The 175,557-nt window shown below is 46.9% G+C and carries 171 protein-coding genes and 1 pseudogene (1 of these 172 running past the window's edge); 105 read left to right on the forward strand and 67 right to left on the reverse strand.

Annotation, left to right across the window (positions count from 1 at the left end; translation table 11 throughout):
• Positions 1 to 229: the 3' portion of an LETM1-related biofilm-associated protein gene (locus HC229_RS02735; RefSeq protein ID WP_191018899.1), read on the forward strand. 974 nt of this gene lie to the left of the window's left edge; the window shows 229 of its 1,203 coding nt (coding positions 975–1,203); the start codon falls outside the window, past its left edge; the stop codon is at positions 227 to 229.
• A 168-nt stretch (positions 230 to 397) separates the two neighbouring features.
• Here the strand turns inward: HC229_RS02735 and can are convergent, their stop codons facing one another.
• The 4 genes from can to HC229_RS02755 form a co-directional block, all read right to left on the reverse strand.
• Complete coding sequence (can, locus tag HC229_RS02740; protein WP_191018900.1) at positions 398 to 1,039, reverse strand: carbonate dehydratase; 642 nt, start codon at positions 1,037 to 1,039, stop codon at positions 398 to 400.
• A 27-nt stretch (positions 1,040 to 1,066) separates the two neighbouring features.
• Complete coding sequence (locus HC229_RS02745) at positions 1,067 to 2,746, reverse strand: SulP family inorganic anion transporter (RefSeq protein WP_191018901.1); 1,680 nt, start codon at positions 2,744 to 2,746, stop codon at positions 1,067 to 1,069.
• 63 nt (positions 2,747 to 2,809) lie between these two features.
• Positions 2,810 to 3,091, reverse strand: coding sequence for a hypothetical protein (locus HC229_RS02750; RefSeq protein ID WP_191018902.1), 282 nt, complete (start codon positions 3,089 to 3,091; stop codon positions 2,810 to 2,812).
• A gap of 126 nt (positions 3,092 to 3,217) precedes the next feature.
• Complete coding sequence (locus tag HC229_RS02755; protein ID WP_191018903.1) at positions 3,218 to 3,697, reverse strand: Dps family protein; 480 nt, start codon at positions 3,695 to 3,697, stop codon at positions 3,218 to 3,220.
• A gap of 95 nt (positions 3,698 to 3,792) precedes the next feature.
• On the opposite strand from HC229_RS02755, the gene HC229_RS02760 reads away from it, so the two are divergent.
• Positions 3,793 to 4,737, forward strand: a complete 945-nt coding sequence (locus HC229_RS02760; RefSeq protein ID WP_191018904.1) for a LysR substrate-binding domain-containing protein — start codon at positions 3,793 to 3,795, stop codon at positions 4,735 to 4,737.
• A 31-nt stretch (positions 4,738 to 4,768) separates the two neighbouring features.
• Here the strand turns inward: HC229_RS02760 and HC229_RS02765 are convergent, their stop codons facing one another.
• From HC229_RS02765 to HC229_RS02785, 5 genes are all read right to left on the reverse strand, one after another.
• Complete coding sequence (locus HC229_RS02765) at positions 4,769 to 4,963, reverse strand: hypothetical protein (RefSeq protein ID WP_191018905.1); 195 nt, start codon at positions 4,961 to 4,963, stop codon at positions 4,769 to 4,771.
• A 214-nt stretch (positions 4,964 to 5,177) separates the two neighbouring features.
• Positions 5,178 to 5,375 carry a hypothetical protein gene (locus tag HC229_RS02770; RefSeq protein WP_191018906.1) on the reverse strand — a complete coding sequence of 66 codons (198 nt, stop codon included), beginning with the start codon at positions 5,373 to 5,375 and terminating at the stop codon, positions 5,178 to 5,180.
• A 178-nt stretch (positions 5,376 to 5,553) separates the two neighbouring features.
• Positions 5,554 to 6,231 carry a tRNA (5-methylaminomethyl-2-thiouridine)(34)-methyltransferase MnmD gene (mnmD, locus tag HC229_RS02775; protein ID WP_191018907.1) on the reverse strand — a complete coding sequence of 226 codons (678 nt, stop codon included), beginning with the start codon at positions 6,229 to 6,231 and terminating at the stop codon, positions 5,554 to 5,556.
• Entirely contained in the window at positions 6,228 to 6,695 is a 468-nt protein-coding gene (locus HC229_RS02780) for a hypothetical protein (protein WP_223845498.1), read from the reverse strand. Before HC229_RS02780 ends, mnmD begins: the two co-directional genes overlap by 4 nt.
• Entirely contained in the window at positions 6,692 to 7,321 is a 630-nt protein-coding gene (locus HC229_RS02785) for a DUF4920 domain-containing protein (RefSeq protein WP_191018908.1), read from the reverse strand. Before HC229_RS02785 ends, HC229_RS02780 begins: the two co-directional genes overlap by 4 nt.
• 271 nt (positions 7,322 to 7,592) lie before the next feature.
• Here HC229_RS02785 and HC229_RS02790 point away from each other — a divergent pair, with 271 nt between their 5' ends.
• Positions 7,593 to 8,660 (forward strand): branched-chain amino acid aminotransferase, encoded by a 1,068-nt coding sequence (locus tag HC229_RS02790; RefSeq protein ID WP_191018909.1) that lies wholly within the window; start codon positions 7,593 to 7,595, stop codon positions 8,658 to 8,660.
• 397 nt (positions 8,661 to 9,057) lie between these two features.
• On the opposite strand, the gene HC229_RS02795 is transcribed toward HC229_RS02790, so the two are convergent.
• Positions 9,058 to 9,465 (reverse strand): pyrophosphohydrolase domain-containing protein, encoded by a 408-nt coding sequence (locus tag HC229_RS02795; protein ID WP_191018910.1) that lies wholly within the window; start codon positions 9,463 to 9,465, stop codon positions 9,058 to 9,060.
• A gap of 80 nt (positions 9,466 to 9,545) precedes the next feature.
• Between HC229_RS02795 and HC229_RS02800 the strand changes: the two genes are divergently transcribed.
• From HC229_RS02800 to HC229_RS02820, 5 genes are all read left to right on the forward strand, one after another.
• A complete protein-coding gene (locus tag HC229_RS02800) occupies positions 9,546 to 9,734 on the forward strand; it encodes a hypothetical protein (RefSeq protein ID WP_191018911.1) in 189 nt (62 codons plus the stop codon).
• 71 nt (positions 9,735 to 9,805) lie between these two features.
• Positions 9,806 to 10,915 (forward strand): SRPBCC family protein, encoded by a 1,110-nt coding sequence (locus tag HC229_RS02805; protein ID WP_191018912.1) that lies wholly within the window; start codon positions 9,806 to 9,808, stop codon positions 10,913 to 10,915.
• A gap of 88 nt (positions 10,916 to 11,003) precedes the next feature.
• Positions 11,004 to 11,543: an RNA polymerase sigma factor gene (locus HC229_RS02810; protein WP_223845499.1), complete on the forward strand. Its 540-nt coding sequence runs from the start codon at positions 11,004 to 11,006 to the stop codon at positions 11,541 to 11,543.
• A 12-nt stretch (positions 11,544 to 11,555) separates the two neighbouring features.
• Complete coding sequence (locus HC229_RS02815) at positions 11,556 to 11,993, forward strand: hypothetical protein (protein WP_191018913.1); 438 nt, start codon at positions 11,556 to 11,558, stop codon at positions 11,991 to 11,993.
• Between the two features lie 2 nt (positions 11,994 to 11,995).
• Positions 11,996 to 12,448 (forward strand): sensor of ECF-type sigma factor, encoded by a 453-nt coding sequence (locus HC229_RS02820; protein ID WP_191018914.1) that lies wholly within the window; start codon positions 11,996 to 11,998, stop codon positions 12,446 to 12,448.
• A 35-nt stretch (positions 12,449 to 12,483) separates the two neighbouring features.
• Here the strand turns inward: HC229_RS02820 and HC229_RS02825 are convergent, their stop codons facing one another.
• Positions 12,484 to 13,434 carry a sialidase family protein gene (locus tag HC229_RS02825; RefSeq protein ID WP_332871623.1) on the reverse strand — a complete coding sequence of 317 codons (951 nt, stop codon included), beginning with the start codon at positions 13,432 to 13,434 and terminating at the stop codon, positions 12,484 to 12,486.
• 213 nt (positions 13,435 to 13,647) lie between these two features.
• Between HC229_RS02825 and HC229_RS02830 the strand changes: the two genes are divergently transcribed.
• Together HC229_RS02830 and HC229_RS02835 are read left to right on the forward strand one after the other, a co-directional pair.
• The gene (locus HC229_RS02830; RefSeq protein ID WP_191018916.1) at positions 13,648 to 14,991 is read left to right on the forward strand and encodes a hypothetical protein; all 1,344 of its coding nucleotides are present in this window, start codon (positions 13,648 to 13,650) and stop codon (positions 14,989 to 14,991) included.
• Between the two features lie 130 nt (positions 14,992 to 15,121).
• Complete coding sequence (locus HC229_RS02835) at positions 15,122 to 17,095, forward strand: KUP/HAK/KT family potassium transporter (protein ID WP_191018917.1); 1,974 nt, start codon at positions 15,122 to 15,124, stop codon at positions 17,093 to 17,095.
• On the opposite strand, the gene HC229_RS02840 is transcribed toward HC229_RS02835, so the two are convergent.
• Positions 17,096 to 18,247: a poly(ethylene terephthalate) hydrolase family protein gene (locus HC229_RS02840; RefSeq protein WP_191018918.1), complete on the reverse strand. Its 1,152-nt coding sequence runs from the start codon at positions 18,245 to 18,247 to the stop codon at positions 17,096 to 17,098.
• Between the two features lie 132 nt (positions 18,248 to 18,379).
• On the opposite strand from HC229_RS02840, the gene HC229_RS02845 reads away from it, so the two are divergent.
• The 3 genes from HC229_RS02845 to HC229_RS02855 all read left to right on the forward strand — a co-directional run bounded on the left by HC229_RS02845 (position 18,380) and on the right by HC229_RS02855 (position 21,912).
• Positions 18,380 to 19,594, forward strand: a complete 1,215-nt coding sequence (locus HC229_RS02845) for an RsmB/NOP family class I SAM-dependent RNA methyltransferase (RefSeq protein ID WP_191018919.1) — start codon at positions 18,380 to 18,382, stop codon at positions 19,592 to 19,594.
• An 11-nt stretch (positions 19,595 to 19,605) separates the two neighbouring features.
• Positions 19,606 to 20,673, forward strand: coding sequence for an endonuclease (locus HC229_RS02850; RefSeq protein ID WP_191018920.1), 1,068 nt, complete (start codon positions 19,606 to 19,608; stop codon positions 20,671 to 20,673).
• 162 nt (positions 20,674 to 20,835) lie between these two features.
• Entirely contained in the window at positions 20,836 to 21,912 is a 1,077-nt protein-coding gene (locus tag HC229_RS02855; protein ID WP_191018921.1) for an endonuclease, read from the forward strand.
• Between the two features lie 330 nt (positions 21,913 to 22,242).
• Here HC229_RS02855 and rho read toward each other — a convergent pair whose 3' ends face one another.
• Positions 22,243 to 24,081 carry a transcription termination factor Rho gene (gene rho / locus HC229_RS02860; RefSeq protein WP_191018922.1) on the reverse strand — a complete coding sequence of 613 codons (1,839 nt, stop codon included), beginning with the start codon at positions 24,079 to 24,081 and terminating at the stop codon, positions 22,243 to 22,245.
• 177 nt (positions 24,082 to 24,258) lie between these two features.
• Between rho and HC229_RS02865 the strand changes: the two genes are divergently transcribed.
• From HC229_RS02865 to HC229_RS02880, 4 genes are all read left to right on the forward strand, one after another.
• A complete protein-coding gene (locus tag HC229_RS02865) occupies positions 24,259 to 24,669 on the forward strand; it encodes a DUF4293 domain-containing protein (protein WP_191018923.1) in 411 nt (136 codons plus the stop codon).
• Between the two features lie 154 nt (positions 24,670 to 24,823).
• Entirely contained in the window at positions 24,824 to 25,486 is a 663-nt protein-coding gene (locus HC229_RS02870) for a response regulator (protein WP_191018924.1), read from the forward strand.
• An 11-nt stretch (positions 25,487 to 25,497) separates the two neighbouring features.
• Entirely contained in the window at positions 25,498 to 25,779 is a 282-nt protein-coding gene (locus tag HC229_RS02875) for a hypothetical protein (RefSeq protein ID WP_191018925.1), read from the forward strand.
• On the forward strand, positions 25,773 to 27,479 hold the full coding sequence (locus HC229_RS02880; protein ID WP_191018926.1) for a sensor histidine kinase: 1,707 nt from the start codon (positions 25,773 to 25,775) through the stop codon (positions 27,477 to 27,479). Before HC229_RS02875 ends, HC229_RS02880 begins: the two co-directional genes overlap by 7 nt.
• A 187-nt stretch (positions 27,480 to 27,666) precedes the next feature.
• On the opposite strand, the gene HC229_RS02885 is transcribed toward HC229_RS02880, so the two are convergent.
• Entirely contained in the window at positions 27,667 to 28,161 is a 495-nt protein-coding gene (locus tag HC229_RS02885) for a metallophosphoesterase family protein (RefSeq protein ID WP_191018927.1), read from the reverse strand.
• Between the two features lie 277 nt (positions 28,162 to 28,438).
• Between HC229_RS02885 and truA the strand changes: the two genes are divergently transcribed.
• Both truA and HC229_RS02895 read left to right on the forward strand, forming a co-directional pair.
• Positions 28,439 to 29,200 carry a tRNA pseudouridine(38-40) synthase TruA gene (gene truA, locus HC229_RS02890; RefSeq protein ID WP_191018928.1) on the forward strand — a complete coding sequence of 254 codons (762 nt, stop codon included), beginning with the start codon at positions 28,439 to 28,441 and terminating at the stop codon, positions 29,198 to 29,200.
• Positions 29,197 to 30,963 (forward strand): ABC transporter ATP-binding protein, encoded by a 1,767-nt coding sequence (locus tag HC229_RS02895; RefSeq protein WP_191018929.1) that lies wholly within the window; start codon positions 29,197 to 29,199, stop codon positions 30,961 to 30,963. The genes truA and HC229_RS02895 overlap by 4 nt, the downstream gene beginning before the upstream one ends.
• Here the strand turns inward: HC229_RS02895 and HC229_RS02900 are convergent.
• The gene (locus HC229_RS02900; protein WP_191018930.1) at positions 30,954 to 31,595 is read right to left on the reverse strand and encodes a CPBP family intramembrane glutamic endopeptidase; all 642 of its coding nucleotides are present in this window, start codon (positions 31,593 to 31,595) and stop codon (positions 30,954 to 30,956) included. The genes HC229_RS02895 and HC229_RS02900 overlap by 10 nt on opposite strands.
• Before the next feature lie 143 nt (positions 31,596 to 31,738).
• On the opposite strand from HC229_RS02900, the gene HC229_RS02905 reads away from it, so the two are divergent.
• Together HC229_RS02905 and lpdA are read left to right on the forward strand one after the other, a co-directional pair.
• Positions 31,739 to 32,206: a cupin domain-containing protein gene (locus HC229_RS02905; RefSeq protein WP_191018931.1), complete on the forward strand. Its 468-nt coding sequence runs from the start codon at positions 31,739 to 31,741 to the stop codon at positions 32,204 to 32,206.
• A gap of 183 nt (positions 32,207 to 32,389) precedes the next feature.
• Positions 32,390 to 33,778, forward strand: a complete 1,389-nt coding sequence (lpdA, locus tag HC229_RS02910; protein WP_191018932.1) for a dihydrolipoyl dehydrogenase — start codon at positions 32,390 to 32,392, stop codon at positions 33,776 to 33,778.
• 236 nt (positions 33,779 to 34,014) lie between these two features.
• On the opposite strand, the gene HC229_RS02915 is transcribed toward lpdA, so the two are convergent.
• The 3 genes from HC229_RS02915 to HC229_RS02925 form a co-directional block, all read right to left on the reverse strand.
• Positions 34,015 to 34,368 carry a hypothetical protein gene (locus HC229_RS02915; protein WP_191018933.1) on the reverse strand — a complete coding sequence of 118 codons (354 nt, stop codon included), beginning with the start codon at positions 34,366 to 34,368 and terminating at the stop codon, positions 34,015 to 34,017.
• Entirely contained in the window at positions 34,368 to 35,363 is a 996-nt protein-coding gene (locus HC229_RS02920; protein WP_191018934.1) for an aldo/keto reductase, read from the reverse strand. The genes HC229_RS02915 and HC229_RS02920 overlap by 1 nt, the downstream gene beginning before the upstream one ends.
• 233 nt (positions 35,364 to 35,596) lie before the next feature.
• Positions 35,597 to 36,007 carry a DoxX family protein gene (locus tag HC229_RS02925; RefSeq protein ID WP_191018935.1) on the reverse strand — a complete coding sequence of 137 codons (411 nt, stop codon included), beginning with the start codon at positions 36,005 to 36,007 and terminating at the stop codon, positions 35,597 to 35,599.
• Positions 36,008 to 36,155: 148 nt separating this feature from the next.
• On the opposite strand from HC229_RS02925, the gene HC229_RS02930 reads away from it, so the two are divergent.
• Positions 36,156 to 37,556: an alpha-amylase family glycosyl hydrolase gene (locus HC229_RS02930; RefSeq protein WP_223845500.1), complete on the forward strand. Its 1,401-nt coding sequence runs from the start codon at positions 36,156 to 36,158 to the stop codon at positions 37,554 to 37,556.
• 9 nt (positions 37,557 to 37,565) lie between these two features.
• Positions 37,566 to 37,907: a nuclear transport factor 2 family protein gene (locus HC229_RS02935; RefSeq protein WP_191018936.1), complete on the forward strand. Its 342-nt coding sequence runs from the start codon at positions 37,566 to 37,568 to the stop codon at positions 37,905 to 37,907.
• Here HC229_RS02935 and HC229_RS02940 read toward each other — a convergent pair.
• Together HC229_RS02940 and HC229_RS02945 are read right to left on the reverse strand one after the other, a co-directional pair.
• Entirely contained in the window at positions 37,904 to 39,031 is a 1,128-nt protein-coding gene (locus HC229_RS02940) for a cysteine desulfurase family protein (RefSeq protein ID WP_191018937.1), read from the reverse strand. The two genes, HC229_RS02935 and HC229_RS02940, sit on opposite strands and share 4 nt — an antisense overlap.
• 25 nt (positions 39,032 to 39,056) lie before the next feature.
• Positions 39,057 to 41,156: a glycoside hydrolase family 97 protein gene (locus tag HC229_RS02945; protein WP_191018938.1), complete on the reverse strand. Its 2,100-nt coding sequence runs from the start codon at positions 41,154 to 41,156 to the stop codon at positions 39,057 to 39,059.
• Positions 41,157 to 41,276: 120 nt separating this feature from the next.
• Between HC229_RS02945 and HC229_RS02950 the strand changes: the two genes are divergently transcribed.
• Entirely contained in the window at positions 41,277 to 42,272 is a 996-nt protein-coding gene (locus HC229_RS02950) for a membrane lipoprotein lipid attachment site-containing protein (RefSeq protein ID WP_191018939.1), read from the forward strand.
• Here HC229_RS02950 and HC229_RS02955 read toward each other — a convergent pair whose 3' ends face one another.
• The 3 genes from HC229_RS02955 to rocD are packed head-to-tail and all read right to left on the reverse strand — an operon-like array spanning position 42,273 to position 44,293.
• A complete protein-coding gene (locus HC229_RS02955) occupies positions 42,273 to 42,824 on the reverse strand; it encodes a Smr/MutS family protein (protein WP_191018940.1) in 552 nt (183 codons plus the stop codon).
• Positions 42,802 to 42,996, reverse strand: a complete 195-nt coding sequence (locus tag HC229_RS02960; protein ID WP_191018941.1) for a hypothetical protein — start codon at positions 42,994 to 42,996, stop codon at positions 42,802 to 42,804. The genes HC229_RS02955 and HC229_RS02960 overlap by 23 nt, the downstream gene beginning before the upstream one ends.
• A gap of 52 nt (positions 42,997 to 43,048) precedes the next feature.
• Positions 43,049 to 44,293: an ornithine--oxo-acid transaminase gene (gene rocD, locus HC229_RS02965; protein WP_191018942.1), complete on the reverse strand. Its 1,245-nt coding sequence runs from the start codon at positions 44,291 to 44,293 to the stop codon at positions 43,049 to 43,051.
• A gap of 209 nt (positions 44,294 to 44,502) precedes the next feature.
• Between rocD and HC229_RS02970 the strand changes: the two genes are divergently transcribed.
• Positions 44,503 to 44,952 carry a hypothetical protein gene (locus tag HC229_RS02970; RefSeq protein WP_191018943.1) on the forward strand — a complete coding sequence of 150 codons (450 nt, stop codon included), beginning with the start codon at positions 44,503 to 44,505 and terminating at the stop codon, positions 44,950 to 44,952.
• A gap of 48 nt (positions 44,953 to 45,000) precedes the next feature.
• On the opposite strand, the gene HC229_RS02975 is transcribed toward HC229_RS02970, so the two are convergent.
• Positions 45,001 to 45,411, reverse strand: a complete 411-nt coding sequence (locus tag HC229_RS02975; RefSeq protein WP_191018944.1) for an OsmC family protein — start codon at positions 45,409 to 45,411, stop codon at positions 45,001 to 45,003.
• A gap of 58 nt (positions 45,412 to 45,469) precedes the next feature.
• Entirely contained in the window at positions 45,470 to 46,528 is a 1,059-nt protein-coding gene (locus HC229_RS02980; protein WP_191018945.1) for a sensor histidine kinase, read from the reverse strand.
• Positions 46,529 to 46,725: 197 nt separating this feature from the next.
• Between HC229_RS02980 and rlmD the strand changes: the two genes are divergently transcribed.
• Genes rlmD through HC229_RS02995 form a run of 3 tightly spaced genes read left to right on the forward strand, consistent with a single transcriptional unit; the run spans position 46,726 to position 49,370 of the window.
• A complete protein-coding gene (gene rlmD, locus HC229_RS02985; protein ID WP_191018946.1) occupies positions 46,726 to 48,138 on the forward strand; it encodes a 23S rRNA (uracil(1939)-C(5))-methyltransferase RlmD in 1,413 nt (470 codons plus the stop codon).
• Between the two features lie 7 nt (positions 48,139 to 48,145).
• Positions 48,146 to 48,661, forward strand: coding sequence for a DUF6452 family protein (locus tag HC229_RS02990; RefSeq protein WP_191018947.1), 516 nt, complete (start codon positions 48,146 to 48,148; stop codon positions 48,659 to 48,661).
• Positions 48,633 to 49,370, forward strand: a complete 738-nt coding sequence (locus tag HC229_RS02995) for a DUF6048 family protein (RefSeq protein ID WP_191018948.1) — start codon at positions 48,633 to 48,635, stop codon at positions 49,368 to 49,370. The genes HC229_RS02990 and HC229_RS02995 overlap by 29 nt, the downstream gene beginning before the upstream one ends.
• A gap of 24 nt (positions 49,371 to 49,394) precedes the next feature.
• Here the strand turns inward: HC229_RS02995 and HC229_RS03000 are convergent, their stop codons facing one another.
• Positions 49,395 to 49,628, reverse strand: coding sequence for a hypothetical protein (locus HC229_RS03000; RefSeq protein WP_191018949.1), 234 nt, complete (start codon positions 49,626 to 49,628; stop codon positions 49,395 to 49,397).
• Complete coding sequence (locus tag HC229_RS03005; protein ID WP_191018950.1) at positions 49,625 to 50,782, reverse strand: THUMP domain-containing class I SAM-dependent RNA methyltransferase; 1,158 nt, start codon at positions 50,780 to 50,782, stop codon at positions 49,625 to 49,627. The genes HC229_RS03000 and HC229_RS03005 overlap by 4 nt, the downstream gene beginning before the upstream one ends.
• Positions 50,783 to 50,843: 61 nt before the next feature.
• Here HC229_RS03005 and HC229_RS03010 point away from each other — a divergent pair, with 61 nt between their 5' ends.
• From HC229_RS03010 to HC229_RS16580, 5 genes are all read left to right on the forward strand, one after another.
• Positions 50,844 to 51,602, forward strand: a complete 759-nt coding sequence (locus tag HC229_RS03010; protein ID WP_191019087.1) for a class I SAM-dependent methyltransferase — start codon at positions 50,844 to 50,846, stop codon at positions 51,600 to 51,602.
• A complete protein-coding gene (locus tag HC229_RS03015) occupies positions 51,602 to 52,309 on the forward strand; it encodes a ZIP family metal transporter (protein WP_191019088.1) in 708 nt (235 codons plus the stop codon). The genes HC229_RS03010 and HC229_RS03015 overlap by 1 nt, the downstream gene beginning before the upstream one ends.
• Before the next feature lie 265 nt (positions 52,310 to 52,574).
• The gene (gene murQ, locus HC229_RS03020) at positions 52,575 to 53,405 is read left to right on the forward strand and encodes an N-acetylmuramic acid 6-phosphate etherase (protein WP_191018951.1); all 831 of its coding nucleotides are present in this window, start codon (positions 52,575 to 52,577) and stop codon (positions 53,403 to 53,405) included.
• On the forward strand, positions 53,405 to 53,722 hold the full coding sequence (locus tag HC229_RS03025; protein ID WP_191018952.1) for a hypothetical protein: 318 nt from the start codon (positions 53,405 to 53,407) through the stop codon (positions 53,720 to 53,722). The genes murQ and HC229_RS03025 overlap by 1 nt, the downstream gene beginning before the upstream one ends.
• Positions 53,694 to 53,912 (forward strand): DUF6095 family protein, encoded by a 219-nt coding sequence (locus HC229_RS16580; protein WP_223845501.1) that lies wholly within the window; start codon positions 53,694 to 53,696, stop codon positions 53,910 to 53,912. Before HC229_RS03025 ends, HC229_RS16580 begins: the two co-directional genes overlap by 29 nt.
• 442 nt (positions 53,913 to 54,354) lie before the next feature.
• Here the strand turns inward: HC229_RS16580 and HC229_RS03030 are convergent, their stop codons facing one another.
• On the reverse strand, positions 54,355 to 55,173 hold the full coding sequence (locus HC229_RS03030) for an alpha/beta hydrolase (RefSeq protein WP_191018953.1): 819 nt from the start codon (positions 55,171 to 55,173) through the stop codon (positions 54,355 to 54,357).
• Positions 55,173 to 56,120 (reverse strand): sialate O-acetylesterase, encoded by a 948-nt coding sequence (locus tag HC229_RS03035; RefSeq protein WP_191018954.1) that lies wholly within the window; start codon positions 56,118 to 56,120, stop codon positions 55,173 to 55,175. Before HC229_RS03035 ends, HC229_RS03030 begins: the two co-directional genes overlap by 1 nt.
• A gap of 330 nt (positions 56,121 to 56,450) precedes the next feature.
• Between HC229_RS03035 and HC229_RS03040 the strand changes: the two genes are divergently transcribed.
• From HC229_RS03040 to HC229_RS03075, 8 genes are all read left to right on the forward strand, one after another.
• Entirely contained in the window at positions 56,451 to 56,819 is a 369-nt protein-coding gene (locus tag HC229_RS03040) for a DNA topoisomerase IV (protein ID WP_191018955.1), read from the forward strand.
• Positions 56,820 to 56,828: 9 nt separating this feature from the next.
• The gene (locus tag HC229_RS03045; RefSeq protein WP_191018956.1) at positions 56,829 to 57,626 is read left to right on the forward strand and encodes a TerC family protein; all 798 of its coding nucleotides are present in this window, start codon (positions 56,829 to 56,831) and stop codon (positions 57,624 to 57,626) included.
• 2 nt (positions 57,627 to 57,628) lie between these two features.
• Positions 57,629 to 57,997: a hypothetical protein gene (locus HC229_RS03050; RefSeq protein WP_191018957.1), complete on the forward strand. Its 369-nt coding sequence runs from the start codon at positions 57,629 to 57,631 to the stop codon at positions 57,995 to 57,997.
• A gap of 78 nt (positions 57,998 to 58,075) precedes the next feature.
• Entirely contained in the window at positions 58,076 to 58,876 is an 801-nt protein-coding gene (locus HC229_RS03055; protein ID WP_191018958.1) for an MbnP family protein, read from the forward strand.
• Entirely contained in the window at positions 58,876 to 59,907 is a 1,032-nt protein-coding gene (locus HC229_RS03060; protein ID WP_191018959.1) for a cytochrome-c peroxidase, read from the forward strand. The genes HC229_RS03055 and HC229_RS03060 overlap by 1 nt, the downstream gene beginning before the upstream one ends.
• Entirely contained in the window at positions 59,907 to 60,851 is a 945-nt protein-coding gene (locus HC229_RS03065; RefSeq protein ID WP_191018960.1) for a transporter family protein, read from the forward strand. Before HC229_RS03060 ends, HC229_RS03065 begins: the two co-directional genes overlap by 1 nt.
• Before the next feature lie 181 nt (positions 60,852 to 61,032).
• A complete protein-coding gene (locus HC229_RS03070; protein ID WP_191018961.1) occupies positions 61,033 to 62,499 on the forward strand; it encodes an alkaline phosphatase PhoX in 1,467 nt (488 codons plus the stop codon).
• 57 nt (positions 62,500 to 62,556) lie between these two features.
• The gene (locus tag HC229_RS03075) at positions 62,557 to 64,353 is read left to right on the forward strand and encodes a cytochrome-c peroxidase (protein ID WP_191018962.1); all 1,797 of its coding nucleotides are present in this window, start codon (positions 62,557 to 62,559) and stop codon (positions 64,351 to 64,353) included.
• 1,168 nt (positions 64,354 to 65,521) lie between these two features.
• Here the strand turns inward: HC229_RS03075 and HC229_RS03080 are convergent.
• Together HC229_RS03080 and HC229_RS03085 are read right to left on the reverse strand one after the other, a co-directional pair.
• Positions 65,522 to 68,224: a DNA gyrase/topoisomerase IV subunit A gene (locus tag HC229_RS03080; RefSeq protein WP_191018963.1), complete on the reverse strand. Its 2,703-nt coding sequence runs from the start codon at positions 68,222 to 68,224 to the stop codon at positions 65,522 to 65,524.
• Positions 68,225 to 68,593: 369 nt separating this feature from the next.
• Positions 68,594 to 70,447: a DNA topoisomerase IV subunit B gene (locus HC229_RS03085; RefSeq protein WP_191018964.1), complete on the reverse strand. Its 1,854-nt coding sequence runs from the start codon at positions 70,445 to 70,447 to the stop codon at positions 68,594 to 68,596.
• A 91-nt stretch (positions 70,448 to 70,538) separates the two neighbouring features.
• On the opposite strand from HC229_RS03085, the gene HC229_RS03090 reads away from it, so the two are divergent.
• Positions 70,539 to 70,985, forward strand: a complete 447-nt coding sequence (locus tag HC229_RS03090) for a hypothetical protein (RefSeq protein ID WP_191018965.1) — start codon at positions 70,539 to 70,541, stop codon at positions 70,983 to 70,985.
• Positions 70,986 to 71,034: 49 nt separating this feature from the next.
• Here the strand turns inward: HC229_RS03090 and HC229_RS03095 are convergent, their stop codons facing one another.
• From HC229_RS03095 to HC229_RS03105, 3 genes are all read right to left on the reverse strand, one after another.
• Positions 71,035 to 71,976: a transglutaminase domain-containing protein gene (locus HC229_RS03095; protein WP_191018966.1), complete on the reverse strand. Its 942-nt coding sequence runs from the start codon at positions 71,974 to 71,976 to the stop codon at positions 71,035 to 71,037.
• Between the two features lie 95 nt (positions 71,977 to 72,071).
• Positions 72,072 to 72,752 carry a TIGR02117 family protein gene (locus HC229_RS03100; protein WP_191018967.1) on the reverse strand — a complete coding sequence of 227 codons (681 nt, stop codon included), beginning with the start codon at positions 72,750 to 72,752 and terminating at the stop codon, positions 72,072 to 72,074.
• Positions 72,739 to 73,278 carry an NADPH-dependent FMN reductase gene (locus HC229_RS03105; protein ID WP_191018968.1) on the reverse strand — a complete coding sequence of 180 codons (540 nt, stop codon included), beginning with the start codon at positions 73,276 to 73,278 and terminating at the stop codon, positions 72,739 to 72,741. Before HC229_RS03105 ends, HC229_RS03100 begins: the two co-directional genes overlap by 14 nt.
• 104 nt (positions 73,279 to 73,382) lie before the next feature.
• Here HC229_RS03105 and HC229_RS03110 point away from each other — a divergent pair, with 104 nt between their 5' ends.
• Positions 73,383 to 73,715 carry a hypothetical protein gene (locus tag HC229_RS03110; protein WP_223845502.1) on the forward strand — a complete coding sequence of 111 codons (333 nt, stop codon included), beginning with the start codon at positions 73,383 to 73,385 and terminating at the stop codon, positions 73,713 to 73,715.
• A 53-nt stretch (positions 73,716 to 73,768) separates the two neighbouring features.
• On the opposite strand, the gene ychF is transcribed toward HC229_RS03110, so the two are convergent.
• Positions 73,769 to 74,863, reverse strand: a complete 1,095-nt coding sequence (ychF, locus tag HC229_RS03115) for a redox-regulated ATPase YchF (RefSeq protein ID WP_191018969.1) — start codon at positions 74,861 to 74,863, stop codon at positions 73,769 to 73,771.
• A 140-nt stretch (positions 74,864 to 75,003) separates the two neighbouring features.
• Here ychF and HC229_RS03120 point away from each other — a divergent pair, with 140 nt between their 5' ends.
• Positions 75,004 to 75,528 (forward strand): hypothetical protein, encoded by a 525-nt coding sequence (locus tag HC229_RS03120; RefSeq protein WP_191018970.1) that lies wholly within the window; start codon positions 75,004 to 75,006, stop codon positions 75,526 to 75,528.
• Between the two features lie 128 nt (positions 75,529 to 75,656).
• On the opposite strand, the gene HC229_RS03125 is transcribed toward HC229_RS03120, so the two are convergent.
• Positions 75,657 to 76,007, reverse strand: a complete 351-nt coding sequence (locus HC229_RS03125) for a 4Fe-4S dicluster domain-containing protein (protein WP_191018971.1) — start codon at positions 76,005 to 76,007, stop codon at positions 75,657 to 75,659.
• 108 nt (positions 76,008 to 76,115) lie between these two features.
• Between HC229_RS03125 and HC229_RS03130 the strand changes: the two genes are divergently transcribed.
• From HC229_RS03130 to HC229_RS03140, 3 genes are all read left to right on the forward strand, one after another.
• On the forward strand, positions 76,116 to 77,174 hold the full coding sequence (locus HC229_RS03130) for an acyl-CoA reductase (protein ID WP_191018972.1): 1,059 nt from the start codon (positions 76,116 to 76,118) through the stop codon (positions 77,172 to 77,174).
• Between the two features lie 114 nt (positions 77,175 to 77,288).
• The gene (gene serC / locus HC229_RS03135; RefSeq protein WP_191018973.1) at positions 77,289 to 78,359 is read left to right on the forward strand and encodes a 3-phosphoserine/phosphohydroxythreonine transaminase; all 1,071 of its coding nucleotides are present in this window, start codon (positions 77,289 to 77,291) and stop codon (positions 78,357 to 78,359) included.
• A 187-nt stretch (positions 78,360 to 78,546) separates the two neighbouring features.
• On the forward strand, positions 78,547 to 79,509 hold the full coding sequence (locus tag HC229_RS03140; protein WP_191018974.1) for a D-2-hydroxyacid dehydrogenase: 963 nt from the start codon (positions 78,547 to 78,549) through the stop codon (positions 79,507 to 79,509).
• 49 nt (positions 79,510 to 79,558) lie between these two features.
• On the opposite strand, the gene HC229_RS03145 is transcribed toward HC229_RS03140, so the two are convergent.
• Positions 79,559 to 80,626 (reverse strand): hypothetical protein, encoded by a 1,068-nt coding sequence (locus tag HC229_RS03145; protein ID WP_223845503.1) that lies wholly within the window; start codon positions 80,624 to 80,626, stop codon positions 79,559 to 79,561.
• Between HC229_RS03145 and HC229_RS03150 the strand changes: the two genes are divergently transcribed.
• Positions 80,608 to 81,054: a DUF6146 family protein gene (locus HC229_RS03150; protein ID WP_223845504.1), complete on the forward strand. Its 447-nt coding sequence runs from the start codon at positions 80,608 to 80,610 to the stop codon at positions 81,052 to 81,054. The two genes, HC229_RS03145 and HC229_RS03150, sit on opposite strands and share 19 nt — an antisense overlap.
• Before the next feature lie 50 nt (positions 81,055 to 81,104).
• On the forward strand, positions 81,105 to 81,428 hold the full coding sequence (locus tag HC229_RS03155) for a DUF6787 family protein (protein WP_191018975.1): 324 nt from the start codon (positions 81,105 to 81,107) through the stop codon (positions 81,426 to 81,428).
• Between the two features lie 15 nt (positions 81,429 to 81,443).
• Here HC229_RS03155 and HC229_RS03160 read toward each other — a convergent pair whose 3' ends face one another.
• Positions 81,444 to 81,683 (reverse strand): hypothetical protein, encoded by a 240-nt coding sequence (locus HC229_RS03160; RefSeq protein ID WP_408610245.1) that lies wholly within the window; start codon positions 81,681 to 81,683, stop codon positions 81,444 to 81,446.
• Positions 81,684 to 81,771: 88 nt separating this feature from the next.
• The gene (msrA, locus tag HC229_RS03165; protein ID WP_191018976.1) at positions 81,772 to 82,434 is read right to left on the reverse strand and encodes a peptide-methionine (S)-S-oxide reductase MsrA; all 663 of its coding nucleotides are present in this window, start codon (positions 82,432 to 82,434) and stop codon (positions 81,772 to 81,774) included.
• A 210-nt stretch (positions 82,435 to 82,644) separates the two neighbouring features.
• Between msrA and HC229_RS03170 the strand changes: the two genes are divergently transcribed.
• From HC229_RS03170 to HC229_RS03195, 6 genes are all read left to right on the forward strand, one after another.
• Positions 82,645 to 83,307: an ABC transporter ATP-binding protein gene (locus HC229_RS03170; RefSeq protein ID WP_191018977.1), complete on the forward strand. Its 663-nt coding sequence runs from the start codon at positions 82,645 to 82,647 to the stop codon at positions 83,305 to 83,307.
• A 1-nt stretch (position 83,308) separates the two neighbouring features.
• A complete protein-coding gene (locus HC229_RS03175; RefSeq protein ID WP_191018978.1) occupies positions 83,309 to 84,994 on the forward strand; it encodes an LIC_10190 family membrane protein in 1,686 nt (561 codons plus the stop codon).
• A 48-nt stretch (positions 84,995 to 85,042) separates the two neighbouring features.
• Positions 85,043 to 85,828, forward strand: coding sequence for a TIGR02757 family protein (locus HC229_RS03180; RefSeq protein WP_191019092.1), 786 nt, complete (start codon positions 85,043 to 85,045; stop codon positions 85,826 to 85,828).
• Between the two features lie 185 nt (positions 85,829 to 86,013).
• Positions 86,014 to 86,571, forward strand: coding sequence for an AraC family transcriptional regulator (locus HC229_RS03185; RefSeq protein WP_191018979.1), 558 nt, complete (start codon positions 86,014 to 86,016; stop codon positions 86,569 to 86,571).
• A 76-nt stretch (positions 86,572 to 86,647) separates the two neighbouring features.
• A complete protein-coding gene (locus tag HC229_RS03190) occupies positions 86,648 to 87,367 on the forward strand; it encodes a heavy-metal-associated domain-containing protein (RefSeq protein ID WP_191018980.1) in 720 nt (239 codons plus the stop codon).
• A 201-nt stretch (positions 87,368 to 87,568) separates the two neighbouring features.
• Entirely contained in the window at positions 87,569 to 88,909 is a 1,341-nt protein-coding gene (locus tag HC229_RS03195; protein WP_191018981.1) for a DEAD/DEAH box helicase, read from the forward strand.
• Positions 88,910 to 88,966: 57 nt separating this feature from the next.
• On the opposite strand, the gene HC229_RS03200 is transcribed toward HC229_RS03195, so the two are convergent.
• Positions 88,967 to 89,488, reverse strand: a complete 522-nt coding sequence (locus tag HC229_RS03200; protein ID WP_191018982.1) for a DUF4269 domain-containing protein — start codon at positions 89,486 to 89,488, stop codon at positions 88,967 to 88,969.
• Positions 89,485 to 90,594 carry a lactonase family protein gene (locus HC229_RS03205; protein WP_191018983.1) on the reverse strand — a complete coding sequence of 370 codons (1,110 nt, stop codon included), beginning with the start codon at positions 90,592 to 90,594 and terminating at the stop codon, positions 89,485 to 89,487. Before HC229_RS03205 ends, HC229_RS03200 begins: the two co-directional genes overlap by 4 nt.
• Before the next feature lie 317 nt (positions 90,595 to 90,911).
• Here HC229_RS03205 and HC229_RS03210 point away from each other — a divergent pair, with 317 nt between their 5' ends.
• Genes HC229_RS03210 through HC229_RS03225 form a run of 4 tightly spaced genes read left to right on the forward strand, consistent with a single transcriptional unit; the run spans position 90,912 to position 95,057 of the window.
• Positions 90,912 to 92,837 carry a vWA domain-containing protein gene (locus tag HC229_RS03210; protein ID WP_191018984.1) on the forward strand — a complete coding sequence of 642 codons (1,926 nt, stop codon included), beginning with the start codon at positions 90,912 to 90,914 and terminating at the stop codon, positions 92,835 to 92,837.
• Complete coding sequence (locus tag HC229_RS03215) at positions 92,834 to 94,087, forward strand: dihydroorotase (protein ID WP_191018985.1); 1,254 nt, start codon at positions 92,834 to 92,836, stop codon at positions 94,085 to 94,087. The genes HC229_RS03210 and HC229_RS03215 overlap by 4 nt, the downstream gene beginning before the upstream one ends.
• Positions 94,084 to 94,407, forward strand: coding sequence for a DUF4870 domain-containing protein (locus tag HC229_RS03220; RefSeq protein ID WP_191018986.1), 324 nt, complete (start codon positions 94,084 to 94,086; stop codon positions 94,405 to 94,407). The genes HC229_RS03215 and HC229_RS03220 overlap by 4 nt, the downstream gene beginning before the upstream one ends.
• Positions 94,407 to 95,057 carry an alpha/beta hydrolase gene (locus HC229_RS03225; RefSeq protein WP_191018987.1) on the forward strand — a complete coding sequence of 217 codons (651 nt, stop codon included), beginning with the start codon at positions 94,407 to 94,409 and terminating at the stop codon, positions 95,055 to 95,057. The genes HC229_RS03220 and HC229_RS03225 overlap by 1 nt, the downstream gene beginning before the upstream one ends.
• 6 nt (positions 95,058 to 95,063) lie before the next feature.
• Here HC229_RS03225 and HC229_RS03230 read toward each other — a convergent pair whose 3' ends face one another.
• Together HC229_RS03230 and HC229_RS03235 are read right to left on the reverse strand one after the other, a co-directional pair.
• Positions 95,064 to 95,567 (reverse strand): hypothetical protein, encoded by a 504-nt coding sequence (locus HC229_RS03230; RefSeq protein WP_191018988.1) that lies wholly within the window; start codon positions 95,565 to 95,567, stop codon positions 95,064 to 95,066.
• A gap of 1 nt (position 95,568) precedes the next feature.
• The gene (locus HC229_RS03235; RefSeq protein ID WP_191018989.1) at positions 95,569 to 96,333 is read right to left on the reverse strand and encodes an MBL fold metallo-hydrolase; all 765 of its coding nucleotides are present in this window, start codon (positions 96,331 to 96,333) and stop codon (positions 95,569 to 95,571) included.
• Positions 96,334 to 96,491: 158 nt separating this feature from the next.
• Here HC229_RS03235 and HC229_RS03240 point away from each other — a divergent pair, with 158 nt between their 5' ends.
• Positions 96,492 to 97,958: a TonB-dependent receptor gene (locus tag HC229_RS03240; RefSeq protein ID WP_191018990.1), complete on the forward strand. Its 1,467-nt coding sequence runs from the start codon at positions 96,492 to 96,494 to the stop codon at positions 97,956 to 97,958.
• A 391-nt stretch (positions 97,959 to 98,349) separates the two neighbouring features.
• Here the strand turns inward: HC229_RS03240 and bcp are convergent, their stop codons facing one another.
• A complete protein-coding gene (gene bcp / locus HC229_RS03245) occupies positions 98,350 to 98,808 on the reverse strand; it encodes a thioredoxin-dependent thiol peroxidase (protein ID WP_191018991.1) in 459 nt (152 codons plus the stop codon).
• Between the two features lie 123 nt (positions 98,809 to 98,931).
• On the opposite strand from bcp, the gene HC229_RS03250 reads away from it, so the two are divergent.
• Positions 98,932 to 99,597, forward strand: coding sequence for an endonuclease III domain-containing protein (locus HC229_RS03250; protein ID WP_191018992.1), 666 nt, complete (start codon positions 98,932 to 98,934; stop codon positions 99,595 to 99,597).
• Here HC229_RS03250 and HC229_RS03255 read toward each other — a convergent pair.
• Entirely contained in the window at positions 99,591 to 99,851 is a 261-nt protein-coding gene (locus tag HC229_RS03255) for a hypothetical protein (RefSeq protein ID WP_191018993.1), read from the reverse strand. The genes HC229_RS03250 and HC229_RS03255 overlap by 7 nt on opposite strands.
• Positions 99,852 to 100,488: 637 nt before the next feature.
• Complete coding sequence (locus HC229_RS03260; RefSeq protein WP_191018994.1) at positions 100,489 to 101,073, reverse strand: RNA polymerase sigma factor; 585 nt, start codon at positions 101,071 to 101,073, stop codon at positions 100,489 to 100,491.
• Positions 101,074 to 101,398: 325 nt separating this feature from the next.
• Between HC229_RS03260 and uvrA the strand changes: the two genes are divergently transcribed.
• Positions 101,399 to 104,185: an excinuclease ABC subunit UvrA gene (gene uvrA / locus HC229_RS03265; RefSeq protein ID WP_191018995.1), complete on the forward strand. Its 2,787-nt coding sequence runs from the start codon at positions 101,399 to 101,401 to the stop codon at positions 104,183 to 104,185.
• 26 nt (positions 104,186 to 104,211) lie between these two features.
• Here uvrA and HC229_RS03270 read toward each other — a convergent pair whose 3' ends face one another.
• Together HC229_RS03270 and HC229_RS03275 are read right to left on the reverse strand one after the other, a co-directional pair.
• Complete coding sequence (locus HC229_RS03270) at positions 104,212 to 104,700, reverse strand: low affinity iron permease family protein (RefSeq protein ID WP_191018996.1); 489 nt, start codon at positions 104,698 to 104,700, stop codon at positions 104,212 to 104,214.
• Positions 104,701 to 104,756: 56 nt separating this feature from the next.
• Entirely contained in the window at positions 104,757 to 105,941 is a 1,185-nt protein-coding gene (locus tag HC229_RS03275) for a M28 family peptidase (protein WP_191018997.1), read from the reverse strand.
• A 228-nt stretch (positions 105,942 to 106,169) separates the two neighbouring features.
• Here HC229_RS03275 and HC229_RS03280 point away from each other — a divergent pair, with 228 nt between their 5' ends.
• Complete coding sequence (locus HC229_RS03280; protein WP_191018998.1) at positions 106,170 to 106,787, forward strand: hypothetical protein; 618 nt, start codon at positions 106,170 to 106,172, stop codon at positions 106,785 to 106,787.
• A gap of 96 nt (positions 106,788 to 106,883) precedes the next feature.
• Here HC229_RS03280 and HC229_RS03285 read toward each other — a convergent pair whose 3' ends face one another.
• The 4 genes from HC229_RS03285 to HC229_RS03300 are packed head-to-tail and all read right to left on the reverse strand — an operon-like array spanning position 106,884 to position 112,380.
• A complete protein-coding gene (locus HC229_RS03285) occupies positions 106,884 to 108,347 on the reverse strand; it encodes a lipopolysaccharide biosynthesis protein (RefSeq protein WP_191018999.1) in 1,464 nt (487 codons plus the stop codon).
• On the reverse strand, positions 108,347 to 109,624 hold the full coding sequence (locus tag HC229_RS03290) for a glycosyltransferase family 4 protein (RefSeq protein WP_191019000.1): 1,278 nt from the start codon (positions 109,622 to 109,624) through the stop codon (positions 108,347 to 108,349). The genes HC229_RS03285 and HC229_RS03290 overlap by 1 nt, the downstream gene beginning before the upstream one ends.
• Positions 109,621 to 112,041 carry a YfhO family protein gene (locus HC229_RS03295; protein ID WP_191019001.1) on the reverse strand — a complete coding sequence of 807 codons (2,421 nt, stop codon included), beginning with the start codon at positions 112,039 to 112,041 and terminating at the stop codon, positions 109,621 to 109,623. The genes HC229_RS03290 and HC229_RS03295 overlap by 4 nt, the downstream gene beginning before the upstream one ends.
• Before the next feature lie 54 nt (positions 112,042 to 112,095).
• Positions 112,096 to 112,380 (reverse strand): DUF4834 family protein, encoded by a 285-nt coding sequence (locus HC229_RS03300; protein ID WP_191019002.1) that lies wholly within the window; start codon positions 112,378 to 112,380, stop codon positions 112,096 to 112,098.
• A gap of 192 nt (positions 112,381 to 112,572) precedes the next feature.
• On the opposite strand from HC229_RS03300, the gene HC229_RS03305 reads away from it, so the two are divergent.
• Together HC229_RS03305 and HC229_RS03310 are read left to right on the forward strand one after the other, a co-directional pair.
• The gene (locus tag HC229_RS03305) at positions 112,573 to 113,568 is read left to right on the forward strand and encodes a transporter (RefSeq protein ID WP_191019003.1); all 996 of its coding nucleotides are present in this window, start codon (positions 112,573 to 112,575) and stop codon (positions 113,566 to 113,568) included.
• 5 nt (positions 113,569 to 113,573) lie between these two features.
• Positions 113,574 to 114,695, forward strand: a complete 1,122-nt coding sequence (locus HC229_RS03310; RefSeq protein ID WP_191019004.1) for a GNAT family N-acetyltransferase — start codon at positions 113,574 to 113,576, stop codon at positions 114,693 to 114,695.
• Between the two features lie 273 nt (positions 114,696 to 114,968).
• Here HC229_RS03310 and HC229_RS03315 read toward each other — a convergent pair whose 3' ends face one another.
• The 4 genes from HC229_RS03315 to HC229_RS03330 all read right to left on the reverse strand — a co-directional run bounded on the left by HC229_RS03315 (position 114,969) and on the right by HC229_RS03330 (position 118,978).
• The gene (locus HC229_RS03315) at positions 114,969 to 115,439 is read right to left on the reverse strand and encodes a hypothetical protein (protein WP_191019005.1); all 471 of its coding nucleotides are present in this window, start codon (positions 115,437 to 115,439) and stop codon (positions 114,969 to 114,971) included.
• A gap of 359 nt (positions 115,440 to 115,798) precedes the next feature.
• Positions 115,799 to 117,067, reverse strand: a complete 1,269-nt coding sequence (locus HC229_RS03320) for an aminotransferase class I/II-fold pyridoxal phosphate-dependent enzyme (protein ID WP_191019006.1) — start codon at positions 117,065 to 117,067, stop codon at positions 115,799 to 115,801.
• 267 nt (positions 117,068 to 117,334) lie between these two features.
• A complete protein-coding gene (locus HC229_RS03325) occupies positions 117,335 to 118,024 on the reverse strand; it encodes an SIR2 family NAD-dependent protein deacylase (protein ID WP_191019007.1) in 690 nt (229 codons plus the stop codon).
• A gap of 219 nt (positions 118,025 to 118,243) precedes the next feature.
• Positions 118,244 to 118,978 (reverse strand): helix-turn-helix domain-containing protein, encoded by a 735-nt coding sequence (locus HC229_RS03330; RefSeq protein WP_191019008.1) that lies wholly within the window; start codon positions 118,976 to 118,978, stop codon positions 118,244 to 118,246.
• 466 nt (positions 118,979 to 119,444) lie between these two features.
• On the opposite strand from HC229_RS03330, the gene HC229_RS03335 reads away from it, so the two are divergent.
• Positions 119,445 to 120,110: a TrmH family RNA methyltransferase gene (locus HC229_RS03335; RefSeq protein WP_191019009.1), complete on the forward strand. Its 666-nt coding sequence runs from the start codon at positions 119,445 to 119,447 to the stop codon at positions 120,108 to 120,110.
• 58 nt (positions 120,111 to 120,168) lie between these two features.
• On the opposite strand, the gene HC229_RS03340 is transcribed toward HC229_RS03335, so the two are convergent.
• From HC229_RS03340 to HC229_RS03360, 5 genes are all read right to left on the reverse strand, one after another.
• A complete protein-coding gene (locus HC229_RS03340) occupies positions 120,169 to 120,936 on the reverse strand; it encodes a carboxypeptidase-like regulatory domain-containing protein (protein WP_191019010.1) in 768 nt (255 codons plus the stop codon).
• A gap of 180 nt (positions 120,937 to 121,116) precedes the next feature.
• Positions 121,117 to 122,997: a DEAD/DEAH box helicase gene (locus HC229_RS03345; protein ID WP_191019011.1), complete on the reverse strand. Its 1,881-nt coding sequence runs from the start codon at positions 122,995 to 122,997 to the stop codon at positions 121,117 to 121,119.
• A 90-nt stretch (positions 122,998 to 123,087) separates the two neighbouring features.
• Positions 123,088 to 123,660 carry a non-canonical purine NTP diphosphatase gene (locus tag HC229_RS03350; RefSeq protein WP_191019012.1) on the reverse strand — a complete coding sequence of 191 codons (573 nt, stop codon included), beginning with the start codon at positions 123,658 to 123,660 and terminating at the stop codon, positions 123,088 to 123,090.
• Positions 123,661 to 123,755: 95 nt separating this feature from the next.
• The gene (locus tag HC229_RS03355) at positions 123,756 to 124,856 is read right to left on the reverse strand and encodes a fatty acid desaturase family protein (protein ID WP_191019013.1); all 1,101 of its coding nucleotides are present in this window, start codon (positions 124,854 to 124,856) and stop codon (positions 123,756 to 123,758) included.
• Between the two features lie 110 nt (positions 124,857 to 124,966).
• Entirely contained in the window at positions 124,967 to 125,416 is a 450-nt protein-coding gene (locus HC229_RS03360) for a response regulator (RefSeq protein ID WP_191019014.1), read from the reverse strand.
• A 240-nt stretch (positions 125,417 to 125,656) separates the two neighbouring features.
• On the opposite strand from HC229_RS03360, the gene HC229_RS03365 reads away from it, so the two are divergent.
• Both HC229_RS03365 and HC229_RS03370 read left to right on the forward strand, forming a co-directional pair.
• Complete coding sequence (locus HC229_RS03365) at positions 125,657 to 126,160, forward strand: DUF2911 domain-containing protein (protein ID WP_191019015.1); 504 nt, start codon at positions 125,657 to 125,659, stop codon at positions 126,158 to 126,160.
• Between the two features lie 138 nt (positions 126,161 to 126,298).
• Complete coding sequence (locus tag HC229_RS03370) at positions 126,299 to 126,922, forward strand: peptidylprolyl isomerase (RefSeq protein ID WP_191019016.1); 624 nt, start codon at positions 126,299 to 126,301, stop codon at positions 126,920 to 126,922.
• Here the strand turns inward: HC229_RS03370 and HC229_RS03375 are convergent.
• Positions 126,919 to 130,551 (reverse strand): T9SS type B sorting domain-containing protein, encoded by a 3,633-nt coding sequence (locus HC229_RS03375; RefSeq protein ID WP_191019017.1) that lies wholly within the window; start codon positions 130,549 to 130,551, stop codon positions 126,919 to 126,921. The genes HC229_RS03370 and HC229_RS03375 overlap by 4 nt on opposite strands.
• A gap of 141 nt (positions 130,552 to 130,692) precedes the next feature.
• Entirely contained in the window at positions 130,693 to 133,284 is a 2,592-nt protein-coding gene (locus tag HC229_RS03380; RefSeq protein WP_191019018.1) for a T9SS type B sorting domain-containing protein, read from the reverse strand.
• A 219-nt stretch (positions 133,285 to 133,503) separates the two neighbouring features.
• Between HC229_RS03380 and purB the strand changes: the two genes are divergently transcribed.
• Positions 133,504 to 134,847, forward strand: coding sequence for an adenylosuccinate lyase (gene purB / locus HC229_RS03385; protein ID WP_191019019.1), 1,344 nt, complete (start codon positions 133,504 to 133,506; stop codon positions 134,845 to 134,847).
• A 170-nt stretch (positions 134,848 to 135,017) separates the two neighbouring features.
• Positions 135,018 to 137,267 carry a cation:proton antiporter domain-containing protein gene (locus HC229_RS03390; RefSeq protein ID WP_191019020.1) on the forward strand — a complete coding sequence of 750 codons (2,250 nt, stop codon included), beginning with the start codon at positions 135,018 to 135,020 and terminating at the stop codon, positions 137,265 to 137,267.
• A 108-nt stretch (positions 137,268 to 137,375) separates the two neighbouring features.
• On the opposite strand, the gene guaB is transcribed toward HC229_RS03390, so the two are convergent.
• Positions 137,376 to 138,848, reverse strand: coding sequence for an IMP dehydrogenase (guaB, locus tag HC229_RS03395; protein ID WP_191019021.1), 1,473 nt, complete (start codon positions 138,846 to 138,848; stop codon positions 137,376 to 137,378).
• Between the two features lie 145 nt (positions 138,849 to 138,993).
• Between guaB and HC229_RS03400 the strand changes: the two genes are divergently transcribed.
• Complete coding sequence (locus HC229_RS03400; RefSeq protein ID WP_191019022.1) at positions 138,994 to 140,088, forward strand: MBL fold metallo-hydrolase; 1,095 nt, start codon at positions 138,994 to 138,996, stop codon at positions 140,086 to 140,088.
• Positions 140,089 to 140,314: 226 nt separating this feature from the next.
• Here HC229_RS03400 and HC229_RS03405 read toward each other — a convergent pair whose 3' ends face one another.
• Entirely contained in the window at positions 140,315 to 141,178 is an 864-nt protein-coding gene (locus HC229_RS03405; RefSeq protein ID WP_191019023.1) for a hydroxymethylglutaryl-CoA lyase, read from the reverse strand.
• A gap of 172 nt (positions 141,179 to 141,350) precedes the next feature.
• Here HC229_RS03405 and HC229_RS03410 point away from each other — a divergent pair, with 172 nt between their 5' ends.
• On the forward strand, positions 141,351 to 141,962 hold the full coding sequence (locus HC229_RS03410; RefSeq protein WP_191019024.1) for a sigma factor-like helix-turn-helix DNA-binding protein: 612 nt from the start codon (positions 141,351 to 141,353) through the stop codon (positions 141,960 to 141,962).
• Positions 141,959 to 142,672 (forward strand): DUF3307 domain-containing protein, encoded by a 714-nt coding sequence (locus HC229_RS03415; RefSeq protein WP_191019025.1) that lies wholly within the window; start codon positions 141,959 to 141,961, stop codon positions 142,670 to 142,672. The genes HC229_RS03410 and HC229_RS03415 overlap by 4 nt, the downstream gene beginning before the upstream one ends.
• Here HC229_RS03415 and HC229_RS03420 read toward each other — a convergent pair.
• On the reverse strand, positions 142,649 to 143,677 hold the full coding sequence (locus HC229_RS03420; RefSeq protein ID WP_191019026.1) for a quinone-dependent dihydroorotate dehydrogenase: 1,029 nt from the start codon (positions 143,675 to 143,677) through the stop codon (positions 142,649 to 142,651). The genes HC229_RS03415 and HC229_RS03420 overlap by 24 nt on opposite strands.
• 267 nt (positions 143,678 to 143,944) lie before the next feature.
• On the opposite strand from HC229_RS03420, the gene HC229_RS03425 reads away from it, so the two are divergent.
• The 32 genes and pseudogenes from HC229_RS03425 to HC229_RS03580 all read left to right on the forward strand — a co-directional run bounded on the left by HC229_RS03425 (position 143,945) and on the right by HC229_RS03580 (position 175,123).
• Positions 143,945 to 145,057, forward strand: a complete 1,113-nt coding sequence (locus HC229_RS03425) for a tyrosine-type recombinase/integrase (protein WP_191019027.1) — start codon at positions 143,945 to 143,947, stop codon at positions 145,055 to 145,057.
• 123 nt (positions 145,058 to 145,180) lie between these two features.
• Complete coding sequence (locus HC229_RS03430; protein WP_191019028.1) at positions 145,181 to 145,654, forward strand: DUF4265 domain-containing protein; 474 nt, start codon at positions 145,181 to 145,183, stop codon at positions 145,652 to 145,654.
• Between the two features lie 679 nt (positions 145,655 to 146,333).
• Positions 146,334 to 146,762: a hypothetical protein gene (locus HC229_RS03435; RefSeq protein ID WP_191019029.1), complete on the forward strand. Its 429-nt coding sequence runs from the start codon at positions 146,334 to 146,336 to the stop codon at positions 146,760 to 146,762.
• 181 nt (positions 146,763 to 146,943) lie between these two features.
• Positions 146,944 to 147,339, forward strand: a complete 396-nt coding sequence (locus HC229_RS03440) for a hypothetical protein (RefSeq protein WP_191019030.1) — start codon at positions 146,944 to 146,946, stop codon at positions 147,337 to 147,339.
• 311 nt (positions 147,340 to 147,650) lie between these two features.
• On the forward strand, positions 147,651 to 148,172 hold the full coding sequence (locus HC229_RS03445; RefSeq protein ID WP_191019031.1) for a hypothetical protein: 522 nt from the start codon (positions 147,651 to 147,653) through the stop codon (positions 148,170 to 148,172).
• Between the two features lie 185 nt (positions 148,173 to 148,357).
• The gene (locus HC229_RS03450) at positions 148,358 to 149,446 is read left to right on the forward strand and encodes a hypothetical protein (RefSeq protein WP_191019032.1); all 1,089 of its coding nucleotides are present in this window, start codon (positions 148,358 to 148,360) and stop codon (positions 149,444 to 149,446) included.
• Complete coding sequence (locus HC229_RS03455; RefSeq protein WP_191019033.1) at positions 149,443 to 151,176, forward strand: hypothetical protein; 1,734 nt, start codon at positions 149,443 to 149,445, stop codon at positions 151,174 to 151,176. Before HC229_RS03450 ends, HC229_RS03455 begins: the two co-directional genes overlap by 4 nt.
• 809 nt (positions 151,177 to 151,985) lie before the next feature.
• Complete coding sequence (locus HC229_RS03460) at positions 151,986 to 152,537, forward strand: hypothetical protein (protein WP_191019034.1); 552 nt, start codon at positions 151,986 to 151,988, stop codon at positions 152,535 to 152,537.
• A gap of 1,340 nt (positions 152,538 to 153,877) precedes the next feature.
• Positions 153,878 to 154,372 carry a hypothetical protein gene (locus HC229_RS03465; protein ID WP_191019035.1) on the forward strand — a complete coding sequence of 165 codons (495 nt, stop codon included), beginning with the start codon at positions 153,878 to 153,880 and terminating at the stop codon, positions 154,370 to 154,372.
• A gap of 237 nt (positions 154,373 to 154,609) precedes the next feature.
• Positions 154,610 to 155,326, forward strand: a complete 717-nt coding sequence (locus HC229_RS03470) for a hypothetical protein (protein WP_191019036.1) — start codon at positions 154,610 to 154,612, stop codon at positions 155,324 to 155,326.
• A 231-nt stretch (positions 155,327 to 155,557) separates the two neighbouring features.
• Positions 155,558 to 156,178: a hypothetical protein gene (locus tag HC229_RS03475; RefSeq protein WP_191019037.1), complete on the forward strand. Its 621-nt coding sequence runs from the start codon at positions 155,558 to 155,560 to the stop codon at positions 156,176 to 156,178.
• Positions 156,179 to 157,766: 1,588 nt separating this feature from the next.
• On the forward strand, positions 157,767 to 158,021 hold the full coding sequence (locus HC229_RS03480) for a hypothetical protein (protein ID WP_191019038.1): 255 nt from the start codon (positions 157,767 to 157,769) through the stop codon (positions 158,019 to 158,021).
• On the forward strand, positions 158,021 to 158,524 hold the full coding sequence (locus HC229_RS03485; protein WP_191019039.1) for a hypothetical protein: 504 nt from the start codon (positions 158,021 to 158,023) through the stop codon (positions 158,522 to 158,524). The genes HC229_RS03480 and HC229_RS03485 overlap by 1 nt, the downstream gene beginning before the upstream one ends.
• 231 nt (positions 158,525 to 158,755) lie before the next feature.
• Positions 158,756 to 159,193, forward strand: coding sequence for a hypothetical protein (locus HC229_RS03490; protein ID WP_191019040.1), 438 nt, complete (start codon positions 158,756 to 158,758; stop codon positions 159,191 to 159,193).
• Between the two features lie 811 nt (positions 159,194 to 160,004).
• The gene (locus HC229_RS03495) at positions 160,005 to 160,439 is read left to right on the forward strand and encodes a hypothetical protein (protein WP_191019041.1); all 435 of its coding nucleotides are present in this window, start codon (positions 160,005 to 160,007) and stop codon (positions 160,437 to 160,439) included.
• Positions 160,440 to 161,248: 809 nt separating this feature from the next.
• Positions 161,249 to 161,656 (forward strand): FEKKY domain-containing protein, encoded by a 408-nt coding sequence (locus HC229_RS03500; protein WP_191019042.1) that lies wholly within the window; start codon positions 161,249 to 161,251, stop codon positions 161,654 to 161,656.
• Positions 161,657 to 161,914: 258 nt separating this feature from the next.
• Complete coding sequence (locus HC229_RS03505) at positions 161,915 to 162,142, forward strand: DUF433 domain-containing protein (RefSeq protein ID WP_191019043.1); 228 nt, start codon at positions 161,915 to 161,917, stop codon at positions 162,140 to 162,142.
• Positions 162,139 to 162,482, forward strand: a pseudogene (locus HC229_RS03510) (DUF5615 family PIN-like protein). Before HC229_RS03505 ends, HC229_RS03510 begins: the two are co-directional and overlap by 4 nt.
• 201 nt (positions 162,483 to 162,683) lie before the next feature.
• Positions 162,684 to 163,232, forward strand: coding sequence for a hypothetical protein (locus tag HC229_RS03515; RefSeq protein ID WP_191019044.1), 549 nt, complete (start codon positions 162,684 to 162,686; stop codon positions 163,230 to 163,232).
• 249 nt (positions 163,233 to 163,481) lie between these two features.
• Positions 163,482 to 163,775: a bactofilin family protein gene (locus HC229_RS03520; RefSeq protein WP_191019045.1), complete on the forward strand. Its 294-nt coding sequence runs from the start codon at positions 163,482 to 163,484 to the stop codon at positions 163,773 to 163,775.
• Positions 163,776 to 164,039: 264 nt separating this feature from the next.
• Positions 164,040 to 164,753 carry a hypothetical protein gene (locus tag HC229_RS03525; RefSeq protein WP_191019046.1) on the forward strand — a complete coding sequence of 238 codons (714 nt, stop codon included), beginning with the start codon at positions 164,040 to 164,042 and terminating at the stop codon, positions 164,751 to 164,753.
• A gap of 189 nt (positions 164,754 to 164,942) precedes the next feature.
• On the forward strand, positions 164,943 to 165,569 hold the full coding sequence (locus HC229_RS03530; RefSeq protein ID WP_191019047.1) for a hypothetical protein: 627 nt from the start codon (positions 164,943 to 164,945) through the stop codon (positions 165,567 to 165,569).
• A gap of 170 nt (positions 165,570 to 165,739) precedes the next feature.
• Positions 165,740 to 166,144, forward strand: a complete 405-nt coding sequence (locus tag HC229_RS03535) for a DUF3997 domain-containing protein (protein ID WP_191019048.1) — start codon at positions 165,740 to 165,742, stop codon at positions 166,142 to 166,144.
• 219 nt (positions 166,145 to 166,363) lie between these two features.
• Positions 166,364 to 166,774, forward strand: coding sequence for a hypothetical protein (locus HC229_RS03540; RefSeq protein WP_191019049.1), 411 nt, complete (start codon positions 166,364 to 166,366; stop codon positions 166,772 to 166,774).
• A gap of 230 nt (positions 166,775 to 167,004) precedes the next feature.
• Entirely contained in the window at positions 167,005 to 167,352 is a 348-nt protein-coding gene (locus tag HC229_RS03545) for a DUF3024 domain-containing protein (RefSeq protein WP_191019050.1), read from the forward strand.
• 1,842 nt (positions 167,353 to 169,194) lie between these two features.
• The gene (locus tag HC229_RS03550; protein ID WP_191019051.1) at positions 169,195 to 169,599 is read left to right on the forward strand and encodes a hypothetical protein; all 405 of its coding nucleotides are present in this window, start codon (positions 169,195 to 169,197) and stop codon (positions 169,597 to 169,599) included.
• A gap of 223 nt (positions 169,600 to 169,822) precedes the next feature.
• Positions 169,823 to 170,602, forward strand: a complete 780-nt coding sequence (locus HC229_RS03555) for a hypothetical protein (protein WP_191019052.1) — start codon at positions 169,823 to 169,825, stop codon at positions 170,600 to 170,602.
• A 467-nt stretch (positions 170,603 to 171,069) separates the two neighbouring features.
• The gene (locus HC229_RS03560; RefSeq protein ID WP_191019053.1) at positions 171,070 to 171,279 is read left to right on the forward strand and encodes a hypothetical protein; all 210 of its coding nucleotides are present in this window, start codon (positions 171,070 to 171,072) and stop codon (positions 171,277 to 171,279) included.
• A gap of 450 nt (positions 171,280 to 171,729) precedes the next feature.
• Positions 171,730 to 172,047, forward strand: coding sequence for a hypothetical protein (locus HC229_RS03565; RefSeq protein WP_191019054.1), 318 nt, complete (start codon positions 171,730 to 171,732; stop codon positions 172,045 to 172,047).
• A 162-nt stretch (positions 172,048 to 172,209) separates the two neighbouring features.
• Positions 172,210 to 172,629, forward strand: coding sequence for a tetratricopeptide repeat protein (locus tag HC229_RS03570; RefSeq protein WP_191019055.1), 420 nt, complete (start codon positions 172,210 to 172,212; stop codon positions 172,627 to 172,629).
• Between the two features lie 87 nt (positions 172,630 to 172,716).
• Positions 172,717 to 173,502, forward strand: a complete 786-nt coding sequence (locus tag HC229_RS03575) for a DUF6843 domain-containing protein (protein WP_191019056.1) — start codon at positions 172,717 to 172,719, stop codon at positions 173,500 to 173,502.
• Positions 173,503 to 174,244: 742 nt separating this feature from the next.
• The gene (locus HC229_RS03580; protein WP_191019057.1) at positions 174,245 to 175,123 is read left to right on the forward strand and encodes a GIY-YIG nuclease family protein; all 879 of its coding nucleotides are present in this window, start codon (positions 174,245 to 174,247) and stop codon (positions 175,121 to 175,123) included.
• Between the two features lie 243 nt (positions 175,124 to 175,366).
• Here the strand turns inward: HC229_RS03580 and HC229_RS16585 are convergent.
• Positions 175,367 to 175,557 (reverse strand): hypothetical protein (locus tag HC229_RS16585; RefSeq protein WP_223845505.1); only part of this gene is annotated, 191 nt, incomplete at its 5' end.

Here is a 175,557-nt window from a genome sequence, read left to right on the forward strand (position 1 = left end):
CACGCAAAGCGGCGAATTGGTCAGGCTACTTGCACAATCGACCCAACGCGATCTCGATGAAAAGGAAAAAAAACGCATGCGAAAACAAGTGCTCGACATCTGCAAAACGATTCCGTCGCTGACGATTTTCTTATTGCCCGGCGGTAGTTTATTGCTTCCGATATTGATCAAGTTCATCCCGCAAATGCTTCCGTCCGCCTTCAACGAGAACAGCGACCACGAGGCATAGACGGTTCTTTATCGATTTACCGATTTCCAAATTCACCAATTTCCGAATTCGCTAATTCGCTAATTCGCTAATTCCCTAATTCGCTAATTCGCTAATTCGCTAATTCGCAAATTAAAAAAAAGAGCCGAAACTTCCGTTCCGGCCCAAGGGTCACTTTTAACTACCGAGTTACTTTTTGAATTGCAACTGGTAAACGTTGTCTAGATCCTTATTGGAGTCCAAATCGACTTCCAAATCGGTCACATATCCTGAATTCAATCCGTAAACCCATCCGTGAAGCGTCAGATCCTGTCCGTTTCTCCACGCGCCCTGCACGATCGAAGTCTTGGCCAGGTCGAATACCTGTTCCTTGACGTTTACCTCGACGAACTTATTGAAACGCTCTTCCTCGTTTTGAACCGCGTCGAGTTCGTCCTGGTGCTGGCGGTAAACATCTTTGATATGGCGAATCCAGTTGTCGATGATGCCTATCGACTGGTTGCCCATCGCCGCTTTGACGCCTCCGCATCCATAATGTCCGCAAACGATAACATGTTTTACCTTGAGTACGTTGACCGAATAATCGAGTACACTGAGCATGTTCATGTCCGTGTGGACGACCATGTTGGCAATGTTGCGGTGAACGAAAACCTCTCCCGGTCTTGTCCCGGTAATCTGGTTAGCAGGGACGCGGCTGTCCGAGCAACCGATCCAGAGCAAAGGAGGATGCTGCTCTTTAGCCAGATCCTTGAAAAATTCAGGGTCGAGTTTTAGTGTGTCTTCTACAAATTTTCTGTTGTTGTCTAATAGTTTTGTATAAAAATTGTCCATTTTCACAGATCGTTTTAAAGTTTAAAATTAATCATTCTTGTCCATTGCATCTTCGGCTGTCGGTGCAAATTCACTTTTGCGCGACTGCTGGCTGGCGTGGCGCCTGATGGCTTCCTCGCGATGGTGGACGCTTACTTTGTTGAGGCCTTCCTCGGAATTCTCGAGGTTGTAGGCATCCTTGAAACCTTTGAGCCTTACGCGTATGTTCTCGTCAACGGCCCTGGTGGTGGTAAATTCATTGATCAGGTCAAGGATGTCGTGGGCGATGTAGACCGTATCCGACGCATCGATGATCACTTTAGAATTTCCCGGAATCTTGCTTAGCGTCACTTTGATGGCTGCTTTATTGAGAAACGACACTTCCTGTGCCAGGTCGATATGGATCACGTCCCCGTCAGCATATTGCTCCTTTCGGAAGTGATACGCTCTTTTAAGGTTTCCTCTAAGGATGAAAATCACGCTGATTACAAGTCCGAATGCTACGCCTTTAAGCAGGTCGGTAAATACGACACCGAGCAATGTGGCGATGAACGGAATGAACTGATACTTACCTTGATGCCAGAAGTGCATGACCACCGCTGGTTTGGCCAGCTTGTATCCGACGAGCAAAAGCACGGCAGCAAGCGTCGCCAACGGAATTTTATTGAGAAGTACAGGCATCGACAGCACGCATATCAGCAACAATGTTCCGTGGATGATCGTCGAAAGCTTCGACTTCGCGCCAGCGTTGTTGTTGGCCGAAGTACGCACCACGACAGATGTCATTGGCAAACCGCCAATCATTCCGCTGATGATGTTTCCGATTCCTTGCGCTTTGAGTTCCACGTTCGTATCGGTATATCGTTTTTGCGCATCCATGCGGTCCGCAGCTTCGATGCAAAGCAGGGTTTCGATAGAGGCCACCACGGCAATCGTCCCGCCGGTTACCCAAACGTTCGTATTTCCGATCGCACTAAAATTTGGCAAGGTGACAAAATTGGCCAGATCGCCAATCGACTGAGGAATGGGAAGCTTGACCAAATGCTCGCCCGAAATTGCAAAACTGCTGCCGGTGCTGATGAAAATCTGGTTCAATATGATCCCGACTGCAACCGCAACCAAGGCGCCCGGCACCAACCTGAGTTTCTTCAGGAATCCGACTTTGTCCCACGATATAAGGATCGCCAATGACACCAAGGTAATGATGATGGAACCCATTTGCACGTAATCGAGCGCACCGATAAGCGACTGAAAAGTATTCGAACCTCCGCTCTCCACAAAAGATTCGTCTCCTTCAAAACCAGCGTCATAGCCCACGGCATGCGGGATTTGCTTTAGAATGATAATGACGCCTATACCCGCAAGCATTCCTTCGATGACGTTATTCGGAAAATAATTGGAGATCGTCCCGGCCTTGAGGAATCCGAGCACGAGCTGTATCGCCCCGGCGATGATGACTGCCAACAGGAATATGTCGAACGCGCCGAAATCCGTGATGGCCGTCAATACGATAGCCGTAAGACCGGCCGCCGGACCGGAAACGCTCAAATGTGACTTACTGAGAAATCCTACGATGATACCACCGATTACGCCGGCAATGATTCCGGACAACGGAGGCGCACCCGATGCAAGCGCGATCCCGAGACACAGCGGAAGCGCGACCAAAAATACCACGAGACCCGACGCAAAATCAGACTTGAGGTATGTAAAAATGTTTGTGTTTTTCATGACCTTTAGAGATTTAATACAATACACGGACAGGCGCACTTTGCGCGGTCCTATTCAATTGCATCAAACCTGTTCGGGAGGCGGAATGAGGATGCGGGCCGAGAAGGAATCGACCAGGTCGGTAGCACCGCCTTTGACGGGAGCCGACATTTCCTCTATCGAGATCGGGATATGGGAAGCGTAATCGCACTTGAGTTCCGCCTTGATTTCCTTGGCAGACCATTCCTCTTCGGACATGTTGTACACGCAAGTCGTATCGCATGATTTCTTGATCATGCCGATGATGGTCGGCGTGGAAAGAAAAATGACGAACAGCAGTAAAACAAGTCTTACGATAGCTCTCATGTGGCAAAAATAGACGGTTCAGTCTTTTTTCCCAATCTTATGTAGATTAATTTAAAATAAATTTAACGGGAAAGCGTCGGCCTGAAACTTTCGAAATCTTCAATTCCAGGCCGATTCTTTTCAGTATCAGATACTTTCCTCAAGCCAGGCGTTCATCATCCAGATTGTTTTTTCCTGTTCCGAAATGAAGTCGCTTACCATCGAATTCGTACCCTCATCGCCGATCTCACCGGACTTCTGCAAAATGTCGCGTTCGATTTTGAGCAAGGCCGCGAGCGAATCCACGATCAGTTGAACGGCTTTTTCATCGTTCGAGACCTTTTTCCCGACGGCGATTTTGCTGTGGTCGATATAATCCTGGAAAGTGTGCAAAGGCGTTCCTCCAATCGTAAGGACGCGTTCCGCTATCATGTCGATCTTGAGTTGGGCGTCGTTGTAAAGCTCTTCAAATTTGACGTGCAGGTCAAAAAAGCGCTTGCCGCGGATGTTCCAATGAATGCCGCGAAGATTTTGGTAATACGTTTGGAAATTCGCCAGGAGCACATTGAGATCGTCGACAAGCTTTTCGGACTCAGCCACCGGAAGACCTAACATATTCGTTTTCATAAAGTTGATTATTTTGAAATTCGGAACTTAAATTTAAAGCAATTTTCGATAATTAAAAATTATAGTTTTCTTATTTTTATCACAAATTCCAATAAATGACCATTACGCAATTACAATACGTGCTCGCAGTTGCCGAACACAAAAATTTTACATTGGCCGCCGAGAAATGTTTCGTCACCCAGCCAACGCTGTCGATGCAGATACAAAAAGTAGAGGACGAACTGGGCGTTTTGATTTTCGACCGCAGCAAAAAGCCGATCCAACTTACGGATATCGGCCAGAAAATCGTCACGCAAGCCAAGAACATCGTCAATGAATCCACGCGCATCAAAGATATCGTCGACCAACAGAAAGGTTTTATCGGAGGCGAATTCCGCCTTGGGATCATACCGACGATCATGCCGACGCTGTTGCCGATGTTCCTCAATAACTTTATCAAGAAATATCCGAAAATTAAATTGGTGATCGAGGAGCTCAACACCGACGAAATCATCGCACGCCTAAAAAACGGCCATCTCGACGCCGCTATCGCCGCCACTCCGCTACAGGAGGAAAAACTGAAAGAAATCGTATTGTATTACGAACCATTCGTGGCTTACGTTCCGGAAGGTCATTCGGTATCGTCAAAATCAGAGCTGTTGATTACCGATCTGAATGTCGATGAAATATTGCTGCTTCAGGATGGTCACTGCTTCCGCGACGGCATATTAAACCTTTGCAAGCGGTCGGATATAAACGAGAACGGGCATTTCACGATCGCCAGCGGTAGTTTTGAAACGTTGATAAAGCTCGCCGACGAAGGACTCGGCACGACGCTTCTTCCCTATCTCCACACGCTCGATCTCAAAGAAGCCGACAAAAAGAAACTGCACCATTTCCAGGATCCGAAACCGTCGCGCGAGGTAAGTCTTATTTTCCCCAGGACGGAGCTGAAGATTCATATCATAGATGCGCTTCGTACGACGATTGCCGGAGTTGTAAAAGGCGCGATCGTGTTCCAGAATGTGGAAATCATCAGTCCGCTCCCGAATAAAAAATAGGCAAAAAAAAGAAGCCGATGTGGCTTCTCGTTCAATCGATGATGGTCAGGCAAGGCTTCAGTTCCGGCTTTTGTTTGGTAAAGTAATCCAACCAGCGTTTTAACATCTCGATTTCGTAAGGAAGCAGCACTTTAATGGCTTTCCTCAACTCCTTTACGAACAGTTTGGGATCAAAACTCACCCGCTCGAGCACATTTTTAGTGTAATCGTAAATCATTCGCGGCATAATGTAAGATTTAGGGTTTCTCTTTAAAACATTAAAACATTGAGGTAAAACTAAACATCTTCAAGTTTCCGACCAAGAAAAAGCACCAGAAAACATCGATTAAATGCCTTTTATATCGATAAAATACATAATTTATGAAATTAATTAAATAATTTTCTTACAAAAAATACAAGCAATTGAAATAAAAAAAGGAGCCGTTTAAGCTCCTTTTATTTTATTTGTTCACGTATATAAGACAGGGTTTCAGTTCGGGTTTGGCCGTGGTAAAATTCTCCAGCCATTCTTTTAATTGTTCCACCTCGTAAGGAAGAAGGACTTTTAAAGCTTTTTTCAGTTCCTTGGTGAACAGTGAAGGATCAAAACTGACTCTTTCCAGAATCTCTTTTGTGTAGGAAAACATGGTTCTCTTCATACTGCGATTGAACGTTAATTGAGGTAATTTGATTGTTGGTTCTCTCAAATGTAATCAAAAATTACATCGATTGAGTCGAGATGGAGTTGTTAATTAACAATAGAATTTACAACGGAATCCGCAAACACCTGACCTATAACGCGGCCATCGCATCAGATTCTTAAAAAAACCTTAAAATTTAGTAAGATGAATTTTCTGACTTTAACGCCCTGAACATCTCGCGCTTTCCCGGAGGTCCTGCCAATTTCCCGACCCGAAATCCGGATTCAGTCATGGCGCGTTTGATCGGGCTGCGTGCCGCATAGGTTACTAGTACGCCCTCCGACTTCAATGCTGCGAACATTTTGGCGAAAATGCTGGCGCTCCACAATTCTGGTTGAACCCGGTATCCGAAAGCGTCAAAATAAATTAGATCGTATTTGGAGACATCGTCGATCTCGTGAAAAAAGCGCTGCTGTTTGGTTAGCGTAAAAGTTGTGGAGACGGCGATTGGAGTTTCCCAGGCGCTTTCGTGTATTTTCTGAAATTCCGACCGATACGCTTCCGCCTGTAGCGACTCCACATAGTTGAGCTGCACGACTTCGGTTGCGGGAATCGGATACGCTTCCACGCCCGTGTAATCAATGGTTTGTTTGAAGCGCTGGGATTCCAAAAACGTGATAAACGCATTCAACCCAGTCCCGAACCCGATTTCTAAAATAGAAACAGGCCTTCCCTCAAAAAGAGAAAGCCCGTTTTTTATGAATACGTGGTACGCTTCCTGGATCGCGCCGTGCCTGGAATGATACGACTCGCCCCAATCCGGCAAGTGGATCGTAGTAGAACCATCGGCCGTGCGGATGATTTCGCGTTTCACTGTTTGATATACAATTTTTTAATCCTCGCGATCGGGCCTGCACATTTTACCTGATGGCATTGTATGCAAGCGTCCACGCCATCGTTGAAGTGCTTTTGCGCGTTCTTCGGGTCTTTGTAGATCAATTCCTGGGCCTTGATGAAGTCGGCGGCTTTTTCTTTGAAGAACGCATCGTTTTCAGACGGGTCGGTCATCGCCGCGCTGTGGATCTTTTGGAAATGGCTCGGAAATTCACCAATCGTTTCTCCATTCCTGATACGTTCCTTGAGCCTTTGGTTGTCGACATACATTTGCTCCATGAGCATCGCCATTTCAGACATTTCGTACATTTCGAACTTCTTGCCCGATGCCGAATCCTTGGCCACAACAGTAGTATCTGCAGTTGCCGTCGACTCAACTTTTTCCTTGGATTGGCATCCGAAAATAAGCAAGGCCGAAGCCAGTGCCGTCAAAAATCGCTTCATTGCGCTAAGAGGACGCCGTCCGCAAGGAAAGCATACGTGATTTGAGGTTCTTTGATTTTGTCTATTTCCTGTTGGGATTTGCCTCCGTCTTTCGCATAATGCTTGAGCTCGGCCACTGAAATCTCGTCAATGTACGCCTTACCGCTTACGATAGCCGTGGAATTGTCAGCGTTTAGTGGAACGAAAAATTCATAATCCTTGAATCTCACAAAAGCGTTTTTCTTTTGCGGAAGATCCATTTTCATCCAACATCCTTTTTTCTTGCAAACACTCGAAACCTTCGACTTGAACTTGATCTGGATCGTATCGCCTTTTTTGAGACCTTCATATTTCTTGAGCATGGCAGCATCGGAAAGCGCTTTGTCGGCCGTAATTTTCTTGCCGAAAGTCGCATATTTAGGCTCTTGCTGTTCCGTGGACAAAACTTTCGGAAAACGCGAATCGGCCGGCGCAGCTTCGAAATTGGCGGCGAGAAGCCTGGATTGTTTCGACGGGAAAAGCGCAACCGTGTCCTTTTTAATGGTATCGGCAGGAGTTTCGGCCGGTTGGTCCGGAGCAGGCTGGCTTTCTTGCTTGCATGATGCGAACGCGACCAAAGCCGCCGATAGGAACAATACTTTTTTCATATTACTAAGGAATTTTCGTTATCGTTTGCGGCAAAAATAATCAGTTTTTCCGACAAGCGGCTATAATTTAACCTGTTAATGTCCGATTGGGACGACAGCTGTGTTTTTCGGACAGAAGCCAGTCAGAAATATTTGGTGGCGCGTGCCTGGCAGCAAGGTTTTTTAGTATTTTAGCCCACGAGGACGCTATTGTCCGAACATTTACAAATTGCAAAACCAATCAATTGTAAGTCAATTACTTGGCCGCGTGATTTCCAAATACGATAATGGAATGAGTCCAAACACCGACGACGAAATCGATGTAGTAACCGCCGCTTCGTCCAAAATCGATACGGTAGATTTCGAGAATTTACTATTCGGGAATATTTTTTCCGACCACATGCTGAGTTGTGATTTCCGCAATGGCAAATGGGAAAAGCCCGAGATCAAACCCTATGAGCCGTTCCTGCTCGATCCTTCGGCCAAGGTATTCCATTACGGACAGGCCATTTTTGAAGGGATGAAAGCTTACAAACACGAAGACGACAACGTCTGGCTTTTTCGTCCGGACCAAAATTTCGATCGCTTCAACAAATCCGCTGTTCGATTGGCAATGCCGGAAATTACCGAAAAAATATTCATTGACGGCCTCAAACGCCTGCTCGACATCGAACGCAATTGGATCAAAAAAGGAAAAGGCAATACGCTTTACATCCGGCCTTTTATGATCGCCATCGGATCAGGCGTCGTAGCGGCACCATCGACCCAATACCGGTTCATGGTGATTCTTTCCCCTGCCAAGGCTTACTACTCGGGAGAAGTCAAGGTCATCATAGCCGATCATTACAGCCGTGCGGCAAATGGCGGGATCGGTGCGGCGAAAGCGGCGGGGAATTATTCCGCACAATTTTATCCTACTAAACTGGCCAACGAGAAAGGCTTCCAGCAAATCATCTGGACCGACGACGCTACGCACACAAAACTCGAAGAAGCCGGAACGATGAACGTCTTTTTCCGGATAAACGACACCCTCCTCACCGCTCCGACGAGCGAAAGGATTTTGGACGGCGTCACGCGAAAAAGCCTGATCGACATCGCAAAAAGTCTTGGCATTGACGTGGACGTACGCCCGGTTCTGGTATCGGAACTCGTCGAGGCGGCGCAAAATGGAAGCCTCAAGGAAGTATTTGGTGCCGGAACGGCCGCTGTGGTCAATCCAATCGTCGGATTCAGTTATGACGACCACTACCACGAATTGCCCAAAATGAGTAATTCTTATGCCTCACTACTTAAGGAAAAACTGACAGACATACAGCACGGGCTTTCCGCCGATGAGTTCGGATGGATGGTTAAGGTTTAAGGTTTAAGGTTTAAGGTTTAAGGTTTAAGGTTTAAGGTTTAAGGTTTAAGGTTTAAGGTTTAAGGTTTAAGGTTTAAGGTTTAAGGTTTAAGGTTTAAGGTTTAAGGTTTAAGGTTTAAGGTAAAATTCGTTTTTCGGGATTAATGATCGAGATTTTCAATTTTAAACTTTTAACAACTTTATACAATCCAAACTTCGAACTTCAAACAACCCAAACTTTAAACTTTAAACAATTTAAACTTCAAACAACCCAAACTTCGAACTTCAAACAACCCAAACTTTAAACTTTAAACTTTAAACAATTTAAACTTCAAACAACCCAAACTTCAAACTTCAAACAACCCAAACTTTAAACTTTAAACAATTTAAACTTCAAACAACCCAAACTTTAAACATTTCAACCCTTAAACTCCTCCGAAACCTGTCCCAGAATTTTAGAAAAATCGGGTTTGAAGTAGTTCGGGCCTTTCATGACCTTGCCGTCTTGGCGATAGATCGGCTTTCCGTCCTCACCTAATTTGCTCATGTTGCTGCGCTGGATTTCGTCGAACACTTCCTCGATCTTGTGTTGAAGACCGTGCTCGATGATCGTTCCGCAAAGGATGTACAACATGTCTCCCAACGCATCGGCAATTTCTACGATATCGTTGTTTTGCGCGGCTTCAAGGTATTCCTCGTTTTCTTCTTTCATCAGGTTGAAGCGCAACATATTTTTGTTTGAACCGAGATCTGCTTTGGGTTCGAAGGCATAGCCGAGGTCGAAGGAAGTGTGGAATTCCTTGACCGAATCGATTTGTTTCTGCATCGTAGACTAGTGTTTAATTCAATTGCAAAATAGCGACCCTAACAATCTGTTTGACTACCTTTGCACCAAATTTTTGCACAATGTTTTCAAACGGCCAACTCGTCTTTGCAGGTATTTTTTTAGTCTGTTTCATCATCGCCGCAATCTTTGTCTATAAGAAGGACGCCGCCTTGCACAAACGGGTTTACAAAGGAAGCTATTGGGTGCTCGTCGTTTTCCTGTCGTTCATAGCGGCTTTGTTCGCCATCAAATTTTATCTCAAAGGCTGATTTTCCGGATGTTTTTCCAATTCGTGGAATCGGTTTCATAACTTTAGGCCTCAAATTACCTGTTTGCCCCTATGCGGATACTGAAGTACATTTTCCTGCTCATCTTGCTTGCCTTCATAGGCGTGGCGGTTTTCGTCTCCACCCAAAAAAGTGAATACGACATTGTAACCACGCGCGTGATCAAGTCGCCGAGAGCCATCGTGTTCGGCTATGTAAACGACTTTCGCAACTGGGAAAATTTCAATGCGTTGACCAAAGAAGACGCATCGGCCAAATTCGTATATCCCGCCGTCACGGTCGGTAAAGGCGGGTCGGCTTCGTGGACGTCATCAGATGGAAAGGGAAAAATCACGACGCTTTTCGCAAAAGACAACGACAGCCTTTCCCAGAAAATGGTGTTCAACGACACCGAATCTCAAATTTCCTGGAAGTTCGAAGACGAAGGAAAAGCTACCAAAGTCACCTGGAGACGCAAAGGCAAAGTCGGATTTTGGTACAAAGTGCAGTCTGTGGCCAATGGCGGCCTCGACAGGCTTTTGCGCGCCATAAGTGAGCAGAGTCTGGCGGATCTCGACAAAACGCTGGTTTTCGAAATGACGACATATTCGATCACAGAGAACGGCATCGTCTATAAAAGCGGAACCAAATTTCTTAAGCAGACCATTCTCAGCACGATCGACAACGCTCCGAAAAACCGTCGGATCATGCTTTCTAAAATGCAGCATTTCTTCAGGAAAAATAAGCTGTCGGCAACAGGAAAGCCATTCGTGCTTTTCCATTCTTATGACGTCTCTAAAAAGCTAACCCGTTTCTCAGTGTGCATTCCCATAAAGGATGAAGTGCGGACGACACCGGAGAGCGATATTTCGTTCGGGGAATTCCGCACGATGCGATCTGTAAAAATCACGCTGAACGGCGATTACTCTCATTTGCCGGAAGCATGGGGAAGAGCAGACGGTTACCTCAATACCGCCAAACTCGAACGCGATCCTGAAATCAGGGCGATCGAAGTGCTTACCAAAAACATTGAGGATGTCAAAAGCCCTTCGAAATGGGTGACGCACCTTTACTTTCCTTTGAGGTCGGCGGCCGCCCCGGCTCCAAAGACTATCGTTCCGAGAGCGATCGCACCAAAGCCAAAGCCCGTCCAGAACGACCTGGATGAATTTTCCATCCAATAAAATTCGGGATTAAACCTTAGCAGGCAATCTCACTCTAACCAGCCCGTCACGCATCCGAAAGGGCGACGCGACGGAATAAATCGACGGTTTGGAAGAACAGGAGTTCATAAAGCGGTTGCTCGACCCGAAGACGCAAAATGAGGCGTTTCGGAAACTCATGCACGATTACAAAAGGCCGCTTTACGCCCACATCCGAAGCATCGTAATCGATCACGATGATGCCGACGACGTGCTCCAGAATACCTTCGTAAAAGTGTTTCAGTTCCTGTCCGGGTTTAAGGGCGATAGCAAATTGTTTTCCTGGATGTACAGGATCGCCACGAACGAAGCCATCACGTTCCTCAAACAAAAAGCGAGGAAAAGCGGAATTTCAAATGAGGCGCTTCAGTCGAAAATGGTTGACAATCTCGAATCCGACATTCATTACGATGGTAACGAAATGGAACTGAAACTGCAAAAAGCCGTCGCCTTGTTGCCGGAAAAGCAACGACTGGTTTTCAACATGAAGTATTTCCAGGAGATGAAATACGAGGCGATCTCGGACATCCTGGGCACTTCCGTCGGAGCTCTTAAGGCGTCTTATCACCACGCCGTACGCAAAATCGAGGATTATGTCAAGGCGAATTAAACTTTACGAACAATGAAAAGTCAAAGCGAAATGAACGATTTCAACCTAGGTAACAAGCCGAAGCTGGGCAGCGGTTTTTCGATTCCAGAGCATTATTTCGACGGTTTTGAAGATAAGGTCCTCAAGCAGGTCGCCGCGCGGGAAACCAAAGTGCTTCCGTTGTTCGTCCGTTATCGCAAAACGTTTTACGCCGCCGCCGCCATCTTGCTGCTATCGCTTCTGGTTCCGATTTACAATCTGGTCAGGCAGCCGTCGGAAAGTATTGACGATGCGGCTCTCGAGCAATATCTCGCTTACGAATCCGGAATCAACCAGCTCGACCTTATTTCGGCAATGGATGAATCCGATATTGAAAACATAACGGAACAATACGTGCTTCCCGTCCCGGACGAAGCGCTAGAGGAAGAAATCCTTGACAATGCCAACATCGAACACATCATAACTGAATGACAATGACAACCAAACATTTCCTCCTGCTATTGCTCGCTTTCGTTTCTCTTGGCGTTTTCGCTCAGGGCGGCGGGCTCAAACAAAAAAAAGAACAGATAAAAGCCCTGAAAGTAGCGTTCCTCACAGAAAAAGTGCAGCTCTCTACGGACGAGGCCGAAAAATTCTGGCCGATCTACAATGCCTTCGACGACAAGCAATTTGAGTTGAGGCGCGAAAAGATGGATGCGTTGCGCAATCGGCTCGATGAGGGCGAACTTGAAAAAATGTCAGACAAGGAAGCGTCGTCCGTCCTGGCGCAAATGGAAAATACAGAGTCCGAAATCTACCAACTCCGGAAAAAACTTGTCTCTGATTTACGCCCGATCATCGGATCGCTCAAAATCCTCAAGCTCAAAAAAGCCGAAGAAGATTTCAATAGGAAGCTGCTTCAACAATTCAAAAAGAAAAAAGATTGACCTGAGTCACACCAAAGGGAGCCTGAACGGGCTCCTTATTTTTTGAAACGGATGCGTACGACCTTTTCCTTGCCGGCCGCATAAGCGGTACTATCGTCCTTGAATCGAATCGTGAACAAGGAATAATCATTGTGCAACTGTTCCCAACTCTTGCCGCCGTCGTTGGAATAATGCAAACCTGAAGCCCCGACGGTCGCGATCGATCTTCCGCCGGACTTCGGGACATACTGTACGCAGGAGGCATAACCGAAGCCTTTGTTTTCTGATATGAGCGCCCAGGTCTTGCCGCCGTCGGAGGTAACGGCCTTGTTCTCCTGGTTGCGATTCGGGCGCTCGTAATCGCCTCCTGCAACGAATCCTGTTTTGGAATCGTAAAAGTCCGCGGTGAAGATTCCCGTCATCGATTTTCCGGAGATGATAGGCGTATCGTAAAGTTTCCAGGTTTTTCCTTTATCCGGTGAAAACAGCACGCGCGCCTTTCTTCCTCCGGTAACGATCCAGGTGTTGTTTCCCTTTACGACGATATTGGTATTCGATGCAGCGAACGCCGCTTCGCCTTCGCCTGTCCTGGGCAGCCTGGCACACGGAATCTTCGTCCAGGAGTTGCCGCCGTTCCGGGTTACCAGTACGCTGAGGCAGTCCTCTACCGGGTCGCCCATCGCGATTCCCTCCTTCTCGTTCCAGAATTTCATGCTGTCATAGAAGATTTTTTTGTTGTCATCCGTATGGACAGTTTGCGCCTTGCCGCTTATTTTGTCGACTTTTACCAGGAACGCGGGGCTTCCGGCGTTGAGCAGGAAGATACTTTTAGCAGTTTGGGCGATGCTTCGGAACTCAAGCGAATCAGGAGAAAATTGCCGTTCGAAATGTTTTTTGGAGACGACGTCGTAATAGCCATATCGCGACTTGTCGGCTCCATACCAAATTTTATTCCCGTCGATGAGGATGGCGCGGGACGAAAAGTTGCCCGCGAGTAAGGTGTCCACATCGACCTTTTTGTAATCATGGGATGTAGCGCGCCTCGTGGGCGAGGAAAACAAAGAGAAAATCAAAAGTAATGCTGTAAGATATTTCATGGCGTCCGGTCATAACTTGTCAACGAAAGTTAGGCAATTAAATCCGGATGAAAAAGGGTAAAATTCTTTTGGCACGGTGTTTGGAATTCCGCTCTCAAATTCAGAAACCAAATTCTCCGAATCATGAAAACCAAGACCATATACGCATTATTCAGCCTGTTCATAGCGACCGGGCTCTTCGCCCAAAACCGCACGACGGTAACGGCAACGAATTACGATGTGAGCGACAACCTTGACCTGAAGGCCGTCGCTTCCATTTTCGGGGCATCCCGAAACCTTGAGGATTTTGAGCAACGGCTCAACGATCCGGCCAACCAGATTTCCAACCTTGACCTTAACAACGATAACGAAGTCGATTACCTGCGTGTCATCGAAGTCAATCAGGACAACACGCGACTGGTGATCCTCCAGGCCGTTCTGGATCGTGAAGTCTACCAGGACGTCGCAACGATTGACGCGGAACGAAGTGCCAATGCGGTACAGGTTCAGGTTATCGGCGACCCTTACCTTTACGGCCCTAATTATATTTATGAGCCCGTCTATGTGACGCGCCCTGTATTCTTTGATTTCTGGTGGTCAGTCGGCTACCGGCCTTATGTATCGTCATGGTACTGGGGATATTACCCTAATTATTGGCAGGTATGGCATCCGATGCCGATCTATCGCTACCGCAACCACGTACACGTACATGTAAATGTCCACAACCATTACAATTACGTGAACGTCCGCCGAAGCCGCACAGCCGAGACGATTTATCGCGGAAGACGTGCCGATGCCTATGCGAGACAATATCCCGAGCGCTCGTTCAGCCAGCGACATGCAAACGTAGCCAACAGGCACGAATTGGATAAGACGCGCCGCCTCGATCGCGGGCGGAATGCCGAAGGAACCCGTACCACACGTGCTGCAAGAAATGAGGGAGGGCGCACTTCTACCCGCAATTCGGAAACTATCCGTACAAGGGACAACGTCAAAAACAGCGATACCCGGACCAAAAATTATCCGACTCGCGACAATCCAAGAACCGGTCGCGACAATAACAACACCGTGAGAAACGCGACACCTCGCACGAACGATGTCAAAACCCGTGAATCGGCAAACGAGAATGTTAGAGCCAAAACCAGTCGTCCCGAAGTACGAAATCGTACCGAGAGCATGCCCCGTACGACAGGGCGCGAGGATCAACCCAACCGCGCCCAGCGATCGGAGGTGCCAAGAGTTGAGCGTTCCGAACCACAACGAATCGAGCGCCAGCAAACTCCGAGGGTGGAAAGGCAATCAGCTCCCCGCGTAGAAAGGCAATCAGCTCCGAGAATGGAACGCCAATCGGCTCCGAGGATGGAGAGACAACAGGCGCCGCGCGTGGAGCGTCAGGCTGCCCCGCAAGTTCAACGACAAGCCGCTCCCCGATCTGATCAAGGCGGCGGAAACCGTGGCAACTCTGGCGGGGGACGCGGACGGGATTGATATCACGACCCTATATATTTCCCAAAGCATCACTTGACGTGGTGCTTTTTTTATGCGATAAAAATAAAGTGCGCACTTGGTTTTAATATACTTAATAATCATAACTTTGTGACCTTATTCTTAACGGAACATGAGTGCACAACATCACGGCCTCCACAATAAACTTACGTTTGCGGGCCTATTGATCACCCTCGGCATCATCTACGGTGACATCGGGACTTCCCCACTTTACGTAATGAAGGCCATAATTGGTGAGCACGCCATCAATAAGGATGTCGTCCTGGGCGGAATTTCCTGTATCTTCTGGACGCTGACCCTTCAAACAACCATCAAGTACGTACTCATTACGCTTAGTGCCGATAACCACGGCGAAGGTGGTACGTTCGCATTGTATGCGCTTGTCAAGCGGACGAAAGTCAAATGGCTTATCGTGCCGGCGGTCATAGGCGGTGCGGCTTTGCTTGCGGACGGCATGATCACGCCTCCGATTTCGGTATCGTCGGCCGTAGAAGGTGTCCGCACGTTTTATCCAGAGCTCAACACCGTTCCGATCGTAATTGCGATCCTGGTCATCCTGTTCACCATACAACAATTCGGGACGAAGCTCGTAGGGAAGTTTTTCTCTCCCATGATGCTCATTTGGTTTTTGATGCTCGGAACACTTGGCATCATCCAGGTTTTCGGACACATGGAGGTGCTCAAGGCGCTCAATCCGTATTACGGATATGAATTGCTCAAGATCCACCCGGAAGGTTTTTATGTCCTCGGATTCGTATTCCTTTGTACCACAGGAGCCGAAGCTCTTTATTCCGACATGGGGCACTGCGGTCGCAAAAACATCCGCGTCAGCTGGATTTTTGTCAAGACGATGCTGGTGCTCAACTATTTTGGCCAAGCTGCTTATCTGATACAACATGAAGGCCAGACATTGCAAGGTCTTGGAGGCGATTTCGGAAACCCGTTCTACCTCATGATGCCGGATTGGTTCAAGCCTTTCGGAATCGTGATTGCGACTTTGGCCGCCGTTATCGCTTCCCAGGCGATGATCTCAGGGTCGTTTACGTTGATCAACGAGGCGATGCGACTTAGTTTCTGGCCAAAAGTGAAGATCAAGTATCCGAGTGAAATTAAAGGGCAGCTTTACATTCCATCGATAAATTGGCTGTTGCTCGCCGGATGTATAGGTGTCGTGCTCCATTTCAAGGAATCCAAGCACATGGAGGCCGCATATGGATTGGCGATCGTATTGTGTATGATCATGACCACGATATTACTCAACTATTTCATGATCATGAAGCGCTTGCCGTGGTACGTATTTTCTCCTATCATCACGATTTATTTGCTTATCGAAGGCTCGTTCCTGATGGCCAACCTTGACAAATTCCCACACGGTGGCTACGTTTCGCTGTTCATTACCTGCGTGCTCATCGGCGTGATGGCGACCTGGTACAAGGCCAAGCGCATTTCCAAGAATTACACGAAGTTCGTCAAGATTGAGGATTACAAAAAAGTACTCGCCGAGCTTAGCGTCGACCTTTCCATACCGAAATATGCGACGCATCTTGTCTATATGACCAATGCCAACCGCACTGACGAAATCGAGGAAAAGGTCATGATTTCGATCCTGCAGAAGCGTCCGAAACGGGCCGACATCTATTGGTTCGTTCACGTCAATATCTTAAATGAGCCTTACAAACGCGAATACAAGGTGACCGAGATCATCCGGGACGATTTGTTCCGCATCGATTTCAACCTTGGTTTCCGCGAACCGACGCGTATCTCGATGATGTTCAAGGAAGTGCTGAAGGACATGGTGCAAAAGGGCGAAGTGGACGTCACGAGCCGTTACGAGTCGTTGAACCGCAACAACATCGTGGGCGATTTCAAGTTTGTCCTTTCGGAAAAATTCCTCTCCAACGAAAGCGATCTCGGGTTTGACGAAAAAGTCATCATGAACACGTATTTTACGATGAAGAAATTCAGCTTGTCCGAGGAGAAAGCGTTCGGCCTCGACAGCAGTTCGGTAAAGGTGGAAAAGTTTCCGCTATTGCTGCATCCGCCGGAAAAGATGGAATTGACGCGCGTTTATCGCAACAAAGAGTAGTTATTTCCTGATGATTTTCCCCGATTGTCTCGAAGCGTTGGCCGATATGCGATAGAAGTAGATGCCACGGGCCAAAAACTCGAGATTAAGTCGGTCTGCATTTGCGATGGACCGCGACATTAGTTTGCGTCCCGAAGAATCGAACAATTCCAAAAAGCCGTTCCCTTGCATGCTAATCGTCACGATGTCCGAGAATGGATTCGGTGACAGCCGTGTTTTCGTTCCCGCTGCCCCGGATACGGAAAGTGACTCACATTGTTCGCAATTCCGTTCAAAGGCTATGTCTTCGTCCGAAGTCAGCAAGTCGTTGAAGGACGCGCCCGCTTCACAATCCTCGCGTAAATTCGCCTTAAGCCACGGAACCAAATAGTTTTCGATAGACTGATGCTGCTCGCTCCTGGAAATGTCCGGCCCGGGTGAACAGGTCGCTTCCCCTAACTGGCATAAAAAATTGAAAGCCGCCATCTGGCAGTGGCTCGCGCCAAGAATACTGATGTACGTTTTGCAATTGCCCGAAAGGGCGTCATACATCGGCAACTGGTTGGCAGGCGGAGGCGTCACGCAGTCGTTTGCACCAGCAATAATAAGCGCAGGAACGTTTATCGAAGCAGCTGCCCCTATAGCAGAAGGATTCGTCTCGGCCGGAGCTAAAACAGCCAAGGCCGTAATCGCCGGGTTTTGCTGCATCCCGAGAAAGGCCGCTCCCCCACCCATGCTATGTCCCATAAGGGCGCTCGACGGCGAGAGATGCCCGAAAAAAAGAGAGGCATCGTCGCCATTCAGGGCCTGCATTTGGGAGACGCAAAATGCGAGGTCCTTTCCAAATTCGAGATGGGACGGGCTCAAGCCGCCCTCCGTTTTGGGGAACACCATGACAAAACCATGAGGCACCAACATTTCCCTTATGTTCTCATAGGCGTCGTATCCCATGACGAATCCGTGGCCGAAGACAAGCGTCGGAAACAAGGCATCTTCGGAAATGGGCACATTATCGCCAGCCTGTCCGGCAGGATAGTAGATCTCCACGGCAATGTTCCGGTTATTGCGAGAGGCGTCCACGAACGTGGTAGCAACGTGTCCGATTGCGTAATTTTGCGTCCATCCGACAATAGAACAGAACAATAGCCCCAAAAAGTAGTGTTTCGTTTTCATAACTTGCTATTTTTGTAACAATCTAAGTTACACTAAATAGTCGTCGGAAACACGTTAGGAACTGCAAAACATTTGTTTATGCCCGAACGCAATCGCTAAATTTGTGGTACATTTGCCGCTCAATTTCCAAAAATGAGATTACACCGAAACTTGGTTTATACCACGATAGATTCCCTGAACGCCATTTTCAACGAAGGCGAGTATGCCGATAAGGCTGTTGCCCGCGCCCTAAAAAAAGACAAACGCTGGGGAAGTGCCGACCGCAAGTTCGTCGCGGAAACCATTTATGAGATTGTACGCTGGAAAAGGCTTTACGCCGAAATTGCCGAAGTCAGGGAACCCTTCGACCGGGACAACATCTGGCGATTGTTTGCAGTCTGGGCCGTTTTGCGTGGTTATCCGATCCCGGATTGGACGCAACTTCAGGGCACTCCCGAGCGCAAGATCAAAGGTCGTTTTGACGAACTTTCCAAAACGCGTAAACTCAAGGAGTCCATTCCGGATTGGATGGACGAACTCGGCGTCAGGGAACTTGGAGAGGAAAAATGGGCAAAGGAGATCCATGCGCAAAACCAGCCGGCAAAGGTTATTTTGCGCGTCAATACGCTGAAGACCACAAAAGAAAAACTGCGTGCCATTCTCATGGACCTCAATATCGAAACGGATTATCTCGACGGCCAGCCCGACGCTTTGGTACTCAGGGAACGTGCCAATGTGTTTCTCACCGATGCGTTTAAAGAAGGTTTTTTCGAAGTCCAGGACGCCAGTTCGCAATTGGTTGCGCCTATGTTGGATGTACAACCTGGAATGCGGGTCGTCGATGCCTGCGCCGGAGCTGGGGGAAAAACGCTTCACCTGGCCTCGTTGATGCAGAACAAAGGCCAGTTGATCGCAATGGATCTTTACGAAAGCAAGCTCAAGCAACTCAAACTTCGGGCGAAGCGAAACAGTGCGTTCAATATCGAGTACCGCATCATCGATTCGACTAAAGTCATCAAGAAATTGCAGGAAAAAGCCGACCGCGTCCTGATCGATGCGCCTTGCAGCGGATTGGGCGTGCTCAAGCGCAACCCGGATGCGAAATGGAAACTACAACCGGAATTCATCGACAACATCCGAAAAGTCCAGTCTGAAGTGCTGGAAAGCTATTCAAGGATGGTAAAACCCGGCGGAAAACTCGTTTACGCTACCTGCTCGGTGCTACCATCTGAAAACCAGGAACAAATCGAGCGTTTCCTGACCACCGACGCCGGCAAAAACTTTACCTTTGTGAAAGACGAAAAAATCCTGGCTTCCGAATCAGGATTTGACGGATTCTACATGGCATTACTAGAAAGAAAACAATAAGGAATATCCAAATGAGAAAATTTTACGCATTAGTCGCCACTGCCCTCTCTTCACTTGCATTTGCCCAACAGGGCGCACCCGCGGCTCCATATTACAACGGCTTCAACTGGACGCTTACGGGAACTTCCCTGAGAACCGCATTGGCAACACTGACGATCAACAAGCATACGAACAACCTTAGTTATTCGGAAGTTTGGGATGCTTTGCAACTTGTAGACCGCGACCCGTCGAATACCAGCAATGTACTATTGGTTTACGGATGGGAAAACGGCGCTGACGGTGACGATACAAACGACCGTTCCCGCGACCGATTCGAGAACGGAGGAGATTTGGGTGAGTGGAACCGCGAACACACTTTCGCCCAGGCGCTCGGCAACCCTGCATTGGGTCAAACTGGTCCGGGAGCCGATGCCCATCATTTGCGCGCTTCGGATGTGCAACGCAACAACATGCGCGGCAACCTGAAATTCGCGTCGGGCTCGGGAATACCTTCGGGAACGTCCGGTTCGGGTTGGTATCCCGGAGACGAGTGGAAAGGCGATATCGCCCGGATGATGATGTACATGTACCTGCGCTACGGCAGCCAGTGTCTTCCGACAGCAGTGGGATTGGGCGCAACGGCTTCGACCGACGCCAACATGCCTCAGATCTTCCTGCAATGGAATGCCGAAGATCCTGTTTCACAGTACGAGGACAACCGCAACAGCTATATGGACAGCAATGGGGCGTTCGCCCAGAGAAACCGCAACCCGTTTATCGACAATCCGTACCTGGCCACTGTCATCTGGGGAGGTCCTGTCGCACAGAACCGCTGGCCGAACCTTTCTACCGTCGACTATGCGTGGGAGACTTCGGTGTCGGTTTACCCGAATCCGACGCACGGCAAAATCAACATCAGCAGCGAGGCCGATCTTGAGGAAATCGAAATCATTTCGGTCAACGGACAAGTCATCATGCGTGTCCAAAACCCAGTATTTTCAGATAATACGTTCAGTATCGACAACCTGCCGAAAGGATTTTACCTGATGCGGATTACATCGGACAACAAGTCGATGGTCAAGAAAGTACTCGTCAACTGATAGTTAAAAGCATCACAAGCTCCCAGGCCGGGAGCTTTTTTTTTGTCCGATCGTTACCTCCTTCCACGTTGTGGTTCGTCCACTTAACTGTTTGTTCATCAAAAGTTAAAGTTTGCCGCTGAACGACATTTCCCATTACACTTGCCGTCCAAAATAAATTTAATGAGAACATTTTTACACTGCTGCTTCCTGATCTTTGGACTCGGCGCTTTTGCCCAAATCCCTGCGGGCTACTACAACAATGCTACCGGTTCGGGCTATGCGCTTAAGACGCAGCTGTACAACATTATCAAGGGACATACGACGAAGTCTTACAATCAGTTGTACGTGTGCTACCAGACGTCAGATCGCGATTATTTTTACGAAAACGACGGCACTATTCTCGACGTATATTCGGAAAAGCCCGGCGGAACCGATTCGTATACATATTCGGCTACGAATTCAAACGACCGCTGCGGCAATTATGCTGTGGAAGGCGACTGTTACAACCGCGAACACTTGATGCCGCAAAGCGTTTTCAACGAGGCGTCCCCAATGGTTTCCGATCCGCATCACGTCATACCGACTGACGGAAAGGTCAATGGAATGCGCAACAACTTTCCTTTTGGCGTCGTGAATAACCCGACCTGGACTTCGACAAACGGATCGAAGCTCGGCAATAATTCCACGGCCGGTTATTCCCAAAAGGCATTCGAGCCAATCGACGAATTCAAAGGAGACGTTGCAAGATGCATTCTCTATTTTGGCGTCCGCTACCACAATACCGTGGGAAATTACGAGCACGCTATGCTGGACGGCACGAACCAACAGGTTTTCAGCAATTGGTTTTTGCCGATACTGCTGCAGTGGCACCAACAAGATCCTGTAAGCCCAAGGGAAATAGCGAGGAACAACGCGATTTATGCGTATCAAGGCAATCGTAACCCGTTCATCGATCACCCGGAGTATGCGTGCGCTATTTGGTCGGCGGGATGCGCATTGGCAAACGAAGCGTTTTCTGCTTTGGACAATGTTTCGATCTATCCAAATCCAAGCAATGACGGCCGTTTCTCGATCCAATCGGAAATAGAAATCGATGCAGTCGAAATCGTCAACGTCAACGGACAGGTCATTCGGCACATCGAAAGGCCTACTTTTGAAAATAATACGCTTGTGATTTCGGACCTGCCAAACGGCTTTTATTTTGTGAAAATGTCGGCGGGAAACCGCGGGACGACCAAGAAGCTTATTGTGCAATAAACCGGCGGGACTTTAAGATGCTTGGCCGCGGGAATGCACATCACATTCGGATCTGCGGGAAAAATTTCTGAAGAGCTCAACAAAAATCCCGGCCGATAGTCCGGCGGTTTAAAATGCTTGGCCGCGATTCGCCTCACATTCGAATCTGCGGGAAAATATTTCTGAAGAGCCCAACAAAAATCCCGGCCGATAATCCGGCGGTTTAAATGCTTAGCCGCGAATTCGCGAATGCACCTCACATTCGAATCTGCGGGAAAATATTTCTGAAGAGCCCAACAAAAATCCCGGCCAATAGACCGGGATTTTTTATTCAAGCGATAAGTAGAATCACTAATTGTTCATCGAAACCAGGAACTCTTCATTGTTTCTCGTTTTCTTGAAACGGTCGTTGATGAAATCCATAGCTTCTACGGGATTCATGTCCGATAAGTATTTGCGCATGATCCACATTCTTTGCAACGTGCTGTCGTCGAGAAGCAAATCGTCGCGGCGCGTGCTCGAAGACATCAAATCGATGGCCGGGAAAATGCGTTTATTGGCGATTTTTCGATCGAGCTGCAATTCCATGTTGCCGGTTCCTTTGAATTCCTCAAAGATCACCTCGTCCATTTTGGAACCGGTTTCGGTCAAAGCCGTTGCGATGATACTCAACGAACCTCCGTTTTCTACGTTGCGCGCGGCTCCGAAAAAACGTTTCGGTTTCTGAAGCGCATTGGCATCCACACCTCCCGAAAGAACTTTTCCGGAAGCAGGCTGAACCGTGTTGTACGCCCGTGCCAGACGCGTAATCGAATCGAGAAGGATCACCACGTCATGTCCGCATTCTACGAGACGTTTGGCTTTTTCAAGTACGATGTTAGCGATTTTGACGTGTTCCTGCGGTTCGCGGTCGAATGTCGACGCAATCACTTCACCACGCACGCTGCGTTGCATGTCCGTAACCTCTTCAGGGCGCTCATCGATCAGCAACACCAAAAGATAGGCCTCAGGATGGTTGGCGGCGATCGCGTTGGCGACATCCTTCAGGAGCATCGTCTTACCCGTTTTAGGCTGGGCGACGATCATGCCGCGCTGTCCTTTCCCGATAGGGGAAAACAAATCGATGATGCGTGTGGAAATCGTGCTCTGCTTTTCGGCCAACTTGAATTTTTCGGTAGGAAAAACCGGCGTCAAATGTTCGAAGGAAATCCTGTCGCGCACAATTTGAGGATCGTGTCCGTTAATTTTCAGGACGCGCACAAGCGGGAAGAACTTTTCGCCTTCCTTCGGCGGGCGCACCACTCCTTTTACAGTGTCGCCTGTTTTGAGCCCGAAAAGGCGGATTTGGGAAGTCGAGAGATAAATATCGTCAGGGGAAGCGAGGTAATTGTAATCCGAAGATCGCAAGAAACCATATCCGTCAGGCATCATTTCCAGAACGCCTTCGCTCTCGATTATTCCGTCGAATTCGTAATCTGCATCGCGATAATTCGTCGTTTTCTTGTCCTTGCTGAATTTTTGGTTCTGGTGCTGGCCTTGTGCATTCCCGTTTTGAGCGTTACCATTACTTTGATTGCCGTTCTGGTTGCCCTGGTTTTGGTTACCGTTCTGGCTACCCTGGCTTTGGTTACCGTTTTGGTTGCCCTGGCTTTGGTTGCCTTGGTTTTGATTTCCTTGGTTGCCGTGCGGCTGTCCTTTCTGGTTTTGGTGCTGATGCCTGTTCTGCGGTTTTTCCTGCACAGGTTCCGCAGCCACGGGCGTCTCGACTGTTTCAGTCTTGTATTCGGTCGACGGAGCGGCTTCTGCGGCGGGCGTGGCGGCGTTTTCGGCGGTCTTGTTGAAACTTCCCGGTTTACGGCCCCGCTTTCCTTTTGGAAAATCGGTTTTTTGGACATTTTCCTGAGGTGCGGCTTCCGGTTCTGCAAACGCCATCTCGGTTTGCGGAACTTCTTTCGCTACAGGAGGTTGCGGTTGATCCTGATCCTGAGAGCGGTCGTTGCCGATGCGGGCGCGTTTTTGTTTATCTTGTTTGACCTCCGGCTGGCCAGGTTTAGGGTTGGCAGCGTCGTGATCCAATATTTGATATACCAGTGTGTCTTTTTTTATCCCGGCGAATTTAATTTTTCGCGCTTTGGCGAGATCCTGGAGCTCTGGAAGCTTCAGCTCTTTTAACGAAGAAATATCCAACATGAATGAAAGATGGGGATTAAGTGGGAATGGAAATGCAATAGAAAAATGGGTGGTGGTTTAACGAACCGTTGTTGAAGTACTTACGGTTACCTGATGCAATATTACGAATAAAAATGTTTTTTCCAATAGCAATTATCAAAAAGAAAAATTATTTTTGCGGAACTAAAAAAATGCCGGATGCTCCAGCGAATCCAAACCGTTTACCTTATTTTCGCTTTTGTGGCGAGTGGCGTGCTGCCTTTTGTGTTTCCGTTGTGGACACAGGACGGCAAACCGGTTTTCTTTATGCAGTCGTCAGTTTATTCGATACTCTTTGGGTTGAGCACGACGCTTGCTTTGCTGGCCATCCTGACGTTCAAGAAAAGACAACAGCAGTTCGTGATGAACCGGCTGAACATGATATTAAGTTTAATTTTGTTAGGGTTATTTCTGTACCGATCGCTAAATGTATCTGGAGACGCGCCTGTCGTGTCTGAGAAAGGTATTGGGATGTTTCTTCCTATCGTTTCTATCGTTTTCCTTGTTCTTGCGAATAAGGCCATCAAGAAGGACGAAGATCTCGTAAAATCTGTCGACAGGTTGCGATAATCCGATGAAACTTAGTTTATTTTAGTGCGAAGAAAAGCCCGGATTCACGTCCGGGTTTTTTTGTTACCGAATATCGGTAGCGGCTAAATATCCCTAAAATTAGGGATATGCAAGTGTCACTATTTATGCTACATTTGAAAGCAATACCAAACAAATGAACCCGAAGATCAACATTTATCTGGCCGATGACCATCAGCTTCTTATAGATGGTATGCAGGCCGTACTTAAAACGCAATCCGGATACGAGGTTGTGGGTTATTCCCTCAACGGAGAAAACCTCATACAGGACGCCGCTTCAAAAAACGCCGACATTCTGGTAATGGACATCAACATGCCGGTCAAAGACGGTCTTGAAGTTTTGCGAGGACTTGGCACCCAAACCCTTCCTTTTCGGATAATCGTCCTTTCCAGCTATGACGATCTCAAATTGGTAAGAGAAGTCATGAAACTCGGCGCATCGGGTTATATGACCAAACAGTGCGCAGGGGAAAATATCGTTGAGGCCATACAAGTGGTTTACAATGGAGAAGAATATTTCTGCAAGACCATCAGCGACAAAATTTTCAACACGTTCGCCAAGAACAATCCGAAAGTCAATACTTCGGCCAGCACTTTCCAGACCAACCTTACCGGTCGCGAACTCGACATCATCCGACTGATCTCCCTCGAATACAGCGGAAAGGAAATCGGGGAAGAACTCTTCATCAGCCAGCACACGGTAGAAACCCACCGCAAGAACCTCATGAAGAAACTCGAGGTAAAATCGTCCGTAGGGCTCGTGAAGTACGCCATCAAAAACAACCTAGTCAATCTTTAAATAGCCAACTTATGCCAACATTTTCCTATCTGGGCACTTATGTCCTAAGCACGAACGACGATCAAAATTACACGATGGAGTTCTATATTCCGAACAATTGCAACTATCGCTCAACCGGATCGTCAGGCCAATTTTGTATTTCGATCTCCCTGAAACCGGGTCAAACACAACCTTCTACTAACTTCGTTTCAAACACAGAAAACTACATTTCGTCCCGCACCGGCCTCACGGTGGAATTTGACCAACCAGATCAGGGAGGTGTTAAAAAGCCGAAAATAGTAGTCGTTTGCTAAAAGAGATGAAATCGACGCTGACTTGCGTAGTCGTTTTGATCGTCCAGGGTCTTTACGCCCAGTCCATGACTGTACGTAAGGACTCTTTCAACATTTATTTTTCCCGAGGTGAATATGTCAAGGCGCTACAGTGTTCGGACAAAGCGTTGGCCCACTACGCGAAAGAAAGAGATCTCGTCGAACATTGCCGGCTGCTGATTAGGCGGGCCGCGGTGTTTGAAAAACTCGGTGCCGGCGAACGCGCCATGGAGACGCTCTACCGCGCTCTGGCAGCGTCCGAGGAAAGTGACGACGCTATCCTTCGAGCCTATGTGTTCAAGGAAATGGGCAAGCTGTACGGCAATCGGCTCGACAACCAGGCCGCGATAAAAAATTACCACCAAGGATTGGCGCTGGTAAAACACATTCCGAACGATAGTTTGGAAGATGACCTTGTACAGGGACTTTTCAAGTTTTACCGATTCTCAAATCGGGACAGCCTAAAATATTATATGGCAAAAGCAAATAAGTTCATGACCGCCAAGCGAACTCATGAAGGCTATGCGATCGCCCACAACAACTCTTTTGTTTATTACATCACGGTCGGAGATACCGCAAAAGCACGGAAATATCTCGACACGTCTATCTTTCACGCGAGGAAGTCGAATTGGCAGAAAATGCTCGTGGCAACGCTAAATAATCAAGCCGCGATGTATTATAAAGAGAACAAGTTTGCCGAAGCGAAAACATATTACGACGAACTGCTCTCATTGATAGCACATGATACGACTTCATCGGACAAGGGAGATTATTACTACACCTATTCGGGAATACTGGCAGGACTGGGACGTTACAAAGAGGCCTATTCATATGCTGAAAAATCGATCGAGCTTCAGGACGACCTTTACGGAGAAGAGGTCAACAGCGCCCTGCGCGATATGAAGACCAAATACGCGCTGAAGGAGAAAGATGAAAAACAAGGCCGGGAGCGCCTCGTCTACCTGATCGTGATTGCGGTTTTCGTCATTTCTCTGATCCTTTTGTATTTCTTTTACCAGAACAACAAACTCAAGCAAACGAACAAAATCGCGTTGATCGAGCGCGAAACCCAGCAAAATCTGCTTTCTGCAACGCTCGATGCGAGGGAAGTGGAGCGCAAGGAAATCGCAGCCGTGCTACACGATAACATCAGTGCGTTGCTCTCCTCGGCCGGATTGCAGCTCATGGCGTTCTCATCCGCTCAAGGCAACACCTCGGAAGAGATTTCCAAAACACGCAACATCCTCAAGGAAGCCCATGACAAGGTGCGCGACCTTTCTCACGAGCTCGTCCCTACCCTTTTGGCAAAATTCGGTTTGGCGTATGCCCTCGAAGACATGTGCGAGAAATATTCTACGCCCAACCTGAGTTTTCAATATTCGGACAACGGCAAAGTAGCGCGTTATCCCGAGGATTTCGAAACTAAAATCTACTTTATCACAAGCGAATTGCTGAACAACGCACTCAAACACAGCAAAGCGACCATTGCGAAATTGGACGTAAATGTCGAGGATGGCCTCAACATCTCGCTCGAAGACAACGGCCAGGGTTTCGACATTACAAAACCAGACGGTTTCGGCCTTACGCAGATCAAGGCAAGAATTTCGTCCATGCAGGGTAAGGTCAATGTAGCGAGCAAGGTCGGTCAGGGAACCACTATCAAAATTTGGGTACCGCTGTGATTCGGGCGAGGCAATCGAATTGTTTTTAAGCGACAACAAACGTTTACAAACGACAACAAACGCTTACAAACGAATACAAACGTTTGACTACCGACGCTTGTCGATTATTATTGCAATCTTTGTCCCGGGGGGCGGCCCCCTACGCCTCACACCAAACAACCTGCAAAAACCTCAAGCGCAAATCCCCTCACTTCTTCCCCAATTCCACAATTTCCATGTCCCTGATATTTTCTCCGTCAATTACAAAGCGCAACATCGTCCGAACCTGGTGAAAACCGCTTTTACCGGCCGCTCCCGGGTTCAGGTGAAGCAAGCCCAACTTTTTGTCGAACATGACCTTGAGAATGTGCGAATGACCGCAAATAAAAATTTTGGGAGGATTTCGCTTCAATTCATCGCGAATTTGAGGATTGTATTTGTCGGGATAACCACCGATATGCGTGATCCAAACCTCGACGTTCTCACACATAAACCGATTGTGCAACGGGAACTCAAGGCGGGCCGCGGCCCCGTCAATATTGCCGTAAACGGCACGCAACGGCCTGACGGTTTTGATAGAATCAGTCACCGAAAGGTCGCCGATATCGCCCGCATGCCAAACCTCGTCGGCCTGGGCCACATATTTAAGGATCACCTCGTCGATATGGCCGTGGGTGTCAGAAAGCAGTAGTATTTTTTTCATCTGAAGCTATTTCCCGCTGTCCGCTTCCAGCTTTTTCATCCGCCTTGCTTTTTCTGCCTCGCTTCAGGCTTCCTCCGGTCGCCTTCACCGTGGCGAAAAAGCAGCCTGCGTATTTCAAAAGGCTGACCGCTTCCATCGGGGCTAGGCAAAAGTACAAAAACAACTTGCGTTTTATTAACGTTTGCTAACAGTTCGGCCGACTTTTGAGTGAGATATTATCCGTACTTTTGCGTTCCGCGACAAGCCGCGAATCCCGGCTCGATGCAGACGTTACAACATGCGCTACTTCCTCGAATTTTCGTATAACGGCACTCACTATTGCGGCTGGCAGATCCAACCCGATGCGGCGTCCGTGCAGGGAACGTTGCAAAAATCGCTGTCGACGCTTCTCGGAGAAACCATCACCATCGTCGGAGCCGGCAGAACCGATACCGGTGTCCATGCCAAACTGATGTACGCACATTTCGATACCGAAGCCTTTTTCGAAATTCCGGTCCTCCTCCATAGATTGAACTCGTTTTTGCCCCAGGACATTGCCGTGTCCGACATCATCCCTACACATGACGACGCACATGCCCGCTTCGACGCGACGGCTCGCACTTACGAATACCATATCCACACGAAAAAAAATGTATTTTTAGAGCAGCTCAGCTGGCAGCATTCGCGCAGACTCGACCTCGAGCAGATGAACCTCGCAGCCCGTCAACTGTTGCTCCACGAGGATTTTGAAAGTTTCTCGAAAACCAACACGGACGTCAGGACGTTTCGCTGTAACATCACCGAGGCGCATTGGGAACAGCTTGGCGACCGATTGATATTTACCATTTCCGCAGACCGCTTTTTGAGAAACATGGTCAGGGCCATCGTAGGTACGCTCATCCAGGTCGGCCTGGGAAAAACCACCGTAGCGCAATTCAATACGATAATCGAAAGCAAGAACCGCTCAAAGGCCGGATTTTCGGTTCCTGCGAAAGGTTTGTATCTTGTCGCGATCAAATACGATTACATAAAACCACCAGCAACCCAGTCGCATCCATGAAGGCAAAAGCATTCGATACCCGCCTGTTTTCGCGAATTTTACAGTACACGAAACCGTATCGCGCGCGTTTCTACGGCGTGGTCGTTTCGGCCATATTGCTTTCCATCTTTGCCGCATTGCGACCTTATTTGCTCAAAAGTACTGTTGACGACTACGTGGCCCGGCACGATGGACAAGGTTTGCTTTTTTATGTCGGCCTTATGGGAATCGTACTCATGCTCGAGGTTTTTTCTCAGTTTTATTTCGTGTATTGGGCCAACTGGCTCGGCCAGGATATCATCAAAGACATCCGCAATAAGTTGTTCCGGCATTTGCTCAGTTTTCGTATGAAATATTACGACAACGCGCCCGTCGGACAGCTCGTGACGCGTTCGGTTTCGGATATCGAACAAATCGCGCGCATTTTCAGCCAGGGACTTTTCATGATCATTTCGGACATGCTCAAAATGATCGCCGTGTTGATTTTTATGTTCGCGATGAACTGGAAACTCGCCTGGATCGCGGTCTTGGCGATGCCTGTTTTGGTTTACGTCACCCGCATTTTTCAACGCAAGATGCAATTGGCGTTCGAAGAAGTGCGTACCCAGGTGGCCGCCATGAACACTTTTGTCCAGGAACGCGTGACCGGAATGAAGATCGTGCAGCTGTTCAACCGCGAACGCATAGAGGCGCAAAAGTTCCGCGAGATCAACGACAAACATCGAAAAGCCTGGGTCAAGACAATTTTATACAACTCCATTTTCTTCCCCATCGCGGACATCATTTCAGCCTTTACGCTCGGAGCGGTGATTTACTACGCTTCTACGCTGATTTTGGGAGGAGACCAGACCACGTCGTTCGGCGACATGACCACCTACACGATGTGTATCGCGATGCTGTTCAACCCTTTGCGTCAAATTGCGGACAAATTCAACGAAATGCAGATGGGAATGATATCGGCCAACCGCGTTTTCGAAATTCTCGACATTACCGATGAAGTCCAGAAGACGGGCGAAATCGAAGCGCCGGCGTTCAAGGGCGACATTGCCTTCCAGGGCGTACGTTTCAGCTACACCGGCAAGGACGAGGTCATAAAGGGCATCGATCTTACCGTGAATGCGGGCCAGACCGTTGCGATAGTAGGATCGACGGGAGCCGGAAAATCGACCATCATCAACCTGCTCAACCGCTTTTACGAAATCAACGACGGCAGTATCGCCATTGATGGGGAAGACATCCGAAACTACAGGCTTAAATCGCTGCGAAAACAAATCGCCATTGTACTCCAGGATGTTTTTCTGTTCGCCGACACGATACTCAACAATATCACGCTCCACAACCCTGACATTTCGCGCCAGGATGTGATCAACGCAGCGAACCGCATCGGCGTTCACGAATTCATCATGAGCCTGCCCGGCGGGTACGATTACAACGTCAAGGAAAGGGGCGTCATGCTCTCCTCGGGCCAACGCCAGCTCATTGCGTTCCTGCGTGCTTTCGTGAGCAATCCCGGTATCCTGATTTTGGATGAAGCGACATCATCTGTAGACACATATACGGAAGAACTCATCCAACGTGCAACCGAAACCATAACGGCGGGACGCACCTCTATCGTGATCGCCCACCGTTTGGCGACCGTGGTCAAAGCCGACAAGATCGTCGTGATGGACAAAGGCCTTATCGTAGAAGAAGGAACCCATCAGGAATTGCTCGGCAAAAGCGAAGGTTATTACCGCAACCTGTATTTCTCCCAGTTTTTGGTCGAAGAAGAGAATCAATCGTAAAAAGACAACATCCCAAAATAAGCCAGTGTCAGGAAAAGCGTATCGACGAGGCCGTGAATGACGATGTTGATCCAGATGTTGCGCCACTTGGCATAAACCGCAGCGAACGCCAGCCCGAAAGCGAACGTGACGACCAATCCCGTTGGTCCTTGGTACAAATGAGGCAACGAAAACAAAATCGCCGATAACAAGACGTTTAGCGAATCCCTCCGTCCGAATACGGTTTCCAATTGCAGGAATGCGAATGCCCTGAAAAACAATTCTTCCCCAAACGCGGCCGAAATCCACATAAAGGCCAAATATTTTAAATAATTCGGCAAGTCGCCTTCTATAAAGTTGAATGCCGAGTAATCGGCTGGTTCTTTGAAAATCAGGCTGGCTTCGGGTTGTATCAGGAAGTCCATCGCAATTTCCAGCGGAACGAACAGCGCCAAGGCAATTTCCAATTCCCTCCACCTGAAAGACGCGAATCCCAACCTGCTAACGGACTTAAATCGAATCCAGGTTAAGAGCAACACAAATCCGATTACCACGATCATCGTGAACGGGAACCGGGTCAGCGGATTGAACAACAAAGCGAATCCCAATGCCAAGGCGAGCGCCGCTCCCGATGGAGTTGATAGGTATTTCATGATTGATGATTGACGATTGCGTCATATGACCACATCTCCTTCCAAACGTTACATGGGCCCAATTACCCACTATAAAAGTTTGGCAATCAATGCAACATGCCGTATAATTGCTCTTTTAATCATCATCAATTATCGAAACAGTTATGAACGGAAACAACGAGACGGCGTTCGCGACCGCGCTGCCAAAAATCATCCTGAACGGGCAAGGCCAGTCCCAAAATGTGCTCGGCGACGTACAAACCATCAAATTGTCAGGAAAAGATACCGACGGGCTCTTTACGGTCGTCGAAAACTACAACGAGCCCGGAGTCGGCATCCCGATGCACATTCACGAAAATGAAGACGAGATCTTCCATATCATCGAAGGCCAGATGGAATTCGAGACACAGGGCAAAACAACGCTTTTGTCAAAAGGCGATATGATCTTTTTGCCGCGCATGATCCCGCACGCCTTCAAGGTCGTCGGCAATGTGAAGTGCAAAGCGATCGTGACGGTCATTCCCTCCGGAATCGAGGAAATGTTCGAGTCGTTAGCCGCCTTGCCTCCCGGTCCGCCGGATTTTGAGAAAGTGAGTGCGATCTGCGCCAGGCAAGGGATTCGGTTCTTGTGAAGCATCCGAATCTGAAGTACTGAAGTGAAAAGTGCCGAGGTGATTCCGTCGAGGGATTACTTCGGCATTTTCGTAAAAATTACCCGCGTTAATCGCGATTTCGCCCGACTCACCCGCTCTATCTCGCAACTCTTGCACTTCACCACTAATTTCCGTACTTTCGCACTGCAAAAAATAGTCAATATGAAATACGACGTTATAGTTTTGGGAAGCGGTCCCGGCGGTTATGTAGCTGCCATCCGCGCGGCGCAACTGGGATTCAAGACCGCTGTTGTCGAAAAGGAAAGCCTCGGTGGGATTTGCCTTAACTGGGGATGTATTCCTACGAAAGCACTTTTGAAATCGGCTCAGGTTTTCGATTACCTCAAACACGCCTCCGATTACGGACTTACCGTAACGGCCTACGACAAGGATTTTCCCGCCGTGATCCAGCGTTCGCGCGGTGTCGCTGACGGGATGAGCAAAGGGATCCAGTTCCTGATGAAGAAAAACAAGATCGACGTTATCGAAGGATCGGGCAAATTGAAGCCAGGAAAAAAATTGGACGTCACGTCAAAAGACGGCAACAAGACCGAATATTCAGCCGACCATATCATCATTGCCACCGGAGCCCGTTCGCGCGAATTGCCGAACATCCCGCAGGATGGCAAAAAAGTAATCGGTTACCGACAGGCGATGACGCTTCCGGAACAACCCAAATCGATGATCGTCGTAGGATCTGGTGCGATCGGAGTCGAATTCGCCCACTTCTACCATTCGATGGGAACCGAAGTCACGATCGTGGAATTCCTTCCGAACCTCGTGCCTTTGGAAGACGAAGACATCTCGAAACAATTCGAGCGTTCGATCAAGAAAGCCGGTATCAAAGTCATGACGAGTTCCTCGGTAGAACGCATCGACACGAGCGGAAACGGCGTGAAAGCGTTCGTCAAGACCGCTAAAGGCGAAGAAATCATCGAGGCAGACATCCTGCTTTCAGCCGTCGGAATCAAATCCAACATAGAAAATATCGGCCTTGAAGAAGTCGGCATCGCTACTGATCGCGATAAGATCCTCGTAAACGACTGGTACCAAACCAACATTCCGGGTTATTACGCTATCGGCGACGTCGTTCCCGGACCTGCGTTGGCCCACGTCGCGTCTGCCGAAGGCATTACCTGTGTCGAGAAGATCAAAGGGTTGCACGTCGACAAGATCGATTACGGTAACATCCCGGGTTGTACGTATGCCACTCCGGAGATCGCTTCCGTCGGCATGACCGAAAAACAAGCCAAGGAAAAAGGGTACGAACTCAAGATCGGCAAATTCCCGTTCTCGGCCTCCGGAAAAGCGAAAGCTGCCGGAACGCCCGATGGATTCGTAAAAGTGATCTTCGACGCCAAATACGGCGAATGGCTCGGCTGCCACATGATCGGTGCCGGCGTTACCGATATGATAGCCGAAGCAGTAGTTGCGCGCAAACTGGAAACGACGGGACACGAAATCATCAAGTCGGTTCACCCTCACCCTACCATGAGCGAAGCCGTCATGGAAGCCGCCGCCGATGCGTACGGAGAAGTGATTCACTTGTGACACGACCGGCACCAAAAAGTGCTGGCCAAATATCGAAACGAAAAATCCGCTGTGAAAGGCGGATTTTTTTATTGGGAATAGTCGTCTTTGCCCTATTTTACTGTCGCCACTTCCTGTTTGGGCGTTCCGGACGCAAGGCGCAAAGTGGTCATAGCCATTTCGGTGATTCGGCTTCGCCTCGGTTGCCTTGCGCCGTCGGGCTGTGCGCTGTATCTTTTGCCCTTCTACAAAGGTTTTCAAAACCTCCGCGTTTTCAGGCAAAAGGATGCCGCTTCCATCCCTAACGCGAATCTCGTCCGGAACGCGACTTGCGCAAGAAAATCACGACCGCCTGCACAATGGCCACGATCCACATCAGCAACCCAATGCAATCCCAGGAAGGCCACACGCGCAGACGGCATTCCACATTTAAGGCCTTGGGCAGCGGATTCGGAAGCAGCGATACTGGCGGCGGCCACGATAAGGGCAAACTGCAGGAATGTCGTAGCGAGCACAAGCAATGCGAACTTTTTCGCCGAAAGGCCGGCCCTGCCAAAATACAATTGGAGCAAAAGCGGCACAATCAGGGAAAAAGACGTTAGAGCAGCCATCAGCGAATCAGTTCGAGCCTCGACAATTCTTCGGTAATTTGCGCCACCTGATCGTCAGTCAGCGATTGGTCGACGGCTTTCGCGTTCTGGACGGCCTGCTGCTCGTTTCGGGCACCGGCAAGTGCTATTGTAATGCCGGGCTGTTCTAGCGTCCAGAGCAAAACAAGTTGACCGATCGAAAGGTTTTTCTCGTCGGCTATGGGTTTTATTTTTTGCAGGAACTCGTTGGTGCGCCTGATGTTTTCATCTTTGAATTGCCACAAGTCCTTGCGATGGTCGCCCTCCGAAAAGGACTGGCCAGGCTTCATTTTTCCCGTCAGCAAACCGCGGTCCATCGGGCTGTAAGCGAGGATTCCTTTGTGATGTTCGATGCAATACGGAATCATTTCTTTTTCGATATCGCGTCTCAACATTGAATACGGAACCTGATTGGAAGCAAGCGCAACATATTTTTCGGCTTCGGCCATTTGAGCAGTGTTGTAATTGCAGACGCCCGCATAGCGCACTTTCCCATCGCGCATGAGTTGGTCTACGGCCTTAAAGGTTTCCTCAATCGGCGTTGTGGAATCCGGCCAATGGATTTGATACAGATCGATATAATCGGTCCGCAGGCGGCGCAAACTGTCTTCGCATTCCTTGATTACGCTTTCGGCACCCGCAAATTTGTAAATGTCGATATCCTTGCCAAGGTTGTTCTGGCTTTTCATCGCAAAGTCGCCTTTTGCCAAATCCCAACGCATCCCGAACTTGGTAAGTATGTGTACCTGGTCGCGCGGAATGCCCATCAATGCTTCCCCTACGATCTGTTCACTCGCTCCCTGGCCGTAAATCGGGGCCGTGTCGATGGCGTTGACACCCTGGTCGAATGCAGCCTCAATCGCGCGGATAGCGTCATTCGACTCGTTCCCGCCCCACATCCAGCCTCCGGCCGCCCAGGCACCAAATGCGATCGTGGAGAGATGGAGATCTGTTTGTCCTAGTTTCCTGTATTTCATTTTTTACGTTTTCGTATTTGTTGATTACATGCCTTTTCACTTCGGCTAAAGTTTCGGACTGCTGTTCATTACTAATGCTTGATTCTTAATTCTACGATACGGTTCCGCGTGAGGGATTGCGCCATTGTTTGAGCTCTTTGCGCAGTGTAGCGCAGCAAAAGCGAGTGGCAAAAGCCCGACGGCGGCGACAGTATTCGTATCATGGCTTGATGTGGATCCGCCGTCACGCCCCATCAATAATCGGTGGATTGCTGCCGCAACTTGTCAAGGGCGACCGAATTATAGGGAACGAGCCACAACAGGACGGCAAAATACGCTGCGTGAAACAATTGGCCGGTGATGGCGCCCCAATCTTCGATGGTCGTGGATCCGAAAACCAAAAGCGACATCGTCATGATGCCTGCAAAAAGTGCCTGTCTCGTAAAGAGCCCGGCCAGGACAAGCAGCCCGATCAAAAGTTCCGCTATTGGTAAAACGTAGGCGAACGGCCTGACGATTTCGGCGGGCAGCATGGAATTTTCCATCGCCGAGACCATCCAACCGGCAAAATCCTCCATTTTGGGCAAGCGCACCAGGCCATGCCCGAAAAACGAAAACCCGATTGGCAGCCGGGCGGCAAAATAGGCGTAATTGTAGTGTGTCATCGCGATTTGATTTGTCACTAATTTACACAATAACGGCCTTACTTTTTTTGGCGTACTACTTTTTAACGGCGGCATCAACTTGCAAAAGGACGTTCGCGCGCAGTCGTTTGCCCTGAATTGGTTACATTTAAGTATCTAATCGTATATCATGAAATCAAGCGTCCTGCTCATTTTTGGATTAATTTTGGCCATGTTGCTTTGCAATTGCGACGGGTCGGGTAAAAAATTGGATGGAGATTCGACAAAATATAAACCCGTCGAATACGTCAAGGTCAACCATCCGGATTGGGCAAAGGCCGCGACGATTTACGAAGTCAATATCCGACAATACACCAAAGAAGGCACCTTCCGGGCGTTCGAATCTCATTTGGCGCGCCTGAAAGACATGGGCGTAGACATCATCTGGCTTATGCCGATCCACCCGATTGGTGTCGAAAAGCGCAAGGGAACCCTCGGGAGCGAATATTCCGTCAAGGATTATTTTGGCGTGAACCCGGAGTTCGGTAGCCAAGCCGATTTCAGGCACCTGATCCAAAAGATACACGAGATGGACATGTACGTCATCATCGATTGGGTCGGAAACCATTCCGCCTGGGACAATCCGTTGGCCAAACAGCATCCGGATTGGTATTCCAAAACGCCCGAGGGCCATTTCCAGCCGACGCCCTGGTACGATTGGGACGACGTCATCGATTTCGACTATGACAATCCCGAACTCCGCCAATACATGACCGAAGCGCTCGTTTACTGGGTCAGGGATTTCGACATCGACGGCTACCGTTGCGATACCGCGGGCTTTATCCCGACGGATTTCTGGAACAATGCCAGAGCGGAACTCGATGCGGTCAAACCTGTTTTCATGCTTGGGGAATGGGAATCGCGCGATCTGCACGAATATGCCTTTGATGCCACCTATTCCTGGTCGCTTTGGAATGCGATGACAGCCGTGACACGCGATGGGAAGGGCATCGGACAACTCGTGGAATATCTCGCACACGACGAAAGCACGTTTCCTAGAGACGGCTACCGTATGTTGTTTACCGACAATCACGACAAGAATTCCTGGGAAGGCAACCAAATAAAAAACTTCGGACCGGCGCTAAAAGCTTCCATGGTCTTGTGCGGGACCATCAACGGTATGCCATTGTGTTACGGCGGACAGGAAGCCGGGCTCGACCGCTCGCTGAAATTTTTCGACAAAGACGAAATCGATTGGTCAAATTTGGCCTATGCCCCGCTCTACAAGGCGCTTTTCGACCTTAAGCACGACAACAGGGCGCTTTGGAACGGCAACCACGGCGGGCGCATGATTCGGCTATACAACGATAAGCTGGACAAGGTCATTTCTTTTTCGCGCACGAAAGACGGCAACCGCGTGGTCTCGATCGTGAATTACAGCGCAGAAAAGGTGTCGGTACGGCTGGATACGAAATATCTCAAAGGCACTTATCGCGAAGTATTTTCCGACAAGCAAATCGTATTTACCGGAAGCGACGCACTCGATCTTAAGCCCTGGGGCTATCTCGTGCTGACAACTTCGACCAACTAAACATAAACCATGGATAATAAATCGATATTGGAAAAGGCCAACGCCGCGATCGAAAAAGGCGATTACGAAGGATTCCTGGCATTTTGCACAGCAGACACGACGTGGGAATTCATTGGCGATAAGACGCTCACTGGAAAAGAAGCCGTGCGAGAGTGGATGGCATCCGAATACCTCGAGCCACCTCGGTTCGCAGTCGAAAACATGATCGCCGCAAACGAATTCGTCACGGCAATCGGGACCATCTCGTTGACGGACAGCGATGGAAAGTCGACAAATTACTCTTATTGCGATGTCTGGCTTTTCCGCGATGGAAAAATGGCGCAACTCAAGGCGTTCGTCATCGCAATTTAAATCGTTTTCAATGCCTCGATCAAAACGTCTATATCCGCTTTTGAATTGTAATGGCTGAATGAAATACGCAACGACGGTTTTCGGATGTCTTCGTCTGCCAGCATCTCGGCCAAAACGTGAGAAGGTTTGGCGCTTCCGGATTGACAGGCGCTTCCGCGGGAGAGCGCGATGCCTCTCATGTCGAGGTTGAAAAGGATCATCAGCGCCTTTTGCTCCTCCATCGGAAGACAGACGTTGAGAATGTTGTAAAAACCGTTTTCGGCGCTACCGTTCACTTTAATTTCCCCGAAAGCTTTCGTCAATGACGTTACCGCATAGGCTTTCAAACCAGCGATATAACTTCGTTCATCTGACAAATTACTGTAAGAGAGCTCAAGCGCTTTGGCCATTCCCGCGATATTGTGGACACCTTCGGTTCCGGGTCGGATTCCCTTCTCCTGCTCGCCTCCGAACATCATCGGATTCACGATCAATCCTTTGCGGATGTACGCAAAACCGATCCCTTTCGGGCCGTGAAACTTGTGGGCACTTGCCACGGCGAAATCGATCGGGAGTTGCTTGAGATCGAACTCCGCCTTGCCAATCGACTGGACGGTATCGGAATGAAAATAGGCATTGTATTGCCTGCACAGATTGCCCACTTTGACCAAGTCGAGAACCGTTCCGACTTCGTTGTTGACGTGCATCAACGTGACAAGCGTGGGTACGTTTTCGGCAAGCAGCGCCTCAAGTTGGGAAAGGTCCACTTCTCCGTTATTGGCGATATTGAGGAATTGCACGTCAATCGAAAATTCGCGGCCGAGGTGCTCAACGGTTTCCAACACGGCGTGGTGCTCGATTTTGGTGGTGATGATGCGCTCTACCTTAAAGTCGGAAATCGCGCTTTTGATGATCCAGTTGTTGGCTTCGGTCGCGCCCGATGTAAATACGATCTCCTGGGCCAGACAACCCAAATTGGAAGCGATCGACTTTCTTGCCGTTTCGATCACACCCTTGGCATGTCGCCCGAAACTATGGGTCGACGAAGGATTGCCGAAGTCTTCGGAAAGTACTTTTGCGATTTCGGCGACGACTTCCGGTCGTAGTTGTGTCGTGGCCGCGTTGTCTAGATAAACGGTATTCATTTGATTTTTTTGGGTTGTGATGTCTTTATTTCAGAGGCAAAATGCTGATAGCCGTGCCGCCGCCGGGCGCCAGAGCGAGCTCGATCTTCGATTTGGAACTTACTTCAATCGTACGGATGGCGTATGCTTTCGGGTTCTTTTGCCAGTCGGCGTCCTTCGCATCTTCGTAAATAACGGCCTTGTATTTTTTGCCAGCCGGAAGAAATCCTAATGAGATCGTCGTCTTGCGTGCATTTTCATCGGTGATCGCACCCACGAACCAGGCGTCTTTCGCTTTGGCCTTGCGCGCCATCGTAAGGTAATCACCAGGTTCCGCTTCGAGTATTTTGGTGTCGTCCCAGTCTACGGCAACGTCCTTGATGAACTGGAAAGCGTCGGCATGCTTGTCGTAATTTTCCGGCAGGTCGGCCGCCATCTGGATTGGAGAATACATCGTGACGTACAACGCCAATTGTTTGGCCAACGTTGTCTGCACTTGTTCTTTCTTTGACGGTTCGTAAGCACTCATCCTGATCTCGAAAATCCCGGGCGTGTAATCCATCGGGCCACCGAGCAGGCGCGTGAACGGCAAAATCGTTTCGTGTGCCGGTGGATTTCCGTTTGACCAGGCGTTGAACTCGTTCCCGCGTGCTGCTTCGGCTGAGACGTAATTCGGCCAGGTTCTGTGGACACCCGTCGGACGTGACGATTCGTGGGAATTCACCATGATTTTCTTTTCGGCGGCACGCTGTACGACCCAATTGAAATGGTTCACCATAATTTGGCCGTCGTGCCATTCACCTCTTGGGATGATGCGTCCGACATATCCGGATTTCACGGCGTTGTAACCGTATTTTTTCATATGGTCGAACGCGCGGTCAAGCCTTCTTTCGTAATTCGAAACCGAACCTGAAGTCTCGTGGTGCATGATCAATTGTATGTTTTTGCTTTTGGCGTAAGCGGTAACTTCTGAAATATTGAAATCCGGGTAAGGCGTCACGAAGTCGAAAACTTCTTCCTTCCAGTTGCCGAACCAATCTTCCCAACCGACGTTCCATCCTTCGATAAGCACGCCATCGAAACCGTGTTTGGCGGCAAAATCGATATAGGTTTTGGCGTTCTCCGTAGTGGCTCCGTGTTTTCCCGTCGGAATCAGGACGCCCGGTTGCGCGTTCTGTGCATTTTGCGACCCGGCGTAATCCCACGTCGATTTCCCGACGTGCATTTCCCACCAGATGCCCACGTATTTCATCGGTTTGATCCAGTTCGTGTCGTCAATTTTGGAAGGATCGTTGAGGTTCAGGATCAGGCGGGATCCGACGATATCGCGGGCGTCGTCCGAAACCATGACGGTTCGCCAAGGCAACTTGCAAGGCGTCTCGAGATACGCGAGATCGCCGATCGCATTGGGCGCGAGATCGGCCCGGAACGTAAACGTCTTCGGATTCAGGTTCAGGTGCATCACCGGATAGTTCACGACGGCAGCCTCGAAAATATTGAGGTAAAGATCGTCGTTGGTTTTCATCATAAGCGGCGATTGCACACGCGTGGCTTCCATCGGGCCTTTAAATCCTATACCATTGCTGATTTGGGACTGGTCGCCGTTGATTTGCGAAAGCGCCGATTCCGTATACACATATTCCTGGCTGTCGAAATCGCCCGGAATCCAAAATGCCTTGTGATCGCCGGTCAGGTTGAATTCGGTGATTTCGCGTGTGACCTTGAAATATTTCCATCGGTATTGGTTCGGGAACTCATATCGGAACGCAAGACCTTCGTCGTAGAGGCGAAACACGATGTTCATCTTGCGCTCGGTCGTCGTTTGCAAGAGTTCGACCTTCAGTTCGTTATAGTGGTTGCGTATCGAGGATTGTTCGCCCAACACAGGCGACCAGGTTTCGTCTCCCGTGGCCACCTGTGTCCGGACGACTTTAAAATCGGCATCGAGCGTTTGCGGTTGCTCCAGCACGAGCCCGAGAAGGCTTTGCTCGATTATCGGACGCCCTTTGTATTCAAGCGTGTAGGCGGGTTTGCCATTGTCCACGAGCTTGAATTCGGCTTTGAGTTCTTTAGAAGGAGACATCAACAGTTGTGCGGATGCCGCCATCGGACTCAACGCAAGGGAAAGGAAAATCAATTTTTTCATCGGATGTTCGAAGGTTTGGAAGGAGAGCAAAGATACTAATATCGGTTAAAATTGTTCTAATAGCGAATGCCTTCGGTAACGGCTATCGAAAAACGTTTATTTTTGCCCAAAATAATTGTCATGAAAAAAATCATTGCGACCCTGTTTTTCGTTTTTGCCCTTAGCGGATGTGACGACGGCGACCTGATATCCGAAGAAATCGACCTGGCCGATGCCGAGGTGGAAGCGTGTTCGGCCACCGAATCGGACATTCTCTACAAAATGACCGACAGGCAGGCGATGATTCTTGAACTCGTCAACCTCAATACCGTGCTGCCAGCCGTGCCGACGCTCGAAGGGAGCCCGAAAATCATTCTTATAGGAAACACGACCGCCAGGCTCGTTTACCGCGTGTACAACGGGGAACCTGTGGAGGCCAACATCTGCGCAAGCATACAACCGCCCACGCCAAGAGTGATCGAAGAATGGGAAGCCACAGCCGGAAACCTCGAAATTACCACCATCGCACTGAAGATTCCCAACACTACGCCGGGATTCCAGGGAGGCGAAAGGATCAATGAGCTGCGTCACGCAATCGTCGTGCGCAATGTAAGCTGGAGCACGCCGGCCAATCCTATCATCGACCCGATTGTGGAATTCGGCAATTACGACGTGGCATTCACGGCCCCGGAGCTCAACGGCTACACCAATATCGCCAATGGGTGCGCCAATGGCATCCTGTTTAAAAAGAACGCCGCCACTGCCTTTGCAATCGATATCGACCCGGCCCTGCTCGATACAACGGTTTTGAACACGCCAAAAGTGGGCCTGATTTCAGGAAACGCAAACACCGTAACTTTCCTGAGGTTCCCCGAAGGCACCAATCTCAACTTGCTGACGAATGAAAATTTCTGCGCGCTGCTGTCGAGTTCCACACCAAGTCCGGCTCCGTCGGAAGTCTGGCTCGGGGAAGATGGCGTTGCCGGCGTCAGCGGGATTGTCGAAGTGACCACTACAACCGTCGGAGGCGTATTCACGCACGAAATCAGGCTCAAGAATGTGACCCTGACCGAAAACGACGGATCGCTTTCATTTAAGATTGCCGATGATTTGCTTTACGGCGAGTATGTTCCCTAATTAGGAATTCTGCCGAAAATACACCTCGGTCGCACCCTGCCCGTACTTTTGAAAGCTTGCTTCGCGGAAGTCGATTCCGTCGTATCGCGCGAGCATGAAATCCAGCTCCGACTTCAGGATGCCTTCGCCGACGCCATGGATGAGGACGATCTTGGGAATGCGGTTCCTCATGGCAAAATCGAGGTGTCTTTTCGCCGTATCGAGTTGGATCGTGAGGATATCGAAATTGGTCAGGTGCTTGTGATTTTTGACGAGCTTCTCGATATGAAGATCGAATTCAGGAGGCGGAATTTCCCCTTTGACCTTTTTTTTCGGACCCGACACATGACGTTTAGGTTCTTCCTTAGTCGATTTTACCTGATGTGGATTAAAACTTCCGATTTGATTGCGTAACTCTTTGGAATCGTTTACCTTAATCAACTCATTGACAAAATATGTCATCTGAAAACCGTCGGTCGTTTCAATCGTGACCCTGTCGTTTTGGACGCTGGAGACAATGCCTTCGAATGCATCGTCGAGCACCGCTACTCTATCCCCTATCTGAAGTTTCATCGTGTTCGTCTTCGTTGTGTTTGGAAGGTATTTTGGAGCTGAGTTTCATGATGCCCAACATAAACGCTATGACGGCCAATGCCATCACAACGGGATTGGGATGCTCCTTGGATTGCTCGTAAAACGCCAGGGCAAGTCCCGCGACGATCACCATGTAAAACCAGTTTTTCATTTTGCAAAAGGCCAAATGTAAATAAAAAATCCGCCCGGAGGCGGATCCAATTTTATCTCTCGAAGTCCCGTAAGGTATTCGTTATGATGGACACGCAGTCGAGCAGTTGTGCTTCGGTCATGACCAACGGCGGTGCGAATCGAATGATGTTGCCATGGGTCGGTTTGGCAAGGAGCCCATTGTCGCGAAGTTTCATGCAAATGTCCCAGGCCGTGGAACTGTCTTCGGAATCATTGATGAGAATAGCGTTGAGCAATCCTTTCCCTCTCACGAGCGACGCAATGTTCGACGTTTGGATATAAGCACCGATCTTCTCGCGGAACAGTTTCCCAAGGAAATCCGCATTTTCTGACAGTTTTTCGTCCGAAACCACTTCGAGTGCGGCAATTGCGACCGCCGCAGCGATTGGGTTTCCTCCGAAGGTAGAACCGTGTTGTCCCGGCTTGATGACGTTCATGACCTCATTGTTGGCAAGTACGGCAGAAACTGGGTAAACACCGCCTGAAAGGGCTTTGCCGAGGATCAATACGTCCGGCTTTACGTCTTCGTGATCGACTGCCAATCGTTTTCCGGTGCGCGCCACTCCCGTCTGCACTTCGTCGGCTATGAAAAGAACATTGTATTTTTCGCAAAGCGCCTTGGCTTGGGCGAGATAGCCTTCCGAAGGCACATAAACGCCGGCTTCTCCTTGGATAGGTTCTACAAGGAAGCCTGCGATATTGGTCGAATTTTTAAGCGAGTTTTCCAGAGCCCCGAGGTCGTCGTACGGAATCTTTACGAATCCAGGCGTGTAAGGCCCGAAATTGCGCCTCGCCCCTTCGTCGTTGGAAAACGAAATTATGGTAGTGGTTCTCCCGTGGAAATTACCTTCACAGACGATGATCTCAGCTTGTTTTTCAGCGATCCCCTTGACCTCGTAAGCCCATTTCCGGCAGATCTTAAGCGCGGTTTCCACGGCCTCGGCACCGGTGTTCATCGGCAGCATTTTATCAAATCCGAAATATTCCGTGATGAACTTTTCGTATGGGCCGAGCTTGTCGTTGTAGAACGCACGCGAGGTCAGCGTAAGTGTTTGCGCCTGCTCCATGAGCGCCCCGATTATCTTCGGATGGCAATGCCCCTGGTTCACGGCCGAGTAAGCCGAAAGAAAATCATAATAGCGCTTGCCCTCAACATCCCAGACGTAAACGCCTTCGCCCCGGCTGAGCACAACCGGCAATGGATGATAATTGTGGGCACCGTACTCGTTTTCAAGGCCCATGAGCGCCTCGGATTTCGTGGTTTGCAAAACTGACATTCCTGTATTATTTAATTGTTGCCTACGATTCCTGCTTAAGGGGAGAAATCACCCGATTCGGGCAAAAATAATGAATAATCGGCAAAAAATCCCACACAAACCTGTTGAGTTTTTAACTGTAACGTTGCGCTTTGTTAAATCTGGATTGTTTCATTGTAAACTTGCCGTTAAGCGATATATTTGATGTTTACAACAACAATTCCTTTACTATGAAAAAAATTACGCTTTTCCTTTTTATGGCTTGCCTGCCGCTGATTTCCTGCAGTTCCGACGACAGTTCCGACGGACAAAGCACGCGCAAGATCAAGGCGACCATCGATGGGACTCCTTACACCTTCAACACGGTAAGCGTTGGCACACAAGAATTTACCGACAATGGCTTTACGTATACCGATGTGACCATAACGGGATCTATCGATAACGATCCGTCGAAGACCATCTCGATCATCATGATGCAGGGAGAGACCGGAAACGACGCGAGCTGGTATTTCGGACTGCAAGAGGGCGAACGGGAATTCCAGAAAAACGGCAGCTTTTCTACTGTTGTTTCGGAGAGCACGAACAATTTCGTAAAGGGGACTTTCTCAGGCACCGTTGTCGCGACCGACGATGGGGAAACCAAGGTAATTACCGATGGAAGCTTCGAGGCGACATATTGATTGCAAAGCTGATCCAATAAAAAAGGCCCTTTAGTGGGGCCTTTTGCTTTACAGTAATTTTGCGTTGGACGATATCTTCGCATTTAGCAGCTTCGAAATCGGACAATTCTTTTCAGCTTTCGTCACGAGTTCCTGGAACTTCTCTTCTGAAATTCCGGCTACTTTTGCCGATAATTCGAGTTCCGAGCTTATGATCGTGCCGGCTTGCAAATCGATGTCACAACGGGTTTCGATGGATTCGATTTCAAATCCTTCCTCTGTGATGAAAGCCGAAAGCTGCATCGTAAAACATCCCGCGTGAGCCGCTGCGACCAATTCTTCCGGGTTGGTCCCGACGCCTTCTTCAAATCGCGTCTTGAACGAATACTGGGTATTGTCAAGCGTTTTGCTTTGCGTGGTCAGTTTTCCTGCTCCTTCTTTGAGCGATCCTTGCCATACGGCGGTTGCATGTCTTTTCATTGTTTCTTTGTGTATTTGTTGAATTGTGTATGTGTTGATCGTTAATTGGTCACCTTAGCTAGACTACGGTCGTTCCGAAAATTACGGTGAATTTCGCGCCTTTGTGCGGACCTTTGCTCTCGGCAAGTAATTTCCCATCGTATTTTTCGACGATTTTCCGACACAAGTAAAGCCCGATTCCCATGGTTGGCTCATTTTCGGTACCCTTGCGCGCCATCGGCGAAAATTTACGGAAAAGCGAATCGGCCTGGCCCGGTTCAAAGCCAAGGCCTTCGTCGATCACGCTGATCGTGACCGCCTGCTCGTCCTCGTGAAAATTCAGCCGGATACACGAACCTCGCTCGGAGAATTTTATGGCATTGTCGAGCAGGTTGACCAAAACCCGTATGAGCAAATCAAACTCGATCGGCAATTGCAGTTGCGGTTTGTTGTTCTCGACCACGAGCGCGAGCGCTTTTTGGGAAAAATCGTTTCCTTTCTCTTTGTTGATTTCCGAGATGACTTCGCGAATGGATATCGTCCGGAAAACCGGCAGGCGTTTGGCGATGTCTTCCTCGTCCTTTATGAGCCTGATAAAATTCTCTATAAACCGAAACTGCTGGCCAGTCGATTCTATTATCAGCCGCGCGTATTCATCGATTTGGGAACGGCTCGACTCTTCCGGAATCAGTTTGGCCAACGCCTGGGAATTCGTAGCGAAATTCTTAAGATCGTGGGAAAGCAGATAAATCAGGTCGAGTTTTTCGGCCCCGAGCGCCTGGTTCTCCTCGATCGTGCTTTGGACGTTGCTCATCAATATCCCGACCTCGTCCTTGAAACTGCGCGGCAAATCGGGAACGACGTTTTGCAGACGGTAGCGTTCCAACTGTTGGGAAGCGACCTGCACAGGCTGTGTTAGTTTCTTGAGCAGCATCAAAGTGACCGCGGTGGCCAAAAGCGTCAAAACAAGCGTGAAAAGCAGGATCAGCGCAGGCTCCTCCTGTACATCCGAAAATAAAACAAGAAAAATAAGCCCGATAAGCGGAACATGAATGCCGAGGAAGGCTACAAAAAGAAACTTATACGCATAATTTTTACTCAGGAAACCAATAGAGGAAAGGCGTTTATAAAGTAACATGTAGTTGTTTTTGGAGGTTTAAAGTTAGGACTAATAATCTTAGGAAAAAGTTAAACAACTTTATTTTTGGACGGCTCGCATCGCGGTTAATTCCGTAGAAAATATTGTGCGGCCCCGTATCAGGCATCGCAAAATCCGCTTATCAAAAAACTCCCGATAATAAGCCCAAAATTCTCAATTGTCATTACTTTTGCGCCATGGCAAGAAAAAACAAAGACAACATCGTCTTCGAGAACATTAGCGTGCTCGACGCCGGAGCCAAAGGTGTTTCGGTCGCAAAAGCCCCGGACGGAAAAGTGATTTTCATACCGAATGTAGTTCCCGGGGACGTCATCGATGTACAAACCTTCAGGAAGCGAAAAGCGTATTACGAAGGCAGGGCGATTAAATTCCATGAGTTTTCCGAACACAGGACGGAACCTGTTTGCGAACATTTCGGCGTTTGCGGAGGGTGCAAATGGCAAAATATGGATTACGAACGTCAATTGCATTATAAACAAAACGAGGTACTCAATCATCTCCAGCGCATCGGCAAGGTGGAATTGCCCGAATTCGAGCCTATCCTAGGATCTGAAAAACAATTCTTCTACCGCAATAAAATGGAATTCGGGTTTTCGAACTCGCGTTGGCTCACCCAACAGGAGATCGCCTCGACGACGGACCTCGACGATCGCAACGCCCTGGGTTTCCACATCCCGAAAATGTGGGATAAAATCCTCGACATCCACAAATGCTGGCTGCAGGAAGACCCGTCGAACGACATACGGAATGAAGTCAGGAGGTTCGCGATCGAGAACAACCTCGCGTTTTTCGATCCGAGAAATCACGAAGGTTTGCTGCGCACGTTGATGATCAGGACGGCATCGACGGGAGAAGTCATGGTATTGATCCAGTTTTTTGACGACAATGCATCCGAGCGCGGACTCGTCATGGACTTTTTGTCGGCGCGCTTTCCCCAAATCACTTCCTTATTATATGTCGTCAACCAAAAGCAGAACGATACCATTTACGACCAGGACGTGAAAGTATACAAAGGGCGCGACCACATTTTTGAAGAAATGGAAGGCCTCAAATTTTCGATAAATGCCAAGTCTTTTTATCAGACGAATCCTTCACAGGCGTATGAACTCTACAAAGTAACACGCGATTTCGCCGGACTTACCGGAAACGAACTCGTCTATGACCTCTATACCGGAACCGGCACGATCGCCCAGTTCGTCTCCAAAATGGCTCGAAAAGTAATCGGTGTCGAAAGCGTGCCCGAAGCCATAGCCGAGGCCAAGGAAAACGCCAAACGAAACAATATCGACAATTGCGAATTTTTCGTAGGCGACATGAAAATGGTTTTCAACGATGATTTCATCAACACTCACGGGCATCCCGATGTCCTGATAACCGATCCTCCCCGCGATGGCATGCACAAGGACGTAGTAGCCCAAATCCTCAAGATCGCACCTCAAAAAGTGGTTTACGTGAGCTGCAATTCGGCCACACAGGCCCGCGACCTTGCGCTTATGGACGAGGCTTACAAAGTGGTACGCGTTCGCCCTGTGGATATGTTTCCGCAAACGCACCACGTCGAAAATGTCGTACTTTTGGAAAAACGCTGATTTTGTTATGAAGAGAATAATGTGCGGATTGGCCCTCACGCTCGTCGTGTTGCTGACCCTGAACTGCGAGCGCGACGACGTTTGCGCAGGATCGACACCCACGACGCCCCGCGTGGTCATTGAATTTTTCAATTACACGAACAATTCCCAACCGAGGAATGTGACCAATTTTACCATTAAGTCTGCCGATAACGATTCGATTATCAGGTTTACCAACGTAAACAAGATTTTTGTCCCGCTCAAAACGTTCGAGACCTCGACGACGTACACTTTTACCATAAACGATGACGACGTTCCTCAAACGCCTACTTTTGCGGATACGGTTACGTTTACCTACGCGACAAGGGACATTTACGTATCCCGTGCCTGTGGCTACAAGACCGTCTTCGACCTGAGCCAGGAGACGGGAATCCCGGGCCTTGTCGTGAACAACGGCGCTGGCGGCAACTGGCTTGAGACGGTAATCATTGACAACCATACGATAGAATTCGAGGATGAAACACATATCAGGATTTATTTTTAGCCTTTTTGTTTGTGCGATCGGATTCGCCCAACAGGATTCGGTTGCGGTGGTTGCCGATACGGCCGTGCCGAAGTTCACGCGTCACGGGTTGCGCGTCGGCGTCGACCTGTTCAAGCTATCCCGGACGTTTTGGGATGACGGTTACCGCGGCATAGAACTCGCTGGTGACTACCGCCTGACGCGAAGTTACTTTCTCGCCGTGGAGTTGGGAAACGAGGACAAGACGACCGATGACGACCGCGTGAATTTTACCACGAAAGGCACCTATCTGAAATTCGGGTTCGATTACAATTTCTACGACAACTGGCTCGATATGGACAACGTTATTACGATCGGGCTGCGCTACGGCTTAAGTTCGTTCAGCCAAGAGTTGAATTCGTACAAGATCTATAATCCGAACAATGATTTCGGGGAAGAAATCGTCGTGGTGTCCGGAGAGGAATTCAACGGACTCAGCTCGAGTTGGGCCGAAGTCGTACTGGGCATGAAGGCCGAGGTCCTGAAGAACATTTACGTCGGATTCAGCCTGCGCATGAACTACATGATTTCGGAAAAGACGCCCGATAACTTCGCCAATCTCTATATTCCGGGATTCAACCGAACCTATGAGGGAAAATTCGGTGTCGGTTTCAATTACACGGTTTCGTATTTCCTGCCGATTTACAAATCGAAGGTCAAGAAAGCGGACAAAAAGGAAAAAAAGAAATAAACGCATCGACTTGCGTTATTCCAACTACTTCACTTCCTTCACACCCTTGACGAACATCCACGACATGTAAATCTTCATGCCGTCGTTGGTGCGGATCGCCTGGAATTTCGGAGAAAGTATGGTCGTGGCCACAAAAGCCGTGATCGGACGCCATAGCCCGGAAAGGTCGGTAAAATGCTGGATCAGGAAATACAGCGGGATGTACAGGATCGCAAAAGCGACGAAATTGTACAACAGCGCTTTGGTTTGTGGCGTCATGGCTGGAATTTGGCTTTTCGGCTGCCCTCGTACATCTCGTATTTGACGAAACGTGCCTCGAGGCTTCCGTTGAACAGTTTAATTTTTCTCGATGGCTTTAGTCCTACGAACTTGAGCGCTTCGATATTGCCCGTTATGAACCAGGCGTTCGTATTCGGATACGAGGTTTTCAACGTATCCCCGACCTCCCGGTAAAAACGCTCGAGATGGATGTCAAGCCTTTCCCCATAAGGCGGATTGAACACCATGTGAAGCGGGCCTTGCGTTTCTTTTTGCGTATCGAAAAAATTGCGCTCGTATACTTTGACATAGTCGTCGAGATTCGCATTTTTCAGGTTGTCCTTGGCTTTCATCACCACAGACGGCGCCTTGTCGTATCCGATGATCGAATAGTGGAATTCGCGCGTCTTCTTGAGCAATCCGTTGACAATCGTCTCAAACAGCTCGTTATCCCAATCTTTCCATTTCTCGAACGCAAACTCCCGTCGGTTGATGTTAGCAGGGATATGGCACGCAATCATGGCCGCTTCGGCTAGGATCGTCCCCGAGCCGCACATCGGATCGAGAAAGTCAGACGAGCCGTCCCAACCGGAAAGCAACAACATGCCCGCCGCCAAAACTTCGTTGATGGGCGCAATGTTCGTCGCGGTACGATAGCCGCGATGGTGCAGCGACGCTCCTGAAGTGTCGAGGGAAACATTGCACTGGTCTTTACCGATATGGACATTGATGCGCAAATCAGGATGGATTTTATCGACGCTCGGGCGTTGTCCGGTCTTGTTGCGGAATTGATCGACAATGGCGTCCTTACACTTTTGGGCCACGAACTCCGAATGGGAAAAGTGGTCGGAATGTACCGTCGCGTCGATCACGAACGTCTGATTGGCGTCAAGATATTCGGACCAATCGAGCATTTGGATGCCTTTGTAAAGGCTCGACTCGTTGAATGCGCGGAACTTGTGTATCGGCTTCAGGATTTTGAGAGCCGTGCGCAACGCCACATTGGCCTTGTACATAAACCCTTTATCTCCCAAAAAACTGACCATGCGGATGCCAGGCTCAACCTTTTGGGCGCCCAGCTGTTGTAACTCCTTGGCCAGAATTTCCTCAAATCCGAAGAAGGTCTTGGCGACCATCGTAAAATTATTTTCCATGTGGAAATGGCTTAAACGCTGCAAAAATAGACTAAATTTGCAAGATTCATCCCATACGTCAATGCCAAATTCCCAAAGTACGGATCCAAATGCCAGCAAACCTCAAAATTGGTATGCTTCCTGGTTCGACACGCCTTATTACCACATTCTTTACAAAGATCGCGATTACGCCGAGGCCCAGTTGTTTATGGACAACATCACGGCTTACCTGAACTTGCCCGACCAAGCTAAAATCCTCGACCTTGCTTGCGGAAAAGGTCGCCATTCGATTTACCTGAACCGCCTTGGCTATGATGTAACGGGAGCCGATTTGTCCGAAAACAGCATCCAGGAGGCTTCGAAATCTTCAAATGCGACACTTCATTTCAAAGTGCACGACATGCGCGAGCCCTGGGAAGAAAAGTTCGACGCCATTTTCAACCTGTTCACGAGCTTCGGTTATTTCGAATCGGACGACGACAACGCCACCACGCTCAAGGCGATCCACGACAGCCTGTCGGAATACGGATTCGCCGTCATCGACTTCATGAATGTCCACAAAGTCGTTTCGGGTCTCGTGCCAAAAGAAACCAAGACGGTCGACGGCATCGAATTCCATATCAAGCGGTTCGTGGAAGACAATCACATCGTCAAGGAAATACGGTTTTCAGACAATGGCCAACAGTTCGCCTTTCAGGAAAAAGTACAGGCGCTCACGCTCGATGATTTCCAGGCAATGATGGACGAGGCCGGGATCTACCTGCTCGACGTCTTTGGCGATTACAAGTTGCGCAAATTCCACAAAACCGATAGCGAACGCCTAATCATGGTCTTCAAATGATGAATTATCTCTTGCCGCTGCTTTCCGTGCTCATCGGATTCGCATTTGCGTTGTTCCTGCGTCCGCAAAAGAAATCCAACCTCAAATTACTGCTCGCCTTCAGCGGCTCGTTCCTGCTGTCGCTGACCGTGCTGCATTTGCTTCCAGAAGTGTACGAAGCGACGCTCCACGCACACGATTCGCACGGACACGGACATTCCCATGCCACTTCGATCGGGATTTTCATCATGGGCGGCATACTGTTGCAGATCGTACTCGAATTTTTTTCAAAAGGAGCCGAACACGGACACGTTCACGGACACGGCCAAATGAACCGAATTCCGTGGTCGCTGTTCATCAGTTTGTGCCTGCACGCCTTGCTCGAGGGCTTTCCCGTGGGCCATCATCACGATCTGGCCTGGGGCATCGCCATTCACCATCTGCCCATTGCGATCATCCTGACGCTGTTCTTTATCAATTCGGGAATGAGCAAGTCGAAGGTTTTCGGCTTTATGCTGACGTTTGCGCTGATGACGCCTCTGGGAACTTACGCTTCGGTAGCCCTGCCCGTCCTCTCTCACTATTATGCCGAGATCACGGCGGTCGTGATCGGGATTTTGTTCCACATTTCATCCACGATTATTTTCGAAGCCAGCGAAAACCACAAATTCAACATCGCAAAGATTACCGTCATCGTTTTGGGCATCGTGCTGGCCAGTTTCCTCTGATTATGGGCGATGCCTTCGGCCCAGGCTGTCGGCGGTCGCTTTTGCCAAACCTCAAAGGTTTGCGAATAGTAGCGTCACGACCGAACGATCTCCAAAACCTTTGAGGTTTCCGACAAAGAGCTCCGACAACGCCTCCATCCTTATCGCGTCCCGTTGTCGACGACCAAGCTGCGGACCGAAACAAAATCCGGAACTCCCGTCCCATATTTCCTATATTTGCCATGAACCGAAACCGCAATTTCGGGAACCAAGGAAAAACCACATCATGGCAGACTTCACCAAAACCACCGAACAATCGTCTCGATACGAGGCACTTGAAAACATGCCCGTTTCCGTGTTATTGGCTAACATCAACAACGAGGACAAAACCGTTCCGCTTGCCGTAGGAAAAGCCCTTCCGCAAATCGAGGCGCTCGTGAGCCAAATCGTGTCCCGAATGAGAAATGGCGGACGACTTTTCTATATAGGCGCAGGAACTTCCGGCAGGCTTGGAATCGTCGACGCTTCGGAATGCCCGCCGACATTCGGTGTTCCTTTCGACCTCGTGAACGGCATCATCGCAGGAGGCGATACGGCCATACGGCGCGCGGTAGAAAACGCCGAAGACGATCAACAACAAGCCTGGATCGATTTGCAAAACGCCGATATTTCCGCAAACGACACCGTAATCGGGATCGCGGCTTCGGGAACGACGCCGTATGTGATAGGCGGCCTCGATAAATGCAACGAGCACGGCATCCTGACCGGCGCCATAACCTGTAATTCAGGAAGTCCGGTCGCCCTGGCCGCAAAGTTTCCCGTCGAAGTCGTCGTCGGGCCGGAATTCGTGACCGGAAGTTCGCGCATGAAAGCCGGCACCGCACAAAAACTGGTGCTCAACATGATCTCTACGGCCACGATGATACAGCTCGGGCGCGTCAAAGGCAACAAAATGGTCGACATGCAACTCAGCAACAATAAACTCGTCGACCGGGGCGTGCGTATGATCATGGACGAAATCCCGGTTTCTTACGAGGAAGCTTCCGAAATGCTGGTCAAATTCGGAAGTGTCAGGAAAGCGGTTGAACACTACGATCCGAAAAGACTTGAGCTGTAATGGGTGCAATTGGAGCGGTTCTGCTGCTGGTATGCGTGGCGCTTTGGATAACTGCTTTCTGGCTCGTCAGGAAATGGCGGTTGCGCAACCGGTTTTTGAGTGGCAACGTGGTCGTATTGTTTCTGTGCCAAACCTTGATCTGGACGGCCAATATCGTCGAAACGAGGCATGACCGATACGGTTATTCGATTATTTTCGCGTCCGTTTTCTTTTTCTTGTTCCACACTGCCGCTGCATTTGCGTTAGGCGTGTATTTCAATTTGTCAATCAACAACGTAACTCATAAAAATGCCGACGGACAAAATCTTACTGAATAAAGGAATCAAATTCCTCGCTTTTGCGCTCCCCTTGTTTTTCATTGGGCCCACCGTAATTTACAACGCGTTCCAAAACCAGCATACCGCCTGGCATTATTTGGTGTTGGCCATAGGCGTACTAATGTGTTTTGGTGCCGTCTATCTTTCGTTTCGCGGATTGTCGACGATTGTCAGGAGCATGACCGACTGACGCAGCTATTCTAACGCTGCAATTGTGCCGAAAATCCTGATTTAATTCGGAGCATCAACTTATAATTTGCCGTGATGGCTCGATTTTATCTCAGACGTTGCGCAAAGTGCTGTAAGCGAACGGAACACTATCTCTAGGTGCGTGTAAGATTGCGCTTTTGGTTAGGAGCCGCTTTACCGGTGCAAATACACGAAAAGCTGCACGGCTTCCCGTCGCGCCCTGATTATGACAAACAGGGAATGTCCAAGCGCCGAATCTGTGACATCTTTTCTCAATTTTTTATTTTGTCACAAATTCGGTGTCAATTTTTTTTTTACGTAACAGTTTGTCACAACTATTCGAAAACCCGGGTACGGTCAAATTTCAATAGCAGATAAAGTTCCGGACATGGTTTACGGCATTTAATTCATATCCAGATTTTTCTACGCCGGTATCCCTTTCGTCAATTGTATCTTTTGACCCAATTTTCGATTTTGTCCAGCACGACCTTTTCAGAGTCGGGCTGGTTCATCCCGCAATCGTGCCCCTTTCCCGTCATGGTAACGAGCTCGTTTTTGACGCCCGCTTTTTCGAGGGCATTGCGCATTACCGTGGCTTGGGAATATAGCACAAGGTCATCCTTGTCACCGTGAAACAACAAAGTGGGGATGTTTTTGATCCTGGCATACGGGCTGATCGCAGTGAACGCTGCGTTTGGCTGCTCATCTTTTTTATAGCTGGAATTTGCCAACTTTTCCACGACGGCGGCCAATTGCATCCGCTCGATATGTGCTTGGTTTTCTTTGGTGTCAAATTGCGTCGGGCCGCAAAGCACCGCCACGGATTTTACACCTGAGTTTCGCGTATATGCATACAACATTGCCAGATGGGCTCCCGCGCTAATTCCCGATACGTGATATTCTGCCGAAGCAAACCGATGTTTGGCCGAAAGTTGCCTCATAAGCGTTTCGGCCAACGCGATATCGTCAAGCAAATCTTTGGCGCTTATTTTTTCGCTCACGTAACGGTAGTCGATGTTGGCCACGACAAAACCGCGGTCGCGTAAGTCCCGTGCGGTCTTATCGGTGTATTCCTTGCCTCCGAGACTCCAGGCGCCCCCGTGCAGCATCAGGACGACCGGTGTTTTCCTGTCGTGTTGCACCGGCAGGAACAAATCCAGGTTTTGTTGGGCTTCCTCCCCGTATTTGAGGTTTCGAAAGTCCTGTTGCGCACAGCTACTCTGGCTTGCGACAAAAAACAACAACGCGATATATAACTTCATCACTTCCTTTTTAATAGTTTGGCCATTTCGTTGGCGAATTGAATTCCAAAATCCATATAACCGGCGCTGTCGTAGTGCCAGGCATCGGAATAACCGTATTTTGACGTATTCCTGACGATAGCCGAATTGGAGTCGCCCGAGACGAATCTTTCCTGCATGGCGCGCACCACATCGCCGTATTTCATCAAAATTCCGGTCTCGTTCTGGCCCGAATCCGAGATCTTGCCGATGACCACCGGTAAATCGTTGTTTCCGAAAACCTCACGCATCTTCCCTATCAGATGCGCTAAATTCTTGTGGTATTCATAGGCGATTTCTTCCGTAAAACACGCATCGGCCTCGCCTTGCATCCAAAGGATTCCCGAAGGCACGAGCGTATCGGGCCTTCCGTCTCCGTTTATATCTTGTATCGCTTGGGCGCCTTTTACCGTTTTAAGGAAAAAATCCCATTGATTGGGCTTGCCGCGATATTCGGGTTCCCAACAGCCGAACGGGCCGGTGGCCAGGCTGTCGATCCCCGATCCATTCCTTGCATATTTGACGATCGCTATTTTTTCACCGGGATACAATTCCCGCATTCGCTCGGCGAACGTCATTTCGGGGCCGAAACGCGCCGACAATTTGTTTTGTTTGCCGTCGGTTGAAAAGTCGGTTCCGTGACCCGGGCGCAGTTGCTCCCATTTGCCCACTCCCAGACCGCTTTGGCCATCTCCACCGCGATTGCCATCGAAAATGTATACGTCCTGCATGGGTCCGGAGAGTTCTGCGGGTAGATCTTTGACGTACCCAAACCCTTCCATGTTGGACTGGCCGCCGAGATAAAACATCCGGAAAGTGTCACCCTTGGCAGATGGCTTTTGCTTTTTGACCTGTGCCGCAGATGAATGCATTCCGGCGAACAAGGCAAAACTGCAAATAAAAAATCGGGATAAGCGGTAATTAAGCATTTGTAGTCGTTTGTTGTCGTTTACTGTCGCTTGTAAACGTTTGTTGTCGGAAAAATACGAAAAGCGTTTTAATTCGCAGGAACCAAATTTGACGGATTGTGGCGAAATTATCCCGCTCGAGCTTTACCGGATGGAAATCCTGAACTACTTTTGCAAACGGGCCCGCAGCCGCGATGGAAGCGAAAAGCCCACAGTTCCCCGACCGTGATTTTTGCGGATTGGCGCGGCGACCAACGGAAGCCGCAGCCCGGCCGCCAAAAAACCGGTTGGGGAACGAGGACTTGAAGCGGACAGCGGGATTTGCTGCCCAAATAAAAATCAAAAAGATCAATGAAAAAACTGTTTTTACTTTTGCCGCTTGCGTTTTTGTCTTGCTATCAGGCAGAACGCGACTGTAAGGATTTCAAAACCGGGACTTTTGAATTCACGACCGAGGTCGACGGCGTAAAAAAGACGACGACATTCGTGCGCACTGAAAACCAGGAAATTGATTTTTATGACGGAAAGGCAGACACCGCCTCGATTAGATGGGTAAACGACTGCGAATATATCGTGCAGAAATTGCATCCCAAAAATATGGCCGAGCGCAAGGCGATTGCCATGAAAATCTTGACCACATCGAAAAATTCGTATACCTTTGAGTTCGGGATCGTCGGGAGTGCGGCGAAACAAAAAGGTACCGTAACTAAAATAAAATAATACGCATAGATGGAAGTTTTCCTGAATCCGAACGCCTGGATTGCCTTATTGACACTGACTTTTCTCGAGATCATACTCGGGATCGACAATATCATCTTCATCTCGATCACTACGGGAAAACTACCGCCGGAGCAGCGAAAAAAAGCGACCAAAATAGGAATGTTCCTGGCGATGTTCATGCGCATTGCGATGTTGTTCGGGATCAGTTTGCTGATTGCCATGAAAGAGCCTTGGTTCAATATCGAGACGTCTTGGCTGGAAATGCACGTTTCCGGACAGGCCATCATCCTGTTTCTCGGCGGATTGTTCCTGTTGTATAAAAGTACGGTAGAGATCCGTGAAAAAGTGGATTATAAAGGACACGAGGAGAAGCAGGTCAAGAAAAGCGCCGCGAAGTCGTTTGGCAACGTGATCTTCCAGATCATCCTCATCGACATCGTATTCTCTTTCGACAGCATCCTGACGGCCGTGGGAATGACCAACGGCGTCGAAGGGGCAATTTACATCATGGTGACGGCGGTTGTGATTTCGGTACTGATCATGATGCAGTTTGCGGTCCCGGTTGGGAATTTCGTGAACAACCATCCTTCGATCCAGATCCTGGCGCTGTCGTTTTTGGTGCTTATCGGATTTATGCTTGTGACCGAAGCGGCCCACGTTTCCCACGCGTCGTTTTTTGGAAACAGCGTGACGTCCATTCCGAAAGGCTATCTGTATTTTGCCATAGCGTTCTCGCTGTTGGTCGAGTTCCTCAATATGAAAATGGACAAGCACAGCAAAAAAAATTCACCGGACGAACCTGCCTGATTTTGAGATATTTCATCGTAATAACCGCTTTTTTATTCCTGCTCAAGCCGGTGCTTCCGGTTGTGGAATATGCGCTCAATTACGATTATATCGTGGTTTATCTTTGCGAAAATAGGGCCGAACCCGAAATGCAATGCAACGGTAAGTGCCATTTGATGAAGGAACTCGCGAAGGCGTCCGAAACCGAAAAACCGGCTTCCCAAAACGACAAAAAAGGTTTCTCCCCTATTGAACTATTTTGCAATATCGATGTGAATACCGCAGTTTCGGACGAAATTCCGGTTACTGAAAATCGCATCGGATACTTTCATACCACTTCCAATCCCGTCGGTTTTGACGGTTCTGTTTTCCATCCGCCTGTCGTGGCATAGTTGATTATTCGTTTTTGAACCAGCATGGTTCTCCTTTTTAACGCCCATTGGGCATACATCAACTATATACAGAATCGAATGAAAACGACAAAACTATTTGTTGCCGCAATGGCAGCCGCTTCCCTATTTGTCTCTTGTAACAATGACGACAGCGCCCCGGCGGCGACCGGAACCGGAAAACTCAATCTCGAATTTGACAACGTCTACGCGGGAAACAACCTCATTTTGGAGACACAACCCAACACGACATCTGGAAATGAAGTCCTTAAAGTAAGCTTGCTTAAATATATAGTGAGCAACATCAAATTGACCAAATCTGACGGAACGGTCTTTACCTATCCGAAATCCCAAAGTTATTTCATCGTTGACGAGACCGATGTCGCCTCTCAAATCCTGAAATTGGAAAATATACCGTCAGGCGACTACGTCTCGGTAAGCTTTGGGATAGGCGTCGACCAGCAACAATGGGAACTTGGAGCCGACGGACAGGGCGATTTCCTGGCGTTGGCGCAAACCGAAGACATGCTGTGGTCGTGGGGCGCAGGGTACAAATTCCTTGCTTTCGAAGGTACGTTCACTTCGCCGGGCGTAGGTTCGCCAACCGTTTTCATGGTGCACACAGGCAAGACCGGAACCGATTACAATTACACTTCGGTCACGTTGCCGCTGACCAATGCAGCCTTGGTCCGCACGAACATAACGCCCCAGATCCACGTATTTGCGGACGCTTCTAAAATCATCGATGGCCAGAACAATATCCTGCTTTCCGAGAATAATTCCGGCGGAACGGGCGCTATGATCATGGGCGGCGCCAACTTGGCTTTAATTACCGCAAATTTGTCGGAAATGTTTACGATAGACCACGTTCACAACGACTGATGAATCGGTTTTTCGTTTTAGCTTTCATCGGGCTGGCCGCGTGCTCGCCCGATGATTCTGATTATGTGGACGTTCCGCTGGAGGTAGCCAGGCCGTCCAATTTCCCGGATTTCGCCTATAATTTTAACGCCAATCCTCCTACCGAGGCGGGATTTGAACTCGGGAAAAAGATCTTTTACGACGGTCGCCTGTCTTCGGACGCAACGATTTCGTGCGGTTTCTGTCACATCCAGCAACACGCGTTCACCCATCACGGCCACAGCCTTAGCCACGGCATCGATAATGCGGTCGGCATGAGAAACACGCCTGCGATCCAGAACATGGCGTTCCAAAATTCGTTTATGTGGGACGGCGTTTCGGACAATCTCGATCTGCAACCGATCATTCCGATCACGAGCGAGATTGAGATGCACGGGAATTTCGCGGCCATCGTCACGATGATGCAATCTGACGCCCAGTACCGCACGATGTTCAAGCGCGCCTTTCCTGATGCGGAAATCGATACGGAACACTTGCTCAAAGCGCTCGGCCAATTCATGGCGATGATGCAAAGTTCCAATTCAAGGTTCGACAAATTCCGCCGCAACGAAGGTCCGGGTACGCTCTTGAATACCGAAATGGCGGGCTATCAGTCGTTCCAGCAAAAATGCGGCTCGTGTCACGCCACAGATTTACAAACCGACAATTCGTTTCGCAACAACGGGCTCTCGTTCAATGCGCAACTCGGCGATTTCGGGCGTGAATCCGTAACGGGACTCGCCTCCGACCGTTTCAAATTCCGTGTTCCGAGTTTGCGCAACGTCGAAAAAACCGCGCCTTATATGCATGACGGAAGGTTCTACACCCTTTCTTCTGTGCTCGACCACTACGCATCCAACATGGTCGATTCTCCGACACTCGATCCTGTCCTGCGACAAAACGGCACGATCGGGATTCCGCTTTCGGACTTGGAAAAATCGAACATCATCGCATTCCTCAAAACCTTGACGGACGAGGAATTCCTTACCAACCCTAAATTTTCAGAATTCTGATGAAGAAATTCCTATTGTCCTTTTTATTTCCGACGCTGTTGTTTGCGTCCGAAAAAGACAGCCTTTCGATAGACTACAAACACAAATTTGCGCAAATGCTCGACGATTGCGACGCTTGCGGATGTTCGGCAACTGGAGGAAGCATGGGCTTCGCCTCGCTGCTCAACACGAATTTCGTCGGCTTGCGCTACATTTACCAGCGTTATTCGAGCACTGATGGGCTTTATGCCAACTCGCCCTGGTATACCGAACAGTTCAATTCCGTACAGGTTTGGGGCCGCATCCCGATCTTTAAAAATACCCAGGTAAGCGTTTTGCTTCCGTATCACAGCAATTCACGGGAAACGCAGACGGGCTCCAACACGATTTCCGGTGTGGGCGATTTGACGGCGATCGGGTTGTACCGCGTCTATCAAACGATGTCCGATTCTACTTTCCTTGCCCATACGATACAGCTTGGAGCCGGAGTAAAAGCGCCTACCGGGAAATACGATGCGACCAATAATGGCTCGATCAATCCTGGTTTCCAGCTTGGGACAGGGAGTTGGGATTACTTGTTCTTGGCCGAACATATCGCGAGACGCAAAAAATTCGGTTTGCAAACGATGCTCAATTACGTCGTCAAGACCGAAAACGACAAGCATTATCGTTTCGGAAACCAATTCAGCTATTCCGGAACGCTGTTCTGGCTTCACGAACGAAATGATTTCTCTGTTTCGCCCCAGCTGGGAGTTGCCGGGGAAGTATCGGAAAGCAACCGGCAATATGGCCAACGCGTGTCTGAAACCTCGGGAAGCGTCGTCTTTGGTAAACTGGGCTTGGAAACCGGCTTGGGCAAATGGTCGGCCGGCGCGCAATTTCTGCTTCCGATAAGCCAAAACCTGACCGGCGGGCGCGTCGACGCGAAATACCGCTTCGGACTCAACCTGAACTACAGTCTCTGAAAGCATCGACCATCATCATCATGATTAATTTTTTAACTATTAATTGAGTTTTATTTACATCGATTATAAACAGTAACGATTTGATGAACTGAAACGCCAAAGCGATACCCATTTCAAAATTTTCGCTTAAAGCCGCCATAACATAGCAAGAATAGTTTTGCCTCAACAAAAAAACACAACCATGAGAAAAACAATTCTTGCTTCTTTGGCGGTTTCGGCGGTTTTGGCCGTTAGCTGCGGCGATGACGATTCGGGCCCGAAAGTCAACAACAAAATCAATTTCACCACAAATTCGGATATCCCGCCATTGGTCTATGGCATGACGGGTTTCGAAAACCTGGAAATCTCCACGCTGATCACCAGTGCCGACGACCTGAGCCAGTCGCCGTCGTTCGTTTATGGCGCCCAACCTGACGGACAGGGCCTGATGAAAGATCCTTCCGGCAAGGGTTACATCATGTTCACCAACCACGAAATCCTTAAATCGGTGTCGCGTGTGTATCTCGACGAGACGTTCAAGCCGGTAAAAGGCGAATATATCGTAGACGGGATCGGAGGCTTGACGCGCTTGTGCTCGGCTACATTGGCAACGCCTGAAATACACGGTTTCGGCCCAATCTTTTTGACCGCAGGCGAAAGCGGGGAAGAAAGCATGGTGCACGGCATCGACGTATTCAGCCCGGTAAGCGACAAAAGCCGCACTGACCGTGTGCTTCCGGCCCTTGGAAAAGCCAGTATGGAAAATGCCGTGCCGCTTCCGAAGAACGTGTATCCAGGGAAAACCGTGATCCTGATAGGGGAAGATCAATCGTATGGAACGGCTCATGTGAGCGCGGGGCAGCTCATTATGTATGTAAGCAACACCGTTGGAGATTTACAGAACGGAAAACTGTACGTGCTCAAGAGAAACGATGGCAACCAGGTCGAGATGAACATCGCGCTCAACAACTCCTACCCTGTAAGCTGGGTGGAGATCCCGAACGCGGCGTCACTTACGGGAGCCGTGATCAATACGACGGCCAACAACCTTGGCGCGATCCGCTTTTCGCGCGTCGAGGATGTCGATTACCGCAAAGGCAGCAAAGCCAACAACCGCGAGGTCTATTTTACGGCGACAGGACAGGCTACGAACAATCAACCGGTCGAAGGTTACACCATGTGGGGACGCGTATATCGCCTTAAAATGGATGCCAACGACCCGCTTAAAGGAAGCATCGAGGTTATTGCGGAGGGCGACAGCACACCGGGAACCGGCATGATCAATCCGGACAACCTTTGCGTAACCGACAATTTCGTGTACATACAGGAAGACGGCGACAGTTACTATCAGGCGGCCCAGCACGATTCGTATATCTGGCAATATGACATCCGCTCCAAAGCGTTGAAACCTTGGCTCAACATGAACCACAAGCGCAACGACGCAGCGTGGAACGGCCAATTCAACCAATCGGGAGAAATGCGACTCGGAAGCTGGGAGTACGGAGCGATGATCGACATTTCCGACATCATCGGCGTACCCGACACCTTCCTGGTCAACATCCATCCTCACACCTGGCAAAGCGATGCCTTCCTGAATGCGGACGGCAGCGGAACCAATACGAACAAAGAGGCGGGGCAAACCGTCATCATCCGAAACGTACAACGCTAACCACCAAATGCTTACTTGACAACCCTGGACATCTAGGGTTGTTTTGTTTTATATGCCATGAGATATCTTAGCCTGCTTTTATTGACTTTCCTTGTCGGATGTCATCTTGAACCGCGACAGCTCACCGTGAAGGAACAGCTTCTTGAGAACATCGATTCACTGGAAACGGAAATCGTCACGTTGCGCGATCTCGTCGAAAAGAACGGATCCCAGTCCGGACTGCAAAAGCAATTCACGGGCTGTCGCACATTGTACAAGCATTGCGAATGGGCCGTCGAATATTTCCAACCGTCTGTCGCCCGCTTCATAAACGGCCCGGCCCTTGACGAGGTAGAAGCGGACGAAAACCGGTTTTTCCCGCCGGCGGGTTTCCAGGTTGTCGAGGAAATGCTGTTTCCGATATACGACAAGGCCAACCAAAATGAGTTGAAGCGGGAAACAGGCGTTCTGCTTTCCAATATCCGACAAATCCGGACTCACTTGCAAGCTGTCGCGATTACCAACGACTATATCGTCGACGCTCTCCAACAGCATCTTTCGCGGATAACGGCATTGGGTATTACGGGTTTTGATTCTCCGGTCGCGCTGTTATCGATACCTGAGACAGCCGAGGCGATGTCTTCCATCAAAAACGTCATCGAGATGTCCGACGTCGGAAAACGCCCCGCCGATCTTGGAAAATTACTCTCCGACGCCTCGCGGTATTGTCGGGAAAATCCAGGTTTCAACTCGTTCGACAGAGCCGCTTTCATCTCCAATTATCTGATTCCGATTGGCAACGCACTCAAGGAATTCAGGGATTCCAACCAGATCGCATCGGTGCCGAGGACAAATGCGATACGATCGTCTGCAGCGACTTTTTTCGATAAGAATGCGTTTGACGTCGATGCTTTTAGCCCATCAAAAGAATACGGGTTCACCAATGAAAAAGCGCAATTGGGAAAAATGCTGTTTTACGACAGCCGCCTTTCCAAAGACCAGGATCGCAGCTGTGCGAGCTGCCATCATCCTGAGAAAGCCTTTACGGACGGATTGGCCGTCAATGTCTCGCTGACCGGATCCAATCTCGTGCGCAACACGCCGACGCTGACGTATTCCGCATTCCAAAATGCGCTTTTTTGGGACTTGCGCCAACCTGATCTCGAAAAACAAAGCGCGGACGTGATTGCCAATAAAGACGAAATGCATGGGGATCTTACGCTGTTTTTGCCCGTCGTAAAAAAAGACGCCAAGTTCAACACCCTGTTTTCCAAAGCGTTTCCCGATGAAAAAGACGTAAAAAACTGGCAGATACAGAACGCCCTGGCGAGTTACATCCGGAGCCTGAACGCTTTCGATTCCAAATTCGACCGTTATGTCCGGGGCGAAAAAACGGCGATGGATCGGGACGAAATTACCGGTATGAATCTCTTTATGGGTAAAGCCAAATGTGCCACTTGCCATTTTACACCTTTGTTCAACGGATCGGTTCCTCCGCGTTATTCGAAAACCGAGCAGGAAGTTCTGGGAACGCCAAAATTTGCGGACGGGAAACAAATCAGCGACGATCCCGGGCGGTTTGCCGTTACCAAAATGCCGCAATTCCTGCACGCCTACAAAACGCCGACGGTTCGCAACGCCGCGGTAACGGCTCCGTATATGCATAACGGCGTCTACAAATCGCTTGAGGAAGTCGTCGATTTTTACGATAAAGGCGGCGGAACCGGGCTCGGATATGATGTACCCAACCAAACGCTCCCAACCGAAAAGCTCAACCTTACCGCGAACGAGAAAAGCCAATTGGTTGCATTTATCAAGGCGCTCACCGATTCGGAGTACATAAAAAATAAACCTGACCTGCGACGGCGGCGTTGACAACCGATTTTGGCGGACGTTGTTGCTTGCCTCAAATAGTAAACGCGAATTCGCGAATTTGCGGCTTTCTTATGGCTGTATATAGCAAGAAATTGTCACGCCTATATTGGAATTCTATTTTGTTTTGACGCGTTTTACCGCCAATAGTGTTTCGTTATCACCGTACACCAATTTGGCACTGATTTGTAAAGAGGAATCTGACAATCGATTTTGGCGGACGTTGTTGCTTGCCTCAAATACTAAAGCCGCGAATTCGCGAATTTGCGGCTTTCTTATTGGCTGTATTTAGCGAGAGATTATACTTCTATACTCGAATCCTATTTTGTTTTGACGCGTTTTCCGCGAATAGGGTTTCGTTATTGGCCGTATACCAATTTGCCTCTGATTTTTAAAGAAGAATCTGACAACCGATTTTGGCGGACGTTGTTGCTTGCCTCAAGTACTAAAGCCGCGAATTCGCGAATTCGCGGCTTTCTTATTGGTTGTATTTAGCGAGAGATTATACTTCTATACTCGAATCCTATTTTGTTTTGACGCGTTTTACCGCCAATAGTGTTTCGTTATCACCGTACACCAATTTGCCTCTGATTTTTGAAGAGGAATCTGACAACCGATTTTGGCGGACGTTGTTGCTTGCCTCAAATACTAAAGCCGCAAATTCGCGAATTTGCGGCTTTAGTATGGCTGTATATAGCAAGAAATTGTCACGCCTATATTGGAATTCTATTTTGGTTTGACGTTTTACCGCCGATAGTGTTTCGTTATCAGCCGTACACCAATTTGACTCTGATTTGTAAAGAGGAATCTGACAATCGATTTTGGCGGACGTTGTTGCTTGCCTCAAATAGTAAACGCGAATTCGCGAATTTGCGGCTTTCTTATGGCTGTATATATCAAGAAATTGTCACGCCTATATTGGAATTCTATTTTGTTTTGACCCGTTTTACCGCCGATAGTGTTTCGTTATCACCGTACACCAATTTGGCACTGATTTGTAAAGAGAAATCTGTCAACCGATTTACCGAACGTTGTTGCTTGCCTCAAATACTAAAGCCGCGAATTCACGAATTTGCGGCGTTGGTATTGGCTGTATCCTGTTCCGCCCCAATTATCTAATTATGTAATTTTCTAATTTTCTAATTGTCTAATTATCTAATTATCTAATTGTTTAATCAAGCGACAACGTAATCTGCCCTTCGTCATCGATTTCCGTGTCCGGTGCTTCTCCTAAAACAATTTCCGGTTCGGGAATTTCTTCTACAGGGGCGTCGTAAGGCAACGGCTCCAAGAGATTGACCTGCTTGAGTTTGTCGCTAGTCAGTTGGTTGCCGAGCGCCTTAAAGCCTTTGACGGCAATAAAACTTTCGATGTCGATCGTCTGGTTTTCCTTCTGCACGCCTTTAACCTTGGCAAATATGATTTCGGCAACCGGGCGATAATCCGTGGAAACGATCTCGAGTTGGGAATTCGGATGTTCCGTTATAAAACTGTCCTCTTTATTTTCGTTCTCTACAAGGAAACGTTTTACGAAGTAGCGCTCTTTTTCCCCATCGAAGTAAACCGCGGAAACCGGTTTGTTCGGAATCCATTTTTCGAGGATGATCATGTCTTGGTCGAAGTGTGTCGACAAATCCGGAATGATGACCTTGAGTTTGCCCGATGATGAGATCACGAGCAATTTATCGGTCGGACGGAATTCGCCCAAAAGTTCGCCTCGCCCGTCGGTATTCAAACGCTGGACGGTGTCGTCAAACCAGATTTTCCTCGGCAGAAGCGTCGAAATCCCTTTTTCCTTGAGCTCGATTTTCTTGATTGGATACTTGGAAACCGTGTTGCCTCGGGAATTTCTACCCTTGATGGCCATATCGGCGAAATCGAGGTCGAACTTGAGCTTTTTGATGGTTCCGATCTGTCGCAAAATCACCGTAATCACTTCGGCTTCACCGTTCGGGTTTACCGAAAAATACAACACCATCGAACCGGCTTTTTCCTGTGTGAGGTCGTACATTTTGTCGCGCGTCACGCCCGAAACGTTGAAGCGCTTGATATAACTCGAGCCCGATTTCCCGTCGCGGTAGACCATATTGTAGATCGTGCGCTTGTCATTCTTGTCGAAAACCGCCGCGTGTATGATGTCCTTTCCGATGAATTTCTTGTCGTCGACTTTCGTGATCATCATGTTCCCGTCGCGCAGGAACACGATCACGTCGTCAATGTCCGAGCAATCGCCTATATATTCGTCTTTTTTGAGACCCGTCCCGATGAAACCTTCTTCGCGATTGACGTATAGTTTCGTGTTGCGCAATACCACTTTCGTCGCCTCGATATTGTCGAATGAACGCAATTCGGTTTGGCGTTCGCGCCCTTTGCCGTATTTTTCCTTCAGTTTCGTAAAAAACGCGATCGCGAAATCGACGATATGTTCCAGATGATGCTTTACCTGGGCGATTTCACCTTCGAGCGCCTCAAGTTTTTCCTGGGCTTTGTCGATGTCGAACTTGGAGATGCGCTTGATCCGGATTTCCGTCAAGCGGACGATATCCTCATCAGTGACTGCACGCCTCAAATGTTTCGTGAACGGCTTCAAACCTTGGTCAATCGCGCGGATCACGCCTTCCCAGGTTTCTTCCTCTTCGATCAGACGATAAATCCTGTTTTCGATGAAAATGCGTTCAAGCGACAGGAAATGCCATTGTTCCTCGAGTTCGTCGAGCTGGATTTCGAGTTCGGCTTTGAGCAATTCGACGGTGCGATGCGTCGAAACCCTAAGCATTTCAGAAACGCCCACGAACCGCGGACTGTGGTTCTCGATCACGCATCCCAAAGGTGCCACGGACGTCTCGCAAGCCGTAAAAGCGAACAGGGCATCGATCGTCTTATCAGGCGAAACACCCGGAAACAAATGGATCAGGATTTCGACTTCGGCAGCCGTGTTGTCCTCGATTTTCTTGATCTTGATCTTGCCTTTGTCATTGGCTTTCAAAATCGAATCGATAAGGGACGAGGTGTTTGTCGAAAACGGAATTTGCGTAATGACGAGCGTATTTTTGTCGAGCTGGGAAATTTTCGCCCGGACACGCACACGACCGCCGCGCATTCCGTCATTGTAGTTGGAAACATCGGCGATTCCCTGTGTCGGGAAATCAGGATACAACGTAAAAGGTTTGTTCTTCAGGATCTTTATCGAAGCATCGATGAGCTCGTTGAAATTGTGCGGCAACACTTTCGTGGACAAGCCGACGGCGATTCCTTCAGCGCCCTGGGCGAGCAACAACGGGAACTTGACCGGAAGGTTTACGGGCTCGTTGCGGCGTCCGTCATAAGATGCCTGCCATTGCGTGATTTTCGGGCTGTAAAGGACATCGTGGGCAAATTTGGTAAGACGCGCCTCTATGTAACGAGAAGCGGCGGCTCCGTCTCCCGTGAGAATGTTTCCCCAGTTTCCCTGGGTGTCGATAAGCAAATCCTTTTGCCCGATCTGCACGATCGCATCCCCAATCGACGCGTCCCCGTGCGGATGGTATTGCATCGTATGCCCCACGATGTTCGCCACCTTGTTGTAGCGGCCATCGTCGAGTTCGCGCATCGAGTGCATGATGCGACGCTGGACCGGTTTGAAACCGTCTTCTATCGCAGGAACGGCCCGTTCGAGAATTACGTAAGACGCGTAGTCGAGAAACCAATCCTTGTACATTCCGGTGACTTTGGTGATCGTGTCCTCGGGATTGGCTTCGTGCGTATCGAAAAAGTGGGCGCTTTCCGCAGACGAAGCATCGTGGGACAAACTCTCGGAGGAATGCTCGTCAGGAGTTGGTTCGATGTCGTCGAAATTGTCGTCTTCGGGAATGTTGTTTTCTTCGTCTTCTTGCATTGTTGGGTGCCTGAGTGCCTGAGAACCTGAGTGCGTAAAAAAGCGAAACCGATAATCTGGCGATATTTTAGTGTTCTTTTGGAACGTAAATTTTGTTTTTTGTAACCAACCGCAGCCCGGATGCGAGCGGCTATCCTTTCGACAGCGCCTTTAGCTGGCGAAAGATAATAGCGGGCAGCCGGATATGTCTGCCGCAAATTTTAAAAAAATGACTAAACAAATGTGATAGTTCAGGACAGTTAAGACGTCTGCATTACGTGGTTCTCAACTATTCTGAACTGTTCAAACCTGCTTCAAATTGCCCAATTTCCAAATTATCTAATTACTTAATTTTCTATTTTCTAATTACCTAATTTTCCAATTTCCAAATTACTTTTCCACCACATCCAATTCCACTTTCAAATTCCGGATGATAAATTCCTGCCGATCGGGCGTATTCTTGCCCATGTAGAATTCCAACAGCGATTCGATCGTCGTGGCGCGGTCGAGCATCACGGGATCGAGCCGGATGTCGGCTCCGATAAAATGCACGAACTCATCAGGGGAAATCTCTCCTAGTCCCTTGAATCGCGTGATCTCGGGTTTTGGCTTGAGCTTTTCTATCGCGGCGACGCGTTCCTCCTCGGAATAGCAATAAATGGTTTCTTTCTTGTTCCGGACGCGGAACAACGGCGTCTGCAAAATATACAAATGCCCTTCCTTGATGAGTTCCGGGAAGAATTGCAGGAAAAACGTAATGAGCAACAGCCGGATGTGCATGCCGTCAACGTCCGCGTCCGTGGCGATCACGATGTTGTTGTAGCGCAAATCTTCCATGCTTTCCTCAATGTTCAGAGCGGCTTGCAACAAATTGAATTCTTCGTTTTCGTATACGATCTTTTTGGACATTCCGTACGAGTTCAATGGCTTTCCACGCAGCGAAAAAACGGCTTGGGTGTTGACGTTGCGCGATTTCGTGATGGAACCTGATGCAGAATCTCCTTCCGTGATAAAAAGCGTACTTTCGAGGCTCAACGGATTCTTCGTGTCAGGCAAATGCACGCGACAATCGCGCAGTTTCTTGTTGTGAAGGCTTGCTTTTTTGGCGCGATCCCTGGCGAGTTTGCGAATGCCTGAAAGTTCTTTTCGCTCGCGTTCGGCCTGGAGGATCTTGCGCAATAAAGCATCTGCCGTCTCAGGATTTTTGTGCAGGAAATTGTCGAGGTTTGTCTTGATGAAATCGTTGATGAAGGTGCGCACCGACGGCAGTTCGGGCCCCATTTCGGTGGAACCCAGTTTCGTCTTCGTCTGGGATTCGAAAACCGGTTCCATGACCTTAACGGATATGGCCCCGACAATCGATTTGCGGATGTCGCTCGGCTCAAAACCTTTGTTGTAAAATTCGCGCACAGTCTTGACGACGGCTTCGCGATAGGCGTTCAGGTGGGTTCCGCCCTGGGTCGTGTTTTGTCCGTTGACGAACGAATGGTATTCTTCTGAATATTGAGTTTTTGAGTGCGTCATCGCGATCTCGATATCGTCCGCCTTGAGGTGGATGACCGGATAGACCATGTCCTCCTGTTGCATGTCTTCTTCGAGCAAGTCCTTGAGCCCGTTGTCTGACGAATATTTCTCGCCATTGTAGTAAATCGTAAGCCCCGTGTTCAGATAACAATAGTTCTTGAGCATCCGGATGACGTACTCGTTGCGGAACTTGAAATTCTTGAAGATCGCTTCGTCCGGAATGAAAATCACTTTGGTGCCGCGGCGTTTCGTGGTTTCGATCAGGTCTTCCTCAAGCGTAAGCTCGCCGGCCGAAAATTCCGCGGCTTTTTGTTTGTCGTCACGTACTGATTCCACTCTGAAATGGGACGACAATGCATTCACGGCCTTGGTTCCGACGCCGTTCAACCCGACGGATTTCTTGAACGCAAGCGAGTCGTATTTTCCGCCCGTATTCATCTTGGAAACCACGTCGATGACTTTACCCAAAGGAATGCCCCGACCATAATCGCGAACCGAGACCTGCTTATCGCGGATCGATACCTCAATGGTCTTGCCCGCGTTCATAACGAATTCGTCTATGCAGTTGTCGATGACCTCTTTGAGCAGAATATAGATCCCGTCGTCCGGAGACGAGCCGTCCCCAAGTTTCCCGATGTACATGCCGGGACGCATGCGGATATGCTCCTTCCAGTCGAGGGAACGGATATTGCCTTCGTCGTAATTGGTCAATTCAGCCATTGCGGGGAGATCAGTTTTGTGCTAATATAATTCTATTGCGCGCGCGGGGAAAGCCACGGCGTCTAAAGTTATTAAGAATGATATTGACAGAATGGCGTTCGGCGCGCGGCGAGCGAAGCGAGCCGCCAAACGCCCAGCAAATCTAAAAAAATTCGCAAATCCGCGGCAAAAACCAAAACCCGCGGCGCAGCGAAGCGGAGCCGCCAAACGCCTAGCACTTAATTTCCTTAATGCCCTTAATGGTTTTAACACAATACAGCGAGCGAAGCGAGCCGCCAAACGCCAGCAAATCGAAAAAATTCGTGCACCATCGGCAAAAAACCAAAACCCGCGGCGCAGCGAAGCGGAGCCGCAAAACGTACAGCAATCTAAAAAACTTCGCGAATCCGCGGCAAAAAACCAAAACCCGCGGCGCAGCGAAGCGGAGCCGCCAAACGCCCAGCACTTAACTTCCTTAATGCCCTTAATGGTTTTAACACAATACAGCGAGCGAAGCGAGCCGCCAAACGTCCAGCACTTAATATTCTTAACGGTTTAACACTGTGCAGCGAGCGAAGCGAGCCGCCACACGTCCTACGATTTCATCCTCAAGACTTCCTGATCCTGTACGTCGCCACCGACTCCTGATCGACAAAAATTGTAAGGAAACCAGACGCCCCTTTCTCCAACGCCACCTCAAATTCCGCCACATTGCCCTTTCGCGTCAACTGAGCAAAACGAATTTTCCCATCGCTGCTCACCGCATAGGCCACCTTATCCGAACGCAGGTTTTCTATCTTGAACGGAATGACATGATTATTTGGCAACGTCCCGGATTTTGGAAACGCGATCCTGAAATCAGCCTCAATGTATTCACCGGAAAAAAGCGGCAAAGACGCGAACTCTTCGGCGGTTTTGTCAGCGGGCAGCCACTTGGGTTCATCAGGGAAATGATTTAGGAAAAACAGGTTCGGATCTGTGAAAAAATACCCTTCATTGAACTTGTTGACAAATTTTCCGGTTGCAGTACTCACCGAACCTGAGCCCCATGTCACGTCGATCATTTGCCATTTGCCGTCAATGCGCACGGCGTTCCAGATATGGTCGGCGGAAGTAGGCAACTTTCCGATATGCGTCGGATGGGATTTGGACGTACCCGGAATCGCGATCGCCTCAAGCCCGACAAGCTTTGCAACCCTGTCATACAACGCTGTATAACCACGGCAGACTCCCTTTTTAGACTTCAGCGTCCGACTGGCCAGCTCAAGATTGTATTGTTGCAATTTGCGCTCCTTCTCTTCCGGTGTCCGATAAGAAAATGCAACTTTACCACCTTGGTTCGATCGCAGTTCGACTAGATCATAGCGCACGTTTTTGGCGATCCAGGTATAAACTGCCCGTGCTTTTTCAATATCGGAAGTAAAATCGGAATTGATCCTGTCGGCCAATTTTTCGGGAGATGCGAAATTGTTCGGGTAAGCACTTACCTTGCTGTCTACCGAAGCGAAATCCTGGGCCGACATCGAAGTTGTGGTTAACGCAATTATCAATAAAATGAATTGGGAAAAAAATGGAAATTTCATACGCGCCGTCCTGCAACATGTTTGCCACAAACCGTTAACGCCCTGATAAAGTTTTTAGTATGTCATTGGTAATGATGCAAAATTCCGGTATCGGTCAACGACCAGAGCGCGGCTTTCTGATTTCCGGCCTTGAGGCAGTTGTTAGCCCAGGCGTTGCAGGTGTAAAACAAGTTATATTTTCCGTGGGCTTTGAAAAACAAGTCGTGATCGCCATAAGACGCGTCCGGAATCAACACCGGTTTCCCGTTTTCAAGAAAGAATTGCGACTCGGCGAACGCGACCATCTTCTGATATTCCGATTTGCTGACCATCACCTTGACGCAGCGCCCCGATTCCTTTACCTCGTGGTGGAACGTCGCATGCATGAGACCTGTGCCCATCCAGAACGCGGCCTTGAACGCCGTGCTGGCCTTAAGATCGCTCCATTGGGGCGTATTGAGGTAAAAATCGTGGTCGCCCCAGCCTATCCCGACATATTGAAACGTTGAATCCTTTGAAACGGTCTGGGCCGGATGTACCCAAGGCGTCCAGTCTTTGTAGACCGTTTTTATCGGAAAAACGATGTCGGTGTGAACGCCGTTGGATTTGATGTAGATTGCCACGTCCTGAGAGGCATTCTGGTCTTTGGAATTAACGGGAATCCGCGAAAGCGAAAACATCACGACCAAATAGGCGACGAGGAATGCCGCGATATATTTGAGGATTTTTAAAAGGTAACGGCTGATCTTCCTAACGTTCGGCATCCGACTTGAATTTTGCAATTTTCCCGCCCAACTCCAAATCGAGTGCCACGCTTTTGATTTTGCCCGCCTCCTGATCAAAATTTTCATAAAACAACGGAAGCGAGAACGTTTCCTTCACTTCCATCCCGAAACGGGACAGGTTCGACGCCGCCAACTCAAGCACGCCTTTCCCTCCTCTCTGGCCCGGGGATGCAGCCATAAGCAGCGTCGGTTTGTGACCAAAAACGTCTTTGCGGATGCGCGAGGCCCAATCGAATGTGTTTTTGAAAGCGGTAGAATACGTGCCGTTGTTTTCCGGCAGCGAAATTACCAGCACATCGGCAGCATCGATCATATCGAGGAATTTCTGAGCGGTCGGATGTGCGCCGACCTCCTTCTCCAGATCGACTCCAAACAATGGCATCTCGAAGTCGCGCATGCTGTAAATTTTCGTCTGGCTTTCGCCGAAAAGGTTAACCGCATAGGTCACGAGACGCTTGTTTATTGAAGTTGTGGAATTGGAGCCCGAAAAAGCGAAAATCTTCATTTTTTTGTTTTTGGCAATGATAACGATTTCCACACAGATTCGCACTATCGCGGGGCGTTTGCCAATTGTCTTGATATTCCTATTTTTAAGCAAACCAGGACAGCATGATTTATTATACAGAAAAACCGTTGAGCCTCGTAATCGAGGTTTTGCAGGAAAGAGGCTATACAGAAGATTTCAACCTGCTCGAAGAGGGAATCACCTATAAGGAAAACAACGCGCCGATTGACCTGTCGGAACTTGTGATCGACAAAACTTACCGGTTTACGGGCTTTAACGACCTCGACGACGAAGCGATCCTGTATGCCATCCACAACAAAGCCGACGGCGCCAAAGGCATTTTCGTAAACGGCTACGGCACCTATGCCGACCCAAAGGCAAATGCCATAATCGACAAGATTGCGGTTAACGACGACGGACAGGATTGGGCAAAATAAAAAAGCACGCCAAACCTGACGTGCCTTTTATATCGCTAGCGTATATTTGAAGCTTAGACGTTGAATCGGAAATGCATCACATCTCCGTCTTTTACTATGTATTCCTTTCCTTCGACGCGTAGTTTCCCGGCTTCCTTTACTTTGGCTTCCGACCCGAACTGCACGTAATCGTTATACGCGATGACTTCGGCACGGATGAATCCTTTTTCGAAATCAGTGTGGATCACGCTCGCGGCTTTTGGGGCCGTATCGCCGATATTGATCGTCCAAGCGCGAACTTCTTTCACACCAGCGGTAAAATAGGTTTGTTGGTTCAGCAATTTATACGCGGCGCGGATAAGCACCGACGCACCTGGCTCGGCAAGACCGACATCTTCAAGGAACATCTTGCGTTCTTCGTAGGTCTCGAGTTCGGTAATGTCAGCTTCCGTACCGACCGCCAACACAATGACTTCGGCCTGCTCGTCCTTCACCATTTCGCGTACTTTTTCAACGTAGGCATTTCCGGAAACGGCTGAGCCTTCATCCACATTGCAAACATAAAGCACCGGTTTTGTGGTAATCAATTGGAAGTCTTCCATCAAAGCGATCTCTTCTTCGTTTGCCGGAACAACCGTACGCGCCGATTTCGCCTGAAGCAACGCCTCCCGGATTTTGTTGAGCAATCCTTGTTCGGTTTGCGCTTCTTTATTGCCGGTTTTCGCAGCGCGGCTCACTTTCTCAAGACGTTTCTCTACTGTTTCCAAGTCTTTGAGTTGGAGTTCGATATCAATGGTCTCCTTATCCCGGATAGGATTCACATTGCCGTCTACGTGTACGATATTGTCGTTGTCGAAGCAGCGCAAGACGTGGATGATCGCATTACACTCCCGGATGTTGCCGAGGAACTGGTTCCCCAGGCCTTCCCCTTTGCTCGCACCTTTGACCAATCCGGCAATGTCGACGATATCAACCGTTGCAGGAACCACTCGTTCAGGATTGACGAGTTCTTCCAGTTTCTCAAGACGGGGATCCGGAACGTTCACGACGCCGATATTGGGTTCTATCGTACAGAACGGAAAATTGGCACTTTGCGCCTTCGCATTCGACAAACAGTTGAAAAGGGTTGATTTTCCTACGTTAGGCAATCCGACGATTCCTGCTTTCATGGTGTATATATTTCAAAAAGTGCGCAAATATACGCATATAATCGGGCAAATGCCAATTATATAAAAGGCGCTCAGAATTGTATAATGGCCGCCCTGACACTATCGCTAACTTTGTAACCATAAAACAACAAGACACGATTATGAGAACAACAATCTTTACAATAGCAACAGCTTTTTTCGCCTTGGCGGTCCAGGCTCAGCAAGTGCAGAAAGAATCCACTACGACAGTTACTACCGTTAAAGATTCAGATGGGGAACGCAAACTCGTCAAGACACAGGAACAGGTAGCGACCCAACAATTGCAGTTCCAGGACGGAGAATCCAAAGCGCTTAACAAAGACCTTGCAAGTACTCCAACCCAGGTAATGTCTACCACTACGGTAACCGCACCTGATGGAACCACTCGGGTTGTGGACGTAGACCGCTCGGCGTTTTACACATCTGGCTCGAATAAATACCAGGTACGACTTGACAATGTAGGTTATTCGGTAATGGATGGAAGCAAAAGATCCGCCGTACTCCGCAACCTCGGGCCAAACGCCTATATCTATTCCGCCAAAGGAAAAACCGCTCACGCTTATTTCGACAAAAACGGAAATATGGTGGTAAGCACTTACGATCCGAAAACGGATAAGATCACAACCGAAACCTATACGAAGAACTAAACTTCTTAGCAGTCACTATATACCACAAAAAATCCCGGAGTCAACACTTCGGGATTTTTTTATTTCCTCGACGGAGGCGTTCATCAACATTCGTCAACTTAAATGAGTCTGAGCGCCGATACACGCAATTACTCATTGTGCAGAAACGCCTGGCGGTTGAGCAGCGTTTCATCGCTTTCTACGCGATCGACGTCAGGCACGCAGCAATCTACCGGACAAACCGCAGCGCATTGCGGCTCTTCGTGGAAACCTTTGCACTCGGTGCATTTTCCCGGAACGATATAATAAATGTCGTCGGAGATAGGCGTTTGCGCGTCATCGGCGTCAACTTCTTCCCCATTCGGGAGGATCACTTTTCCGCGAAGCGAAGTGCCGTCCTTGTAACGCCAGTCGTCGGCTCCTTCGTAAATCGCGGTATTCGGACATTCCGGCTCGCAAGCCCCGCAGTTGATGCATTCGTCTGTTATGATAATGGCCATTTCTATTGTTGTTTTGAAACCGACGTTCGACATTTGGCGTTCGACGTTCGACTTAAAGTCCTACTTTTGTGCAAAATTACGCCAAAACTCGGTTTACGCAAAACTATTATGACAGCTTTAGAGAAAAAGGACGCATTCATAAAACTCGGCAATTTCCTGAGACAATTCGCTACCGATGAACCTATTAAGGACGATTCGGTTGTAAACAACGCCGATTTCTTCGACGCTTTCGCCGATCTCATCGAACTTTCCCAATCCCACAACGGTTGGTACACGCCCGAACAAGTGCGATTCGCAGCGGCTTCCTGGGCCGAATCGCTGACAGATACCAACCTTTCAAAATGGCTATCGAACTATGATTTACCTGATGTGCAACCCAAAACCGTAGGGCTCATTTTGGCCGGGAACATTCCGTTGGTCGGGTTTCACGATTTCCTTTCGGTACTTCTCAGCGGCCACAAGGCGCTTGTAAAACTTTCGTCCAACGATCAGAAGCTGTTGCCATTTCTCGCCAAATACCTCGTTTCGGTGTCGCCTGCGCTTTCCGGCTTCATCGAATTTACCGATGGAAAACTCGAAGGTTTCGACGCCGTCATCGCTACGGGAAGCAATAACACAGCTCGCTATTTCGAGTATTATTTCAAGGACAAGCCAAGCATCATCCGCAAGAACCGCAATTCGGTGGCGGTGCTTACGGGATCGGAATCGAAACAACAACTCGAGGCGCTGGGCGAAGACATTTTCCGTTATTTCGGATTGGGATGCCGCAACGTGTCCAAATTATTCGTTCCCCGCGGATATGATTTCACGCCATTTTTTGAAGCGATGTTCGCACAGCAAGACGTCATCAAATACGAGAAATACGCCAACAATTACGATTACAACAAGGCGGTTTTCCTGATGAGCAACTTCAAATTGCTCGACAACGGATTTTTGACCATAAAGGAAGATTCTTCGTACGCATCCCCTATCTCGAGCGTCTTTTATGAATTTTACGACGATGTTTCGGATGTCGTCAAAAAACTCAATCAGGATGCCGATCAAATCCAATGCGTCGTTTCGGCCGGTCTAACGGATGACAGCGTCGCTTTCGGACAAACCCAAAAACCCAATCTTGGGGACTACGCAGACAATGTCGATACGATGGATTTTTTGATCGCGCTGTAGTTGCATGCACAGCTACTACAACGTTTTCTGTTGATAAGATGGGTTAATTATTGATAAAAACCGTCCGTGTTTCGCAATCTGTTTCCGAAATTTGCTGAAATTTTTCCCAAACAGATGAAAAAACATAACTATAGCGCCGGGCCGTCGATCCTTCCGCAGGAAGTTTTGGAAAAAGCCGCGGCCGCCGTGCTCGATTTCAACAATTCGGGTTTATCGCTTATCGAAATCTCGCATCGAAGCAAGGATTTTGTCGCGGTTATGGAAGAGGCGCGGGCGCTGGCTCTCGAACTTTTGGGACTTCAGGGCAAGGGCTATCAGGCATTGTTTCTACACGGTGGTGCGAGCCTGGAATTCTTAATGGTTCCCTACAACCTCATGACCAAGGCCGGGAAAGCTGCCTATCTCGATACTGGAACCTGGGCCGCCGGAGCGATCAAGGAAGCAAAATCGTTTGGGGAAACCGTGGTCGTGGCTTCGTCAAAGCCTGAAAACTACAACCACATCCCAAAAAATTATTCGATTCCTTCTGACGCCGATTATTTCCATTGCACGTCGAACAATACCATTTTCGGTACGCAGATGAACGCTTTCCCGGATCTCGAAATTCCGATGGTTTGCGACATGAGTTCGGATATTTTCTCGCGCCAACTGGATTTCTCGAAATTCGGGTTGATTTACGGCGGCGCCCAGAAAAACATGGGTCCTGCCGGCGTGACACTCGTCGTGGTCAGGGAAGATATTTTGGGCAAGACGGGTCGAACCATCCCGAACATGCTCAACTTACAGCAACATATCGAAAAAGAAAGCATGTACAATACGCCTCCGGTTTTTGCTACGTACACGTCTCTCCTGACGCTGCAATGGCTTATAAACCTGGGCGGAATCGCTGAAATCGAAAAGCGAAACTACGCCAAAGCGGAACTGCTTTATTCGGAAATTGACCGCAACCCGTTGTTCAAAGGAACCGCGGCAATCGAAGACCGGTCGAAAATGAACGTGACGTTCTTACTGGAAGACGAAAGCCTGAACGGGAAGTTCGATGCTGCCTGGAAAGCAGCCGGAATTTCTGGGTTGGCGGGGCATCGCTCCGTTGGCGGGTACCGCGCCTCGATCTATAACGCCATGCCGATTGAAAGCGTACAGGTTTTGGTCGATGTCATGAAAGAAACGGAACGTTCGGCGTAAGAAGACGAATTGCGGCCGCGATAGCAGCGGCATCCTTTTGAGCGCTTCTTTAGCGGTCAAAAGATAGAGCGGATAGCGCGAAATGCCCGCCAAAAAACAAAAACCAAACTTCACGAATCGATTCAATTGAGCGCCTGAAGCCATTGGCCGAATGTTGCCAAACAACGATTCAAAAACGAACAGTAAAATGAAAATTCTAGCCAATGACGGTATCTCAAAAGCCGGACAAACCGCTCTCGAGAACGCCGGATTTGAGGTCATCACCAGCAAAGTCGCCCAGGAACAGGTGGCCAATTTCATCAATACCCACAAGGTCGACGTGATCTTGGTGCGTTCGGCGACGAAGGTCCGAAAGGATATCATCGACAATTGCCCGAGCCTGAAAATCATCGGGCGCGGCGGTGTCGGGATGGACAACATCGACGTAGATTATGCGCGTTCCAAAGGGTTGCAGGTGATCAATACGCCGGCTTCTTCTTCGGAATCTGTGGCCGAATTGGTGTTCGCCCATTTGTTTACAGGCGTGCGCTTCCTTCACGATGCCAATCGCAACATGCCACTTGAAGGCGATTCGAATTTTGAGGGTTTGAAAAAGGCATATGCGTCTGGAACGGAATTGCGCGGCAAGACGCTGGGAATCATTGGTTTCGGGAGAATCGGCCGTGCCGTGGCCAAGATCGGGCTCGGACTAGGCATGCGCGTGATCGCATCGGATAAATTTGTCGGAAATGCGGAAATCAAAGTCGATTTCTACAACGGACAGTTCATCAACGTCGATATCGTGACCGAACCCATAGAGGACATTTTGCGACATTCGGATTTCGTTTCGTTGCACGTTCCTTCCCAGGACGGCTATGTGATCGGCGAGGCGGAATTCGAAGCGATGAAAGATGGGGCGGCCATCATCAATGCCTCGCGCGGAGGCGTGATCGACGAGGTGGCGCTCATCAACGCATTGGACGACGGGAAAATCTCGTTTGCGGGTCTTGATGTCTTCGAAAACGAGCCGACTCCTGCCATTCAGGTTTTGATGCATCCGAAAGTGTCGCTCACACCTCATATCGGCGCGGCAACGAACGAAGCCCAGGATCGCATCGGTACGGAATTGGCGGAACAAATCATCGGATTGCTCAAACCCGGAACGAACTGATTGTAGCCCAAACGCTATAAGGCCGCTTCGTGCGGCTTTTTTTGTGTCGTTACCCAGCGGATCCCGTCTCGCTTTTGAAGTGTTTCGGTTGTGTTTTTTGTAAGGATTTCTGGGACGAAGTCTTCCCGGTGCGTGCCGTTTTTGTGATACAGTCTCTCGGTCGGGATCTGGAAGCCGATTTGGGTCTGCGACAACCGGAATCCGTGCCGCCTCCGGGCGTTTCGGTAAGGTCGAGTACGAGATTTTTGGTTCCGATTAAAGAATCGAGGGCCTGATCAAATTGCGCGATCAATTCGTTGCGCCCGAGCGAGTTGTTGATTTTGATGTAAGCCGTATCAGAATTACAACATTCCGCAGTCGAGCAGTGTCCCGTAGGATTTCGGATTGAATTCGTCCAGAAAAAATCGCGGGTTTTCTTGTTCTCGATCGTGGTAATTTTTCGTTTGACGTCGTGGGTTCCGGCAAACAGCATGTCGAGGGCGCATTGCAGCATTCGCGGAGAATGAACGGTTGTAAACTTCGGCAGAAATTGCTGGATTTGGTCGGCGACTGGCTTTCCGTTGAAATGGTGGACGCGCATTCCGATTTTAATCCCGCAACGCTCGGGGCCGAAACCTTTGCGAAGGTCCGTTACGATATAATTCCCATCGATGTATTCAACGTACATATCCTGTCCTGACGGGATCAACCTGTTGGAATCCTGCAAATTGGTATTTAGGGAAACGTGGCCGTTGTGAAACTCGTGCAACACGTTTTCGAGCGATCGGATAAAATCCCGGTCGTTGGCAACATTATTTATCTTAGGACGGTATATCGACTTGACTTTGTCCCAGTCTATGTTTTGCTGTTTGAAATACGCATAATTGTCGTTGATATAAAACCGGAATTCATCAAAATCTTTTTCGTAACGGCTTTGCGCCTGGGTGATCAACGACAGCAGAAACAATGGTATGAACAGTAATGCCTGTAAGAAAATTGCGGTTTCATATCGAGCAATACTACTAAAAAGTTTGCATTCCGGATTCCTGGTAAAAGAAACGTTAAGCCGTTCCAACCCTCGCGTCGCATTGCGTATCTTTATAAGGAAAATCACAAACAATGAAACAACTACTTGCATTTGCTGTGCTTTTCGTAAGCGTCATCGCCTGTTCGACCCAACAGCCGACCACGTCTTCACCTGAAGCCAGAACGAAAAAAGAGGTCGCCTCTTCCAAAAGCGACACCATCCGGATTGCCAACGACTCGCTCGAATACGAAATCCTGATCATCGATCCCGGTTTCAACAGCTGGATGCTGACCAACGGTCGCGATCGAGGGTTTTACTCCCAATCTTATCTCGAAGGCCGGAATATTCCGTGGGTGACAGAATGGAATATCAGGGCGCGTTCGCCGCGAAATTTCCAGGGCGACCTTTACACCATGGAAATCGACTATCGTCCGGGCATCAATTATGGATACGAAGTAAATTACCTGTTGTTCAACTACCTTACCTATTTTCAACTCACGAAAGACCAACGACTCGGCGGACCGATACCGCGGTTATAAAATTTCGGTTTTGGCAAAGTATTCGTACTTTTGGGCCATATCCCTTCCGAATGAAAAAACTCAAGGAACGTTGGGGAATCACGTCAGGATTCCAGCTTACCGTCATATTTATCGTTTTTGCGCTTACAGGATCGACCTCGGCATACCTGTCCAAGCCGATACTGGGCTGGATGGGACTTGAAAAAGAAGCGGTTTCGGCATGGATCTATTACCCGCTTTACATCATCCTGATTTTTCCCGTCTACCAGGTCTTACTTATCGCCTACGGGACGATTTTCGGGCAGTTTAAATTCTTTTGGGCGTTCGAAAAGAAGATGCTAAAAGGCGTCGGACTTGGATTTTTGTTCAGCGAAAAAAAAAACGCCCGTGATTGACGGACGTTTTGGTGACTATTTCTTTTTAAGCAGATACGTATAGCACCACATCAGCGTAAAGCTCGGCACGATATCGGTAAATGGAATGATTTCTTCCAAAAAGGAGAACACACCCGCGATTTTCCCTGTAGTTCCCTTGTAAAGACGTGCCATCAGGATTGCCGATAAAGGCGCCCAGATCACGTCTCCAAACTCCCCGATGAACGGGAGCGAAAAAGACAACATGCCTATCGCATCAAAAAGGACGCTCAACATCAAATCGCGCGTCCTGTTATCCCGTGCGGCCTCAGCCCCGGGCAATCCTAATTTCTCTTTCACCATCTCGTTCACGAATAAAGCCATATTATTTTTGATGTTTCAGCTGCGCCTTGTACTTCTCCCTGACCTTTTCGACTTTCGGTGTGATCACAAAAGAACAGTACGGCTGCTGTTTGTTTTGGGCGTAATAATTTTGATGATAATCCTCGGCCGGATAAAACGTCGGCGCTTTGGTCACTTTGGTCACAACTTTCTTGCCAAAGCCGTAAGTTGATTCCTTTTCAAGTTCCTGGATGTAAGCTTCAGACAACTCTTTTTGAGCCGCGGTATGGTAAAATATCTCGCTCCTGTATTGGGTCCCGACGTCATTTCCCTGTCGGTTCAGCGTCGTAGGATCGTGGGTTGCGAAAAAGATCTCGAGCAATTCCCCGAAATCCAACTTTTTCGGATCGTACGTAATCTGGACCGCTTCCGCATGCCCCGTGTCTCCGGAGCTGACTTCGTTATAAGTTGGGTTTACGGTCTTACCGCCAATATAGCCGGAAACAACGCTTTTCACGCCATCGATTTCCAGGAAAACCGCTTCGGTACACCAAAAACAGCCGCCACCGAACGTAGCGGTCTCCAAACCCTGCTGTTCGCTGAGTTCAATGGATTTGCTGTGGTTCTCCTGCGCTTTTTGTTGTTTTTCCTTGGCCATGCACGAGAAGAAAACGGCCAACATCGGTAAAAAAATCAATTTTTTCATAGTAATGTTTAGGAATGCAAAATTACGCTGAAAATCGTGGTTTGGATTTGACGTTAACGCAAGTTTATTTGTTGTTGAGTACGCTTCGCCTCGCCCGGACACGTCTCGTCTGTCATCCGCTAATTTGCTAATTGCACCATCCGCTAATTATCTAATTCGCTAATTCGCTAATTCGCTAATTAGTTCGTTTCTTTGCCAAAAGCCATCCCGATGATACAAGCCCGCAACATCCAAAAATATTACGACCAGCTGCACGTTCTCAAGGGCGTTGATCTTTCGATCGAAAAAGGAGAAGTGATATCGGTTGTCGGAGCCTCGGGCGCGGGAAAGACGACATTGTTGCAAATCTTAGGGACGCTTGACAAGCCGTTCAGACAGGAAGGAACGTCGCTCGTGATCGACGGACAGGACGTCCTGTCAATGAACGATGCCTCGCTTTCGCGTTTCCGGAATCTTCACCTCGGTTTTATCTTCCAGTTCCATCAGCTATTGCCAGAGTTCAACGCGCTGGAGAATGTCTGCATTCCTGGCTTCATCGCCAAACGCAACCGGACCGAAGTCGAGAACGACGCTAAAAAGTTACTCGATTACCTCGGATTGTCGCATCGTATTTCGCACAAGCCAAGCGAATTGTCCGGAGGAGAACAACAACGCGTTGCCGTGGCCCGCGCCATGGTGAACAAGCCGTCGGTAATTTTTGCGGACGAGCCTTCCGGAAATCTCGACACCCAATCGGCGGATAATCTCCACAAACTTTTTTTCGACCTTCGCAATGAATTGGGCCAAACCTTCGTGATCGTGACGCACAACGAGGAACTTGCCGATATGGCAGACCGAAAACTCGTCATGAGCGACGGTCTAATCATTTCCTGAGATGTTGCTCATTGCCCTGACCTTCGTCTACATGGTCTTTACGACCGTCAATTTCGGGGCTTGCGTGAATTCACTTTTTAAGACGAGGACTTCAGATGTCGCGATAATGGGCATGCTCGGTCTTTTCGGGATAACGATGTTTACTTCCGCCTGGGCCATTTTCTGGCGCGTAAACTGGGAATTTCACATCGCCTTGCTCGCAGCCAACATCGTTCTTTTTTTCGTGTTCCGCAATGCGGTGGTCGCCGTTTACCGACTGTTCCGCATCCGGCTCGGCAAACTCCCTGAAAGCCTCAGGTTACTTTTGCTCGTCAATTGCCTGCTGATTCTTTTTAAATCGGCATCGGCTCCGTTTGTTCCCGATAACGAATCCTATTATATCCAGACCGTAAAATGGCTCAACGAGTTCGGTCTTTTCAAAGGTTTAGGCAACCTGCATATTTTTCTGTCCCAAATGAGCGGCTGGCACATTGGCCAAAGCGCGTTCAGTTTTTCGTTCCTTTATCCGAATTTTAACGATCTCAGTGGTTTTTGCCTGCTGCTTGCCAACGTTTATGCGATCTTCCGGCTGCACGATTATTTCGTCAGCGGTTCCAAGGTTGCCCTGATCATGGGCGTCTTTCCGATGGCCAACGTGTTTTTTCTCCAATTCACGGCAGCGCCATCGCCCGACATTCCGATTTTCGTGCTTACCTTCATGGTGATCGATATTTTTTTCTGCCACTTCGAAAACCCGTCGCGGTCCAACTTCAACTTACTGGCTATCTTGGTACTTTTCGCTCTTTACATCAAAATCACTGCAGTTGCCATCGCCATTTTTCCAATTTATTTGCTTGCGACCCAATTCAGGCATTTACTGTCCAAACGCATGGTGTCGGTCGGGATCGGCGTGCTCGGATTGTTTGTGATACGCAATATGATCACGAGTGGCGTGCCGCTTTTCCCGTTGCCTTATGATTTCGGATTCCATCCTGATTTCGCAATTCCAAAGCACATCGCTGCCTATTTTTTTACCGAAAGCCGTCCCTACTCTTATGGTTTGACCGCGGCGCAATTCGAAGCGATGCCGTTTTACGAAATATTTTGGCATTGGTTGCGGATGCCGAAACTCCACGGATTCTTTAACGTCGTCGCAGTGGCTCTCATCCTGATAAGCCCAATGCTGATCGTACGCTTTTTCAACATACGGCCAATGTGGATCGCCTATTGCGCCATGACGATCCAATTGTCACTGCTGCTTTTCCTCTCTCCCCAATACCGTTTCTTTGTGAATTTCATTCTGTTTTTCGGGATTTTTGGCGTCACGTCCATCGTTTTCAAAAGTCGTTCGATCGTGGGAGTGTCGGCGGTTTTCAGCATGCTTTCGGCTATCGTCGTTTTTGTTCCGATGAGGCTTGGAGCCGTTACTGATAACCATCTTACGTCCCAAACGCCGGCATTCGAGTGGAAACGGATGTTGTTTCCACATCCGAATTCGAGGTCGGACGGTAATTTCCAAAAAATCCGAAATGGCAACCTCGACTATTTTTCGCCTGTAAATGATGATTTTTTCTGGAAAACCGCCGACGGTCCGTTGCCGTGCGTAAATAAAGATCAAATCCGATTTTTTGAGCGGCGTTTCGGTGTGCGTCCGCAATTGAAGGGAACAAAGTTGGCCGACGGTTTTGTGTCCGACACTGTCCGATAATTGGCATTGATGAAGCGAATGCCTATTTTTGTATCAGAAATGACACCCATGACGTTTGACGAGCTGAAATCCTTCCTGGACGAAAAATCCGACCTCTATAACAATCCCAACTTCATCGAATCCGACCCGATACAGATTCCGCACGCTTTTTCGCTAAAGGAAGATATCGAGATCGCGGCATTCCTTTGCGCTACCATCGCTTGGGGCAACCGGAAATCGGTAATTGCCAATTCCCGCAAAATGATGGCGTTGATGGGCGATTCTCCATACGATTTCGCAATGTCGCACTCCGAACGCGACCTGGAAAAGTGTGACGGTTTCGTGCATCGGACGTTCAATTCCGTCGATCTCAGAACCTTTCTCGCCGGGCTCAGGCACATTTACCAGAACCACGGCGGCATGGAGGCTATTTTTACCGCACATGCAAACGATCTGCAAAGCGGCATAGTTGAATTCAAAAAGCGTTTTTTCGAGATTCCCCACCAAGTGCGCACCCAAAAACACATTTCCGACCCGTTGCAGGGAAGCGCCGCAAAACGTATTCACATGATGCTGCGGTGGCTCGTTCGACAGGACAACAAAGGCGTCGACCTCGGGATTTGGAAAGGTATTTCGCCTGGTTCGCTCTCGTGCCCGCTCGACGTGCATTCCGGAAACATCGCGCGAAAATTGGGAATCCTGAGCCGAAAGCAAAACGACGCGAAAGCGGTTTTGGAACTCGACACGAAATTGCGGCAATTTGATGCGAACGACCCGGTCAAATACGATTTCGCTCTTTTCGGGCTTGGTGTGTTCGAAGGATTTGCAAATGACGGAAGCGAGGGTAAGTCTTAATTAGGAGATTTTGCTTGTATAGTTTTAACGTTAATGGCAGATTTTCTGTAGTGGTGCGATTTTAAAAACGCGTAAATTCACCACGGGTGGGGCCGGGGAATGCCGCAAACGGGAAATCGGTCGTATCCAAGGCCAATAATTCGATGGATTCGCCATTCAGTAGCCGATAATCTAGCCATCAAAAAATGAAACTCCACATAAAAAATATGGTCTGCGACCGTTGTAAAATGGTTGTCCGCGATGCACTCGAACAACACGGATTGACGCCTCTAGCCGTGAGTCTGGGCGAAGTGGAGCTTTCCGGAAGATTGTCGGACGCTCAAAAATCCGAAATAGGTACTTCGCTCAAAAAACTTGGTTTCGAAATCATAGATGATAAAAAACTTCGCACGGCCGAAAAAATAAAAACCTTGATCATTTCGCTCGTGCATCAACAGGAAACGGCACTGAAAGTCAAACTTTCGGATTTTCTCGCCTCGGAACTGAAACAGGATTACAGCGCGCTAAGCAATCTGTTTTCACAACAAACGGGCAACACGATCGAGCGATTCCATATCCTGCAAAAAATCGAACGCGCCAAAGAACTTTTGCAATACGACGAACTCAACCTCGCCGAGATCGCGTCGGAACTTCGCTATAGCGACCCATCCCATTTTACGCGACAATTCAAAAAAGTGACCGGTGTGACGCCTAGTGAGTTTAAAGCTTCCCAATCTGCACGAACGCCGCTCAACCGACTGTAATTGGGCCGGATTCTTCCAAAGTTGTGCAAGCCTGATGCGCTGATTATCCCGAAATTTGCAGGACAAACCACATATCATGACCCATACCTATCATATTTCAGGAATGACCTGTTCGGGATGCGAATTCAAGGTCAAAAGCCGTTTGCTGCAAGTGGATGGAATCACGGCCGCAGACGTTTCCCTTGAAAACGAACAGGCAACGCTTTCGATGAACGCGCACATCGAAATTTCCAAGCTGCAACAAGCATTGGGAACCGATGGAAAGTACACGATTTCTGCAGATCCTAACAATCAAGCTTCCGAAGCCCCAAGAAGCTGGTTCGAAACGTACCGCCCGATTTTGTTTATTTTCGCCTATATCTCAGCCATTAGCTTGTTGGCGCAACTGGAAAACAGCGCTTTCGATCGGATGCAGTTCATGCGTCACTTCATGGCTGGATTCTTCCTGACGTTCTCTTTCTTCAAAATGCTCAACCTGAAAGGTTTTGCCCAAAGCTATGTTATGTACGACGTGATTGCGCGTGCAATTCCGGCCTGGGCATACCTTTACGCGTTTGTGGAGCTCGGTTTAGGGATTGCCTATCTCGTCGATTTCAGTCCGATCGCAACCAATCTCGTTACGTTCGTCGTCATGTCGTTGAGCATTATAGGCGTATTGAAGACGGTGCTGGATAAGAAAACGATACAGTGCGCCTGTCTGGGAGCGGTTTTCAACCTTCCGATGAGCACCGTGACCATCATCGAGGACGGCCTTATGATCGCGATGAGTGGCTGGATGCTTTGGACGTTATTGTAAAAATCCTGGCAGGCTCACTCGCGCGAGGCGTTATTGGCTTTTAACATTAACGGCAGATTTCATGTACTGGACATAAAGTGGAAGTCCTTAAATTCACCACGGGTGGGGCCGGGGAATGCCGTAAACTTCCTATCGGGATGCGGAACCGTCAGTTACGTGGCGCCGTCACTCAATAAACCCTATCTTTGCAAAAAAAATCAGATGGCCTTCGAACAGTTCAACCTCCCGAAATCTTTGCAAAAAGCGATTGACGACCTCGGTTTCGATCAACCTACGCCGATTCAGGAGAAAGCGTTTCCCGTCATCATGTCCGGGCGCGACATGATGGGAATTGCCCAAACCGGGACAGGAAAAACGTTCGCTTATTTGCTGCCGCTGTTCAAACTCTACAAATTTACGCCCACCGAGACGCCAAAAATCGTCATTCTCGTTCCTACGCGCGAATTGGTCGTGCAGGTTGTGGAAGAAGTTGAAAAGCTTACCAAATACATGTCGGTTCGCGCGTTGGGAATTTACGGAGGCGTCAACATCAATACCCAAAAAACCTCGGTTTATCAAGGAATCGATGTTCTCGTCGGCACGCCGGGACGCGTCATGGACCTTGCATTGGACAACGTCCTGAGGTTCGACGAGACGCAAAAGCTCGTCATCGATGAATTCGACGAGATGCTCAACCTCGGTTTCCGTCCCCAGATTACCTCCATCCTGGCAATGATGAAGACCAAGCGGCAAAATATCCTTTTTTCGGCTACGATGACGGACGATGTAGACGAAGTCCTCAACGATTATTTCGACTTTCCTGAGGAAATTACGCTTGCTCCCTCGGGAACGCCTCTCGAAAAAATCGAGCAATTGTCGTATTCCGTCCCGAATTTCAACACCAAAGTGAACTTGCTCAAACAGCTGCTTCAAACCGACGAAAGCATGGAGCGCGTGTTGGTTTTCGTCAATAACAAGAAGATTGCCGACATGTTGCACGAAAAGGTCGACGAGGATTTCGAGGGACAATTCGGGATCATCCATTCGAACAAGTCACAAAACTACCGCTTGCATACGATGGCCGATTTCCAGGAAGGAAAACTCCGCGGGTTGATTACCACCGACGTCATGGCGCGCGGTCTCGACATCCGGAACATTACCCATGTCATCAATTTCGAGATGCCCGAGCTTCCCGAGCAATACATGCACAGGATCGGACGTACCGGACGTGCCGACGCGAGCGGCATTGCCATTTCTATGGTTGCCCCGAGGGAAGAAGACATCAAAATCGAAGCTGAAATGCTGATGGACCGCGAAATCGACCAACTCGAATTGCCATCTGAAGTCGAAATCTCCACCTTGCTCATCGGACCGGAGAAAGAAAAGGAAAAAATAAAATTCCTGCTCAAGAAACCGAAACTTGACGGAGGTGCTTCCCATCACGAAAAATCGGCTAAGAACAAAAAAATCAACCTCGGCGGACCCGGAAAGACCAAGAAAAAAACGGGATCGGTCAACAGAGGGTTGTTGCGTGCCCAGGCAGCGAAGAAGAAAAAAAAGTAATCGCTCGTAAACGTATATTCTGTTTAGTTGACGTTTTGAACTGATTGTTTTCTCAGGTCATTCGAATTCCAGCAACGCCAGATACGGGTCCCCTTCCAATTGCAATACTTGCGCGAACGCCGGCTCGGTTTTCATTCCCGCCAATTTTAAACGGATGATTTCGCTCCGGAATGTCTCGCCCTTTTCTTCCAGGATTTTGTATTCGATAACCATGTGTCGATATCCCATTTGCGAACGCACGGGAAGCGGCTGCCCGAAAATCTCGAATTCATATCCGGAAAAAATAAAATTGCAGACTACCGTTTCCAGTCCGTGAAGATTAGCCTTCCTCAACATAAACGCCTGTTCGTTCGAGAATTCGGATTCCAGCTTTGCGATAAAACCCGTCTGGCTTTCGAAACAACAGCCAATGTCGAGATCGCTTGAGGCTACGTCGATTCCAATCGGGAAAGTTCCGATAAGTATCGGATCGAAACTTGCCAAACGCCTCATAATATCGCCGTCGACGAGCACTTTGTAAACTCTTTTCTGGCGCTGGTTTCCCGTCGCGAGATATCCGATATCGGAAAAATCGATCATTTTACTTCGTCGAAAACAAGGCAAACCGGGGCGCACAGCTCGATTTTTTTGCCGGTTTTCTCAAGCAGTCCCGTCGAAGCATCGCGCTTGAAAATGGTTATGTTGTTGGAATTTTGGTGAGCGATCAAAACGAATTTTTCATCCGGGCTCAACGCGAAGTCGCGCGGACCGTTTCCGCCCGTCGGCAGCGTCGATTGGTGCGTCAGCCGCCCGTTTGTTCCAATTTCAAATACCGAAATCGTGTTGGCCTGGCCTCTGTTAGTGGCATAAAGAAATTTTCCGTCCGACGAAATCTTGATGGCGGCGGCTCCATTCTCCCCTTTAAAATCCTTCTGGACAACGCTTGCCTCCTGGATGCGCTTGAGTTTACCGTCACTGTAATTGAATGCGGTGATCGTCCCGTCGAGTTCCTGGAGCACATAAACATGGTTGCCATTCGGGCTGAACGCGAAATGACGCGGGCCGCTGCCCGTTTTGATAGGAATCGTGTCCTGGAATTCCAGCACCTTTTTGTCCGCGTCGGGATAGTATCGGTAAACGTAAATGCGGTCGGTGCCGAGATCGCTCGTGAGCACGAACTTTTTGTCGGGCGAAAATTGCGCCATGTGGACGTGAGGCGCTTCCTGCCGTTTTTCATTTGCTGAATGACCTTCGTGGGCGATTACCTGCACGGATTCGGTCAGCCCGCCATTACTTTTGCGTTTAAAGACGGCGATCGTTCCTCCGGAGTAGTTGGAAACCAACACGTTATTGTCGTCACTGATGATGTGGCAGGGATCGGCTCCTTTTGAATCGACGCTGTTCACGTAAAGGATGTCGCCCGATTTCGCATTGTAATTCAACGCTGAAACCGAACTTTTCTTTCCGTCTTCATTGACCGCGTAAATGAACTTTTTGTCAGGCGAAACCGAAAGGTAACTTGGGCTGACGAGTTTGCCGGTAGAAGATTTCTGTCTGGAGTCGGCCGTTTCGGGATTGAAATCGAAAACGTAGATGCCTTTCGAATCGCAAGAATTGGTATAAGTTCCCACGAGCAGGTTGTATTTTTTTTGGGCGGTGGCCGAGGCGGCAAAAGTCAGGATCAGCACGGCTAGGATTTTTTTCATTTTGGATGTATTGTTTTTCAAAGTTAGTGAAGTTCGATCGAAAACCGCTTAGTTACCGTTGCCGTGGGTTATCAGGATGGCGTTCGACGCGTATTTGTCGTCGGATTGTTATTCGGTCAACCAGGTTTGGGATTTCGGATTTTTCTAGGCGTTCGGCGGCTCCGCTGCGCTGCGCCGCTGCCTCATTTTCCGCTTGTGAAATCTTTCGCTTTCTAAAATTCCGATGTGCTTCACGGCACGCAAAAAATTGTCAAATGTGAGGCATGCGATGTAAATCGACCGTCAAAAATCCGTATTTTAGCCACCTAAAAAGCGGAATGCAGTTCAGACACCCGGAAATCCTTTACTTCCTTTTTTTACTGGTAATTCCAATTATCGTCCATTTATTCCAGCTCAGGCGTTTCAAAAAAGAATATTTCACGAACGTCAAATTCCTTCAGGAACTTTCGATACAGACCCGCAAAAGTTCACGCATCAAAAAATGGTTGCTGTTAGCGACCCGTCTATTGCTTTTGGCGTGCGTGATCATCGCGTTTGCGCAGCCTTTTTTCAAAGCGAAAGACAGCAAAAGTGCGTCGAATGAACTGTACATTGTTTTGGACAATTCGTTTTCGATGCAGGCCAAAGGGCAAAAAGGAGAATTGCTCCGGCGCGCTGTCGAAGATTTGCTCGAACACACGCCCGAGACCCGCAACTTCTCGCTGATCACGAACACCGAGAGTTTCTGGAATACGGACATCAAATCAATACAAAAAGAACTGCAAAACCTCAAGTACAGCGCAACGCCTTTCGAGCTCGACAATTTACTTGCGAAAGTCAACGCGCGAAAATCCGCTTTCAGCAAGGACATCGTCGTGATTTCGGATGCCGCCGGTCTCGAACAAAAAGACCTCAGGAGCCTCGACAAGGAATCCAGTACGTACTTTATAACGCCAAAATCCGAACAAAAAAACAACGTTGCGATCGACAGCGTCTACCTGAACCAGACGATGGACAATTTTTACGAGATCGGCATCAAACTCGCGCGGTTCGGGGACGAAGAAAAAGAAGTACCGATCGCGTTGTATGACGACGGAAAATTGATCGCCAAGACCGTGGCCAAGATGGACGCGAAACAAAAAACGATGCATTTCACGATCCCGAAATCGGACTTCAACGGTTACGCCCAGATAACCGACAACGGCCTGAGCTATGACAACGAGCTTTATTTCAGCCTTTCCAAACCCGGCAAAACCAACGTAATTTCGGTCGGCGACGCTTCGAAAAGCGGTTTTCTCTCCAAGATTTACACATCGGCCGAATTCAATTTTGCCAATTTTCCAAGCCAAAGCCTCGACTATAACATCCTTGAGAAACAGGACGTCATCATCCTCAACGAACTCAAGGACATTCCGCAGGCGTTGCAGACAACATTAAAGGCGTTTGCCGAAAAAGGCGGTAACGTCGTGGTGATTCCGTCTGACGAAAGTTCGGTTTCCAATCTCAATGCGTTCGCGTCAAATTTTGGAGGTTTTCAATTCGGCAACCTGGTTTCGAACGAAAAACTCGTGACCAAGATCGCATTCGCCCATCCGTTGTACTCGGGTGTTTTCGAAAAAAAGATCGACAATTTCCAGTATCCGAAAGCAGCAAAATCGTTTGCCGTTTCAAGCGCTTCGGCTCCCATCCTGAGCTTTGAGGATCAAAGCCCGTTCCTGACATCGGTTGGAAATTCGGTAGCTTCGATCTATATTTTTTCGGCTCCGATTTCGGCCTCGAACTCCAATTTCCAAAATTCGCCTCTCATCGTTCCAACGTTTTACAACATGGCGCAGAACGCCCAAAGGACGGGAATCGTCTCGGTGACCATAGGCAACGGCCAACCGTTCGTGATCGATGCGAACCTCGGAAAAGACGAGATCGTCGAAGTCAGCGGCAAAGGCGAAAAATTCATTCCCGTCCAGCAAATACTGAACAATAAGGTCAAAATGACGTTCAACGACTATCCGAATCAAGCCGGAAATTACACCGTTTTCAACAAGGATAAGGCGATCCGAAATGTCGGCTTCAACTACGACAGGACGGAAGGCGATCTCACGTCGAACGCCAATTTGCTTTCCGGTTACAAAACCATCGATTCGGTCGAGGCCGTTTTCGACACCTTGCAAGCCGACCGGACCAACACCGACATCTGGAAATGGTTCGTGATCCTTGCGCTTATTTTTCTGACAACTGAACTACTGATCCAAAAATTCGTAAAATGAACCTGATCGTCCGACAAGCCAAGATCGTCGATGCAAGAAGCAAGTTTCACAATGAGATTGCCGATATTCTTATCGAAGACGGCTTTATTTCCAAAATCGGCAAAAATCTTAAAAATACCGGAAAGTATCAAGAATTGGAATTGGACAACCTTTGCGTTTCACAAGGTTGGTTCGACTCCAGTGTCTCGTTTGGCGAACCCGGATATGAAGATCGGGAAACCATTTCCAACGGACTTTCGGTAGCGGCCAAAAGCGGTTTTACGGCTGTGGCGCTGCAACCCAATTCCAATCCTGTAATCGACAACCAATCGCAGGTAAATTTCGTGAAGTCGCGTGCGAACGAGAATGCCGTCGATCTGTATCCGATCGGCGCGCTCACGATGAAATCCGAAGGGAAAGACCTCGCCGAACTTTACGATATGAAAAACGCCGGAGCGATCGCTTTCGGGGATTATGCCAAAAATATCGACAATGCCAACGTGCTCAAACTTGCCTTGCAATACGTCCAGGATTTTGACGGTTTGTTGATCGCGTTTTCCGAAGATTCGAGCCTCAGGGGAAACGGCATTGCCAATGAAGGTATCAACGCGACCAAACTCGGCTTGAAAGGCATTCCGAACCTGGCCGAAGAATTGATGGTGGCGCGCAACCTGTTCCTGCTTGAATACACGGGCGGAAAACTGCACATTCCCACGATTTCCACCGCAAAGTCCGTACAACTCATAAAGGAAGCCAAGGCCAAGGGTTTGAACGTCACTTGTAGTGTTTCGGTACATCATCTAACGCTAACCGATGACAAACTAAACGGATTCGACACCAGGGTCAAAGTGTCGCCCCCGCTGCGCACCGAAGCCGACCGAAAAGCGCTCGTCAAAGGCGTGAAAGATGGTACGATCGACGTCATCACATCCGACCACAATCCGATCGACATCGAACACAAAAAAATGGAATTCGACCTGGCCAAAAACGGTACAATCGGTTTGGAAACGGCATTCGGCGCATTATTGAACATATTTTCGGCCGAACTCATCGTCGAAAAACTTACAGCCGGCAAACCGATTTTCGGGCTCGAAACCTCGGGCGTTTCCGAATCGTCTAAAGCCAACCTGACGTTTTTCACAACCGAAGGCACATCGGTCTTCACCAAGCAGGACATAGCGTCAAAATCTAAAAATTCCGCTTTTCTCGGAGAAAAACGCAAAGGCAAGGTGTACGGCATATTCAACAACGGCCAATTGATCTTATCATGAACGAAGTCGTAGAAAAAGGCAAGACGGCCGCCATCACGAGCTATATTTTATTGGTCGGGGCGCTTATCGCACTGTCGATGAATGCCGAAGACAAAAATCCGTTCGCATCATTCCATATACGGCAATCGATAGGTTTGTCGTTGCTCTTTATTTCGCTCGGACTTTTGGTGAGCCCGTTCGACAGTTGGATGATTACGGCCCCGATGTATCTTTTCGTCTCTATTTTGTGGACGTATGGCCTAATTACCGCCGTTCGGGGCGAAGCGATTCCCGTGCCGATATTCGGCAGATTCTTTCAAAAATTCCTCAGCAAATTCTAATGGACACTTCCCTATTTTACCTCGTTCGCGAGCCGGAAAACAAACGCGATAAAAACCCGCTGCTGTTGCTTTTACACGGCTACGGAAGCAATGAAGAAGACTTGTTCTCGTTCGCCTCCGAATTGCCGGGCGATTATTACGTGATTTCCGCCCGGGCCCCATATTCGCTAGGTTACGGCTTGTCGTATGCCTGGTATTCGATCGACTTTACTGCAGATGAGAAAAAATTCTCCGATCTCGACGAAGCACGCGAATCACGCGACATCATTTCCGGGTTGATCGATGAACTGTCGGCTAAATTTCCGATCGACAAAAACGACGTCACGCTCGTAGGATTCAGCCAGGGCGCGATCCTGAGTTATGCCGTAGCCCTCTCCTACCCGGAAAAAGTCAAACAGGTTGCGGCTTTGAGCGGCTATCTGAACCCGGACATCATCGCGGCTGATTTTGAGACAAAAGACATCACGAATTTGCGTTTTTTCAGTTCACACGGTTCGGTCGACCAGGTCGTTCCCGTGGAATGGGCCCGTCGCAGCAAACCGTTCCTCGACAAGTTGGGAATCGCGTCCGAATACCGCGAATATCCTGTCGGCCACGGCGTAGCTCCACAGAATTTTTTCGATTTCAGGAAATGGCTGCTGAAGAAATAGGTCTTACTACTCGTCTTCGGAAGACGTTTGTTTTTGGTACAACTGGGAATCGATGCGTTCGAACGTGAACTTGTTGTCGGCCTCGACGAAGTATTTGATCAGCACCTCGCCCCAATATTTTCCGTCGCTGAAATCGGCGATAACCCAGCGGTGGTTGAGCACTTTGACCTTGTTGATGATGAATTTCGAATCCCCTATCTGGTCATATGGAACCAAACTGTTGCCTTTTGGGTTCTGGTTCATGTCGATGATGGTATTGGAAACGTCCGCGATCAACTCTCGGTAATCGTAACTGCCGAGGTATTCCTGGGCGTTCTCGTTGTACGCCAGCGAAAAATAGGATTCGTCCACCAGTTTATTGTAAAGCACCAGCGTACTGTCGTTGGCCTTCTTTAGCTTTGGTTCCCACTTTTTTTCTTCCGACGCCATCTTCTTGGTAAAATACGCATATGTGAACACGTTCATGATGGCGGCAAGGATGAACAAATAGAGAAAAAGTGATTTTTTCATGTCAGATGGAAATTTCTAGGTTATCGTAAGCCAGGAACACGTTCGGCGGAAGCTTTTTTTCGACTTCGGCATGGAATCCCATCGTATGGCTGATGTGCGTCAGGTAAGCGCGTTCCGGCTGCACCAAATTTATGAAATCGAGGGCTTCCTGCAAATTGAAATGACTCTCGTGCGCTTCTTCCCTCAACGCGTTGACTACCAAAACCTTGAGACCTTTGAGCTTTTCCACTTCCGCTTCAAAAATGATTTTTACGTCCGTGAGGTAGGCAAAATCGTCGATCCGGAATCCGAAAACCTGCAATTTTGCGTGCCAAACCTCTATGGGAATCGCCATCTTGTCGCCAATCGCGAACGGCTTGTTGTTGAAAATCTCGACTGTCGCTACCGATGGCGCGCCGGGATAGCGGTTCTCGGTCGCGAAAATATAGTCGAACCGTTTTTCGAGATTGCGCAATACGCGCTCGTGAGCGAATATCGGAATGGCGCCTTGGCGGAAGTTATACGGCCGGATATCGTCCATTCCGGCGGTGTGATCGGCGTGTTCGTGCGTAAAAAGGATGCCGTCGACACGCTGGGCGCCGCAAGTAAGCATCTGTTGACGGAAGTCGGGGCCACAATCGATCACATACGAATGACCTTCCCAATGCACCCAAACCGAGACACGTAAGCGCTTGTCACGGCTGTCCGCGCTTTTACTTACCGGATGGTCGCTGCCGATGACCGGAATTCCCTGGGATGTACCTGTTCCTAAAAACCAGACCTTCATGTAATTTGGTAAAATATGATTGGCAAAAATATACGCTTCCGGATGAATTCTGCGTTAGTTTTTAAGCAAAACGGACCAGTTAATTTTATACAAAAATAAGATTAATGGATTTCAATCCGTTGCATTTTTGACTAACTTTGCGAGGAATTTCAACGATTATGCTAAGAGATGACGGTTTTACCCTTAAAGGGGACAAGGCGATTGAACAAATACCTTCCATTAAGGACAAAGCGCTTCGCATTAACCTGAACGAGAACATTTACGGAACTTTCGCCGAAATCGGCGCCGGTCAGGAAACAGTGCGCCACTTTTTTCGCGCCGGAGGTTCCTCGGGTACGATCGCAAAGGCCATGTCGGCTTACGACAAGGATTTTTCGGACGCCATTTACGGGAACGAACTCGATGGCCGCTATGTAACCGAAAGCCGTCTCAAAAAGATGCTGTCTCACGAAGTGATGCTCATCGAAAAGCGTCTGAGCCGTGAAAAACATCCGAACAAACTTTTCTTTTCATACGCCAATACCGTTGCCACGATCGACTTCGCCAAGCAGTTCAAGGGACATGGCTGGGTCGGCATCAAATACCAGATCGAACCGGACGAGGATTACAACGAGATCACGATCCATATCCGATTCAAGGAAACCGATGCACGCCTTCAACAGGAAACCCTTGGTATTCTGGGTGTCAACCTGATCTACGGAGCGTTCTACAAATACAACGATCCCAAAAAATTACTGCGTTATCTTTACGACCATTTGGACAAAGACCAACTGGAAATCGATACGATCAACTTCTCCGGGCCTCGCTTTGCAGACGTCGACAACCGTTTGATGTCGCTCCAACTTGTGAAAAACGGCATGACCGACGCGGTGATGTTCGATCCCGAAGGCAACAACATTTTACCGGCGGCGGTGCTCTACAAAAAAAATATTCTCGCTTTGCGCGGAAGTTTCCGTCCGGTAACGGTCGTGAACATGGACATGTACGAAAAGTCGCTCAATATGTTCCTGGCCGAAAACAAAGTTGAAAAAGACAATACGCTCGTGATTTTCGAGATTACGCTGTCCAACCTTCGTTCGGACGGGGAAATCGACGAACGCGACTTCATGGATCGCGCGGAACTGTTGTGTTCGCTTGGGCAAACCGTGATGATTTCGAACTTCCAGGAATATTACAAGGTCGTCGAATATTTCTCGAATTATACCAAAGCCCGTATGGGATTGGCCATGGGCGTGAACAATCTCGTGGACATTTTCGACGAAAAATACTACCGCCATTTGAGCGGCGGCATCCTCGAAGCGTTCGGAAAATTGTTCTACCGCGACCTCAAGGTTTTCCTTTATCCGATGATTGGCGAGGAAGGCGAATTGATCAATTCGGAGAATCTAAAGGTGCATCCGCGCATGAAGGAACTTTACAAGTTCTTTAAGTTCAACGGGAAAGTAATCGACATAGACGACTTCGATCCGCACAATCTCGAGGTGTTCTCCAGAGCCGTGCTTAAAATGATCATGAACGGCCAGCCGGGTTGGGAAGAAATGCTTCCGAAGGGAATCGCCGAATTGATCAAGGAACATCATTTGTTCGGATACGACCCGAATAAGATCCTTGAGGAAACGAATTAGTTGTTTCAGTTGATAAAATAGAGCCGGTAGTTGATATACCGGCTTTTTTTGTGTTTATCAGTCAATGGTCAATGACATTAGCTTAGATTATGGAGTGTGGAATTTCAGGAGTTTGGTGATTCAACAACTTCGGCAGACCCGAGAGCTTGCTCGGACTGTACGGAGCGCAGCGGAGTAAAAATCTGTAATGGAGATTTTTGGAGTTCGTATATTTCGGATGGCGGGTGGGGCGCAATGTCTCCGAACATTTAAATATTTCCACTCGCCTTAAAGAAAACTTTAAACTTTAAACCTTAAACTTCAAACCGTAAACCTTAAACTTTAAACCTTAAACATCAAACCTTAAACCTTAAACTTTAAACCTTAAACATCAAACCTTAAACCTTAAACTTCAACCCTCGCCCACTATCTGAGCCGCGTGATCTTTCGTCTTCACTTTTTCAATGATTTTTTCTACGACACCATTTTCATCAATTACGAAAGTCGTGCGGTGAATCCCGTCGAACTCGCGTCCCATGAATTTCTTCGGGCCCCAAACGCCGAAAGCCTCAATGACCGCGTGATTTTCGTCGGCTAATAACGGAAACGGAAGTTGGTGCTTCGAAATAAAATTGGCCTGTTTCTTTTTGGTGTCCGCGCTTACGCCCAAAAGTTCGTAGCCCTTTGCTTTGAGGTCGGCATAATTGTCGCGCAGGTTGCAGGCTTCGACCGTACAGCTTGGCGTATTGGCCGCAGGGTAAAAAAACACGATGAGTTTTTTGCCTTTGTAATCAGAGAGTTTTCGGATCGCACCGTCCTGGTCGACCGCCGAGAAATCAGGGGCTTTGTCGCCTTGTTTCAATGTCGTCATATCGGTTGGGATTTTGGTTGACCGACGCGAATTCCGGATAAGCTTCCAAAGATGTTGCAAAATGCTTCCGATCATATTCTTGCGCCTTCGCCCTTAAAAATTAACTTTGTACAAAAGTACGCAATGACCCAGAAAGAACGCGTCGATTTCGTGATTAAAACGCTTGAGGATTTGTATCCCGAAGTGCCTATCCCGCTCGATCACAAAGATGCTTATACGCTGCTGATCGCGGTTTTGCTGTCGGCGCAATGTACCGATGCCCGCGTCAATACGATAACGCCGTTGCTGTTCGCCAAAGCGGATACGCCACAGGAAATGGTCAAATTATCGGTGGAGGAAATACAGGACATCATTCGCCCTTGTGGGTTATCGCCAATGAAATCCAAAGGAATTTTCGGATTGTCGAAAATACTGCTCGAAAAACACGACGGAAAAGTTCCCGATAATTTCGCCGATCTCGAAGAACTGCCCGCTGTCGGACACAAAACGGCAAGCGTCGTGATGTCGCAGGCGTTCGGATATCCGGCGTTTCCGGTCGATACGCACATCCACAGGTTGATGCAACGCTGGAATTTGTCGAACGGAAAAAGTGTCGAACAAACCGAGAAAGATGCAAAAAGATTGTTTCCGATGCCTCTTTGGAACAAGCTCCACCTGCAAATCATCTATTACGGCCGCCAATATTCCCCGGCGCGCGGGTGGGATTTGGAAAAAGACGTGATTACGCGAACCATCGGGAAAAAATCGCTGATCAACGCGCATTACGCCAAAACGTTGAAACGTCAATAGCGGCGCCACTGATTGCCGTCGAGGTCGTCAAACCCGACAAGACCATAATTAAAATCGTAATACATTTTGTTGGCGTTTAGCCGAAAGCCGTTCCCAGAGCCGGAATTGCCGGTTTGTGAATCAATGACCACAACCTTCTGATACGTATTGCCGTTAAACGAAATGCTTTGGATGTAGGCATTGGAAAGCGCAAAATCCTCCTTTGCCCAATACCCGCCTTCATTCCAGCGGTCGAAATAAAGGGTTGCCATCAATCCTGTGGCGCTGGGTTTGTATACAATTATGGAAAGCCCGGAATTTTCACTGTCCGGGAATTCGACCGAGGCAAGCGAAACGGTCTGTTTATCGTAATAATAGCCGGGAATGCCGCTTCCTGAAAAAGTGCCGTGATTATCGTCCGATCTGCCTTTCCACTTTGCCGTGACCTTGTATCGAAGTTCCTCGCCGGATTGGTTGCGAAATTTAAATGATCTTATCTTTATTGAGGCTCGAATTGAGCAAGTTGTCGCGGTCCTCGGACGTGAATTTGTAATAATCGAGACCCGGAATCATCGAAAGATTGTCCTAAAAATCATCTGACGCACACCCTAGAACTAAAAATGCATATAACAACAATACGGAATTTTTCATGTCTACTGCGGACTGGTTAGGTCGGAAAACAAAAATCCCACGATCTTTCAACCGTGGGATTCCGATAAATCAGTTAGCGATACACTCAAAAATCAAGTTTCCTTTTTTCTGGATTGTCAATGCCTTAGAATAATTCAGCAAGAAATTGATGGTCTCTTTTTTAGGTAACATTTTTGAAGTTGCTAACGTTTTTGAAGTGTAAATTTTAGCCATATCAATTGCGTTTGTTACCTTAAAAACGCAACCGGTTTCAAAATATTGTCAATTGGTCAAAATTATTTGATGCTTGTCGATCACCTTGCGCAGGTTCATCAGCGCATATCGCATGCGGCCTAACGCCGTATTGATCGACACACCTGTCAGTTCGGAAATCTCCTTGAACGACAAGTCCTGGTAAATCCGCATCTCCAGCACTTCTTTCTGATCTTTCGGAAGTTCCTGGATAAGTCGCTTCAAATCGTCCTCGACCTGTGTCGTGATCATGCGCCCTTCGATATTTGGCGCGTCATCGCTCATGATCGAAAATATCGAAAATTCTTCGGTCTCGCGGAACATGGGCATTTTTTTATTGCGTCGGAAGTGATCGACGATGAGATTGTGTGCGATCCTCATTACCCATGGCAGGAATTTTCCCTCCTCGTTATAAGAATTCGACTTCAAAGTCTTGATGACTTTGATGAAGGTGTCCTGGAAAATATCGTCCGAAATGTCCCTGTCGGTAACCTTCGAATAGATAAACCCATAAATCTTGGATTGGTGCCTGCCGATTAGCGTAGCGAGAGCATTTTCGTCTCCTGCAACGTAATTCTTGACCAATAGCGCATCTGGGATGATTACAGTAGCCATAATGATACCTTTTAGTTTTTGGTGGAAACCTCTGAAATTTCTAAAAAGTATTTTTATACTATAGGCTCTGTTAAATTGAAGTGAATGAATGACCAAATGTAAAACAAATTATTTCAAATGCGCAAATAAAAATTGAAAAATTAACATTGGTAACGCAATAAGCCCTCAGATTAACGCGATTTTGAGAAAAATTTGCGTTATATCCACATGTTTCGACTTCAAACGTTGAAAATTTAACAATCCTAAACTGTTTCTAAATCGTTGTTAAGCCCATTTTCATTTCGCTGCCGATTTGCGTACTTTTGCGGACTTATCCCCGCCGACTATGCAGCCTGATTTCAGCACGTTAGAACCTAAGAAAAACATCATCATAAAAGGCGCCCAAATCCACAACCTGAAGAATTTGAGCGTCTCCATTCCCCGCAATGAATTTGTGGTAATTACCGGTCTTTCCGGATCAGGAAAGTCCAGCCTTGCGTTCGACACGCTCTACGCCGAAGGCCAGCGGCGCTATGTGGAAAGCCTTTCATCTTACGCCCGCCAGTTTCTCGGACGCCTCGACAAACCCAAAGTCGAGTACATAAAAGGTATCGCACCGGCCATCGCGATCGAACAAAAAGTCAACACCACCAATGCGCGTTCGACCGTGGGGACTTCCACTGAAATTTACGATTACCTGAAGTTGCTTTACGCCAGGATCGGAAAAACATTTTCCCCGGTCTCAGGGGAAGAGGTCAAAAAGGATACCGTCAGCGACGTGGTCGACGCCGTAAAGGGATATCCGGAGGGCACGCGATTGCTGCTGCTTTCTCCCATCCACCTTGAAAAAGGGCGGGAACTTGAAGACAAACTGAAGGTGCTTTTACAACAAGGTTTCGCAAGGATTCTTGTGAAAAAGGAAATGGTGCGCCTTGACGAGATCGAACAGCACAGCCTTGACGATAAGGATATTTTGCTGATCATCGACCGCGTTGTCGTGAAAGACGACGAAGATTTTTACAACAGATTATCAGATGCCGTCCAAACCGCTTTCTACGAAGGCAAAGGCGAATTGTACCTACAGGAAGCCGACGGTGAGACGCGACGCGAATTCAACTCCCGTTTCGAACTTGACGGACAAAGTTTTCTCGAACCGAACGTCCACCTGTTCAGTTTCAACAATCCGTATGGCGCCTGCCCGGTTTGCGAAGGTTACGGAAACGTGATCGGGATCGACCCGGAGCTTGTGGTTCCGAACACCTCCCTATCGGTTTACGAAAATGCGATTTACCCGTGGAGAGGCGAAAGCATGGGTTGGTACAAAGACCAATTGGTCAAAAGTGCCTATCACTTCGATTTTCCGATCCACAAACCTTACTTTGAACTTACCGATGCCCAGAAAGCCCTGATATGGAAAGGCAATAAGCACTTCACCGGACTCGACGATTTCTTCCGGGAACTGGAGGAAAAAAACTACAAAATCCAGAACCGCGTGATGTTGTCGCGTTATCGCGGAAAGACCAAATGCTGGTCGTGCAAAGGAAAGCGGTTGCGACCGGAAGCCGATTACGTAAAGATTGGCGGCAAGACGATTTCCGACCTTGTCGATATGCCGATGAAGCGTCTCGTTCCGTTCTTCGCCGACCTGAAACTGTCCGATTACGATCACCAGGTTGCCAAAAGGCTGCTAATCGAAATCAACAGCCGCTTGAGTTTCCTCGTCGAAGTCGGGCTCGATTACCTCACGTTGAACCGAACCTCGGCCTCACTTTCCGGAGGCGAATCCCAGCGTATCAACCTGGCGACCTCGCTCGGAAGTTCGCTTGTCGGATCGATGTATATTCTCGACGAACCGAGTATCGGCTTGCATCCGAAAGATACCGAACGTCTCATCAACGTACTCATTTCTCTAAAAAAGCTCGGCAACACCGTGATCGTGGTCGAACACGACGAAGATATCATGAAAGCCGCCGACCGCATCATCGATATTGGCCCGGAAGCCGGTACCCACGGTGGTGAAGTCGTCGCTTACGGAACGTATGACGAGATCCTCAAATCTGATTCGCTCACGGCAAAATACCTCAATGGAGACATGGAGATCAAAGTGCCGAGAACGCGCCGCAAATGGAGCAATTACATCGAAATCCTCGGCGCACGCGAAAACAACCTGCGCAATCTCGATGTGCGTTTTCCGCTGGAAGTGCTAACGGTGATCACCGGCGTTTCCGGAAGCGGAAAAAGTACGCTCGTCAAGAAAATCCTGTTTCCGGCCATGCAAAAACAGTTGGAAGGGGCTGGCGAAAAAGCTGGACAATTTACCGAAATGCGCGGTCATTACCACAAGATCCGACATATTGAGTACGTCGACCAGAATCCGATTGGAAGGAGTTCGCGATCGAATCCCGTGACGTATATCAAGGCATATGACGACATACGCGACCTTTTTGCGAAGGAGAAACTGTCGAAGCTGCGAAATTACCAGGCCAAACACTTTTCGTTCAACGTCGATGGCGGCCGATGCGAAACCTGCAAAGGCGAAGGCACGATAAACGTCGAAATGGTCTTCATGGCCGATGTGCAGCTCAATTGTGAAACTTGTAACGGAAAGCGCTTCAAAAAAGAAGTACTCGAAGTGATGTACAACGGCAAAAATATAGATGATGTGCTCACGATGACAATAGATGATGCGGTTGCGTTTTTCAAAGAGCACAAACAGACCAAGCTTATCCAGAAGTTGCAGCCGTTGCAGGATGTCGGTCTCGGATACGTCCAACTCGGTCAATCCTCGTCAACGCTGTCCGGAGGGGAAGCCCAGCGCATCAAGCTCGCCTCTTTCCTTGTGAAAGGCGCCACCAAGGACAAGGCCCTTTTTGTTTTTGACGAACCCACGACGGGACTTCACTTCCACGATATCAACAAGCTGATGGCTTCGTTCGAGGCGCTTATCGACCAGGGACATTCGATTATCGTGATCGAACACAACCTCGACCTGATCAAATGTGCCGATCACATCATAGACCTCGGCCCGGAAGGTGGAGAAAACGGAGGGCATATCCTCGCGATCGGGACGCCTGAGGAAATAGCGAAGAACAAAAAATCGATAACCGGAACCTATCTGAAGGATAAATTGTAAACGCCTTTGCGCTGGTAGCTGACACGTTATGGATTTTGTATCTCGTCCCTGCGCTTTTTATGCTTTTTTTTCTTGATCAGATGAAGGTCCTGCGCCTCCTCTACGGTATGCGTGTGCAGCAGCGAATCCTCTTTTTTGCAGAGTTGGCTTAGTTTGAGATAGTACTCGTGCAACGCTTCGAGTTCCTTTTCCGAGAGGTCTTCCACGTCTATCAACCGATTGCTCGCAAACTCATGGGCGGCCACGAGCTCGTTCAACTTGAGCTGAATTGCCATCGAATCCTTGTTCTGGGATTTTTGGATAAGGAAAACCATCAGGAATGTTACGATCGTCGTCCCGGTGTTGATAACGAGTTGCCAGGTCTCGGAATAATCGAAAATCGGATCCGTTACCGCCCATACGATGACCGTCAGGAATGCGATCAGGAATGCGGGTGTACTGCCGGTGGCTTTGGTGACTTTGGACGCGAAAACTTCAAAAGCGCCTTGTTTTCCTGCTGATTGCTTTTTGCTCATGTTGTGCGTTTTGGATGAAAGAATGCCAAAAAAAGCCTTCGTGTGAAGGCCTCGATTTATTTTATGATGATTTTTTTCTCGATTTCAACCGCTCCCGATGTGATTTTGAGGATATACGATCCGCGTTCAAGACGATCGGTCGCGATGGCTTCGACAATGGCGGAATCCCTCAATTTTCCCGACGCAACCCGTTGGCCGAGGACGTTAAACAGCGCATAATCACAATCCTGGAAATTTCCTTTGTTTACCCAGAGCATTCCCTCAGCCGGATTTGGAAACACGCGTATTGCGTCAGCCGGATTTTCCTGTGTGGCGAGATTGCAGTCTGTACAGGCGACCGCGAAGTGCAGGGCTGCACCCATCATTCCCTGGGCGACGTTGTAGACAAAAACGGGATCCACATTCGACAGGACGTCATTCGGCCCGTGCGGATAAGGCGACTCGTTGGTTTCAAACAAACCTGTTATAATTTCACCGTTGTCCTCGAAAGGAACGTAATCTGATGCGTATGCGTTCGAAATTACGGTTTCCAGCACGGAGTACAATTCCATGCAATTGGCGAGCTCCGTCGTCCTGGCCGAAGAAGCCGCGTTATTGGTCCAAGGGCTGTTGCTCTGGTCGCGTTCGCAGGTAATCGTATTGTTCACTTCTCCGGAAACGCCTCCGACCTGGTCGAGATTGACCAACACCCTGATGTTCATTTTTGGGGAAGTGGCGTTTACGACATTATCCACATAGTGCTGGCTTCCGACCAGGCCGTCTTCCTCTCCCGCAAAGTGAATGAATTTCACGGAATACTCCGTCGGGATGTTTTTCAGCAACCGCGCAACCTCGAGGATTACAGCTGTCCCGCTGCCGTTGTCGTTGGCGCCGGGTCCGCCGACGGTATCGTAATGCCCGTCGATGATCACAAAAGTGTTCGGGTACGTTGTCCCAATTTTTGTCACCACAAGGTTTTTGCACGTAGCACCGCCATAAGTAAACGGATCTTCGACAATGTCAGATGCCGCATAACCGTATTCCTGGTATTTGCTCTTGAGCCAGGCAAGCGCATTGGCCTGTGCGGAGGTACCGCGATATTTCACGCCGAATGAAACGAACGAAGAAAGCGATTGGTTGATATTGGCCTGGGAGACCTGCCCTGCGACCTCATTGTAATATGGAATCAACGATTGAGGAAAACAAACGCTTGAAATCAACAAAACGACAATGCCCGTAAGGCGCGAAAAAATCAAATGCATGACGATAGGGTTTAATGCGTCGCGAATATAATCAAAAGCGAAACGCCTTTCTACCAAAAAATATTTTTGAACGTTTATTTTACTGAAAACTAAACGTTTACAAACGCTTCTAAACGACTACAAACGTTTGTTACACTTTTCTGGCACGCAACTTGAATGCCGTCAAACAACGGAAAAATTTTCCAGCGAAAGCGAGAAACAATTACTAATCCCAAAAAATTGAAGATCATGAAAACCATTACTCTTTTTGTTGCAGCAGTCTTCCTAATGGGAAGCAGCGCCAAAGCCTCAGAAAAAATTGATTTCGAGGTACGCTATCCGGTAGCCATCGCCGAGACCGAACCAATCGTGTTCACCGAAAGAGGCATTGAGTTCTTTGTTTTTGCCGATGGACAAATCGATTTCAACACTGTTCCTACGGGAGGCTCAGACATATATTACAAAGGCCGCCGCGGCCAGACAAATGTTACTTACGGCGCGCCAAACGTCGGCAATGCAGGCGTTCGCATCGAACACGATACACAAGGCCGGGTGAGAAGGGTTGGAAATGTATTTTTGAACTACGACACCCGCGGACGCGTAAAACGCATCGGATCGGTCTATATGAGTTACAACCGTTACGCTTTGATGCAGGTTGGAGGCTTGAAAATCCTATACGACCGCTACGGACGCATCGTCGGAACTCAAGGCCGCGTCAATGCGAACTGGAACCAGGCTGGCCACGGTCAGTATTACCAAGGCGGCAACAGCGGAAATAGTTCATGGAACAACGACGAAGCGTATTACTACTACAAGCAGGACGGCACCAAAGCGAAGGTGGAGCCAAAACTCGAAGTCAAAAAATAATAGTGAAGTTTAGATTGGTTGGTTTGTTTGATCCCTCGGATTTTTTTCCGGGGGATTTTTTTTGTCGATTTCCGACTGTCATCCGCACATCTTCGGCTATCGCTTGAGCATCCCGAACGCCTTGTCTATAACGGAATTTACCTCGGGCGAAATCTTAAGTACATAATGCGATCCTACAAAAAAAGCCCCCACCAAAACTGATTTCGACGCGATATTGACAATCGGGTGAAAATCGAATTCCCAGTAATAAAACAAGGCGAACGATATCGCCAGTATCGCGAATGAGTACAGCGTTTGTTTGGTAAACGGATAGAGCTTCATCCGGAAGACCACGAACAGCAGTTTCGCCAAATTGTAGAGCGCGACCGATATCAAAGTCGCCAAAGCCGCGCCATCGATGCGCATTTTCGGAATCAGGTACAAATTCAACCCGATCTGGACGACAGCCAGCAAAAGGCCTAAAACCAGTACCGCATTGTAATATTTGGAATTGAAAATGATCGCATTGTTGTTGCCCAAAATCAACTCGAGATATTTTGAAAATCCGATGACGAAAACCGTGAACAACCCTTTGGAATATTCAGGCGGAAGCAACCTGTACATTTGGTTTACATTGACCAAAATCCCGATCAGGACGAGCCCGCCGACGATTTGGAGCGTGATCGAAGTGCGTTTGTAAAAGTCGTTGAGTTCTTCATACTTACCTTCGGCCATCAGTTTGGCAGTGATCGGATAAGCGATCTGGTGCATCGACCGGCTCGGTACCGCAATCACGGTCGCCATGAAAACCGCCACACTGTAGAATGCAATGTTGTCGATGTCGATCATTTTCCCCATCATCATCTTATCGAGATCAAGCAGCATATTGGCCACGCTCCCGGACAAAATAATAAACACCGAATAACGGAACACCGCTTTCCTGTTTACCGGAAAACGCCTGTCAAGCCTGAATTCCCGTATGCGAAAAGCATAAACCATCATGATGGCCGTGATGACCAGATAAATGGCCAGCGTCAGGTTGACGAAACTTCCGGCAGAAATCCAGTCGAAATACACAGCGAAGAGCCCTGCGGTGATCAGGACACGCAGCAGGATTTCGCGGGCGAACGTACCAAAAACCGACTTCAGGTGCACTTTGACCCAAGCATAAAAAATCTCGAAATAGGCCATGCACAGCCCGATAAGCGGGATTTGCCAGAAATAATCAAAGATGATGGGGCTTTTGGTCGAAAAGTAACCCGCAATTTGATCGTATCCGAAATAGCACACGATGAGCAACGGGATCGCCACCACGAGTGGCAACAGCAACAAATAGGTGAGAAACCCGTTTTTTTCCTGTTCGGAGCGATATCCGACAAAAAACTTTACGAGCGTGTTATGGACGCCGAACGCCATCAAGGGCATGATCACGTTACCCGACGACAAAATGAATCCGGTCAAACCGTAAAATTCATCGCCGAGGATTTGCGGGTACATGAACAACGTATTGGCCGCCCCTATCGCAAAACCGACATAGGTAATGAGCGTGTTGCTGATCGACTGTTTGATGACGATGCCCATCAGGAAAGTAGCCCGGCCAGTTTTTGGGTAAGGTTGCGGCGGGAGTATTGTTCGAGTTCGACAGGCTCCACGGTAAGGTTTCCGTCTAGATAGGATTCGTAAAGCGCCAATATCGTCCGTTTGAGCAAGTCCTTCCCGGCGTAGTCGATAAAGATTCCCGTGCTTGTGTTTTCGATGATTTCCGCAAAGTCAGATCCATTCGGGCCAATTGCGACGATCGGTCGGCCGGAAACCATATATTCGAAGAGTTTTCCCGGAATGATGCTTCTCGTGTGTAGCGAATTGATTTCGATAAGCAACAAAACCTGTGAGCTGCGTTGTTGGGCTATCGCTTCATCGTGTGGGACATACCCGAGATTGTTCATGAAATCCTCTAGTTGGTACAGCCGTATCGATTCGAGAACTTCGGGGCTTAACGTTCCTATCAGCTTGATTTCCAGATGATCGGCGAAGCCCGACACTTCGTTGACGATCTCGCTCAGCGTCTGCCATAAAAACAACGGGTTCCGCTCTGAGAGAAGCGAACCGATATGCGCCAGCGAAAACTTGCTATCCAACGTTTCGGCTAACACTTTCTCCTGGTCGAAACCGTTGGTAATGATTTCGATAGGCTTTGTCGTGATCTTGGAAAAATCGGCTTTGGTAGTTTGGCTCGTCACGATAATCTGGTCGGCGGCTTTAAGCACACGTCTCTCCATGCGCTTGTGCTTGAATTCCGAATAGCGCGACAATTTGAGGTCTTTCTGGTAGCCGATGGTCGTCCACGGATCGCGAAAATCCGCAACCCATTTCACGTTCAAGCGCTTCTGTAATTTAATTCCGATAAGGTGCAAACTGTGAGGCGGACCCGTCGTGATGATCGTGTCGATGGCGTGCTCCTGTATGTATCTTTCGAGAAAATGCACCGATGGCCTGACCCAGAAAATACGCGCATCCGGAATAAAAAAGTTGCCGCGAATCCAAAGCGCCACTTTTTCGGAAAAGCTTTGTTTGCTGCTGTTCGGAATGATCCCGGCGCTCATTTTCTTAACTTTGTTCTTGTACAGCATAGACGCAAAACCGTAAGGCTCGAAAATCTTCTTTTTGATGACCGTCAGTTTTGGCGACACCTCTTTGCTGAATGCCTCATCGATTATCGGATAGGTCGGATTTTCCGGAATATACACGACAGGCTCGATCCCAAACTCCGGCAGGTATTTGACGAATTTAAGCCAGCGCTGCACTCCCGGTCCTCCGGCGGGCGGCCAATAATAGGTTATGATGAGTACTTTTTTCAACTCGCCTTTTGCTTCCTTTTGCGTTCGTAAAAAATGCCACCTGCGGCAAGCAACACCATGCCGAGTGAACTGGCGAGCGCGATATAGCCCCCCGTTTTGACGACCTCAGGTTCAAATTTGAATTCAATCGTGTGTTTTCCGGCGGGAACCGAAAGTGCGCGCAACGTGTAATCGGCCCTGACGATGTTGGCTTCCTTGCCGTCGATCGTGGCCTTCCATCCTTTCGGATAGTAGATTTCGGAGAAAACCGCAAAACCGTCGTTGGGATTCTCGCTGATGTATCGGATGTGATTCGAATCGTATTTCACGACGCGTATCGAAGCCGAAGTCGTGTCTTTCGTGAATTCCGAAATATTCACGCCAGGAAATTCGAAAGTATTGACGACGGCCACGTTTTTAGAATCGAGGCTGTCGAGCGCTTTCATTTCCTGGTCGGGCGTTTTTACCGCTTTGATGTTGCTTACGAACCACGCATTTCCGTTGGCTTCGGGATTCGGGATAGCGAACTCCTCCCCTTTTTCATTGGTTTGGATCACATATTTGGTGTTGAGCAAATTCAACACTTCCAGATTATTTTTTGCGATCTGGTATTCGAGAATTTGTTCCATTCGCCTCGGACGCACCGCGCTGTATCCCGACAAAGACTTGTGGAAATACGAGGTTCTCGCATTGTGTATCGCATTGATTTCGAATACGCGGTAATGTGAGGTATCCTGCAAGATCGCCTGATCTACCTGGGTAGGCTCAAACGGGATTTCGACCGCGCGGGCATCAACGAAATCGTCGGCTTCGACATAATTCTTATCGATGAAGAACAGGTCGCCTATCATGATCACGGCGACAATCACGAGTGAAGTGGTTTGGGAAATCTTGTTTCTCAGGTAAAACCATAACGCAAGAGCGGCGGCAATGACCAATACGGACGAGCGAAGCAGATCTGAAGTGTAGAAACGGCTGCGGTCGGACTTCAACGCGTCGACGAACTCTGGCCCGTAATTCTGCAACAGCATCGCATCGCTCCCGCCTCCAAATGTGAATTGTCCTTTCACGACAAACAACAACGCGATGATTCCGAGAAAAACACCTCCTGCTTTGTAAAGATCCTTGACCTTGTTTTCCTTATCGGATGCAAAAAACGATTGCAATCCCATAATTGCCAGGACCGGAATGCAAAGTTCCAACACGACTTGTATAGACGAAACCGCGCGGAATTTGTCGTAAAGCGGCACGTAATCGATAAATAAATTCGTAAGCACAGGGAAATTCTTGCCCCACGAGAGCAATAAAGACAGAATCGCGCCTGCCAAAAACGCATATTTTATTTTCCTGTCGTCTACGAAAAACGCCAAAATCGCCAGGAAGAATACGACAGCGCCAACATAAGCCGGAGCCGCGACGATAGGCTGGTCGCCCCAATAAAGCGGCATGCTGTCAATGCCGTGTTTGGCCTGTTCGGCGGGAACGCCCTGGGAAATCAGGAAGTCGTAAGTATCGCTGTTGGTATCGAGCCTTTCGCCGTTGGAACCTCCGAAAAGGCGAGGCGCGATCAGGTTGAAACTCTCCATGATGCCGTAGCTATACTCGGTGATATAGTCATAGTCCATAGACGAGGTTGTCTCGTTTTTGGATCCGTCGGGCTTAAAGGTGAGTTCGCTTTTACCGCGTATCGAAAAATCCGTGTATTCGGCAGTAGCCAACAAATTCGAAGCATTTGCACCAATGGCGAGCACGCCCGCGACGGCAAATATCCCGAACGAAATGCCAAGCGACCGGAATTCCTTCTGTTTGGCCGCTTTCCAGATGTAGAAAACGACGATCGCCAATAACAGGAAAAGCAAGTAATACGTCATTTGGAAATGGTTCGCATTGATTTCCAGCGCGGCGGCGACCATCGTGAGCAATCCGCCGGATACGTACCGCTTCCTGAAAACAAGCAAAACGCCCGCAACGACGGCCGGCATATAAGCGATCGCATGTGCCTTGGCGTTGTGTCCGACGCCCAGAATCACGATGAGATACGTCGAGAATCCGAACGCCAAAGCGCCGATAAACGCCTTAAGCGGATCGGTTTTCAAGACCAACAGCAAACTATAGAATCCAAGAAAGTAAAGAAAAAGGTAGTCGGCCGGACGCGGCAAAAAGCGCAAGGCATCGTCAAGTGCGCCAATGTAATCGTGTTCGTAATTGGCACCCATCTGGTATGTCGGCATACCGCCAAATGCGGAATTCGTCCAGTATGGCTCCCCTTTGCCCGCAGCGCGGAAGTCGTTTTGTTCCTTGGCCATCCCGGTAAACTGTGCAATGTCAGACTGGAAAAGCTGCTTGCCTTGGAGAACAGGATAAAAATAAACTAAAGAGACGAGCACGAAGCCGACTAACGCCAGCAAGTGCGGATAAAACTTGGAGATTTGCTTCATGACCGATTTTAATTCAGCCCAAAAATAGTCAAAAACGCGGGCTTCACCCAAGCCTTACTTGATTTCCTCATAATCGATGTAATCACCGACCTTTTTAGTCTCGCGGGGCTTGGCCGCATTAGAAGTGTCTATGGTGACTTCGCCTTCCGGCCTGCGATAGGGATCGCGTTGGGCGTTCTGGTATTGGTTGAACTGATCGCGCATGTTTTCCTGGGCATGCTCGACGGCCTTTTTGACCAACATCGGGAAAAACAGGCGAGCGAGAAACCGGAAAATGTAATAGAAAGCTATGATAAAGAAAATCGTGCGTACGAAATTCGGAAAGTTAGCCGTCTCCATTGTGGTGAATTTTTTCCAAAAATAGGAATTTGGGCGCGGTCTGGGCAAAATCCGTTCTTAAATAAATAATAAATTGACATCCCAGAACGCAGACACAGCGAATGAAAAATCAGATTTTTTTGCCTTATTTGGATAAAGTTCAAACGAGTTAAAGTACTTTTGGAAAACATAAAAATTGAAAAACCGGCCTTTATGCTAAGATTGAAAACCTTGTCCGCTTCCGCTTTGTTGCTCGCGACGGCCGCCGCCACGGCACAGTTTACCGATGTGATCAACTCCAACCGTCCCGGCGAATCGATGTCGGCATTCTCAGTAGGAAAAACGGTGCTTCAGGGCGAACTCGGCATAACGGGCGTCAAGGAAGACCACGCCAATCTCGGATGGGATTCCAAAGGCCTTGCCAACGAACTTACGATCCGTTACGGCGCCTTTCTCGAGCAACTCGAATTCATCGGCGAATTCCAGCATCAGTGGGATCGCTTCAATTATCCTGATGTCGGCATAAGCGGGCAAACGCGCAACGCACTCAAAGGATTCAACTTCGGGGCGAAATACCTCGTCTATGATCCGAACAAAAAATATATCGATCGCAAACCGGATTTATACAGCTGGAGAAACAACCACAAATTCAAGTGGAGAAGCCTGATTCCTGCCGTGGGCGTTTACCTTGGCGGAAACCTGACGTTGACCGACAAATTTCCGCTTTACGGCGAGAAAGGATTTTCTGCAAAGGGAATGGTCATCACACAACACCAGTTCGGTCGCTTCGTGCTCGTAACCAACATCATGGCCGATAAATTCGGTTCCAACTACGAAACTTTTGGATACGTGGTCACCGTGACGCGCGGTATCAACGATCGCTGGTCGGTATTTTTGGAGAACCAGGGCTTGCAGTCGGACATTTACGGCGACCTGATCTTCCGCGGAGGCGCCGCTTACCTGCTCGATGGCAACATCCAGCTCGATGTGAACGTCGGGGCCAACGTCAAGGACACGCCTTCGGTACTTCAAGCCGGGATTGGCCTTTCATGGCGTTTCGACGGATTCTACGAAGACGTTCTCGTGCGACTTCCGGGTGAGGAGAAAAACATGAGCAAAGAAGATAAAAAGCGGGAGAAAGAAAAGAACAAGCAACAGAAAAAAGACAAAAAGCGCAAGGACGCCATCGAGAACGAACCCATCGACTGATTCCCATGATTACCATACAAGAAAAAAAGACGAAACAGGAACTCACCGAATTCGTGAAGTTTCCGTTTTCGATTTACAAAAATCATCCGTATTGGGTTCCGCCTTTGATTGTCGAGGAACTGATGTCGTTTGACAAAAGCGTCAATCCCGTTTTTGAATATGCCGAAGCCCGTTTTTACATGGCTTATCGCGATGGAAAGGCCGTCGGACGTGTCGCCGCGATCGTCAATTGGAACGAAGTCAGGGATCTCGATAAGAAAAAGGTCCGTTTCGGATGGTTCGACGTGATCGACGATATCGAAGTCACGAAAGCGCTTTTGGCCAAGGTCGAGGAACTCGGACGCCATCACGGTCTCGAGAATATCGAAGGCCCGATGGGATTCTCTAACCTCGATAAAGTCGGGGCGCTCATTTTCGGCTTTGACCAGATGAGCACGATGATTACGTGGTACAATCACGAATATTACATCGACCACTTCAAAACACTCGGATTCCAGAAAGAAAAAGAATTTGTAGAAAGTCGCTTCGTTTTTCCGAACGAGGAGCAGGTTGCGCCTTATCTAAAGGGAGATGTGCTCATCCGGAAACGCTACAACCTCAAGGTCCACAACCCTAAGACGATTGCCGAGGTCATGCCGTTCATCGACCCTATGTTCGACCTCTTCAACGATGCTTACGCGAAATTGACGTCGTTCGTTGGTATTTCCGACAGGCAAAAGCAATTCTTCAAAGACAAATACATCGACATGGTCAATCCCGAATTCCTCAAGTTCATTGAGGATGAACACGGAAAAATGATAGCTTTCTCGATCTGCATGCCGTCGCTGACCAAGGCGTTGAAGGATTCAGACGGAAGCTTGTGGCCGTTTGGCTGGCTGCGTTTGTGGTGGGCCAAAAAACACACGGACGAAGTGCTGTTTTATCTTATCGGAGTCGATCCTGAATGGCAGAACAAAGGTTTGACTGCCATCATCATGGCCGAATACTTCAGGTCGTTCAAGGCCAACGGCATCAAATATTGCGTCCGCACGCCTGAATTGGACGAAAATAACGCCATCCACAACCTTTGGAAATTCTTCAATTCCCCGGTGACGAAACGACGCGCGACGTTTATTAAGGATTTGTAGTTGGTTTGAAGTTTAAAGTTTAAGGTTTGAAGTTTAAAGTTTAAGGTTTAACGTTTAAGGTTTAACGTTTAAGGTTTAACGTTTAAGGTTTAAGGTTTAAGGTTCGAGGTTTGAAGTTTAAGGTTTAAAGTTCGAGGTTGACGGACGATCGATTAACTTTTTCGCGCGTTACATCTCCGGTCGTTGATTGACCATTCTCTAATTAACTAATTATCTAATCGACTAATTATCTAATTGACTAACTAATTCGCTAATCCGCTAATTCGCTAATTATCAAGGCTCACACTCCGTCATCACCAAAACCAAATTCTTGTCATACTTGACGTCAGCCGGCTTGGTAAACATCATCTTGCCATTTTTTTCGTCCATGTCCCCAATTCCCATTATCATAGAGTTTCCGCTTTTCAAGAATCGGATTTCACGCACCGAGGTCATCCCTTCAGACTGGAACGTATACTCCAATTTCAGCGTATCGCCCACAAATTCCCCTGCGACAGGCCCGTGACTGCTGTCTTTTTCGTAATTTTTGAAGTGAAGGTTTCCGGCGACTTTCGCTCCATCCTGATCGATTTCGAGGGAAATGGTGTCTCTTTGCTGTACGAACGCATAACATTCGTGTATCGAAGCGGCTTCGGGTTGTTTGGCAACGACGGTGTCGTTCGTCTCATCCGATTTATCGGTTTCTTTTTTGCATCCGACAAGGGAAAGCCCGGCGAATGCTGCGGCTAAAGCGTATTTTTTCATAAAACTTGTTTTTTTAAATTTACGGGTTTCTGTAAAACACCTCCGTTAACAAAATCCCAATCACAAAAAAAACCGCCCTAACAGACGGTTTGTTCATTTCATCGAATCATCTAATTATCTAGTCGCCTTCGTCCCGTTCGGCTACGCCTCAGGTCGCTAATTCGCTAATTGACTAATTCGCTAATTCGATAATGACTAATTCGCTAATTGACTAATTATCTAATTCGCTAAATGACTAATTCGCTAATTCGCTAAATGACTAATTCGCTAATTGACTAATTGACTAATTTGCTAATTGACTAATTCGCTAATTGACCAATTCGCTAATTCGCTAATTGACTAATTATCTAATTGACTCATTATCTTTCATCGCTCACATCAACCGTGTGCTTTTGCGCCAACTCCAAATATTTACCGCTTTGAAGCTTCTCCCGGATCGCGTCGAACGCCTTCAATGTTTCTTCTATGTCAGACAACGTATGCGAAGCCGTCGGGATCATGCGCAGCAAGATAATTCCCTTTGGAATGACCGGGTAGACCACGATCGAAAGAAAAATATTGTAATTCTCGCGCAAATCATTCACGAGCATCATCGCTTCCGGAATGCTTCCTTCGAGATAGACCGGCGTCACGCACGTATTGGTGTCACCAATGTCAAATCCGTGGGCTTTCAAGCCGTTTTGCAACGCGTTCACGTTTTCCCACAACTTGTCTTTCAATTCCGGCATCGAACGCAGCATCTCAAGACGTTTCAAAGCTCCTTTTGTGAAAATCATCGGGAGCGCCTTGGCGAACATCTGCGAACGCAAATTGTATTTGAGGTAGTCGATGATGTCCTTGTCGGCGGCGATAAATGCTCCAATCGACGCCATTGACTTGGCGAACGTCGAAAAGTAAACGTCAATCCCATCCTGGCAACCTTGCTCCTCTCCTGCCCCGGCGCCCGTTTTCCCGAGCGTGCCGAAACCGTGGGCGTCGTCCACCAACAGACGGAAGTTGTATTTTTTCTTGAGCTCGACAATTTCCTTGATCTTGCCTTGTTGTCCGCGCATCCCGAAAACACCTTCTGTAATGACCAAAATCCCGCCACCGGTTTCCTGGGCCATTTTGGTAGCGCGTTGTAAATTCTTCTCGATGCTTTCGACATCGTTGTGCTTGTACGTAAAACGCTTGCCCATGTGAAGGCGCACACCGTCTATGATACACGCGTGGGAATCCACATCGTACACGATAATGTCATTTTTCGTAACCAAAGCATCGATCGTGGAAACCATTCCCTGATAGCCGAAATTGAGCAGGTAAGCCGCTTCTTTCCCGACGAAATCCGCCAGTTCGTTCTGCAACTGCTCGTGCAAATCGGTATGACCGCTCATCATGCGCGCACCCATCGGATAAGCCGAGCCGTATTCAAGGGCCGCATCGGCATCTGCCTTGCGCACTTCAGGATGGTTCGCCAAACCGAGGTAGTCGTTGATCGACCAATTCAGGATTTCCTTGCCGTGAAACTGCATCCTCGGGCCCAGATCGCCTTCGAGTTTGGGAAACACGTAATAACCTTCGGCCTGTGAAGCCCATTTGCCCAACGGGCCTTTATTTTTCTGGATTCTTTCAAAAAGATCTTTCACCATATTTCGAGTAGTAAAGGGAACCAATTCAGCGGTTCGCGTGCAAAAATAACTAATTCGCGACAAAAGGAAAACCAATGCCGACGATTAAAATTTATTTTTATGCAGCCATTCCCGCTGTGCGCTACTAGTCCTCGTCATCGGCGGGTTTTTATGGTCGTGCCAAAGCTTCCTGCGGTCGCTTCGGCTCTCCCTGAAAACCATCGCCTGCTTCCTGCGGGCTAACCGCTTCCATCGGGGCTGGGCATCCGAGTAGGTAAGAAGATACGGTCATAAATACGACTCCAATCGCCGCTTCAGCACTTCAACTCCCTTGGTGGCACTCATCGCGATCACTTCAAGATTTTGCAATCCGTCGATAGGCGCCGGATTCGGGTCGATATAAAACACCGGGACGTCAGCCCGCGCATACGAAACAAGACCCGCTGCCGGATATACTTGCAACGATGTCCCGATCACAACCACGATATCGGCCTCTTCGGTCAACCTTACGGCTTCCTCCAAAGCGGGAACTTCCTCCCCGAACCAAACGATATGCGGACGCAACGCAAAACCCTTGTCGTCAGTGTGGCTTGACAGCAAATCACCTTCCCAGTCGAGGATGCGATCAGGATTGGCAACGCTTCTTGCCTTTAACAGCTCGCCGTGGAGGTGAAGTACGTTCGAGCTTCCACCCTTTTCGTGTAGGTTATCTACATTTTGCGTGATGATGTGTACGTCGAACCCGCGCTCGAGGTCAGCCAAACCCGTATGTGCTGCATTCGGCTGCACTTCTTTGAGCTGGCGCCGGCGCTGGTTGTAGAAGTCGAGCACAAGTTCCGGATTGCGCGCAAAACCTTCAGGCGTGGCGACTTCCATCACGTCGTGACCTTCCCACAAACCATCGGCATCGCGAAACGTCTTGATTCCTGATTCGGCTGAAATCCCGGCTCCCGTGAGCACTACGAGTTTTTTCTTCATACGACTAAGATAGTAAACCGATTTGTCACCTGAAAAACCGCGTCGCTTTAAACTTTTGGAATTATCCCGGCATACCGATTTCTTCAAAATAACGTCATTAATTGAAAAAAGCCGCGAATTCGCAAATTCGCGGCTTTGGAATATTCGGATCTTAGTTTTAGGATTCTAACACTTATCTCCGATCGCATCGATTACAACAAGTTATCGACGAGAAAACAATCAATTCGGACTGGCGTCCGCGCCTACATTCGAACTTTCGTTCTCGATTTTCCAGACTCCGTCCTTCAGACGCCATTGCGTCAGGTAAGTCCCGGAAATCTTTTGCCCTTCGGCCGAGCCCGCCCAGATGCCTTTATCTATGGCGACGGTATCGGTGATGTTGACGCTTTTCGATTTGAAATCGGTAAATCGGAAGCCGCCTTTGTGCAGCGTCTGGAAATACGCTACGATGTTGTCGCTTCCGCAGATTTCCTGGCTGATTGCCGGAACGGAACACGCGTTCTCCAGATAGATTGCCTTCACGGCCTCGAACTTTCCGGAGTTGAACGCTTTCATGAAGTCGTCGTTAGTCTCGGCAAGCGCCTTTTCAACCTTTTTGTTCTGGGCGAACCCGCTCGAGCTCACCGTTAGAAATACACCTATCGCCAACAGGATTGGCGACGATAAAATTGCGATTTTTTTCATTGTATTCGTCTTTAAGTTAAACAAGTCCGCCAGCATTTCGGACCATTTTGATCGCGGCCGACCTTCACCTTCCGGGACCGTGGCGTACGCCTGCTGGCCCAGTGCGGCGAAAAGTGCTTTTACCGTAAAGCTTCTTGGCTCGACTTCCGCCGCTTCGATGCGTTGTACCGTCCGGACGGTAACATTGCAGAGATCGGCGAGTTCGGCTTGCGTCATGCCTTTTTCGGCTCGAAGGAAAGCGATCTTTTTTCCTAGTGCTGGCTGTTTCATAATGTTCGACAAAGTTTGTAAAGACTTAAAGATGAACCAAAAATAGTGATTGTCTTTGAGCCGACATTAGGACGACATTTGAAATAAGCCGCGTCAGCAGAGGAATTGTAGCTTTTTTCGGCTATACAAATACACATCAATTTTTGAGTTTGTAAGACCTAACAAATCTTTGAGATTTGTTAGGTCTGCAAAGTTCGGGAACGAAACCTGCAAATGGATACAGTTTTTCTACCTATTTTGTTAATGTTCCCTGGCTGGTGACGTTGAGATTACCCGATATTTCGTTCGCCCGGGATACAGCCCGGATGGCAGCGGTTACCCCGCACCGCCAAAGCGCATTTGGAACATGAGTGCGCGGGCGACCGCAGGAAGCCCGCAGCGCTTATAGTGACAAAGTGCTTTGACGGGAGGAGTAAAAGCGAACAGCCGATTTGGCTGCCAGAAAATCCACCAGTATATTTGCGCCATGATCGATACCGAACTCCTTTACTTCCTCGAATCCATACTGACCGAAGAGCGCAAAGCCCGATTCCTGCAAGTGCTTTCGCGCCGAACGAACCATTTTACGGTCGCGATGGAGGATATTTTCCAGCTTCACAACACCAGTGCGGTAATGCGTTCGTGCGAAGTTTTTGGCATCCAGCAACTCAACGTGGTAGAGGAGAAATATGGCAAAAGCATCGACAAGGAAATCGCGATGGGCGCCGAAAAATGGGTTGACATCAACCGTTTTGCCTCGATACAGGATTGCATTGGCAACCTAAAGGAGAAAGGTTATAAAATTGTCGCTACGACGCCTCATTCCGAAGATTGTACATTGGACGAATTCGACGTCTCGCAAAAGTCGGCATTGTTTTTCGGGACGGAACGCAACGGATTGAGCCAACAGGTGATCGACCAAGCTGACGGTTTTCTTAAAATTCCGATGGAAGGCTTCACGGAAAGCCTCAACATTTCTGTATCGGCGGCGATAATTCTCCAAAACCTGACATCGCGATTGCGCAACGCCGATGTCGACTGGAAATTATCCGAAACTGAAATACTCGAAAAAAGGCTTGATTGGGCGCGCAAATCGATAAAGGACATAGAACGCATAGAGTCCCGGTTTATCGAAACCAAATCGCAACAGTGAAACCTTAAACTTTAAACTTCGAACTTTAAACTTTAAACCTTAAACTTTAAACTTCCGCCTACTTACTCTTCAAAATCCTGTACTCTTCATAACACTCGCTGATCGCCTCCAAAACCTGGAGGTCGTTCGCGGTCTTGGCAAAAGATTCGGAATAATTGCAGCGGGCAAGGATTTCGGGAAGGTCTTTCTTGTCGATCCCGAGCAGCACCGCTATGGTCTCGCGGTCGTATTTGGTTTCGAGCAAAGTGCGTATGTTCTGGTCTTTTTTAAGTTCCTTGATCTTCTTGAGCTCTTTCGGTTTCTTGCCGAAAAAATTATAAAGGGCGTCCGCCGGATTGAAAATGGCGCCCATCACCTTTCCGAAGGCACCCGGAGCATACGATCCGCCTTCGTAAGCGCGGTTCAAACCCGCAATGCTGTAGCGGTAATCTTCCTTGCTCGGGATCAATTTCGTGTCGACTTCGAGATAGCCCGTGAGTTGGTAAGGCTGGATGATGACTTCTTCAAGCGCGATCGCCTTCTCCGTAAGATGCACCGTAACGGTTTTGTTCTTGATCCAGTCATTGGAAACCCGCACTTTGATAGGCTGGAATCCGATAAGTGAAAAGTGGAGCGTATCGTTCATTTCGGCCTCGATTTTAAACCGACCGAATTCATCTGTGGTAGAAGCCTTGATCTTGTTCAGGTTGATGATGTTCACGCCCGATAACGGCAAAGACGTATCATCATTCGACACAATACCCGAAACCTGTTGGGGCTGGTTGTCGTTTTGGGCGAAAACACCCGCTGCCAACAGTAAAAAGAGTAAGACTGTAAACGATCTCATGTTTGGTTTTAAAGGTCTAAAAGTAGTAAAACGGGGCTAGACTAAACGTGGGTCGGCCGTAATTATTAATAAATTAACAACATCTGCCAGCGTTATAAAAAGTTAAAGGTTTAAAGTGTAAAGTTGAATCGAGCCCGAACAACCTTAAACCTTAAACCTTAAACTTTAAGCTGACTATCCTCAGTCTTTTCTCGTCCTGCGTGGCTTCGGGCTATCGAAACTATCCGAACGCCTTGGTGCGCGCGATGCAAAACTGTCGGGGCGTTTCCTGTCGCCCGAGTCGTTGGATCCGAATTCTTTCTTGGCGCCGAAGTCTTTTTTGGCTCCGAATTCCTTCTTCCCTCCAAATTCCTTCTTTCCGAAACCTTTGTCGTTGCGGAATCCGCCTTTGTCAGAACGCGTGAAGTTACCTGACTTGCGTCCGCCGTGGTCGCGTCGTCCGCTGTTGTTTTCGTAACCGTCGTTCTTGGAGATTTCCACGTTGACGCGTCGGCCTTCGAGCGTTATGTTGTTCAACGTTTCCACGACGCGCTCGCTATGTTCGGAATCGGTGTTGAAGAAAGAGAAACCTTCCTTGACATCGACTTTGTAGACATCGTCGCGCCCCAGTTCGAGTACTTCCTTAAGGAAATCCTTGAGCTGCATCCAATCGAAATCGTCACGCGATCCGATGTTGATGAAATAACGCGTTCCGCCTCCGGAATGAAGCTTGGCCTCGCGCTGTTCCTGTGGCGATTGTGCCGAAAGGTCGCGGGCGTTCTTCTTGTAATAATTGAGGAAGCGGTTGAATTCCACCGACACCATTTTGGTAATGACTTCTTCTTTCGTCAAATCCTTCATCACCTCGTAAATCGCCGGAAGATAGCTGTCGATTTCGTGGTCGACCTCGACATCCTTGATCTTGTTGGCAAGGTGGAACAATTGTATTTCACAGATTTCGATTCCGGACGGTATCGTCTTTTCCTCGAACTTCTGCTTGATCATTTTTTCGATCGTATGGATCTTGCGCACCTCGCTTTTGGTCACGATCACGATGGACGTTCCCAATTTTCCGGCGCGACCCGTACGGCCCGAGCGGTGGTTGTAGGTTTCAACGTCGTCAGGAAGCTGGTAATTGATGACGTGCGTTACATTGTCGACGTCGATTCCACGGGCGGCAACGTCGGTAGCCACCAACATCTGGATCGCGCGTCCGCGGAACGATTTCATGACCGAATCGCGTTGCGCCTGGGACAAATCCCCGTGCAGAGCCGCGGCATTGTATCCGTCTTCGATGAGTTTTTCAGCTACGTGTTGCGTATCGCGCTTCGTACGACAAAAAATCACAGAGAAAATATCGGGATTCGCATCGGCCAATCGTTTTAACGCTTCATAACGGTCGCGTGCGTTCACCATATAAAATTCGTGGGAAACAGTAGCCGAACCTGAGTTCTTCGTCCCGACGGTAATTTCGGTCGGCTTGCTCATGAACTCCTTTGCGATGCGTGCCACTTCGGCCGGCATCGTAGCTGAGAACAACCACGTTTTCTTTTCGTCAGGTGTCGTAGACAAAATGGCGACGATGTCATCATAGAATCCCATGTTGAGCATTTCGTCGGCCTCGTCAAGGACGCAATAGTTGATTTGTGTGATGTTGACCAAACCACGGTTGATCATATCCTGCATACGACCCGGAGTCGCCACGATGATCTGGGCGCCTTTTCTTACATCTCTCGCTTGCTCTGTTATAGAAGCGCCACCATAAACGGCAACGGTATGCAAACCTTTCACGTACTTGGCGTAATGCTTGATCTCGTTGGTGATCTGAAGGCAAAGTTCCCGCGTCGGTGCGAGGATCAAAGCCTGTGTATTCCTGTTTTCAGTATCTATTTTCTGGATTAGCGGAAAACCGAAGGCGGCTGTTTTACCTGTTCCGGTTTGCGCTAGGGCGACGATGTCGATATCGTCAGCGAGCAATAGGGGAATCGCCTTTTCCTGTACTTCTGATGGAGTCTCAAATCCCATGTCCGCGACAGCTTTTAAAAGGGATTCGTTGAGACCTAATTGTTCGAATTTATTCATTTTATATTTTTAAATTGGGCGCAAAGGTACGTGGAATAAATTGCTAAACCTACAATGATTACGTTTTATTTCTTATTGATAATCAACAAGTTATTTTTTCAGATGCGCCACGAGCTTCGAAAAAGCGATCCCGCGATGGCTCATGGCAGCCTTTTCCTGCATCGGAATTTGCGCAAATGTTAGGGTTTTTCCTTCAGGAACAAACACCGGATCGTAACCGAAGCCTTGATTTCCCTGTTTCGCTTCCGCAATCGTTCCCCTTGCGATTCCCTCGAACAAGTGTTGTTCTCCGTTGAGATTGAGCGCAATGACGGTCTTGAATTGGGCGCCCCGGTTTTCGTTGCCATGAAGTTCGGCAAGCAGCTTGTCCATATTCGCATCGGAATCTTTGGCCGCTCCCGCATAACGGGCGGAATACACTCCGGGTGCCCCATCGAGCGCGTCGACTTCCAAACCGGAATCGTCCGAAAAGCAATCGTAGCCAAAATGCCGGGTCACGTAATCGGCTTTTAGTTTTGCATTGCCCGCAATCGTGTCTGCCGTTTCGGGAATTTCCTCAAAACAACCGATTTCTTCGAGGCCGACCACCTCAATGCCCGACGGAAGCATGGCTTTTATTTCTGCAATTTTATTTTTGTTTGAGGAAGCGAAAACGAGTTTCATCAATCATAATTAATAATGAAATTAATAATGGATGTCGGGCGTCGCGGCGAAAGACGTCGGGCCGGCAAGAAGACGGTGCTTAACCAAACGAAAAATCAAAGCTCTCCCGTCCTCAAAATATTTTCCGGACGGCCGCAATTCTTGAGCAACCTGAAGTGGGAACGCACGGCATGCGTGAACGGATAACAAGTGTACGGCAAATCGTATTCGCGGGCGTACTTCTTAATGATAGGTGTGATCTTCGGATAGTAGGTATGGGCCACCGCCGGGAACAAATGGTGGGCGACGTGATGGGTGAACCCACCGTAGATGAAGTTGGCCACGACACTGTCAGCACTGAAATCCTTGGTGACGATCATTTGGTGTTCGGCCCAGGTCGTGGGCATTTTTCCGTCCTTGGGTGCGATCGGGAACATGGCGTCTTCATCGACGTGGGTCGAGACCAGCGCGACTACCGCTACCAAACTTGCCGATACGTGATAGGCGATCCAGCCTCCAAAAATGATATACCAGGCTTGCGGTAACACAAGGATCGGTAGGATCAGCATATAAACCAGGTTGAAAATTTTCGAGGCGAACAATTTGTAAACCTCCGATTCCGGAATTTTGGTCACCTGCTTGACATAGTTGTCCTTGCGTCCGAAAAAATCCTTGAAATCGCGTATGTAAAGCCAGTTCAGCGTGTAAAGCGGATAAATGAACCACATGTAAATATGCTGGTATTTGTGCAGGCTCAGCAACGGGCTTGTCGGAAAAATCCTGATGATGTCGCTTTGTTTGATGTCGATGTCCCAATCCGGCACATTCGGCAGCGGATGATGCAAACCGATATGACGCTTGTGCCAAAGCCAATTGTTCGTCCCGAAAAGCTCGAGCACATACATAAAGGCGCGGTTGTTTTTAGGGCTTTTGAACAGCGCGCCGTGAGCTGCGTCATGGAACGAGTTGATAAACAACAGGATGGTATTGAAACCGAGCGCCACATAAAAAAAGTACAACCAATAAGTTTGCGCACCCAACCATAAAATACAGCCGTACAGAGCAAAATAGCCGAACAGGAAAAGAAAAGCCTTGACGATGTTCTGCTTGTAATGGTAATCATTTTTTAGGACGGTCTCCTCGACTTCCTTGTGCAACTTGATGTAAAAGTCGTCTGGTTTCGGTTTTTGAAAGACCGGTCGCTTGTTTTGATTCATGTGCTGTTGCCGTTTCGTACGTAAAAATAAAGCCGTCGGGTTACAACCACAAATCGAGAGTGTTAAAATAACGAAGTGGGAATCGGATTAAATTGGAATTTCCAGAATTTTCAAGGCCGGAACAGGAAACTTTCACGGGGCGTATGCATGGCGTAATGGCTCCAATCGGTTCCCAAAACAGTGCGGATGATTTTCTTGAGTACATTGTAATCGCTGGGTTTCTTGATGTAAAGATTGGCCCCGCTGTTAAACGTCGTTTCTATATCCTTATCGGATGAAGACGTGGAATACACCGCAATGGACGTGCTGCTGAAGCGCTCGTTGGATCGGATCTCGTTGATGCACTCGAATCCGCTTTTTCGCGGCATGTTCAAATCGAGGATGACGACATCAGGAGCCAAGTCTGCGGAATTCAGGTAGTCCATCAATTCTTTTCCGTCGCTGAAAGTACGCAACTCTCCATGCACGTCAAGCTCGCTGAACGCCTCGCGGAAAAAGCTGCGGTCGTCCGCATCGTCATCGGTAAGGATGAAACGCGTAGCTGTTTGTCTGGCTGCCATCACCTTTGTTTTGCGCCGCCGACATCTCCCCAAAAACGCCGACCGCAGGTTGCCATAAAGATAATTATAAAATATTGGAAATGAATATTTTGACCGAAAATTATCGGTATTGTCGCGGAACGGTCGCCTTTTTTTAATTTCGATAAGGTATTTCTGATAAACATCGAAATTCGCAAAACAATACCTGGCGCTTATCCGCAGTATTTCGCTAAATTTGGGCAACATTAAAATCCATACTACATGAAACCACTTAAAACGACCATTGCCCTTTTTGCTTTCCTTATCGGATTCGCTTCCCAAGCCCAAGACAAAAAACCACTGAGCACGCCTGAAACCGCTACCGGAAAAATCGGGAATGCGACCGTGACGATCAATTACAGCAGCCCATCGGTGCGCGATCGCGAAATTTGGGGAGCACTCGTCCCTTACGGAAAAATCTGGAGAGCCGGAGCCAATGCCGCCACGACATTCGAGACAGACAAGGCACTTACGATAGAAGGCAAAGAACTTCCGGCAGGAAAATACTCCGTCTTCATAATTCCTTCGAAAGGGGAAGCGGCCGTGATCTTCAACAAAGACCTTGAACAGAGAGGAACCGAAAAATACAACCAGTCGCAGGATCAGCTGCGCGTCGGTGTCAAGACGACTTCGATCCCGAAATCTGAAAAATTGACGTATGTGATCACAGCGAAAGGATTTTCGTTGAACTGGGATACGGTCAGCATTCCGGTCAGCGCGAAATAACGCGAAGTGTCTTTATCGGCCAATTTCGGCTATCGGCCAAAGCGCTATCTAATTTTATATACCAGTTTCGGAAGCCGCGAATTCGCCAATTTGCGGCTTCCTTATTTGATAGATATTGAACGCCACAATTCCAAAAACATGAAAAATATACTGCTGTTCGTTTTTGCTTTGTCGATATTCGGATGCGCTAAGCCCGCATTCGATCCCGAGTGGACCCAGGAGCAAGCCCCGGAAACATTTTCCGCCCGGTTTGAAACCACAAAAGGCAATTTCGATCTGGAAATTACGAGGCGCAACTCCCCAAAGGCAGTCGATCGCTTGTACCAACTGATCCGTCATGGCTATTTCGACAATTCCGTATTTTACCGCGTCGTGCCGCATTACATCGCCCAATTCGGGAATTCCGACCAAGCGATAATGGGACAATGGCGCTCTGTAAAGGTTCCCGATGAACCCGTAATCCTCAGCAACAAAAAAGGAACGATCACCTTCGCCAGGTTCGGAAATGAGACGCGTGACCTCGAGCTATTCATCAACCTCAACGACAATACGGAGCTCGATACGGTCGTAGTCGAAGGCATCAAAGGTTATCCGGCTCTCGGAACAGTTTCGGCCGGCATGGACGTCGTAAAAAAATTATATTCCGGACACGGCGAAAACACCATGGCCAAAGCCGACAATCTCTATCTCGACCGCAACGCCTTCCTGCGATCGTTCCCCAATCTCGACCTCATTAAGAAAGCCTACCTGACCGACAATTAACGTTTGAGTGAAAAGTGGGCCTTGAATTCCTTCTGATTCCCTGACCGATCGCGATATTCAAGAACGAACCAATAATCGGTAGAAGGCAGTGCGTGGCCGTTGTAGCTTCCGTCCCAACCGCTTTGCGAAGATGGCTTCATGGTTTTAAGCAGTTTCCCGTATCGGTCAAACAAATAAATACGCGCGTCTTGCTGGTCGTCAAGTCCTGAAATGTTCCAGGTGTCGTGGAATCCGTCCGCGTTGGGCGTAAAGAATTTCGGATAGTTGAGCAGGAAAAAAGTCACTTCCTCTTCGTCACAACCGTTGACATCGCGCACCAAAATAGTGTGTTCCCCAGACGGCAATCCGTGAAAAATCCCGTGATCCTGCATTAGTTCCCCATCGAGCATAAAACTATAATCTCCCGAGCCGCCATCGACGTGAACCGTTACGGTGCCGTTGCCGGAAAAGTCGCGGGGAATGTCGGCCGCTATCGAAATTCCGCCCGCTGAGGTAACCGTAGCTTGTCCTGATCGGGAACAACCCGTACTAATTTGTGTAGCGGTAACGCTGTAAATTCCTGCTTCCACGGCCGAATGCGAACCCGATGTTTCGCTTAAGACCGCTCCGTCCAACGTCCAGACAAATCCATAATCCAGGTCGGAAAGTCCCGTTTCGAGCAGCAAAGGCGCGATTGCCTGTCCGCTTGGGTCGACGCAAATCACACCTCCCGACAACGCGATCGGCGGCAGTGCATCGATCGTCACGGAAAGCGTCACCGGAACCGTGCACTGATTCGGATTCGGCGTAAAGACGTAGTTGCCGCTGGTTTGGTTGCTGATCGTCCCCGGACTCCACGTTCCCGAAATCCCGTTCGGGGAAACTGTCGCCAACGTCGGAACCGTCGCGTTCTGGCAGAAACTCATCGTCGTGGCAAAATTTGGAACGATCGAATTCGAGATCGTCACGGAAAGCGTTACGGGAACCGCGCATTGATTCGGATTCGGCGTAAAGACGTAATTGCCGCTGGTTTGGTTGCTGATCGTCCCCGGATTCCACGTTCCCGAAATCCCGTTCGGGGAAACCGTCGCCAATGTCGGAACCGTCGCGTTTTGACAGAAACTCATCGTCGTGGCAAAATTCGGAAAAATCGAATTCGAAATCGTCACGGAAAGCGTTACCGGAACCGCGCATTGATTCGGATTCGGCGTAAAGACGTAGTTGCCGCTGGTTTGGTTGCTGATTGTCCCCGGACTCCACGTTCCCGAAATTCCGTTCGGGGAAACCGTCGCCAATGTCGGGACCGTCGCGTTTTGACAGAAACTCATCGTCGTGGTAAAATTCGGAACGATGGAATTCGAGATCGTCACGGAAAGCGTCACGGGAACCGCGCATTGGTTCGGATTCGGCGTAAAAACGTAATTGCCGCTGGTTTGATTGCTGATCGTCCCCGGACTCCACGTTCCCGAAATCCCGTTCGGGGAAACCGTCGCCAGCGCCGGAACCGTTGCGTTCTGGCAGAAACTCATCGTCGTGGTAAAATTCGGAACGATGGAATTCGAGATCGTCACGGACAACGTCACCGGAACCGCACATTGGTTCGGATTCGGCGTAAAGACGTAATTGCCGCTGGTTTGATTGCTGATCGTCCCCGGACTCCACGTTCCCGAAATCCCGTTCGGGGAAACCGTCGCCAACACCGGGACCGTCGCATTTTGGCAGAAACTCATCGTCGTGGCAAAATTCGGAAAAATCGAATTCGAAATCGTCACGGAAAGCGTTACCGGAACCGCGCATTGATTCGGATTCGGCGTAAAGACGTAGTTGCCGCTGGTTTGGTTGCTGATCGTCGCAGGACTCCACGTTCCCGAAATTCCGTTCGGGGAAACCGTCGCCAATGTCGGGACCGTCGCGTTTTGACAGAAACTCATCGTCGTGGCAAAATTCGGAACAATCGAATTCGAAATAGTCACGGACAACGTAACCGGAACCGCGCATTGGTTCGGATTCGGCGTAAAGACATAGTTGCCGCTGGTTTGGTTGCTGATCGTCCCCGGATTCCACGTTCCCGAAATCCCGTTCGGGGAAACCGTCGCCAACGCCGGAACCGTTGCGTTTTGGCAGAAACTCATCGTCGTGGTAAAATTCGGAACGATCGAATTCGAAATCGTCACGGAAAGCGTCACCGGAACCGCGCATTGATTCGGATTCGGCGTAAAGACGTAGTTGCCGCTGGTTTGGTTGCTGATCGTCGCCGGACTCCACGTTCCCGAAATCCCGTTCGGGGAAACCGTCGCCAACGTTGGGACCGTCGCGTTCTGGCAGAAACTCATCGTCGTGGTAAAATTCGGAACAATCGAATTCGAAATAGTCACGGACAACGTCACCGGAACCGCGCATTGGTTCGGATTCGGCGTAAAAACGTAATTGCCGCTGGTTTGATTGCTGATCGTCCCCGGACTCCACGTTCCCGAAATCCCGTTCGGGGAAACCGTCGCCAATGTCGGAACCGTCGCGTTTTGGCAGAAACTCATCGTCGTGGTAAAATTCGGAACAATCGAATTCGAAATAGTCACGGACAACGTAACCGGAACCGCGCATTGATTCGGATTCGGCGTAAAGACGTAGTTGCCGCTGGTTTGATTGCTGATCGTCCCCGGATTCCACGTTCCCGAAATGCCGTTCGGGGAAACTGTCGCCAACGTCGGAACCGTCGCGTTCTGGCAGAAACTCATCGTCGTTGCGAAATTCGGTATGGCCGCCGGCGTCACGTTTATCGTAACCGTGTCGGTGATTTCTGCGCCGCAGGAATTTGTCGCGGTCAACGTCACGACAACGGTGCCGCTTGCATTGGCCGGTATCGTATACGTCGTATTCAATGCCGATGGAGCCGAAAACGTTCCCGAAGCCGCAGACCAACTTACCGATTGGTGGCCCTGTGCCTGTCCGCTTAGCGAAACCGAATTGCCGGCACAGCCACTCGCGTTGTTTCCGGCCTCAACCGTAAACAGAGGAACCGGAGCCGAACAACCGTTGTTGATATACGTTGCTTGCCCGGATGCCGAAAAAAGTACCGTGGCTCCGTCCGCGGCTGTCGTTCCTCCGGTTTGGTTGACGAGTAGCGCCCGGTTGTATGTGACCGAATCGGTGCATCCGCCGGACGAAATCGAAAGCGTCCTGTTGCCCGTGCCGGAGTTGGCGAAATGTCCCGTCGAGGTCGTCGGGTTGTTCTGGAACAAAATGTAGATATCTTCCGTAATCGCACCGAATTCATTCTCGAAAGTACTCATCATGTAGCTCGTGACAAGAATGACCGTCGCGTTTGCCGGAATCGTTCCGCCTGTGGGCTGAATCAGCTCTCCGCAACCGCCGGCCGCAAGAATATCCGCGTTTAGCGTCGCCACCTTTTGGGCCGTGGTCGCGTTCTGTACCAACCCTGTCCAACTGTTGTTAGGCCAGTTGACTGAAAAATTGGATATGTTCAAAGGCGTATTCCCGACCTTGAGGCGCACCATCTCGTTAAGACCTTCGTCCGTACCGCAAGCGTCGACAAGAATGCTTTCTATCTGGAAACATTGGGAACGCGCCGTCTGCGAAAAAAATCCGCAAAGCAGGACGAACAGACACGCGCAGAGGTGTTTTATCTTCATGTGGTATTTTTAAAAGCGGCGAAAAGTAGTGTATTTTTTACTTACTGTCACTTTTTTTGGTTTACTAAAACATTATGAATCAGGACCGTCACATTTTTGCTCCGAATCCTAGTGGCAATGTCCTGGACTTGACGCAATCCGTCAGGCTTTTCTAATCAAATATACCCAACCCGTGCGTACTTTCCCGCTTGTTGTCGTCAAAGCGTAATAATACGTGCCGTCCGGAAGTTCGTTGCCGTTGTCGGATTGTCCGTGCCATTCTTTCGTATAATTGCGCTTGCTGAATACTCCCAGGCCGTATCGATTGAATATCTTCAGTTCCGATACGTCAAGGCCGGAAAGGTCAAAATCGTCGTTGGCGCCATCTCCATTAGGCGAAACACCTTTGGGGATCGTACAAAAAATTCCGTTTACCGTTGCGCTGTCAGTGAGCTCGCAACCGGAGGAAAGCCGTACCGAAACGTTAAATACCGCCGGAAAGGAAACCGATGTACCACCGATGACGTCAGTCAAATTGAGCGTCAACGAATTTCCGATGACCACGCCCGAAGCGTCCGTCCATTCAATTTCCGGGTTCGGGTCGGAAATGCCATCCGCGTTAAGCTGCAACATATAATCCCCGGATTCGCAGAACTGATCGATCCTAATTACGGGATTCGACAAGGTTACCGTCAACGTAACCGCCTGTGCGCATTGCCCGGCGGTCGGAGTAAATACGTAAATTCCGCTTGATTGGTTGTCGATCATCGCCGGATTCCACGTTCCCGAAATCCCGTTAGGGGAAGTCGTCTCCAAAACCGAAGCCGTCGCGCCTTGGCAAAGCGTGAGTTGTGTTTGGAAATCTGGCGCGACACTATTTGTGATGGTTACCGAAAGCGTCGTGGCGATCGCACATTGGCCGGCGTTCGGCGTAAACGTGTATGTCCCGCTTGCCTGATTGTTGATCGTCGCCGGATTCCACGTTCCCGAGATCCCGTTAGGAGAAGTCGTCGCCAAAACCGGAGCCGCCGCGCCTTGGCAAAGCGTGAATTGTGTTTGGAAATCTGGCGCGACACTATTTGTGATGGTTACCGAAAGCGTCGTGGCGATCGCACATTGACCGGCGTTCGGCGTAAACGTGTATGTCCCGCTTGCCTGATTATTGATCGTCGCCGGATTCCACGTTCCCGAGATTCCGTTAGGAGAAGTCGTCGCCAAAACCGGAGCCGTAGCGTCTTGGCAAAGCGTGAGTTGCGTTTGGAAATTAGGCGTGATGCCGTTTGTGATGGTCACCGAAAGCGTCGTGGCGATCGCACATTGGCCGGCGTTTGGCGTAAAAGTGTATGTCCCGCTTGCCTGATTGTTGATCGTCGCCGGATTCCACGTTCCCGAAATCCCGTTAGGGGAAGTCGTCGCCAAAACCGGAGCCGTCGCGCCTTGGCAAAGCGTGAATTGTGTTTGGAAATCTGGCGCGACACTATTTGTAATGGTCACCGAAAGCGTCGTGGCGATCGCACATTGGCCGGCGTTCGGCGTAAAAGTGTATGTCCCGCTTGCCTGATTGTTGATCGTCGCCGGATTCCACGTTCCCGAGATTCCGTTAGGAGAAGTCGTCGCCAAAACCGGAGCCGTCGCGCCTTGGCAAAGCGTGAGTTGCGTTTGGAAATTAGGCGTGATGCCGTTTGTGATGGTCACCGAAAGCGTCGTGGCGATCGCACATTGGCCAGCTGTTGGAGTAAAAGTGTATGTCCCGCTTGCCTGATTGTTGATCGTCGCCGGATTCCACGTTCCCGAAATCCCGTTAGGGGAAGTCGTCGCCAAAACCGGAGCCGTCGCGCCTTGGCAAAGCGTCAGTTGCGTTTGGAAATTAGGCGTGATGGCCGGCGTAACATTGACAATTATAATATCCGAAACGGTGGCGCCGCAACTATTGGTGCCGGTCAGCGTCAGCGTGATCGCTCCAGTGGCCTGAGGACTGAGTGTATAGGTCGTGGAAAGGTTCGATGCGGCTGAGAAAGTCCCCGAAGCTGCCGTCCATTGTACCGATTGCTGGCCTTGAGCCGAGCCGTTCAAGTTGATTTGAGATCCGGCGCAGGCTGTGAGCGGAGCAGCTCCGGCATCGACGGTAAACGGAGGTACGGGTGCCGAACATCCGTTGTTGATATAAGTAGCCTGGCCGCCTGGCGTAAATTGGACGGTCGCTCCATCGCCCGCGGTTTGCGCACCGTTCTGGTCGATGAGCAGCGCGCGGTTGTACGTGACCGAATCCGAACAATCTCCGAACGAAACCTGAAGCGTACGCATTCCGGTACCTGAATTGGCGAAATGGCCGCTTGTCGTGCTCGGATTGTTTTGGAACAGCATGTAAATCGTATCGGTGATCGGGCCGAACTGGTTCAACGACGTATCGAAGTTGAAACTCGTGACGAGAATCACAACGGCATTGGCCGGGAGCACACCATTGGTCGGCTGGAGCAATTGTCCGCAGCCGCCCGCAGCGAGAATGTCAGCGTTGAGCGCCGCTACCTTTGACGCCGTGACACCGTTCTGGACAAGGCCTTCCCAGTCGTTGTTCGGCCAGTTCACATTGAGGTTCGAGGTGTTCAACGCGGCATTTCCGACCCGGAAGCGCACCATTTCGTTGAGCCCTTCCTCCGGCCCGCAAGCGTCGACGAGAATGCTCTCGATTTGCAGACATTGTGAAAATGAATAAGTTGAGAACAAAAACAGCAACAATCCGTAGAAATATTTCATAAGTAATGATTTGCGTAAAAAGCGGCGCAAAATACGGCATTTTCTTACGCAATGCATTACTAAATCGTTATGTTATGCATTTTGTCCGCTACGGAAATTTCGCACGCCCTCAAAACGGAATCCGTGCTGCGGCCAAAAGCAGAAATAAAAATCATTCTCGCGTTCTTTTCCTCGTTTCCGCTGCAAAATTTTATCTTTGCAACCGCTAAACACACACTCATGCAGCTCAACGAACTCAACGCCATTTCCCCTATCGACGGACGCTACCGCAACAAGACCAATTCGCTTTCTCCTTATTTTTCCGAAGAAGCGCTAATCCGCTACCGCGTTTTGGTAGAGATCGAGTATTTTATTGCGCTTTGCCAGATCCCGCTGCCGCAATTGGCGGGCGTCGACAGCACCGTGTTTGGCAAGTTGCGCGACATCTACAAAGATTTCACTTCAGATGATGCCACTTCGATAAAAGAAATTGAAAAGACCACGAATCACGATGTCAAAGCGGTCGAATATTTCATCAAGAAGGCGTTTGACGATTTGGGACTGTCCGATTTCAAGGAATTCATCCATTTCGGGTTGACTTCCCAAGATATAAACAACACTGCAATTCCGCTTTCGACGAAAGAAGCGTTCGAAAATGTCTATTTGAAGTTGCTCGTAAAGCTCGTCAGCAGACTCAAAGACCTCAGCCTCGAATGGGCCGATATTCCCATGCTTGCACGTACCCACGGACAACCGGCTTCCCCTACCCGGCTCGGCAAGGAAATCGCGGTCTTTGTGGAGCGCCTCGAAGAACAGATGCGGTTGTTGTTCAATATTCCGTTTGCCGCGAAATTCGGTGGTGCGACGGGAAATTTCAATGCACATCACGTCGCTTATCCCGAGATTTCCTGGCAACAGTTCGGGCGTAATTTCGTAGAAAAACAGCTCGGGCTCCAACACTCTTTCCCGACAACGCAAATCGAGCATTACGATCACTTCGCCGCGTTTTTCGACGCCCTGAAGCGCATCAATACGATCGTCATTGACCTCGACCGCGACATCTGGACATATGTTTCCATGGATTATTTCAAGCAGAAGATCAAGGCGGGTGAAGTCGGATCATCGGCCATGCCGCACAAAGTCAATCCTATCGATTTCGAGAATTCCGAGGGCAACCTGGGCATCGCCAACGCGGTTTTTGAGCATCTTTCGGCCAAACTTCCGTTGTCGAGGTTGCAGCGCGATCTTACCGACAGCACGGTTTTGCGCAACATAGGCGTTCCATTCGGCCATACGTTGATCGCTTTCGAGGCCACGCTCAAAGGCCTTGACAAATTGCTTCTCAACGCCGACAAATTCGCAGAAGACCTCGAAAAGAACTGGGCCGTCGTGGCAGAAGCCATACAGACGATCTTGAGACGCGAAGCCTATCCGAATCCATACGAAGCACTGAAAGGCCTGACGCGCACCAATTCCGTCATCGACAAAAAAGCGATACACGAATTCATCGGGACGCTCGAAGTTTCTGATGCGATCAAGGCCGAGCTCTTGAAGATCACGCCTTCGAATTACATCGGGATCTGAGTTTTGCCGCGGGAGAAATCTCTCACGTAAATTCTACTTGCCCATTCGCTAATTGACTAATTGACTAATTCGCTAATCGACTAATTCGCTAATTGACTAATTCGCTAATTCGCTAATTGACAAATTCGCTAATTTTCTTATCTTCCGTCCAATAAAATTCTACGCCATACATGAGTGCAGCAGCCGAAACGTCACACCATCTCTATCCGCTGATCAGCGATTTGGGCCTCATTTTGATGACCGCCGGAGTCGCCGTCCTTCTGTTCAAGAAAATCAAGCAGCCGTTAGTCCTGGGTTATCTCATCGCAGGATTTCTGGCAGGTAGCAACTTCGATTTTTTTCCTTCGGTAAAAGACACGAAAAGTGTGGAGGTCTGGGCCGAAATCGGTGTGATATTCCTGTTGTTCAGCCTAGGGCTTGAATTCAGTTTCAAGAAACTCATGAAAGTCGGCGGAACGGCTTCAATCACGGCCATTACCCAAATCGTCTGCATGTGCATCTTCGGCTATTTCACAGGCGTTTTGATGGGATGGGGCAAAATGGACAGTATTTTCCTTGGCGTGATCCTGTCGATTTCCTCTACGACGATCATCCTGCGCGCATTTGATGAATTGGGCGTCAAAAGCCAGAAGTTTGCCGGCATCGTCTTCGGAGCACTTATCGTGGAAGACATCGTGGCCATCGTGATGATGGTATTGCTTTCTACGATTGCCGTAAGCCAACAGTTTTCGGGTATGGAGCTCATAGAATCGGTACTCAAGCTGATCTTTTTCCTGACGCTGTGGTTTCTCGGCGGCATCTTCTTTATCCCGACGTTGCTCAAAAAAGCCAAGAATCTATTGTCTGACGAAATGCTGCTCATCATATCGATCGCGTTGTGTTTGCTCATGGTCATTTTGGCCGCGAATGTCGGATTTTCACCGGCCCTGGGCGCGTTCATCATGGGATCGATCATAGCCGAAACCACGCAGGCGGAACACATAGAGCACCTCATCAAACCGGTAAAAGACCTTTTTGGAGCCGTTTTCTTTGTGTCCGTGGGAATGTTGATCAACATCGACACGCTTGTGGAATACACGATTCCCGTGATGATCATCACGTTGGTGACGATTTTCGGGAAGTCGCTGAGTTCCACCATTGGAGCGCTGCTTTCGGGCCAACCGCTCAAACAGTCGGTACAGACGGGCATGAGCCTTGCCCAAATCGGGGAATTCTCGTTTATCATAGCGACATTGGGCATGACGCTCAACGTGACGAGCAGCTTTTTGTATCCCGTGGTCGTCGCCGTTTCGGCCGTGACGACGTTCACGACACCTTTCCTGATCAAGGCTTCGACAAAAATGTCCGTGAGGCTCGAAAAAGCGATGCCGCGCAAATGGCTCAAACGCATCGAGCGCTACAGTGCCAATGCCCAATCGATAAAGTCGGTGAGCAACTGGCAGATCGTCATAAGGGCATACCTCATCCAGATCGCGATCCATTCGATGATCATCATCGGCATTATATTGTTGTCGGCGAATTACCTGTTGCCATTGCTCGATTTCCGTTTCGGTAACGTCGTGGCGGCTTTTCTCACACTCGTCATATTGGCTCCTTTTTTCTGGGCACTTTCACTGAGGCGCGTGGCCGTTGACCAGGTACAGGAACTCATGTCCGAACGCAAATACCGCGGCCCTATCGTAATGATGGTGCTTTTCCGATTCGTGATGACGCTCGTCTACATAGGATTCTTGCTCGACAATTTCTTTTCTCCCCAAATCGCGTTTTTTGCCTTTTGCATCTCGATTGTGATCTATGCGATTTTCAGGAAGTGGATCAACCGACAATACCACAAGATCGAAACGCGTTTCATGAAGAATCTCAACGCCCGGGAAATCATCCGCAACAAGCGCCAACGCTCGGACCTCACGCCTTGGGAAGGCCATATGACGCTTTTCGACATCGCCAAGGAATCCAATATCGCAGGCCGAACGCTCGCGGAACTACAACTGCGCGAACAAATGGGAATCAACGTCGCCTTTATCAGACGGGGCGAAATCACGATCAACATTCCCAGCAGGAACGAACGCCTTTTCCCTGGGGACGAAATCTGTGTGATCGCGACCGACGCCCAGGTCACGGAGTTCAAAAAATACCTCGACCGCAACGAGATCGACGCTCCCGACGAAGGTTCGCAACCCGAAATCGTCTTGCAGCAACTCGAGCTTCACAACCAGGATTACATCGGCAAAAGCATCCGACAATCGCAATTGCGCGAAAAGACAAAGGGTTTGGTGGTCGGAATCGAACGCAAGGGAAATCGAATATTGAATCCCGATTCCCATCTGATCCTCGAAAAAGACGACATTCTCTGGATCGTGGGCGACAAAAAACTTTTGGCTACATTGCTTTTGGAACATGACGAGCCGACCGTTGGGTAAGCGTTAATGAACCTCATTGACCCGAATCATGGCGTAAAATCGTTTTAATCGCCATAAAAAAAACGCGACAGTTTCCCATCGCGTCCAGTGCATATAGCCTTGCGACTATTATCTCGAATAATTCGGCGCTTCCTTGGTGATCGTCACGTTATGCGGATGGCTTTCGGTAATCCCGCTCGAGGTAATGCGCACGAATCGCCCGGTTTCCTGTAAAGTCGGAATGTCTTTGGCACCGCAATAACCCATTCCCGCGCGCAAGCCGCCAATGAATTGCTGCATGCTCTCGTTGAGTTCGCCTTTATAAGGGACGCGACCGACGATTCCTTCGGGAACCAGTTTCTTGATGTCGTCTTCCACATCTTGGAAATAGCGGTCTTTCGAGCCTTCTTTCATGGCTTCGACCGAGCCCATTCCGCGGTAGGATTTAAATTTTCTTCCTTCAAAAATGATCGTTTCACCCGGGGATTCCTTTGTCCCGGCGAGCAGCGAGCCCATCATGACCGAATCGGCTCCGGCTGCAATGGCTTTCGGGATATCGCCCGTGTAACGGATTCCGCCGTCTGCGATCACCGGAATTCCCGATCCTTTAAGGGCGGCGGCAACCTCGAGAACGGCCGAAAACTGCGGAAATCCGACACCGGCCACGACTCTTGTCGTACAGATCGAGCCCGGACCAATTCCCACCTTTACGCCATCGGCACCGTTTTCTGCGAGATATTTCGCGGCTTCCGGCGTGGCGATATTGCCCACGACGACATCTACCTGGGGAAATCGTTCCTTTACGGATTTGAGAATGCCCACCACGCCTTGCGTATGCCCGTGGGCCGTGTCGATGATGATCGCATCTACGCCTGCGTTGACAAGCGCTTCGGCACGGTCGACGGCATCTCCGGTCACGCCGATGGCGGCTGCGACGCGCAAACGCCCAAGGCTGTCCTTATTGGCAATCGGCTTTTGGGTAAGTTTGGTAATGTCGCGAAAAGTGATCAATCCGACCAAAGTATTGTTGGAATCGACCACCGGAAGTTTCTCGATTTTCTTTCCCTGGAGGATGACTTCAGCTTCCTGAAGTGACGTTCCCTCGGCTACGGTGACCAACGGCATGGCCGTCATGACCTCGGAAATCGCGCGGTTGTTGTCTTTTTCAAAACGAAGGTCGCGGTTGGTCACGATCCCGACGAGTTTTTTGTTGCCGTCGACGATCGGGATGCCGCCTATGCCGAATTCGCGCATCGCTTGCTTGGCATCTGCTACGGTCGAAGTCTGTGGAAGCGTTACCGGATCGATGATCATGCCGGACTCAGCCCGTTTGACTTTGCGGACTTTGGCGGCTTGCTGCTCGATGGTCATGTTCTTGTGGAGCACGCCGATCCCGCCTTCCTGCGCCATCGCAATTGCCATGGAACTTTCCGTTACCGTATCCATTGCGGCGGAAACGATAGGAACGTTCAGCGTTATATTTTTGGAGAATTTCGACTGTATGCTGACTTCGCGCGGCAAAACAGAAGAATAATTTGGAACCAACAGTACATCATCGTAAGTAAGGCCTTCACCGATGATTTTGGAAGTGTGTGCGTTCATGTGGCAATTAACGGTTGTAGTTAAATTGCGTGCAAATATACGCTTTTTAACATTAAGTGACGCATCGCATATTTGACAAAGTTTAGTTAAAGCAAGTCCGGAACCTGAATTTCGTCCTAACTTTATTTGGACTAACCAGCACACTATGTTTCTTACATTGATTTGCCTGTTGCTTCTGGTCGTTTTGGCCGTTTACACCTTTATGCAACGTCCCGAATTCGGAGGGAAGCCTTCAGCCGCCGAAATTGCCTCTTATCGAAAATCCCAGGGTTATCTGGGAGGACAATTCCAGAATCTGTCGCCGACGCCGAGTCTCGCGAAAGACGCCAATATCGCTTCGGTAATGTACCGGTTCTTTTTTAAGAAAAGCGTCCGAAACAAGCCGAAAGAGGCGTTGCCGTCCGAAAAAACCGACCTTAGGAATCTACGTCCTGACGAAAACGCATTGGTTTGGTTCGGTCATTCCTCCTACTTTTTGCAGATGGATGGCAAGAAGTTCCTCGTCGATCCTGTTTTCAGTGGCTCGGCGTCGCCAATTCCGGCAACAACGAAGGCTTTTACCGGAAGCGATGTGTATTCAGCCGACGACATGCCCGAAATCGACGTGCTTTTCCTGACGCATGACCATTGGGACCATCTCGACTACCAAACCGTGCTGAAACTGAAGCCGAAAGTAAAACAGGTCATTACCGGGCTCGGAACCGGAGTCCACCTGCGATCGTGGGGCTACGATCCGGCAATAATCCTCGAAATGGATTGGTGGGACCATGTGTACCTGAATTCCGGGTTTAAGATACAGGCGACGCCGGCCCGCCATTTTTCGGGTCGCGGATTCAAGCGCAACGGCTCGCTCTGGACCTCGTTCGTGCTAGAGACGCCGTCGCGAAAAATCTTCCTTGGAGGCGACAGCGGCTATGATTTTCACTTTGCGGAAATTGGCGGGAAGCTCGGACCGTTCGACCTTGCAATTCTGGAGTGCGGACAATACAATGCGGACTGGCGCTACATCCACATGGTTCCCGGCCAATGGCTGCAGGCGGCACGCGATCTCGATGCAAAAGCCGTATTGCCCGTCCACTGGGGAAAATTCGCGCTCGCACTTCACGCGTGGGATGAACCGATAACACAAATTTCAAGCGAATTCGAAGCAGGGGAAATTCCACTCTGGACACCGATGATTGGTGAGAAAGTCGACTTTGACAACCGCTTGCCGTTCGCCCAATGGTGGAAGGGCGTTTGAGCACTCGCGGACGGTGTCGTTACTTATCAATTTGTGGTTTTTGGTTGGTGCCCAGCCCCGATGGAAGCGGTCAGCCTTTTGAACCAAAACCGCAAATTTTGCAGGCGTTGACAGCGACCTCAGGAAGCTGGAGAACGACGTTGCAAAATAAGGTTTTTGGAGAAAGCTGGTAGCGGACAGCGGGAAATGCCTGGCATTATCCCCATCAGGAAATTGCCTTGGATTTTTAGTGGAATTCCCCGAACAATTTGGTCGCTTCGTTGTATGCGCTCTCGAAACTCATTGGGCTTGTGTTGGTTGGGGCTTTTTGCTGGGTAAAGTAGCTCAGCAGTTTTTCGGTGGGCATATTGCCCGTGAGTTCGTCCTTTGCCATCGGACATCCGCCAAAGCCCTGTATGGCCCCGTCGAATCTTGTGCAGCCGGCTTTGAAAGCGGCGTCGGTTTTTTCGAACCACTTGTCTGGAGTCGTGTGCAGATGGGCGCCGAATTCGATATTCGGATAGTTGGGGATCAGGTTGGAAAACAGGTACGTGATCACCTCTGGCGTGGAACTTCCTATCGTATCAGAAAGCGAAAGGATCTCAACTCCCATCGACGCCAGTTTCTCGGTCCACTCGCCTACGATTTCCACATCCCACGGGTCGCCGTAAGGATTCCCGAATCCCATGGACAGATAGGCCACGACTTCTTTGTCGTTTTGGGCCGCGATGTTCAAGATCTCCTGCAACGTGACGAGCGATTCCGCTATGGTCTTGTGGGTATTGCGCATCTGGAAGTTTTCGGAAATGGAAAACGGATAACCTAAGTACCGGATTTCATCATGCTGTGCCGCCATTGCCGCGCCTTGGGTATTGGCGACTATCGCGAGCAGCTTGCTGGTGGTCTTGGAAAGGTCGAGACCGGACAGGACTTTAGCCGTGTCGTGCATTTGCGGTATGGCCTTGGGCGATACGAAACTCCCGAAATCGAGGGTATCGAAGCCGACACGCAACAGCGATTGGATGTAGTCGATCTTGCGCTGTGTCGGGATAAAGGTCTTGATGCCCTGCATGGCGTCGCGCGGACACTCGATGATTTTGACGGATTTCATAGGATGCCAAAGATAACAAGTTTTACGAAAACGTTTTCTGGGAATAAGTGCGTGCGTCGGATTTTTAACGCTATAACGCAATTACAGAATATATAAAAATATGCACTTATTTGGTTATAAAAAGAAATATTACTGAATTTGGGTATTATGAATGTTTTCGTATCTTTAAACTATGACAAGCATCATCACGGCCGATATCGTCAACTCTCGAAAAGATCCTTCCGGCGAATGGCTTCCTGTATTAAAGCGCCATCTCACAGGAATCGCAAGCGAACCTGACGAATGGGAATTCTACAGAGGGGACGCGTTCCAAATTGAAATCAAGACACCAGAAAATGCGCTAAAAACGGCAATTTCCATAAAAGCGCTTTTGAAAACGCGCAAACTCGACGCCAGGATGAGTATCGGAATTGGCGAAAAAACGGTAGATGCGCAAAAAATATCGGAGAGCAACGGAAGTGCCTTTGTGCGCTCGGGCGAACTTTTCGAGACGTTAAAGCCGCAAAAACTGGTGCTTGCAATCAAAACGGGAGACGACGAAACAGATGAACAACTCAACCTGATGCTGAGATTGATTTCCGTGCTGATGTCGAACTGGTTGCCTCAATCTGCCGAATTCGTGCTTGCCGCGTTGCAGTTTCCCGAACTTTCCCAGGAGGAATTGGGACGCAAGCTCAACATTAGCCAAGCCGCCGTCAGCCGACGCCAAAAACGCGCCCAATTCGATCTCATCATGGAAATCGAGGCCTTCTATCACAAAACCATAAAGCGACTTGACGTATGATCTTATTCGTAAAGCTACTACTGGCGCATCTTTTGGGCGACTTCCTTTTGCAACCGACGCGTTGGGTCGTCCATAAGCAACAGCACAAACACAAAAGCGTTTATTTGTACCTCCATGTCTTGTTGCACGGCGTTTTGGCTTTTGCACTCGTGGGAAACACCGAGTTTCTGGGGCCGGTCATCGTCCTGGCATTGCTCCACGGCATAATCGACTACGCAAAACTGAGATTCCAGACCGCCACTACCCAAAGACGGTGGTTCATCGCCGACCAGATGCTGCACTTTCTAGTGATCGTGGGCATCTGCGCTTATTGGGAAAACGGCGAAATGTACTTCAATTACCCGACCGATGCGTTCTGGATTGTTTTCACAGGAGCCGTACTGCTTACCAAACCGGCCTCCATCACGATAAAGAACCTGATCTCTACCTGGACGCCCGACACGACTCCCGATGACCAATCGCTGCAAAATGCGGGCAATTACATCGGCATGCTCGAACGGCTTTTCGTGTTCGCTTTCCTGATTACGGGCCATTTCGATGCTGTCGGACTGCTTTTAGGCGCCAAATCCATCTTCCGGTTTGGCGATCTTACGGGAGCAAAAGACAGAAAACTTACCGAATACGTACTCATAGGCACGTTATTGAGTTTTGGGATCGCAATGCTCACGGGCGCCGCGGCCAATTGGTTACTTTCCGGCCTTTTTCTCTAAGATCGCGCGGTTGATTTCCTTGACAAGCGCAGGGCCTTCGTAAATAAATCCCGTGTAGAGTTGCACGAGGCTGGCTCCGGCTTCAAGTTTTTCGAGTGCGTCCGCGGCGGAATGTATGCCGCCGACGCCAATTATCGGAAAGGCTTTGTTGCTCTTTTCGGATAAAAATCGGATGACTTCGGTGGATCGCATTGCCAGCGGTTTGCCGGAAAGGCCGCCTGTTTCGGCTTTGTTTTCGGATATGAGGCCGTCGCGGGCAATCGTGGTATTGGTCGCAATAACGCCGGCTATTCCGGTAATGCTGACGATGTCGATGATATCGAGCAATTGTTCGTTCGTGAGATCAGGGGCAATCTTGAGGAGAATAGGTTTCGGATGGGCCTTGGCGCAATTGCGCTTTTGCAGCGAACCGAGCAACGCCGTCAGTGGCTCTTTGTCCTGGAGCGCGCGAAGGTTGGGCGTATTAGGCGAACTGACATTGACCACGAAATAGTCGACGTGGTCGAAAAGCGCGTCGAAGCAGATTTCGTAATCGACGCCGGCGTCTTCATTGGGCGTCATCTTATTCTTACCGATATTTCCTCCTATAAGTACGCCTTTATTTTTTTTGAGACGCTCGACGGCGGCCGCAACGCCTCCATTATTGAAACCCATGCGGTTGATGATGGCGGAATCCTGCTTGAGGCGAAACAACCGTTTCTTTGGATTTCCGTCCTGTGGTTTTGGTGTCAGGGTTCCGATCTCGATAAAGCCGAAGCCGAAATTGGAGAACTCATTGAATAGTTTTGCGTCCTTGTCGAATCCTGCGGCCAACCCGACGGGATTCTTGAATTTTATCCCAAAGACCTCGGTTTCCAAACGTTTGTCTTCGAGATTGTATAACGCCTTGAAAATGCTGGTACATCCCGGAATTTTCGAGAGGTTTTTCACCATCGAGAACGTGAAATGGTGGGCTTCTTCGGCGTCGAGCCTGAACAGCAGCGGTCGTAGTATGCTTTTGTACATTGGTGTTGGTTGTTTGCGGCAAAAATACTACTTATTTGGGGCTTTACGAAATGTCGGCTGTCGTGGTTCCGGACATGATCTAGCCCGGATGCAGCGGATAGCCCGGAGTTTTTGGGCGCAGCTTTTTTGGCGGGGACGCGGCGACCGAAGCAAGCCGACGCCCTCGTCTTAAAAAGCGCGCCTTAAAACGAGGACTTGAAGCGAAAGCCGGATGAGCTTCTAAAATAATTGCATACATTAGCTGAATACACGCCAAATAGTTTGAATATGCAACCGCTTCCTACCGTATATCTCGACAAGGTACGCCATCGTAGCTACGATGTCCTTTCAATTCACTTCCAACAAAATGCTATCCTAAGGGAAGCCGTCGCCATCAAGCTTGACGCTGTTTGGAGCGAGACGCGAAAATTTTGGTATCTGCCGTATAGTCTTGAAAATTCCGCCTTTGCCACGACCGTATTGAGCCAATTTGCCATTGTCGACCGCTTTAGGCTCGAACCGAAAGAGGCGCGAGACCGCCAGAATTTGCTCGATGTGAAACTTACCGAATTCGAGTACGAGGAGCTTTTGCGATTCCAGAAATGGCTTCAGACGCATCGCTATACCGGATCGACGGTGAGTACTTATACCAAACTTGCCGAATTTTTTCTGAAATACCTCCAAAAAAGAGGGATAACCGTAATTTCGCCTCGAACCGTGGAGCAGTTCAATTACGAGTTCATCGTTTCGCCCCAAAAGTCGATTTCCTATCAGAATCAAGCCATCAACGCGATAAAACAGTATCTGGTTTATAAACAGATCACTTTTGATGTCAATGATATCGAAAGGCCGCGTAAAGAGAAAAAGCTTCCTACCGTGCTTAGCATGGACGAAGTCAAGCGCTTGCTCGGGGCTTCGGCAAACCTAAAACATCGAGCACTTTTAAGCTTGATATACTCCGGTGGTTTCAGGATAAGCGAAGTTTTAAACCTAAAACTCGCCGATATAGACAGCGATAGGATGTTGATTCATGTACGCAATGCGAAGGGCCGAAAAGATCGGTATACGCTTTTGTCCAAGAAAGCGTTGCTACTGCTTCGGGAATATTATGTTGTTTACCAGCCTAAGGTTTTTCTTTTTGAAGGGCATGGCGGCGCCCGGTATTCGGCTCGCGCGGCTCAGTCTGTCCTGCACACTGCCGCTTCCCGCGCCGGGATTTCAAAGTCGATTTCACTGCATACGTTACGCCACAGTTTCGCTACCCATTTGCTTGAGCATGGCACCGATATCCGTTACATCCAGGATCTCCTCGGGCATAGCAGCCCGAAGACGACCATGATTTATACTCACGTGTCTGACTCTTCGGTTCAGAATATCCGAAATCCGTTGGATATGATTTGATTATTGGCTATCATTGCGTGGTATTATTTCGGAGAAAACTGCCGTTATATCGCTTGGTTGGGATGTTTGGTGTGAGTTTTTTGCTGGGATAAACAAGTTACCTGCAATGTTACCTGACCCAAAATGAAAGATCAAGAGGAAAAATTTGAAAAAATCTTAGTGAGATACTTTAGCGACGTGCTTGGAGAGGAAGTAGTTGAAACGTTATGGGCAAAAATAATTGATCAAAAAAGTGGGCTTTATAAAATAGACAATATTCCGTTTTATGGTCCAGAATTTTCTAGTGGTGACGTAGTCCATGCTGAATTTGATGCAAGTGAAGATCGCCTAACTTTTAAAAAAGTTATAGAAAGAAGCGGAAATTCAACAATTCAAATTATAATTACGGGTCAAAATATTGAGGCTAGTAAAATACGCGAGGAATTTGGTCTGATGGGCTGTGAAAATGAAGGGATTCAAGATAACTATTTCGTAATGGAGGTTCCATTTGAAGTAGAATACAAAGAAATTTTTGGAAAACTATCAGAGTTAGAAAGCGCGGGAATCATATCATTTGCAGAGCCAGTAATTTCGGAAAAACACAACTCAGAAAAATAAACACTGCAGGTAACCGCCGCTAACCGCCATCGCTAGTTTTCGGTTAATTGAGCTTTCAGTTTCCACAAGCCGCAAAACCAAGATTTTTTCTGCTTTGTCAAGCTTGAAAAAATCATTGGTTTTGCTACCTTTCCGTTCGGCAGAGAAATTTCTCTCCGAAAGGCCGCGACGGCGTTTAGCGGCCTCACGTTACTTGCAAGCCGGCGCTGCGCGCGAGCGCCCGATTTGACACTATTTTTTCCAAAAACGACGGTTTTTCAAATCGGGCGCCGTGGCAATTTTAGAACCAACCTCGTAACAGAGAGTACCAGGTAAATTGCCACGCCAATCTTTGTGTTTTCGGCCTGCAAGTAACCGCCGCTAACCGCCATCGCTGGTTCAGAGTAATTAGAACCTAAAATTTCCAAAAGTCGCGAAAACAAGATTTTTTCTGCTTTGGCAAACTTGAAAAAATCGTTGATTTCGCTACCTTTATTCCAAAGCAGAGAAAATTCTCTCCGGAAGGCCGCGACGGCGTTTAGCGGCCTCACGTTACAAGACATTTTCTAGGACATAAATTTTAACAAAATTTAGTTTAATATTGCATCGGCTGGAGAAATGAGCAGAAAAAACCTAAAGCCGTAAGTGACTTTTTATACCAAAGAAGCACAAAATAAAGTAAGCACAAAATAAATCATTAATGAATTCAAAAAAATTTAAAGTTTCAATTTTAGCATTTGTATCAATTTTTACGATGTCATGTTCTAGCGATGATAGTTCTAGTTCTACAGAAACTATTACTGAGGAAACATCTCAAACAAACACTTGGGTCAAATTAACTGCAACAACTTCCGCAGGAGTTAACAAACCTAATTACATAATAATGATGTTCGATCAACCGGTAACATCTACAAATGATTTGCCGCCTATAAAAAAACAAATCACAACTGACGCAAATGGTCTAGCATATTTCGATCTAAACTCGATGATTACCAGTACAACACCAACCAAATATTATTTCGAAGCATTTGTCCAAAATGGGACGGGATATATTTGGAAGAGTGTTTCTCACTACAACGTTAATTTATCAAAAGGTACTATGGCAACCAGTTCTATAATTGTAAATTAATAAAAACGTCTTGTAACCGCCTGTAACCGCAATCGCGGAGTTTTCGGTAAAATGACGTTTCATTTTCACGAAGAAATTATATTTTAGCAGAGAGAACTCTTTTCGCTTTGATCCGCGACTGACGGTTACAGGCCTCACGTTAGCGGTGATTTATGAGTGTAGAATCGATCAATAGTGTAAAATGAAATCATTCCATATCATTATTTTGCTTATTCTAAGCCTAATTTCCAGCAACAGTTTTGCGCAAAATCAAAAAGAGAGAAAAGGTTATGCAGTGAGTGTTAATCTGAAATTTGATGAAGCAGAGATGACGAAAGAAGAATTTCAAAATGCTACATTTGGAGTTCATTCATTTTATCCTGAAATGGTTGGAAGAGTTGGCTTAAAAGCATTTACTGTAAAATATCCTGGGCAAAAAGAAATTAAAATAACCGGGAATAAATTATCAGATGAAGCGATTCTAGGTCTTAAAAAATTAAAAGCGGGTGATGTGATTACAGTTTTTGATGCGTTATCTGAACCAGTTGGAGATTATAGAGTTGAGATACGTGGACCAATGCTTATAACTCTTCAGTAAAATATAATTTAAACCACCGCTAACCGCCGCTAACCGCCATTGCCGCAAAACGTTAGCGAAAACGAATCTTTTCTAGAAGCCACAAAACTTAGATTTTTTCTGCTCTGCCAAGCTAGAAAAAATCATAAGTTTTGTTACCTTTCCGTTCAGCAGAGAGAACGCGCTCCGGAAGGCGGCAACGCGCGTTTAGCGGCCTCACGTTGTATGCTATTTCATTAAAACCGTCACTGATTAACGAACAAACAAATATGAACATTTCGAAAGTCGCGCTAGTAATCCTATTGACGTCCTATCAAATTGCAATCGGGCAAGTGAGACAGACAAGTCAAAATCTTTTTCAGGCTAAAGAGTTTAGTAAAGACATTGCGCTTTATCATTCGAAATCCTTTCTATACGAAAGAGTAATTGGGGAGTCCGAAAGTGTCGTAAAATTTGAAGCGATTCCTTTAGCAGCTGCAAGTTCAGGAGAACTGACAACAATTCTTTATCGATGTCCAGATTTAAATTTGGAAGGAATGATTTTGGGATTTTACGGAAGTTATCAAAGTGAAAACGGTGTAGATTACAGAGGATTTAAATTCAAAAATTTCGAGAAGTTTAAGGCACTTGAATTTTTAGATAAGATTGAACACGCTATTCAAGGGAACAAGAAATTCTTAAACTCGGATTATGACAACAACAATATTGCTTTTAAATTTGATGATCTATATGTTGTAATTTGGTTCTCAAACTTAAGCTATACGATTCGAGTTTTTTGGGAAGATTTTGATTCTACTTGGGAAAAAACAGCATTTGAAAGGTCCAAACGCAGGTTTGAACGAAAGACAAAATAGAGAAACAGCATACAACCGCCGCTAACTTCCATTGCTGTTTTTCGTTAGCGAGAACCACTTTTTTCCATAACTTCGTCTGCGTTCGGCAGAGAATATTCTCTCCGATTGCCGCAACGAGAAGTTAGCGGCCTCACGTTAGCAGCAATACTCGAAATCTCGTATATTACGACCACTAAATTTAAAAAATGAGCGATTCTCCAATCGATATCAATTCAGGTGTTCAAGCTAATGTTGGAATGGACTTTCAAAGAAATTGTAGTTTATACATTTTCTTAGAAAAATATCCCCGAATTAGAAATGATAAATACTTCATCATACTTGAGCATTACGACGACATTGTTTTTGGCTTCCTTAACTCAAATGACGAGCTTGATAAAATAGAAACCTTTCAAGCAAAAAAATCCTCAAAAGTGTGGACCAACTCTGACATATTTGAAATTGTTGACAAGATAATCGGTAATGGTATAGTGTTATTAAAAGATAGCCACGCTCAATCATCAATTTATATAAAAGAACAATTTTTTGTCACGAACAACACTATAATTCTATCATTTAAAAATGACAAAAACAAAAAAGTCAAGGTCTATATAAATGAAACGAACGAAACAGTTCACTTTCATCAATTCCATGAAAAACTGCAAGAATCTCTACAAGCAGGAAATTCTACTTATAAATTTGATGATAACCAAAAATTACATTTTAGCACGCTTAATTTCTCCTATTTAGACTTTGGAAGAAATACTAAAACGCAACTTGAATTGTTAGTCGGCAAATTTCGCGAAGTTTTCGGCAACTCTATTTTAGATCATCAAGCTGCAAGAGATACGTTTCTAAACGAATTAGACAAACTTGATTCAACTTACAATCAAGGGAATAAGGCAAGCTTGTCGGACAAGTCAAAAAGGTTGGAATCTAGTAAAATTAACGAAATACTCGATGTCATTACAACCCATAAACTAGCTCTGGAATTTTGTAGAAGTAAAGGAGAAAAAATACGTGAAAAGCTTAAAGTTTCAATATTTGAATCTAGGAATTTTGAACTTAATTTTGAAAACAGTTTAGATAGATTTAAAGATTTAACTCAGGGAGAACATCAAAAAATTCTCGAATTTGTTAACACAAATTCGGACATATTAAGGATTCACTTCAATGACGAAGATTGTATTGAGGACCTTTACAATAATTTCCTGAAACAAAAAAACACCACATTAACCGAAACACAATTAAAGGCTGCAATCTCTGCAGCGTATTTCTTAATTAAATCTCAGCCATGAAAACAACATTAAATCTTAACAGCGTATTTGTCTACAGTGAAACTTCTAAAACAAAATTTTTTACAGAATTTGGAGAAAAGCTAAATGTAATCTATGGTCCCAATACAGCCGGAAAAAGTACATTAATCCAGTTAATCCTTTATGCGTTTGGTATTAATGATAACAAGCTTAAGCTTATTAAAATTCTTTCCGAGAATATCTTTGTAAGACTAAATGTTATGCTCACTCAGGATGGCGTGGAAAATAATTACATATTTATTCGTAAAGACGAAACTATCTATGTTAGAAACCCGGATAAGAAAGTGTCTGTTTTTAATGGAATTGGCGCGAACAATTCTGTTGAGCATATCAAGTTAAAAGAATTCTTCTCTAATTTATTTGATTTTAAAATGCAGTTAGAGTCAAAAGAAGGTATTAGTTCCGCACCTATGGAAACACTTTTTTTACCGTATTACGTATCTCAAGATGTCGGTTGGGTTTACTTGCGAAAATCTTTCAGCAATCTTGATTTCTATAAAAATTTCAGGGAAGATTTTTTGGATTATTATCTTGGAGTATTTAATACTAGTGATAAAGAATTGAGAAAAAAACTTGAAGGAGAATTATTTGCGATGAAGCAACAACTAAGTTTCTATCTTAATTTCGAAAAGACAAACGAAGCAATTGAAAACTCCAAGATTAATAACGAAGTTCTCAAAGGGAAAGGCGATGAATTTATTCTTAATATTTCGCAAACTAAAAATGCATTGCTTGAACAGGAAAATAAATTCATTAAACTTTCTAATGATTTGACTTTTAACAATCAGAGATTTGCCGTAATATCCAAAGTTAATCGCAATCATAATCAACAATTTCCAGGTAAACATCCTTGCCCAACATGCAAGCAAATATTGCCAAACAGTATAAAAGAAGTTTATGAATTTTATCAAGAAGAAAATGATACAATAAAATTAAAGGCTGAACTGCAAGATCGGAATAAAGAAATTCAGTCCAAGATTAATTCGGTAAACAAAAAGATTGTTGAACTTAGAAATGAGTTAGCAGCTAACAACAAGAAATTTCTAAAATATTCCGATAACGACACCACTTTAGACGACTTTATAGATTCTCGTGCACATATAGTTTTAGACAATTCTATAACCGAAAACATCGGAGAGTTAACTAAAAAAATCAACGACTTGTCCGAACAACTTAAAGAACTAAAAACCGATGAAGGGATATATTTTGAGCGTTCTAAAAAAAATCAAATATTTAAAAAATTCTATCAAATTAATTGCTCATTACTAGACGTGCCTTACGTAGATGATGATAGATTTAATCATATTTACGAATTTTCAAGCTTTCCATTTCAAGGTGTTCTACTACACTTAGCGGTGTTAAGCTATCATTTTGCATTTAACAGAATAATTTCAGAAACACCTTCAATTCACCGACTGCCGTTTATATTAGACAGTGTCTTTAAAGAGGATGTTGATTTTCCCAATAAAGAAAGAATTCTAAGCTTTATTTATAAAAATAAACCTTCGGATTCACAAACAATAATTTCAATAGCAGACTCTAAAGCAAAAGATCCAAAAATAGAACATTATGAAAAAACAATTTTTGGTTCGGATACAAAGCTTATTTTAGTTGGAAATTATGTCGATAAAGAATCTCTTTTAACCGAATGCGATATGGAAACATATGGCAAAATCTTGGACGATTCATACGAAATAATGGAAACAATATAAGAAAGTACTGCTGCTAACCGCCGCTAACCGCCATTGCTGGGTTTCAGGCAAAATGAAGTGCTTTCTCCAATCCCATAAAACTAAGAATTTTTCTGCTTTTCAAGCTAAAAAAATTCGTTAGTTTTATTACCATTGCGTTCGGCTGAGAGTACAATCTCCGAATGCCAGCAACGCTCGGTTAGCGGCCTAACGTTACTGGAAATGGCGGCGAGCGCGAAACCTGAAAAAACGTCACTCCAAAAAAAATTCGAACTTCTCTCAATTCTTTTGTACCATTCCAGGAAGGAAATATATTGGTCGGCTGATCGCGATCAAAAACGAGGGACATCATTATATTTAGATCTAAGCGAACAGCAAAGATTAGTCTTTGATCAGCATGGTGTTTTTAGTAAGCAGTCATTGGTCGGCTGTAGGCATTTTCGATAATTAGCAATCAAACTTCAAAAGTTTTGGTTGGTACAAGGTTCCAAAACAAACTATTTTCGTCGATAGATATTGAACCGTTCGTTGACTCAACCTGGCTGGCCTGCTAAAAAAAAATTAACAAAGAAAACAATCGTCACTTAATTTGCCAATAGGACGTGCCGCCACTTCCAGTAACCGCCGCTAACCGCCATCGCTGGTTCAGAGTGACTAGAACCTAAAATTTCCAAAAGTCGCGAAAACAAGATTTTTTCTGCTTTGGCAAGCTTGAAAAAATCGTTGATTTCGCTACCTTTATTCCAAAGCAGAGAAAATTCTCTCCGGAAGGTCGCGACGGCGTTTAGCGGCCTCACGTTAGCAGCCATTTTCGAAAAACCGCAATCTCCATGGAATTCATATTTAAAGATGAGGATTTAAAAATTCTAAATTTTATTAAAGCAAATACGCCGAATAATATATGGAACAATTTCATTGAGTACATTTTTGACTACGACAAATTTTACTTTTCATTAGAAATTTACTGTGCTGCAAAATTTAAACTTGATAATATTTCAGAACAGTACGCGATGGCCACAAGAATTAAATTTGTAGAGGAAACATTTCAATCTGAAGCTGCCGAAATGTTATGTTCAAATGAAAGTATACTAAATATAGAAATGGTCAGGTCATTACTAGTATTTGAACCACATTCAGAAATTAAAGGCACGAAAAACCCTAGCTATTCTAATGGAAGTTTCCAAATCAATCCAGAATTAGTATCGACTTCAAAAACGAGCAATAAATGCTTAGTCGACATAGGACTTTTATTAGAATTAAAAAACAAAAACCTTAACTGTTTTATTTTAGAAAACGACGAGGATTTCTCAGTAAACGAATTTCATATGTCAAAAAATTTCAAACAGGATAAATGCGATTTATATCAGTTCATAAAAATTTAAAACGGCTGCTAACCGCCGCTAACCGCCATCGCGGGTTTGCGGTGAATTGAACCTGCCGTTTTCCTAAAGTCGCAAAAACAAGATTTTTTCTGCTTTGGCAAGCTTGAAAAAATCATTAATTTTGCTAACTTTCGCCGTGGCAGATAATAATCTGCTTTAAAAGCCGCGACGATCGGTTAGCGGCCTCACGTTACTTGCAAGCCGGCGCTGCGCGCGAGCGCCCGATTTGACACTATTTTTTTCAAAAAACGACCGTTTTTCAAATCGGGCGCCGTGGCAATTTTAGAACCAACCTTGTAACAGAGAGTACAAGGTAAATTGCCACGCCAATCGTTGTGTTTTCGGCCTGCAAGTAACCGCCGCTAACCGCCATCGCTGATTTAGAGTAATTAGAACCAGAAATTTCCAAAAGTCGCGAAAACAAGATTTTTTCTGCTTTGGCAAGCTTGAAAAAATCGTTGGTTTCGCTACCTTATTCCAAAGCAGAGAAAGTTCTCTCCGGAAGGCCGCGACGGCGTTTAGCGGCCTCCCGTTACTTGCAAGCCGGCGCTGCGCGCGAGCGCCCGATTTGACACTATTTTTTTCAAAAACGACCGTTTTTCAAATCGGGCGCCGTGGCAATTTTAGAACCAACCTTGTAACAGAGAGTACAAGGTAAATTGCCACGCCAATCTTTGTGTCTTCGGCCTGCAAGTAACCGCCGCTAACCGCCATCGCTGGTTTAGAGTAATTAGAACTTCAAATTTCCAGAAGTCGCGAAAACAAGATTTTTTCTGCTTTGGCAAGCTTGAAAAAATCGTTGATTTCGCTACCTTTATTCCAAAGCAGAGAAAATTCTCTCCGGAAGGCCGCGACGGCGTTTAGCGGCCTCACGTTACTTGCAAGCCGGCGCTGCGCGCGAGCGCCCGATTTGACACTATTTTTTTCAAAAAACGCCCATTTTTCAAATCGGGCGCCGTGGCAATTTTAGAACCAACCTCGTAACAGAGAGTACCAGGTAAATTGCCACGCCAATCTTTGTGTCTTCGGCCTGCAAGTAACCGCCGCTAACCGCCATCGCTGGTTTAGAGTAATTAGAACTTCAAATTTCCAGAAGTCGCGAAAACAAGATTTTTTTCTGCTTTGGCAAGCTTGAAAAAATCGTTGATTTCGCTACCTTTATTCCAAAGCAGAGAAAATTCTCTCCGGAAGGCCGCGACGGCGTTTAGCGGCCTCACGTTATGTGCCATAGCCGATCGAGAACACCGGTAGAAACTCGTAATGAATCCTTGTCAAGTTCCGATGTAAAAATCACTTGCGAACGAGGGTTAAAAAATAAGACTAATTAATATCATGTCGGGATGAAAATGAAATACACTTTAATGCTCTTGCTAATTGTTGTAAGTTCAATCGCTCAGGAAAAGAGAAATGAGCTGAAAGTTGAATTGATTGTAGACAAAGAAAACAATTATTTTACCACAGTTGCCGAATCTCCATATTTTGTTAAGGAAAAGGTTCTACAAATCTACCCTGGTGAAGATTTAAATATAGAGGTTGAGATAAATGAGGGAAATATATCAACGATGAAAGTAGTTGACGCAGTAAAATTTCCAGAGCGAACGATTAGTGTCCGTTTTTTTCAGGAATCTAAAGATCGCCAAAACGCCCAGATGATGCTTGTAGTTAAGAATCCCTTTTCAAAAAAATTATTTTACGATGCAATCATATACCTGCCTGTTATGGAGAAATGGACGCGAACCAGTATAATTCCAATTCTACCAAAATTAGTTGGCTATGAAATGTGGCCCGATGTCATTGCAACGATAGCTTTAGAAAATTGGAGATTTATAAATTAAAAATTGCTACGGCCCATAACCGCCGCTAACCGCCATCGCTGGTTCAGGGAAATTAGAGGCTGAGATTTCCAAAAGCCGCGAAAACAAGATTTTTTTCCGCTTTGTCAAGCTAGAAAAAATCGTTGATTTCGCTACCTTTATTCCAAAGCAGAGAAAATCCTCTCCGGAAGGTCGCGACGGCGTTTAGCGGCCTCACGTTAGCGGTAACGCCTGAAAAAATCACGATAAATCATCCATATGAAAAATTCATTCGTTGCCTTTTTTGACATACTCGGTTTTAAGAACATGGTCGAAAAAAATTCGCATGAAAAGCTAACTGAAATTTACAATAATGGGCTATATGAAAGTCTAGACTTTGCCGAGAAAGCTACAAATGCTGTTTTTAAATTGATTACTCCACAAAACGAATTAGATTCTTTGAAGATCAAAATTTACGTAGTCTCTGACAGTATATTCTTTATTCAAGATGAATTGACACAAAGAGGACTTCTTTATATAATTTCATATTGTAGATTACTAATTGGCGCAGCTATCGCTGACGGTATTCCCATCCGCGGCGCACTTTCTCATGGTCCAATTTCCGTTGATAATAAAAGAGGAACTACGATTTTTGGCTTAGGGCTAACTAAAGCAGCAAGTTTAGAAGCTAAACAACAATGGGCTGGCGGTATTGTCGATCCCGAATGTTTTGAAATCGTCCCAAAAGAAAATCCTGATATAGTTGAGCATTTGGTAAACAATAAAACTAATCCAATAATCACGAGATATAAAGTTCCGCAAAAAGATGGCAGCGCAAGAGAAGAACTCGCAATGGACTGGACAATATACGAACTTATAAAAAGTGAAGAAGATATTCGTTCAGCATTTAGAAGACATAAAAAAGAGATAGTTGAAGATGTTCAAATTAAAATAGAAAATACTGTGAAGTTTTACAACGATGTAAGGTCAAGATAATTGGCACTACCGCTAACCGCCGCTAACCGCCATCGCGGGTTCAAGGTAAATTGAACCATCAGTTTTTCAATAGTCGCAAAAACAAGATTTTTTCTGCTTTGGCAAGCTTGAAAAAATCGTTGATTTTGCTACCTTTAGTTTCGGCAGAGAATAATCTCCCCGGAAGCCGCGACGATCGGTTAGCGGCCTCACGTTAGCTGCTAGCTTTTACCCACTAGACTAAACAATCGTATGGAAAAAATCAAAGAGGAAGTATTAAAAAACATTAACTCGAACTATAACAACATTAAATTTCAATTAGAAACTCCGTACGGATCATCAGATTTTGATATTATAAGGGAGGAAATTTGTAAATGTATTTTGTTTGACTTAAATCAAGCCGCAATTACTTTGACAAATCATTTCAGCGAATTCTTCATGAAAATCATGCTTGAATATCAGGAAGTACGTAATAATAAGTCTAATGAACTTAGTGTTGCTACAAAGTTAAAGGAAAGCGTTGAAAAATATGATAATGAGAATCTCGAAAAGAATATTAATGTTGCCTGTTCAAAAGGAATTATTACAAAAGAGCAAAAATTAATATTAAAAAGATTAAAGGACAAGTATAGAAATCCATATTCTCATTCTATCAAATATAAAATTTTCGGAGACCAAATATTAAAAGGGTTTACAATAGATAATGTAATTGGATTTAATTTAACAGAAACTAAAATATCCGATTCGCCTCAATTACACGGATTGTTCCAAATGCTAAAATCCAAGAAGGAGGCAATTGAATACTTTAAGCAATTTGACGAGATTGTAAGAAACGTGTTAGACAACTTTTATTCAAAACCCGAGAATTTATAAAGCCAGCAGCTAACCGCCTATTCACGCCATTGCTGTTTTTGAGTAAAATTCAAATCCAATTTCTTAACTTCGTTTCGGGTCGCGGAGAGTACTTTCTCCGGCAGCCGCAACGGCGCGAATAGGCCTCACGTTACTTGCAAGCCGGCGCTGAGCGCGAGCGCCCGATTTGACACTATTTTTTTCAAAAAACGACCGTTTTTCAAATCGGGCGCCGTGGCAATTTTAGAACCAATCGCGTAACTGAGAGTACAAGGTAAATTGCCACGCCAATCTTTGTGTTTTCGGCCTGCAAGTAACCGCCGCTAATCGCCATCGCTGGTTCAGAGTAATTAGAACCAGAAATTTCCAAAAGTCGCGAAAACAAGATTTTTTCTGCTTTGTTAAGCTAGAAAAAATCGTTGATTTCGCTACCTTTATTCCAAAGCAGAGAAAATTCTCTCCGGAAGGCCGCGACGGCGTTTAGCGGCCTCACGTTAGGAGATAGCCGGTTGAAATCGTCATCAAATAATAAATAAGAATTTGAAAAAACTTAGGGTTTATCATTTATTTTGGCTCACAGCAACAATCATCTTGATAATTGGAATTATTCTTAACCAGTCAAGTGACAGTACTTTTGACATCAATGTTCATGATACATATTTCGTCATTTCGCATCTATACTTTGCTCTGATCGTAAGCTTAGCATATTTTCTTTTAGGAGTGGGATATTGGATTGTCCAAAAAGTTATGAAACGAAAACTTGTGCGCTGGTTAACGATAATACATTCATCAGTCTTAATAGGGAGCTTTCTGATTTATTGGATAGTTATCGGATACAGCGAGATTTCTACACCAAATACATTTTTTTTCGTTGATAACTATTATCTAATCAATCAGACGTTAATGATTTTGTTGCTATTAATAATGCTACTAGGGCAACCTGCATACATTGCAAACCTATTAATTGGAATTTTTAGAAAACGAAATTCGGCCATCTCCTAACCGCCGCTAACCGCCATCGCGGGTATCGGGTGGATTTTGGTGCCGTTTCCAGTATCGCAAAACCATGCTTTTTTCCACTTTTGCAAGTTAGAAAAAATCAAAAGTTTTGCTACCTTTCGTCGTGGCAGATAATAATCTGCTCCGGAAGCCGCGACGATCGGTTAGCGGCCTCACGTTACTTGCAAGCCGGCGCTGCGCGCGAGCGCCCGATTTGACACTATTTTTTTCAAAAAACGACCGTTTTTCAAATCGGGCGCCGTGGCAATTTTAGAACCAACCTCGTAACAGAGAGTACCAGGCAAATTGCCACGCCAATCTTTGTGTTTTCGGCCTGCAAGTAACCGCCGCTAACCGCCATCGCTGGTCTAGAGTGATTAGAACCAGAATTTCTAAAAGTCGCGAAAACAAGATTTTTTCTGCTTTGGCAAGCTTGAAAAAATCGTTGATTTCGCTACCTTTATTCCAAAGCAGAGAAAATTCTCTCCGGAAGGCCGCGACGGCGTTTAGCGGCCTCACGTTATGGGCAATTTGTTAAAAACTCCGCGTTATGACTTGATCAGCAGATTAGATTAAACTGTAAATTGCCATTACTAAAAATTATTTGAAAATGAGAGAAGACTTAATTCGACAGTGCTTACTGCGTATAAAATCTGCAAATTCATCCGCAGAAATTAGCTCAATTTTAGATGACATTATCCCAATTTTGAAAGCGGCAGGAATTTCTATTCCAGACGTAATGGGATATTTTAGAATGCATCAAAGTGAGTATGAAACAAAATCACAAGATCATCAAAACACTATTTCGAATAACAACAAAGCCCAAGTTGTGATGCAATTATTAATGGCAAAATTAAACAAATAATGTGCCCATCAATAACTGATTGGATTAGCTCAATTTCAGCTGGAGTTTCTGCTTTAATGTCAATTTGTATTTTATGGGTTGCTTGGTATCAAATTAAGCAAGTAAAAGTCCAATTGAGAAGTTTAGCGGAAGGTCAAAAAAACAGTACGTTGATGACCGTCCTGGAACTAGAAAGTGAAATGAATAAGCGCAAAGAAAATCTCGATCAAAGTAATTTCGATTTTCGGCAATACGGAATTGATGTAAATTCTAATGGCAGAGAATTAGATGATAGTTCAATTGAATTATTTCGTGATCGAATTAATGTTTCAAGGGAAAATTACCTTAATGCACTTGACCGTTTATCATATTGTATAATTCACAATTACCTTTCTGATCGAGATTGGAAAACTGAGTATCGAGATATAATATTTGATGCTGTAGATAATTTTAGTGAATGTTATGGAGTTTCCTCGCGATTTAGGAATACAATAAAATTGTATGATAAGTGGAAAAGCGAATAATTCAAACTGCCCATAACCGCCGCTAACCGCCATCGCTGGTGCACGTTTATTAGAACCAGTCTTTTTCAAAAGCCGCAAAACTAAGATTTTTTCTGCTCTGGCAAGCTTGAAAAAATCATTGGTTTTGCTACCTTTCATCTCGGCAGAGGGAATTCTCTCCAGGAGGCCGCGACGGCGTTTAGCGGCCTCACGTTACAAGAAACCAGTCCAATCGCACGAAACCTTAAAGTGATGAAGAATCCCATTGTTTTTTTAATCATCATCATCATCGTGTCGCTGATGTTTGGTTGCCGTGGCGAAAAGCCAGAACTTACCGGCAAATATAAAACCTATCAGACAAACTTAGTTGACCGAGCTTTCAGGTCAATCGTTTATGATTCATGGGTTGTCGGTACGTCATTAGATTTAAAAAGTGACTCGACGTTTATTTTGATAAACTGTTCGATGAAAATGAAAGGAAAATGGACTGCTACGAAGGATTCTTTGCTATTAAAAGTTAGCGATAAGAAATTCAGAATTGACAGTTTGAATTATTCTACAAAATGGAACAATTGGCGAACAATTAATAAAAAGCCGATTTCCTTCAAAATAAAAGGCAAGTTTTTAGAAACAATTTATTCTGATAGTATCGAAAATAAAATTTTAGAAAAACTTGAAAAAACCAATTAATTCTGGCTTCTTGTAACCGCCGCTAACCGCCATCGCGGGTTCAGACAAATTAGAACCAGAAATTTCCAAAAGTCGCGAAAACAAGATTTTTTTCCGCTTTGTCAAGCTAGAAAAAATCGTTGATTTCGCTACCTTTATTCCAACGCAGAGAATTTTCTCTCCGGAAGGCCGCGACGGCGTTTAGCGGCCTCACGTTACTGGAAATGGCGGCGAGCGCGAAACCTGAAAAAACGTCACTCCAAAAAAAATCTGAACTTCTCTCTAATTTTATACCATTTAACGAAGGAAAAATATTGGTCGGCTGATCGCGATCAAAAACGAGAGACATCATTATATTTAGATCTAAGCGAGCAGCAAAGATTAGTCTTTGATCAGCATGGCGTTTTTAGCAAGCAGTCATTGGTTGGCTTTCGGCGCTTTCGATAATTATCATTCAAACTTCAAAAGTTATGGTTGGCAAGGTTCCAAAACAAACTATTTTCGTCGACAGATATTGAACAGTTCGTTGGCTCAACCTGGCTGGCCTGCTAAAAGAAAAAAGAATAACGAAGAAAACATCGTCGTCACTTGATTTGCCAATAGGACGTGCCGCCACTTCCAGTAACCGCCGCTAACCGCCATCGCTGGTCCAGGGCAACTAGCACCTAAAATTTCCAAAAGTCGCGAAAGCAAGATTTTTTCTGCTTGTCAAGCTAGAAAAAATCGTTGATTTCGCTACCTTTATTCCAAAGCAGAGAAAGTTCTCTCCGGAAGGCCGCGACGGCGTTTAGCGGCCTCACGTTACCAGAAAGCTCTAGGAAAATCGTAAAAAATGAACACTCGAGAAATTAAAATAATCGAATACAATACTGCTGAAAATTGGATTCGTGATTTCCCTTCAAAAAATTGGTGCTTAATAATTATTTCAAATTTGAAAAACACCAATTATTATGATGAAATCTTAAGAAAATCAATCGATCGAAATGTTGGGTTTATACATGCTGTTGGAAGTCAAAGCAAATTGATCCATGATTTAGCCGACGAAGAAATTTTGGTGCGAAGTGTTGAGAATTATCCATTACCAAAACATACAATTCTAACAACTGAAATTGAGAATTTTGAAAGTGGAATTTGGTTTGGTATTTATTCGACTGAAAATGATAAATCAGAAATTAAAGAAATAATAATTCTCGACGTCGACAAAAATAGAAAAGAGGAAATCGCAAAATTAATCAATGAATTTGAAAAAGGATATATTCCTAAATAATTGAGCCTTCTGGTAACCGCCGCTAACCGCCATTGCTGGGTTTCAGGTAAAATGAAGTGCTTTTGCCTAAGCCGTAAAACTAAGAATTTTTCTGCTTTTTCAAGCTAAAAAAATTCATTAGTTTTACTTCGTTCGCGTTCGGCAGAGAGTACAATCTCCGAAAGCCAGCAACGCTCGGTTAGCGGCCTAACGTTACTGGAAATGGCGGCGAGCGCGAAACCTGAAAAAACGTCACTCCAAAAAAAATCCGAAGTTCTCTCAATTCTTTTATACCATTCAAGAAAGGAAAAATATTGGTCGGCTGATCGCGATCAAAACGAGGGATATTATTATATTTAGATCTAAGCGAGCAGCAAAGATTAGTCTTTGATCAGCATGGCGTTTTTAGCAAGCAGTCATTGGTCGGCTTTAGGCATTTTCGATAATTATTAATCAAACTTCAAAAGTTTTGGTTGGTACAAGGTTTCAAAACAAACTATTTTCGTCGATAGATATTGAACCGTTCGTTGACTCAACCTGGCTGGCCTGCTAAAAGAAAAAAATTAACGAAGAAAACAAAATCGTCACTTAATTTGCCAATAGGACGTGCCACCACTTCCAGTAACCGCCGCTAACCGCCATCGCTGGTCCGGGGAAATTAGAGGCTAAAATTTCCAGAAGTCGCGAAAACAAAATTTTTTCAGCTTTGGCAAGCTAGAAAAAATCGTTGATTTCGCTACCTTTATTCCAAAGCAGAGAAAATTCTCTCCGGAAGGCCGCGACGGCGTTTAGCGGCCTCACGTTGGTAGCCATTAATAAAAAAATCTCGTATGAATTCACGTCTTTATTCATTCACAATAATAATGGTGCTGTCGTTTGGAAAACTGTTTTCACAAACAACGAATGAGGATTATTTTAAAGGTAGTGGCGCTGAAAAAATATTTTTTGCTCAGACTGAAAACGAAGCACAAGATTTGGCGAAATCAGATATTCAAAATAATAAAAGGCTTTTGTTATTAATAGGAAGCATTGCTCCGGTAAGATATTCTACTGACAGTATCACAGAAAATAAATTTAATTTTAAATATTATGATTTTGGTTGTGTAGCCCCCGAGGGAAAAATTATTGAAGCCTATAATTTCGAAATTCTGAAGTCAATAGATTTGCAATCTAAAAGATGGAGAAAAGAAATTAGAAAGGATGTGATTGGTTTGAAACTTTTTAAAAAGAAATTTTAACGGCTACCAACCGCCGCTAACCGCCATCGCGGGTCTCGGGTGAATTTTAGTGCCGTTTCCAGTATCGCAAAACTATGCTTTTTCCACTTTTGCAAGTTAGAAAAAAGCAAAAGTTTTGCTACCTTTAGTCGTCGCAGATAATAATCGGCTTCGAAAGCCGCGACGATCGGTTAGCGGCCTCACGTTACCAGAAATTGCCAAACCCATCAACAATAAATTCGAAAGAAATTAAGTTGTACATTTACGAAAAGATTGGTCATGAAAGATTACAAAGAGATAATTACAATTGAACCTGGAAAACGAGGAGGAAAACCTTCAATTCGTGGAATGAGAATCACTGTAAGTGATATTTTAGGATGGCTAGCTTCGGGAATGACGATGCAGGAAATTTTATCTGACTTTGATGACCTAAATCAAGATGATATTTTCGCCGCTCTTAGTTATGCTGCTGACAGAGAAAACAAAATCTATCAGATTGCGGTATGAAGTTATTGTTCGACCAAAATATATCACATCGCATTTTAAAATTACTGCCCGAAATATTTGATCATTCTTCGACTGTCAAACAAGAAAAATTGATAGACAGTTCGGATAGAAAAATTTGGGATTTCGCGAAAGAAAATATTTTGTAATAGTTACCCAGGATTCAGATTTCAATGATCTGAACTCGTTATATGGTTTTCCCCCAAAAGTAATTTGGATCAGAACCGGAAATTTAAAAACTGATCAGATTTCAAATATACTCTTCCAATATTCCGGCGAAATTGAAAATTTTTTAGCAGATGATAGTTTTGGATGTTTTGAGATTATTGCTTTAAGGAAATAGCAACTTCTGGTAACCGCCGCTAACCGCCATCGCTGGTTTTTGGGTAATAGAACCACCTTTTCCAAAGCCGCGAAAACAAGATTTTTTCTGCTTTGGCAAGCTTGAAAAAATCGTTGATTTCGCTACCTTTATTCCAAAGCAGAGAAAACTCTCTCCGAAAGGCCGCGACGGCGTTTAGCGGCCTCACGTTATGAGCCATTTATGACAAAAATCCTTATAAAACAACATTCTATTTCCGTCGGGAGTCAATATAAAATCTTTATAAATAAAAGAGAAGAATTTTATGCCGAAACGGATGCTTTCTCAAGCTCAATTATTAATGTTTATAAGCCAAATGAACTTCAGCCATATTTTAGAACATTCAAATCTTTCTATATTGATTATCCAAAATATAAAATTGAAATGCCGGATGGAGAAAGATATCAGTTGGTGTCAAAAAATGTTTGGAAAACAAAATTTCAATTAAAAAAAGGCGACGATATATATGAGTTGTATCGTCATAAAGAAAGGAAAGTTTCCGTTTTTAAGAATGATGTTCAAATTGCTTATTGGGAAAAAGAAGCTATCAATTACCTCTTAGCTGACTCTTATGAGATAATTGCAAATAAAAGTTCTGAAAAAGAACTATTAATTGCCTTCTGTCTAATTTTGGATAACCTTAATTCTAAAGGAGGTTTTATTTTTAATGTTGACTTCGGTCTAATTATAAAAGAGAAAAGAAAGTTTAATAAAAGCTGGAAACCAATTTAAACGGCTCATAACCGCCGCTAACCGCCATCGCAGCTTTAGAGTAATGAGAACTATGAATTTCCAAAAGTCGCGAAAACAAGATTTTTTCTGCTTTGTCAAGCTAGAAAAAATCGTTGATTTCGCTACCTTTATTCCAAAGCAGAGAAAATCCTCTCCGGAAGGCCGCGACGGCGTTTAGCGGCCTCACGTTAGCGGTAATCGCCTGACCGTGTGAACAAATAACCATAAAAGATTCCAAATTATAATAAAATGAAAATATTAAACGAAAAATACAATTCTGACTTCACAATTGAAGTTGAAACAAATCTTGTTGGAATGATTAATGGAAATGTTGTTGTCCGCAATTCTGTCATATTTGTTATAAACGGAATGTTGAATGGCAATCTTTCAATCGACAAAGGATCACGAGCAATTGTTTATGGAATGGTAAATGGAAATATATCCAATTTCGGAACCTGCGAAATATACGGTGTCGTTGATGGCAACTTGTCCGGAGAAACAGATCAAATTTTTATTGATCAAAATGGCAAAGTTAATAGGTAAAGCGACTACCGCTAACCGCCGCTAACCGCCATGGCAGCGGGATGAGCAGTTACAAACATACATTTTCCAAGCCGTAAAAGCAAGATTTTTTCCAACAAAAAAAGTTAGAAAAAATCATTGCTTTTACTACTTTTAGTCTCGACGGAGAGATCCGTCTCCGGAACGCTGCCACGATCGGTTAGCGGCCTCACGTTATAAGCCATTTTTTAAACGAAATCCGAGAAAGTCTCCCTCCATTTTTTATACTTTCGAAAAAAAGAATGAATGAAACAGTTTTACTCAATCGCGGAAGAAGGAAAAGTTGCTCACGAATTTGACATCCCATTTTTTGGAGACGTAATTAGTCATAATGTTGTTCAAAACCATGGAGCAGGAATATTAGACTTTGCAAAAGTTGAACGACCTGCGAGCGACGCCGAATATGATATGAAGTTCCGATCAACTATGTATTTGATTAAACCAATTTATAAAGTTCCTCTATTTTTGGAATATCATCTATCGAAATATGCGGGAGATAAATCTGGATTCTTATATCAAATTCGTTACGTAATTTTACCAAAAACAAAGCTCGGAAAAAAAGCTCACGCTGAAATAATAGAAAGGTGGTTAGATATGAAAGAAGGAAAAGAAAATATAGGAACTTATTCAATAAAAACTGGCGACGTAAATGCTCCGATTCAAATTCAACAAAATTCCAATCATTCCAAACAACGCCAGACTATTTCTTTTAAATCCGAAGATATTAAGAATCTTTTTGAAATTCTAAAAAAAGACTTGGAGAAACTTGACGCAAATTTACGCGAGGATTTTGATCTTGAAATGCGCTATGCGATCAAACAACTTGAAAAAGCCAACGACATCAGCCCACAATTGTTAAATATTGGAACGATGATTAAGAATGTTGGGCTACCTATTTTCACTAGCTTAACATCGTCAGGAATTTTTGAATTAGCCAAGCCTTTATTGGGCATAAGTTAAAACGGCTTATAACCGCCGCTAACCGCCATCGCTGGTTTACGGTTCATTGAACCAATTATTTCCATAACTTCGCTTTTGTTCGGCAGAGAAAATTCTCTCCGAAAGGCCGCGACGGCGTTTAGCGGCCTCACGTTACTGGAAAGCTTTGGACACCAGACATCAGAAATGACACTGTTAAAATTCCTTACTATGAGATTTAGTATAATTATCTTGATATTTGGTGCGCTAAGCTGTAGCACTTCTAAAAGTGCTAACAAAATCGAAATAGAGAGTTCTATACTTTCATCAAAGGCTGTTGGTAAACGTCATAAAACTCAGAATTCTTACAATCCATATATTTACGAAAATGGATATGCGAGTATTAGCGTAGTTGAAGAAATTATTACCTTGGATACATTGCACCTTAAAGTAAACAAAGTTAAGTTCAATGCCGTTCTGGGTGCAAATTATACGCAAGCTGCAATGTTTCAAAAATTCGGCAAATGGAATAGAGAAATATTCATGGAATCGCCCCAAAGAGGTAGCTTACCGGCAATGACAAAAGTTATATTGATCTGGGACAGCGTAAAGTTGTTGCCGAATAACGAAACTCTATTCAATATCTTTTGCGAAGGCGATGAAAACATGAAAGAGATTTATGCGTCTGCGATGGTCTTTGATTCAAAGTATAATGATCAGCTCAAAATGAATGTCGCCGAAAGAGAACTAATTATAAACACATTAGGCGAAAGCATTCAAAATCTCAAATCAACAAATTCATTTAACCAAATGATTCGGCAGTTGATTATGAATTACAAAAAGCAACCTAAAATCTAAGTCTTCCAGTAACCGCCGCTAACCGCCATCGCTGGTTTGCGGTAAATTGAACCAACTTTTTCCATAACTTCGCTTGCGTTCGGCAGAGAGATTTCTCTCCGGAAGGCCGCGACGGCGTTTAGCGGCCTCACGTTGGCTGCCATTTCGAAAAAATCTCGTATATATCAACAATGAAAAAATTATTCTACATATTACTCATTTTAAGCTTTTATAATTGTAAGAATTCACTTGATTTAGGATCTGGGTACTTTGTCCACTCGACTCAAATGGGATGCAGAGCGATCGGAAAAGATTTTAGTTGGAATGTGAAAAGTAATCCTGTCTTTGGGCATGTGACCGAATATGCAGTAGATGACAAATTTATTATCGCTAAGAGAGTAAATCAAGATTCATTAATGGCCCGGCTCAACTTAGCAAAAAGGTCTTGGAAAAAACTGGATCAATTAGCCCAAAATTTTACTGCGGAATATTATATTATAAATAAGCAAGTCGATTCAACATTTGGGCCGCTCACTAAATCTCAATATTCCATTTTAAAAAAGAAATTAAAAATCAACAAATCTTTGGAAATATAGAAACGGCAGCCAACCGCCGCTAACCGCCATCGCTGGTTGAGAGTAACTAGCACCTAAAATTTCCAAAAGTCGCGAAAACAAGATTTTTTCTGCTTTGGCAAGCTTGAAAAAATCGTTGGTTTCGCTACCTTTATTCCAAAGCAGAGAAAATTCTCTCCGGAAGACCGCGACGGCGTTTAGCGGCCTCACGTTACCATCCATAGCTGAAAAAACGATGAAATGAAAACCACCTTTCTTTATTTATCTAAACTCGCGCTTCGATCTTTCATAATTACTGCAATTCTCAGTTGCATTTATGTTCAAATTCTTTCACCTTTAGAAAATATATATAATTCTTGGTGGATAAATTTCTTGATTATTGTTGTTGGTTCTCTATTACTTTCTTTACTCAATTTTTTAGCTGAATGTCTAAACTTAATATATTTAATAAGAAATTCCTTTTTATTAAGATTTGCTTCATTCATAACTATTCCAATTCTATTGTTTATCACTGTGGGAAAAAACGATACTGAAAGTTTATTTTTCGCTATAATTACAATTTTTATGATTACAGCGATTTATTCTTTTTTAAAGTTTTCAAAATTTATAAATAATAAAGAATGTGATGCTACGGCTGGTAACCGCCGCTAACCGCCATCGCGGGTCTACGGTGATTTGAACCATCAGTTTTCCAAAAGTCGCGAAAACAAAGTTTTTTATACTTTGCAAGATAGAAAAAATCGTTGATTTCGCTACCTTTATTCCAAAGCAGAGAAATTTCTCTCCGGAAGGTCGCGACGGCGTTTAGCGGCCTCACGTTAGGCGCAAGCCGCGTACGCGCGAGGAACAAACCGAATATCGAAATAAACCAAAAATATCACATGGCTTTAGAATTTGAGAATGAGATTGAAATAATTGAAGTTATGGAGAGCTATCTTATATCTGCACGACCTCGAGAAGAAATTCGAAGCCAGTTAGATATTGGTTATAAAGTGGATGGCCAAAATGTAATCATATTTGAAATTCGTCCGAGTTGGACTAATCCTAAAGAAAAAGCAGAATATTATGTTGCAAAAGCCACATTTGTAAAAAAAGAAAATACGTGGAAAATCTTTTGGCTAATGTCTGATTTAAAATGGCATAACTATAAACCCTTGCCAAGGGTAAAGAGCCTTAAAGAATTTGTAGATGTTGTAAAAGAGGATAAACTCGGATGCTTCTGGGGCTAGAAATTTGAATTCGGCCAGCGCCTAACCGCCGCTAACCGCCATCGCTGGTTTAGAGAAATTAGAGGCTAAAATTTCCAAAAGTCGCGAAAACAAGATTTTTTCTGCTTAGGAAAGCTTGAAAAAATCGTTGATTTCGCTACCTTTCGTCCAAAGCAGAGAATATTCTCTCCGGAAGGCCGCGACGGCGTTTAGCGGCCTCACGTTACTTGCAAGCCGGCGCTGCGCGCGAGCGCCCGATTTGACACTATTTTTTCCAAAAACGACCGTTTTTCAAATCGGGCGCCGTGGCAATTTTAGAACCAACCTTGTAACAGAGAGTACCAGGTAAATTGCCACGCCAATCTTTGTGTTTTCGGCCTGCAAGTAACCGCCGCTAACCGCCATCGCTGGTTCAGAGTAATTAGAACCAGAAATTTCCAAAAGTCGCGAAAACAAGATTTTTTCTGCTTTGTTAAGCTAGAAAAATCGTTGATTTCGCTACCTTTATTCCAAAGCAGAGAAATTTCTCTCCGGAAGGTCGCGACGGCGTTTAGCGGCCTCACGTTACTTGCAAGCCGACGCTGCGCGCGAGCGCCCGATTTGACACTATTTTTTCCAAAAACGACCGTTTTTCAAATCGGGCGCCGTGGCAATTTTAGAACCAACCTTGTAACAGAGAGTACAAGGTAAATTGCCACGCCAATCTTTGTGTTTTCGGCCTGCAAGTAACCGCCGCTAACCGCCATCGCTGGTTCAGAGTAATTAGAACGTAAAATTTCCAAAAGTCGCGAAAACAAGATTTTTTTTGCTTTGGCAAGCTTGAAAAAATCGTTGATTTCGCTACCTTTATTCCAAAGCAGAGAAAATCCTATCCGGAAGGCCGCGACGGCGTTTAGCGGCCTCACGTTACTGGAAATGGCGGCGAGCGCGAAACCTGAAAAAACGTCACTCCAAAAAAAATCTGAACTTCTCTCTAATTTTATACCATTTAACGAAGGAAAAATATTGGTCGGCTGATCGCGATCAAAACGAGGGATATTATTATATTTAGATCTAAGCGAGCAGCAAAGATTAGTCTTTGATCAGCATGGCGTTTTTAGCAAGCAGTCATTGGTCGGCTTTAGGCATTTTCGATAATTATCAATCAAACTTCAAAAGTTTTGGTTGGTACAAGGTTTCAAAACAAACTATTTTCGTCGATAGATATTGAACCGTTCGTTGACTCAACCTGGCTGGCCTGCTAAAAGAAAAAAATTAACGAAGAAAACAAGATCGTCACTTGATTTGCCAATAGGACGTGCCGCCACTTCCAGTAACCGCCGCTAATCGCCATCGCTGGTTCAGAGTAATTAGAGGCTAAAATTTCCAGAAGTCGCGAAAACAAGATTTTTTCTGCTTTGGCAAGCTAGAAAAAATCGTTGATTTCGCTACCTTTATTCCAAAGCAGAGAAAACTCTCTCCGAAAGGCCGCGACGGCGTTTAGCGGCCTCACGTTACTTGCAAGCCGGCGCTGAGCGCGAGCGCCCGATTTGACACTATTTTTTTCAAAAACCGACCATTTTTCAAATCGGGCGCTGTGGCAATTTTAGAGCCAATCGCGTAACAGAGAATACCAGGCAAATTGCCACGCCAATCTTTGTGTTTTCGGCCTGCAAGTAACCGCCGCTAAACGCCATCGCTGGTTCAGAGTAATTAGAACCGGAAATTTCCAAAAGTCGCGAAAACAAGATTTTTTCTGCTTTGTCAAGTTAGAAAAAATCGTTGATTTCGCTACCTTTATTCCAAAGCAGAGAAAATTCTCTCCGAAAGGTCGCGACGGCGTTTAGCGGCCTCACGTTGGCGGAAATGCATAAATCACTATCGATGAAAAAAACTATTTTATTTGGAATTTTGCTTCTTGCGGGCAATTCCGTGTTTTCCCAAATAACTGATACGATTGAGGAAACCAAAAAATTACCTGAAGCGCAATCTGTTTCATTAATTAGACTAATCTCCAACCCGGAATTATTTTACGGTAAGAGAATAAAAACTCAGGGATATTTTGGAAGAGCATTTAATGATGATGCGCTGTTCCTTAATCGCGAAGATTTTGACAATCATCTATATCTGAACGCGGTTGAGATAAATTTAAAGAAATCTCGCTATGAGTACAATTACAAAGAAAATAAGGAATTTATTGAAATTACGGGTTTGTTCCAGGAAAACAAAGAGTCAAAAAATCACAGCTTGATTTTGGTGAAAATAGAATACATCAAGATTATTGAATAATTTGCACTTCCGCCAACCGCCGCTAACCAAAATGGCGGGAATTGTGTTACCGGAAGTCCAAGTTTTCAAAGCCACAAAACATTGATTTTCCCAACTTTTTAAGTTAGGAAAAATCAAAAGTTTTGCTACCTTTCGTTCAGGCGGAGAATACTTTCTCCGTAAGCCGCCACTTCGGTTAGCGGCCTCACGTTGGCGGCAATTAATATCGACAAATCCACACAAGATGAGTTACAGAGGCATATTTTTCAGAGCATCGGAAATTGAAAACTTACAGAACGAATATTCAGCTGCTGCTGATAAAATATTTAACGATGCCCAAGTTAGATTTTCAAATATTTCATCGCTCGAACAATTATATGCCAGAGTTGGAAAATTGAAAAACTCAGAATCTATTTTAACAAGTTTCCGAATCAAAACTCAAAACTCATACCTTCAAAGAGGAAGTATCCAAGATCCTTGGGTTGGAGCATTTACTCAAAGTCCAAGCGATGTTCATAGATTTAATTTCTTCGGATCCGAGTTCATTTTCTATTCAACCTTAGTGGTTGTACTATTTTTAATAATTAGTTTTTTTACTAAGTTGAAGTTTTTAAAGACATCTTTGGCAACATTGTTTTTGGTGCTAGTAATTATAAATATAGTTAACTGGCAAATTATAGAACCACGTAAAATTGCAGAAGCTAAAGACGGTTTAAATTTAGACAAATACGAAGATCATATTAACGATATGCTTGCCTGTAAAGTTTTCGATAGTCTTTATCATCCAACTCTAGGCTACAGAAAAAGTCCCAGATCAACACCATCAAATTATCACTATGACGTAATTGGAAAGGACGGAGATGGAAGTGAAGTTACAGGAACTGTAGATGTCAATTCCGAATCCGGAAGTGGCAACATTACATTAAATGGACAAGACAAATACATTACAGTTGAGTGGCAAGGACATGGTGAATTAATTGGTCATGATAATGACGGCAAAGTCTACAATCTAGAAGTAAATTAATTTTAACTGCCGCCAACCGCCGCTAACCGCCATTGCTGGGTTTCAGGTAAAATGAAGTGCTTTTTCCAAAGCCGTAAAACTAAGAATTTTTCTGCTTTTTCAAGCTAGAAAAATTCATTAGTTTTACTTCGTCCGCGTTCGGCAGAGAGTACAATCTCCGAAAGCCAGCAACGATCGGTTAGCGGCCTCACGTTGGCAGAAATGCGTGAACGACCGCCAAAAGACTACCTAAGATGAAACTATTAACTTACTTGGTGCTGTAATCTTAGAGTTCTCATATAATAAAAACCGCCAACTTTTAAGTATTCATTTAAAATTGAGAGACGGATTTATTTCCTAATGGAAATGAAACCCAACAAACAAAAAAATTAATTCAGGTACTTCTCATTTCATCGAGTTTTATCCGAAAAGAAATCAAAAGATGAACAATTAAATATTTAGCTTAGCAAAAAATTCGGTCAGAAATAATGAACGCTGAAATAATAGATTTAGTTGGTGAGTTCTTTTGGTATTTAGCCTTTCTCGCTCCATTTTTAGCTGTTACTATTTTCTGGAATTTAATAAGTGGAAAAAAAATATATAAAATATTATTTGGCTTTTTTACAGGACTGATCTTTTCGGCAATTTGCCTTTTTATAAGTGTTGCAATTGCCACAAGAAATGGTTTAGGAAGTTAGCGCACTTCTGCCAACCGCCGCTAATCGCCATTGCTGGTTCGCGGTAAATAGAACCAAATTTTTCCATAACTTCGCTTGCGTTCGGCAGAGAAATTTCTCTCCGGAAGGCCGCGACGGCGTTTAGCGGCCTCACGTTGTATGCTATTTCATTAAAACTGTCACTGATTAACGAACAAACAAATATGAACATTTCGAAAGTCGCGCTAGTAATCCTATTGACGTCCTATCAAATTGCAATCGGGCAAGTGAGACAGACAAGTCAAAATCTTTTTCAGGCTAAAAGAGTTTAGTAAAGACATTGCGCTTTATCATTCGAAATCCTTTCTATACGAAAGAGTAATTGGGGAGTCCGAAAGTGTCGTAAAATTTGAAGCGATTCCTTTAGCAGCTGCAAGTTCAGGAGAACTGACAACAATTCTTTATCGATGTCCAGATTTAAATTTGGAAGGAATGATTTTGGGATTTTACGGAAGTTATCAAAATGAAAACGGTGTAGATTACAGAGGATTTAAATTCAAAAATTTCGAGAAGTTTAAGGCACTTGAATTTTTAGATAAGATTGAACACGCTATTCAAGGGAACAAGAAATTCTTAAACTCGGATTATGACAACAACAATATTGCTTTTAAATTTGATGATCTATATGTTGTAATTTGGTTCTCAAACTTAAGCTATACGATTCGAGTTTTTTGGGAAGATTTTGATTCTACTTGGGAAAAAACAGCATTTGAAAGGTCGAAACGCAGGTTTGAACGAAAGACAAAATAGAGAAACAGCATACAACCGCCGCTAACTTCCATTGCTGTTTTTCGTTAGCGAGAACCACTTTTTTCCATAACTTCGTCTGCGTTCGGCAGAGAATATTCTCTCCGATTGCCGCAACGAGAAGTTAGCGGCCTCACGTTGTGCGAAAGTCTAATAATGACGAACATGAAAATCTATTTACGATTGGCCTTTTTGCTTTGTACTTGTTTAGGGTATTCCCAAGCAGTTGAAATTATATCGTCAGAGATCTCAAACATTGAGATTAACGAAAAGGTAAATGCTGAAATTCAGAGATTATCCCAAATATTAAACAATGAAAACGATAACGCTGATATATATGCAAAAAGGGGAATTCTATATTTTGTGACACGAGACTACGACAAGGCAATTTTAGATTTTGACCACGCAGTAAACTTGAACCAAAAAGATGACGCTCAAATATTTTTCTATCGGGGATTGAGTAAAAATATAACGAAGAAAATTTATATTCCATCAGGTTGTCAAGATCTCGCACAAGCTAAAAGACTGAATTATCAAAGCGCGAATTGGGAATTTCTTTCATTGACTTGCGGCGGCTGGGATTGAAAGACCTTCGCACAACCGCCGCTAACCGCCATCGCTGGTTTAGAGTAATTAGAAGCTGAAATTTCCAAAAGCCGCGAAAACAAGATTTTGTCTGCTTTGGCAAGCTTGAAAAAATCGTTGATTTCGCTACCTTTATTCCAAAGCAGAGAAAACTCTCTCCGAAAGGCCGCGACGGCGTTTAGCGGCCTCACGTTAGCTGAAACCCTGAAAAAAAATCGTCCTCAAATGAAACGATATGATTTAAGTTTTTACATTGGCTTTACTCTGATAGTACTATCATGGATTATTAGCGTTATGAGTTTCTATTTGCTGGTTTTTACTTGGATTCCTTATCTGGTCGGAACGGTCTTAGTGGCTTTATCAAATCAAGAATTGAAAAAAAAATTGCTCACCACTACTTTGCCAATAGTCGGATATGTTCCTATTACTTTTATTTTCCTCTATCTTTATAATTACACATCTCCAAAAGTTTTTCTTATTTCAAAGGAACAAACCGGAATACTTAGGATTATTTATGACCAACAATGCGGTGAAAAATACGTCATCGAAAATGATAAAATAACTATTTCCTTTCCAAAGGACGGAATAATAATATTAGCTGAAAAATTTGACGGAAATACAAATCCAAAAGATGAATATTATTTTTGTGACGATAAGGGAAACCGGCAGAAAACTAATTCCATAGAAATTAGAAGTGCAGGGGTTATCGATTTGAAAAACACACTCTCCAATAATTCAAAAGATTTTAGATATGTGGAATATGTTATTAATTCAAATTACCAAAATGACTACATATATCGGCAGAGATACGATTCGCTAACTAGAAATAAAGTAAATGATTGTAATATTAGGGCTTCAGCTAACCGCCGCTAACCGCCATCGCGGGTTTAGAGTAATTCGAACCTGAAATTTCCAAAAGTCGCGAAAACAAGATTTTTTCTGCTTTGTCAAGCTAGAAAAAATCGTTGATTTCGCTACCTTTATTCCAAAGCGGAGAAAATTCTCCCCGGAAGGCCGCGACGGCGTTTAGCAGCCTCACGTTATCGCCCAGCCGCTAAAAAAGCACGACTTTCCTCCTACCTACCAAAAAACATATCGGGCGTTTATGTTATCCGTTTTGCTGCAGAAATATTCTTTTTGCGCCGCTGCGATATTCCAATTGCGACGTGGAGAATTCAAATTGTACCGCGGAGATATTTTAAATCCAATTGCTACCTATTAAATTAAAATTGCACCGCGGAGATATTCAAATAGCACCGCAGAGATATTCAAGTCGTAGTGCAGAAATATTCCAGTAGCGACTCAGAAATGTATTTCGAAAATACTATCGAAAGATTTAATAATCACTATTTGGATAAAATTAAAGTAATACTTAGTTCGGCCGAGGCGATAACCGCCGCTAACCGCCATCGCTGGTTTAGAGTAATGAGAACTATGAATTTCCAAAAGTCGCGAAAACAAGATTTTTTCCGCTTTGGCAAGCTAGAAAAAATCGTTGATTTCGCTACCTTTATTCCAAAGCAGAGAAAATTCTCTCCGGAAGGCCGCGACGGCGTTTAGCGGCCTCACGTTACCTGCTATTATTGTTGACCGTTGCTACTAACACTGAAAAGTAATGAAAGGAAGAAATACATTCACGAATTCGGAAATCCTAACAATCAAAAAGCTCATCTCAGAAAAAGTTGTGGCGACACCAGAAAAGCAAAAAGGAATTAGAGGAAAAATTCGCAAGATTGGTTTTCATTATTCCGACTTTAGTTCAAAAAAAGATGGCTACACCGTTTCAGACTTTGAAGCACTAATTCGTTCAGGACAAATTAAAATTAGTGACAGTAGTTATAAGCCTGAAGCAAATGAAACGACTAAAGTTATGGCAAAGTCAGTAAAGGTTGAGAAGCAAATCGCGGAAATCCAAAAAACTAAAGATTTGAGGTCAAACCTTGATACTTTCAAAATAAATCGTTTCGACCCTAAAACAGACAGCGAAACAAATATTGCAAATAGTTCGGGCAACTATATTTTGTGTTTAAAGGAAAATTCAAATTTACCGATAGCTTCAATTAAACCTATTCTGACAAGTTTTGAAGGACTACAAGTGATTTATACAGGGATTGCAAGTGGCAGTTTACGGACAAGAGACTTTAGACAACATTTTAAAGGAAATAATGCCGGACGTTCGACACTTCGTAAAAGCCTAGGCGTATTATTTGGATACAAACAAATCCCAAGAGACAGCGACCCAACTACAGGCAAAACCAAATTTAATATCAAAGACGAACAGAAATTATCAGAATGGATGTGCAACAACTTGGTTATGTATTTTTTACCAACTTCCGATTTTGATAACATCGAAATTGAATTAATCAATCATTTTAATCCGCCACTAAACTTGAAACACAATAGTAATATTGTCAACTTGGATTTTAGGAGAATACTCTCAAGTTTACGGGCTAAAAATATTGAATCACGGAAAGGAAAATATAACAGCAGGTAACCGCCGCTAACCGCCATCGCTGGTTTGGAGTGAAATGAACCCATGATTCCATAAACCGCAAAACGAAGATTTTTTCTGCTTTGCCAAGCTTGAAAAAATCTTTCGTTTTACTACCTTTCGAGTCGGCAGAGAGGTTTCTCTCCGAAAGGCCGCGACGGCGGTTAGCGGCCTCACGTTACTTGCAAGCCGGCGCTGCGCGCGAGCGCCCGATTTGACACTATTTTTTCCAAAAACGACCGTTTTTCAAATCGGGCGCCGTGGCAATTTTAGAACTAACCTCGTAACAGAGAGTACCAGGTAAATTGCCACGCCAATCTTTGTGTTTTCGGCCTGCAAGTAACCGCCGCTAACCGCCATCGCTGCTTTACCGTTAATTGAACCAACTTTTTCCATAACTTCGCTTCGTTCGGCAGAGAATATTCTCTCCGGAAGGC

The organism is Flavobacterium selenitireducens, from assembly GCF_014748335.1.
Classification (GTDB): domain Bacteria; phylum Bacteroidota; class Bacteroidia; order Flavobacteriales; family Flavobacteriaceae; genus Flavobacterium; species Flavobacterium selenitireducens.

Excerpts from the sequence above, each read along its gene's own strand:
- HC229_RS03010 (WP_191019087.1), top strand. The coding sequence starts at position 50,844 with ATGCCAAATTCCCAAAGTACGGATCCAAATGCCAGCAAACCTCAAAAT.
- can (WP_191018900.1), bottom strand. The coding sequence starts at position 1,039 with ATGGACAATTTTTATACAAAACTATTAGACAACAACAGAAAATTTGTA.
- HC229_RS03140 (WP_191018974.1), top strand. The coding sequence starts at position 78,547 with ATGAAAATTCTAGCCAATGACGGTATCTCAAAAGCCGGACAAACCGCT.
- HC229_RS03080 (WP_191018963.1), bottom strand. The coding sequence starts at position 68,224 with ATGCAAGAAGACGAAGAAAACAACATTCCCGAAGACGACAATTTCGAC.
- rocD (WP_191018942.1), bottom strand. The coding sequence starts at position 44,293 with ATGTCAGTTTTGCAAACCACGAAATCCGAGGCGCTCATGGGCCTTGAA.
- HC229_RS02930 (WP_223845500.1), top strand. The coding sequence starts at position 36,156 with ATGAAATCAAGCGTCCTGCTCATTTTTGGATTAATTTTGGCCATGTTG.
- HC229_RS03570 (WP_191019055.1), top strand. The coding sequence starts at position 172,210 with ATGAAAATCTATTTACGATTGGCCTTTTTGCTTTGTACTTGTTTAGGG.
- HC229_RS03275 (WP_191018997.1), bottom strand. The coding sequence starts at position 105,941 with ATGCATTTGATTTTTTCGCGCCTTACGGGCATTGTCGTTTTGTTGATT.
- msrA (WP_191018976.1), bottom strand. The coding sequence starts at position 82,434 with ATGAAAAAATTGATTTTTTTACCGATGTTGGCCGTTTTCTTCTCGTGC.
- HC229_RS03560 (WP_191019053.1), top strand. The coding sequence starts at position 171,070 with ATGAACGCTGAAATAATAGATTTAGTTGGTGAGTTCTTTTGGTATTTA.
- HC229_RS03405 (WP_191019023.1), bottom strand. The coding sequence starts at position 141,178 with ATGAAATCCGTCAAAATCATCGAGTGTCCGCGCGACGCCATGCAGGGC.
- HC229_RS02845 (WP_191018919.1), top strand. The coding sequence starts at position 18,380 with ATGAGATTACACCGAAACTTGGTTTATACCACGATAGATTCCCTGAAC.
- HC229_RS02935 (WP_191018936.1), top strand. The coding sequence starts at position 37,566 with ATGGATAATAAATCGATATTGGAAAAGGCCAACGCCGCGATCGAAAAA.
- HC229_RS03270 (WP_191018996.1), bottom strand. The coding sequence starts at position 104,700 with ATGAGCAAAAAGCAATCAGCAGGAAAACAAGGCGCTTTTGAAGTTTTC.
- HC229_RS02940 (WP_191018937.1), bottom strand. The coding sequence starts at position 39,031 with ATGAATACCGTTTATCTAGACAACGCGGCCACGACACAACTACGACCG.
- HC229_RS03420 (WP_191019026.1), bottom strand. The coding sequence starts at position 143,677 with ATGTACAAAAGCATACTACGACCGCTGCTGTTCAGGCTCGACGCCGAA.
- HC229_RS03460 (WP_191019034.1), top strand. The coding sequence starts at position 151,986 with ATGGAATTCATATTTAAAGATGAGGATTTAAAAATTCTAAATTTTATT.
- HC229_RS03330 (WP_191019008.1), bottom strand. The coding sequence starts at position 118,978 with ATGAAACAGCCAGCACTAGGAAAAAAGATCGCTTTCCTTCGAGCCGAA.
- bcp (WP_191018991.1), bottom strand. The coding sequence starts at position 98,808 with ATGACGACATTGAAACAAGGCGACAAAGCCCCTGATTTCTCGGCGGTC.
- uvrA (WP_191018995.1), top strand. The coding sequence starts at position 101,399 with ATGCAGCCTGATTTCAGCACGTTAGAACCTAAGAAAAACATCATCATA.
- HC229_RS03190 (WP_191018980.1), top strand. The coding sequence starts at position 86,648 with ATGACCCATACCTATCATATTTCAGGAATGACCTGTTCGGGATGCGAA.
- HC229_RS03540 (WP_191019049.1), top strand. The coding sequence starts at position 166,364 with ATGAAAACCACCTTTCTTTATTTATCTAAACTCGCGCTTCGATCTTTC.
- HC229_RS03040 (WP_191018955.1), top strand. The coding sequence starts at position 56,451 with ATGAAAAAACTGTTTTTACTTTTGCCGCTTGCGTTTTTGTCTTGCTAT.
- HC229_RS02850 (WP_191018920.1), top strand. The coding sequence starts at position 19,606 with ATGAGAAAATTTTACGCATTAGTCGCCACTGCCCTCTCTTCACTTGCA.
- HC229_RS03410 (WP_191019024.1), top strand. The coding sequence starts at position 141,351 with ATGACAAGCATCATCACGGCCGATATCGTCAACTCTCGAAAAGATCCT.
- HC229_RS03185 (WP_191018979.1), top strand. The coding sequence starts at position 86,014 with ATGAAACTCCACATAAAAAATATGGTCTGCGACCGTTGTAAAATGGTT.
- HC229_RS03200 (WP_191018982.1), bottom strand. The coding sequence starts at position 89,488 with ATGATCGATTTTTCCGATATCGGATATCTCGCGACGGGAAACCAGCGC.
- HC229_RS03450 (WP_191019032.1), top strand. The coding sequence starts at position 148,358 with ATGAGCGATTCTCCAATCGATATCAATTCAGGTGTTCAAGCTAATGTT.
- HC229_RS02855 (WP_191018921.1), top strand. The coding sequence starts at position 20,836 with ATGAGAACATTTTTACACTGCTGCTTCCTGATCTTTGGACTCGGCGCT.
- HC229_RS03390 (WP_191019020.1), top strand. The coding sequence starts at position 135,018 with ATGAGTGCAGCAGCCGAAACGTCACACCATCTCTATCCGCTGATCAGC.
- HC229_RS03110 (WP_223845502.1), top strand. The coding sequence starts at position 73,383 with ATGATTTATTATACAGAAAAACCGTTGAGCCTCGTAATCGAGGTTTTG.
- HC229_RS03105 (WP_191018968.1), bottom strand. The coding sequence starts at position 73,278 with ATGAAGATTTTCGCTTTTTCGGGCTCCAATTCCACAACTTCAATAAAC.
- HC229_RS03350 (WP_191019012.1), bottom strand. The coding sequence starts at position 123,660 with ATGAAACTCGTTTTCGCTTCCTCAAACAAAAATAAAATTGCAGAAATA.
- HC229_RS03220 (WP_191018986.1), top strand. The coding sequence starts at position 94,084 with ATGAACGAAGTCGTAGAAAAAGGCAAGACGGCCGCCATCACGAGCTAT.
- HC229_RS03090 (WP_191018965.1), top strand. The coding sequence starts at position 70,539 with ATGGCGTTCGGCGCGCGGCGAGCGAAGCGAGCCGCCAAACGCCCAGCA.
- HC229_RS03035 (WP_191018954.1), bottom strand. The coding sequence starts at position 56,120 with ATGCTTAATTACCGCTTATCCCGATTTTTTATTTGCAGTTTTGCCTTG.
- HC229_RS03155 (WP_191018975.1), top strand. The coding sequence starts at position 81,105 with ATGAAAAAACTCAAGGAACGTTGGGGAATCACGTCAGGATTCCAGCTT.
- HC229_RS03300 (WP_191019002.1), bottom strand. The coding sequence starts at position 112,380 with ATGGAGACGGCTAACTTTCCGAATTTCGTACGCACGATTTTCTTTATC.
- HC229_RS03055 (WP_191018958.1), top strand. The coding sequence starts at position 58,076 with ATGAAAACGACAAAACTATTTGTTGCCGCAATGGCAGCCGCTTCCCTA.
- HC229_RS03305 (WP_191019003.1), top strand. The coding sequence starts at position 112,573 with ATGCTAAGATTGAAAACCTTGTCCGCTTCCGCTTTGTTGCTCGCGACG.
- HC229_RS03400 (WP_191019022.1), top strand. The coding sequence starts at position 138,994 with ATGTTTCTTACATTGATTTGCCTGTTGCTTCTGGTCGTTTTGGCCGTT.
- HC229_RS02835 (WP_191018917.1), top strand. The coding sequence starts at position 15,122 with ATGAGTGCACAACATCACGGCCTCCACAATAAACTTACGTTTGCGGGC.
- HC229_RS02805 (WP_191018912.1), top strand. The coding sequence starts at position 9,806 with ATGCGGATACTGAAGTACATTTTCCTGCTCATCTTGCTTGCCTTCATA.
- HC229_RS03550 (WP_191019051.1), top strand. The coding sequence starts at position 169,195 with ATGAAAAAAACTATTTTATTTGGAATTTTGCTTCTTGCGGGCAATTCC.
- HC229_RS03340 (WP_191019010.1), bottom strand. The coding sequence starts at position 120,936 with ATGAGATCGTTTACAGTCTTACTCTTTTTACTGTTGGCAGCGGGTGTT.
- HC229_RS03320 (WP_191019006.1), bottom strand. The coding sequence starts at position 117,067 with ATGGTGAAAGATCTTTTTGAAAGAATCCAGAAAAATAAAGGCCCGTTG.
- HC229_RS03580 (WP_191019057.1), top strand. The coding sequence starts at position 174,245 with ATGAAAGGAAGAAATACATTCACGAATTCGGAAATCCTAACAATCAAA.
- HC229_RS03490 (WP_191019040.1), top strand. The coding sequence starts at position 158,756 with ATGAAGAATCCCATTGTTTTTTTAATCATCATCATCATCGTGTCGCTG.
- HC229_RS02915 (WP_191018933.1), bottom strand. The coding sequence starts at position 34,368 with ATGGCTGCTCTAACGTCTTTTTCCCTGATTGTGCCGCTTTTGCTCCAA.
- HC229_RS02790 (WP_191018909.1), top strand. The coding sequence starts at position 7,593 with ATGAGTCCAAACACCGACGACGAAATCGATGTAGTAACCGCCGCTTCG.
- HC229_RS03370 (WP_191019016.1), top strand. The coding sequence starts at position 126,299 with ATGAAAAATATACTGCTGTTCGTTTTTGCTTTGTCGATATTCGGATGC.
- HC229_RS03075 (WP_191018962.1), top strand. The coding sequence starts at position 62,557 with ATGAGATATCTTAGCCTGCTTTTATTGACTTTCCTTGTCGGATGTCAT.
- HC229_RS03485 (WP_191019039.1), top strand. The coding sequence starts at position 158,021 with ATGTGCCCATCAATAACTGATTGGATTAGCTCAATTTCAGCTGGAGTT.
- HC229_RS03125 (WP_191018971.1), bottom strand. The coding sequence starts at position 76,007 with ATGGCCATTATCATAACAGACGAATGCATCAACTGCGGGGCTTGCGAG.
- HC229_RS03475 (WP_191019037.1), top strand. The coding sequence starts at position 155,558 with ATGGAAAAAATCAAAGAGGAAGTATTAAAAAACATTAACTCGAACTAT.
- HC229_RS03225 (WP_191018987.1), top strand. The coding sequence starts at position 94,407 with ATGGACACTTCCCTATTTTACCTCGTTCGCGAGCCGGAAAACAAACGC.
- HC229_RS03530 (WP_191019047.1), top strand. The coding sequence starts at position 164,943 with ATGAGATTTAGTATAATTATCTTGATATTTGGTGCGCTAAGCTGTAGC.
- HC229_RS02755 (WP_191018903.1), bottom strand. The coding sequence starts at position 3,697 with ATGAAAACGAATATGTTAGGTCTTCCGGTGGCTGAGTCCGAAAAGCTT.
- HC229_RS03355 (WP_191019013.1), bottom strand. The coding sequence starts at position 124,856 with ATGAATCAAAACAAGCGACCGGTCTTTCAAAAACCGAAACCAGACGAC.
- HC229_RS02870 (WP_191018924.1), top strand. The coding sequence starts at position 24,824 with ATGAACCCGAAGATCAACATTTATCTGGCCGATGACCATCAGCTTCTT.
- HC229_RS02840 (WP_191018918.1), bottom strand. The coding sequence starts at position 18,247 with ATGAAAACGAAACACTACTTTTTGGGGCTATTGTTCTGTTCTATTGTC.
- HC229_RS03375 (WP_191019017.1), bottom strand. The coding sequence starts at position 130,551 with ATGAAGATAAAACACCTCTGCGCGTGTCTGTTCGTCCTGCTTTGCGGA.
- HC229_RS02875 (WP_191018925.1), top strand. The coding sequence starts at position 25,498 with ATGCCAACATTTTCCTATCTGGGCACTTATGTCCTAAGCACGAACGAC.
- murQ (WP_191018951.1), top strand. The coding sequence starts at position 52,575 with ATGGCAGACTTCACCAAAACCACCGAACAATCGTCTCGATACGAGGCA.
- HC229_RS03520 (WP_191019045.1), top strand. The coding sequence starts at position 163,482 with ATGAAAATATTAAACGAAAAATACAATTCTGACTTCACAATTGAAGTT.
- HC229_RS03335 (WP_191019009.1), top strand. The coding sequence starts at position 119,445 with ATGATCGATACCGAACTCCTTTACTTCCTCGAATCCATACTGACCGAA.
- HC229_RS02945 (WP_191018938.1), bottom strand. The coding sequence starts at position 41,156 with ATGAAAAAATTGATTTTCCTTTCCCTTGCGTTGAGTCCGATGGCGGCA.
- HC229_RS03000 (WP_191018949.1), bottom strand. The coding sequence starts at position 49,628 with ATGACGCCACAAACCAAAGCGCTGTTGTACAATTTCGTCGCTTTTGCG.
- HC229_RS02745 (WP_191018901.1), bottom strand. The coding sequence starts at position 2,746 with ATGAAAAACACAAACATTTTTACATACCTCAAGTCTGATTTTGCGTCG.
- HC229_RS03250 (WP_191018992.1), top strand. The coding sequence starts at position 98,932 with ATGACCCAGAAAGAACGCGTCGATTTCGTGATTAAAACGCTTGAGGAT.
- HC229_RS02900 (WP_191018930.1), bottom strand. The coding sequence starts at position 31,595 with ATGAAATACCTATCAACTCCATCGGGAGCGGCGCTCGCCTTGGCATTG.
- HC229_RS03215 (WP_191018985.1), top strand. The coding sequence starts at position 92,834 with ATGAACCTGATCGTCCGACAAGCCAAGATCGTCGATGCAAGAAGCAAG.
- HC229_RS03195 (WP_191018981.1), top strand. The coding sequence starts at position 87,569 with ATGGCCTTCGAACAGTTCAACCTCCCGAAATCTTTGCAAAAAGCGATT.
- HC229_RS03495 (WP_191019041.1), top strand. The coding sequence starts at position 160,005 with ATGAACACTCGAGAAATTAAAATAATCGAATACAATACTGCTGAAAAT.
- HC229_RS03360 (WP_191019014.1), bottom strand. The coding sequence starts at position 125,416 with ATGGCAGCCAGACAAACAGCTACGCGTTTCATCCTTACCGATGACGAT.
- HC229_RS03120 (WP_191018970.1), top strand. The coding sequence starts at position 75,004 with ATGAGAACAACAATCTTTACAATAGCAACAGCTTTTTTCGCCTTGGCG.
- HC229_RS03070 (WP_191018961.1), top strand. The coding sequence starts at position 61,033 with ATGAGAAAAACAATTCTTGCTTCTTTGGCGGTTTCGGCGGTTTTGGCC.
- HC229_RS03565 (WP_191019054.1), top strand. The coding sequence starts at position 171,730 with ATGATTTTGGGATTTTACGGAAGTTATCAAAATGAAAACGGTGTAGAT.
- lpdA (WP_191018932.1), top strand. The coding sequence starts at position 32,390 with ATGAAATACGACGTTATAGTTTTGGGAAGCGGTCCCGGCGGTTATGTA.
- HC229_RS02820 (WP_191018914.1), top strand. The coding sequence starts at position 11,996 with ATGACAACCAAACATTTCCTCCTGCTATTGCTCGCTTTCGTTTCTCTT.
- HC229_RS03365 (WP_191019015.1), top strand. The coding sequence starts at position 125,657 with ATGAAACCACTTAAAACGACCATTGCCCTTTTTGCTTTCCTTATCGGA.
- HC229_RS02955 (WP_191018940.1), bottom strand. The coding sequence starts at position 42,824 with ATGAAACTTCAGATAGGGGATAGAGTAGCGGTGCTCGACGATGCATTC.
- HC229_RS02795 (WP_191018910.1), bottom strand. The coding sequence starts at position 9,465 with ATGCAGAAACAAATCGATTCGGTCAAGGAATTCCACACTTCCTTCGAC.
- HC229_RS03100 (WP_191018967.1), bottom strand. The coding sequence starts at position 72,752 with ATGCCGAACGTTAGGAAGATCAGCCGTTACCTTTTAAAAATCCTCAAA.
- HC229_RS03325 (WP_191019007.1), bottom strand. The coding sequence starts at position 118,024 with ATGAAGAAAAAACTCGTAGTGCTCACGGGAGCCGGGATTTCAGCCGAA.
- HC229_RS03210 (WP_191018984.1), top strand. The coding sequence starts at position 90,912 with ATGCAGTTCAGACACCCGGAAATCCTTTACTTCCTTTTTTTACTGGTA.
- HC229_RS02895 (WP_191018929.1), top strand. The coding sequence starts at position 29,197 with ATGAAGGCAAAAGCATTCGATACCCGCCTGTTTTCGCGAATTTTACAG.
- HC229_RS03030 (WP_191018953.1), bottom strand. The coding sequence starts at position 55,173 with ATGAAGTTATATATCGCGTTGTTGTTTTTTGTCGCAAGCCAGAGTAGC.
- HC229_RS03180 (WP_191019092.1), top strand. The coding sequence starts at position 85,043 with ATGACGTTTGACGAGCTGAAATCCTTCCTGGACGAAAAATCCGACCTC.
- HC229_RS03085 (WP_191018964.1), bottom strand. The coding sequence starts at position 70,447 with ATGGCTGAATTGACCAATTACGACGAAGGCAATATCCGTTCCCTCGAC.
- HC229_RS03205 (WP_191018983.1), bottom strand. The coding sequence starts at position 90,594 with ATGAAAAAAATCCTAGCCGTGCTGATCCTGACTTTTGCCGCCTCGGCC.
- HC229_RS03415 (WP_191019025.1), top strand. The coding sequence starts at position 141,959 with ATGATCTTATTCGTAAAGCTACTACTGGCGCATCTTTTGGGCGACTTC.
- HC229_RS03480 (WP_191019038.1), top strand. The coding sequence starts at position 157,767 with ATGAGAGAAGACTTAATTCGACAGTGCTTACTGCGTATAAAATCTGCA.
- HC229_RS03060 (WP_191018959.1), top strand. The coding sequence starts at position 58,876 with ATGAATCGGTTTTTCGTTTTAGCTTTCATCGGGCTGGCCGCGTGCTCG.
- HC229_RS02990 (WP_191018947.1), top strand. The coding sequence starts at position 48,146 with ATGAAGAGAATAATGTGCGGATTGGCCCTCACGCTCGTCGTGTTGCTG.
- HC229_RS03045 (WP_191018956.1), top strand. The coding sequence starts at position 56,829 with ATGGAAGTTTTCCTGAATCCGAACGCCTGGATTGCCTTATTGACACTG.
- HC229_RS03295 (WP_191019001.1), bottom strand. The coding sequence starts at position 112,041 with ATGAAGCAAATCTCCAAGTTTTATCCGCACTTGCTGGCGTTAGTCGGC.
- HC229_RS02760 (WP_191018904.1), top strand. The coding sequence starts at position 3,793 with ATGACCATTACGCAATTACAATACGTGCTCGCAGTTGCCGAACACAAA.
- HC229_RS02980 (WP_191018945.1), bottom strand. The coding sequence starts at position 46,528 with ATGTTACTTTATAAACGCCTTTCCTCTATTGGTTTCCTGAGTAAAAAT.
- HC229_RS03380 (WP_191019018.1), bottom strand. The coding sequence starts at position 133,284 with ATGAAATATTTCTACGGATTGTTGCTGTTTTTGTTCTCAACTTATTCA.
- HC229_RS16580 (WP_223845501.1), top strand. The coding sequence starts at position 53,694 with ATGCCGACGGACAAAATCTTACTGAATAAAGGAATCAAATTCCTCGCT.
- HC229_RS02995 (WP_191018948.1), top strand. The coding sequence starts at position 48,633 with ATGAAACACATATCAGGATTTATTTTTAGCCTTTTTGTTTGTGCGATC.
- HC229_RS02780 (WP_223845498.1), bottom strand. The coding sequence starts at position 6,695 with ATGAAGCGATTTTTGACGGCACTGGCTTCGGCCTTGCTTATTTTCGGA.
- HC229_RS03440 (WP_191019030.1), top strand. The coding sequence starts at position 146,944 with ATGAAATCATTCCATATCATTATTTTGCTTATTCTAAGCCTAATTTCC.
- HC229_RS03145 (WP_223845503.1), bottom strand. The coding sequence starts at position 80,626 with ATGCAAGTAGTTGTTTCATTGTTTGTGATTTTCCTTATAAAGATACGC.
- HC229_RS03130 (WP_191018972.1), top strand. The coding sequence starts at position 76,116 with ATGACAGCTTTAGAGAAAAAGGACGCATTCATAAAACTCGGCAATTTC.
- HC229_RS03545 (WP_191019050.1), top strand. The coding sequence starts at position 167,005 with ATGGCTTTAGAATTTGAGAATGAGATTGAAATAATTGAAGTTATGGAG.
- HC229_RS02905 (WP_191018931.1), top strand. The coding sequence starts at position 31,739 with ATGAACGGAAACAACGAGACGGCGTTCGCGACCGCGCTGCCAAAAATC.
- HC229_RS03015 (WP_191019088.1), top strand. The coding sequence starts at position 51,602 with ATGAATTATCTCTTGCCGCTGCTTTCCGTGCTCATCGGATTCGCATTT.
- HC229_RS02975 (WP_191018944.1), bottom strand. The coding sequence starts at position 45,411 with ATGAAAAGACATGCAACCGCCGTATGGCAAGGATCGCTCAAAGAAGGA.
- HC229_RS03240 (WP_191018990.1), top strand. The coding sequence starts at position 96,492 with ATGCTAAGAGATGACGGTTTTACCCTTAAAGGGGACAAGGCGATTGAA.
- serC (WP_191018973.1), top strand. The coding sequence starts at position 77,289 with ATGAAAAAACATAACTATAGCGCCGGGCCGTCGATCCTTCCGCAGGAA.
- HC229_RS02750 (WP_191018902.1), bottom strand. The coding sequence starts at position 3,091 with ATGAGAGCTATCGTAAGACTTGTTTTACTGCTGTTCGTCATTTTTCTT.
- HC229_RS03455 (WP_191019033.1), top strand. The coding sequence starts at position 149,443 with ATGAAAACAACATTAAATCTTAACAGCGTATTTGTCTACAGTGAAACT.
- HC229_RS03065 (WP_191018960.1), top strand. The coding sequence starts at position 59,907 with ATGAAGAAATTCCTATTGTCCTTTTTATTTCCGACGCTGTTGTTTGCG.
- HC229_RS02770 (WP_191018906.1), bottom strand. The coding sequence starts at position 5,375 with ATGAAGAGAACCATGTTTTCCTACACAAAAGAGATTCTGGAAAGAGTC.
- HC229_RS03425 (WP_191019027.1), top strand. The coding sequence starts at position 143,945 with ATGCAACCGCTTCCTACCGTATATCTCGACAAGGTACGCCATCGTAGC.
- HC229_RS03505 (WP_191019043.1), top strand. The coding sequence starts at position 161,915 with ATGAAAGATTACAAAGAGATAATTACAATTGAACCTGGAAAACGAGGA.
- HC229_RS02800 (WP_191018911.1), top strand. The coding sequence starts at position 9,546 with ATGTTTTCAAACGGCCAACTCGTCTTTGCAGGTATTTTTTTAGTCTGT.
- HC229_RS03280 (WP_191018998.1), top strand. The coding sequence starts at position 106,170 with ATGAAAACCATTACTCTTTTTGTTGCAGCAGTCTTCCTAATGGGAAGC.
- HC229_RS02785 (WP_191018908.1), bottom strand. The coding sequence starts at position 7,321 with ATGAAAAAAGTATTGTTCCTATCGGCGGCTTTGGTCGCGTTCGCATCA.
- HC229_RS03260 (WP_191018994.1), bottom strand. The coding sequence starts at position 101,073 with ATGGCTACTGTAATCATCCCAGATGCGCTATTGGTCAAGAATTACGTT.
- HC229_RS03285 (WP_191018999.1), bottom strand. The coding sequence starts at position 108,347 with ATGGGCATCGTCATCAAACAGTCGATCAGCAACACGCTCATTACCTAT.
- HC229_RS03025 (WP_191018952.1), top strand. The coding sequence starts at position 53,405 with ATGGGTGCAATTGGAGCGGTTCTGCTGCTGGTATGCGTGGCGCTTTGG.
- HC229_RS03345 (WP_191019011.1), bottom strand. The coding sequence starts at position 122,997 with ATGAATAAATTCGAACAATTAGGTCTCAACGAATCCCTTTTAAAAGCT.
- HC229_RS03315 (WP_191019005.1), bottom strand. The coding sequence starts at position 115,439 with ATGAAAAAATACGCTTTAGCCGCAGCATTCGCCGGGCTTTCCCTTGTC.
- HC229_RS02920 (WP_191018934.1), bottom strand. The coding sequence starts at position 35,363 with ATGAAATACAGGAAACTAGGACAAACAGATCTCCATCTCTCCACGATC.
- HC229_RS03230 (WP_191018988.1), bottom strand. The coding sequence starts at position 95,567 with ATGAAAAAATCACTTTTTCTCTATTTGTTCATCCTTGCCGCCATCATG.
- HC229_RS03005 (WP_191018950.1), bottom strand. The coding sequence starts at position 50,782 with ATGGAAAATAATTTTACGATGGTCGCCAAGACCTTCTTCGGATTTGAG.
- HC229_RS03435 (WP_191019029.1), top strand. The coding sequence starts at position 146,334 with ATGAATTCAAAAAAATTTAAAGTTTCAATTTTAGCATTTGTATCAATT.
- HC229_RS02960 (WP_191018941.1), bottom strand. The coding sequence starts at position 42,996 with ATGAAAAACTGGTTTTACATGGTGATCGTCGCGGGACTTGCCCTGGCG.
- HC229_RS03465 (WP_191019035.1), top strand. The coding sequence starts at position 153,878 with ATGAAAATGAAATACACTTTAATGCTCTTGCTAATTGTTGTAAGTTCA.
- HC229_RS03430 (WP_191019028.1), top strand. The coding sequence starts at position 145,181 with ATGAAAGATCAAGAGGAAAAATTTGAAAAAATCTTAGTGAGATACTTT.
- HC229_RS03535 (WP_191019048.1), top strand. The coding sequence starts at position 165,740 with ATGAAAAAATTATTCTACATATTACTCATTTTAAGCTTTTATAATTGT.
- truA (WP_191018928.1), top strand. The coding sequence starts at position 28,439 with ATGCGCTACTTCCTCGAATTTTCGTATAACGGCACTCACTATTGCGGC.
- HC229_RS02865 (WP_191018923.1), top strand. The coding sequence starts at position 24,259 with ATGCTCCAGCGAATCCAAACCGTTTACCTTATTTTCGCTTTTGTGGCG.
- rho (WP_191018922.1), bottom strand. The coding sequence starts at position 24,081 with ATGTTGGATATTTCTTCGTTAAAAGAGCTGAAGCTTCCAGAGCTCCAG.
- ychF (WP_191018969.1), bottom strand. The coding sequence starts at position 74,863 with ATGAAAGCAGGAATCGTCGGATTGCCTAACGTAGGAAAATCAACCCTT.
- purB (WP_191019019.1), top strand. The coding sequence starts at position 133,504 with ATGCAGCTCAACGAACTCAACGCCATTTCCCCTATCGACGGACGCTAC.
- HC229_RS03515 (WP_191019044.1), top strand. The coding sequence starts at position 162,684 with ATGACAAAAATCCTTATAAAACAACATTCTATTTCCGTCGGGAGTCAA.
- HC229_RS03170 (WP_191018977.1), top strand. The coding sequence starts at position 82,645 with ATGATACAAGCCCGCAACATCCAAAAATATTACGACCAGCTGCACGTT.
- HC229_RS03555 (WP_191019052.1), top strand. The coding sequence starts at position 169,823 with ATGAGTTACAGAGGCATATTTTTCAGAGCATCGGAAATTGAAAACTTA.
- HC229_RS03500 (WP_191019042.1), top strand. The coding sequence starts at position 161,249 with ATGAATTCACGTCTTTATTCATTCACAATAATAATGGTGCTGTCGTTT.
- HC229_RS03525 (WP_191019046.1), top strand. The coding sequence starts at position 164,040 with ATGAAACAGTTTTACTCAATCGCGGAAGAAGGAAAAGTTGCTCACGAA.
- HC229_RS02970 (WP_191018943.1), top strand. The coding sequence starts at position 44,503 with ATGAAAAAAATTACGCTTTTCCTTTTTATGGCTTGCCTGCCGCTGATT.
- HC229_RS03160 (WP_408610245.1), bottom strand. The coding sequence starts at position 81,683 with ATGTTGAGCGTCCTTTTTGATGCGATAGGCATGTTGTCTTTTTCGCTC.
- rlmD (WP_191018946.1), top strand. The coding sequence starts at position 46,726 with ATGGCAAGAAAAAACAAAGACAACATCGTCTTCGAGAACATTAGCGTG.
- HC229_RS02765 (WP_191018905.1), bottom strand. The coding sequence starts at position 4,963 with ATGCCGCGAATGATTTACGATTACACTAAAAATGTGCTCGAGCGGGTG.
- HC229_RS02830 (WP_191018916.1), top strand. The coding sequence starts at position 13,648 with ATGAAAACCAAGACCATATACGCATTATTCAGCCTGTTCATAGCGACC.
- HC229_RS03150 (WP_223845504.1), top strand. The coding sequence starts at position 80,608 with ATGAAACAACTACTTGCATTTGCTGTGCTTTTCGTAAGCGTCATCGCC.
- HC229_RS03310 (WP_191019004.1), top strand. The coding sequence starts at position 113,574 with ATGATTACCATACAAGAAAAAAAGACGAAACAGGAACTCACCGAATTC.
- HC229_RS02950 (WP_191018939.1), top strand. The coding sequence starts at position 41,277 with ATGAAAAAAATCATTGCGACCCTGTTTTTCGTTTTTGCCCTTAGCGGA.
- HC229_RS02815 (WP_191018913.1), top strand. The coding sequence starts at position 11,556 with ATGAAAAGTCAAAGCGAAATGAACGATTTCAACCTAGGTAACAAGCCG.
- HC229_RS02925 (WP_191018935.1), bottom strand. The coding sequence starts at position 36,007 with ATGACACACTACAATTACGCCTATTTTGCCGCCCGGCTGCCAATCGGG.
- HC229_RS03175 (WP_191018978.1), top strand. The coding sequence starts at position 83,309 with ATGTTGCTCATTGCCCTGACCTTCGTCTACATGGTCTTTACGACCGTC.
- HC229_RS02885 (WP_191018927.1), bottom strand. The coding sequence starts at position 28,161 with ATGAAAAAAATACTACTGCTTTCTGACACCCACGGCCATATCGACGAG.
- HC229_RS03235 (WP_191018989.1), bottom strand. The coding sequence starts at position 96,333 with ATGAAGGTCTGGTTTTTAGGAACAGGTACATCCCAGGGAATTCCGGTC.
- HC229_RS03470 (WP_191019036.1), top strand. The coding sequence starts at position 154,610 with ATGAAAAATTCATTCGTTGCCTTTTTTGACATACTCGGTTTTAAGAAC.
- guaB (WP_191019021.1), bottom strand. The coding sequence starts at position 138,848 with ATGAACGCACACACTTCCAAAATCATCGGTGAAGGCCTTACTTACGAT.